The 229,446-nt window shown below is 64.6% G+C and carries 212 protein-coding genes, 2 tRNA genes and 2 pseudogenes (1 of these 216 only partly in view); 103 read left to right on the forward strand and 113 right to left on the reverse strand.

Going from position 1 to position 229,446, the window contains the following annotated elements:
- The 3 genes and pseudogenes from Q0L25_RS00005 to Q0L25_RS00015 all read left to right on the forward strand — a co-directional run.
- Positions 1 to 1,018, forward strand: a pseudogene (locus Q0L25_RS00005) (hypothetical protein); the annotation flags it as partial.
- Between the two features lie 337 nt (positions 1,019 to 1,355).
- On the forward strand, positions 1,356 to 3,290 hold the full coding sequence (locus tag Q0L25_RS00010) for a CocE/NonD family hydrolase (RefSeq protein WP_296610808.1): 1,935 nt from the start codon (positions 1,356 to 1,358) through the stop codon (positions 3,288 to 3,290).
- Between the two features lie 76 nt (positions 3,291 to 3,366).
- Positions 3,367 to 4,719, forward strand: a complete 1,353-nt coding sequence (locus Q0L25_RS00015) for an LPXTG cell wall anchor domain-containing protein (protein ID WP_296610809.1) — start codon at positions 3,367 to 3,369, stop codon at positions 4,717 to 4,719.
- Positions 4,720 to 5,259: 540 nt separating this feature from the next.
- Here Q0L25_RS00015 and rplL read toward each other — a convergent pair.
- The 3 genes from rplL to Q0L25_RS00030 form a co-directional block, all read right to left on the reverse strand.
- Positions 5,260 to 5,643: a 50S ribosomal protein L7/L12 gene (gene rplL, locus Q0L25_RS00020; RefSeq protein WP_296610811.1), complete on the reverse strand. Its 384-nt coding sequence runs from the start codon at positions 5,641 to 5,643 to the stop codon at positions 5,260 to 5,262.
- Between the two features lie 109 nt (positions 5,644 to 5,752).
- Complete coding sequence (gene rplJ / locus Q0L25_RS00025) at positions 5,753 to 6,268, reverse strand: 50S ribosomal protein L10 (RefSeq protein ID WP_296610812.1); 516 nt, start codon at positions 6,266 to 6,268, stop codon at positions 5,753 to 5,755.
- A 640-nt stretch (positions 6,269 to 6,908) separates the two neighbouring features.
- Positions 6,909 to 10,250: an SIR2 family protein gene (locus Q0L25_RS00030; RefSeq protein WP_296610814.1), complete on the reverse strand. Its 3,342-nt coding sequence runs from the start codon at positions 10,248 to 10,250 to the stop codon at positions 6,909 to 6,911.
- Between the two features lie 394 nt (positions 10,251 to 10,644).
- On the opposite strand from Q0L25_RS00030, the gene Q0L25_RS00035 reads away from it, so the two are divergent.
- The 3 genes from Q0L25_RS00035 to Q0L25_RS00045 all read left to right on the forward strand — a co-directional run bounded on the left by Q0L25_RS00035 (position 10,645) and on the right by Q0L25_RS00045 (position 11,799).
- A complete protein-coding gene (locus Q0L25_RS00035) occupies positions 10,645 to 10,848 on the forward strand; it encodes a hypothetical protein (protein ID WP_296610815.1) in 204 nt (67 codons plus the stop codon).
- Positions 10,849 to 11,023: 175 nt separating this feature from the next.
- The gene (locus Q0L25_RS00040; RefSeq protein WP_296610817.1) at positions 11,024 to 11,338 is read left to right on the forward strand and encodes an EthD family reductase; all 315 of its coding nucleotides are present in this window, start codon (positions 11,024 to 11,026) and stop codon (positions 11,336 to 11,338) included.
- A gap of 14 nt (positions 11,339 to 11,352) precedes the next feature.
- A complete protein-coding gene (locus Q0L25_RS00045) occupies positions 11,353 to 11,799 on the forward strand; it encodes a nuclear transport factor 2 family protein (RefSeq protein WP_296610818.1) in 447 nt (148 codons plus the stop codon).
- Positions 11,800 to 11,831: 32 nt separating this feature from the next.
- Here the strand turns inward: Q0L25_RS00045 and Q0L25_RS00050 are convergent, their stop codons facing one another.
- The 15 genes from Q0L25_RS00050 to Q0L25_RS00120 all read right to left on the reverse strand — a co-directional run bounded on the left by Q0L25_RS00050 (position 11,832) and on the right by Q0L25_RS00120 (position 27,234).
- On the reverse strand, positions 11,832 to 12,206 hold the full coding sequence (locus Q0L25_RS00050) for a group III truncated hemoglobin (protein WP_296610820.1): 375 nt from the start codon (positions 12,204 to 12,206) through the stop codon (positions 11,832 to 11,834).
- Between the two features lie 85 nt (positions 12,207 to 12,291).
- Positions 12,292 to 13,329 carry a histidine kinase dimerization/phosphoacceptor domain -containing protein gene (locus Q0L25_RS00055; protein ID WP_296610822.1) on the reverse strand — a complete coding sequence of 346 codons (1,038 nt, stop codon included), beginning with the start codon at positions 13,327 to 13,329 and terminating at the stop codon, positions 12,292 to 12,294.
- Positions 13,329 to 13,775: a response regulator gene (locus tag Q0L25_RS00060; protein ID WP_296610824.1), complete on the reverse strand. Its 447-nt coding sequence runs from the start codon at positions 13,773 to 13,775 to the stop codon at positions 13,329 to 13,331. The genes Q0L25_RS00055 and Q0L25_RS00060 overlap by 1 nt, the downstream gene beginning before the upstream one ends.
- A complete protein-coding gene (locus tag Q0L25_RS00065) occupies positions 13,772 to 15,283 on the reverse strand; it encodes a CHASE3 domain-containing protein (RefSeq protein WP_296610826.1) in 1,512 nt (503 codons plus the stop codon). Before Q0L25_RS00065 ends, Q0L25_RS00060 begins: the two co-directional genes overlap by 4 nt.
- Before the next feature lie 164 nt (positions 15,284 to 15,447).
- A complete protein-coding gene (locus Q0L25_RS00070; protein ID WP_296610828.1) occupies positions 15,448 to 18,075 on the reverse strand; it encodes a TonB-dependent siderophore receptor in 2,628 nt (875 codons plus the stop codon).
- Between the two features lie 238 nt (positions 18,076 to 18,313).
- On the reverse strand, positions 18,314 to 19,501 hold the full coding sequence (locus Q0L25_RS00075; protein WP_296611397.1) for a pyridoxal phosphate-dependent aminotransferase: 1,188 nt from the start codon (positions 19,499 to 19,501) through the stop codon (positions 18,314 to 18,316).
- A 78-nt stretch (positions 19,502 to 19,579) separates the two neighbouring features.
- On the reverse strand, positions 19,580 to 20,410 hold the full coding sequence (locus tag Q0L25_RS00080) for a sulfite exporter TauE/SafE family protein (RefSeq protein WP_296610829.1): 831 nt from the start codon (positions 20,408 to 20,410) through the stop codon (positions 19,580 to 19,582).
- Positions 20,411 to 20,649: 239 nt separating this feature from the next.
- Positions 20,650 to 21,216, reverse strand: coding sequence for an HdeD family acid-resistance protein (locus tag Q0L25_RS00085; RefSeq protein WP_296610830.1), 567 nt, complete (start codon positions 21,214 to 21,216; stop codon positions 20,650 to 20,652).
- Positions 21,217 to 21,263: 47 nt separating this feature from the next.
- Positions 21,264 to 21,593, reverse strand: coding sequence for a hypothetical protein (locus Q0L25_RS00090; RefSeq protein WP_296610832.1), 330 nt, complete (start codon positions 21,591 to 21,593; stop codon positions 21,264 to 21,266).
- 135 nt (positions 21,594 to 21,728) lie between these two features.
- Positions 21,729 to 22,094 carry a hypothetical protein gene (locus Q0L25_RS00095; RefSeq protein WP_296610833.1) on the reverse strand — a complete coding sequence of 122 codons (366 nt, stop codon included), beginning with the start codon at positions 22,092 to 22,094 and terminating at the stop codon, positions 21,729 to 21,731.
- Positions 22,091 to 22,642 carry a pseudouridine synthase gene (locus Q0L25_RS00100; protein WP_296610835.1) on the reverse strand — a complete coding sequence of 184 codons (552 nt, stop codon included), beginning with the start codon at positions 22,640 to 22,642 and terminating at the stop codon, positions 22,091 to 22,093. The genes Q0L25_RS00095 and Q0L25_RS00100 overlap by 4 nt, the downstream gene beginning before the upstream one ends.
- A 248-nt stretch (positions 22,643 to 22,890) precedes the next feature.
- Positions 22,891 to 24,522, reverse strand: a complete 1,632-nt coding sequence (locus Q0L25_RS00105) for an NAD(P)/FAD-dependent oxidoreductase (RefSeq protein WP_296610836.1) — start codon at positions 24,520 to 24,522, stop codon at positions 22,891 to 22,893.
- 68 nt (positions 24,523 to 24,590) lie between these two features.
- Positions 24,591 to 24,848, reverse strand: coding sequence for a hypothetical protein (locus Q0L25_RS00110; protein ID WP_296610838.1), 258 nt, complete (start codon positions 24,846 to 24,848; stop codon positions 24,591 to 24,593).
- Positions 24,849 to 24,855: 7 nt separating this feature from the next.
- The gene (locus tag Q0L25_RS00115; protein ID WP_296610839.1) at positions 24,856 to 25,314 is read right to left on the reverse strand and encodes a YaiI/YqxD family protein; all 459 of its coding nucleotides are present in this window, start codon (positions 25,312 to 25,314) and stop codon (positions 24,856 to 24,858) included.
- Positions 25,315 to 25,470: 156 nt separating this feature from the next.
- Positions 25,471 to 27,234 carry a DEAD/DEAH box helicase gene (locus tag Q0L25_RS00120; RefSeq protein ID WP_296610841.1) on the reverse strand — a complete coding sequence of 588 codons (1,764 nt, stop codon included), beginning with the start codon at positions 27,232 to 27,234 and terminating at the stop codon, positions 25,471 to 25,473.
- Positions 27,235 to 27,531: 297 nt separating this feature from the next.
- Here Q0L25_RS00120 and Q0L25_RS00125 point away from each other — a divergent pair, with 297 nt between their 5' ends.
- The 3 genes from Q0L25_RS00125 (at position 27,532) to Q0L25_RS00135 (ending at position 32,466) form a co-directional block, all read left to right on the forward strand.
- Complete coding sequence (locus Q0L25_RS00125) at positions 27,532 to 30,042, forward strand: TonB-dependent siderophore receptor (RefSeq protein ID WP_296610843.1); 2,511 nt, start codon at positions 27,532 to 27,534, stop codon at positions 30,040 to 30,042.
- Entirely contained in the window at positions 30,042 to 31,505 is a 1,464-nt protein-coding gene (locus Q0L25_RS00130; protein ID WP_296610844.1) for a CehA/McbA family metallohydrolase, read from the forward strand. Before Q0L25_RS00125 ends, Q0L25_RS00130 begins: the two co-directional genes overlap by 1 nt.
- Before the next feature lie 103 nt (positions 31,506 to 31,608).
- Positions 31,609 to 32,466, forward strand: a complete 858-nt coding sequence (locus tag Q0L25_RS00135) for an oxidoreductase (RefSeq protein WP_296610846.1) — start codon at positions 31,609 to 31,611, stop codon at positions 32,464 to 32,466.
- Here Q0L25_RS00135 and Q0L25_RS00140 read toward each other — a convergent pair.
- The 10 genes from Q0L25_RS00140 to Q0L25_RS00185 all read right to left on the reverse strand — a co-directional run bounded on the left by Q0L25_RS00140 (position 32,426) and on the right by Q0L25_RS00185 (position 43,340).
- A complete protein-coding gene (locus tag Q0L25_RS00140) occupies positions 32,426 to 33,529 on the reverse strand; it encodes an FUSC family protein (protein WP_296610848.1) in 1,104 nt (367 codons plus the stop codon). The genes Q0L25_RS00135 and Q0L25_RS00140 overlap by 41 nt on opposite strands.
- A 72-nt stretch (positions 33,530 to 33,601) precedes the next feature.
- Complete coding sequence (locus tag Q0L25_RS00145) at positions 33,602 to 35,323, reverse strand: VanW family protein (RefSeq protein WP_296610849.1); 1,722 nt, start codon at positions 35,321 to 35,323, stop codon at positions 33,602 to 33,604.
- Positions 35,324 to 35,395: 72 nt separating this feature from the next.
- Positions 35,396 to 35,962, reverse strand: coding sequence for a DUF4337 domain-containing protein (locus Q0L25_RS00150; RefSeq protein WP_296610851.1), 567 nt, complete (start codon positions 35,960 to 35,962; stop codon positions 35,396 to 35,398).
- A 178-nt stretch (positions 35,963 to 36,140) separates the two neighbouring features.
- On the reverse strand, positions 36,141 to 36,833 hold the full coding sequence (rplA, locus tag Q0L25_RS00155; protein ID WP_296610853.1) for a 50S ribosomal protein L1: 693 nt from the start codon (positions 36,831 to 36,833) through the stop codon (positions 36,141 to 36,143).
- A 4-nt stretch (positions 36,834 to 36,837) separates the two neighbouring features.
- Positions 36,838 to 37,269, reverse strand: coding sequence for a 50S ribosomal protein L11 (rplK, locus tag Q0L25_RS00160; RefSeq protein WP_296610854.1), 432 nt, complete (start codon positions 37,267 to 37,269; stop codon positions 36,838 to 36,840).
- A gap of 545 nt (positions 37,270 to 37,814) precedes the next feature.
- The gene (gene nusG / locus Q0L25_RS00165; RefSeq protein ID WP_296610855.1) at positions 37,815 to 38,354 is read right to left on the reverse strand and encodes a transcription termination/antitermination protein NusG; all 540 of its coding nucleotides are present in this window, start codon (positions 38,352 to 38,354) and stop codon (positions 37,815 to 37,817) included.
- 8 nt (positions 38,355 to 38,362) lie between these two features.
- Complete coding sequence (secE, locus tag Q0L25_RS00170) at positions 38,363 to 38,560, reverse strand: preprotein translocase subunit SecE (protein ID WP_084239095.1); 198 nt, start codon at positions 38,558 to 38,560, stop codon at positions 38,363 to 38,365.
- A 350-nt stretch (positions 38,561 to 38,910) separates the two neighbouring features.
- Positions 38,911 to 38,987: transfer RNA gene (locus tag Q0L25_RS00175), tRNA-Trp, on the reverse strand.
- A 74-nt stretch (positions 38,988 to 39,061) separates the two neighbouring features.
- Positions 39,062 to 41,422 (reverse strand): EAL domain-containing protein, encoded by a 2,361-nt coding sequence (locus tag Q0L25_RS00180; RefSeq protein ID WP_296610858.1) that lies wholly within the window; start codon positions 41,420 to 41,422, stop codon positions 39,062 to 39,064.
- A 163-nt stretch (positions 41,423 to 41,585) separates the two neighbouring features.
- Complete coding sequence (locus Q0L25_RS00185; protein WP_296610859.1) at positions 41,586 to 43,340, reverse strand: fatty acyl-AMP ligase; 1,755 nt, start codon at positions 43,338 to 43,340, stop codon at positions 41,586 to 41,588.
- Between the two features lie 125 nt (positions 43,341 to 43,465).
- On the opposite strand from Q0L25_RS00185, the gene Q0L25_RS00190 reads away from it, so the two are divergent.
- From Q0L25_RS00190 to Q0L25_RS00210, 5 genes and pseudogenes are all read left to right on the forward strand, one after another.
- On the forward strand, positions 43,466 to 43,996 hold the full coding sequence (locus Q0L25_RS00190; RefSeq protein WP_296610861.1) for a RecX family transcriptional regulator: 531 nt from the start codon (positions 43,466 to 43,468) through the stop codon (positions 43,994 to 43,996).
- 127 nt (positions 43,997 to 44,123) lie between these two features.
- Positions 44,124 to 44,660: a cold shock protein gene (locus tag Q0L25_RS00195; RefSeq protein WP_296611398.1), complete on the forward strand. Its 537-nt coding sequence runs from the start codon at positions 44,124 to 44,126 to the stop codon at positions 44,658 to 44,660.
- 5 nt (positions 44,661 to 44,665) lie between these two features.
- Positions 44,666 to 45,151 carry a DUF192 domain-containing protein gene (locus Q0L25_RS00200; RefSeq protein ID WP_296610862.1) on the forward strand — a complete coding sequence of 162 codons (486 nt, stop codon included), beginning with the start codon at positions 44,666 to 44,668 and terminating at the stop codon, positions 45,149 to 45,151.
- A gap of 76 nt (positions 45,152 to 45,227) precedes the next feature.
- Positions 45,228 to 45,620 carry an NADH:ubiquinone oxidoreductase subunit NDUFA12 gene (locus tag Q0L25_RS00205; RefSeq protein WP_296610864.1) on the forward strand — a complete coding sequence of 131 codons (393 nt, stop codon included), beginning with the start codon at positions 45,228 to 45,230 and terminating at the stop codon, positions 45,618 to 45,620.
- 281 nt (positions 45,621 to 45,901) lie between these two features.
- Positions 45,902 to 46,069, forward strand: a pseudogene (locus tag Q0L25_RS00210) (DUF2155 domain-containing protein); the annotation flags it as partial.
- 35 nt (positions 46,070 to 46,104) lie between these two features.
- Here Q0L25_RS00210 and aat read toward each other — a convergent pair.
- The 5 genes from aat to Q0L25_RS00235 form a co-directional block, all read right to left on the reverse strand.
- A complete protein-coding gene (aat, locus tag Q0L25_RS00215; RefSeq protein ID WP_296610866.1) occupies positions 46,105 to 46,854 on the reverse strand; it encodes a leucyl/phenylalanyl-tRNA--protein transferase in 750 nt (249 codons plus the stop codon).
- Positions 46,851 to 47,561 carry a ParA family protein gene (locus Q0L25_RS00220; RefSeq protein ID WP_296610867.1) on the reverse strand — a complete coding sequence of 237 codons (711 nt, stop codon included), beginning with the start codon at positions 47,559 to 47,561 and terminating at the stop codon, positions 46,851 to 46,853. The genes aat and Q0L25_RS00220 overlap by 4 nt, the downstream gene beginning before the upstream one ends.
- A gap of 94 nt (positions 47,562 to 47,655) precedes the next feature.
- A complete protein-coding gene (locus Q0L25_RS00225; RefSeq protein ID WP_296610869.1) occupies positions 47,656 to 48,042 on the reverse strand; it encodes a hypothetical protein in 387 nt (128 codons plus the stop codon).
- An 88-nt stretch (positions 48,043 to 48,130) separates the two neighbouring features.
- Positions 48,131 to 49,477 (reverse strand): type VI secretion protein ImpB, encoded by a 1,347-nt coding sequence (locus tag Q0L25_RS00230; RefSeq protein ID WP_296610870.1) that lies wholly within the window; start codon positions 49,475 to 49,477, stop codon positions 48,131 to 48,133.
- A 37-nt stretch (positions 49,478 to 49,514) separates the two neighbouring features.
- A complete protein-coding gene (locus tag Q0L25_RS00235; protein ID WP_296610872.1) occupies positions 49,515 to 50,036 on the reverse strand; it encodes a DNA-deoxyinosine glycosylase in 522 nt (173 codons plus the stop codon).
- A gap of 60 nt (positions 50,037 to 50,096) precedes the next feature.
- Here Q0L25_RS00235 and Q0L25_RS00240 point away from each other — a divergent pair, with 60 nt between their 5' ends.
- From Q0L25_RS00240 to Q0L25_RS00350, 23 genes are all read left to right on the forward strand, one after another.
- Positions 50,097 to 50,363 (forward strand): hypothetical protein, encoded by a 267-nt coding sequence (locus Q0L25_RS00240; protein ID WP_296610873.1) that lies wholly within the window; start codon positions 50,097 to 50,099, stop codon positions 50,361 to 50,363.
- A gap of 321 nt (positions 50,364 to 50,684) precedes the next feature.
- A complete protein-coding gene (locus Q0L25_RS00245; RefSeq protein WP_296610875.1) occupies positions 50,685 to 51,659 on the forward strand; it encodes a cysteine synthase A in 975 nt (324 codons plus the stop codon).
- A gap of 69 nt (positions 51,660 to 51,728) precedes the next feature.
- Positions 51,729 to 52,007: a hypothetical protein gene (locus tag Q0L25_RS00250; RefSeq protein WP_296610876.1), complete on the forward strand. Its 279-nt coding sequence runs from the start codon at positions 51,729 to 51,731 to the stop codon at positions 52,005 to 52,007.
- Between the two features lie 330 nt (positions 52,008 to 52,337).
- On the forward strand, positions 52,338 to 52,823 hold the full coding sequence (locus Q0L25_RS00255; protein WP_296610878.1) for a division/cell wall cluster transcriptional repressor MraZ: 486 nt from the start codon (positions 52,338 to 52,340) through the stop codon (positions 52,821 to 52,823).
- On the forward strand, positions 52,820 to 53,767 hold the full coding sequence (gene rsmH, locus Q0L25_RS00260) for a 16S rRNA (cytosine(1402)-N(4))-methyltransferase RsmH (protein ID WP_296610880.1): 948 nt from the start codon (positions 52,820 to 52,822) through the stop codon (positions 53,765 to 53,767). Before Q0L25_RS00255 ends, rsmH begins: the two co-directional genes overlap by 4 nt.
- On the forward strand, positions 53,767 to 54,369 hold the full coding sequence (locus Q0L25_RS00265) for a hypothetical protein (protein WP_296610882.1): 603 nt from the start codon (positions 53,767 to 53,769) through the stop codon (positions 54,367 to 54,369). Before rsmH ends, Q0L25_RS00265 begins: the two co-directional genes overlap by 1 nt.
- Positions 54,366 to 56,096, forward strand: coding sequence for a penicillin-binding protein 2 (locus Q0L25_RS00270; protein WP_296610884.1), 1,731 nt, complete (start codon positions 54,366 to 54,368; stop codon positions 56,094 to 56,096). Before Q0L25_RS00265 ends, Q0L25_RS00270 begins: the two co-directional genes overlap by 4 nt.
- On the forward strand, positions 56,093 to 57,511 hold the full coding sequence (locus tag Q0L25_RS00275) for a UDP-N-acetylmuramoyl-L-alanyl-D-glutamate--2,6-diaminopimelate ligase (protein ID WP_296610886.1): 1,419 nt from the start codon (positions 56,093 to 56,095) through the stop codon (positions 57,509 to 57,511). The genes Q0L25_RS00270 and Q0L25_RS00275 overlap by 4 nt, the downstream gene beginning before the upstream one ends.
- Before the next feature lie 100 nt (positions 57,512 to 57,611).
- Entirely contained in the window at positions 57,612 to 58,985 is a 1,374-nt protein-coding gene (gene murF, locus Q0L25_RS00280) for a UDP-N-acetylmuramoyl-tripeptide--D-alanyl-D-alanine ligase (RefSeq protein ID WP_296610888.1), read from the forward strand.
- Entirely contained in the window at positions 58,985 to 60,064 is a 1,080-nt protein-coding gene (gene mraY, locus Q0L25_RS00285; protein ID WP_296610890.1) for a phospho-N-acetylmuramoyl-pentapeptide-transferase, read from the forward strand. The genes murF and mraY overlap by 1 nt, the downstream gene beginning before the upstream one ends.
- The gene (murD, locus tag Q0L25_RS00290; RefSeq protein ID WP_296610893.1) at positions 60,061 to 61,440 is read left to right on the forward strand and encodes a UDP-N-acetylmuramoyl-L-alanine--D-glutamate ligase; all 1,380 of its coding nucleotides are present in this window, start codon (positions 60,061 to 60,063) and stop codon (positions 61,438 to 61,440) included. The genes mraY and murD overlap by 4 nt, the downstream gene beginning before the upstream one ends.
- Complete coding sequence (locus Q0L25_RS00295; protein WP_296610895.1) at positions 61,437 to 62,660, forward strand: FtsW/RodA/SpoVE family cell cycle protein; 1,224 nt, start codon at positions 61,437 to 61,439, stop codon at positions 62,658 to 62,660. The genes murD and Q0L25_RS00295 overlap by 4 nt, the downstream gene beginning before the upstream one ends.
- A complete protein-coding gene (murG, locus tag Q0L25_RS00300) occupies positions 62,657 to 63,814 on the forward strand; it encodes an undecaprenyldiphospho-muramoylpentapeptide beta-N-acetylglucosaminyltransferase (RefSeq protein ID WP_296610897.1) in 1,158 nt (385 codons plus the stop codon). The genes Q0L25_RS00295 and murG overlap by 4 nt, the downstream gene beginning before the upstream one ends.
- A gap of 138 nt (positions 63,815 to 63,952) precedes the next feature.
- Positions 63,953 to 65,356, forward strand: coding sequence for a UDP-N-acetylmuramate--L-alanine ligase (murC, locus tag Q0L25_RS00305; protein WP_296610899.1), 1,404 nt, complete (start codon positions 63,953 to 63,955; stop codon positions 65,354 to 65,356).
- A 14-nt stretch (positions 65,357 to 65,370) separates the two neighbouring features.
- Positions 65,371 to 66,252: a UDP-N-acetylmuramate dehydrogenase gene (gene murB / locus Q0L25_RS00310; RefSeq protein ID WP_296611399.1), complete on the forward strand. Its 882-nt coding sequence runs from the start codon at positions 65,371 to 65,373 to the stop codon at positions 66,250 to 66,252.
- 139 nt (positions 66,253 to 66,391) lie between these two features.
- Positions 66,392 to 67,312: a D-alanine--D-alanine ligase gene (locus Q0L25_RS00315; RefSeq protein WP_296610900.1), complete on the forward strand. Its 921-nt coding sequence runs from the start codon at positions 66,392 to 66,394 to the stop codon at positions 67,310 to 67,312.
- Positions 67,309 to 68,241: a cell division protein FtsQ/DivIB gene (locus tag Q0L25_RS00320; protein ID WP_296610901.1), complete on the forward strand. Its 933-nt coding sequence runs from the start codon at positions 67,309 to 67,311 to the stop codon at positions 68,239 to 68,241. Before Q0L25_RS00315 ends, Q0L25_RS00320 begins: the two co-directional genes overlap by 4 nt.
- Before the next feature lie 16 nt (positions 68,242 to 68,257).
- The gene (gene ftsA, locus Q0L25_RS00325; RefSeq protein WP_296610902.1) at positions 68,258 to 69,520 is read left to right on the forward strand and encodes a cell division protein FtsA; all 1,263 of its coding nucleotides are present in this window, start codon (positions 68,258 to 68,260) and stop codon (positions 69,518 to 69,520) included.
- A 107-nt stretch (positions 69,521 to 69,627) separates the two neighbouring features.
- Entirely contained in the window at positions 69,628 to 71,106 is a 1,479-nt protein-coding gene (ftsZ, locus tag Q0L25_RS00330) for a cell division protein FtsZ (RefSeq protein WP_296610904.1), read from the forward strand.
- Between the two features lie 227 nt (positions 71,107 to 71,333).
- Positions 71,334 to 73,601: an SPOR domain-containing protein gene (locus tag Q0L25_RS00335; RefSeq protein ID WP_296610906.1), complete on the forward strand. Its 2,268-nt coding sequence runs from the start codon at positions 71,334 to 71,336 to the stop codon at positions 73,599 to 73,601.
- Between the two features lie 140 nt (positions 73,602 to 73,741).
- On the forward strand, positions 73,742 to 74,911 hold the full coding sequence (locus tag Q0L25_RS00340; protein WP_296610907.1) for a deoxyguanosinetriphosphate triphosphohydrolase: 1,170 nt from the start codon (positions 73,742 to 73,744) through the stop codon (positions 74,909 to 74,911).
- 106 nt (positions 74,912 to 75,017) lie between these two features.
- On the forward strand, positions 75,018 to 76,580 hold the full coding sequence (locus tag Q0L25_RS00345; protein WP_296610909.1) for a DUF1800 domain-containing protein: 1,563 nt from the start codon (positions 75,018 to 75,020) through the stop codon (positions 76,578 to 76,580).
- A gap of 1 nt (position 76,581) precedes the next feature.
- On the forward strand, positions 76,582 to 77,733 hold the full coding sequence (locus tag Q0L25_RS00350) for a DUF1501 domain-containing protein (RefSeq protein WP_296610911.1): 1,152 nt from the start codon (positions 76,582 to 76,584) through the stop codon (positions 77,731 to 77,733).
- On the opposite strand, the gene Q0L25_RS00355 is transcribed toward Q0L25_RS00350, so the two are convergent.
- Positions 77,711 to 78,676: a LysR family transcriptional regulator gene (locus Q0L25_RS00355; protein WP_296610912.1), complete on the reverse strand. Its 966-nt coding sequence runs from the start codon at positions 78,674 to 78,676 to the stop codon at positions 77,711 to 77,713. The two genes, Q0L25_RS00350 and Q0L25_RS00355, sit on opposite strands and share 23 nt — an antisense overlap.
- 108 nt (positions 78,677 to 78,784) lie before the next feature.
- On the opposite strand from Q0L25_RS00355, the gene Q0L25_RS00360 reads away from it, so the two are divergent.
- Positions 78,785 to 79,699: an alpha/beta hydrolase gene (locus tag Q0L25_RS00360; protein WP_296610914.1), complete on the forward strand. Its 915-nt coding sequence runs from the start codon at positions 78,785 to 78,787 to the stop codon at positions 79,697 to 79,699.
- A gap of 16 nt (positions 79,700 to 79,715) precedes the next feature.
- Here Q0L25_RS00360 and Q0L25_RS00365 read toward each other — a convergent pair whose 3' ends face one another.
- Positions 79,716 to 80,525, reverse strand: a complete 810-nt coding sequence (locus Q0L25_RS00365; protein WP_296610915.1) for a class I SAM-dependent methyltransferase — start codon at positions 80,523 to 80,525, stop codon at positions 79,716 to 79,718.
- A 133-nt stretch (positions 80,526 to 80,658) separates the two neighbouring features.
- On the opposite strand from Q0L25_RS00365, the gene argS reads away from it, so the two are divergent.
- Together argS and Q0L25_RS00375 are read left to right on the forward strand one after the other, a co-directional pair.
- Positions 80,659 to 82,386 carry an arginine--tRNA ligase gene (argS, locus tag Q0L25_RS00370; RefSeq protein WP_296610917.1) on the forward strand — a complete coding sequence of 576 codons (1,728 nt, stop codon included), beginning with the start codon at positions 80,659 to 80,661 and terminating at the stop codon, positions 82,384 to 82,386.
- Positions 82,386 to 83,141: an SPOR domain-containing protein gene (locus Q0L25_RS00375; protein ID WP_296610919.1), complete on the forward strand. Its 756-nt coding sequence runs from the start codon at positions 82,386 to 82,388 to the stop codon at positions 83,139 to 83,141. The genes argS and Q0L25_RS00375 overlap by 1 nt, the downstream gene beginning before the upstream one ends.
- A gap of 230 nt (positions 83,142 to 83,371) precedes the next feature.
- Here the strand turns inward: Q0L25_RS00375 and Q0L25_RS00380 are convergent, their stop codons facing one another.
- The 14 genes from Q0L25_RS00380 to Q0L25_RS00445 form a co-directional block, all read right to left on the reverse strand.
- Entirely contained in the window at positions 83,372 to 84,262 is an 891-nt protein-coding gene (locus Q0L25_RS00380) for a hemolysin family protein (RefSeq protein WP_296610921.1), read from the reverse strand.
- A gap of 9 nt (positions 84,263 to 84,271) precedes the next feature.
- Positions 84,272 to 84,781, reverse strand: a complete 510-nt coding sequence (gene ybeY, locus Q0L25_RS00385) for an rRNA maturation RNase YbeY (RefSeq protein WP_296610923.1) — start codon at positions 84,779 to 84,781, stop codon at positions 84,272 to 84,274.
- A gap of 183 nt (positions 84,782 to 84,964) precedes the next feature.
- Positions 84,965 to 85,963, reverse strand: coding sequence for a PhoH family protein (locus Q0L25_RS00390; RefSeq protein WP_066591232.1), 999 nt, complete (start codon positions 85,961 to 85,963; stop codon positions 84,965 to 84,967).
- A 320-nt stretch (positions 85,964 to 86,283) separates the two neighbouring features.
- Positions 86,284 to 87,597, reverse strand: a complete 1,314-nt coding sequence (gene miaB, locus Q0L25_RS00395; RefSeq protein WP_296610927.1) for a tRNA (N6-isopentenyl adenosine(37)-C2)-methylthiotransferase MiaB — start codon at positions 87,595 to 87,597, stop codon at positions 86,284 to 86,286.
- Between the two features lie 10 nt (positions 87,598 to 87,607).
- Positions 87,608 to 88,489, reverse strand: a complete 882-nt coding sequence (locus tag Q0L25_RS00400; RefSeq protein ID WP_296610928.1) for a 1-acyl-sn-glycerol-3-phosphate acyltransferase — start codon at positions 88,487 to 88,489, stop codon at positions 87,608 to 87,610.
- A complete protein-coding gene (locus Q0L25_RS00405) occupies positions 88,461 to 88,883 on the reverse strand; it encodes a Fur family transcriptional regulator (RefSeq protein WP_066591236.1) in 423 nt (140 codons plus the stop codon). The genes Q0L25_RS00400 and Q0L25_RS00405 overlap by 29 nt, the downstream gene beginning before the upstream one ends.
- A gap of 274 nt (positions 88,884 to 89,157) precedes the next feature.
- Entirely contained in the window at positions 89,158 to 89,574 is a 417-nt protein-coding gene (locus tag Q0L25_RS00410; protein WP_296610931.1) for a MucR family transcriptional regulator, read from the reverse strand.
- Between the two features lie 108 nt (positions 89,575 to 89,682).
- Positions 89,683 to 90,153, reverse strand: a complete 471-nt coding sequence (gene rimI / locus Q0L25_RS00415) for a ribosomal protein S18-alanine N-acetyltransferase (protein WP_296610933.1) — start codon at positions 90,151 to 90,153, stop codon at positions 89,683 to 89,685.
- Entirely contained in the window at positions 90,150 to 90,770 is a 621-nt protein-coding gene (gene tsaB, locus Q0L25_RS00420; RefSeq protein ID WP_296610935.1) for a tRNA (adenosine(37)-N6)-threonylcarbamoyltransferase complex dimerization subunit type 1 TsaB, read from the reverse strand. Before tsaB ends, rimI begins: the two co-directional genes overlap by 4 nt.
- A gap of 26 nt (positions 90,771 to 90,796) precedes the next feature.
- Positions 90,797 to 91,387, reverse strand: coding sequence for a malonic semialdehyde reductase (locus tag Q0L25_RS00425; protein WP_296610936.1), 591 nt, complete (start codon positions 91,385 to 91,387; stop codon positions 90,797 to 90,799).
- 46 nt (positions 91,388 to 91,433) lie between these two features.
- Entirely contained in the window at positions 91,434 to 92,009 is a 576-nt protein-coding gene (locus tag Q0L25_RS00430) for a NifU family protein (protein WP_296610937.1), read from the reverse strand.
- 92 nt (positions 92,010 to 92,101) lie between these two features.
- Positions 92,102 to 93,418, reverse strand: a complete 1,317-nt coding sequence (locus Q0L25_RS00435) for a chloride channel protein (RefSeq protein WP_296610939.1) — start codon at positions 93,416 to 93,418, stop codon at positions 92,102 to 92,104.
- Between the two features lie 174 nt (positions 93,419 to 93,592).
- Positions 93,593 to 94,051: a DoxX family protein gene (locus Q0L25_RS00440; RefSeq protein WP_296610941.1), complete on the reverse strand. Its 459-nt coding sequence runs from the start codon at positions 94,049 to 94,051 to the stop codon at positions 93,593 to 93,595.
- Between the two features lie 59 nt (positions 94,052 to 94,110).
- Entirely contained in the window at positions 94,111 to 94,389 is a 279-nt protein-coding gene (locus Q0L25_RS00445) for a DUF2282 domain-containing protein (RefSeq protein ID WP_296610942.1), read from the reverse strand.
- Between the two features lie 215 nt (positions 94,390 to 94,604).
- Between Q0L25_RS00445 and Q0L25_RS00450 the strand changes: the two genes are divergently transcribed.
- The 6 genes from Q0L25_RS00450 (at position 94,605) to Q0L25_RS00475 (ending at position 98,462) form a co-directional block, all read left to right on the forward strand.
- Positions 94,605 to 95,144, forward strand: a complete 540-nt coding sequence (locus Q0L25_RS00450) for a sigma-70 family RNA polymerase sigma factor (protein ID WP_296610944.1) — start codon at positions 94,605 to 94,607, stop codon at positions 95,142 to 95,144.
- Complete coding sequence (locus Q0L25_RS00455) at positions 95,141 to 95,782, forward strand: DUF1109 domain-containing protein (protein WP_296610945.1); 642 nt, start codon at positions 95,141 to 95,143, stop codon at positions 95,780 to 95,782. Before Q0L25_RS00450 ends, Q0L25_RS00455 begins: the two co-directional genes overlap by 4 nt.
- Positions 95,783 to 95,863: 81 nt before the next feature.
- Complete coding sequence (locus Q0L25_RS00460; RefSeq protein WP_066591255.1) at positions 95,864 to 96,127, forward strand: hypothetical protein; 264 nt, start codon at positions 95,864 to 95,866, stop codon at positions 96,125 to 96,127.
- Positions 96,128 to 96,187: 60 nt separating this feature from the next.
- Complete coding sequence (locus tag Q0L25_RS00465; protein WP_296610947.1) at positions 96,188 to 97,018, forward strand: DUF692 domain-containing protein; 831 nt, start codon at positions 96,188 to 96,190, stop codon at positions 97,016 to 97,018.
- On the forward strand, positions 97,015 to 97,779 hold the full coding sequence (locus Q0L25_RS00470; RefSeq protein ID WP_296610949.1) for a DNA-binding domain-containing protein: 765 nt from the start codon (positions 97,015 to 97,017) through the stop codon (positions 97,777 to 97,779). Before Q0L25_RS00465 ends, Q0L25_RS00470 begins: the two co-directional genes overlap by 4 nt.
- Positions 97,776 to 98,462, forward strand: coding sequence for a thioredoxin family protein (locus tag Q0L25_RS00475; protein WP_296610950.1), 687 nt, complete (start codon positions 97,776 to 97,778; stop codon positions 98,460 to 98,462). The genes Q0L25_RS00470 and Q0L25_RS00475 overlap by 4 nt, the downstream gene beginning before the upstream one ends.
- A 12-nt stretch (positions 98,463 to 98,474) precedes the next feature.
- Here the strand turns inward: Q0L25_RS00475 and Q0L25_RS00480 are convergent, their stop codons facing one another.
- Both Q0L25_RS00480 and Q0L25_RS00485 read right to left on the reverse strand, forming a co-directional pair.
- Positions 98,475 to 100,841 carry a membrane-bound PQQ-dependent dehydrogenase, glucose/quinate/shikimate family gene (locus tag Q0L25_RS00480; protein WP_296610951.1) on the reverse strand — a complete coding sequence of 789 codons (2,367 nt, stop codon included), beginning with the start codon at positions 100,839 to 100,841 and terminating at the stop codon, positions 98,475 to 98,477.
- 225 nt (positions 100,842 to 101,066) lie between these two features.
- Positions 101,067 to 101,924, reverse strand: coding sequence for an aspartyl/asparaginyl beta-hydroxylase domain-containing protein (locus Q0L25_RS00485; RefSeq protein ID WP_296610952.1), 858 nt, complete (start codon positions 101,922 to 101,924; stop codon positions 101,067 to 101,069).
- A 216-nt stretch (positions 101,925 to 102,140) separates the two neighbouring features.
- On the opposite strand from Q0L25_RS00485, the gene Q0L25_RS00490 reads away from it, so the two are divergent.
- A complete protein-coding gene (locus tag Q0L25_RS00490) occupies positions 102,141 to 105,059 on the forward strand; it encodes a pitrilysin family protein (protein WP_296610953.1) in 2,919 nt (972 codons plus the stop codon).
- Positions 105,060 to 105,277: 218 nt separating this feature from the next.
- The gene (locus Q0L25_RS00495) at positions 105,278 to 105,928 is read left to right on the forward strand and encodes a DUF4893 domain-containing protein (protein ID WP_296610955.1); all 651 of its coding nucleotides are present in this window, start codon (positions 105,278 to 105,280) and stop codon (positions 105,926 to 105,928) included.
- A gap of 21 nt (positions 105,929 to 105,949) precedes the next feature.
- Here Q0L25_RS00495 and Q0L25_RS00500 read toward each other — a convergent pair whose 3' ends face one another.
- The 3 genes from Q0L25_RS00500 to Q0L25_RS00510 form a co-directional block, all read right to left on the reverse strand.
- On the reverse strand, positions 105,950 to 107,731 hold the full coding sequence (locus tag Q0L25_RS00500) for a long-chain fatty acid--CoA ligase (protein ID WP_296610956.1): 1,782 nt from the start codon (positions 107,729 to 107,731) through the stop codon (positions 105,950 to 105,952).
- Between the two features lie 54 nt (positions 107,732 to 107,785).
- A complete protein-coding gene (gene ggt / locus Q0L25_RS00505) occupies positions 107,786 to 109,552 on the reverse strand; it encodes a gamma-glutamyltransferase (protein WP_296610958.1) in 1,767 nt (588 codons plus the stop codon).
- A gap of 184 nt (positions 109,553 to 109,736) precedes the next feature.
- The gene (locus Q0L25_RS00510) at positions 109,737 to 110,762 is read right to left on the reverse strand and encodes a quinone-dependent dihydroorotate dehydrogenase (protein ID WP_296610959.1); all 1,026 of its coding nucleotides are present in this window, start codon (positions 110,760 to 110,762) and stop codon (positions 109,737 to 109,739) included.
- Between the two features lie 404 nt (positions 110,763 to 111,166).
- On the opposite strand from Q0L25_RS00510, the gene Q0L25_RS00515 reads away from it, so the two are divergent.
- The 9 genes from Q0L25_RS00515 to Q0L25_RS00555 all read left to right on the forward strand — a co-directional run bounded on the left by Q0L25_RS00515 (position 111,167) and on the right by Q0L25_RS00555 (position 118,572).
- Positions 111,167 to 111,916: an AraC family transcriptional regulator gene (locus Q0L25_RS00515; protein WP_296610961.1), complete on the forward strand. Its 750-nt coding sequence runs from the start codon at positions 111,167 to 111,169 to the stop codon at positions 111,914 to 111,916.
- A 220-nt stretch (positions 111,917 to 112,136) separates the two neighbouring features.
- Entirely contained in the window at positions 112,137 to 112,565 is a 429-nt protein-coding gene (locus Q0L25_RS00520; protein WP_296610963.1) for an SUF system Fe-S cluster assembly regulator, read from the forward strand.
- 124 nt (positions 112,566 to 112,689) lie between these two features.
- Positions 112,690 to 114,153: a Fe-S cluster assembly protein SufB gene (sufB, locus tag Q0L25_RS00525; protein WP_296610964.1), complete on the forward strand. Its 1,464-nt coding sequence runs from the start codon at positions 112,690 to 112,692 to the stop codon at positions 114,151 to 114,153.
- A complete protein-coding gene (locus Q0L25_RS00530) occupies positions 114,150 to 114,569 on the forward strand; it encodes a hypothetical protein (protein WP_296610966.1) in 420 nt (139 codons plus the stop codon). The genes sufB and Q0L25_RS00530 overlap by 4 nt, the downstream gene beginning before the upstream one ends.
- Positions 114,569 to 115,312, forward strand: coding sequence for a Fe-S cluster assembly ATPase SufC (sufC, locus tag Q0L25_RS00535; RefSeq protein WP_296610967.1), 744 nt, complete (start codon positions 114,569 to 114,571; stop codon positions 115,310 to 115,312). The genes Q0L25_RS00530 and sufC overlap by 1 nt, the downstream gene beginning before the upstream one ends.
- Before the next feature lie 160 nt (positions 115,313 to 115,472).
- Positions 115,473 to 116,297: a SufD family Fe-S cluster assembly protein gene (locus Q0L25_RS00540; RefSeq protein ID WP_296610968.1), complete on the forward strand. Its 825-nt coding sequence runs from the start codon at positions 115,473 to 115,475 to the stop codon at positions 116,295 to 116,297.
- Between the two features lie 134 nt (positions 116,298 to 116,431).
- Entirely contained in the window at positions 116,432 to 117,625 is a 1,194-nt protein-coding gene (locus tag Q0L25_RS00545; RefSeq protein WP_296610969.1) for a cysteine desulfurase, read from the forward strand.
- Positions 117,626 to 117,635: 10 nt separating this feature from the next.
- Positions 117,636 to 118,100, forward strand: coding sequence for an SUF system Fe-S cluster assembly protein (locus Q0L25_RS00550; RefSeq protein ID WP_296610971.1), 465 nt, complete (start codon positions 117,636 to 117,638; stop codon positions 118,098 to 118,100).
- Positions 118,101 to 118,218: 118 nt separating this feature from the next.
- A complete protein-coding gene (locus Q0L25_RS00555) occupies positions 118,219 to 118,572 on the forward strand; it encodes an iron-sulfur cluster assembly accessory protein (RefSeq protein WP_296610972.1) in 354 nt (117 codons plus the stop codon).
- Between the two features lie 15 nt (positions 118,573 to 118,587).
- On the opposite strand, the gene Q0L25_RS00560 is transcribed toward Q0L25_RS00555, so the two are convergent.
- The 8 genes from Q0L25_RS00560 to Q0L25_RS00595 form a co-directional block, all read right to left on the reverse strand.
- Complete coding sequence (locus Q0L25_RS00560) at positions 118,588 to 118,749, reverse strand: hypothetical protein (protein ID WP_296610974.1); 162 nt, start codon at positions 118,747 to 118,749, stop codon at positions 118,588 to 118,590.
- A gap of 2 nt (positions 118,750 to 118,751) precedes the next feature.
- Positions 118,752 to 119,204 (reverse strand): MaoC family dehydratase, encoded by a 453-nt coding sequence (locus Q0L25_RS00565; RefSeq protein ID WP_296610976.1) that lies wholly within the window; start codon positions 119,202 to 119,204, stop codon positions 118,752 to 118,754.
- The gene (locus Q0L25_RS00570) at positions 119,204 to 119,665 is read right to left on the reverse strand and encodes a GNAT family N-acetyltransferase (RefSeq protein ID WP_296610977.1); all 462 of its coding nucleotides are present in this window, start codon (positions 119,663 to 119,665) and stop codon (positions 119,204 to 119,206) included. The genes Q0L25_RS00565 and Q0L25_RS00570 overlap by 1 nt, the downstream gene beginning before the upstream one ends.
- A gap of 83 nt (positions 119,666 to 119,748) precedes the next feature.
- Positions 119,749 to 123,321 (reverse strand): error-prone DNA polymerase, encoded by a 3,573-nt coding sequence (locus Q0L25_RS00575; RefSeq protein WP_296610979.1) that lies wholly within the window; start codon positions 123,319 to 123,321, stop codon positions 119,749 to 119,751.
- A 231-nt stretch (positions 123,322 to 123,552) separates the two neighbouring features.
- The gene (locus Q0L25_RS00580; protein ID WP_296611400.1) at positions 123,553 to 125,097 is read right to left on the reverse strand and encodes a DNA polymerase Y family protein; all 1,545 of its coding nucleotides are present in this window, start codon (positions 125,095 to 125,097) and stop codon (positions 123,553 to 123,555) included.
- A complete protein-coding gene (locus Q0L25_RS00585) occupies positions 125,033 to 125,788 on the reverse strand; it encodes a hypothetical protein (RefSeq protein ID WP_296610980.1) in 756 nt (251 codons plus the stop codon). Before Q0L25_RS00585 ends, Q0L25_RS00580 begins: the two co-directional genes overlap by 65 nt.
- Before the next feature lie 121 nt (positions 125,789 to 125,909).
- Positions 125,910 to 126,248, reverse strand: coding sequence for a hypothetical protein (locus tag Q0L25_RS00590; protein WP_296610981.1), 339 nt, complete (start codon positions 126,246 to 126,248; stop codon positions 125,910 to 125,912).
- A gap of 205 nt (positions 126,249 to 126,453) precedes the next feature.
- Positions 126,454 to 128,553 carry a malate synthase G gene (locus Q0L25_RS00595; RefSeq protein ID WP_296610982.1) on the reverse strand — a complete coding sequence of 700 codons (2,100 nt, stop codon included), beginning with the start codon at positions 128,551 to 128,553 and terminating at the stop codon, positions 126,454 to 126,456.
- Between the two features lie 130 nt (positions 128,554 to 128,683).
- Here Q0L25_RS00595 and Q0L25_RS00600 point away from each other — a divergent pair, with 130 nt between their 5' ends.
- The 6 genes from Q0L25_RS00600 (at position 128,684) to Q0L25_RS00625 (ending at position 141,097) form a co-directional block, all read left to right on the forward strand.
- Entirely contained in the window at positions 128,684 to 129,859 is a 1,176-nt protein-coding gene (locus Q0L25_RS00600) for an acetyl-CoA C-acetyltransferase (protein WP_296610983.1), read from the forward strand.
- 90 nt (positions 129,860 to 129,949) lie between these two features.
- Positions 129,950 to 130,732, forward strand: coding sequence for an SDR family NAD(P)-dependent oxidoreductase (locus Q0L25_RS00605; RefSeq protein WP_066590341.1), 783 nt, complete (start codon positions 129,950 to 129,952; stop codon positions 130,730 to 130,732).
- A gap of 134 nt (positions 130,733 to 130,866) precedes the next feature.
- A complete protein-coding gene (locus Q0L25_RS00610; protein WP_296610986.1) occupies positions 130,867 to 131,904 on the forward strand; it encodes a CaiB/BaiF CoA-transferase family protein in 1,038 nt (345 codons plus the stop codon).
- 16 nt (positions 131,905 to 131,920) lie between these two features.
- Positions 131,921 to 133,087, forward strand: a complete 1,167-nt coding sequence (locus Q0L25_RS00615; protein WP_296610987.1) for an alpha-hydroxy-acid oxidizing protein — start codon at positions 131,921 to 131,923, stop codon at positions 133,085 to 133,087.
- A 169-nt stretch (positions 133,088 to 133,256) separates the two neighbouring features.
- Positions 133,257 to 134,954 (forward strand): ShlB/FhaC/HecB family hemolysin secretion/activation protein, encoded by a 1,698-nt coding sequence (locus Q0L25_RS00620; protein WP_296610989.1) that lies wholly within the window; start codon positions 133,257 to 133,259, stop codon positions 134,952 to 134,954.
- 17 nt (positions 134,955 to 134,971) lie between these two features.
- A complete protein-coding gene (locus Q0L25_RS00625; RefSeq protein ID WP_296610990.1) occupies positions 134,972 to 141,097 on the forward strand; it encodes a YDG domain-containing protein in 6,126 nt (2,041 codons plus the stop codon).
- 42 nt (positions 141,098 to 141,139) lie between these two features.
- Here the strand turns inward: Q0L25_RS00625 and Q0L25_RS00630 are convergent, their stop codons facing one another.
- The 5 genes from Q0L25_RS00630 to Q0L25_RS00650 form a co-directional block, all read right to left on the reverse strand.
- Positions 141,140 to 142,210, reverse strand: coding sequence for a PLP-dependent cysteine synthase family protein (locus tag Q0L25_RS00630; protein WP_296610991.1), 1,071 nt, complete (start codon positions 142,208 to 142,210; stop codon positions 141,140 to 141,142).
- Positions 142,211 to 142,260: 50 nt separating this feature from the next.
- Entirely contained in the window at positions 142,261 to 142,428 is a 168-nt protein-coding gene (locus Q0L25_RS00635) for a hypothetical protein (protein WP_296610993.1), read from the reverse strand.
- Positions 142,429 to 142,501: 73 nt separating this feature from the next.
- The gene (locus tag Q0L25_RS00640) at positions 142,502 to 144,382 is read right to left on the reverse strand and encodes a M1 family metallopeptidase (RefSeq protein WP_296610994.1); all 1,881 of its coding nucleotides are present in this window, start codon (positions 144,380 to 144,382) and stop codon (positions 142,502 to 142,504) included.
- Positions 144,383 to 144,467: 85 nt separating this feature from the next.
- Positions 144,468 to 144,668, reverse strand: coding sequence for a hypothetical protein (locus tag Q0L25_RS00645; RefSeq protein ID WP_296610996.1), 201 nt, complete (start codon positions 144,666 to 144,668; stop codon positions 144,468 to 144,470).
- Positions 144,669 to 144,724: 56 nt separating this feature from the next.
- Positions 144,725 to 144,801: transfer RNA gene (locus Q0L25_RS00650), tRNA-Arg, on the reverse strand.
- Positions 144,802 to 144,889: 88 nt separating this feature from the next.
- On the opposite strand from Q0L25_RS00650, the gene Q0L25_RS00655 reads away from it, so the two are divergent.
- Positions 144,890 to 145,633, forward strand: coding sequence for a queuosine precursor transporter (locus Q0L25_RS00655; RefSeq protein WP_296610997.1), 744 nt, complete (start codon positions 144,890 to 144,892; stop codon positions 145,631 to 145,633).
- A 4-nt stretch (positions 145,634 to 145,637) separates the two neighbouring features.
- Entirely contained in the window at positions 145,638 to 145,832 is a 195-nt protein-coding gene (locus Q0L25_RS00660) for a hypothetical protein (protein ID WP_296610999.1), read from the forward strand.
- 9 nt (positions 145,833 to 145,841) lie between these two features.
- Here the strand turns inward: Q0L25_RS00660 and purQ are convergent, their stop codons facing one another.
- Positions 145,842 to 146,510, reverse strand: coding sequence for a phosphoribosylformylglycinamidine synthase subunit PurQ (gene purQ, locus Q0L25_RS00665; RefSeq protein WP_296611000.1), 669 nt, complete (start codon positions 146,508 to 146,510; stop codon positions 145,842 to 145,844).
- Positions 146,507 to 146,734: a phosphoribosylformylglycinamidine synthase subunit PurS gene (purS, locus tag Q0L25_RS00670; RefSeq protein WP_066590332.1), complete on the reverse strand. Its 228-nt coding sequence runs from the start codon at positions 146,732 to 146,734 to the stop codon at positions 146,507 to 146,509. The genes purQ and purS overlap by 4 nt, the downstream gene beginning before the upstream one ends.
- Positions 146,735 to 146,891: 157 nt before the next feature.
- On the opposite strand from purS, the gene Q0L25_RS00675 reads away from it, so the two are divergent.
- A complete protein-coding gene (locus Q0L25_RS00675) occupies positions 146,892 to 147,041 on the forward strand; it encodes a hypothetical protein (protein ID WP_169803435.1) in 150 nt (49 codons plus the stop codon).
- Between the two features lie 138 nt (positions 147,042 to 147,179).
- Here the strand turns inward: Q0L25_RS00675 and purC are convergent, their stop codons facing one another.
- From purC to Q0L25_RS00690, 3 genes are all read right to left on the reverse strand, one after another.
- The gene (purC, locus tag Q0L25_RS00680) at positions 147,180 to 147,959 is read right to left on the reverse strand and encodes a phosphoribosylaminoimidazolesuccinocarboxamide synthase (RefSeq protein ID WP_066590331.1); all 780 of its coding nucleotides are present in this window, start codon (positions 147,957 to 147,959) and stop codon (positions 147,180 to 147,182) included.
- A gap of 101 nt (positions 147,960 to 148,060) precedes the next feature.
- Positions 148,061 to 148,972, reverse strand: coding sequence for a hypothetical protein (locus Q0L25_RS00685; protein ID WP_296611001.1), 912 nt, complete (start codon positions 148,970 to 148,972; stop codon positions 148,061 to 148,063).
- A gap of 199 nt (positions 148,973 to 149,171) precedes the next feature.
- The gene (locus Q0L25_RS00690) at positions 149,172 to 149,522 is read right to left on the reverse strand and encodes a UrcA family protein (RefSeq protein WP_296611002.1); all 351 of its coding nucleotides are present in this window, start codon (positions 149,520 to 149,522) and stop codon (positions 149,172 to 149,174) included.
- A gap of 107 nt (positions 149,523 to 149,629) precedes the next feature.
- Here Q0L25_RS00690 and Q0L25_RS00695 point away from each other — a divergent pair, with 107 nt between their 5' ends.
- Positions 149,630 to 150,553 (forward strand): LysR substrate-binding domain-containing protein, encoded by a 924-nt coding sequence (locus Q0L25_RS00695; RefSeq protein ID WP_296611003.1) that lies wholly within the window; start codon positions 149,630 to 149,632, stop codon positions 150,551 to 150,553.
- Here Q0L25_RS00695 and Q0L25_RS00700 read toward each other — a convergent pair.
- A complete protein-coding gene (locus tag Q0L25_RS00700; protein ID WP_296611004.1) occupies positions 150,550 to 151,395 on the reverse strand; it encodes an alpha/beta hydrolase in 846 nt (281 codons plus the stop codon). The two genes, Q0L25_RS00695 and Q0L25_RS00700, sit on opposite strands and share 4 nt — an antisense overlap.
- A gap of 145 nt (positions 151,396 to 151,540) precedes the next feature.
- On the reverse strand, positions 151,541 to 151,726 hold the full coding sequence (locus Q0L25_RS00705) for a hypothetical protein (protein ID WP_296611005.1): 186 nt from the start codon (positions 151,724 to 151,726) through the stop codon (positions 151,541 to 151,543).
- A 117-nt stretch (positions 151,727 to 151,843) separates the two neighbouring features.
- Here Q0L25_RS00705 and gcvA point away from each other — a divergent pair, with 117 nt between their 5' ends.
- Together gcvA and Q0L25_RS00715 are read left to right on the forward strand one after the other, a co-directional pair.
- Positions 151,844 to 152,740, forward strand: a complete 897-nt coding sequence (gcvA, locus tag Q0L25_RS00710; protein ID WP_296611006.1) for a transcriptional regulator GcvA — start codon at positions 151,844 to 151,846, stop codon at positions 152,738 to 152,740.
- Positions 152,741 to 152,865: 125 nt separating this feature from the next.
- The gene (locus Q0L25_RS00715) at positions 152,866 to 153,180 is read left to right on the forward strand and encodes a hypothetical protein (protein WP_296611007.1); all 315 of its coding nucleotides are present in this window, start codon (positions 152,866 to 152,868) and stop codon (positions 153,178 to 153,180) included.
- A gap of 333 nt (positions 153,181 to 153,513) precedes the next feature.
- Here the strand turns inward: Q0L25_RS00715 and Q0L25_RS00720 are convergent, their stop codons facing one another.
- Together Q0L25_RS00720 and Q0L25_RS00725 are read right to left on the reverse strand one after the other, a co-directional pair.
- Positions 153,514 to 153,822 (reverse strand): hypothetical protein, encoded by a 309-nt coding sequence (locus tag Q0L25_RS00720; protein ID WP_296611008.1) that lies wholly within the window; start codon positions 153,820 to 153,822, stop codon positions 153,514 to 153,516.
- A gap of 54 nt (positions 153,823 to 153,876) precedes the next feature.
- Entirely contained in the window at positions 153,877 to 154,287 is a 411-nt protein-coding gene (locus Q0L25_RS00725; protein WP_296611009.1) for a MarR family transcriptional regulator, read from the reverse strand.
- Between the two features lie 75 nt (positions 154,288 to 154,362).
- Here Q0L25_RS00725 and Q0L25_RS00730 point away from each other — a divergent pair, with 75 nt between their 5' ends.
- From Q0L25_RS00730 to Q0L25_RS00745, 4 genes are all read left to right on the forward strand, one after another.
- Positions 154,363 to 156,129 carry a chloride channel protein gene (locus tag Q0L25_RS00730; protein ID WP_296611010.1) on the forward strand — a complete coding sequence of 589 codons (1,767 nt, stop codon included), beginning with the start codon at positions 154,363 to 154,365 and terminating at the stop codon, positions 156,127 to 156,129.
- Between the two features lie 34 nt (positions 156,130 to 156,163).
- Complete coding sequence (locus Q0L25_RS00735) at positions 156,164 to 156,895, forward strand: hypothetical protein (RefSeq protein ID WP_296611011.1); 732 nt, start codon at positions 156,164 to 156,166, stop codon at positions 156,893 to 156,895.
- A 63-nt stretch (positions 156,896 to 156,958) separates the two neighbouring features.
- On the forward strand, positions 156,959 to 159,208 hold the full coding sequence (gene parC / locus Q0L25_RS00740) for a DNA topoisomerase IV subunit A (protein WP_296611012.1): 2,250 nt from the start codon (positions 156,959 to 156,961) through the stop codon (positions 159,206 to 159,208).
- A 247-nt stretch (positions 159,209 to 159,455) separates the two neighbouring features.
- Positions 159,456 to 161,048: a bifunctional diguanylate cyclase/phosphodiesterase gene (locus tag Q0L25_RS00745; RefSeq protein ID WP_296611401.1), complete on the forward strand. Its 1,593-nt coding sequence runs from the start codon at positions 159,456 to 159,458 to the stop codon at positions 161,046 to 161,048.
- On the opposite strand, the gene Q0L25_RS00750 is transcribed toward Q0L25_RS00745, so the two are convergent.
- From Q0L25_RS00750 to Q0L25_RS00765, 4 genes are all read right to left on the reverse strand, one after another.
- On the reverse strand, positions 161,024 to 162,208 hold the full coding sequence (locus Q0L25_RS00750; protein ID WP_296611013.1) for a CCA tRNA nucleotidyltransferase: 1,185 nt from the start codon (positions 162,206 to 162,208) through the stop codon (positions 161,024 to 161,026). The two genes, Q0L25_RS00745 and Q0L25_RS00750, sit on opposite strands and share 25 nt — an antisense overlap.
- Complete coding sequence (locus tag Q0L25_RS00755; protein ID WP_296611014.1) at positions 162,196 to 162,789, reverse strand: CoA pyrophosphatase; 594 nt, start codon at positions 162,787 to 162,789, stop codon at positions 162,196 to 162,198. The genes Q0L25_RS00750 and Q0L25_RS00755 overlap by 13 nt, the downstream gene beginning before the upstream one ends.
- Positions 162,786 to 163,352: a DUF1285 domain-containing protein gene (locus Q0L25_RS00760; RefSeq protein WP_296611015.1), complete on the reverse strand. Its 567-nt coding sequence runs from the start codon at positions 163,350 to 163,352 to the stop codon at positions 162,786 to 162,788. Before Q0L25_RS00760 ends, Q0L25_RS00755 begins: the two co-directional genes overlap by 4 nt.
- 119 nt (positions 163,353 to 163,471) lie before the next feature.
- On the reverse strand, positions 163,472 to 163,984 hold the full coding sequence (locus tag Q0L25_RS00765; protein WP_296611016.1) for a GNAT family N-acetyltransferase: 513 nt from the start codon (positions 163,982 to 163,984) through the stop codon (positions 163,472 to 163,474).
- Between the two features lie 163 nt (positions 163,985 to 164,147).
- On the opposite strand from Q0L25_RS00765, the gene Q0L25_RS00770 reads away from it, so the two are divergent.
- On the forward strand, positions 164,148 to 164,519 hold the full coding sequence (locus Q0L25_RS00770; protein WP_296611017.1) for a dihydroneopterin aldolase: 372 nt from the start codon (positions 164,148 to 164,150) through the stop codon (positions 164,517 to 164,519).
- A gap of 71 nt (positions 164,520 to 164,590) precedes the next feature.
- Here Q0L25_RS00770 and Q0L25_RS00775 read toward each other — a convergent pair whose 3' ends face one another.
- A complete protein-coding gene (locus Q0L25_RS00775) occupies positions 164,591 to 165,439 on the reverse strand; it encodes a hypothetical protein (RefSeq protein ID WP_296611018.1) in 849 nt (282 codons plus the stop codon).
- Positions 165,440 to 165,657: 218 nt separating this feature from the next.
- On the opposite strand from Q0L25_RS00775, the gene Q0L25_RS00780 reads away from it, so the two are divergent.
- From Q0L25_RS00780 to Q0L25_RS00795, 4 genes are all read left to right on the forward strand, one after another.
- The gene (locus Q0L25_RS00780; RefSeq protein ID WP_296611019.1) at positions 165,658 to 166,338 is read left to right on the forward strand and encodes an energy transducer TonB; all 681 of its coding nucleotides are present in this window, start codon (positions 165,658 to 165,660) and stop codon (positions 166,336 to 166,338) included.
- 79 nt (positions 166,339 to 166,417) lie between these two features.
- Positions 166,418 to 167,209 carry a MotA/TolQ/ExbB proton channel family protein gene (locus tag Q0L25_RS00785; RefSeq protein WP_296611020.1) on the forward strand — a complete coding sequence of 264 codons (792 nt, stop codon included), beginning with the start codon at positions 166,418 to 166,420 and terminating at the stop codon, positions 167,207 to 167,209.
- 90 nt (positions 167,210 to 167,299) lie between these two features.
- Positions 167,300 to 167,779, forward strand: coding sequence for a biopolymer transporter ExbD (locus Q0L25_RS00790; protein WP_296611021.1), 480 nt, complete (start codon positions 167,300 to 167,302; stop codon positions 167,777 to 167,779).
- A 29-nt stretch (positions 167,780 to 167,808) separates the two neighbouring features.
- On the forward strand, positions 167,809 to 168,237 hold the full coding sequence (locus Q0L25_RS00795; RefSeq protein WP_296611022.1) for a biopolymer transporter ExbD: 429 nt from the start codon (positions 167,809 to 167,811) through the stop codon (positions 168,235 to 168,237).
- Positions 168,238 to 168,533: 296 nt separating this feature from the next.
- On the opposite strand, the gene dcd is transcribed toward Q0L25_RS00795, so the two are convergent.
- Complete coding sequence (gene dcd / locus Q0L25_RS00800; RefSeq protein WP_296611023.1) at positions 168,534 to 169,088, reverse strand: dCTP deaminase; 555 nt, start codon at positions 169,086 to 169,088, stop codon at positions 168,534 to 168,536.
- 96 nt (positions 169,089 to 169,184) lie between these two features.
- Between dcd and Q0L25_RS00805 the strand changes: the two genes are divergently transcribed.
- Positions 169,185 to 169,874: a hypothetical protein gene (locus Q0L25_RS00805; protein ID WP_296611024.1), complete on the forward strand. Its 690-nt coding sequence runs from the start codon at positions 169,185 to 169,187 to the stop codon at positions 169,872 to 169,874.
- Positions 169,875 to 169,898: 24 nt separating this feature from the next.
- On the opposite strand, the gene Q0L25_RS00810 is transcribed toward Q0L25_RS00805, so the two are convergent.
- The 3 genes from Q0L25_RS00810 to Q0L25_RS00820 are packed head-to-tail and all read right to left on the reverse strand — an operon-like array spanning position 169,899 to position 171,492.
- The gene (locus tag Q0L25_RS00810) at positions 169,899 to 170,342 is read right to left on the reverse strand and encodes a cytidine deaminase (protein ID WP_296611025.1); all 444 of its coding nucleotides are present in this window, start codon (positions 170,340 to 170,342) and stop codon (positions 169,899 to 169,901) included.
- Positions 170,339 to 171,010 (reverse strand): GH25 family lysozyme, encoded by a 672-nt coding sequence (locus Q0L25_RS00815; RefSeq protein WP_296611026.1) that lies wholly within the window; start codon positions 171,008 to 171,010, stop codon positions 170,339 to 170,341. The genes Q0L25_RS00810 and Q0L25_RS00815 overlap by 4 nt, the downstream gene beginning before the upstream one ends.
- A complete protein-coding gene (locus Q0L25_RS00820) occupies positions 171,010 to 171,492 on the reverse strand; it encodes a UPF0262 family protein (RefSeq protein ID WP_296611027.1) in 483 nt (160 codons plus the stop codon). Before Q0L25_RS00820 ends, Q0L25_RS00815 begins: the two co-directional genes overlap by 1 nt.
- Positions 171,493 to 171,575: 83 nt before the next feature.
- Here Q0L25_RS00820 and Q0L25_RS00825 point away from each other — a divergent pair, with 83 nt between their 5' ends.
- On the forward strand, positions 171,576 to 173,084 hold the full coding sequence (locus Q0L25_RS00825; RefSeq protein WP_296611028.1) for a replicative DNA helicase: 1,509 nt from the start codon (positions 171,576 to 171,578) through the stop codon (positions 173,082 to 173,084).
- 113 nt (positions 173,085 to 173,197) lie between these two features.
- Here Q0L25_RS00825 and Q0L25_RS00830 read toward each other — a convergent pair whose 3' ends face one another.
- From Q0L25_RS00830 to Q0L25_RS00860, 7 genes are all read right to left on the reverse strand, one after another.
- Positions 173,198 to 173,956 carry a phosphoadenylyl-sulfate reductase gene (locus Q0L25_RS00830; protein WP_296611029.1) on the reverse strand — a complete coding sequence of 253 codons (759 nt, stop codon included), beginning with the start codon at positions 173,954 to 173,956 and terminating at the stop codon, positions 173,198 to 173,200.
- Positions 173,949 to 174,374 carry a DUF934 domain-containing protein gene (locus Q0L25_RS00835; protein ID WP_296611030.1) on the reverse strand — a complete coding sequence of 142 codons (426 nt, stop codon included), beginning with the start codon at positions 174,372 to 174,374 and terminating at the stop codon, positions 173,949 to 173,951. Before Q0L25_RS00835 ends, Q0L25_RS00830 begins: the two co-directional genes overlap by 8 nt.
- Positions 174,367 to 176,001, reverse strand: coding sequence for a nitrite/sulfite reductase (locus Q0L25_RS00840; protein ID WP_296611031.1), 1,635 nt, complete (start codon positions 175,999 to 176,001; stop codon positions 174,367 to 174,369). The genes Q0L25_RS00835 and Q0L25_RS00840 overlap by 8 nt, the downstream gene beginning before the upstream one ends.
- Before the next feature lie 265 nt (positions 176,002 to 176,266).
- Positions 176,267 to 176,563, reverse strand: a complete 297-nt coding sequence (locus Q0L25_RS00845; protein WP_296611032.1) for a DUF2849 domain-containing protein — start codon at positions 176,561 to 176,563, stop codon at positions 176,267 to 176,269.
- Positions 176,560 to 177,348, reverse strand: coding sequence for a uroporphyrinogen-III C-methyltransferase (gene cobA / locus Q0L25_RS00850; protein ID WP_296611033.1), 789 nt, complete (start codon positions 177,346 to 177,348; stop codon positions 176,560 to 176,562). Before cobA ends, Q0L25_RS00845 begins: the two co-directional genes overlap by 4 nt.
- An 80-nt stretch (positions 177,349 to 177,428) precedes the next feature.
- On the reverse strand, positions 177,429 to 177,599 hold the full coding sequence (locus Q0L25_RS00855; protein ID WP_296611034.1) for a hypothetical protein: 171 nt from the start codon (positions 177,597 to 177,599) through the stop codon (positions 177,429 to 177,431).
- Between the two features lie 72 nt (positions 177,600 to 177,671).
- Entirely contained in the window at positions 177,672 to 178,205 is a 534-nt protein-coding gene (locus tag Q0L25_RS00860) for an AAA family ATPase (protein WP_296611035.1), read from the reverse strand.
- A gap of 155 nt (positions 178,206 to 178,360) precedes the next feature.
- On the opposite strand from Q0L25_RS00860, the gene Q0L25_RS00865 reads away from it, so the two are divergent.
- Both Q0L25_RS00865 and Q0L25_RS00870 read left to right on the forward strand, forming a co-directional pair.
- Entirely contained in the window at positions 178,361 to 178,588 is a 228-nt protein-coding gene (locus tag Q0L25_RS00865; RefSeq protein WP_296611036.1) for a hypothetical protein, read from the forward strand.
- 1,130 nt (positions 178,589 to 179,718) lie between these two features.
- Complete coding sequence (locus Q0L25_RS00870; RefSeq protein WP_296611037.1) at positions 179,719 to 182,934, forward strand: RHS repeat-associated core domain-containing protein; 3,216 nt, start codon at positions 179,719 to 179,721, stop codon at positions 182,932 to 182,934.
- Positions 182,935 to 183,329: 395 nt separating this feature from the next.
- Here the strand turns inward: Q0L25_RS00870 and astD are convergent, their stop codons facing one another.
- Positions 183,330 to 184,742 (reverse strand): succinylglutamate-semialdehyde dehydrogenase, encoded by a 1,413-nt coding sequence (gene astD / locus Q0L25_RS00875; RefSeq protein WP_066591723.1) that lies wholly within the window; start codon positions 184,740 to 184,742, stop codon positions 183,330 to 183,332.
- 12 nt (positions 184,743 to 184,754) lie between these two features.
- The gene (locus tag Q0L25_RS00880) at positions 184,755 to 186,152 is read right to left on the reverse strand and encodes a protein adenylyltransferase SelO (RefSeq protein ID WP_296611038.1); all 1,398 of its coding nucleotides are present in this window, start codon (positions 186,150 to 186,152) and stop codon (positions 184,755 to 184,757) included.
- Between the two features lie 38 nt (positions 186,153 to 186,190).
- On the opposite strand from Q0L25_RS00880, the gene Q0L25_RS00885 reads away from it, so the two are divergent.
- The 6 genes from Q0L25_RS00885 to Q0L25_RS00910 all read left to right on the forward strand — a co-directional run bounded on the left by Q0L25_RS00885 (position 186,191) and on the right by Q0L25_RS00910 (position 192,553).
- Positions 186,191 to 187,078 carry an alpha/beta hydrolase gene (locus Q0L25_RS00885; protein ID WP_296611039.1) on the forward strand — a complete coding sequence of 296 codons (888 nt, stop codon included), beginning with the start codon at positions 186,191 to 186,193 and terminating at the stop codon, positions 187,076 to 187,078.
- Between the two features lie 32 nt (positions 187,079 to 187,110).
- A complete protein-coding gene (locus Q0L25_RS00890; protein WP_296611040.1) occupies positions 187,111 to 187,902 on the forward strand; it encodes an SDR family oxidoreductase in 792 nt (263 codons plus the stop codon).
- Complete coding sequence (locus tag Q0L25_RS00895) at positions 187,899 to 189,041, forward strand: glycosidase (RefSeq protein WP_296611041.1); 1,143 nt, start codon at positions 187,899 to 187,901, stop codon at positions 189,039 to 189,041. The genes Q0L25_RS00890 and Q0L25_RS00895 overlap by 4 nt, the downstream gene beginning before the upstream one ends.
- Positions 189,042 to 189,188: 147 nt before the next feature.
- Entirely contained in the window at positions 189,189 to 190,298 is a 1,110-nt protein-coding gene (locus tag Q0L25_RS00900) for a glycosyltransferase family 4 protein (protein WP_296611042.1), read from the forward strand.
- 67 nt (positions 190,299 to 190,365) lie between these two features.
- Positions 190,366 to 191,769, forward strand: coding sequence for a nitronate monooxygenase (locus Q0L25_RS00905; RefSeq protein ID WP_296611043.1), 1,404 nt, complete (start codon positions 190,366 to 190,368; stop codon positions 191,767 to 191,769).
- 85 nt (positions 191,770 to 191,854) lie between these two features.
- A complete protein-coding gene (locus Q0L25_RS00910; RefSeq protein ID WP_296611044.1) occupies positions 191,855 to 192,553 on the forward strand; it encodes a glutamine amidotransferase in 699 nt (232 codons plus the stop codon).
- Between the two features lie 33 nt (positions 192,554 to 192,586).
- Here the strand turns inward: Q0L25_RS00910 and Q0L25_RS00915 are convergent, their stop codons facing one another.
- Positions 192,587 to 193,579: a D-glycerate dehydrogenase gene (locus tag Q0L25_RS00915; RefSeq protein WP_296611045.1), complete on the reverse strand. Its 993-nt coding sequence runs from the start codon at positions 193,577 to 193,579 to the stop codon at positions 192,587 to 192,589.
- Between the two features lie 103 nt (positions 193,580 to 193,682).
- On the opposite strand from Q0L25_RS00915, the gene Q0L25_RS00920 reads away from it, so the two are divergent.
- From Q0L25_RS00920 to Q0L25_RS00940, 5 genes are all read left to right on the forward strand, one after another.
- A complete protein-coding gene (locus Q0L25_RS00920; protein WP_296611046.1) occupies positions 193,683 to 194,183 on the forward strand; it encodes an SH3 domain-containing protein in 501 nt (166 codons plus the stop codon).
- Between the two features lie 10 nt (positions 194,184 to 194,193).
- Positions 194,194 to 194,649, forward strand: a complete 456-nt coding sequence (locus Q0L25_RS00925) for a GNAT family N-acetyltransferase (RefSeq protein WP_296611047.1) — start codon at positions 194,194 to 194,196, stop codon at positions 194,647 to 194,649.
- Positions 194,650 to 194,968: 319 nt separating this feature from the next.
- Positions 194,969 to 197,596: a TonB-dependent receptor gene (locus Q0L25_RS00930; protein ID WP_296611048.1), complete on the forward strand. Its 2,628-nt coding sequence runs from the start codon at positions 194,969 to 194,971 to the stop codon at positions 197,594 to 197,596.
- A 67-nt stretch (positions 197,597 to 197,663) separates the two neighbouring features.
- Positions 197,664 to 199,706 carry a hypothetical protein gene (locus Q0L25_RS00935; RefSeq protein ID WP_296611049.1) on the forward strand — a complete coding sequence of 681 codons (2,043 nt, stop codon included), beginning with the start codon at positions 197,664 to 197,666 and terminating at the stop codon, positions 199,704 to 199,706.
- 21 nt (positions 199,707 to 199,727) lie between these two features.
- A complete protein-coding gene (locus Q0L25_RS00940; protein ID WP_296611050.1) occupies positions 199,728 to 201,227 on the forward strand; it encodes a tryptophan halogenase family protein in 1,500 nt (499 codons plus the stop codon).
- Between the two features lie 42 nt (positions 201,228 to 201,269).
- Here Q0L25_RS00940 and Q0L25_RS00945 read toward each other — a convergent pair whose 3' ends face one another.
- Complete coding sequence (locus Q0L25_RS00945; protein WP_296611051.1) at positions 201,270 to 202,457, reverse strand: acetyl-CoA C-acyltransferase; 1,188 nt, start codon at positions 202,455 to 202,457, stop codon at positions 201,270 to 201,272.
- Positions 202,458 to 202,576: 119 nt separating this feature from the next.
- Between Q0L25_RS00945 and Q0L25_RS00950 the strand changes: the two genes are divergently transcribed.
- The 4 genes from Q0L25_RS00950 (at position 202,577) to Q0L25_RS00965 (ending at position 206,292) form a co-directional block, all read left to right on the forward strand.
- The gene (locus tag Q0L25_RS00950; RefSeq protein WP_296611052.1) at positions 202,577 to 202,831 is read left to right on the forward strand and encodes a hypothetical protein; all 255 of its coding nucleotides are present in this window, start codon (positions 202,577 to 202,579) and stop codon (positions 202,829 to 202,831) included.
- A gap of 49 nt (positions 202,832 to 202,880) precedes the next feature.
- Complete coding sequence (locus Q0L25_RS00955) at positions 202,881 to 203,381, forward strand: hypothetical protein (RefSeq protein WP_296611053.1); 501 nt, start codon at positions 202,881 to 202,883, stop codon at positions 203,379 to 203,381.
- A 22-nt stretch (positions 203,382 to 203,403) separates the two neighbouring features.
- Positions 203,404 to 204,816: a coniferyl aldehyde dehydrogenase gene (locus tag Q0L25_RS00960; RefSeq protein WP_296611054.1), complete on the forward strand. Its 1,413-nt coding sequence runs from the start codon at positions 203,404 to 203,406 to the stop codon at positions 204,814 to 204,816.
- Positions 204,817 to 205,263: 447 nt separating this feature from the next.
- Complete coding sequence (locus Q0L25_RS00965) at positions 205,264 to 206,292, forward strand: hypothetical protein (protein ID WP_296611055.1); 1,029 nt, start codon at positions 205,264 to 205,266, stop codon at positions 206,290 to 206,292.
- A 145-nt stretch (positions 206,293 to 206,437) separates the two neighbouring features.
- Here the strand turns inward: Q0L25_RS00965 and Q0L25_RS00970 are convergent, their stop codons facing one another.
- The 7 genes from Q0L25_RS00970 to Q0L25_RS01000 form a co-directional block, all read right to left on the reverse strand.
- A complete protein-coding gene (locus Q0L25_RS00970) occupies positions 206,438 to 208,834 on the reverse strand; it encodes a hypothetical protein (protein ID WP_296611056.1) in 2,397 nt (798 codons plus the stop codon).
- 338 nt (positions 208,835 to 209,172) lie between these two features.
- Complete coding sequence (locus Q0L25_RS00975) at positions 209,173 to 211,152, reverse strand: PAS domain-containing sensor histidine kinase (RefSeq protein WP_296611057.1); 1,980 nt, start codon at positions 211,150 to 211,152, stop codon at positions 209,173 to 209,175.
- A 95-nt stretch (positions 211,153 to 211,247) separates the two neighbouring features.
- Positions 211,248 to 212,456: a DUF6596 domain-containing protein gene (locus Q0L25_RS00980; protein WP_296611058.1), complete on the reverse strand. Its 1,209-nt coding sequence runs from the start codon at positions 212,454 to 212,456 to the stop codon at positions 211,248 to 211,250.
- Positions 212,456 to 212,809: a YciI family protein gene (locus Q0L25_RS00985; protein ID WP_296611059.1), complete on the reverse strand. Its 354-nt coding sequence runs from the start codon at positions 212,807 to 212,809 to the stop codon at positions 212,456 to 212,458. Before Q0L25_RS00985 ends, Q0L25_RS00980 begins: the two co-directional genes overlap by 1 nt.
- 98 nt (positions 212,810 to 212,907) lie before the next feature.
- Positions 212,908 to 214,662 carry an aspartyl protease family protein gene (locus Q0L25_RS00990; RefSeq protein WP_296611060.1) on the reverse strand — a complete coding sequence of 585 codons (1,755 nt, stop codon included), beginning with the start codon at positions 214,660 to 214,662 and terminating at the stop codon, positions 212,908 to 212,910.
- Between the two features lie 168 nt (positions 214,663 to 214,830).
- Complete coding sequence (locus tag Q0L25_RS00995) at positions 214,831 to 215,862, reverse strand: hypothetical protein (protein ID WP_296611061.1); 1,032 nt, start codon at positions 215,860 to 215,862, stop codon at positions 214,831 to 214,833.
- 71 nt (positions 215,863 to 215,933) lie between these two features.
- Positions 215,934 to 216,374: a nuclear transport factor 2 family protein gene (locus tag Q0L25_RS01000; protein ID WP_296611062.1), complete on the reverse strand. Its 441-nt coding sequence runs from the start codon at positions 216,372 to 216,374 to the stop codon at positions 215,934 to 215,936.
- A gap of 73 nt (positions 216,375 to 216,447) precedes the next feature.
- Here Q0L25_RS01000 and Q0L25_RS01005 point away from each other — a divergent pair, with 73 nt between their 5' ends.
- Complete coding sequence (locus tag Q0L25_RS01005) at positions 216,448 to 217,341, forward strand: LysR family transcriptional regulator (protein ID WP_296611063.1); 894 nt, start codon at positions 216,448 to 216,450, stop codon at positions 217,339 to 217,341.
- 179 nt (positions 217,342 to 217,520) lie between these two features.
- Here the strand turns inward: Q0L25_RS01005 and Q0L25_RS01010 are convergent, their stop codons facing one another.
- The 10 genes from Q0L25_RS01010 to Q0L25_RS01055 form a co-directional block, all read right to left on the reverse strand.
- Positions 217,521 to 218,420, reverse strand: coding sequence for an SDR family NAD(P)-dependent oxidoreductase (locus Q0L25_RS01010; RefSeq protein WP_296611064.1), 900 nt, complete (start codon positions 218,418 to 218,420; stop codon positions 217,521 to 217,523).
- 140 nt (positions 218,421 to 218,560) lie between these two features.
- Positions 218,561 to 218,839, reverse strand: a complete 279-nt coding sequence (locus tag Q0L25_RS01015; protein WP_296611065.1) for a hypothetical protein — start codon at positions 218,837 to 218,839, stop codon at positions 218,561 to 218,563.
- Between the two features lie 68 nt (positions 218,840 to 218,907).
- Complete coding sequence (locus Q0L25_RS01020; RefSeq protein ID WP_296611066.1) at positions 218,908 to 219,225, reverse strand: hypothetical protein; 318 nt, start codon at positions 219,223 to 219,225, stop codon at positions 218,908 to 218,910.
- 89 nt (positions 219,226 to 219,314) lie between these two features.
- Positions 219,315 to 220,007, reverse strand: coding sequence for a phosphate regulon transcriptional regulator PhoB (gene phoB, locus Q0L25_RS01025; protein ID WP_066591922.1), 693 nt, complete (start codon positions 220,005 to 220,007; stop codon positions 219,315 to 219,317).
- Entirely contained in the window at positions 220,007 to 220,702 is a 696-nt protein-coding gene (phoU, locus tag Q0L25_RS01030; RefSeq protein WP_296611067.1) for a phosphate signaling complex protein PhoU, read from the reverse strand. Before phoU ends, phoB begins: the two co-directional genes overlap by 1 nt.
- A 13-nt stretch (positions 220,703 to 220,715) precedes the next feature.
- Positions 220,716 to 221,462 carry a phosphate ABC transporter ATP-binding protein PstB gene (gene pstB / locus Q0L25_RS01035; RefSeq protein ID WP_296611402.1) on the reverse strand — a complete coding sequence of 249 codons (747 nt, stop codon included), beginning with the start codon at positions 221,460 to 221,462 and terminating at the stop codon, positions 220,716 to 220,718.
- 29 nt (positions 221,463 to 221,491) lie between these two features.
- Positions 221,492 to 222,766: a phosphate ABC transporter permease PstA gene (gene pstA / locus Q0L25_RS01040; RefSeq protein WP_296611068.1), complete on the reverse strand. Its 1,275-nt coding sequence runs from the start codon at positions 222,764 to 222,766 to the stop codon at positions 221,492 to 221,494.
- Positions 222,759 to 224,135, reverse strand: coding sequence for a phosphate ABC transporter permease subunit PstC (gene pstC / locus Q0L25_RS01045; protein ID WP_296611069.1), 1,377 nt, complete (start codon positions 224,133 to 224,135; stop codon positions 222,759 to 222,761). Before pstC ends, pstA begins: the two co-directional genes overlap by 8 nt.
- A gap of 1 nt (position 224,136) precedes the next feature.
- Positions 224,137 to 225,183 carry a substrate-binding domain-containing protein gene (locus Q0L25_RS01050; protein WP_296611070.1) on the reverse strand — a complete coding sequence of 349 codons (1,047 nt, stop codon included), beginning with the start codon at positions 225,181 to 225,183 and terminating at the stop codon, positions 224,137 to 224,139.
- Between the two features lie 46 nt (positions 225,184 to 225,229).
- Positions 225,230 to 226,480 (reverse strand): ATP-binding protein, encoded by a 1,251-nt coding sequence (locus Q0L25_RS01055; RefSeq protein ID WP_296611071.1) that lies wholly within the window; start codon positions 226,478 to 226,480, stop codon positions 225,230 to 225,232.
- Between the two features lie 112 nt (positions 226,481 to 226,592).
- Between Q0L25_RS01055 and Q0L25_RS01060 the strand changes: the two genes are divergently transcribed.
- The 5 genes in view from Q0L25_RS01060 to Q0L25_RS01080 are tightly spaced (at most 48 nt apart) and all read left to right on the forward strand, a layout consistent with a single transcriptional unit that may run on beyond the window.
- A complete protein-coding gene (locus Q0L25_RS01060) occupies positions 226,593 to 226,997 on the forward strand; it encodes a hypothetical protein (protein ID WP_296611072.1) in 405 nt (134 codons plus the stop codon).
- Between the two features lie 18 nt (positions 226,998 to 227,015).
- Complete coding sequence (locus tag Q0L25_RS01065; protein ID WP_296611073.1) at positions 227,016 to 227,288, forward strand: HPr-rel-A system PqqD family peptide chaperone; 273 nt, start codon at positions 227,016 to 227,018, stop codon at positions 227,286 to 227,288.
- A complete protein-coding gene (locus Q0L25_RS01070) occupies positions 227,285 to 228,145 on the forward strand; it encodes an HprK-related kinase A (RefSeq protein WP_296611074.1) in 861 nt (286 codons plus the stop codon). The genes Q0L25_RS01065 and Q0L25_RS01070 overlap by 4 nt, the downstream gene beginning before the upstream one ends.
- A gap of 40 nt (positions 228,146 to 228,185) precedes the next feature.
- Entirely contained in the window at positions 228,186 to 229,187 is a 1,002-nt protein-coding gene (locus tag Q0L25_RS01075; protein WP_296611075.1) for a nucleotidyltransferase family protein, read from the forward strand.
- Positions 229,188 to 229,235: 48 nt separating this feature from the next.
- Positions 229,236 to 229,446, forward strand: partial view of a hypothetical protein gene (locus Q0L25_RS01080; protein ID WP_296611076.1) — the 5' portion only. 698 nt of this gene lie beyond the right edge of the window; the window shows 211 of its 909 coding nt (coding positions 1–211); it begins with the start codon at positions 229,236 to 229,238; its stop codon lies off the right edge, out of view.

The raw sequence follows: 229,446 nt of genomic DNA on the forward strand, positions 1-229,446 counted from the left end.
GGCCGCAGCCCCCGCAGCGGCGCCCGCCCCGGCGCCGCAGGCCGCCGCTCCTGCGCCGGCACAGGTGACCCCGCCGGCGGACACCACAGCGTCGGCCCCGGCTCCTGCCGCCGCGCCGGCAGCCGAACCAGCGGCCCCTGCCGCCGATACGACATCGACCCAGTCCACCACCACGAGCGAGGTACCGCTTTGGGCCTGGGTGGCTGGCGGCATCGCGCTGCTCGCGGTCATTCTCGGCGCGGCGCTGGCGATGCGCGGCCGTCGTCGCGAATATGAGTACGAGCCGGCCTATGTCGAAGACACCTATGTCGAGCCGCAGCCCGAGCCGGTCGCCGCGACCCCGGTGATCGAGCCGATGCCGGTGGCCAAGGCCGAACCGCGCAAGGAGCCCGAATATCTGCGCCGTGCCGCCCCGCTGGCGGCCGCCGCCGTCGAGCCCGTCGTCGCCGCGCCGGATGCGGTCGAGATGTCGACGCCGCCGGCCGACGAGGTGGCGCAGCTCACCGCCGGCACCGCGCCGGTGGCCGAGCGTCCCTGGCTCGAATTCGCCATGCGCCCGGTTCGCGCGGGCACCAATGTCGACGAAGCCCTGGTCGAAATCGAGCTCACCGTCGGCAATGCCGGATCGGCGCCTGCTCGCGACGTCCGCATCTCGACCTTCCTGTTGTCGAGCGATCCCAACGGGTCGGAAATGGAGCGCCTGCTGGTCAACCCGCCGGCCGACGGCACCACCGACCCGGTTACGATCAACCCGGGCGAGGGCAAGCGGATCGACGCCACGCTCGCGCTGCTCAAGTCGGACATGGGCGAGAATTTGCCCGACGCGATCCGTCCGATCATTGTCGCCGACGCGCGCTATACGCTGGAAGACGGCAGCGAAGGCCGCACCTCCGCCTCGTTCGTGGTCGGCGTGACGCCCGAAGAAGGCGGCCCAGGCCTCGAGCCGCTCGAACTCAGCCGCGCCTCGATGCACGACAATGTCGGCGCGGAACTGCGCGGCGAACCGCAACACGCCTGACGCTCCCTCAGGCACGCAGGCGCCCGTCCCGGACCTCCCGGGGCGGGCGTTTTTTGTGGTGGGGGAGGGGTGAAAAGGACGCCCCAAGAATCCTCCCCGTTAACGGGGAGGGGAACCGCGCGGCTTCAGCCGCGTGGTGGAGGGGGCCATCCACACGTGCAGCGCTGGACGCGAGCCCCCTCCACCAAGCCGCTGTGCGTCTTGGTCCCCCTCCCCGTAAACGGGGAGGATTTGGCCGCCCGCCGCTGTCGACGGGAGCAGTGTTCGACACACCCATTGCATCCCGCTGCCGTAGCGTCCTAGGACGCTGCAACCCCTCCCAAGGAGACTCGGTCGCATGATGAAAAAGCTGGCGTTACTGCCTCTGGTCGCTCTCGCCTTCACTCCCGCGCTCGCGCAACAGGCGCCGATATGGCCGCCCAAGGGGGACGATATCCCGGCCAAGTTCACGCCGCCGGTCGCCGCCAACGCCGATTACATCAAGCGCGAAGTCATGATCCCGATGCGCGACGGGACCAAGCTCTACACCGTCATCGTCATCCCCAAGGGCGCGACCAACGCGCCGATCGTGCTGACCCGCACGCCGTACAATGCCAAGGGCAGGGCCAAGCGCTCCGACAGCGCGTCGATGCTCAACACGCTGCCACTGGCGGACGAGATCTTCGTCAAGAACGGCTATATCCGCGTCTATCAGGACATTCGCGGCAAATATTTGTCCGAAGGCGGCTATGTCGTGACGCGCCCGGTGGTCGGTCCGCTCAACGATACCAAGGTCGACCATACGACCGATGCCTATGACACGATCGACTGGCTGGTGAACAAGGCGAACCTGCCCGAATCCAACGGCAAGGTCGGGATGATCGGATCGTCCTACGAAGGCTTCACCGTCGTCATGGCGCTGCTCCATCCGCACCCCGCGCTCAAGGTCGCGGCGCCACAGAGCCCGATGATCGACGGCTGGATGGGCGACGACTGGTTCCATTACGGCGCGTTCCGCCTGGCCAATATCGCCTGGCTCGGCGCCCAGACCGGCTATCGCGGTGACGGCAAGGCGCCGCCGACCGGCGGGTACGACGATTACGACAATTTCCGCGAGGTCGGATCGGCCGGCGATTGGGCCAAGAAATCGGGCTACGACCAATTGCCCTATTGGAACCGAATGTCGATGCACCCGGCCTACGACGAATTCTGGTCGGACCAGGCGCTCGACAAGATCCTCGCCAAGAACCCGTCGGACGTCCCGACGATCTGGGAACAGGGTCTGTGGGACCAGGAGGATATGTGGGGGGCGATCCACAGCTATGAGGCGCTGGTGAAGGCGGGCAAGGCCGGCAACAACTTCATCGTGATGGGGCCGTGGCGGCACAGCCAGATCAATCGCGTCGGTTACGAGCTCGGGCCGTTCAAGTGGAACGGCGACACCGCCGCGCAATATCGCGAAGACATGATCCTGCCGTTCTTCAATCAATATCTGAAGGACGGTCCGGCGGTCAGCGTGCCGGCGGCGACGATCTACAATACCGGCGAAAACCATTGGGACCGCTTCAACGCCTGGCCGCTGGCGTGCGAGACCGGCTGCCCGTCGCCGCTCAAGCCGATCTACATGCAAGGCGATGACGGCCTGGGCTTCGACAAGGGTGGGGAGGGGGGCGACAGCTATGTCTCCGATCCCGCCAAGCCGGTTCCGCATCTGCCGCGCCCGGTCAATTTCAATGACGGCCGCTGGGGCGACTGGCTGGTCCAGGACCAGCGCTCCTATGACGGCCGGCCGGACGTGCTGAGCTACGAGAGCCCGGTGCTCGACCAGCCGGTCCGCGTGTCGGGCGTGCCGATGGCCGACCTGTTCGCCAAGACGACCGGCACCGACGGCGATTTCGTGGTCAAGGTGATCGACGTCTTCCCGGCGGAGAACGCCACCGATCCCAAGATGGGCGGTTATCAGCTGGCGATCAGCCTGGATATCTTCCGTGGCCGCTATCGCGACAGCTTCAGCAACCCGTCGCCGATCCCGGCCGGCAAGGTGCAGGAATACAAGTTCCGCCTGCCCGCGGTGAACCATGTGTTCCAGCCCGGTCACCGCATCATGATCCAGGTGCAGTCGACGCTGTTCCCGCTCTACGATCGTAATCCGCAGAAATACGTCCCGAACATCTTCTACGCGAAAAAGTCGGACTATCAGAAGGCGACGGTGACGATCATGCGTGGCGGAAAGACGCCGAGCGCGGTGTGGCTGCCCGTCGTGCCGCTCGCGCCTTCCCAGTTGATGCGCTAAGGGCGGCCTTTCGCCGGACATTCGGCGCAGGTTCAGCTAGGTTGTGCATTACGTGAGGTCGATGAGGGGTTTTGGAGTGTTAAGACGCGCGGGCATGTTGCTCGCCGGGTTGGCGGTGCTGCCCGGGATGGCGGCTGCGCAATCGACGGGTAGCACGCCGCCGCAATCCATCCCCGATCTCGGCGGCTTCAACCTCCCGCCCAAGCCCAAGCCGACTCCGACGCCGCCGCCATCGGGGCCGATCGTCGCGCCGTTCAGCCGACCGACGCCGATCCCGACCTTCGCGCCGACTCCTGCGCCGGCGCCCAGCAAGACCGTGACGCCGCCGCCGGTCACGGCGACGCGGCCCAGCAGTACGACGCCGGCCGCGACCCCGACCCCGCGCCCGACGCCGCGGACCGGCACGCCTGCGCCGCAAGCGACGCCAACACCGGCCCCGACCACGACAACGCCTCCAGCCACCAGCGCCGCGCCGGCCCCAATCGCCACCGCGACGCCCGAGCCGGTGCCCAGCGCGGCACCGACCGCGGCTGCTCCGGCGCCCGCCGAACAGCCGTCGAGCGGGTGGTCATCCGGCACATTGGTCGCGATCGGCGTGGCGCTCCTGGCCTTGCTCGCCGGCGGATGGTTCCTGTTCGGCCGCCGCCGCCGCGAGGAGGATCTTTACGAGGAGGAGGTCGTCGCTCCGGTGGTGGCGCCGGTGGCTCCGCCGCGCCCGGCTCCACGCGCGGCCGCCCCCGCGCCGGCTCCTGCGCCAGTCCCCGAACCCGCGCCCGCGCCTGCGCCCGCCGCGCCTTCCGGCCTGCTGACGGTCCCGCTACGGCGCATAGCGGAGGGGCTCCAGCCGGCGCCCCAGCCGCCCGCGCCGCCGCTCCCCGCCGGCCTGGTCACGGTCCGCGCGCCGCAAGCCCCCGTTCGCTCGCTCGAGGACTTGAAGCCCGAGCTGGAGATCGTCCTGATCCCGCAGCGCGCCGGCACCGACCCGTCGATGAGCGCGGCGATCGAATATCGCATCGTCATCCGCAATACCGGCCGCGGCGACGCGCGCGACGTCCGTTTCGGCATCTACATGACCACCGCCAGCGCGCGCCAGGCGGCCGATCTGCAGACGATCTTCGCCAACCCGGTCGAACAGCCGGTGCTCGCGCCGTTCGAGATCCATGCCGGCAGCCAGGTCGAGCTGTCCGGCACCGCGATGCTGCCGCGCGCCAACCTCAACGTCATGACGATCGACGGCAAGCCTTGGTTCGTGCCGGTGCTGGCGATGAAGGCCGAATATCGCTGGGGAGAGAATGTCGGCGCGCCGGGCGTGGCGACCGCCGCGCACATGATCGGCATCAACCGCGGGGAAGGGGCCAAGCTGGCGCCTTTCCGCCTCGATGGCGAGCCGCGTATGCACCCGAAGGTGGCCGAGCGCCGGGTGGCGTAATTCGCGAGTTCTCGAAGCGATAGACGCCTCCCCGGCGAAGGCCGGGGCCCAGATTCGATAACCTCGCGATGGTATCCTGCCGCGGAGAATCTATTGCGACTGGGCCCCGGCCTTCGCCCGGGAGGCGCGATGTTTCGGTGACGCCTTTTTACCCTGCGTCATGCCGGGCTGGTCCCGGCATCCACGGCGCCACGCTCCCATCGGCCTTTGGTTACGCTGCACGGTGGATGCCGGGACGAGCCCGGCATGACGATATATCCGCTGGCCGACGAGAGGCGATAAGCCCCTCCCCTTTAGGGGAGGGGTTGGGGTGGGGGCTCTCCACAAGCAATGTTGCCTGCCGAACTCCCCCACCCCCAACCCCTCCCCTGAAGGGGAGGGGCTTGAAAAAAAGGGCGGCCCCATTGCTGGGGTCGCCCTTTCTTTCTGCTGGCCGTCACGAGAGTGAATCTCGTGACGTCGGACGCGAGCCTGGGCTCGCGCCGGCCGGCCTTGTTGGGGTGCGGGTCGCCGGAGGCGCCCCGTCTCCCCAACTGCGGCTTACTTCAGCTCGACGGTCGCGCCGGCTTCTTCAAGCTGCTTCTTGATCTTCTCGGCTTCGTCCTTGCTGACGCCTTCCTTGACGGCCTTCGGAGCCGACTCGACCAGCGTCTTCGCCTCGGTCAGGCCGAGACCGGTGATCGCGCGGACCTCCTTGATGACGTTGATCTTCTTGCCGCCGTCGCCGGTCAGGACGACGTCGAACTCGTCCTTGGCTTCTTCGGCGGCGGCGCCACCACCGGAACCACCGGCGGCCGGCGCGGCAACCGCAACCGCCGCAGCGGCCGAGACGCCCCACTTCTCTTCGAGCAGCTTCGAGAGCTCAGCGGCCTCGAGCACGGTCAGTTCGCTCAGCTGGTCAACCAGCGCGTTCAGGTCTGCCATTTGTATTCTCCAAAATTTACGTCGCCCCGGCGGAGGCCGGGGCCATTCTCAACAAGTGTACGTTTGCGGCCGGCGACCCCGGCCTGCGCCGGGGTGACGACCAAAGTCGTCAAGCGGCTTCCTTGGCCCCATAAGCGCCAAACACGCGAGCCAACTGACCGGCCGGCGCCTGGGTGATGCTGGCGAGCTTCTGCGCCGGCGCCTGAATCAGGCCGACGATCTTCGCACGCAGTTCATCCAGCGACGGCATGGTGGCCAGAGCCTTCACGCCTTCGACGTTGAGAGCCGTCGCGCCCATCGCGCCGCCGACGATTTCGAGCTTGTCGTTCGTCTTGGCGAAGTCGACCACCACCTTGGCGGCGGCGACCGGGTCGATGGAAGTGGCGAGACCGACCGGACCCGTGAGCAGATCGCCCAGCGAGAGATAGTCGGTGCCGTCCAGCGCGATCTTGGCAAGCTTGTTCTTCGAGACCTTATAGCTGGCACCGGCCTCACGCATCTTCGTCCTGAGCTGCGTCGACTGGGCGACGGTCAGGCCGAGGTTGCGGGTGACGACCACCACGCCGACCTCGGAGAAGGTCTGCTTGAGATCGGCGACGGCTGCGGCCTTTTGACCACGATCCATGCCATTCTCCACGTTTTGGACCGCACGCCTGACGGCGAACGGCCCGGTTCAAAGCGACCCTGCGGGCGGACCCGCATGGCCAATTCTCCGTCGATGGGGCATGGCGCCGGCCGCTGTCTTCATGGAGAGCGGCAGTCCCATACGCGCGGCAAACCGCACGGCGGGCAAATTCCATTCCCCGTCTAGGCAGGACATTAAGCGGGGCGGATACCCTGCACCTGCTGTCTCGGACGGTAACGCAGGGGAGGGCCGAAGCCCGCCTGCGAGGGCGCGCCTATACGGGGATTTGGGGGGAAGTCAATGTTTGGGGGGCGGGCGGGCCGTCCGGCGGTTGCCGGACCTGATCGGCCAGTGGTAATGACGACACCACAGGCGGGCTGAGCAAGTCCAAGCAGCTGTCCTCGTGATCTCAGAACTCGGCTCCATATTAGCTCGTTGAAGTGAGTTTGACCGCCACGGTTCCCGCTAGAATTAATCACCTGCGGCACCGCCTGCGAGCCGCACCTGCCCACGCATATGTACCATTTCGCTGCCCCGTCCGCGAATTACGCTTTACTTGGTCGCTGATAGACGAAGAATGCTAGCTGTACCGGCGGCGAGTCTGTCGTCATTGCGATTCTCGATGAGCCAGACGGACCCTTCAAGATCGCCTCGATGATCTTGTAATTCGCTTTGTCAGTTTGGGTTGCTTAACTCCAAGATATTCAAGGATATCTCCCGCGTTCTCATCATCGTTATCGGACAAATTAAGGCTGGCAGCGAGTTGTCGCAAAACTTCTCTCTCGATTTCTTTGGGCATCCAATATGCTAGCCGCAGAATCGCTTGGCGGTGGTCGGCGGCCATTGAGCGATCTCTTAATTGACCGCCCACCAAGTCATTTACGATCTGCACGAGCTCTCTATTGCCCGACAGATCAACAACTCCCTGTCCCGTACCAGTCAATTCACCAAAGACGAAGCCAATAGAGTAGGACTCATCCTTGAATCCTCTCACAAACAACTCAGTCAGGCGGATAAGCGTATCACTCGAAGGTATAGGCGCAGATAGATTTGCTCTTTTGCGTAGATGACGCCAGAATCCCCAGGCCCATGCACCAATGTAGTGCACGTCAGGTCGATCGTCGAAGAGCGTCCTTTCAAGCGACTCATACACCGCGGTGTTTCTGACGAAAGACGATTCGTCACGAAGTAGCATAAAGCTGCCGCCCGTAGCGGCAATACTGCTAATGAGGCTCCTCAAATTATCTTCAGACAAGGAAACGATCATATCGTCTACAGCTTGATCGCTCCGCCAATAATCGATCGATTGTCCATAACCCTCCAGCGAGCATAGCGTATTTCGTATCAACGGACGAGAAGTAAATCGTCCATCTAAATAGTTGTCGAGAGCTGCTCGTCTTAAATCAGGACCGTAGGGCCCTCGGCCTAAAGTTGACCAGTTGTCAGTTATTCGAGTTAAAGTGCTAAAATATACAATAATACGTGCCGCCCGCTCTAGCAGCTCTGGTGCAAAAACCGCTTCTTCAGCCATTGCTTGTGTTAGCCGCCAAGCGGCGCGGGGCATGCTCTCGTGTATAAAATTTTCCGTCCTTTTCGAAGATATCTTCGAAAGCAATTCCGCATCAGCGGCAGTTGTCAGCGCTTCAAGTAATGGTGTAGCTTGCCCGCGCGCTAGAACTGCGGCCATTGGAACCACTTCTTTCCATTCGTCACTGAGTAGGTTCTCTCCTATTGTAGCGACTATGGAATAAGGTGCACTTGCGTCGAGGACATCACCCTCGACTGCGGCGACCGCGGCAAGATATTCTTGAAAGGTAAGATGACGAAACTGGTAGAACGGTACAGTTCGCCCATCCTCGTTGGTTAGACCCCCCTGCAGCATCAAACTGGACCGCAGCTCAACCCGTTTGAGGAACTCATGAGGAGAATCTTTGGCGTATCGACCTATCATTGGAAGCTCTGCGCGAGCGCTTTCGAGTATTGCGAGGATTTCGCGTTCGGTTGCAGTCTGTTGACCCCGACGCATTAGCTCGAATGCTAGGCAGGCCAATTGTGGCACAGCCTCCTTCATATTGAGGGCCTCGTGCCCCTGAATGTTCCAGCTGTCGAGTAGCACTTCAACCGCACGGTCGTAGAGACTGACCCTATCTGGCGGTAGCCGGCCAGCTCCATGCTTCACAACTAAGAGCATCGTCAGAAGCAGCGGGTTTTCCGCTAAACGGCGGAGCGGTTCGCTGTTGAGAAGCGTATTGGCAACGACGTCAGCTTCGACAATTGCGCCGGGCGATCCTCCGCTCATTAGACGATGCCAATAGTTGCTTAGTGAGCGGATAGCATCTGCATTTAATGGCGCAATTTTGTACTTTATGCAGAATCGCGCAAGCCATGGTGCGACGAGATCGAACCCCGCTTCCCGACTGGAGACCAGCAAACGAATCCGTGGATAATCCTTCGAAAACTTTTCGAGGTTCTCCACAAAAACAGCCCGATCACCATCTTCGTGTATTTCATCGAGGCCATCAATAAGTAGCAGTACGTTTCCTGCCTTTAAGGGTTTCTCAAGCGCCTGCGCTAAACCCTGAAGTTTCTGATCACCCGTTATTCCGGCAACTTCTTGCAAAAGGCTATTAATCGGTTTTCGTATATGATCCTTCCACTCACGACAACGAATCATAACAGGAATAAGGTCGATATTAGGGAGTGCATCGGGACTTGCTTCGCGTCGCTTCGGATCACAATACGCAACAGCTAGGCGCTTTAACAAAAGCGTCTTGCCACCGCCCGGCAAGGCAAGGAGCGCAATCCTCTTATTTTTAGAGAATGCCTTTGCAAACGCTATCGGCTTGCCAAATTTCTCGTACCAGTCTTGCAGCTTGGTGTCTCGCTCAGGCTCATTGAGCGGAATTTGTGGTGGGAATGGTTGAACCTCGAGCGGCACAAATAGCTTTTCCAGATCGAATTTGCGCTGCGCGGTGTCCATATCTGCGCGCATACCCTCGATCGCCATTTCTCCGCAGTCACGAAGCAGGAAGTTCCTATATGCATCGAGTATCTGCTGATCGCGGTTGGCGGTGACCTTAGCTTTCGCGGCTCGGGTGGTACCTACAGGTCGGGTAGGAAAGCAGCCGAGTAGAAAAGCAGGTAGCTCGTTATGGGAGCCTCCGTAGCTGAGCGGTTCGACAAAGCCGCGCCACTTCGGGTCGGCCATCCGCCTAGCGAATTCGTCTTCACGTACGAGGGCATAATGTTGAGGGGCTCCGGCGCCTACATTTGCGCGAAGCCAACTAATCAACCCAGAGAAATTAGGATCCGCAAACGTGTCTCCACATCCGACGAACAGCAAACGGTTTAGTGAACTAAACGATCTCTGGACAAGATCGCGAGTCTGGTCATTGAGTGTGGATTGGTAGTCGCGGATTCCAAACACGCAACTGACCGGTTCTGTCCAAGTTCCGTGGAGGTGCAGGACCCCTTCACGTTCTTTGCGACACCATGCCAACACGTCCTCGGTACTCGAAAGTACGATCGGCTGCATTCGCGCCGCGGCTTCGGCGGAAGTATCGTAGTTGAGTGTAGCGATCAAAATGTTTTTCTGAGCAATGGCCCGAAGCGCATTGGCCATCGCGCTGTTCTCGAGCGGCCAGTTGTCAAATGTCGATCGCAACCAGCGGGCGTAGTCAGTTCCCGTAGGCGCACCGAGTTTGCGTCCGGCGAATTCGGCCACGCCGAGCAGTTCGTCCATATCGTCAGACATCAGTGCATCCGCGTAGCGCTGCAGCTGAGTATCGGTGACTAACTTGCGATCGTGTCCATAGACCAATGCCGCATTGACCAGTCCAGTCCAGGATTTGGCTTTTCCGGATTTGGGCAAGAGCGCCATGCTCGCGCCTGCTCCAAGAACCACCACAAGCTGGCCCGCATCGGCAGACCGTCGAATATCATCCAATGCCAAATCTATCCCCCCGGAATACTTGTCGGCCAAACGGCGTATCGCCTCTGAAACCAAATTAACAGAGGAGAGACTAGCCTGGAAAATGGTTCATAATGGAGATATTGGAGATTACAGTACCAGGTTTATTAAAGCGTACCAAAGGCCTCACTCTAATCGCGAGTGGAAACGCGCACTGCCCACACGCATTGCACGAACGCGCCCCAGGCCCCATATCTCTGATATGAGCACCCGCCCTCCTTCCTGCACATCGCAGTGCATCCGGGCAGCAGCACCGAGCGCCTCCCCGCTCTGGGCGGGCGCGCAGCCTTTTAGGCGCCTGACCTAGGGCCCCCCTCGCGCCGGCGACTGTGCCGGTTCCCTGAACAGAAGCGGCGTTTGCGACGGCCCACGGGCCGCGAGCGCGCGCGCATCGAGGAGGTGCATCATGGACCGTTTCGTGGTCGAAGCAGAAAGACGCGTGGTCGGGATCGCGGTTCGCGTGCCCGGCGGATTCAGGTTCGTCGCGTCCGATCCGGATTTTTACGCGGTAGACCGCGAGGTCTTTCCCCGCGCTCGCTTGCTGGTGAGCCGCATCGCCGCGTTCGGCCGGGCGCTGCGCAAGCGGCGGGCCGAGCGCCGCTTCCGTTAGGTCGCGCACTCTTAAGCTGCTGGCGGTAGCTGCAAGGGACCATCCTGCCATGGACGGATACTCCCGGGCATGCCGCCGCCACCCGCTTCAGCTAAAGTCTGGATGCGCTTTACGTATCGGTGAGTTAGAGAGGCCGCTCGGACGCCCGCAGGGGCGTTCAGGGAGGAGCCCGACCATGATCAAGATGAGCGTCTATTATCCGGCCGATGGCGGCTCGAAGTTCGATCACGACTATTACCGCGCCCATCACATGCCGCTGATCCAGGAACGGCTCGGCGATGCCTGCTTGCGCTACGAGATCGAAAAGGGCCTTGCGGGTGGCGAACCCGGAAGCGCGCCGAAGTTCGTCGCGGCGTGCCATATCTACGCGCCGACCCTTGGGGCATTCCAGGCGGCGTTCGGTCCCCACCGCGCGGAGATCGTCGCGGACGTCGCCAATTATACGGACATCACGCCGATCGTGCAGATCAGCGAAGTGGTTGGAGAATAGGGGTTCGGTGCCAATTGAGCGACGATTGCGGGCCGCGTGGTTACAGCGTCGTCGCGGCGGCGTGCGCCAGTACTGACAGCGAATGGGGATCGAAAATGCCGGAATCGCCTGAACTTGAGATCCTGCATGCCACGATCGAACGGGTCTGGAACGAATATGACGACGCGAAGAGGCTCGCGGCGATCGGGGACCTCTATCATCGCGACGCGCAGATCTTCGAGCCGGCGCGCGCGGTGACGGGCCATCAGGCGATCTCTGACGTGGTAAAGGGCGTCCTGGCCGACATGCCTCCGGGCTTCAGTTTCAAGGTGCAGCCGGGTGGCCATGGACATCACGGCATCGCCACCGCGCAGTGGAAGGGCGGTCCCGGCGATACAGTCATCGTCAGCGGCGCCGACGTCGCGCGGATCGCGGACGGGAAAGTCATCGAGCATTATTTCTTCTTCGACGCGGCGGATTGACTGCGTCGTCGGGCAGCGCCGGCCAACCGCGATCAGGCGGCGTTGCGGTCCCGGTAGAATTGCACGCCAAGTTGCAGGCTTTCTGCGATGCGGTCCGCCTTTTCCTGGAAGATGGCGGCCGCCTCGGGCGCGAGTACCTCGGCGCTGGTCTGGCGCCACAAGGCGAGCCAGCGCGCGAAATTGTCCGGCGTCATATGCGGCTCGTGGCGGACATGGGCGACCATCGGCTGGCCCTTGTAGCGGCCGCTGGTCAGCAGCACCGACGACCAGAACGCCTGGAGCTTGGCGAGGTGATGCGGCCAATCCTCGATCGCGCCGTTGAAGATCGGGCCGAGCACCGCATCGTCGCGGACGCGCGCGTAGAAAGCGGGAACGAGCTTCGCGATATCGTCTTCGGTGATCTGCATGGCTGCGAAATAAGAAGACCGCGCCGAATTGCGAATACGTTTCAGTACGTAAGGCCGGCGGGCGAAGTAAGCGGCGGCGTCAGCTTCAGGCCATCGCGCCGCGCAGGACCGCGCGAACCCCCCGACCGCTCGTGTCGTACTGGATCGACCCGCGCAGGCTCTGCGCCATCGCCTTGATCAGTCGGCTGCCGAGCCCGGAACCGCGGGTGCGCGGGGTCGGGTCCATGCCGACGCCGTCATCCTCGACCGCGAGCAGATAGGCATCGCCATCCTGCTTCAGCGAGATGCGCACTTCGCCGGGTGCGGTCGGGCCATAGGCATATTTGAACGCGTTCGAGACGAGCTCGTTGACGATGACGCCCAGCGACACGGCGCTGTCGGGCGGCAGGCGCATCGGGTCGACCTCCAGCCGCAGCGCGCGCCGCGGCTCGTCGCTCGACCAGGCCTCCCCGAGTTCGTCGACCAGCGCCTTGAGATAATCCTCCATGTCGACGCCCTCGACATCGTCGGAGGTGTAGAGGCGGCGATGGACCTGGGCGATGGCCTCGATCCGGCGCTCGGTATCGGCCAGCGCCTGCCGTGCCTCTTCATTGTCGAGCGCATTGGCTTGCAAGCGGATCATCGCATTGACCAATTGCAGCGAATTGGCGACGCGGTGATTGACCTCTCCCAGCAACGCCTCGAGCCGGGCGTTGCTGGCGCGCAAACGCTCCTCGGCCAGCCTTTTGTCGCGTTCGAGCACGCTGCGCTCGCGGACCTGATCGAGCGCGGCGGCGAGCAGGTCGAAAAAGTCGGTGCCGACCGTCTTCACGACATAATCGGCGGCGCCCGCCTTGAGCGCAGCGACGGCGACGCGGCCTTCCTCCGACCCGGTGACGTAGACGACCGGCGGCGGGTTTTCGAGCGCGCGCAGCTGCACCAGCGTCTCGAGCCCATCCATGCCCGGCATGTAATGGTCGACGGCGACGAGATCGAACTGTTCGGACCGGGCGAGCGCGACGCCCGCTTCGCCACCGTCGGCGCAGGTCACGTCGAAGCCACGCCTGGTCAGCGCGCGCGTGGCGAGCGCGCGGATGCCGGCATCGTCGTCGATATAGAGAAGGCGGCGCAAAGTGTCGGGCATCAATCGGCGATCGCGTCCGGCACCTGGATCACCGACAGGAACAGCCCGAGCTGACGGATCGCCTGGGCGAAGCTCTCATAATTGACGGGCTTGGTGATGTAGACGTTGCAGCCCAGATCGTAACAGCGCTGGATCTCGATCTTGTCGTCGGTCGTCGTCAGCACGACGACCGGCGTGCGCTTGACCGGCGAATCCTCGGCCTTGATCTTCGTCAGGATATCCGTCCCCGACATGTCGGGCAGGTTGAGGTCGAGCAGCACCAGGGCGGGCCCGTTCAGCGCGGGCCCCTCGGCATGTTTGAACAGATAGTCGAGCGCGCTCGTCCCGTCGGTGAAATGCTTGATGTCGTTGAGGATGCCGGCGCGGCGGATATTCTTTTCGATCAGCCGGGCATGGCCCTCGTCATCCTCGATCATGATGATGGAGACACTGCGATGCTCGTTCATGCGGTCGTTCCTGCGTCAGGGAGAGTGAAAGGCAGAGAGAGGCGGAAAGTGCTGCCCTCGCCGAAAGTGGATGTCACGTCGATTGTGCCGCCCAGGCGATAGGCGAGGGCGCGGACATGCGCGAGCCCGATGCCTTCGCCCGGCTGGTCCTGCGTGCCGGAGCGGCGGAACAGGTCGAAGATGCGGGCGTGATCGGCCTCCGCGATGCCGCGGCCGTTGTCGCTGACCTCTATCAGCACGCGGTCGCGCGTGCGCTGCCCGCTGACGACGATGCGGCCGGGGCGATCGGGGGACAGATATTTGACCGCATTCTCGACCAGGTTGGAGAGGATCTGTTCGATCGCGAGGCGGTCGCTGATCAGTTCGGGCAAGGGCGAGTCGACGATAATCTCGGCGCCGCGCTCCATCGCGAGATGGCTGAGCGAGTCGCGCACGCCTGCAGCGATCTCGTCGAGCGGCAGCGTTTCCGGCGTCAGCACGCGCCGGCCCTCGCGCGATAGCTTGAGGATCGCGTTGATCAGCCGGTCCATCTTTTGCGTCGAGGTACGGATGAAGCCGATCGCTTCGGGCAAATCCTCTCGCGCGGCGACACGCGCTTCGTCGGTCACGATTTCGGGGGCCGTCTGCTCGGCAGCGTCCACCAGGTCGGCGAGCGACTGGCGCGCGGCATCGAGCTCGCTGGTGAAGCCCATGACATTGACGAGCGGACTGCGCAGATCGTGGCTGACGATATAGGCGAAGCGCTGGATTTCCTCATTGGCACGCGAGAGGTCGGCGGTCCGTTCGGCGACCGCGCCCTCCAGGTCGGTGTTGAGCAATTGCAGCCGATCGCGCGCCGCCGTCAGGTCGCGCGTATAGCGTGTGATCGCCGCCAGGCTCACCGCGGCGACAGCGAGGATCAGCACGCCCGAGGCGACCAGGACGATCCAGAAGGTTTGCAGGCCGTTCTGTTGCGCGGCGTCGCGGGCCTGGAGCAGCGAACGCTCGTCGGCGAGCATCGCCGCCAGCAGGCCGCGTACCGCGCGCATCCGCCGAAAACCGGTTTCCGCGGCGAACGACGCGACCGCCTCTTCGCGGCGGCCGGCGCGGGTCAAGGCAATGGTCTTGTCCTGTTCGGCGGCGATCGCGGCAAGCTGCCGCCGCAGGCCGGCGATCCGCGCGGTCTGGCGCGGATTGTCGGCGGTCAATGCCGCGATCGCGTCGATCGCCGGACCGATCCTGGCCGCGGTCGCGCGCGCATTGTCGGCATAGCTGGTATGGCCGGTCAGGACATAGCCGCGCCGCGTGGTTTCGGCCTGTTCGATCAGGGCCTGCAGCCGGCCGATCGAGACCTCGACCTGATAGCTATGGTTGACCCATTGCGTATGTTCACTGGTCCGCGCCGTCAGCCACGCGGCGGCGATCCCGATCAGCGCCAGGCCGGCGAAACCGATGACCATGCAAATGACGAGGAAGCGGCGCGCAACGCCTTCGGGAGATTTGATACGCTGGGCCAACACGCCGGACATCCGGTCGCGTCTAATTGTTGACGAAACGAAACGCTACAAAAGCTGTCTTAACTTCGCTCAATATGGGCGACGGATTTGGCGGCACTCCATTCCCGATTGGCTTGACCCGCTTGCCCATGGCCGAGTTGACGAGCCGCCCGCTGCCCGGACGGCTCGCCATTGCGTCAGAACTTGATCGAGACCTTGCCGTAATAATAGCCGCCGTTGATCCCGTACGGCGAGAAGGTCAGCGGCGCGTCGATCACGTTGCCGCCATTGACCAGGGTGAAGTTGGTGGTGCCGGGGACCAAAGCGACCGTCGGCGGCTTCTTGTTGAACAGATTGTTGGCGCCGATGGTCAGCGTCACCGTGTGGGCGATCGTATAGCTTGCATCCAGATCGACGATGAAGGCGGTGCCGATATCCTGCCTGTAATAGGTACCGCCATCGGGGGACGCATAGGCCGTGCTCTTGCCGAACAGCGTACCGCGCAAGGTCGAGGCGAAGGCGCCCAGCTTGTAGGCGGCCGAGCCGACGATCTTCACCTTGGGCGATGCCGTTTCCAGATTGGCGATCGCGGTCTTGTCGAACAACGCGATCGGCGTGGTACCGCCCGGCGGCGTGAGCTGGGCGGGCGCCAGCTCGATCTTGGTCGCCTTGGTCTCGTTATAGGTGCCCGAAATCGTCCAATCGACCGTGCCGGCATCGCCGAAATCGCTGAAATAGGTCAGCACCAGGTCGACGCCGCGGGTCCTGGTGTCCGCGCCGTTGGTGAAGATGTTGATGCCGGTCTGGCTCACCGTCGGGTCGAGGACGTTGCCGTTGGCGACGATCGCCTGCGTCACCACCGGGAAATTGACCGCGCCGCCGCTGCCGAAGATCGATCCGGTGCCGAGAATGCGATCGCGGATCTTCACCTGATAGGCGTCGAGCGTGATCGTCAATTTGGGCGCCGGCCGGAACACGAAGCCCAGGCTGTAATTGGTCGATTTTTCGGGCTTGAGGTTGCTGAAGCCGAGCAATTTGGCCGCGGCCGAATTGGCGGGAAGCTGGACGAAAGCCGAGCTCGGCGAGACGTTGGTCGCCGAATAATAGCTTTCGGCCAAGGTCGGCGCGCGGAAACCGGTCGAGACGGTGCCGCGGATCGCCACTGCCGGGCTGAAATCGTAGCGGCCGGTCGCTTTCCAGGTCCAGGTCGATCCGAAATCCGAATAATTCTCGTAGCGCAGAGCGCCGTCGAGCTTCAGACCGTCGACCGGCTCGACCGACAGGTCGAGATAGCCGGCCCAATTGTGGCGGCTATGCCTGCCCGCGTCGGAGGGGCGGAAGCCGGGATAGGATTGCCCGCCTTCCTTGTAGATCGAGCCGGAGTCGCCCGATCCGATCTCATAGATATTCTTCCGATATTCGCCGCCGAACGCGATGTTGAGCGGCTGCGCGAGGCCGAGATTGACCTCTTTCGAGAAGTCGGCGTTCGCGGTCCATTCGGTCGCCTTGAACATGCCGTCGTAAAAGTCGGTCGGCGTGAAATGGGTGTCGATGAACAGCGATCGGTTAGCCGAATCGAGCGTGTAGATCAGGTTCTTGTCCTGGCCATAGGTCAGGCTGAGATCCCAGCGGAAACCGTTAATGTCTCCTTTGGCCCCGCCGGTCACCGAATAATCATCCTCGCGAATGCCTTCGCGCGGATTGAAGCCGTTGGGCGGCGTGTCGCCATCGGGGTCGAACACGATCGAGCCCGGCGCGCCGAGCGTGCCGCCGACGCCGAGCACCGGTGAGGCGATGATGCGATCGGGCACGCGTAGATTCTCGTAGGCCGATGCGATCCGCTTCGAATAGCTGCCGAAGCTGTAGAGCTGAACGTCGCCGAAATCGTAGCCGGCATTGTATTGCAGGTTGGTGAGGTGCGAGCGCGCGTCGCCGTTGATCCGGTTGACATAAGGAAAGCCGGGAATCCCGGCATAGAGCGCCTGTTGCGCCGCCGAGAGGTTGGTGCGCAGCACGCCTTTGTCATCGGTCACGCGGCGATCGAGGCCGCCGACCTGGCTGAAAGCATGGAAGCGGTGGAAGAAGGTGAGATCGATAAATCCGTTCTCGCCGATCTTGGTGCCCATGGTGAAGCTGCCGGCCCAGGTCTCGCCGCCGGTGTCGTAATAGGAGCCGCCGGTGGCGGTCGCCTCGCCGCCGCTCGTATCGTCCTTCAGGATGATGTTGATGACGCCGGCGATCGCGTCCGATCCATATTGCGCGGCTGCGCCCTGTTCGAGCACTTCGATGCGCTTGACCGAGGCGGGGGTGATGAGGTCGAGATCGGCCGCCGCCGCGCCCTGATAGGGCCCGCCGAGGACCGCGAGGTTGGCGGTGCCATGCCGGCGCTTGCCGTTGACCAGGACCAAGGTGTGATTGGGGCTGAGCCCGCGAAGCCGCGCCGAGAGCGTCAGGTTCGCGGTATCGCCGCCGAACGCCTGGGCGTTGAACGAGGGAACGAGCTGGGTCAGCACCTGGTTGAGATTGGGTTGTCCGACGCGGCTCAGCGTGCCGGCGTCGAGGACCTTGATCGGGGCGGAGCTTTCCGCCGCCGTGGTGCCGACGACGCGGGTGCCGGTGACGATGATCTCGTCGCTGGCCTGGTCACTCGCGACCGACGCTGCGGGAAGTATTGTTGCCTGGGGATCGTCAGGCGCGGCGGCGGGCGTGCTGCTCTCCGTCTTGTCAGCTACCTTGTCGGCGGTGCTGTCAGCCGTCCTGGCCTGTGCGCTCGCTGCCCACAAAGTGCCGAGTGCAAGTGCCGCAATAGATACCGATCTTTTCATCGAAGGCCCCTTTCAACAGAAAGCCTTCAGACCCCCCTCCCGCTCAGTGCCGTTCGCGAAGCGCCGGTGGACGTTCTCTGTCCTGGCTCGCCGCGCCGCGAACGGATTGGCTGCCTTGCCCCCAGGGACGCGGCAGCGGGTGACGTGGAAAATGCGACAGGGCGCGCGGCCGCGTTGGACGCGGGGGAGCCGCTGCCCTGTCGTTCAACCAGTGTAAGGAACGGCGTGAGCCGCATCGTCAGGCGGTCCAGACCTTGTCCAGCGCGGTGGCGAACGCGACCATGTCGGCCATCGACCCGACCGTGACACGCGACACGGTCGGCCAGATCGGCCAGGAGCGGCCGATCTCCACACTCTGGGTGCGGAAGGCGGCCTGCATGTCCTTGGCCGGCTTGGTCTTCCAGTCGATCATGAACATGTTCGCCTCGGTCGGTACGACCTTCAGCCCGCGCTTCTTGACGTGATCGATGGCGAAGGCGCGTGCGGCCTGCATCTGGGCGCGACGCTGCGCGATCAACGGGCCGGCGGTCAGGCTCGCGGTCGCGCAGACCAGAGAGGGCAGGGGCAGGGCGCCCGACTGCATGCCGCCGTCATAGCGCATCATCTTGGTGATATTGGCGGGCTGGGTCATGATATAGCCCATCCGCATCCCGGCCATGCCGAAGATCTTCGAGAAGGTCCGCATGACGATGACGTCGGGATATTTGACCGCGAAGGACGAGGCGACCGGCACGCCGGCGAAATGCGTATAGGCCTCGTCGATCAGCACCATCGACCCGGCCGGCTTGTTCTGGATCAGCCATTCGATGTCGGCGAGCGGCGTGATCGTCCCGGTCGGGTTGTTGGGCGTGCAGATATAATAGAGCCCGGCATTGGGATCGGCCGCCAGCATCGCCTTCACGTCATGGCGGTAGTCCGGAGTGAGCGGCACTGCCTTGACCGGCGCGCCGAGCCAGGTCGCCGTGCGGCCGGCGAGTTCGAAGGTCGGATCGGCGGTGACCAGCCCCTTGGTCGGCGAGCAATAGGTCACGACGGCGCGCGACAGCGGATCGCTCGATCCGGGCCAGGGCGCGACATGGTCGAACGGCACGCCCTCGACCGACATTACCGCCTTGATGAAATCGCTGCGTTCGTCGTGCGGGGAATAGCGATTGCCTTGCGCGATCATCTTCGCCGCCGCCGCCTGGCCGGGCGCGAGCGGGCCGGTCCAGCATTCGTTGGCGCCGATCCGTGTCTTGGCGCTGGGGGCAGGATCGGGGACGCCGGCCGACGCCCAGGCGGGCCTACCGCTCGCTGCCGCCACGGCGCCGACGCCGAAGATCGCGGCGATACGGGCGAGGTCGCGCCGGGCATAGCCGCGGCTGAGCAGATCGTCGGTGGACTCTTCGTTCAGAACGGTATCGGTAACGCTTTCACAGTCGATCATCTTGGCACGGTCGATCATCTTGCTGCTCCCTGTTCGCGCTGGTCGGTCCCGTCGACCCTTCGCCATTTTCAGAATTTCTCAGAATTTCATCGCGTTCCTCAGCATCACGATGGAAATGAAGATGAGGTAGAGGCCGAACACGCGCTTGAGCGGTCCGGCCGGCAAGCTATGCGCGGCGGCCACGCCGAGCGGCGCGGTCAGCACCGACATCGAGGCTATGATGATCGTTGCCGGCACATTGACATAGCCGAGCGAGCCCCAGGGCAGGCCGGGCTCGCGAAAGCCGATGATCGCGAAACCGATCGCGCTGGGGATGGCGATCAGCGCGCCGATGCCCGATGCGGTAGCGATCGCGCGATGGATCGAGCGGCCATGCAGCGTCATCACCATGATCGCGATGGTGCCGCCGCCGATCCCGAGCAACGACGAAAAGGTACCGAGTCCGCCGGCAATCGCAACGCGCGGCGCCAGGCCGGGCATCGAGTCGGAGATGACGTGATCGCTCAGCCGCGGCACCAGGAAGTTGAGCGACATCAGCAGCACGCCGATGGCGAAAATCAGCAGCAGCACATGTCCGTCGACATGGCCGGCAAGGACGACCCCGACGGCATCGCCGAAGATCAGCCACGGCGCCCAGGCGCGCAATATCTCGAATTCGACCGCGCCGCGTTTGGCGTGCGATCGCAGCGATCTGAGCGAGGTCAGGATGATCGTCGCGGCCGACGTGCCGATCGCGACATGCGCATATTGATGCTTGTCGCCGCCCAATAACGGCAGGACCAGCATTAGCGCCGGAACGACGATGAACCCCCCACCGATGCCGAAAATACCGGCGGCAAAACCCGCGATCAGTCCCGCGCACAACAGCGCGATCAACGGAATCAGCCAAACGGTTTGCGATGCAGCCAAGACCTACCCCCTGTATGAGAGGCCTCTCCTGCGGGCAGGGCTTGTCATCGCCCTGACGAATCGCAAGCTGCGCAGCTGCTCGTCTATTTGCAACAAGAAAATGCCGGTGACGCGGTTACAGTAACAAATTTACTCGAAAACGGGTTTTTCGTCGCCCGTCATCGCTCGTGCGCCCGCGCCAAGGCAGCGCCGGTCGGCGTCTCGTCGCCGATGCTTCTGTAGCAGTCCGATCGTCGGGCTCAGCCGCCTTCGGTGGGTCTCAACCTGACGCCGACCAGGATCAGCATCATGCCGTGCACCAGCAAGTCGATCGCCATTACCAAGCCGAGCACCCAGACGGCGTTCGCCGGCCAGCCGCTGGCGATGATGAGACCGGCCGCGACGCTGAAAATGCCGGACACCAGCATCCAGCCCCAGCCGGGCAGCGGATGGACCAGCGACGCGACCAGGCGCACGGCACCCGACGCGGTCAAAAGGACCGCCAGCCAGACGGTGATCAGCCTGACCGCGAGCTGCTGATCGTAGAACAGGAACGTGGCGGCGGCGGCATAGAGAATGCCGAACGCCGCCCAGACCAGCGCCCAGCCGAGCCCTCGCACCGCGGAAGCATGCACGACCATGACTATGCCTGCGGCGAACATGGAGAGGGCGACGATGTAGGTTGCCGCGACCGTCGCCATGACCAGATTGGCCGAGGCGAGCAGGCCGAGCAGCGCCAGCGCGCAGCCTATGCCGACGAACCAGCGCCAGGCATTCTTGTCGATCTCGAACGTGCGCACTTCTACTCGATTGATCTCGGTGACCATTGCTTCATCCTCCAGGGGGGACGCTGAGTCGGCGGTCCGGCGGTTATCTATCGATGCGGCTGAACCACGGTTGCGGAGCCGTTTGGCAGTATGTCGATCAGATGCTGCGCGCCGCCGTCACAGGTCGCGCGCCACTCCATCTTGCCGTCCGGCGTGGTCATCCGTTCCGCCTTGTCGATCTTCTGGCACGGCAGGTCCGCGTCCAGGATCGCCCGCAACAGCACGGCATCGCGTTGCGCCGCAGGCAGCGCTTCGATTGCGGCGCTGACGTTGGTCGGGTTCGGCGTCGACGCTGTCGAACTGTTGAAGGTCGGGCTTTCCGCGGGCTTGCACGCGGCCAGCACCAGCACGCCGGTCAGCAACAGCATTGCTCGCATCGACATTCTCCCAAAGCGGCAGGCCGCACCATCGGTCGCGCGGCGCGCCGACTCCATCCGTACATATCCGGACCCGGGCCGGCGGGGTGGGAGCGAGGTCGGCGGCCGCGCACCGCCGCGCCGCGGGATCGCTGCCTATCGTTCGTGAAGCCGCGCCAGCTCGATGCCGGCAAGATTCTGCGAGCGCCCGACATGACGAAGGCGGAGCGATCCCGCCGGGTGGCCCGATGCGGCGAGCGCTTGGAGATGCACGCAGCTCTGACCGCGGCACGGGACCGCGCCGCCGGCCTGGTCGATCACCGCGAGCGAATCGCCGCAAAAAACCGGATCGACGAGGCCGGACGCACGCGCGATTTCAACCGCGTGCAACAAAGCGAGCCACTCGGCCTCCATCGCCGACCCCGGCCCGAGCCCCTGGCGCAGATAGGCCTGCCCGTGCAGCACCACCGCGGTCTCCATTCCCGACGCCGGCCGCCAGCCGCCGTCGAAGAAAATCTTCACACGTCCCGCGATCGCCATTCCCCCGGCGCGATGCCGTCGAGCGTCCAGTCGCCGATGCTCCATCGCACCAGTCTCAGCGTCGGGTGGCCGACTGCCGCGGTCATGCGGCGGACCTGGCGGTTGCGGCCTTCGCGGATGGTCAGGCGGATCCAGCTATCGGGCACGTTCTTGCGAAAGCGGATCGGCGGATTGCGCGGCCACAGGTCGGGGGCGGGGATGCGCTTCGCCTCGGCTGGGCGGGTGACGCCGTCCTTCAGCCGCACGCCGCTGCGCAGCGCCGCCAACGCGTCGTCGCTCACCTCGCCTTCGAGCTGGGCGAGATAGGTCTTGGCGGTCTTGAACTTGGGGTCGGCGATGCGCGATTGCAGCCGGCCGTCATCGGTCAGCAGCAACAGTCCCTCGCTGTCGAGATCAAGCCGGCCGGCGGGATAGACGTCCGGCGTATCGATGAACGCGGACAGGGTAGGGCGCGTCGATCCCTCGGTCCCGCGATCGGTGAACTGGCACAGCACGCCATAGGGTTTGTTGAACAGGATCAGGCGCGCCATGCGGCGGCTTTGATGCAAGTTAGGTTGGTATTCAATATTCGGGGCATTGCGCGTTGAGCGCATTGGGTTTCTGGGGGCGCATGAGCTCAAAGCGACCGGGGAGCGCGAAACCGAATTTCCCAACGTCACGCCGGCCTTGTGCCGGCGTCCACCGGGTCGCAAGCGCGAGGCAAGAGGCTCCAGGGCCCGGCATAGCCGCACAGTGGATGCCGGGACGAGCCCGGCATGACGGGTTGAAGATTGTAATTCTACGCCGGGAGTGCCGCCCCGCCCTCGATACTCAGCGCCACCGCCTCGGCGACCTTGATGCCGTCGACCGCCGCCGACAGGATGCCGCCGGCATAGCCTGCGCCCTCGCCCGCGGGGAACAGGCCGGCGGTGTTCAGGCTCTGAAAGTCCTTGCCGCGGGTGAAGCGCACCGGCGACGATGTCCGCGTTTCGACGCCGGTCATCAGCACGTCTGGATGGTCGTATCCCGGTATCTGGCGGCCGAACACCGGGATCGCCTCGCGCATTGCCGCGACCGCGAAATCGGGCAGGCATTGGCTGAGATCGGTGAGTTGTACGCCGGGGCGATAGGACGGGAGGACCTCGCCCAATTCGGCTGAAGGTCTGCCCTCGAGGAAATCGCCGAGCTTCTGCGCCGGCGCCTTGTAATTGGAGCCGCCGGCGATGAAGGCGCGCTCCTCCCAATGGCGTTGCAGCGCGATTCCCGCGAGCGGGTCGCCGGGATAGTCGCGTTCGGGATCGATCGCGACGACGAAGCCCGAATTGGCGTTGCGTTCGTTGCGCGAATATTGGCTCATGCCGTTGGTCGCGACGCGGCCTTCCTCCGACGTCGCGGCGACGACGGTGCCGCCCGGGCACATGCAGAAGCTGTAGACGGTGCGGCCGTTCGAGGCATGGTGAGAGATGTGATATTCGGCCGCGCCGAGGATCTTGTTGCCGGCGAACTTGCCGAACCGCGCCTTGTCGATCCACGATTGCGGATGCTCGATGCGGACGCCCATCGAGAAGGGCTTGGCCTCGACGAAGACGCCCGCCGCCTGGAGCATCGCGAAGGTATCGCGCGCGCTATGGCCGATCGCCAATACGACGCGGTCGGCCTCGAGATAGCCGCCGTCATGGAGATGGAGACCGCGGATATGGCGCTGTCCGGCCGCGTCGGTGGAGATATCGACGCCATCGACGCGAGTACCGAAGCGATATTCGCCGCCCAGTTCTTCGATCGTCGCGCGGATGCTCTCGACCATCGTCACCAGGCGGAAGGTGCCGATATGCGGATGCGCCTCGGTCAGGATCTCCTCGGGCGCACCGGCCTTGACGAACTCGGTCAGCACCTTGCGGTCGAGATGGCGGCGGTCCTTGATCCGGCTGTAGAGCTTGCCGTCGGAAAACGTGCCGGCGCCGCCTTCGCCGAACTGGACGTTGCTCTCGGGGTTGAGCACCGATCTGCGCCACAGGCCCCAGGTATCCTTGGTCCGCTCGCGCACGACCTTGCCGCGTTCGAGGATGATCGGGCGGAACCCCATCTCCGCGAGCACCAATGCAGCGAGCAGGCCGCATGGCCCGGTACCGATGACGACCGGGCGCAAGCCCTTGCCCGTGGCCCGGGCGATGTGGCGATAATTGGTGTCGGGCGCTGGCCTGACATTGCGATCGTCTGCGAAACGCGCGAGCAAGGCCGCCTCGTCGCGCACGGTCAGGTCGATCGCATAGATCAGCATGATCGCGTTCTTGCGCCGCGCATCGTTGCCGCGCCGCGCCACCTCGAAGCTCAGCAGCTCGTCCGCCGCGATCCCCAGCCGTGCGCAGATCGCGGCGGGCAGCGCCTCGGCAGGATGATCGAGCGGCAGGGCAAGGTCGGTCAGGCGGATCATCGGGGTGCTCTAGCGGGGGAGGGGGCGTGGTACCAGATTCCCCTCCCGCTTGCGGGAGGGGAGAAGGTTCAGTCCCCCGCCCTGTCCGCCATATCCATGAAATTCCGCGCGGCGTCGCGATCGGCTTCGTCCTTGAACGCGACATCGAGATCCGGTGCGACGCCGAGCATGTACATCAACGTCCACAAGGCGAAGCGGCGCGGGCGGTCCTTTTCCAGCCCCAGATCGACGTGCATCCGCTCAGTCCCCGCCTCGAACGTGGCGGGCGTCAGCACGGCCAAGTCGGCAGTGCCGAAATAATGGCGCAGGCGATCGTCGAGATCCATCGCTCGATTAACGCGCGCGGACCAAAGCGGCGTCAAGCGCCTGCAGGAAACGCGAGCGGTCGGCCTTGGAGAAGGCGGCCGGCCCGCCGATCTGATCGCCCCCCGCGCGCAGATCGGCCATGATCGCCCGCGTGGCGATCGCTGCGCCGATCGAGCTCGTCGTGAATGGCTTGCCGGTGGGTGCCAGCACTTGCGCTCCTGCCTTGAGCGCGCGGTCGGCGAGCAGGATGTCGGCGGTGATCACCACTGCGCCCGGCCCGGCATTCTCGGCGATCCAGTCGTCGGCGGCATCGAAGCCGTCGCTGACCACGATGCGGGTGATCAGCGGGTGCGCGGGGACGCGGAGATGGCTGTTGCTGACGACCCAGACGGGGACCTCCAGCCGCCAGGCGACCTTGTAGACCTCGTCCTTGACAGGGCAGGCGTCGGCATCGACCAGGATGCGGCGGGTGCGTGGGGTGTTCATAGGGCGTCCCCTAAGTTTAGCTCCGTCATGCCGGACGTGTTCCGGCATCCAAGGCGCAACAACAGCTGAGTTCCGTTGGGGAGGGTTGGACCCCGGAACAATTCCCGGGGTGAGGTTTGGCGAGAACGAACGCGCCTTCGTCCGACGTAGGCAATTTTACGACTGCGGCCGCGGTCCCTTGTTCGGGCGTGGTCCCTTGCGGTGTGCATGCGGCGGACGGCCGCGGCCTTGCGGCGGGCCCTGCCGGCGCGGGGCGCCGCCCTGGCCATCACCGCTCGGCGCCGCACGATGCAGCGTTGCGCGGGCCGGCGCTGGTGCCGGCCCCGCGCCATCGACAGGCTCGATCCGCACGCCGCTATCGTCCTCGCCGTCGGCGCCAGCGCTCTTGAGCACGGCGGCGGCAAAGCGTCCGGCAATTGCGCGGGGAATCTGGAAGCCGGTTTCGTTGGCCTGGATGCGGATCGCGCCGACCTCGTTCTTGGTGATCCCGCCGCGGCGGCAGATCAGGGGCAGGATCCAGCGGGGATCGGCATTCTGGCGGCGGCCGATATTCATGCGGAACCAAACGGTATCCTCGAATCCCTGGCGATGATGCGCCTTGGGGCCCTCGGGCACGCGGTCGATCATTTCCTCGGGCGCCGGCATGGCGGCGCGATGGGCGTGGACCAAAGCCGCCGCGATCTCCTGCGGCGACTTGTTCTTGAGCAGTTCCTCGCCGATCACCCAATCGTCGGGATCGGGCTCGACCGGTGCGCTCAGCGCCTCGATCAGGCGGTCGCGATCCTTCGCCCGGATGTCATCGGCGGTCGGCACCGGCACCCATTCGGCGGCGATGCGCGCCGAGCGCAGCATCATCTCGACCCGCCGGCGGCGCGGATAGGGCACGATCAGTACCGCGGTGCCCTTCTTGCCGGCGCGGCCGGTGCGGCCCGAACGGTGCTGGAGCACTTCGGCGTCGCGCGGCATCTCGACATGGATCACCAGGCTGAGCGTGGGCAGATCGATGCCGCGTGCGGCGACGTCGGTCGCGACGCAGACGCGCGCGCGGCGATCGCGCAGTGCCTGCAGCGCATGGTTGCGCTCGTTCTGGGAATGCTCCCCGGACAGAGCGACCGCCGCGAAACCACGCTCGACCAGGCTGGCGTGGAGATGCCGGACATTGTCGCGCGTCGCGCAGAACAGCATCGCGGTCTCCGCCTCGTAAAAGCGGAGCAGGTTGATCACCGCATGCTCGATATCCGCTGGGGCGACCGCGACCGCCTGGTACGAGATGTCGCCATGGCCGCGATCCTCGCCGACGGTCGAGATGCGCAGCGCGTCGCGCTGATACTTTTTGGCGAGCGCGACGATCTGGCGCGGCAAGGTCGCGGAGAACAGCAGCGTGCGGCGTTCGGCGGGAGCGGCGTCGAGCAAGGTCTCGAGGTCCTCGCGAAAGCCCATGTCGAGCATCTCGTCGGCCTCATCGAGCACCGCGACGCGCAGGTTCGACAGGTCGAGCGCGCCGCGCTCGCCATGGTCGCGCAACCGCCCCGGCGTGCCGACGACGACGTGCACGCCCTGCGCCAGCATGCGGCGTTCGCGCGACGGATCCATGCCGCCGACACAGGTCGCAATGCGCGCGCCGGTCTTGGCGTAGAGCCAGGACAATTCCTTGGCGACCTGAAGCGCAAGCTCGCGGGTCGGCGCGATCACCAGTGCCAGCGGCGCGCCGGCGGGCGGCGTCTGGCCTTTGTGCAGGAGCTCCTCCGCCATGGCGAGACCGAAGGCGACGGTCTTTCCCGATCCGGTCTGGGCGGAGACAAGCAGGTCGCGGCCGGAGGATTCCGGTTTGCTGACTTCAGCCTGGACGGGAGTCAGTGCTTCGTAGCCGCGCGCGGTCAGCGCGTCGGCGAGCAGGGAGGGGAGGTGAGAAAAGGGCATTCTGTCTCGATGGCAAAAACGGCGTCGGCCCGGGGCGAATGGCGCCGGGCGGCTAACGCGGTACGGATGTGGATTGGTCCGGCCCCTTACGCGCTTTTTGGCGATTTGGCAAAAGCGAGGGTGAGGCATAGCCGAGAGTTATGGGCGAGGGCATAAAAGAGCGTGCGCGCCCTCGTTGCCATCAAACTGACGCGGTGACGTCACGACGCTGACACCGGCACGTCACCCGCCTGCAAAAACCCATCCCTAGGCGCGGCGCGACCGCAGCATCGCTGCATCAGCAAAAGGGATAAAAGGGTGGCCAACCGAGCACTTACCGTGCGCTGCGGACTCGTAGCGTTCCTCCTGACCGCAAGTCCGGCGGCGCTTGCCCAGAGCGCGCCGGTAGCCGTCGACAGCGAGGCGACGCCCGACGGGAAAACCAACCAGGACATCGTCGTCACCGGCCGCGCCGGCGCGGGCGAGCGCACCAAGCTCGATACCAGCTACGCAATCACCACGCTCAACAACGATGCGCTGCGCTCGCGCGCCGCATCGAGCGTGACCGAGACGCTGAAGTCGGTCCCGGGCTTCTGGGTCGAGGCGTCGGGCGGCGAGGGATCGGGCAATGTCCGCGCCCGCGGCATTCCGGTCGACGGCTTCGGATCGATCAACCTGCTCGAGGACGGTTTGCCGGTGCAGCACGATCCGGCGCTGGGCTATCTCAATGCCGACCAGGCGTTCCGCATGGACGAGTCGATCGACCGCGTTGAGGTCGTACGCGGCGGCCCGTCCTCGGTCTTCTATTCGAACGCGCCGGGCGGCGTGGTCAATTTCATCACCCGCAAGCCGGGCGACGAACTGTCGGGCCGCGCGCGCATGCTCTATGGCCCGACCGCAGACTTGTACCGCTTCGATGGCTGGATTGGCACGCCGCTGGTCGATGGCTGGAAGTTCGACATCGGCGGCTTCTATCGCAACGAGCGCGGCGTTCGCGACCCGGGCTATACCGGCAACAAGGGCGGCCAGATCCGCGCCGACCTATCCAAGGATTTCGGCAATGCGCAGATCGCGCTCAGCTACAAGCATCTGGCCGATAACGCGATCTTCTATACCGGCATCCCGCTGACCAAGGATTCGGACGGCAATATCGTCAGCCTGCCGGGGTTCGACGCGCATTACGATACGACTGCGAGCCGCGAGACCGCGTTCCTGACGCTGAAGAGCGCGAACGGACCGGTATTCTTCAACAACACCGACGGCACGCGCATCCGGCTCAACCAATATTCGGCCATGGCCGATTGGGAATTCGCGCCCGGCTGGAAGCTGTCGAACAAGGCGCGCTATCGCGACAGCAACACGGTGCGCAACGGCGTCTATCCGGCCTCGGTCAGCACCGCGGCGGCGCTGCTCACACAATATGGATCGTCGCTGCTCAAGGCCTATCCTGGCGCGACGAGCGTCCAGCTCCGCTACGTCGATACCGGCCAGGCGTTCGACGTGGCGAACCAGAACGGCAATGGCGACGTGTTCATCAACGCCGCGCGGCCGGTGACGGTCGACGAGAGCGAGTTCGTCGACGATCTCCATCTCGCGCACCGCTTCCAGATGGGCAGCATGACGCACGATTTCGCCCTGGGTTTCTATTACGCCCACATCCGCGAGACGTTCAAACGCTACTCGGCGTCGACCCTGCAGGACGTGTCGGGCAATTCGCGGTTGCTGGATCTGGTCGCGCTCAACGCGTCGGGCCAGGTGATCGGCGCGCTGACCCAGAACGGCGTCAGCCGTTACGGCTCCGAATTCGCCAACGGTTACGGCAAGTCGGACGTCTTCGCCCTTTACGGGTCGGACGAATGGCAGATCACGCCGCAATTGCGCCTCGATGGCGGCATCCGTTGGGAGAAGGTGACCGCCAAGGGTGCGCAGGAAGGTCAGAAGACGGTCAATCTCGGCGATCCGACCACGCTTGCCGACGATCAGGTGCTGACCGGCAACGGCGTCTTCACGCCCTATGACCGCAGCTTCGACCATGTCGGTTACACGATCGGCGCGGACTGGCAGTTCAGCCACAGCGCGGGCGTCTTCGCGCGTTACACCTCGGCGTTCCGCATGCCGAGCGTGGGTAGCTTCATCACCTCGGCCAACGCGCAGCCGGTGACGCAGGGGATCAAGATGTGGGAAGCGGGCTTCAAGCTCTCGACCCCGTTGGTCAGCTTCTACGCGACTGGCTTCCTGACCGATTTCGATGCCTATTCGATCGGCAATACCCAGTTCGACTCAAAGACGATGGGCTATATTACCCAGACCGTCTACACCGACACGCGCGATTATGGCGTCGAGCTGGAAGCCACGATCCGGCCGGTTTCGTGGTTCGATTTCGCGGTCAATGCGACGATTCAGGACCCGACCTTCCGCAACCTGAAATATAACGAGCTGTCGGGCACGACACTGATTCCGCGCAATTATTCGGGCAACCAGCTGCTCCGCGTCCCGAAGCTCGGGCTGCGCGCCACGCCGGCGGTGACTCTGCTCGACGGCCGCTTCCGCGCGCAGATGGATGTCGAACATTATTCGAAGCGCTATGCCGACGCCGCCAACATCTCCAAGCTGCCGGCTTACACCGTGCTCAACGCCAGCGTCCGGTTCGACGTGACCAAGAGCATCTCGCTCTGGGCCTATGGCGACAATCTGACCAACGCGATCGGGCTGACCGAAGGCAATCCTCGGGCGGGCGAGTTGACCAGCGGCCAGGCCAACGACCAATTGTTCATCGGCCGGCCGATCTTCGGCCGCAACTTCCGCTTCGCCGTCGACTTCGCCTTCTGATGCGTGCGGTTCGTCTTTTCGTCGCGCTGATCCTGGCCGCCATTGTCGCTCCTGCGGCGATGGCCGGTCAGGATCAGGTGCAGCCCGACGTGACCATGTCGGGCGTCGTCACCGGCAAGGATGCGATGACCTATCGCGAGGTGCCGTTCGACGTCCCCGCGGGTGTCGAGCGGATCACCGTCGCTTTGTCTTACGACAAGTCGAACAAGACGGTGATCGACCTCGGCGTCTGGGATCCCAAGCAGTTCCGCGGCTGGAGCGGTGGCTCGTACGACCGGGTGACGATCGCGGCGAGCGACGCCACGCCGGGCTATCTGCCCGGATCGATCCCGGCCGGCCGCTGGCACGTCCAGTTCGGCGTACCCAATGCTCGTCCGAACAGCAGCGCCGCCTACACCGTGAAGGTCTATTTCGATCGCGGAGCCGTTGCCCATGCCAGCGCCGCGATCGCCAACCCGCCACTCGTCGACAAGCCCGGCTGGTATCGCGGCGACCTCCATATACATGACGCCAACAGCGACGGCAGCTGCAAGAGTCAGCTCGGACGCAAGGTCCCGTGTCCGCTGTTCCGCACGGTCGAGGCGGCGAGCGCGTCGGGGCTCGATTTCATCGCGGTGACCGATCACAATACCGTCGCGCATTTCGACAATCTGCGCGAGCTGCAGCCCTGGTTCGACAAGATGCTCCTGATCCCGGGCGTGGAGGTCACCACGTTTCGCGGCCACACCAACATCTTCGGCCCGTCGCGCTTCGTCGACTTCCGCGTCGGTACGGCGGGCGTCCCCAATCTGCCCGCACTCCAAAAGAGCGTCGCCGCGGCCGGCGCGATCATGTCGATCAACCATCCGGCCTCGCCGAGCGGAGAAATCTGCATGGGCTGCGGCTGGCTATGGACCGACACCGACTGGTCGCTGGTAACCGCAATCGAGGCGGTCAACGGGACCCATGTCGAGGGGCCTTATGCCGGGCTCGGCTTCTGGTACGCGCGGCTCAACGAAGGCAAGCGTCTGACCGGCATCGGCGGCAGCGACACGCACGACCCCGATGGCCCGTCGCGGATCGGGCGGCCGACCACGGTGGTCTATGCCGACAGCCTGTCGGTCCCGGGCATCACCGCCGGGATCAAGCGCGGCAATGTGTTCATCGACACCGAAGGGACGCGCGATCGTTTTTTCGAAATGGCGGTCGTGTCCGGCGGGCGCCGGGCGGTGATGGGCGAGCGGCTGCGTCCGGACGCGACGCTGTCGATCGAACTGCATCTGGTCGCGGTGCGTGGTGCGGCGGTCGAGGTTGTCGCCAACGGCAAGGTCCTTGCGGGGCTCGGCTCGACGATCGACGGCGACGATGCGCGCGTGAAGCTATCGCTCGATCGCGCGCAAGCCTGTGGCTGGGTCAGCGCCAATGTGCGCGGCAAGACCGGGCTGCTGCTGATCGGCAACCCGATCTATATCGACTGTCGTTGAGACGTTGGTTCTCGTCGTTCGGTGACGGGCGTCCGGCGGTTGCCGCAGGGCGTCCGCAATCCCATCTCTTGTGGTGCGTTTTTCCCCAATAAGAGGTGCCCCGATGACGCTCCCCGCCGATCCCGTCTGGTTCATCACTGGCTGCTCGACCGGCTTCGGCCGCGAGCTTGCCAAGCTCGTGCTCGATCGCGGCTGGCGCGTGGTCGCGACGGCGCGCGGTAAGGACCGCGTCGCCGATATCGTCGAGATCGCGCCCGATCGCGCGCTGGCGGTCGAGCTCGACGTCACCGACAAGGCGCAGATCGACGCGGCGGTCGCGGCGGCGAAGGACAGGTTCGGCCGGATCGACGTGCTCGTGAACAATGCCGGCTATGGCTATCAGACCGCGATAGAGGAAGGCGAGGAGCAGGAAATCCGCGACCAGTTCGACGCCAACGTCTTCGGCCTGTTCGCGATGACGCGTGCGGTCTTGCCGGTGATGCGCGAGCAGGGCAGCGGCAATATCGTCAACATCAGTTCGGTCGGCGGTCTGCTCGGCTTCCCGGCCTCCGGCTATTATTCGGCGACCAAGCATGCGGTCGAGGGCTTCACCGATTCCCTGCGCGCCGAAGTCGCGCCGCTCGGCATCGCGGCGATGTGCGTCGAGCCGGGGCCGTTCCGCACCGATTGGGCGGGCCGTTCGCTGCGCCAGACCAAGAACCGGATCGAGGCCTATGCCGAGACCGCGGGCAAGCGCATGGCGATGACCAGCGGCTATAGCGGCGAACAGCCCGGTGACCCGGTTCGCGCCGGCGAGGCGATAATCGAGGTGGTCTCGCGCGCCGACGTGCCGCGGCACCTGGTGCTCGGCAAGTTCGGCTATGAGACGGCGGTCGCCAAGCTGAAGGAACGGCTGGCGATCATCGAGGGCGACCGCGACCTCAGCCTGAGCGCGGACTATCCGGAGATGGCCGAGGCGTGAATCGCTGAGCCGAGAGGAAGGCGGCGATCACCAGGCCGGCCGCGATCAACGTCGCGATCAGCCGGTCGATCAATAGCCCTTGCGCGATCGTCCCGCCGCCGCTGGTCAGCAGCAGGATCAGCGGCGTGGTGGCGGCGGTATAGGCGACATAGCTGCGCTTCCTCAGCCACGGGCTCGCCGCCGACAGTGCCGAGATGACGAGGACGAGCGCCCAACCCGGCAGCGGGTGGGAAGCGATTGCCTCGGTCGCCAGCACGCCCGCCGCGACTCCCATCGCACGTTGCATGACCTTCACTACCAGCCCGTCGCCTTGCCTTTGGGTCAGCAAGGCGACGGCGACCGCGATCCAGCTGTAATGATGCTGCGGCATTGCCTCGCGCAGGACGACGGCGCAGGCGAGACAGGCCATCAGCCGCAACGGATAGATCCAAGCTGCGATGGTGGCCAACAGCCTCCGCCAGCGACGGAATAATTGCGTGAAGCTGGCGTTTGATCGTGGCTCGGCCAGGGCGATCTGCCCGATCCCCCACCGTCGCGCCAGGGCTCCGATCGCTAATGCGCATAAGGCCGCCCAGATCGCCCCTTCGGCAATCAGAATGGTGAGCAAAATGCGGTCGGACGCATGCGTGGCGATGCCGAGCCCGATCGTGACGAACACGATGAAACGCTGGCTGGCGGCGGCAGCCGGCCGGCTGAATCCGCCGAGCAATGCGGCCATCCCCGCGACCAGCACGAGACTGGTGTCACTCCACCAGCCGTGGCGCGCGATCAACGCGGCGACGATGGCCGCCCCGATCGCCGCGAGCACGATGTCGCGAACAGTTCGCCAATGCTCGGCCAGGCTCGCGCCGCGCGGGGCGTTGCCGACCCACATCGCGCCGAGCGAGGCGGCGAGCCCCACCCGCGGATGTCCGACCAGCACTCCGATCAGTATCGGCACACCCATGCCGAGCGCGGTGAGCGCCATCGCCGAAGGATCGAGCGCATCCGCCCCGTCCCATTCCAGCGCTCCGCCGAACACCGCGCGGGTGCCAATGACGGCTCGAGAAAAAGCGGGTCTCATAGCCGCGCGGCTAGGGCCGGCCTCCACGATGAGGCAAGGAGATGATGAGGCGAGCTTAGAAAAGGACGGGATTCAAACCATCGCCGCCGCGACCGCGGTGCGCAGCGCCAGGGGATCGCACGGTGGGATCAGCGTCAAGCCGGGCTGCGGCGGCAACCCGCAGGCCTCGGTCGCGATCACGGGCAGACCAGCGGCGAGTGCGCGGAGCAGCGTCGCGGGGCGATGCTCGACGATTGCCGGCAGGAGCACGCCGGCAAGCTCTTCGGGCAGGCTTTGCATCTTGCGGACGTCGATCCGATGCCAGAAATCGGGACATTCCTCGCCCGGGCGCTCGATCAGCAGATCGATCTCCAAGCCCGCCATCGCATCGCGCATGGCATAAGCGCCTTTGCGCGCCAGCGCGGGACCCGCGAACAGGAACGTCTTGCCGCCGCGCCGGACGGGAAGCGGCTTGGCCGGCTGCCAGTCATGCACCTGGACGCGTCCCGGCGGAAAACAGGCCGCGACCGAGCGATGCGGGGTGATCAGGCGCACCGCTTCGCCCAGCGCTTCGCGCTCCGCGGCGGCGATCGCTTCGGGCGCGCGGAAATCGCCGAGCGTCGAACTTTCGGGATAGAGGTCGCGCGCGGCGTCGAGCACGTGGTGCATCGCATCGATCGGCAAACGGTCGAGCATCACTTCAAAGCTACGCCCCTGCAATACCCCCCTGCGCCAGAGATGCGGCAGCAACGGCTGGGCGACGATCAGGTGCGTATGCGTCGCGTCGAGCTTGCGCGCATAAGCGGCGGCCAGCCGCTCATCGGCCTCGATCAATGCGCGTGCCCGCGGCGTGCCCGGTCCTATGCTGCGCAACGCCAAGGAGCGGCGCAGCGCGGCGAGATCGGCGGTCCGTTCGGCGATGACCGCTGGCCAGCCTCGCGCAGCGCGACCGATCCGGCGCGAGGGCAACATCAGCATGTCCTCCCGGCCGGCGCGGTCGCTCAGCAACGCCCCGAATTCGGGGCTTGCGCCGTCGACCAGCCAGGCGGTCGGCGTACCGGCTTCGATATCGTCGGGATCGTGGCGATGGCAGCTGACCTGACCGCAGGTCAGGCAATCGTGCGCCGTCAGGCCGATCGAGAAATCGGGCACGGACAGGGAAGGGGTCGCGATCTTTCCGCGGATCGTGAGCTCGAGTTCGTCAGCGGTCAGCCGCGCCTCGATCCGGAAAGGACGAGACGAGCGGACGCGGAAATCGAGATAATTCCAGAACACCGTCGCGTCGCGCCCCGCCTCGGCGCGCGATCCCGGTACGATCCGGGTATGGGCGTGGCGTTCGACGACCTGCAGGCCGGCGTCGAGTGCTGCCTCGTGCAACGCGTTGGACAATTGGCACAGGCCGCCGCCGACCGTCGCGATCATGCATCCTTCTCGGAGCTCGCGTCCTTCGACGAAACCACGGCGGCGGAGCGGTTTGCCGACCTGTTTCCAGAAGCTCAGCACCTCGCCGGCGGCAACCTCGATGCCGTCGAGTCCGGCGATCGCCGCGCGCAAATTCTGAATCTTCCCGGCGTTGAGCGCACGATCCTTGGCGCCGCCGCGGGTGGTCCAGAGCGGCGACCGGATCGTCGCCAGCACCGGTGCCGATGTCAGCATCGTGCCGCGACGGTGCCGTTTGGGCGCATTGAGCGACAAATCGGCGCTCGCGCGGCGTAGCCGCAACAAGGCGGCCTTGGTCTCGAACACCAGATTGCCGATCCGCGTCGGCACCGCACGATCGGGCAGTGCCGTGACGTTCGCCAGCCGATCGCTCATCTGCTGCCTCCTCGCGCGATGCGATTATGGCGCAAGTTCGGGACAGGTGTAAATCGCTGGCTCTTGCGCCGGCTAACCCAGGAAGTTGCTCAAAATATCGGGGTGGAAGCCGAGCTTGGCGAAGCCGCAAATGCCCATGAAGATGCCGAACGCTCCGAAGAACCAAGATCCGAACAGCAACATCGGACTTTCCGCAAGCGCCGCGACGGCGGCCATCGCGATCGCGGTGGAAATGGCTGCTTCGCTGGCGTCGAATTGGTCGTCATGCACGTTGAGTGCGTCGTAGTTGTCGGCCTGCGCCTGGGCCTGGGCCTTCAGCTTGGGCGTCTCGCTGCGATATTTGGCGATGTCGGCGTCGAGCCGGGCGAGCGTCGCTTTCGACGCCTCGCTGGTCGCGGCAGTGGTCGCCAGGACGGCGATCTCGCTCCGCGCGGTTTCCGAGATATGCAGCTTGGTGCGGGTCGCCTGATATTCGTTCCAGCTGTCGACCGAATCCGCCTTCGCCTGCTGCATCGTCTGGACGAGGTTGCCGTCCTTGATGTTGCACAGCCCGGTGAAGATCGACAGGACCACCACCGTCAGCGCCACAGCACGATTGAGCCTCTTGTCCTTCGCTTCGGCGCTGACTTCGACTTCCACGCTTTGTCTCCCGCTCGTGACAGGGCGCCTCTTTCGGCCGGTTTCGGCAGCTCGTAAATATCAGGGATGACGGTGCGCTGAACGAACCGCGTGCGGCCAGCGCACGATAATGCAAACGAAAGGGGCCGGGAGATCGCTCTCCCGGCCCCGTCCTATCGTTCAGGCTTCGGCTGGTCGCTTACGCGCCCGCAACCTCGGCCGTGTCGATCTTGATGCCCGGGCCCATCGTCGAGCTGACGGCGAGCTTGCGGACATACTTGCCTTTGGCGCCCGACGGCTTGGCCTTGACCACCGCGTCGACGAGAGCGTCGAAGTTCGCGCGCAGGTCTTCCGCCGGGAACGACGCCTTGCCGATGCCCGAATGGATGATGCCGGCCTTTTCGACGCGATATTCGACCTGGCCGCCCTTGGCCGCCTTGACCGCGCCCGCGACGTCCATCGTCACGGTGCCCAGCTTCGGGTTCGGCATCAGGCCCTTGGGACCCAGCACCTTACCCAAGCGACCGACGATGCCCATCATGTCCGGGGTCGCGATGCAGCGATCGAAGTCGATCGTGCCGCCCTGGACGATTTCCATCAGGTCTTCCGCACCGACCACGTCGGCGCCGGCAGCGCGGGCCTCATCGGCCTTGGCGCCCTTGGCGAACACGCCGACACGGACGTCCTTGCCGGTGCCCTTGGGCAGGGTCACGACACCACGGACCATCTGGTCGGCGTGGCGCGGATCGACGCCCAGGTTGATCGCGACTTCGATCGTCTCGTCGAACTTCGAGGTGGCATTGGCCTTGGCCAGGCCGATCGCCTCGTCAACGCCGTGCAGCTTCTCGCGGTCGATCGTGATCGCCTTCTGCTTCTTGCTCACGAATGCCATTGGTTCAGCCCTCCACCACTTCGAGGCCCATCGCGCGGGCGGAGCCTTCGATGATGCGGGTCGCCGCGTCGATATCGTTGGCGTTCAGGTCCTTCATCTTGATCTCGGCGATCTTCGACAGCTCGGAGCGCTTGATCTTCCCCGCGGAGACCTTGCCCGGCTCCTTAGAGCCCGACTTCAGGTTGGCGGCCTTCTTGATCAGGAACGTCGCCGGCGGGGTCTTGGTCTCGAACGAGAACGACCGGTCGGCATAGACGGTGATGACGGTCGGGATCGGCGCACCCTTTTCGAGGTCGCCGGTCGCCGCGTTGAACGCCTTGCAGAATTCCATGATGTTGACGCCGCGCTGACCCAGCGCCGGGCCGATCGGCGGCGACGGATTGGCAGCGCCCGCGGGCACCTGCAGCTTGATATAGCCTGTGATTTTCTTTGCCATTATTCTCACTCTGTAGTGGGCGAGGGGGCTGGGCTCCCGCGTCCAGTTCAAGTTTAGCGGTTAGACGGGCCCGCAACGCGAACCCTCCCGCAATTCCACAGCTGTAGCTTAGGAAGGGCGGGCCGATAGCGGAAATGCAGCGAGGAAGCAACAGCGTTGCACCCGCACACGATTAGCGAAGCTAATTGTGAGACGGGGCCCGTCCGGCCGGCCTCGCGACGCGAGGTCCGACGACGCGGGATTCACTCCCGCGTCGGACGTCTGCGGGTCGGGGCACATCTCCCTCTCCCCATCGGGGAGAGGGCCGGGGAGAGGGGCAGTGTGTCTCACTGACCGAGCCAACTGCCCCTCTCCCGACTTCGCCCGGCTTACGCCGGGCTCGTCTGCCCTCTCCCCGGAGGGGAGAGGGAGATAAAGAAGGACTTAAACTGCTCGGGCCGACGCGGGAGTGAATCCCGCGCCTCCGTCGGACAGGTCGCGTTTCGCGGGCCTGCCGGCCGGAAGTTCGCTGTCTCGCGGGCTAGCTCACGCTAGCCGCGTGCAGCTCACTTCGAGCGCTCAACCTGTTCAAAGTCGAGTTCCACCGGCGTAGCACGCCCGAAGATCGACACCGAGACCTTGACCTTCGACTTGTCGAAGTCGAGCTCTTCGACCACGCCGTTGAACGAGGCGAACGGGCCGTCGAGCACCTTGACCGAATCGCCGATCTCGTAATCGACCTTGACCTGCTGGCGCGGGGCGGAGGCGGCGGCCTCTTCCTTGCTGTTGAGCATGCGCGCGGCTTCGGCGTCGCTGATCGCCTGGGGCTTGCCGTTGGGGCCGAGGAAGCCGGTCACCTTGGGCGTGTTCTTGACCAGGTGATAGACGTCGTCGTTCATCGCCAGCTTGGCCAGCACATAGCCGGGCATGAACTTGCGCTCGACCTGCACCTTCTTGCCGCGGCGGGCTTCGGTGATCGTTTCGGTGGGAACCTCGATCTGCTCGACGAGCTGTTCGAGACCCATGCGGGCAGCCTCGGACATGATCGCATCGCGGACCTTGCCCTCGAAGCCAGAATAAGCGTGGATGATGTACCAGCGTGCCATGGGAGACCTTATTTCGCGAGGCTCAGCAGGAACTCGACGCCCGTGTCGAACACCTTGTCGATGGCGAAGAAGAACACCGCCAGGATGACCGTCATGATCATCACCATCACCCCGGTCATGATCGTCTCGCGACGCGTCGGCCACACGACCTTGCGCGTCTCGGCCTGGACCTGCCGGATGAATTCCATCGGGGACGTTTTCGCCACGTGCCTGAACCTATGTAATCGTTGCCGAGATTGGGGACATAGGACCGCCGCCCGGTCCCTCAAGGGGCACGGACGACAATCAATCCCGATTTCGGATTGAGGGCGGAAATAGCGCCGCACCAATCGGAACGCAAGCGCTCGCGCGGAAGCGACCGTTGCATCGATGCGGCGATCAACGGTTCGTCGCGATTAACCAATTTTGCTGGGATCGCGCTCCCCCCACTATCGTTGGGCGAGCGTCCGATATGCGACCGCCTTACTAGGGAACTCCCATGGAACTCGACCACGCCACCATCCGGATTCTCGCGGCGATCGAGCGCGAGCAGGAATACCGGGCGGAAGAGGAAGAGTGGCAGGGGAGCTCGGATTCGAACCGAGGGCCTTCGGTTTTGGAGACCGACGCTCTAACCAGCTGAGCTACACCCCTGTGCGGCGGATGCCTGTAGCGCCACCGCGCGCGGGCGGCAATAGTTAGTCGTCGCGGTTTGTCACGCGGCCGTTTCAGGCAGCGGCAGCTTCGTTGCCCCAGTCGCGCGACGCCAGCGCGCGCGCTTCGCTGACCGGAAGCGGGCGGCCGAAATAATAGCCCTGGACCTTGGTGCAGCCGAGGTCCTGAATCAGGCGATGTTCCTCCTCGGTCTCGACGCCTTCCGCGGTCGTCGCCATGCCCAGGGATTGGGCAAGCGCGACGACGGCGCGAACGATCGCGATCGGCTCCTTCTGTCCCTTGGACGCGCCCTGGACGAAGCTGCGATCGATCTTGATCGTCGAGAAGCGCGTGCGCGCGAGATAGCCGAGCGACGAATAGCCGGTGCCGAAATCGTCCAGGCTCAGGCGCACGCCAAGATCGAGTACGCGTTCGAGCACCTGCACCGCGACGGTGCCTTCGCGCATGAACACGCCCTCGGTCACTTCGAGCTCGAGCCGTTCCGGCGGCAGGCCACTATTGGCAAGCGCCGAGGCGACCACCGATACGAATGCCGGATTGTGCAGCTGTTCGGGCGATACGTTCACGGCGACGCGCGTCGGCGACGGCCAGCGCGCAGCCTCGTGGCACGCTTCACGCAATACCCATTCGCCCATCGGCACGATCAGTCGCGCATCCTCCGCCAGCGGCACGAACTTGCCGGGCGAAATGACGCCCAGTTCGGGATGGGTCCAGCGCAAGAGTGCCTCGAAGCCGGTGAGATTGCCCGATCCCGCGACCACCACCGGCTGGTATTCCAGGTGCATCTCACCTTTTTCGAGCGCCTGGCGCAGCGCCATTTCGAGTACGCGCCGCTCTTCCGCCTTGACGTGAAGCTGGGGTTCGTAGGTGTGGAACACGCCGCCGCCGGCATCTTTCGAGCGATAGAGAGCGAGGTCGGCGGAGCGGATCAGCATTTCCGCGGTGCGGCCGTCACGCGGGCCGATCGCGACGCCCACCGAAGCTCCGATATAGAGCGTGTGCACGTCGACCTCGTACGGCCGCGACAACATCTCGATGATCGCCTGCGCCAGCTTCTCGACGCGGGCCGTGTCGGACGCATCGCGCACCACCACGGCGAATTCGTCGCCGCCGAGCCGGCCAACGACCTCATTGTCGCTGACCAGATGGCCGAGCCGTTCCGACACCCGTCCAAGCAGTCGATCGCCGACAGGATGGCCGAGCGAATCGTTGACCGCCTTGAAGCGATCGAGATCGATCATCATGAACGCGCAGCGCGTGCCCCATTTCTCGGCCTCGGCCATCGCCCGGCCGAGTTGCTCGTTGAGGTGGAGCCGATTGGGCAGGCCGGTGAGCATATCGTACCGCGCCATGCGGTTGATCTTGTCGGCCGATTCGCGCTGGGCGGTGACGTCGGATCCCACGCCGCGAAAGCCGATAAAGGCGCCATCGTCATCGTGGCGCGGGCTGGCAGCGAGCGCGAACCATCGTTCGGTGTCACCGACCTGCACCGGCAGCAGGATATCGCGAAACGCCTCGCGATTCTTGAGTTTGTCGGCAAGTACGCGCAGCCCGGAGGAGAAGTCGCCGCTCTCCCAATGGACGCCGGCGAGCGCCTGGAGCAGCGGCATGCCGTTGATCTTCACCGGATCGAGATGGACCGAACGCGCGAAGCGCGGACTGGCGCGGACGATGCGCCGCGCGCTGTCGGTTTCCCACAGCCAGTCGCCATCCTCCTCCTCGAATTCGCGGAGCAGCAGGCTGACGGTTTGGTCGCGTTCCGACAGACCGATTTCGTTGGCGCGGATCACCACCAGCGCTTTTCCGCGCTGGAAGCAACTGATCATCAGCAGGACGACGAACAGCATCGTCGCGGCGGCCAGCAAGGGACTGCCGATCAACAGCAGCATGACGGCGATGGCGGTGCCGAGGATACCGAGGAAGCTGAGCGTCGCCAGCGGCAGTGCCGCCATCGCCACGGCCGACGCGGTCAGCATGACGGATAATACGATCCAGAGGCCCATGGCAGTGCCGATATCGGCGCGCGACCCCAATGCCAGCGGCGGGATCGACCAGACGCACGCGAGCGCGATTCCCTCCAGGACGGTATCGCGCACATCGCCCAGCGTCGCCGAATTGGCGTCGCGATGGCGAGAGGCGAGGCGCCGCATCGTCACGCCGACGCCGACTAAACCGGTCAGAACCGCCCAGCCGATCAACATCGCGCGCGGTACCTGACTGTCGAACATCATGACGACCAGCGCCGCGCCGATCACATTGGCACCGAGCAGGAACAAGGCGAGCTGGCGTCCGGCGTGCAATTGCGCCGCCCGAATCGGGCCCCAGTCGGTGGTGTCCGCCGGGTCATAGAGGCCAAGCAGCGCACGGACGTCGATCCGCGGGGTGGCGAATTGGGAAGAGGGCTCCGTGCTCACGCGCTGCGGATAACGCCTGCAGGGTTAGCGAAGAGTTAGACGCGTGTACGATTTATGACGAATTTACGCCGATGGGAGGATGAACAAGCGGGATTCGCCGCCAAAACTGCAGAAAATGCGCATGCTGCGCCACGATCCGCGTTTGGCGGAGTCGCGCGAGCGTTCAGGCGGCGATCGCGTACGGCTTGATCTCGCCGGCGAGGTACAGATTGCGCGCCTTTGCCCGGCTCAACTTGCCCGAACTGGTGCGCGGCAATGTCCGCGGCGGGATCAATTCGATCACGCAGTTCATGCCGGTGACCGACCGCACGCGCTCGCGAATCTCGTCGCGTAGGCGCAGGCGTTCGGCTTCGTCGGAGGTCCGGCATTGGACCAGGACGGCGGGCGTCTCTTCGCCACCCGGCGTGGTGATCGCGAAGGCGGCGATGTCGCCCGCCTTGAACCCGGGCAGTTGCTCGACCGCCCATTCGATGTCTTGCGGCCAATGGTTGCGGCCGTTGACGATGATCATGTCCTTGGCGCGACCGACGATGTAGATATAGCCGTCCGACATATAGCCCATGTCGCCGGTATCGAGCCAACCGTCCTGCATGCAGGCCGCGGTCGCCTCGGGATCGCGGAAATAGCCGACCATTACCGACGGCCCCGCGCACCAGACCTTGCCGATCGCGCGCTCGGGCAGCGGCGTGCCGTCCTCCTCGCGTATCTCGATCTTCATGTCGCGCGCTGGTTTCCCGCAATTGACGATCGCGCGATAACGCTGCGGCCGATCGTGGCGACCTTCCTGGCCCGACAGCTGGGTTTCCTCGACCAGTTCGACTCGAATGCCTTCGCCCGGCGGCATGATCGACACCGCCAGGGTCGCCTCGGCCAGACCGTAGCTGGGCAGGAATGCGGTGGCCTTGAACCCGGCGTCGCCGAACGCGTCGACGAACGACTGCATCACGTCGGGGCGGATCATGTCGGCCCCGTTGCCGGCGACGCGCCAGCGCGACAAATCGAATCGATCGCTCGCCTTGGTCTGGCTCGACATGCGGCGCGCGCAGATGTCGTAGCCGAACGTGGGCGAATAAGAGAGCGTCGTGCCCGGATTGCGGCTGATCAGGTCGAGCCAGGCGAGCGGGCGGCGCGCGAAATCCTCGGTCTTGAGGTAATCGGTCGACACCTGGTTGGCGACGATCGACAGGAAACAGCCGACCAGTCCCATGTCATGATACCAGGGCAGCCACGAGACGCAGCGATCGCCGTCGCCGACATGCATGCCGTGGCTGTGCGCGGCCAGATTGTTCAGCAGCGCATGATGCGTGATCGCGACGCCGTGCGGGAAGCGCGTCGATCCGCTCGAATATTGCAGATAGGCGACGTCCTCACCCACGGCCTGCGGCAATTCGGCCGCGGGGGCAGGGCGCTCGGCGAAGCTCGTCCAGTCGATTCCCTCGACATTCTGGATCCTTGCCGCTTCGGCGCACATCGCGCCGATCTCGGGCGGATAGATCAGCATCGTCGGGTCGCAGCTCTTGAGCTGGACCGACAGCTGGTCGATGTAGCTTTGCGCGCCGCCGAAGCTGGTCGGCAGCGGTAGCGGCACCGGCCAGGCGCCGGCATAGACCACGCCAAAGAACAGGCTGGCGAACTCGACGCCGGTTTCCGCGATCAGCGCGATACGGTCCTCGGGCTTCACGCCCGACGCGATCAGGCGGCGGGCCATTGCCAGCGCGTCCTGCCGCATTTCGGAAAACGGATAAGCGCGGACCAGCGTGCCGCGCGGATCGTGGAAATTGAGTCCGCGCACGCCTTGCGCGGCATAGTCGAGCGCTTCGCCCAACGTCGCGAAATCGGCCAATCGCCGCGGCAAGGCGTCGTCGGTCGGAGTCGGCTGTAGGCTCTCCGTTCGCTCGCCCACCACGTCAGTCGCCATGTCTAATGTCATCACCTTCGCGCCCATGTTCCTGCAGCTCTTACCGGCCGCTTCATGCCAGCGACGGCCCCCTGCCGCCCGCACGCGTTCAAATTCGGTTGTCAGTGTGGCACAAACATGGCGACATGGCCCGAGTTCCTCGTCAATCCGCCCCGCCGCTCGACCGTTCGAGCCTCGAACGGCTGGCGTTGCGCTATGTCGAGCGCTTCGCAACCACGCGCGGGCGGCTGACGGATTATCTCCGCCGCAAGATACGCGAGCGGGGCTGGGATGGGGAAGCAGCCGATCCGGCGGGGATCGCCGATCGCATGGCCGAACTCGGCTATATCGACGATCGTGCCTGGGGAGAAGCCAAGGCGAGCAATATGGCGCGGCGCGGATTGGGCGCGCGGCGCGTGGCAGGGGTATTGCGCCAGGCGGGTATCGACGGCGACGACGCCGATGCCATCGCGCCGGCGGTCGCCGATCGGTCGGTCGGCGCCGCAATCGCTTATGCCCGCCGGCGGCGGATCGGTCCGTTCGCCGACCAACCGGGCGATCGCCCGACCCGCGAAAGGCACGTCGCGGCGCTGCTCCGCGCGGGCCATTCGTTCCAGCTGGCTCGCGCGCTGGCCAGCATGAATCCCGGTGACGATCCCGCCGAATTGCTGGAATAGAACGGCTCCGAAACGAGCCGCGCTAACCCTTTGGCTTTCATCGTGATCGTGCTACACTGGCCGTTCGCAGGGGGTGACTGTGCGCGTAGAATCGCAGCTGGAGTCGGGCGACCGCCCGCTGGAGTCTTTGGGAGAAGTTGACGTCGGGGCCCTGGCGGACGGCGAATCGCATCATCGCGGCGTCGTCAAATGGTTCGATGTGACGCGCGGTTTCGGCTTCCTGGTCGATGACGATCAGGCCGGTGACATCCTGATCCACTTTTCGGTGCTCCAGCCGCATGGCCGGCGCAGCCTGCCCGAAGGAGCGCGGGTCGATTGCGTGGCGGTTCGCCGCGACCGCGGCTTGCAGGCAAGCGCGATCCTGGCCATCGATCTGTCGACCGCGGTCGAGCCGCCGCCGCGCGTCCGTCCCGATGCCGATCGCGTCGATCCGGTGTCCATGCTTGATCAGGCCGGCCCGTTCGAACCGGTCGCGGTCAAATGGTTCAATCGTCTGAAAGGCTATGGTTTCCTGGTGCGCGATGCCGACTCGGCGGATATATTCGTGCATATGGAAACGCTGCGCCGCGCCGGCCTGCATGAGGTGGAGCCCGAGCAGCGCTTGAGGGCAAGGGTCGTCGAGGGCCGCAAGGGCCCGCTGGCGGTCATGGTCGAACAGGACTGAATTTCATGAAGTTCCGGTATGTGTTGCTGCCCTTGGCGCTGTGCGCCTTACCGACTGCCTGCTCGCAGAGCGATCCCGCGAGCGCGAACAGCGATGCATCAGCAAAGACGATCGCACTGACCATCGCCAGCAGCAACGGCGCCCACGCTTTCCAGGTCGAAGTCGCCAAGAGCGCGGCCGAGCAGGAAAAGGGGCTGATGTTCCGCACCGACATCCCCGACAATGGCGGGATGCTGTTCTGGCCCTATCCAGCCGGCGGCGGCGCACCCAAGGAAGCCAGTTTCTGGATGAAGAATACGCCGAGCCCGCTCGACATCATCTTCATCCGCGCCAACGGTACGATCGCACGCATCGCGGAAAATGCGATTCCCGAAGACGAAACGCCGATCCCGTCGGGGGAGCCGGTGGCTGCGGTGCTCGAGCTCAAAGGCGGGCGCAGTTCCGCATTGGGCATTGCCGAGGGTGACAAGGTGACCTGGACCGGCAGGTGACCTTGCGATGGCAGCTTTCGCCGGGAAGACGTTGGCAGACGTTGAACGCCGGACCGTCAGCCGCTAAGCGCGGGCCATGGGTATCAATCTCAATCCCTTCACCTGGTGGACCGGCGCGACCTGGGGCACGATGGCAGGCCTTCTCGGCAAGGAACGCGTCGGCGAGGATGACCTCGGCAACGTCTATTACCGGGGCGGCAAGGACACCAACGGCAACCCGCGGCGCTGGGTGATCTACAACGGCGCCAACGACGCCAGCCGCATTCCGCCCGAATGGTTCAGCTGGCTGCACCACCAGATCGACGACGTGCCCGATCGCGCGCTGCCGGCGCAGCGCCGCTGGGAAAAGCCCGCCGTCCCCAATCTGACCGGGACCGCCTTGGCCTATCGGCCGCCGGGCGCGCTCGAAAAGGGCGGGCATCGCGCGCCTGCCACGGGTGATTACGAAGCCTGGACGCCGGAAGGATGAACTGGCGCCGCGTCGGCGGTATCACCGCGCTGGCGGCCGGGATCGGTGCTGCCGGCTGGGCCGGCTATAATTGGTACCAGACGCCGCCGGCGCCGCCGCCCGATGCGGTGGCGACCGCCGCGCCGACCGCGCTCGACGATAGCGGTCAGTCGGGCGGCGTCGAGACGATCGATGTTTCGGGCGACGCCTCCAATCCGACACAAGGCGCGACGCCGATGAACCAGCGCGTCGCGACGCTCGGCCTGCTCAACAAACGCAACAGCCAGACGCGCGATCTGACGATGAAACCCGGCGAGGCGATTCGTGTCGGCAATGCGATCGTCCGCCTGCGCGCATGCGAGGAAACAGCGCCGTGGGAAGCCGAGCATTATACCGGCGCCTTCGTCCAGCTCGACATCGAACAGACCGACAAGCAGTGGAAGCGGGTATTTTCAGGCTGGCTGTACAAGGAGCGGCCGAACCTGAACGTGGTGATCGATCCGATTTACGACGTCTGGGTCAAGAGCTGCACGATGTCCTTCCCCAAAGGCGGGGCGGACACGGTGACGGCGCCTGCGGAATCGCCCAAATCGGGCAGCCGGTCGAGCGCGCCGAAATCTCCCGCCGCGACGCCCGACACCGCAGCGCCGAGCGAGCCGTCGATCGCCGCGCCCAGCAACGCGACGTAATCGCTCCGGCTGATCTCGATCGCGCCCAACGAGGCGAGATGCGGCGTCATGAATTGGCAGTCGAGCAAGGTGAACCCGCCCACGCGCAACCGCGCGACGAGCCAGGCGAGGGCCACCTTTGAGGCATCGGTCGCGCGGCTGACCATCGATTCGCCGAAGAACGCCCTGCCGAGCGCGAGGCCGTAGAGACCGCCGACCAATCGATCGCCGTCCCAGCATTCGATCGAATGCGCGCGGCCCTGATAATGAAGCGTGGTGAACGCGCTTTCGATCGTCGTGTTGATCCACGTCTCCGGCCGGTCGGCAGCGCTTTCGGCACAGAGGGCGATCATATCCTCGAACGCTGCGTCGGCAGTGACGCGGAATCGGTCCGCGGCGATGACCTTTCTGAGCGACTTCGACAGATGGAAACCGTCCAGCGGCAGGATGGCGCGCTTGCGCGGTTCGACCCAATAGACTCCCGCCGCATCGCGGGAGTCGGCCATGGGGAACACGCCGACGGCATAGGCGCCGAGTACGAGATTGGGATCGAGAACCTCATAGGATGGCTCTGGAGGGGGTTTCATCGCGCCAGCCGTTTCTCGATTGTCTGCCAGAGCGCCGCAAAAGCGCGTGCCGCCGCCGAGCTTCCTGCGAACTGACCCACCGCCGCGCGGCGATCGCCCATCTGTTCGACGATGCTGGCCATCGGAATCACCGGCCAATCGGGGTGCGCGGTTACCGCTTCGCTGTGCAACCGGCGCCGGCGATCGACCATGACATGGACCGGCAGCACCTTGGCTTTGCCCAGCGACGCGGCCATGTCGTCGAAGGCGCGCTGCGCCAGCGGTGAGGGGATGACGGGCACGACGATCAGGTCGGCAGCGCGAATGACCTGTTCGCTCGTTTCGGTCATGCCGGGCGGGCAATCGAGGATCACCCGTTCATAATCCTTGGCCAACGACGCCAGCAGCTTTTGCAGCCGCTTCTTCTTGTCGAGTTCATGGAACAGTAGGTCGAGCCCGCGCAGCGACGTATCGGCGGCGATCACATCGAGGCGTGGGATCGCCGTTGCGCGCGCGAGCTTGCTCGGTTCGACTTCCTTGGTGAATACCGACTGCGCGTCGGCCTTGCTCTTTTTGGTGGGCAACAGAAAGCTGCTGGCCGCCTGGGGATCGAGATCCCATAGCAATGTCCGCCGCGATGAGAGCGTAGAGGCAGCCCAGGCCAGATTGACTGCCAGCGTCGTTTTGCCGACGCCGCCTTTCAGGCTGTAGATCGCGATTGTCGCCATGCCCGCTCCTGTTGGGCTACGACCGCAAAGGTGCCCAATATGGGCAATTGATGCAACAGCGGTCCGCGCCGAAACGCGGACCGCCGGGTTGGAATCAGGCGTCGCAGGTCTGGGCAGGCTTGCCCGGCGCGGTCAGCTTGATCGATTTGGGCGTGCCGGATACTTCCCAGCCGCCGTCGCCGACATAGGGCTTGCCCGCTTCCGGGGCCTTCAGCACGACCGCGGCGGCGTCCGACGGCGCCGACACGGTAAGCTGCTTGTCGCCTTCGAAAAAAGTAACGTGTGCCAATGAGTTATCGCCATGGCAGCGCATCGAAACCTCGGCCTTGATCGCCGGCGGAAGCTCGAATTTCGGCTTTTCGGCGACCGTCTTGTTTTCGACGCTGGTCGAGTTCTCGACGGTCGTGGTGCTGGTCTTGGATTGACAGGCCGTCAGCGCCAGGAGCGCCACGGCGGTTGCGGGGAGAAGGGGGGTCTTCATAGGGGTTCGCGCTTCGCGCACGCAGCAGTGAAGGTCAAGATATAACCATTTTGGGCCGTTCCGGTCATGATGCGTTGCAACAAAAGTGTCATTCGTGAAATTCGTCCATATCGGGGATACGGCCGAACGCAATTTTCGTACCGACGCGATCGATCCGTCCGCCATAAAAAGGGCCCAGTGAAACCGCGTGGCGGCCGAATTTTTCATTGAGCCTGTCCATCGCGCGGCTGAGCGCCAGACCGCGCGTCTCCCGAGCCAGCGGGTCGTCGGGGTCGAGATGCTCGAACAGCGACCCTTGCTCGCCGGCGATCGGCACGATTTCGTTGAGCGTCACGCCGATCATCCGTACGCGCAGCGAGCCGTGACGCTGCCGCCCTTCTTCGGCCAGCTTCGGGAACAAGGCGTCGAGCGCGGCGAGAACCTGGAAACTGTCCTGCGTCGGTGCCAAGCGGCGGCTGGTTTGCCACACGGTCTTGTCCTGCTCGAAGCGGACATGCAGGACCAGCAAACGTGCGGCATAGCCCTTTCGCCGCAGCCGGCTCGTCGCCTTTAGCGCCAGCCGCCGCGCTGTCAGCCGTACCGGCTCGAGCCCGCGCTTGCCCGGCGACAGCACATGGCTGTGCCCGATCGACCGCGTCCGCGTCGCCTTGTCGGGCAGATCGACCCCGTGGAGCAGATACCATAGACGATCGCCATTGGTGCCGCCCCAGGCGGTGCCGGCATCTCGCGGGCGGCGCTCGCAATACTGACGGATATCGTTGACGCCGTCGCGCGCCAGCCGGCGCTCCATGTTCGCGCCGATCCCCGAAATATCGCGCAATGCCAGCCCGAACAGCCGCTGCGGCAATTGCTCCGCGGTCAGGACGATCAATCCGTCCGGCTTCTGCATGTCGGACGCCAGCTTGGCGAGCAGCCGGTTGGGCGCGATCCCGACCGACGAGGTCAGGCAATCGCCGACATTGGCGCGGATGCCGGCCTTGATCCGCCGAGCCAATGCTATCGCCTGATCCGGTGAATTCTCGTTATCGAGCAGGCGGCACGCGACTTCGTCGATCGAACAGACACGTGTAACGGGGATGTGCCTCCAGATCTCCGCGATCACGGCGTCGTGGAATTCGACATATTTGTCGTGGCGGGCGGGTGCGATCAGCAACTCTCGGCACAGCCTCTTTGCCTCCCATACCGGCGTGCCGGTGGTGATGCCGTATCTTTTGGCCTCGACCGACGCGGCGATCGCGACCGTGGTGTCGGACCCGACCGGAGCGACGATCACCGGCTTGCCGCGCAACGCGGGATCGAGTTGTTGTTCGACGCTGGCGAAATAGGAATTGAGGTCGAGGAACAGCCAGCGCAGCGGGCGTGGCGGTAGCGTCAACTCGACCGACAGGCCGTGCGCGTCGCACGGGGTGGGGGTTATCGACTCGACCGGCCTCATTTTGGAACATTACCCGAACATTGGCGCGTGGGACAGGTCAGAGATAGTCGCCGAGCGCGGTCCACGCCTCCTGCTTCGCCGCGATGCCGATCGTGTGCAGGGGGCTGCTCGACGGCAATGCGATCAGGTCATATCGCTGGGCGTGCTTGTCCATCAGTTGCAGGCCGATCCTGTGCGCGGTGCCGCCGTTGAAGGCGATCGCGCGCAATCGGGGCAGCGTCGCGGCAAGCTGCACGAGATCGTTGGGGGCGTGATCGCGGATCGCGGCGTCGCTGCTGCCGGTGCGCGTGGCGGTCGCGACGACGTCCCACAGGCCAATGTGCGCATCGAGCAGGACTGCGAGCCGGTCCTCATAGTCCATCGCTGCGAGGTCGCGGCCAACGACGGGGGAGAGCAGCCGCCAGAACTGGTTTTGCGGATGCGCATAATAACGTTGCGCGGCGAGGCTGCGGTCGCCGGGCAGGCTGCCGCAGATCAATAATTGCGTTCGCGCGTCGACGACCGGCGGGAAGGAGCGTTTGAGTGTCACCGCCTCACTGTAGCGCGGCCGGCCAGACACGTCCCGCCTTGACCGCGCTGCCGGATCGGGTGACGATCCTCGACAATCAGGGAGGTGGGCATGAAGCGAGTGCTATTGGTAGGCGCGATCCTGGCCATGCTGTCGGGATGCGGCGGCAGCCAGACGGCGGTCGGTCAGAATTCGGCCGACTCGATCACCACCACGGCCGTCGGCAATGTCGTGGCGACAGTCCCGAGCCCGACGCCAACACCGGCAGAGAATGCAACCGCGGCGGTGGCCGACAATGCGGCGGCGCCGGACGACGGCGCGGCGACCAATGACACGTCGGCCAACGCTTCGGCGAGCAGCGCCGCGCATCAGGAGTAAGATTTAAAACTCCTCTCCCCTTGTGGGCGCATCGGGTCGGTCATGCCCTCGGCATGACCTAACGGCGCGGGGCGCTGTTTACCTGATGCGGAAGGGGCCCACTCGGCGAAGCCGAGTGGAAAGGTGAGGGGCGACCCCGTAGCGGTCGCGCGGCGCTTTGCGCCGCCCCCACATCCAAGCTGCTCCAGGCGGCAAGCCGCCAAGCTCCGCTATCCTTCTCCCGCAAGGGGAGAAGGATAGGTAGCCAACACACAACAAGGAATTGCCCGCCGCGCAGCAGCGATTGCTTGCCCGCGCCGCGCGCCGGTTTATCTAGGCACTATGCCCATTACGTCTGACACCTTGTCGCTCATCGGCCATACTCCTCTCGTGCGCCTCAAAGGGCCGAGCGAGGCGGCCGGCGCCGAGATTTTCGGCAAATGCGAATTTGCCAACCCTGGCGCCAGCGTCAAGGATCGCGCCGCCTTGTACATCGTCGAGGATGCCGAGGAACGCGGACTGATCGCGCCGGGCGGCACGATCGTCGAGGGGACGGCGGGGAATACCGGGATCGGGCTGGCGCTGGTCGCCAATGCCAAGGGCTACAGGACGATCATCGTCATGCCCGAGACGCAGAGCCGCGAGAAGATGGATACGTTGCGCGCGCTGGGTGCAGAACTCGTGCTGGTGCCGGCTGCGCCCTATTCGAATCCCGGCCATTTCGTGCACACCAGCCGGCGCATCGCCGAAGAAACGCCGAACGCGATCTGGGCCAATCAGTTTGACAATATCGCCAACCGCAAGGCGCATATCGTCGGCACCGCCGAGGAAATCTGGGATCAGATGGACGGGCGGGTCGACGGCTTCACTTGCGCGGTCGGAACGGGTGGGACGCTGGCTGGCGTCGGACTTGGCCTCAAGTCGCACGACGAGAAGGTCACGATCGCGCTCAGCGACCCCCATGGCGCGGCGCTCTATTCCTATTATGCATGCGGCGAACTCCACAGCGAGGGGTCGTCGGTAGCGGAGGGGATCGGACAGGCGCGGATCACCGCCAATCTGGAAGGCGCGCCGGTCGACACCCAATTCCGCATCTCGGACGCCGAGGGCTATCATTGGGTCAGGCGCCTGCTCGATGAAGAGGGTCTTTGCTTGGGCCTGTCGTCGGGAATCAACGTCGCCGGCGCCGTCGCCTTGGCGAAACAATTGGGCCCGGGCAGCAGGGTCGCAACGATCCTTTGCGACACGGGATTCCGCTACCTTTCAACGCTCTACAACAACGACTGGTTGGCATCCAAGGGATTGGTTCCCGCTTGATGCGGTAGGCTGTGGCACCAGCAAGGTCGACAAACGCCTCGCGATGCGTTACATAAATGCCACACAAGTATGAAAACATTGGTTCGCGACAATATTCAAACGATGCAGCGGGTGAAGGTCGGCATGATCGGCCTAGCGGCGGTTTTGCTGATGATCGGCGTCGCCGCAGCCTTGTTCGCGATCGTCAGCCGGGAACGTCCGCTCAGTGCGGTCGGTGCGCCCAAGGTCGATGTCGCTGCCAATCTTGCCGCGTCCAATAGCGCCACCCCGGTGGATACCGCGACCAGCGAGCCGCTGGCCGAAATGGGCGTCGCTCCGGCGGCATCGCCTACCCCCGCCAAGCACTGATTTCCGTGTCCAGACCGGGAAGCGATGGGAAATCATCCCAAAGCGGCGCTGAGTCGGGGCAATTCCAACATTTCAAGCGCTTGCGGTGCCTCCGGGTAGCGAAAGGGTAGGCTATGGCTAAAGAAACTTTCGTAGTGTTTGCAATTACTTAGATAAGTAAGGCCAATTTTGGCCCATCAAACACCAAAAATTCCCATTGAATCCCATCCGGTGGCTTGATACGCCCGTCACTGGAAGTGGGGCGTTTTTACCCGTTGGTTCTGATCACGTCGGCGCGCGCCAAGGCTCGTTCCGCGAACGGGAAAACGCATGTCTGGTTCGGGGCGAACGGTGGCTGGGAGCAGCATCTATACGGGAACGGCGCTGCAGCTTGTCGATGACAAGAACCGCGTTTCCATACCCGCCAAGTTCCGCGACGCCGTCATCGACAACACCCCGCCCGAGCGCTTCAAGAAGGGCCCGTTCGTCCTCATGGGTCAGCATCCCGAGGCGAAGTGCCTGATCGCCTATGACCAGGGCTATGTCGACGCGAAGCTGGCCAAGGCTGCGGCGGGCGATAACGACCCCGCATTCAACGTCCTTCGCGTCATCGCCGGCGGTGCCGAGGAAGTTGGGTTCGACAGCACCGGCCGCGCCGTCATCATCAACTGGATGAAGGAAGAAGCGGGCATCGCCAAGCACGCTTTCTTCTATGGGTCGCTGACGCATTTCGAGATCTGGGATCCCCACACCCTTCTCGCCGCGACCGACGACCAAGCTGCCCCAGTCCTCAAGCGTATCTGCCGCAACCTCATGCAGGAGAAGGGTCTCCTGTGAGCACGCCCACCCCCCATATTCCGGTGCTCATCGATGAGGTGCTCGACGCTCTCCACCCCGCCCCGGGCGAGCGTCACGTCGATGCGACCTTCGGCGCCGGCGGCTATACAAGGGCGATCCTCGCCACGGGCGCCGAGGTCGTGGCATTCGACCGCGACCCCGATGCGATTGCCGGCGGCCAGGAGATGGTCGCCGCTTCGGAAGGACGGCTCACGCTCATCGAGGCGCCGTTCTCCGCGCTCGATTCCGAACTCGATGCCCGCGGCCTCGCCCCGGTCGACGGCGTCGTGATGGATATCGGCGTATCGTCGATGCAGCTCGACCAGGCCGAACGCGGCTTCTCGTTCCAAGGCGACGGGCCGCTCGACATGCGGATGAGCCAGTCGGGAGAGAGTGCCGCCGATTTCCTCAACACCGCCGACGAGAGCGAGATTGCCGACGTTCTTTATCTCTATGGCGAAGAACCGCGGTCGCGCCGCGTTGCCCGCGCGATCGTCTCCGCAAGACCCCTTACGCGCACTTCCGAACTCGCGACGGTAGTGCGCAAGGCGCTAGGCCATAAACCGCACGACAAGAAGGACCCCGCGACGCGGACCTTCCAGGCCGTACGGATTCATATCAACCGGGAGCTCGGCGAGCTGGCCGATGGTCTCGCTGCGGCCGAGCGCGTGCTCAAGCCCGGCGGGCGGCTGGCAGTGGTGACCTTCCACAGCCTGGAGGATCGGCTGGTGAAGCATTTCCTGCGCGAACGGAGCGGCGCGACGCCGTCCGGCTCCCGGCATCTGCCGCCCCAGGCCGCCCAGGCCGAGGCGACGTTCGAAACGATCGGGCGCGCGGTGCGCCCCAGTGACGCCGAGCTGGCGCGGAACCCGCGTGCTCGCTCGGCGACCTTGCGTGTGGCCAGGCGGACCGCGTCGGCAGCCTGGGTTGCGGGAGAATTGTGATGGTTGTGGCGCATCGATTTCGTTGGTTCGGCTGGTTCGTGCTCTGCGTGAGCGTGATCCTCGGCTGTTACCTCATGTCATCGCGCGTGGCGGCGGAACGCAACAAGCTCGCGGCGATCGAATCCTCGATCGCGCGGACGCAGCGCGACATCACCGCGCTCGAAACCGAATTTGACACGCGCGCCAGCTTCGCGCAGCTGCAGCGTTGGAACGGCGACACGCTCAAGCTGTCGGCGCCGACCGCCGCGCAATATATCCGTAGCGATGCCGAGCTCGCCCAGGTCGATTTCAACGCGTCGACGCCGAACGCCGGTCCGCAGATCCAGACCGTGGCGGCGGTCATTCCGAGCGCACCGGTCGTGCCGGCGGATGCCGCGATCGCAGCCACTCCCTCTGCGCCGGCTGCGGCCGCGCCGGCCAAGATCAAGGATGCGGTCGCGATGGTCTCGGCACCGGTCGGGGCGAAGCTCCAGCCCGCTGCGGCCAAAACGTCGACCAAGTCGAAGCCGTCGGCCGTAGCGTTGCTCGACCGCAAGCTGCTGAGCGACGCTACCCTGGGCTCGCTGTCGCGCGGTGCACGCCGGGAGGATGGCGCGCGATGAGCAACCTGCTCGCACGACCCATCGCGCCGCGCCGTCTTGCCGACGAGCGCGCGTTGGTCCGTGCGACCGCGCAAAAGCGATTGATGATCATGATGCTGCTCTACGGCGCGGCGATCGGGGTCGTTGTCGCCAAGCTCGGTTTTTTCGCGTTCTCGGCGGGGGCGGCGAACGCATCGACGATGGCCGACCGCGTGATCCGCGGCGATATCGTCGACCGTAATGGTGAGCCGCTGGCGCGCACGATCGACGCCTGGGCGATCGGCATCCATCCCGACCAGATCCTGGGCGATCGCCGGGAGATCGCGCAGCGCCTGGCCAACATCCTGGGTCTCGACGAGAACCAGATCTACGCCAAGCTGCAGGGTACCCGGTTCAGCTATATCGAACGCGATGCTTCGGCGTCGCTCGTGACCGAAGTCAATGCGATCGGTGAGCCGGCGATCGTGTTCGAACGCCAGCAGCAGCGTCTCTACCCGCAGTCCGAACTGGCCGCGCAAGTACTCGGGTTCCTCGACGTCAACAACAAGGGCGCGAGCGGGATGGAGCGCGCGCTCGATCAGCGGCTGACCGCGGCCGACACCGCCGGCAAGCCGGTCGCGCTGTCGATCGACGCGCGCGCGCAATCGGCGCTGGAGAACGAACTCGGCCAACAGGTCACCACGCTGAAGGCGAAGGGCGGCGCGGGAGTCGTGCTCGACGTCCGTACCGGTGAGATCATGGCGCTGGCGTCGTTCCCGACCTTCAATCCCAACAATCCCGGCCTGGCGCCCAAGCCCGCCCTTACGGAAGACGGTAAGCAGCTGCCCGGGCCGTTCTTCAATCGCGTCACTAGCGCTGCCTATGAACTCGGATCGACGTTCAAACCGATCACGATGGCGGCCGCGATCGACAGCGGTACCGTCACGTCGATGGCGCGCCGCTTCGACGCGACGCAGCCGTTGCAGATCGACGGATTCAAGATCCACGACCATGACGGCGAAGGCCGCTGGCTCGATATCCCAGAGACGCTGATCCATTCCTCGAACATCGCCACTGCTCGCATCGCCGACGAACTGGGCGGCGACAAATTGTCGGCGATGTTCCGCTCGATGGGCTTCGACAAGCCGATGCCGTTCGAGCTGCCTGCGCGCGGACGGACTTTGTTCCCGCAGAAGTTCAGCCGCGTGACGACGATGACCGCCGGGTTCGGTCACGGCGTCGCGGTGACGCCGATGCATCTGGCAGCTGCCTATGCGGCCCTCGTCAATGGCGGCATATGGCGGCCAGTCACGCTGATGAAGGTGCAGCCGGGCACTGACGTCCCGGGACGCCGCGTGATCAGCGAGCAGACCAGCTACCGGATTCGCCAATTGCTTCGCCTCGTCGTCACCGAAGGTACCGGTAGGACCGCCGATGCCCCCGGCTTTCGTGTCGGTGGCAAGACCGGCACTGCGGAAGTCGCGACCGGCGGGGGATATTCGAAGAAAGCCAACGTCTCGACCTTCGCGGCGGCTTTCCCAATGGATGCGCCGCGCTATGTGGTGATCGTGATGCTCGATTCGCCTCAAGGAGCCGTCAGGACCGCGGCCTATACCGCCGCCCCGGTGGTGGACCGCTTCATTCTGCGCGCCGGTCCGATGCTGGGCGTGATGCCCGACCCGTCGCGTGACATCAACGTGAACGAGTTGCTGCCGCTGATCTGGCATCGGCCTGGGGAAAAGACGCAGACCATGGCGGACCCCGAATGAAACTCGGCGAGCTGGTGACGGGCGGGGGCGACGCCAGCGTCACCGGCTTCGCGATCGATCATCGCAAGGTCGCGCCCGGAACGATCTTCGGCGCGTTCGAGGGCACCCGCGTCAACGGTGAGGACTTCATCCCGGCAGCGGTCGCGGCGGGCGCGATCGCCGTTGTCGCGCGGCCCGGCATCACCGTCGATGGCGCGTTGCACGTCGCGTCGGACAATCCGCGCCAGGCTTTCGCGCATCTTGCTGCAAAATTCTTCGCGCCTTTCCCCGAAACCGTGGTCGCGGTCACCGGCACCAACGGCAAGACCTCGACGGTGGAGATGACGCGCCAATTGTGGCGGATGGCCGGGCACCATGCCGCGTCAATCGGCACGCTCGGCGTGACAACCTCGGACGACAGCGTCTCGACCGGTTTGACGACGCCGGATGTCGTGACTTTTCTATCGAACGTCGCGGGGCTGGCGCGCGAAGGCGTCACCCATGTCGCTTTCGAGGCGTCGAGCCACGGCCTGTCGCAATATCGCACCGAGGGGCTGAAGGTAATTGCCGCGGCCTTCACCAATCTCAGCCGCGACCATCTCGATTACCATGGCGACATGGCCGCCTATCTGACCGCCAAGCTGAGGCTGTTTTCGGAAGTGCTCGACCCGGACGGCACCGCCGTGGTTTGGGCGGACGATCCGCAAGCCGCGCGCGTCATCGATCTCGCGCACGCACGGCGCCAGCGGATCATCACGGTCGGTGAACGCGGCGGCGCGCTTCGGCTCGTCAGCCGCGACCCGACCTTGCTCGGCCAGGGTTTGGTGATCGAAGCCGAGGATCGCGAACTCAGGGTCACGCTGCCGTTGATCGGCGCCTATCAGGCGGCCAACGCGCTGACCGCGGCGGGGCTGGTGATCGCGACCGGCGGCGATGTTGCCCAGACCATCGCCAATCTCGCGCGGCTGCAGCCGGTCCGCGGCCGGCTCGAACGCGCGGTCATCACGCGGACCGGAGCGCCGGTCTATGTGGATTACGCCCACACGCCCGACGCGCTGGAGGCGGCTATTGACGCGCTCAAGCCGCACACGGCCGGGCGGCTGATCGTCGTGTTCGGCGCCGGCGGCGACCGCGACCATGGCAAGCGTGAGCTGATGGGAGAGATCGCGGTGCGCTATGGCGATCTGGTGATCGTCACCGACGACAACCCTCGCAGCGAAGACCCGGCCGCGATCCGCGCCGAAGTGCTCAAGGGAGCGCCCGGGGCGATCGAGATCGGCGACCGCCGATCGGCCATCGCTTATGCCATCGGGCAAGCGGGTGCCGAGGACATCGTGCTGATCGCCGGCAAAGGGCACGAACAGGGCCAGATTGTCGGCGACCTGGTGCTGCCATTCGACGACGTGAGTGTAGCGCGCGAGGAGGCGGCGGCGTGACGCGTGGCCAAAGCCGGGCTTGCCGGTTAGAGGAGGGGATGCTTGCCACTTTCCTCGCAATCGCCTCCTCTCGATTGCCCCGTCTGGCTGGAGGAGCGCAATGACGCTCTGGACATCTGCCGACATCGCGACAGCCACCAACGGCGCCGCTTCGGCGGCGTTCGACGTTTCTGGCGTCACGTTTGATTCGCGTGAAGTCGGTCCCGGCGACCTGTTCGTCGCGCTGACCGGCGAGACTACCGACGGCCACAAATTCCTTGACCAGGCGTTCGAGCGCGGCGCCGCGGGCGCGATCGTCAGCCAGGATACGCCGCATCCCAATGTCCGGGTGCCGGACACGTTCGCCGCGCTGGAGGCGCTCGCCAAGGCGTCACGCGCCAGGACCTCGGCGCGGATCGTCGGGGTTACCGGATCGGCGGGCAAGACCGGCACCAAGGAGGCGCTGTTCGCCGCGCTCGACCGATCGCCGGCCAAGTCGGCGCATCGCTCGGTCAAGAGCTACAATAACCATACCGGCGTTCCGCTCAGCCTCGCGCGGATGCCCGCCAATGTCGATTACGGCGTGTTCGAGATGGGGATGAACCATCCCGGCGAACTGGCGCATTTGACGACCCTGGTGCGGCCGCACGTCGCGATCGTCACCGCGATCGCGCCGGCGCATGCCGCGTTCTTTCCCGACGAAAGCGCAATCGCCGACGCCAAGGGCGAGATTTTCCAGGGTCTCGAACCCGGCGGCGTCGCGATCATTCCCTATGACAGCCCGCACCGCGAGCGTCTCGGCGCGGCCGCCGCTCCCTATGCCGCGCGCATCGTCACGTTCGGGATCGACGAGGGCGCGGACGTCCGCGCGATCGAGGCGGTCAAGGCGGCCAATGGCGGCACCTTCGTCACCGCGCGGGTCGGCGAGCGCGAGCTCAGCTACACGGTCTCGCAGCCGGGTAAGCACTGGGTCTCCAATTCGCTGGCGGTGCTGGCTGCGGTCGACGCGGTTGGCGGCGATCTCGCGTTGGCCGGGCTGGCGCTCGCCGATCTTGGCGGGCTGGCCGGACGCGGCGCGCGCTTCTCGGTCGAGGTGAAGGGCGGCCGCGCGCTGGTGATCGATGAGGCGTACAATGCCAATCCGGCGTCGATGCGCGTGACGCTCGCGGTGCTCGGCGAAGAAGCCGCGACCCGCAAGATCGCAGTGCTCGGCGAGATGCGCGAACTCGGCGACAAGTCCGACGACTATCACGCGGGGCTGGCCGGGCCGGTTCGTGACGCTGGCGTCCAGCTGGTCATTCTTGTCGGTGAAAAGATGCAGCCGCTCGCCGACGCGCTTGAGGGTCAGGTCGAAATCGTCCATGTGCCCGACGCCGCCGCCGCGCGCGACCGCCTGATGGCGACACTCGAAGCGGGCGACGCGGTTCTCATCAAGGGTTCGAACGGGGTCGGGTTGGCTGCGGTGGTCGCGGCGCTCGCGAGCGGGAAAATGTAATGCTGTACTGGATCGCCCAAGCGCTGGGTTTCCCGCACGTTCTCAATCTGGTTCGCTACCAGACCTTCCGTTCCGGCGCGGCGGTCGCGACGGCGCTGCTGATCGGCCTGATCATCGGTCCGCGCTTCATCGGGTGGCTTCGCGTCCGTCAAGGCAAGGGACAGCCGATCCGCACCGACGGGCCGCAATCGCACCTCGCCAAACGCGGCACGCCGACGATGGGCGGGCTGATGATCCTGACCAGCATGACGATCGCCATCCTGATCTGGATGGACCTGACCAATCCCTATGTCTGGGCGTGCCTCTTCGTCACGCTCGGCTTTGGCACGATCGGGTTCCTCGACGATTACGACAAGGTGCGCAAAGCGAGCACCGCGGGCGTCTCGGGCAAGGTGCGCCTGCTCGGCGAGTTCGCCATTGCCGGTATCGCCAGCGCGATCATCGTCCACACCAACAGCGCCAACGGCACGCATCTCTATCTGCCGTTCTTCAACTCGGTGGTGATCGATCTCGGCTGGTTCTATGTCGTCTTCGCCGCCTTCACGATCGTCGCGTTCGGCAATGCGGTGAACCTGACCGATGGCCTGGACGGCCTCGCGACCATGCCGGTGATCATCGCCAGCGTCGCGTTCATGCTGATCGTCTATCTCGCCGGTAACGTGAAGTTCGCCGATTACCTCGGCATCCCGCACGTCCCGAGGGTTGGTGACTTGGCAATCTTTTGCGGCGCGATGATCGGGGCGGGGCTCGCTTTCCTGTGGTTCAATGCGCCGCCGGCGGCGGTGTTCATGGGCGATACCGGCAGCCTGGCGCTCGGCGGCGCGCTCGGCGCGATCGCGGTCACCGCGCATCACGAGATCGTGCTCGGCATCATCGGCGGCCTGTTCGTGGTCGAGGCGATGAGCGTCATCATCCAGGTGTTCGTCTACAAGCGCACCGGCAAGCGCGTGTTCCGCATGGCCCCGATCCACCACCATTTCGAACAGCTCGGCTGGCCCGAATCGACCGTCGTGATCCGCTTCTGGATCGTCGCTTTGGTCCTTGCGCTCGCCGGTCTGGCGACGTTGAAGCTGCGGTGATCACCAGCCCGTCCTGGCGCGGCGAACGCTATGCGGTGCTCGGACTGGCGCGCTCGGGTCAGGCGACCGTGCGCGCTTTGTTGGCGAGCGGAGCGGAGGTTGTCGCGTGGGACAAGGACGAAAGTAAGCGAGATACTCTTATAGCCCCTCCCCTTCAGGGGAGGGGTTGGGGTGGGGCTGAGTCTGCTGCGCTTGGCCAAGCTTCCCCCACCCCCAACCCCTCCCCTGAAGGGGAGGGGCTTTTGAGTTTCGCCGATCCGGTCGAGACCGACCTCACCGGGTTCGCCGGCGTCGTCGTATCGCCGGGCGTGCCGCTCAACCGCCACCCGATCGCCGAGAAGGCGCGCGCGGCGGGTGTGCCCGTCATCGGCGATATCGAGCTGTTCGCCCAGGCGCGGGGCTATCTGCCGTCGCACCATGTCGTCGGCATCACTGGCACCAACGGCAAGTCGACCACGACCGCGCTGATCCACCACATCCTGGAAACGGCGGGGATTCCGGCGCGGCTCGGCGGCAATATCGGCCTGCCGATCCTGGGCGAGGAGCCGCTGCCCGTCGGCGGTGTCTACGTTCTCGAATTGTCGAGCTATCAGATCGACCTGACCTTCACGCTCGATTGCGACGTCGCGGTGCTGCTCAACATCACGCCCGATCATCTCGACCGCTATGACGGGTTCGATGCTTATGCCGCGTCCAAGGCGCGGCTGTTCGCGATGCAGTCCAAGGATCATGACGCGGTGATCGGGATCGGCGACGCTGCATCGGCCGCTATCGCGCGGTCGCTGTCGGCCCGTGGCGAGCATCTGTTCAAGATCGCCCCCGGCGTGTGCATGGACCAGTCGCGCTGGCCGTCGCTGCAGGGCCCGCATAATGCGCAGAACGCGCTCGCCGCGATCACTGCCTGCCAGGCGCTCGGCGTTTCCGAGGCCGCGATCGACGCCGGCCTCGAAAGCTTCAAGGGCCTGCCGCACCGCATGGAGCGCGTCCGCACGGTCGACGGCGTCGCCTATATCAACGACAGCAAGGCGACCAATCCGGATTCGACTGCGCCGGCGTTGGCGGCATTCGACGGGATTCACTGGATCCTCGGCGGTCAGGCCAAGACCAAGGACCTCGACGCCTGCCGCCCGTCGTTCGGCCATGTCCGCGCCGCTTATACGATCGGCGAAGCGGGACCGATGTTCGTCGACCTGCTCAAGGACGACATGCCGACCCTCTATGCGGAGACGCTCGCGCATGCGGTCGAGTTATGCCGCGCCGCCGCCAAGCCGGGCGAAACCGTACTGCTGTCGCCGGCCTGCGCGTCGTTCGATCAGTTCCGCGATTACGAGGATCGGGGCAACACGTTCCGCGAGTTGGTCGAGTCCCTCTCATGAACTCGAGATCGGCCAAGGAAGGCTTTCTCACTCGGGTCGCGCGGCGCGGCGGCCGGTCGGACCGCTCGCCGCTGGGCGCGTGGTTCTGGGACATCGATTGGGTATTGCTGATCCTGACCCTGTTCCTGATGGCGATCGGCTTGGTCGCCGTCGCGGCGGCGTCGCCCGCATCGGCGCAGCGTTATTCGGACGCCACGCATCATATGCCGGCGCTCTATTATTTCTGGCGCCAGGTGATGTGGGTCGCGGTGTCGCTGCCGGTGCTGTTCATCGTCTCGATGCTCCCAACCGAGAGCGCGCGGCGGATGGCGTTGATCGGGTGCGCTGCTTTCCTGGTGATGCTGATGCTGGTGCCGCTGATCGGCGTCCAGGTGAACGGGGCGCGGCGCTGGCTCGGCGTTGGGGTCGCGCAATTCCAGCCGTCCGAATTCCTCAAGCCGTGCTTCATCGTCGCGGTCGCGTGGCTCTTGTCGCTCAAGAACAAGGAGCAGGGATTGTCGGGTGGTGTCCTGGCCGCGCTGACCGGCGGGCTGACCGCTTTGGTCGCGGCCTTGCTGATGCTGCAGCCCGATTTCGGCCAGACCGTGGTGTTCTGCTCGGTATGGCTCGCCTTGCTGCTGATCTCGGGGATTTCGGCGCGGGTGATCGGTGCGCTGTTCGGAGCCGCTTTCGTCGGCGTCATCTCGGCCTATCTCTTCTATTCGACCGCGCGCACCCGTATCGACGCCTTCCTGTTCCCGGATTCGACCGATGCCGCCGATCATTTCCAGGTCAATGCCGCGCGCGCGACGCTGACCGCGGGGGGCTGGTTCGGTACCGGTCCCGGAGGGGGACAGATGAAGTTCCGCCTGCCCGAAGCGCATACCGATTACATCTTCTCGGTGATTGGCGAGGAATTCGGGCTGATCTCTTGCGCGATCGTGGCAATGATCTTCCTCGCGATCGTCGTGCGCGTATTCGTCAAGCTACTGGATGAACAGGAGGAATTCCGCGTTCTCGCCGCGTCGGGCCTCGCCATCCAGTTCGGATTGCAGGCGCTGATCTCGATGGCGGTGAATACAGGCCTGGCCCCGTCCAAGGGCATGACGATGCCGTTCATCAGCTATGGCGGATCTTCGATGATCGCGCTGTCGATCGGCATGGGGTTGCTGCTTGCGTTTACGCGCCGGAACCCGTTTGTGAGCCGCTCACCCTATGTCGTGAAATGGAGCGGCGAATGACGAGAGTGCGGCAATTCGTTCTGGCCGCAGGCGGAACCGGCGGGCACATGGTGCCGGCTGCGGCGCTGGCCGCCGAGTTGAAGAAGCGCGGGCACAAGGTCGACCTGATCAGCGATGAGCGCGGCGTGCGCTTTCCAGGCCTGTTCGACGGGATCGAAACGCACGTCCTTCCCGCCGGCCGGATGCAGGGCGGGCCGCTGGGCTGGTACCGCGCCGGCCGCGCGATGCTCGAAGGCCGCAGGCTGGCGATCGACCTGTTTCAGAAGATCAAGCCGGCCGCGGTGATCGGCTTTGGCGGCTATCCCGCGCTGCCGGCGCTGCTGGCGGGGTTCAACCAGAAGGTGCCGACCGCGGTGCACGAGCAGAATGCCGTGCTCGGGCGGGTCAACCGGCTGGTCGCGGGGCGGGTCGATGCGATCGCCACCTCCTATGCCAAGGTCGACCGGCTCGCCGACAAATATCGCGGCAAGGCCCACCTGACCGGCAACCCCGTGCGCGAGGAAGTGCTCGCGCTGCGGGACAGGCCGTATCCTTTGCTCGAGGAGGACGGCATCTTCCGCGTGCTCGTCACCGGCGGCAGCCAGGGCGCCAGCATCCTGAGCAGCGTCGTGCCCGACGGCCTGTCGATGCTGCCGGTCAATTTCCGTCGCCGGCTTCAGGTCACGCACCAGGCGCGGGTCGAGGATATCGAGAAGGCGCGAGCGAAATATGCCGAGCTGTCGATCGCGGCCGATCTCGCCACCTATCTGCCCGATCTGCCCGAGCATCTTGCCTGGGCGCATCTGGTGATCGCGCGCGCGGGGGCGTCGACCATCGCCGAGCTGACCGCCGCCGGGCGCCCGGCGATCCTGGTCCCGCTGCCCAGCGCGACCGACGACCATCAGACCGAGAATGCGCGCGAGATTTCGGAAGCGGGCGGCGCGCGGACGATCCCGCAGAGCCAGTTCACCCCGGTCGAGCTCGCCAAGCAGATGCAGAAGCTCGGGCTCGATCCCGCCGCGCTGCAGAACGCCGCGGCGCGGGCAAAGTCGTGCGGCCATCCCCACGCGGCCCGCGACCTTGCCGATCTGGTCGAGGGACTCGATCATCCTCCCGGCGATATTCCGGTCGGTAAGGTTCAGACCTCTAGTGAAGGAGGCGTAGCGTATGCCTGATCCCCTGAAAATCCTCCCCGGGACGGGGAGGTGGCGCGAAGCGCCGGAGGGGGTTCGCCTTCTCGGATATCGCTTGTTGCCCGCCCCCTCCACCAGCCTTCGGCTGGTCCCCCTCCCCGTAAACGGGGAGGATTTTTGATGACCGGGCTCAAGACCGATATCGGCGCCATCCATTTCGTCGGCATCGGCGGGATCGGCATGTCCGGCATTGCCGAGGTGATGCACAATCTCGGCTACAAGGTGCAGGGCTCGGACGTGTCCGAGGGCTATGTCGTGCAAGGGCTGCGCGACAAAGGCATCGAGGTGAAGATCGGCCATGCCGCCGACAATCTCGGTGACGCTGCGGTGGTCGTCGTCTCGACCGCGATCAAGCGCGCCAACCCCGAGGTCGAGTGTGCGCTCGAACGCCGCATCCCCGTAGTGCGCCGCGCCGAGATGCTGGCCGAGCTGATGCGGCTGAAATCGACCGTCGCGGTCGCCGGCACGCACGGCAAGACCACCACGACGTCGATGGTCGCCGCGTTGCTCGACGCCGGCGGGATCGACCCGACCGTGATCAACGGCGGCATCATCAACAGCTATGGTTCGAACGCCCGGCTCGGCGACAGCGAGTGGATGGTGGTCGAGGCCGATGAGAGCGACGGCAGCTTCCTGCGGCTCGACGGCACGCTCGCGGTGGTTACCAATATCGATCCCGAGCATCTCGATCATTATGGCAGCTTCGATGCGATCAAGGACGCGTTCGTCCAGTTTATCGAGAACGTCCCCTTCTACGGCGCCGCTTTCCTCTGCCTCGATCACCCCGAAGTGCAGGCCGTGCTGCCGCGCGTGCGCGACCGCCGCATCGTTACCTATGGCTTCTCGACCCAGGCGGATATCCGCGGCGTCAACGTGACCCCGATTCCCGGCGGCAACCGGTTCGAGGCGATCATCCGTCATCGTGACGGCACGACGCGCTCGATCGAGAATATCGAATTGCCCATGCCGGGGCGCCACAATGTCCAGAACGCGCTGTCGGCGATTGGCGTCGCGCTCGAACTCGGCGTCGACGACGCGACGATCCAGCAGGGCTTCGCCAAGTTCGGCGGGGTCAAGCGCCGCTTCACCAAGGTCGGCGAAGTCAATGGTGCTGTCGTGATCGACGATTACGGCCATCACCCGGTTGAGATTCGCGCGGTACTGTCGGCGGCGCGCGAGGGCGTTGCCAACCGCGTCATCGCGGTGGTGCAGCCCCACCGCTACACCCGCCTCGGCAATCTGATGGAGGACTTTCAGCAGGCCTTCAACGACGCTGACATGGTCTATGTAGCGCCGGTCTACGCCGCGGGCGAGCAACCTATCGAGGGAGTCGATGCGCAGGCGCTGGTCGATGGTCTGAAGCGTCGCGGCCACCGCGCGGCGGCGACGACCGGTTCGGCGGAAGAGCTGGCGAGCGAACTCGCGGGCGTCGTCCAGCCGGGCGACATGATCGTGTGCCTGGGCGCGGGCGACATCACCAAATGGGCAGCGGGGCTGGCCGACGGGATCGAGGCGGCGCGGTGACGGTCTGTTACGCCATGCCTCCGGTCCGCGGAAAACTGACCCACGGCGCCCCGCTGGCGCCTTTGGTATGGTTCAAGAGTGGCGGCGCGGCCGAATATCTGTTCGAGCCGGCCGATGTCGATGACCTCGCCGCCTTTCTCTACGCACTCGATCCGTCGGTGCCGGTGATGGGTCTTGGCCTGGGCTCGAACCTGATCGTCCGTGACGGCGGCGTGCCTGGCGTAGTGGTGCGGCTGGGCAAGACGTTCGCCAAGGTCGAGAGACTCGACGCCACTACTTTGCGCTGCGGTGGCGGCGCGAGCGGCATCCTCGTGTCGTCGAGCGCGCGCGACGCGGGGATCGCCGGCCTCGAATTCATGCGTTCGATCCCGGGCACGGTCGGCGGCTTCGTCCGCATGAACGGCGGCGCCTATGGCCGCGAGGTCAAGGACGTGCTGGTCGAGGCAGACGTAGTCCTCCGCTCAGGGGAGCGCCGCACGCTCGCGCTCGACGATCTCGGTTACACCTATCGCCATAGCGATTTGCCCGCAGGCGCGATCGTGGTCGGCGCGACCTTCCGCGGCCATCCGGGCGAGCCGACCGCGATCCAGGCGGAGATGGACCGCATCGCCGCCGCGCGTGAGGAATCGCAGCCGCTGCGCAGCCGCACCGGCGGCTCGACCTTCAAGAATCCGGAAGGGCACAAGGCCTGGCAATTGGTCGACGAAGCCGGATGTCGCGGGCTGCGCAAGGGCGGTGCGCAGGTGTCGGAAAAGCATTGCAACTTCCTGCTCAATCTGGGGGACGCGACGAGCGCGGACATCGAGGGGCTGGGTGAAGAGGTGCGCGCGAAAGTGAAGGCGAAGTCGGGCGTGATGCTGGAATGGGAAATCCAGCGGGTGGGGGTTGCGAAGTGAGCGCTGCTTTTCAAATCCTCCCCGGGACGGGGAGGTGGCGCGAAGCGCCGGAGGGGGTTCGCCTCCTCGGATGCCGCTCGTGGCCCGCCCCCTCCACCAGCCTTCGGCTGGTCCCCCTCCCCGTGAACGGGGAGGAATTATGAACGCTCTCCACGTCGTCGTCCTGATGGGCGGCTGGTCGGCCGAGCGCGAAGTGTCGCTGATGTCGGGCAAGGGCATCGCCGAGGCGCTGGAATCGCTCGGCCATCGCGTGACGCGGATCGACATGGGCCGCGACGTCGCGATCAAGCTTAGCGAAGCGAAGCCGGATATCGTGTTCAACGCGCTCCACGGCACGCCGGGCGAGGACGGGTCGGTCCAGGGCATGCTCGACCTGATGGGCCTCAAATACACCCATTCCGGGATGGTCACCTCGGTCATCGCGATCGACAAGGTGCTGACCAAACAGGCGTTGGTCCCCCACGGCATTCCCATGCCCGGCGGACGGATCGTCAAGTCGGCGGAGGTGTTCGAGGGCGATCCGCTCAAGCGGCCCTATGTGCTGAAACCGGTCAACGAAGGCTCGTCGGTTGGCGTGGCGATCGTCACCGAGGACGGCAATTACGGCAATCCGATCGGTCGCGACGTTGCCGGCCCGTGGCAGGAATTCGAGGAGCTGCTCGCCGAGCCCTATGTCCGCGGCCGCGAACTGACCACCGCGATCCTCGGCGGCAAGGCGCTTGGCGTAACCGAACTAAAGCCCAAGTCCGGCTGGTACGATTACGATGCCAAATATACCGACGGCATGACCGAGCATGTCTTCCCGGCGCAGATCCCCGACGAGATCGCCGCGGCCTGCAAGCGGCTCGCGCTCGAGGCGCACCATCTGCTCGGTTGCAAGGGCGCTTCGCGGTCGGACTTCCGCTGGGATGACGAGCGCGGCGAAGACGGCTTGTTCCTGCTCGAGGTCAATACCCAGCCCGGCATGACTCCCTTGAGCCTGGTGCCCGAACAGGCGAAACATCTCGGCATCTCCTATCCGGAGCTGGTGCAGATGATCATCGACGAGGCACTGGCATGAGCCGCGCGCCGGCCAAGAGCGGGCGGCCGACCGCGCGCAGGCCGTCGGCCAAGCGCAAGCAGAAGAAGCCGTCGATCATCGACCGCATCCTGGCCTGGCTGCCGATCAGCCAGCATACGCTGCAGCGCATCGCGACCTGGTCGATCTTCGCGCTCGCGGTCGGCGCGGCGCTGGTCGTCGCGCAAATCTTCGGCATTCCCGGCGCGGTCGGAACCGCGGTCGCCGAGCAGGCGGGCAATGCCGGTTTCCGCGTCGAGCAGATCGAGATCCGCGGCGTCAAGCGAATGGACCAGATGACGGTCTATGCCGTCGCGCTCGAACAGAAATCGCGCGCCATGCCGCTGGTCGATCTCAACCAGATTCGCGACAAGCTGCTGCAATATGGCTGGGTGCAGGATGCGCATGTGTCGCGGCGGCTGCCCGACACCTTGTTGATCCGGATCGTCGAGCGCACGCCCGCGGCGGTATGGCAGAACGAGGGGACACTTAGCCTGATCGATCGCGACGGAGTCTATCTCGAACCGGTATCGGCGGACGCGATGCCCGATCTGCCGCTGGTGATCGGGCCGGGGGCCGACCGTCAGGAGCCGGCTTATCAGACGCTGATGACCAGCGCGCCCGCGCTCAAGCCCAAGGTGCGGGCCGCGACCTGGGTCGGCAATCGCCGCTGGGATCTGTTGTTCGATACCGGCGAGACCTTGTCGCTGCCCGAGGGAACCGAAGAGGCTGCCAAGGCGCTCCGTACGTTTGCGGAGAGGGATGGTACGGTTCGCCTTTTGGGTAGAGGATGGGTAAAGTTCGATATGCGCGATCCGGATAAATTTGTGGCGCGCAAGCCCGACGGATCGAGCCGCACTGGGGTTCCGACGAGTTCGCAAGGCAGTGTGCCGGCATCGGCGGATCGCGCGGCATCGCGGGATCAGGTTTGAGTGGGGGAATAGAGTTATGGCCAAGACACCGCCGGAGGGGTTGATCACGGCTCTGGATATCGGGTCGTCCAAGGTTTCGGCGATGATCGCGCAGAAAGGCAGCGGCGGAGAGTTGATCGTGCTCGGCACCGGTCAGCGCGAAAGTCGCGGCGTGCGGCGCGGCTGCATCGCCGACATGGCGGCGACCGAAGTCGCGGTGCGCGAAGCGGTCGAACAGGCCGAGCGGATCGCGCAGACCAATATCGAGAATGTCTGGGTCGGCTTTTCCGCTGGCGGGCTGGTCAGCGACGTCGCCTCGATCGAGTTCGAGATGGGGGGGCACCGCATCGAACAAAGCGATATCGACGCGCTGCTGCGCGCGGGGCGGGAATCGATCGATCCCGCGGGTCGCATGGTGCTGCACGCCCAGCCCGCGCTCTACACGCTCGACGGTATCACCGGGGTCAAGAACCCGCTCGGCCTCCATGCCGACCGGATGGGCGTCCATATCCATGTCGTCGCCGCCGACGGATCGCCGGTGCGCAATATCGGCCTGTGCGTCGCCAAGTCGCATTTGGAGGTGAAGTCGATCATCGCCGCGCCGGTCGCGACCGGACTCGCGTGTCTCAGCGCCGAGGAACGCGAACTGGGAACTGCCCTGGTCGAGATGGGCGCCGGGATCACCAACGTATCGCTGTTCGCCGGCGGCATGCTGGTCGGCCTGGTCACGGTGCCGATGGGCGCCAGCGACATCACCGACGACATCGCCTCGACCTTCGGCGCAAGCCGTGCCCAGGCCGAGCGGATGAAGTGCTTCCATGGCTGCGCCAACGCAACGCCGCGCGACAATCACGAAATGCTCGAAATCGCGCCGCTCAGCGACGACGGTGCGGGCGAGGGGCCGCGCATCACCAAGGCGCAATTGATCGCAGTGATCCGCCAGCGGCTCGAAGTGCTGATGGGAGAGATCGGCAAGGCGCTGACGGCGATGAAATTCGACGGCAATGTCGGGCGCCAGGTCGTGCTGACCGGCGGCGGCGCTGAGCTCAAGGGTATCGCCGATTATGCGCAGGCAGCGCTCGGCCGGTCGGTCCGCGTCGGGCGCCCGCGCGGGCTCGCCGGCCTGCCCGACGCGCATTCGGGACCCGCTTTCGCGACCCTTGCCGGGCTGGTCCACCATGCCGCGACCGATCCGATCGACCTCAGGTCATTGGCATCTGGCGAGCATCAGACGGTGCACCGTCCGTCGCCGATATCGATCTTCCGTCGTTTGATTAGAACGGCTCGGGCGAATTATTAAAGAAATGCGTCACCAACCCCTATTTGTTGTGGATAGTAGGTGGGCGATGGTGCAAGAAGTTGTGGGCATAAGTGTTCCGGGGGCCGGAGCATGTCGGAGAACGCGTAATGGTTGAATTTCTTCCTCCGGATGTGGACGAACTGACTCCGCGCATCGCGGTGATCGGCGTCGGTGGGGCGGGCGGCAACGCGATCGCCAACATGATGAAGAACGACGTCCAGGGCGTCGACTTCCTCGTGGCGAATACCGATGCGCAGGCATTGAAGCAGAGCCAGGCGGGGCAGAAGATCCAGCTCGGCGTTCGCATCACGCAAGGGCTCGGCGCCGGCGCGCGGCCGGAAATCGGACGTGCCGCGGCGGAAGAAGCGATCGAAAGCGTCGCCAAGACGCTGGAAGGCTCGCACATGTGCTTCATCGCCGCGGGCATGGGCGGCGGCACCGGCACGGGGGCTGCTCCGGTCATCGCCAAGGCGGCGCGCGACATGGGCATCCTGACCGTCGGCGTGGTCACCAAGCCGTTCGCGTTCGAGGGCAATCGACGCGCCAAGGCGGCCGAGGCCGGTATCGAGGAACTGCAGAAGTACGTCGATACGCTGATCGTGATCCCCAACCAGAACCTGTTCCTGGTCGCCAATGCCAACACCACCTTCAAACAGGCCTTCGAAATGGCCGATGAAGTGCTGCAGCAGGGCGTGCGCGGCATCACCGACCTGATGGTCATGCCTGGCCTGATCAACCTCGACTTCGCCGACGTCCGCTCGGTGATGCAGGAAATGGGCAAGGCGATGATGGGCACCGGCGAGGCCGAGGGCGACAATCGCGCCATCGAGGCCGCGTCGAAAGCGATCGCCAACCCGCTGCTCGACGGCGTCAGCATGAAGGGTGCCAAGGGCGTGATCGTCTCGATCACCGGCGGCGAGGACATGCGCCTGCTCGAAGTCGACGAGGCGGCCAACCATATCCGCGAATTGGTCGACGAAGACGCCAACATCATCTGGGGTTCCGCGTTCAATCCCGACCTGGAAGGCAAGATCCGCGTGTCGGTCGTCGCCACGGGGATCGAGGCCGATAGCGCCGCCGTGGCTGCCGCCGCGGCGGAGCCCGCTACCCGCGCATTCAGCTTCGGCCGTCGGACGGAGTCGGTGATTCCGGCCGCGCCGGTCGAAGCGGCGCCCGAAGCGAAGACGCCCGAAGCCGAGGCGCAGCCGCTCGATCTCGAGACTCCGGTCGACACTGCGGACACTGCTGCTCCGGAGACGGACGCCGACGAGCTGGTACTCGGCAGCGAGGTCGCGGTCGACGATGCGGCCGTTCCTGCCGAATATGAAGCGCCCGCGGCCGCCGAAGCTGAAGCCCAGGAAACGCCGGGTTGGCTGTCGCCGGGCGAGAGCGCCGAGCCGGCTCCGGCCATTTCCACCGGCGACGAGGCGGAAGCGCCGCCGGCGCCGCGCGTGAAACTGGGTGGGACCTTGTTCGAGCGGATGCAGAGCGTCGCGCGCGGCGGCTCGCGCTCCGAAGCGGATGAGGACGAAAGCAAGGATTCGCTCGATATCCCGCGCTTCCTGCACCGCCAGAACAACCAGTAAGCCGATTTGCGGGGTGCAGGCGACGTTCATCGTCGCTGCACCCCGTCTCGCCGCTTGTGAAGCACAAGATCATTTTCCGTTCAGCCGCCGTCGGGTTTAGGCTGACATCCGATATGATGTTCCGCCGTGCTCTCGGCCTCGCCGCAGTTGTTTTAGCAATAAGCGGCGGACAGGCCTTCGCTCAGACTGCCGATGAAAATCGAGACGCCGACGCGCTGGCCGCGGACATGCGCATTCTCGCCGCCAATCCACTCGACATCGAAGCATTGGTTACCGCCGGCGAATTGACGCTCAAGATGGGCGACAACACCGCGGCGGCGGGATTTTTCGGTCGCGCCGAAAAGCTCGATCCCCTCAATCCGCGGGTAAAGGCCGGGCTCGGCAGCTTGCTAGTGCGCGCTGAGCGCCCCGGCGAAGCGCTGCGCCGTTTCCAAGAAGCGGAGGCACGCGGGCTCGACCCGCGTAAATATGCCGGCGATCGCGGCCTGGCTTACGATCTGATCGGCGAGCAGGAGCGCGCGCAGCGCGATTACCGCCTGGCGCTGCGGGCGGGCCCCGATGACGAGATAACGCGGCGCTATGCGCTGTCGATGGGGATTTCGGGACGCAAGAAGGAAGCGCTCGACCTGCTCGACGCGCTGCTTCGCAAGAGCGATCGCGCGGCCTGGCGCGACCGCGCGTTCATCCTGGCGATGAGCGGCGACCGTGAAGGTGCGCAGAAGATCGCCAATTCGATGATGTCGCCGGGTCTTGGCGCGGGGCTGGCCCCGTTCTTCGACCGTCTGCCGATGCTATCGGCCGCCGACCGCGCCTTCGCGGTCAATTTCGGCGAGTTGCGGGCGACTCCCGAACGCATTGCCGATGCGCGGATGATCCCTGCGCTGCCGCGGCTCGGGCCCGACCCGACCGCGCCAAAGGTTCTCGCGGTCGTGGAGCAACCCAAGCCGCGTGCGATTGTCCAGGACGACACCAGGAAGCACAAGAAGCGCAAGAAGGACGAGGACCTCGCGCCCGCGGTGCCCGCGGCCAAGACAGCGCCACCGGTCGAGGTGGCGCTGAACCCGCCGTCCTACGTCCCGCCGCGCGTCGCACCGACGCCCGCACCACCGACACCCACGCCGCCGCCATCAGCTGAGCCGTCACCGCGCGTCGTCTACGCCGCGCCGCTTGCCTCGCCCAAGCCCGCGACCGGGCTGACTCCAGCGCCAACGCCGTTGCCGCCGCCGGTGAAGGTTGCGGAAGCTCCCAAACCGACTCCCGGTCCCACGCCGTCGGCCCCGCTGCCATCTGCGACGACGGATGCCGCTCCCCCTCCGGGGCCGTTGCCCGCACCGGTCGTGGTCGCAGCAGCGCCCGCGCCGGCCCTCGGCTTCAGCGCTGCCAGTGCCGATCATGGCCTGGCCGACCGTCCGACCGCCGCCGAGGCGGGGATCAGCCCGGCGCCGACCGCGACCTCGCGCGTCAGCGAGGATACCGTGCTCGCCAGGATCATTGCCGGTATCTCCGTGCCCGGTTCGGAACTCGGGGTCGCGCCGCCTCCGACGCGCGCCGCTCCGCCGCCACCCGCTCCGGCGCCCAAACCAGTCGAAGTGGCGCCTGAACCCAAGGCGAAGGTGGAGCAACCCAAACCTACGGCCAGGACGCCCGAAGCAAGATCGGCGACCCGCAAGGCGTCGGGTGAAGAAACCGCTGATGCTCGTGACGGCAAGTCTGCCAAGGGCCGCAATGGCAAGCCGCTCGCGGATGCGAAGGCGGCAAAGGACGACGCCGATCCGGTTGCGTGTCCTCCGCTGGCGACGGGCAAGACGACGGCGAGGGGCCGAGCGACGGCAAAGGGCAAATCGACCGCCAAATGCGAAGTCGCGAACACGAAGGGCGGCCGCGATGCCAAGCCGGACAATGCCGCGCTCGACGACAATGGATGTCCGCCGCCGGCCAAGGGGCGGGCGACGGCGCGCGGCAAGGCGGCGCTGAGAGGGAAGGCTGCGACCAAGTGCGAGACTGCGGACGCGAAGGGCGCTCGCGACGCCAAGAGCGAAGAGGTCGCGCTCGACAAGAACGGCTGCCCGTTGCCGCCAACCAGAGGCAAAGCGGGAACGCGAGGCCGGTCCGATCAAGTCGCCACCACCCGCGGCAGAGCCGGCGCGAAGGGCAAGACATCGGCCAAATGCGAGACTGCCGACGCGAAGGGCTCCAAGGCTGACGCAGCGACCAAAGGCGATCCCGTACGCGTCTGGGTCCAGGTGGCTGGCGGGGCCAACCAGGCTGCGCTCGAAAAGGCCTGGAATGCGCTCAGGACCAAGGCGCCCGATCTGTTCCGCAACCGCCAGGGATGGTCGACGCCGCTGCGCGCGACCAACCGCGTCCTGACCGGACCGTTCAAGTCCGAGGACGAGGCGCAGGCCTTCGTCAATCAACTGGCCAAGGCGGGTTTGTCGGGCTTCGTCTTCACCAGCGCCAAAGGGCAGAAGATCGACCGTCTCGGCGGGAAATAACGATATTGCGTCATCCCGGCGGACGCCGGGAGCGCTGGCCCTATTGCGCCTTCGCCAGCGGCCCGGTCTTCGCCGAGGCGACGACTTGATCGCAAGTATCGGTTAGATTTCCCGGACTGCCGCCGCTACACGCGAGCGCGATGACCAGGATGCCCGCACCTTATGCTTCGCACCCCGAAGACAGCCGCGGGCGCCTCTATCCGGAACCGGAAACCACCACGCGGGGGCCGCGCGATGCATTTCAGCGCGACCGGGACCGCATCATCCATTCGATCAGCTTCCGCCGTCTACGGCACAAGACCCAGGTCTTCCTTGCGCCCGATGGCGATCATTTCCGCGTCCGCCTGACGCATAGCCTGGAAGTCGCGCAGATCGGCCGCACCGTCGCGCGCGCGCTCGGCCTCAACGAAGACCTCACCGAAGCTTTGTGCCTGGCGCACGATATCGGTCACCCGCCTTTCGGCCATGCCGGCGAGGATGCGCTGCAGGCCGCGCTCAACGACCGCGGCGGGTTCGACCATAACGGTAATACGCTGCGCACGCTGACCGAGATCGACAGTCCCTATCCGCGGTTCCCCGGCCTCAACCTGACGTGGGAGACGCTGGAGGGACTCGCCAAGCACAATGGCCCGATCATCGAGCCGCAATGGGCACTGGCCCGCGCCGACGAGCAATTTCCGCTCGAGCTCGCAAACTGGCCGAGCCTGGAAGCGCAAGTCGCGGCGATCGCCGACGATATCGCCTATGACAATCACGACATCGACGACGGGTTGCGGGCCGGGTTGCTGAGCCTCGATCAACTACTCGACCTGCCGATGATCGCCGCGCGCTGGGACGAATGCCGCGTGCGGTTCGCGGATGTGCCCCAGGATCGGCTGGTCGGGGAGCTGATCCGCGGCCAGATCGGCGGGATGGTCATGGACCTGATCGAAACCAGCCGTGTTGCGATCGCAGATGCGCGGGTGACGTCGGCGGATGATGCGCGCGATGCGGGCAGGGCGCTGATCCAATTCTCCGAGCGGATGCGCGACGACGAGCGCGACCTGAAGCAGTTCATGTACGCTAACCTGTATCACCATCCCCGCCAATTGGCGGCGGCGGAAGCGGCGCGGCACGTCGTCGCCGGACTGTTCGCGGCCTATCATGCCGACCCCTCGCTGATGCCGAGCGATTGGGCGGCGCGGCTACCGGCCGACGAACCCTGGCTCAGCCGCCACATCGCCGATTTCATCGCCGGCATGACCGATCGCTACGCAATCGCGCGCTATCGGGAAGTGGTCGGGCCGATCGATTTGCCTGATGGGTTTTAGGCAAACCCATCAACGCGAAGGGAATATTCAACTGACGCGTTATGCTCAGGATAGTTGTGCGACACCCGGCGGTTAGACTGCGGGTGCGAACAGGAGTGACGCGTCGATGGCGGCGACCGATGCCAGCATTGCGCTCAATCGCTTCGGGCTGGGTGCCCGGCCCGATGAGAGCATTCCCGACAATCCCAAGGCCTGGCTGAAGCGCCAGATCGAGGCGTTCGATCCGAAGCCCCCGGCGCTAGCGTCGGTCCCGCCGCGTGCCGAGGTAGCGGGCGAACTCGCCGATTTCTACGAGCAGCAGCGTCAATTGCGGCAGATGGGCCTAGGCCGCCGCCAGCAACGCGCCGCGGCGCCGATGCCACCGGGGACGTCCGGCATGGCACAACCGGACGCGCCAATGGACATGGCGATGCGTCCCGGCGCGTCAGTCATCCCGCCCGGCACGCCCGAGCCCGGCGCCAAGCCCGAGGCGGACGACCCGCTCAAGGAAGCGCGGCGCTATGTCGGAAAACAGGTGCGCGACGATTATGCGGTTGCCGTAGGCGCGCGCGTCGCCGCGGCGATCACCAGCAACGCGCCGTTCGCCGATCGCCTGACGCATTTCTGGGCCAATCATTTCGCGGTGTCCGCAGACAAGCTCCAGGTGATCGGCCTGTCGGGCCTGCTCGAGTTCGAGGCGATCAGGCCGAATCTGACCCGCACGTTCGGCGACATGCTCAATGCCGTCGAGCGCCATCCGGCGATGCTGCTCTATCTCGACCAGGCGGTGTCGGTCGGCCCCAATTCCATGGCGGGCCGGTTCGCCGCACGGCGCCCCCGCCCGAACGGCCGAAAGCTTGGCCTCAACGAGAATCTCGCGCGTGAGATCATGGAGTTGCACACGCTGGGCGTGCGCAGCGGCTATACCCAGGCCGATGTCACCGAATTCGCACGCGCGCTGACCGGCTGGACGGTGGCGGGGATCGGCCGCGGGCCGGGCGCGAGGATGGCCGGTACCGACGGCACGCCGGGCGACTTCGTGTTTTCCGAGCGCCTGCACGAACCCGGCGAGCGCACCATCATCGGACGCAAATATGGGCAGGACGGCGAGAAGCAGGCGCAAGCCGTACTCGATACGCTGGCGACCAGTCCGGCGACGGCGCTGCACATCGCGACAAAGCTGGCGCGCCACTTTGCTGGCGACACGCCACCGCCTGTGCTCGTCCAGCGGCTCCAGGCGAGCTTCCTCAAAACCGGCGGCGACCTGCCCAGCCTGTACCATGTACTGGTCGACAGCCCCGAATGCTGGGTGCCGCAACCGGTCAAGTTCAAGTCGCCCTGGGAATGGACGGTGTCGGCCTATCGCGCGCTCGGCATGACGCAGGTCCAGCCGCTTGCCGCGGTCGGCCTGCTCAACCAGCTCGGCCAGCCGGCCTGGAAGCCGGGATCGCCTGCCGGCTATGACGATATCGCCGCGAGCTGGGCAGGGCCCGATGCCCTGGTTCGCCGGGTCGAGGCGTCGGAGCGATTCGCCACCCGCGCCGCGGCGCAGATCGATGCGCGCGCGATCGCGCCCAAGCTGTTCCCCGGGGCGCTGTCACCCGCTACAGGACAGGCCTTGGCCCGTGCCGAAAGTCCGGGCCAGGCGCTCGCCTTGCTGCTCGTCTCTCCCGAAATGCTGCGGAGGTAATATGTACGATCGCCGCTCCTTCCTGATCGGTTCTGCGGGCGCCGCCGCGCTTGCGCTGGCGCCGCGCATGGCCTTCGCCAAGGCGGAGACCGACCGCCGCTTCGTCTTCATCATCCAGCGCGGCGCGGCGGACGGGCTCGGCACGATCGGCGCGGTCGGCGATCCGGCCTTTGCCGGTGCTCGCGGTCAGCTTGCCGAAGATTTCGCGACCGGCAAGAAGCTCGATTCGATGTTCGCGCTGCATCCGGCGATGACCTCGCTCGCCGGCATGTACGACGCAAAGGAAGCGCTGTTCGCCCACGCCGTGGCCTCGCCCTATCGCGATCGCTCGCATTTCGATGGCCAGAACGTGCTCGAAAGCGGCGGGACCGGTGCGTACCAGGTCAAGGACGGCTGGATGAACCGCATGCTCGGCGTCATCCCGTCGGGCGAAGCCAAGGCGATCGCGATCTCCGCGACGATCCCGCTCGCGATGCGTGGGGCGCATGAGGTGACCAGCTACGCGCCGTCCGCGCTGCCCCAGGCATCCGACGACCTGCTGATGCGTGTCGCCGCGCTCTATCAGGGCGATAGCCAGCTCCATGGGTTGTGGAGCGAAGCGATGGACACACGCCAGCTGACCGGCGACCTCGCCGATGTCAGCGTCAAGAACGCGGCGGCGACCGGCCAGCTCGCGGCGCGGTTGCTGGCGCCCACCAACGGCGCGCGGATCGCCATGATCGAGACCGGGGGCTGGGACACCCATGCCGGCCAGCGCGGCCGGCTGGCGGCGCAGCTCAAAGGGCTCGACGCCATGTTCGCGAGCCTGAAGGCCGGCATGGGGCCGGCATGGAACGACACGATGATCCTGGTCGCGACCGAATTCGGCCGCACCGTCGCGGTCAACGGTACCGGCGGCACCGATCACGGCACCGGCTCGGCGACGATGCTGGTCGGCGGCGCGGTCAAAGGTGGACGCGTGGTCGCCGACTGGCCGGGGCTGGGACAGGCTGCTCTGTTCGAGGGCCGCGACCTGAAGCCGACGCTCGGCCTCGACCAGTTCGTCGCCGGCGCGGTCGCCGGGCATTATCAGGTCGAGCCGGGCAGGGTGATGGCGACCTTGTTCCCGGACACGAAAGGTGCGGCGCCGGTCAGCGGGCTATCGTTGGCGTGATTTCCTCCGCGACCAGGGCGGCCGCCGGGCGGGATTCAGCCCGGGCCGAACGGTCCCAATAAGGCGGGTTGCCGAAGGCGCGGCGCAGGCTGTCGGTCATCGCTATGATCTTGGCGGATGGCGTGCGGGCCAGCGGATAGCAGATGTAGAGTTCGGCGCCTTCGGCCGCGGCACCGACATCGACATGGACGAGCGATCCGTCGGCCAGTTCGGCATGGACGAAGAAGTCGGGGAGCAGGGTGATACCCAGCCCGGCCAATGCCGCGTCGCGCATGATCAGGCCATTGTTGACGCGCATCACGCTGCACGGCCTGATCACGGTCCAGCCTTCCGGCCCATCGAACCGCCAATCCGCTTCGCGATTGGTATAGACGATGCCCTTATGCGCGTTGAGGCAGGCCAGCGAATGCGGCGTCCCGTTGCGCGCGAGATAATCGGGCGACGCGACCAGGATCCTCCGCGTCGTCGCCAATCGCTTGGCGACCAGCCGGCTGTCCGCCACCGGGCCATGGCGAATCACCGCATCGAACCCGTCGGCCGCAGCATCGACGAAGCGGTCGTCGAGGTCGAGCGTGAGTTCCAGGCCAGGATGCTCGGCGAGAAAGCCGTATAAAGCCGGTCCCAAATGCAGCACGCCAAAGCTGACGGGGGCCGACAATTTCAGCGTGCCGGCCAGCGTGTCGCGCCGCTCGGCGATTTCCGACTGCGCTTCCCGCGCTTCGAACAGGATCCGCTGGGCGCGGGGCAGAAAGCTGTCGCCGTCCTCGGTCAGCGACAGTTTGCGCGTGGTGCGTTGGACCAGCCGGACGCCCAATGTTCGCTCGAGTTCGGTCAGCCGCTCGCTGACCACCGACTTGGCATGTCCCAATTGTCGGGCAGCCTCGCTGATCGATCCGGATTCGGCGGTGGCGACGAACGCTGCGATGCCGTCCATCTTGATCATCGTTCGATCCTTCCGAAAACCGAATTCGGCATTGGCCGGCTAGTCCGGACGATGCATCGCGCGCACCTTCCTGTCGATAGCGTCACGACGCGCAACGGGGATATCGCCATGCTTCGCTCAGCCCTTATCGCATTAAGCCTGCTCGCCGCGGCGCCGGCGGCGGCACAAGTCCAGCCTTTTCCGGCTTCGTTCGTCGAACGCGACATCCCAACCAACGGCACGACGCTGCACGTCCGCGTCGGCGGCAAGGGGCCCGCCGTGGTGCTGCTGCACGGTTACGGCGAGACCGGCGACATGTGGGCGCCGCTGGCCGCCGACCTGATGCGTGATCATACCGTCATCGTCCCCGACCTGCGCGGAATGGGCCTTTCGGCCCACCCGGCCGGCGGCTACGACAAGAAGACCCAGGGCCAGGATATTGCCGGCATTCTCGATGCCTTGAAGATCGACAAGGTCGACCTCGTTACGCACGATATCGGCAATATGGTCGGCTATGCCTTCACCGCCGAACATCGTGATCGCGTGAAGAAGTTCGTGCTGATGGACGCGCCGATCCCGGGCATCGGACCGTGGGAAGAGATATTGAAGAACCCGCTGCTTTGGCACTTCCGTTTCGGCGGACCTGACATGGAGCGGTTGGTCGCCGGACGCGAACGCATTTATCTCGATCGTTTCTGGAACGAATTCTCCGCCACGCCGGCCAAGTTCAGCGAGCAGTCGCGCGAGCATTATGCGAAACTCTATGCGCTGCCCGGCGCGATGCACTCGGGCTTCTCGCAATTCGCGGCGTTCGATCAGGACGCGATCGACGACAAGGCGTTCCTCGCCGAGGGCAAGCTGACCATGCCGATCCTGGCGGTCGGCGGCGACAAGTCGTTCGGCACGACCATGGCGACGGTGATGCGCGCCACGGCAACCAACGTCACAGGTGCTGTCGTCGCCAATTCCGGCCATTGGCTGATGGAGGAGCAGCCAGACGCGACCGTAAAGCTGGTCCGTCAGTTCCTGGACGCGGGGAAGTAAGCTCGATCCGGGACGATCAAGCGGGCTTGCGCGCCATGCCGACGAACGCGGTCGACCGGATTCCTTCGGGCGGCAGCTTCATCGCCAGCGCGGCGGCTTCCTCCGAAAATGCGGTGCGCTGTTGCTCGTCGAGATCGCGCCACAAAGGCGACCAACCGAAGGCGAGCTTGGCATTGTCGCGAAACCATTCGACTGGTTGCGCCGGCCAAGGGTGTTCGACCGCGTGGACCGCTTGCGGTTCGAGACCGACCTCGCGGAACGCCTGGTCAAGCAACGCCGGCGAATTGAACAGCCGCGCCATCGGCGTCGGGATGGGGCGGTCGGGAAACAGGCGCCGCGCCGCCTCCTGAAACAATATCGCCGGACCGGCACCGCCGGCATTCTCCCACACCGCGATCACCGCCAGCCCGCCCGGCCGCAGCACGCGGGCGATCTCCGCGAAACCCGCGATCGGGTCCGGAAACATGAATACCCCGAACATCGAGAAAGCGGCATGGAAGCTCGCATCGGCAAAATCGAGCTTTTGGCCATCCATCACCATGGCGTGATTTCCGGGACGGATAGTAGCGGCCCGTTCCTGTGCCAGGCGAACCATGGCGGGCGAAAAATCGATGCCGATCGCATCGGCGCCGCCCTTCACAGCGATCGCCAGCAACGCACCCGCTCCCGTTGCGACGTCCAGCACGCGAGCGCCCTGAGGCAGGTCGGCATCCTGCCATGCCGCTTCGCAATAGAGGCTGGTCAGGCGATCGGCCTCGTCCGCATAGCGCTCTGCGAGCGAATCCCAGTGCGCCGGGTCGTTGATAGCTAGGGGAGGAGCGGTCATGTCGCGTCGGATAATGATACAACGTAACATCGTCAATGCGGTTCGTATTGAATGCGATGGCTGGCATCACAAATTTGAGTGTCGCGCGCGCTTGGTCTAAGGGCGCGCCTTCTCCTTATCGTTGGACCCCGGAATGACCCTCTATACCCGCTTTGCCGCGCATATCGATGCGGCGCTCGATGCCCTGACCGCACATGGCGATCTGCCGAGCGGGCTGGCGCGAGGCGCGGTGACGGTCGAGCCGCCGCGTGACGCCAGCCATGGCGACTTGGCGACCAACGCCGCGATGGTGCTGGCCAAGCCCGCCGGCACCAATCCGCGTGTGTTGGCCGACAAGATCGCGGCCGAGCTCGGCAAGCTCGACGAAGTGGCGAGCGTCGCGGTGGCGGGGCCGGGCTTCATCAATATGACGCTGACCGACGACACCTGGCGCAACGAGCTTGCCGCGATCATCGATGGCGGGGCCGATTACGGCCGCTCGACCAAGGGACATGGCCAGACGGTCAATGTCGAATATGTCTCGGCCAACCCGACCGGCCCAATGCACATGGGACATTGCCGTGGCGCAGTGGTCGGCGATGCGCTCGCCGCCTTGCTCGAATGGGGCGGCTACAAGGTCATCCGCGAATATTATGTCAACGATGCCGGCGGTCAGGTCGACGTGCTCGCCCGCTCGGCGCACCTGCGCTATCGCGAGGCGTTGGGCGAGGATATCGGCGGGATCCCGGAGGGGCTCTATCCCGGCGACTATCTGATCCCGGTCGGCCAGGCGCTGGCGACCGAGTTCGGCGACAAGTTCGCGTCAGCGCCCGAAAGCGAGTGGCTCGCGCTGTTCCGCAAGGTCGCGGTCGCGCAGATGCTGGTGCTGATCAAGGACGATCTGGCGCTGCTTGGCATCCATCACGACCTGTTCTCGTCCGAGGCCGAGCTGCAGGCGGCAAAGAAGCCGGAAGCGGCCGAGAAGGAATTGCGCGCGCGCGGCCTGGTCTATGACGGCGTGCTCGAGGCGCCCAAGGGCGAGACGCCCGAGGATTGGGAGCCGGTCGAGTTGCCGCTGTTCCGCTCGTCGCAATTCGGCGACGACCAGGACCGGCCGATCAAGAAGTCGGACGGCAGCTGGACCTATTTCGGCGCTGACTTGGCTTATCATTGGCAGAAGGCACAGACCGCCGATGCGCTGATCGACATCTGGGGTGCCGACCATGCCGGCACCGTCAAGCGGATCGTCGCCGCGGTGCAGGCGCTGACCGGCGGCAAGACGCGGTTCGACGTCAAGCTCGTCCAGATGGTGCGGCTGTTGCGCGGCGGCGAGCCGGTCAAGATGTCCAAGCGGGCCGGTAACTTCGTGACGCTTGCTGATGTCGTGCGCGAAGTCGGCAAGGACGTCGTCCGTTTCACCATGCTGACGCGCAAGGCCGATGCGCAGATGGACTTCGATTTCGCCAAGGTGGTCGAGGCGTCGAAGGACAATCCGGTGTTCTACGTCCAATATGCCCATGCGCGAGTCGCATCGCTCAAGCGGCGGGCGGCGGAGGCCGGGATCGTGTGCAAGGACATCGACCTGTCCCAGCTTGATACGGAGGACCTGCGGCTGGTGAAGCTCGCGGCGCAGTTCCCGCGCGTCGTCGAAACCGCCGCAGCGGCGCGGGAGCCCCACAGGATCGCCTTTTATCTCTATGACTTGGCGGCTGAGTTTCATGCGCAATGGAATGTCGGAAACGACCGTCCCGACCGCCGCTACCTGATTCCGGACCGTCCCGAGCTCACCTGCGCGCGGCTTTTCCTCGGCGACGCGATCGGGCAGATTATCCGTAATGGTCTCTCCATCATGGGGGTCGAGGCCGTCCAGGAGATGAAGTGATGGCGGGCGAAGAGGACGAATATCTGGCGTCGGATCCTGTGCCCGAGCCCGCGGCACGCGACGAGGATCGACTGCCCTGGCTCGAGACTGCGGCTGATGATGAGGAGGAGGGGCCTCCGCTTGGTCGTCTCGTCGGTCTCGTCCTGCTCGGGCTGGTCGCTCTCGGAGCGGTGCTCGGCGGTGTCTATTGGTGGAAGCACCGCGCGCCGGCGCCCGGCAATGGCGATCTGATCGCCGCGCAGGAAGGTGATTACAAGGTCAAGCCGGACGACCCCGGCGGCCTCAAGGTCGAGGGTGAAGGCGATGCCTCGGTCGCCACGAGCGGCGGCAATGGCGGCGGTAACAGCCAGATCGCGGTGACCAAGCTGCCCGAGGCTCCGGTCGCCGGCACCCGGGCGGCGTCGAACACCAAGACAGGGCCGGGCAGCCCGGTCGCGACCGCTCCCGTGACAGGATCTCGCGGCAAGCTGGTGGCGCCGCCGCCGGGCAAGCCGATCGCGGTCGTCAATGGCGGTGGCGGCGGCGCGCTGGTCCAACTCGGCGCCTTCCCCAGCGAAGCCGCCGCCAATAGTGCATGGGCGCGTGAGTCGAAGCGATTCAATTACATCGCCAATCTCGGCAAGTCGGTGGAGAAGGCGGAAGTCAACGGCCGCACCTTCTACCGGCTCAAGGTCAATGCCGGCAGCGCGGGCGCCGCGCAGGAATTGTGCGGCAAGCTGAAGGTCGCGGGCGAGGCGTGCATCGTCACGAATTGACGGTGCAGTGCGCGGCTTGAACGAGCCCGGAAGGCCGGGGCTAATCCCGGCCTTTTTTTAACTTCGCCAACCCTGCCGTCTCGGTCGCATTCGGCCCTTCCTCGTGTCACCCCAGCGAAAGCTGGGGTTTCTGGCGGTGACGCGATGCGGCTTGAGATCCCAGCCTTCGCCGGGATGACGAGTTATGGATAGATCGCTTTCTAAGGACGACGGCTTATTTGGTTCGCAACCTAGGCCTCAGCGCCCTCGCGCACCGGCTTCGGGGGATGAAGGCGTAACCGCTCAATGCGGCGCGAATCCGCTTCGAGCACTTCAAGCGTCCAGCCCGACGGCGTCTCCAGGCATTCGCCTTTGATCGGCACACGCCCGGCGATGACCGCCGCGAGCCCACCCAGCGTGTCGACGTCCTCGTCATGCTCGGCGAGCCGCGGATCGATCGTCTCGGCGACGTCCTCGAGTTCGACGCGGGCATCGGCATCCCAGGCCCCGCCGTCCAGCGGCACGAGCAAAGCCTCGGGCGCTTCGTCATGCTCGTCCTCGATATCGCCGACGATCTCCTCGATCAGATCCTCGATCGTGACCAGGCCTTCGGTACCCGAATATTCGTCGAGCACGATCGCCAGGTGGACGCGCTTCGATCGCATGTCGGCGAGCAGGTCCAATGCGCCGCGCGACATCGGGACATAGAGCGGCTGGCGGATCAGCCCGGCGATATCCTCGGGATGCGCAGCGCCGGTTGCCAGGATCGCGAACACGTCCTTGACGTGGATCATCCCGATCACCTCGTCCAGGCTGCCGCGATAGACCGGCAGACGGCTATGTCCCGCCTCGGCGAACAGCTTCACGAGATCGGCGAAGCTGGTCTTTTCCTCGACCGCGATGATGTCCGCGCGCGGCACGCCGACATCCCCCGCGTCGCGCTCGCCGAAATGGAGCAGGTTGCGGACCATCTGGCGCTCAAGCGGCGACAGGTCGCCGGCGGCATCGGGAGCCGGATCATCCTCGTGACGTTCGATCACGTCTTCGAGCTGATCGCGCAGCGTCGGTTCGTGTTCTCCGAACAGCGACTTCAGCTTGCGCCAGATACTGTCGCCGGCGTCGGTACTGGGGCCCTCGGGCATTGTAGTCGGTCAGTCCTCTTCGATCAGATAGGGGTCGTCGATGCCGAGCGAGGCGAGCGCATCGGTCTCGATCGCCTCCATCGCCTCGGCCTCGCGGTCGACCATATGGTCATAACCTAGCAGATGCAGCACGCCGTGCACGATCAAATGAGTCGCGTGCGTTTCGATCGCGATCCCGCGCTCCGCCGCTTCCGCTGCGCACACGCCATGCGCGAGGACGATGTCGCCGAGCAGCACCTCGCCGTCATCTGAGTTCTGCGTCACCGTTTCGAGCAGATCGGCCTGGACCATCGGAAAGCTGAGAACGTTGGTCGGCTTGTCCTTGTGGCGGTATTGATGGTTGAGCGTGTGAACCTCGTCGTCCGAGGTAAGGCGGAGCGAAATCTCCACCGCGGCCGGGATCGTCAGCAACTCGCCGTGCGGCGTGCGGTCGATCGCCGCGCGGGCAGCGCGGTCGGCGAGGGCATCCCAGTCGTGTTCGGGCCAGGGGTCTTCGCGGGTGAGGGCGATTTCAAGCATGCTAGCCCCTCCCCTTCAGGGGAGGGGTTGGGGTGGGGGCTCTCCACAAGCGAAGTGCCTGCGGCGCTTCCCCACCCCCAACCCCGTTTGAGGTGAACAGTCCCCCGGACTGTTCAGGTTGTGCCGGTGGCACAATCGACCTCAAACGCCTGAAGGGGAGGGGCTTAATAGTGTCCAGCCTCCTCATCCGTGCGGTCCCTCGTAGGCCTCGACGATCCGCCCGACGATCGGATGCCGCACGACGTCGGCGGCGGTGAAGCGGCTCATCGCGATCCCCTCGATCCCTTCCAGCCGAGTGACGGCGTCGCGAAGGCCCGACGCCTCGACGCCGCCGGGCAAGTCGACCTGGTTGGGATCGCCGCAGACCACCATGCGGCTGCGCTCGCCGAAGCGGGTCAGAAACATCTTCATCTGCGCCGGCGTGGTGTTCTGCGCCTCGTCGAGGATGATGAAGGCGTCCGCGAGCGTCCGTCCGCGCATGAAGGCGATCGGCGCAATCTCGATCTCACCCGAGCTGATCCGCCGCTCGACTTGTTCGGCGGGCAGGCAGTCGTTGAGCGCGTCGTATAAGGGGCGGAGATAGGGATCGACCTTCTCCTTCATGTCGCCGGGCAGGAAGCCGAGCTTCTCGCCCGCCTCTACCGCGGGGCGCGATAGGATCAAACGCTGGACGCTGCCGGTGATCAGCTGCGACACCGCCTGCGCCACGGCCAGATAAGTCTTGCCGGTGCCCGCCGGTCCCAGCGCGAAGATCATGTCGTTATTGGTCAGTTCGCGCATGTAATGCGCCTGCGCCGGGGTGCGCGGGACGATCGTCTTCTTGCGCGTCCGGATCATGATCGGCGGCGCCGGGCTGGCTTCCGCCGAAATGATGCCGTCGAGCACGGGTTCGGACGCCATCGCAATCGATGCGTCGACCAATCCGGTATCGATATCCTCGCCGCGCTGCAGCCGTTTGTAGAGGTCGTAGAGCACGTCGCGGCCCATCGCGACCTGCTCGGCCGACCCCTCAAGCCCGACGCGGTTGCCGCGCGCGGTGATGTAGATGCCCAGCCGGTGTTCGAGCGCGACGAGATTCTGGTCATATTGCCCGAAAAGTTGCGCGAGCAGCTGTGGCTTGTCGAAGGTCAGCTCGACCCGGCTGCGTTCACCGGATTGGGCGGGGACAGGCTTGCGGCTCATGCGGTCCTTTCGGGAATTAGGGATTGGTGGAGCGGCGAGTAGCCGGGTTTCATGACACCGCCGAACGAGGCCATGCGGAAAGATGTTCCGTCAGGCGTCAGGGCGGGAAGGGCGTCGCGCATCCACGGCGGACGATGGCAGATCGGCGGCGGGGATGACAGCGGGAATCGATGCCGAAGGTCGCGTCGGCGCCAAGTGTGCGATCGGGGCAACATCATACTATCTCGTCATGCCCGACTCGTTCCTGCATCCAAGGCGCCGCGGGCAACATCGCCTGGGGCGCGTTGGACCCCGGGACGAGCCCGGGGTGACGACTTGACTCAAGTGGCAGCGCGCACGCGCTCGACGCCGGCCAATGAATTTGGGCCGGCGCTGACGATCTCGACGTCGACCAGATCGCCAACCTTTGCATCGGTGATCAGATGGATCGACTGCAGCCACGGCGATTTGCCGAGCATTTGGCCGGGCAGCTTGCCCTTGCGCTCGATCAGCACCTGGCAAGACCGGCCGACCGTCGCCGCATTGAACGCCGCCTGGTCGCGGTTGAGCGCGGCCTGCAGTCGCTGCAGGCGATCGTCCATCACTTCGGGCGCGACCTGGCCATGCATGTCGGCCGCCGGGGTGCCCGGGCGTGGGCTGTACTTGAAGCTGAACGCCTGGGCATAGCCGACCGCGTCGATCAGGCTGAGCGTATCCGCGAACTCGGCCTCGGTCTCGCGGGGAAAGCCGACGATGAAGTCGCCCGACAAGGCGATATCGGGGCGGGCGGCGCGGACGCGATCGAGGATACGCAGATAGGAATCGCGGCTGTGGCTGCGGTTCATCGCCTTGAGGATGCGGTCGTTTCCAGCCTGGACCGGCAGATGGAGGAAAGGCATCAATTTCTCGACGTCGCGATGCGCGTCGATCAGGCCATCGGTCATGTCGTTGGGGTGGCTGGTCGTATAGCGGATCCGCGCCAGGCCGGGAATGCGGTCGAGCTCGCGGATCAACGCGCCGAGATCACGGTCACCATCGTTCCAGGCGTTGACGTTCTGGCCGAGCAGCGTGATTTCCTTGGCGCCGGCATCGACCAGCGCCTTGGCTTCGTCGACCAGCGCGTCCCAGGTTCGGCTGATTTCGGCGCCGCGCGTATAGGGCACGACGCAATAGGTGCAGAATTTGTCGCAGCCTTCCTGCACCGTCAGGAAAGCGGTCGGGCCGACCTTTCGCCGCGCCGGAAGCGCGCCGAACTTCGACAGGACCGGCATGTCGGTGTCGAGCCCGAGCTCACCGCGCGACGCCTTGGCCACCAGGTCGGGCAGGTTGTGATAGGCTTGGGGGCCAACGACGATATCGACCTTGGCGCGATGCGCGATCTCGACCCCTTCGGCCTGGGCGACGCAGCCAGCGACGGCGATCATCGGGTCGTTGCCGTGCTTCCTCAGGCGTCCGATGTCCGAATAGACCTTTTCGGTCGCCTTTTCGCGGATGTGGCACGTGTTGAGGACGACCAGGTCAGCCACATTGACATCGTCGGTCGCGGACAGGCCTTGCGCCGCCATCAGCTCGGCCATGCGCTCGCCGTCATAGACGTTCATCTGGCAACCGAACGACTTGACGTGAAAGGTCTTGGGATTGGTAGGCTTCGTCATGGGGCGGCGCCTATAGCAGGTCCTCTCCGGGACGGGGAGGGGTTCGTCCCGCCCAGACATCGTGCCCGATGAACGTCGAGACATCATGGCCCAAAGTCGCGGCCAGCGCGTCGCGGATGCGGCGCATGCTTTCCGCCGCGATCGCCTTGCGGCCGGGGAATTCGCGCGGATCGAACGGATCGAGGAAAGTGATGCGCAATCGGAAGGTCCCCGGGCGCGCGAGCACGCGCAGCGCATTGTCCTTGCCATGCTCGTCGCCGATCCAGCCGATATCCGGCCCGACCTCGCCATAATCCAGCAAGACCGGCTGGACGAGAACGCCGGCGGGCGGCGGCTCGAGCACTTTCAGTAGCGGCGACTTGAACGGCAGCAGCGAGCGTCCGTCGGTCGTGGTACCCTCGGGGAAGACCGTGACCGACCAGTTTTCGGCCAGCGCCTCGCGCAGCCGGTTGATCTGTTCGGCGACGCCCAGCCTGTCTTCGCGAGAGACAAAGACGGTGCGGTTGAGGGTCGAGAGCCAACCCACTACCGGCGCCTTGCGCAATTCCGCCTTGGCCACGAACGCGGTACCGCTAGCGCCAGCGATCGCCAGAATGTCGATCCAGCTGCAATGGTTGGAGATGTAGAAGACATCGCGTTTGAGCGGCGTGCCGATCCGTTCGACGCGCGCGCCCGAACAATAGCCGGCCCAGGCGAGGAACAGTCGCGGCCAGGGCGAGCTCAAGTGGAGCAAACGCCAGCAATAATGGAGCGGGACGAACAGGATGAGCCCGGCGACCATGCCCGCGGCGCGGCGCCAGATGCGAAGTCGGCCAGTCAACGGGATCGGCTGAGGATTTCCCCTGGCTGCCTGAAGGCGAGCCTCAATCCTTGCGGGAGAGGCTGACTCCATACAGCTCCATCCGGTGATCGACCAGGCGGAAGCCGAGCTTCTCCGCGATCTGTTTCTGGAGCTGTTCGAGCTCGGGATCGACGAATTCAATGACCCGGCCAGTCTCGACATCGATCAGATGGTCATGATGAGCCTCAGGCGAGGGCTCGTAGCGCGCACGGCCGTCGCCGAAATCGTGGCGGTCGAGGATACCCGCTTCCTCGAACAGGCGCACGGTGCGATAGACGGTCGCGATCGAGATGCCGGGATCGATCGCCGATGCGCGGGCATAGACCTTCTCGACGTCGGGATGATCCTCCGCCTCGCTCAACACGCGTGCGATCACGCGCCGCTGATCGGTGATGCGCAATCCTTTTTCGTGACAAAGGGCTTCGAGGTCGATGCTGCGCGCCATCCGGGCGATATAGGCGCAACATCCTTGTTGCGAAAGTAGAGAGTCATTCGCAATTAGCAGCGAGTTCGACATATCGACGCCGTGTTCGGATCATGCGGGATATGATCCGTCGCCTAGCTCTTGAGCGATAGCGAGGTGCGGCGCCAACCGGCTATAAAAGAAAAGGCCAGGATTTCTCCTGGCCTTTCCTGTGTCTTCCGGCTTTGCCGGCGCTATCGGGTCGACCATGACTCGCATGGTCAGTTCGCCCTGCGGGCGATCCCGGCCCAATCGCTTACCGGCTCTTGCGGCGCTTCGTGCCCAGGCCGATCTTCTTCGCCAAGGTACGACGCTGTTCGGCATAGTTCGGCGCGACCATCGGATAGTCGGCGGCCAGGTTCCACTTCGCGCGATACTGTTCCGGGGTCATCTGATAATGCGTCATCAGGTGACGCTTGAGCATCTTGAGCTTCTTACCGTCCTCAAGGCAGACGATATAGTCGGGCTTGATCGACGCGCGGACCGAAACCGCCGGCTCTTGCTTCGGTTCTGGCGCCGGGGCCTGCGGAGTAAGGCGCGACAACCCGCGATAAATGTTCTGAATAACCAGTTCGATATCCGAAACGGCGACGTTGTTGTTACCGAGATATTCCGCGGCAATATCGGCAGTCAACGTGACCAAAGTTTCCTGCATATCGTTGGTGTTGTCCATCGTGATTCCTTCGACCCTGAACGTAAGATTTTGCGATCCCCCAACGCGCGGGGCTTTGGTCCATTTTGGGTAGAAGCGCAAGGACTAACCCCAAGCAAATGAGATTATTCACGCAATCTTGCGGTGAAGCGTTAGCGCCGAATAAGTCCTGCCATCGACTCCGCGATAATAGTCGCGGCGTTCACCAATCTTGGAAAAGCCAGAACTGCTGTACAATTTGATCGCGTCGTTGCCGGCGCGGACTTCAAGATGGATGCGCGAAATCTTGCGCGTGGCGCAATCGGCCATCACCGCACGAAGCAATGCCGCGCCGACACCGCGGCGGCGCGCTTCCGGCGCGACGGCGAGCAACAGCAACTCGGCCTCGTCCAGCACCCCACGAGTCAGTGCGAATCCAACCGCGCGACCGTGAATCTCGGCGATCGTCAGCCATACGCCGGGAACGGCCAATATTCCGATCACCTGATTGCGCGTCCAGGCTTCGCCCCAGCGCGGATCGAAAGCGTCGGTCATGATCCGGTCGATCCGGTCCAGATCGCGGACGTCGCCTTCGCGCAGGTCGATCGCGGCGGTGCTCATGCGCCGGCTTTCTCGGCCGTCATCGGCTTGGCGTCGGGCGCGCGGCCATAAATTGGCCGCGGCGGCAGGTCGATCAGGGCGGCGGGAAGCAGGACGACATCGGCCGCGTCAGGCAGCCGTTCGCGTCCTCCCTGCGACAGGAACCGTACGCCGTTACCGACCGCGGTCGCGTCCAGCCGCGCCATCGCTTCCGTAGGAGGAAGAGAGGCAAAATCGGCCGTGGCGACGAGCGGGTCTCGGGCGAAGGGCTGCATGAAGACCTCGCCATGCCCGCCTTCCAGCACCACCGCAAGTCGGTCGAGCCTGGCATCGGCAGCAAAGGCGGCCGCGGCGACCAACGGCAGCGAAGAGAAGCCGCGGACCGGCACGCCCCAGCCAAGACCGAGGCCGCGCGCGGCGGCGATGCCGACGCGGATGCCGGTAAAGCTGCCAGGACCACAATCGACCAGGATGGCGTCGGCGCGGCCGCCATCGGGCAAGCTTGCGATCATCGGTAGCAGGCGCTCGGCATGGCCACGCCCGACCACTTCGTGCGCCGATGCCACCACCGTCGCTTGCTCGATCAGGGCGACCGAACAGGCGGCAGTGGCGGTTTCGATGACGAGCGTGCGAGCCATGTCAGCCCGCTAGCGCAATTTTGCGGTCAGAGAACAGTGTTGAACTTCTCGAATGCAGGTCTCGGCAAGCGGCCGAAGATGCTCGCCGGGTCGCCATGGCCGAGCGTCGAGAGAATGGTCGAGCGGTAATTGGGCTGGTCGGCGAAGAAAGCGGCATCGACCGCCGCATTGTCGAACCCGGTCATCGGGCCGGTGTCGAACCCCAAAGCGCGCGCCGCGATGATGAAATAGGCGGCCTGCAGCGTCGAGTTGAGGAAAGCGTGGCGCTCGCGCGCGACCGGTTCGGCAAACCACGGCCGCGCATCGACGTGCGGGAAGAATTCCGGCAGATGCTCGTGGAATTCCTTGTCGTACGCGATGATCACGCTGGCCGGCGCCTTGCGGATCTTGTCGGCGTTGTTCGCACTGGCGAACCCGGCAAGCTTGTCCTTGGCATCCTGGCTCAGCAGCCAGACGAACCGCGCCGGCTGCTGATTGGCCGAGGTCGGGCCCATCTTAACCAGCTCGTAGATCGCCTTGATATCGTCTTGAGTGACGGGCGCGTCGGTATAGCCGTTATAGGTGCGCGCCGTGCGGAAGATCGTATCGAGCGCGCTGTCCGTGAGCTTTTCGCCCATGGCCATTCTCCTGAGTGATGGGGTCGCAAGCCTCGGTCGGCGCGGGTCAGACCGCGCGAACCTCGGTCACTTCCGGAACATAATATTTGAGCAATTGTTCGATTCCGTTCTTCAGCGTCGCGGTCGACGACGGACAGCCGGAACAGGCGCCTTGCATACGCAGATAGACCTTGCCCTTGTCGAACCCGCGATAGACGATGTCGCCACCATCATTCGCCACTGCCGGGCGGACGCGCGTGTCGATAAGTTCGCGGATCTGGGCCACGATGTCGGCATCGGCGGGATCGTCGGCGAGGCCTTCATCATCGGACGGAACGCTGATCCCGGCGGCGGTCGCCGGCTTGAACAGCGGCATGCCGGCCGAGAAATGATCGAGCAGGATCGCCAGCACGTCGGGCTTGAGGCCCGGCCAGTCGATCCCGGGGGCAGCGGTAACCGATACGAAATCGCGCCCGAAGAACACGCCGGTGACGTCGCCGAGATTGAACAGCGCTTCAGCGAGCGGCGATGCATCCGCCTCTTCCGGCGTCGCGAAGTCCCGGGTGCCGGCCTCCATCACGGTCCGTCCGGGCAGGAACTTGAGTGTCGCCGGGTTGGGCGTGGCTTCGGTTTCGATCAGCATGATGGCGATGTGGGACGGAACTTGCTCGGGATCAAGCGTCCGGGCGGAAACGCATTGTTGCTTTCCGCCAAGACCGAATTGTTTCTCCGGCGCTATTTCTCGCTCTCTTTCGGCAGGAACCCCAAGGCAAGCCCGTGATAGAGCCGCTCGCGGCAGACCAGGGCTGCGGCCCCCTCGGCGATGATCGCGGCCGCGAGGAGCGGCAGCATCAATCCACGGCTTCCCGTGGTTTCCGAGATGATGATCACCGCCGTCAGCGGCGCACGGACGACGCCGGTGAAATAGGCAACCATGCCGAGCAGGATGACCGCGCCCGCCGGTTCGCGGGGAAAAAGCGCATGAAGGACATTGCCGACGCCCGCTCCGGTCGCGAGGCTGGGCGAAAAGATGCCGCCGGGTAATCCCGCGCCGGTCGTTACCAGCGTGCTGACGAACTTCGCCGCGCCGAACCAGATCGGCGTATCGGTGCCCTGGATCATCGCGCGCGCAGGCGCGTAGCCGGTTCCCCAGGTGGTGCCCGTGGCAATGCCCAGCACTGCTACGATGAGCCCGCAGACGGCGGCGAGCATCAGCGGCCGCCCGCCCGAAATGCGCCGCGCGCCGCCGCGCGCGAACCATAAGGTCAATCGCGAGAACAGTCCGCCGGTCGTGCCCCCAAGGACACCGGCGATCGGTGCCACGACCAGCACCGTCCCGAGCGGCAGGGTTTGCCCGACGATGCCGAAATAGACGTAATCGCCCGCCACACCCTGAGCTATCATCCCCGCAATCAACACGGCGGTCATGACCAGCAGGGTCATCCGTTGTTCGTACGCCGCGGCGAGTTCCTCGATCGCGAAAGCGACGCCGGCAAGCGGGGTATTGAAGGCGGCGGCGACGCCGGCCCCGGCCCCGGCGACCAGGACCGACGCGTTGATCGGCACGCGCAGCAGCTTGTGGGCATAGGCCATGATCGTCGCGCCGAGTTGCACCGTGGGTCCCTCACGCCCGACCGAGCCGCCGGCGGCAAGCGCGGCGGCGGTCAGCACCGTCTTCAGGATGGCAGTCCGTGCCGAGGCGAGGTCGGCAGTCGCACCGACCGGGTCGCGCTTGGCAGCGATGATCTGAGGAATACCCGACCCGCGCGCCGTCGGGGCGTAGCGGTTGGTGATCCAGACGATCAGGACGTAGCTCACCGGCGTCAGAATCAGCGGAAGCCACCAATATTGCGCGACCATCGCATCGAACATGCCGCTGGCGCGATCGGCTGCACGGGCGAAGGCGATCGCCGCCAATCCGACCAATATGGCGCCGCCGATAATCGCCGCGCGCCGACGCCACACGGCCGCGGTCGGGCCATGGCGGCGAAGCAGAATGCGCGTCCGGCGCAGCGCATCGCGTTGCGACATAGAGGGTGGGGAATCGTCCATGTGGAGTCCGCTTAGGACCGGGCCGATGCCATTGCACTCAGAAAAGCGAAGCAACAGCGCGGCTTGTCGCCGACCCGGGCGCCGAGTTGGTGAGCCGTTGCCGCACACGCTACGTGCGGGATCGCATCCGTCCGGTCAGCGCCAGCATTTGTCTGGATCGGATGCGATGGTCGCTCATGGGCGCGCCGGAAGAAGGAGACTCCGTACCGGCGCGTCCAGCGACCAGCCGCCGCCGCCGCGGAAGATCAGCGGCAGCAGGATCGCCGCCCAGCTGAGATGCGTCGGCCAGGCATCGGGATAGACGAAAATCTCGATCGTCAGCGTCATGATGAACAACGCCAGCGCCGAAAACCGCGTGAACAGCCCGAGCACGAGCAGGATCGAAAAGACGTGTTCCGACCAGGTTGCCGCGACCGCGGCGACGTCGGGTGGGATCAGCGGCAGCGCATATTCGGTGCGGAACAGCTCGTACGTACCGTCGGTGATGTGGATGATGCCGTCGACCTTCGTCCGCCCGGACATGAAGAACACCGCTGCGATGCCGAGGCGCGCGACGAGCAGCAACACTGCATCGGGCATCAGGCGGGACGCGCGATTGCCCAAACGATCGTACGAGGCGATCAGCGAACTCATCTGTTTTCTCCTGGCCGGACCGGCCGGGACGCGGATTGCGCATCCCGGCCGGCATCGGATCACGCCTTGGGCGTCAGCGAGCCGTTGCCCTTGGGAGTCTTGATCGAGGTGCAGGTGCCCGCCTTGACCAGCTTCCAGGCGTCACCCTGATAATTGACCTTGGACGTACCCGCGCAGCTGGTGCCGGCACCGGCCTTGCAGTCGTTCTTGCCGGCGAGCGACACGCCATAGCATTTCTCCATCGCGGGCTTGGTCTGGGCCGAGGCGGAGGTGGCGAGAGCGGTGCCAGCGACGGCGAGGGCCAGCGTGGCGGCCAGAGTGGCGTGAGTGGAACGCATGAGGATTTTCCTTTGAATGGAGGTGCCCAGGGGCGCGCGGCCCGGAGGGGGGAATTCCGGGCCGCGCGATGACCGGGGAAGGAGGCAGGTAAAGCCCAGGTCACGAGGCTGGTTCGGAAAGAGCGGAGCGGGGGTTACAAAAATGCCGGCGAGAATTTTGCCGCCGCCGTGTAACCTCGGCCCCGGCTATGCCGAACTCCTGCCGAGGAGTGCAGATGCGGGCAAACGAGGACGAGTTGCGCGGGTTGATGATCGATGGGCTCGACGGCAATGCCGGCGCGCACACATCGTTGCTGCGCCTGCTCGTGCCGTTGCTCCGTAGCTATTACCGGCGCCATGCCAATGGCTCCGCCGACGATATCGAGGACTTGGTGCAGGAAACGCTGATCGCCGTGCACACGCGCCGCGCCACCTACGATCGTGACCGCGCCTTTACCTCCTGGCTGTTCGCCATCGCGCGATACAAGATGATCGACCATTTCAGGCGCGTCCGCCGGCTGCAGCCCATCGAGGGCATGGAAGAATTGCTGGTCGCCGAAGCGTTCGAGGGCGCGTCCATCGCGCGGCTCGATGTCGACGAGCTGCTCGGCACGCTTCCGGTCAAGCAAGCGCGGATGATCCGCGCCACCCGGATCGACGGGCTCAGCATCGCCGAAGCCGCTGCAGCCGATGGCCTAGGCGAATCCGACGTGAAAGTGTCGGTCCATCGCGGCCTCAAATCGCTGATGACGCGCATTCAGGGAGGTGGCCGATGAACACCGACGACCTGATCGCGCAATTGTCGGCCGATGTCCCCCGCGTGCGGCGCCACACCGTCGGATGGCGGCTCGGTCTCGGCCTGGCCGGCGGCCTGATCGTCTCGCTGACGATTGTCGTCGCGGTCATGGGCGTACGTCCCGACCTGTCGGTCGCGATGCACGGTTTCTCGTTCTGGATGAAATGGGGTTACACGATCTCGCTGTCGATCGCCGCGGTGGCGGTGACCGCGCAACTCGCGCGTCCCGACAGCGCGCGGCTGCGGTGGCTGTGGCTGTTGGCAATTCCGGTGGCGTTGCTGGCGGGGCTAGGAGCTCTAGAACTCCTGCGCACGCCGCAGGGCGAATGGCTGGCGATGTGGCTGGGCGAAAGCTGGATGGTCTGTCCGTGGCGGGTGCTGACGCTGGCCGCGCCGATCTTCGTCGGCTTGCTTTGGTCGTTCCGCCGCCTCGCGCCGACGCGCCTTCGTGCTGCCGGTGCTGCGGCGGGCCTGGCCGCCGGCGCGTTCGCGGCGACGGTCTATTGCATCCATTGCCCGGAAGTGTCCGCGATCTTCGTGCTGACCTGGTATTCGCTCGGAATCCTGTTGGCCGCATCGGCTGGCGCCTTGTTGGGGCCGCGCCTGTTGCGCTGGTAAATTACCGACGCCTGTAACCGCGGCAGTTGGGAGCGCGAACTGGAAGAGCCAATCAGGCACAATCCTTTTCGGGAGATCCCAATGACCATTCTTCGTACCGGCGTCAGCGTCGCGACCGCCGCCGCAATCGTCGCGATCACCGCCGCTGCCGTGCCGAGTGCCGCGGTCGCCAAGGGTGGCGCCAAGATTCATTGCTATGGCGTCAACAGCTGCAAGGGGCAGTCGGACTGCAAGTCGGGCACGCACGACTGCAAGGGCCAGAACGACTGCAAGGGCCAGGGCTTCAAGGAAATGACCGCCAAAGCCTGCAAGACGGCCGGGGGCAGCCTGACGGCGCCGAACTGAGCATATCCGGGCCCGGCTGCCAACGCGGCCGGGCCATCGCCCAACGCAGGAGAAGATATCGTGATCGCTCCGTTCGCCGGCTTCGGTTTGGGGCTACGCAAGCCGCATTATGCCGAGTTCCTCGACCATCGAGTGGCGGTCGATTTTGTCGAGGTCATCTCCGAGAATTTCATGATCGACGGCGGGCGGCCGCGCCAGATGCTGCGCGACGTACGCGCGAGCTATCCGGTTGCCCTGCACGGCGTATCGATGTCGATCGGCTCGGCGGACGGGCTCGACGGCGCCTATCTCGGGCGCCTGCGCGCGCTGGTCGACGAGATCGAACCGTTGTTCGTCTCCGACCATCTGAGCTGGACGCGGATCGAGGGGTTCAGCTCGCACGATCTGTTGCCCTTGCCCTACACGCGCGAGGCGCTCGACTTGGTCTGCGCCAATATCGATCGCGCTCAGGAGGCGTTGGGGCGCGCGATGCTGATCGAGAATCCCTCGACCTATATCGACTTTGTACCGGCCGACATGACCGAATGGCAGTTCCTCGACGCGATGTGCGCGCGTACCGGATGCGGTCTGCTGCTCGACGTCAACAACGTCTTCGTGAGCGCGAGCAATCACGGTTTCGACCCGATCGCCTATCTGGACGGCGTCCCCCATGATCGCGTCCGCCAGATCCATCTGGCCGGACACAGCATGGGCGAGGATCTGCTCATCGATACGCACGATCGCCCCGTGCCGGGGTCGGTATGGGATCTCTATGCGCACGTGCTGCCGCTCCTTGGGCCCGTGGCCACGATGATTGAGCGCGACGACGACATCCCGCCGCTGATCGATCTGCTCAGCGAACTGGCGGTGGCACGCGCGATCGGCCGGCGCCAATTGCGGCGGGCGGCATGAGCCTGATCGAACTCCAGCGGGACCTGCGCAACTGGCTGATCCGCGAGGATCGCTGGGCAGCACGGCGGCTTGGCGACGATGCCGCGCCGGGGCTGCGCGTCTATCTGAACAATTATCGCGCCCAGCTGGTCGCGTGCCTGGAGGACAGTTTCGCGCGGACGCGCGATTGGCTGGGAGACGCGGCATTCCGGCAAGCGGTAATCGCCCATATCGAGCGCGTGCCGCCGAGCAGCTGGACGCTAGACGCCTATTCGCGCGATTTTCCCGCGACGCTGACGTTGCTCTATCCGGACGATGCCGAAGTCGCCGAACTGGCCTGGATCGATTGCGCACTGGGCGAGGCGTTCGTCGGACCCGACGCGCCCGCGGCCGACGCCGCGATGCTGGGCGACGTCGATTGGGACAGCGCCACATTGCTCTTCACGCCGACGCTCGATGTCGGCGAGCTGTCCACCAACGCCCCCGCGATCTGGAGCGCTCTGGCGGCGGGCGAGGTGCCACCGGCGGTCGAGCCGTTGCCCGAAGCGGGCGCCATTCTGGTCTGGAGGCAGGAACAGATTTCGCGCTTCCGCGCGATCGATCAGGTCGAGCGCCAGGCGTTGCTGGCGGCGCGGGCAGGGTTGTCTTTCGCCGCGATGTGCGACGGGATCGTCGCGGCGCTCGGGCAGGAAAGGGGAATCGCGCTCGCCGGCCAGTTGCTGGGCCAGTGGCTGGCCGATGGGTTGATCACGAAGATCGAGGAAAAGGCTGTTTCGATATGAAGATGTTTTGGATCCCTTTGCTGGCCCTCACCGGCGCCTGTTCGACGCAGTCGAACGCGGCAATCGATACCGCCAACCCGACCGTGGTTGAACTGTATCAGAGCCAAGGCTGCTCATCCTGCCCGCCCGCCGACGCGGTGCTCAACGCGCTGGCCGATCGTTCCGACGTCCTCGCGCTCAGCTTCGCGGTGACCTATTGGGACCAGCTCGGCTGGAAGGATACCTTTGCCGACCCCGCCTTCACGCAGCGGCAGTGGGATTATGCCAGGGCAAGCGGCAGGACCTATGTCGCGACGCCGCAAATGGTGATCAACGGAAGCGGCGTGGTGACCGGCGGGGATCCCGCGCAAGTCGACGCCGCCATCCGCCGTGGCGGCCGTCCGGCAACCGGGCCGACCATCAACCGGGCGGGCGGGTCGCTCGCCATCGGTACGGGGAAGGGCAGTGCGACCGTCTGGCTGGTACGCTACGATCCCCGGACCATCGCCGTGCCGATCCGGGCCGGCGAGAATGGCGGGCGGACGATCGCGCACCGCAACGTGGTGCGCCAGCTGGTGCAGCTAGGACAATGGGCTGGCGCCCCGTTGCGTCTGGCGCTTCCGGCAGCGCCGGCGGGCCTGTCCAGCGCGGTCCTGCTCCAGCAAGGGCGCGGCGGAACGATTATCGCTTCGCGGCGCATCTGACCGACAGACCGCCTAGCGCTTCGGGAGCGCATAGGCGATCACGCTGTCGCCGGCCGGTGTTTCCATGAAATGGTGTCCGCCGGCGACGATCACCAGATATTCGCGACCGTCCTGCTGATAGACGATCGGCGTCGCTTGGCCGCCGGCGGGAAGCGGCGCGGACCACACGGTCTTGCCGGTCCTGAGGTCGATCGCGCGGATCAGGTCGTCGGTTGCCGCAGCGATGAAGATCAGCCCGCTCGCCGTCGTGACCGCGCCGCCATTGTTGGGCGTGCCGATCGTTAGCGGCAACATCGTCGGCAGGTTGAACGGACCGTTGCGCCGGGCGGTGCCGAGCGGGCGATCCCACAAGGTCTTGCCCGTGGCGAGGTCGATCGCGCGGATGCCGCCGTAAGGCGGGCGCTTGCACATCAATTTGGTGAAGGGCATCCTCCAGCCGGCATTGACGTCGATCGCGTAGGGCACGCCCCATTGCGGATCGACCGAATGCGACTTGCTCGAAATCTGCTTCGAGGCAAAGCGCGGCTTGATTCCCATCTTGTCGGCCTCGGCGCGCGGCAACAGCCGGACCAGGTTGGGCATGTCGTTGTAATTGGCGATGAGGATGCCGCGAACCGGATCGATCGAGACGCCGCCCCAGTCGCTGCCGCCGTTATAGCCGGGATATTCGACGCTGTTGCGCCCGACGTTCGGCGGCGTGAACTCGCCGCGATAGTCGGCGCGTTTGAACTGGATGCGGCACAGCATCTGGTCGATCGGGGACATGCCCCACATGTCGGACTCGACCAGCGGCGGCTTGCGCAGCGTCTGCCACAGCGACACGATCTGGCGCGGCGCTCGCTCGCTCGGCTCCACTCCCCCTTGCGGCGCGGCGATCGAGCCGATCGGGGTCAGCGCGCGCCCGGTGGCGCGGTCGAGGATGTAAAGGTCACCCTGTTTCGAGGGCACGATCAACGCCGCGGTGCCCTTATAATCGATCAGCGACGGCGGACTGCCGAAGTCATAGTCCCACACGTCCTTCTTGACCGCCTGGAAACTCCATCGCGGCTTGCCGGTGGTCACGTCGATCGCGACGATCGAACTCGAATAGGCATTCTCCTGCGGAGTGCGGCCGGTCGAGATATAATCGTCCGCGACATTGCCGAGGGGCACGTAGACCAGCCCGAGCTTCTCATCGCCCGCGCTGCCGGTCCACATATTAGGCGTGCCGCGTGCCCAGGTCTGGCCGGCCGGCGGATAACCGGTCCAGTCGGGATGGACCATGTCCCAGGCCCAGGCGAGCTTGCCCGTCTTGGCGTCGAAGCCCTGGATCACCCCCGAGGGCGCGCCGCGATACTGCCCGTCCAGGATCTGGTGCCCGACCACGATGATGCCGCGCACGATGCTGGGCGCCGAATTGATCGAGGCGAGGCCGGGATAGACCTGGCCCATGCCGATCTTGGTGTCCTGCTCGCCGGTGCCGTTGAATTCGGCGCAGGGCGCGCCGGTCGCCGCATCGAGCGCGATCAGCCGGGAATCGAGCGTGCCCTCGATGATCCGCGCGGCGCAGAGCGTTCCCGCCGCCTCCCCGGGAACCTGGTAATAAGCGACGCCCCGGCAGGCGGTGGTATAGGGAATCCAGGCGTCAGGAACCTTGGGATCGAAGCGCCAGGCGGTCTTTCCGGTCGCGGCGTCGAGCGCGACCACCACGTTCTTCGCGGTGCAGGCATAGAGCAGGTTGCCGACCTTGAGCGGCGTGTTTTCTGTCCCGTAAAGCTTCTGGAAGGCGGCGGTGGTCGGCGTGCCGCCGGTATGCGTCTCCCAGGCCTTTTGCAGCTTGCCGACATTGTCGGGCGATATCTGGGTCAGCGGCGAATAGCGCCAATTGGCGTAGGTCCCGCCATAGCTCGGCCAGTCGCCGCCAGTAGCGAGCCCTGACGGATCGGTCATGCCGGGGGACATTTGCGCCGGCAGAGCGAGCGCGGGCGAGCCGCCGCCGGCTAGCAGGCCGAAGATCGCAATCACCAGGACCAGCGCGCCGACAACCCCGCCGCCGGCCCATTTCCATCGGTTACGGTCGGCGGTCAGCGTCGGCATGACCAAGGCGACGGCGATGAGCAGCACGAACGGCGCGATCAGCCAGGGCACCATCGCCCAGGCGTTGCCGCGCGCTTCGGCCAGACCCCAGACCGCGCTGAGGACGAACAAAGCGCAATAGATCCAGCCGCCTAATAGCCGGCCGCGGAACAGGAACCATGCGGAGGCGAGCATCGCGACGCCGGCGATCAGATAATAGAGAGACCCGCCGAGCACAGCGAGATAGGCGCCACCCACGGCCAGCACGAGGCCGATCAGGCCAATCAGCACAGCGATGATGATGGCTGGCCAGCTGCGTCCCATGATCGTCTCCGTCGGCTCGGGAAGCGGGCAGGCAGGCGCGCTTCGTCGCGGCGTTAACGAAACAGGGGCGGCCGCCGTTCCGGGCGCGGGAAGACTTGGGCTTTCGGCGAAATGTCGGCAGTGTCGGCGCGGAGTTAATCCGCGCCGTCGGTCGGCGCTTTACAGCGCCGCCGGCCGGACGGATCGCCGGGCACGGAATAGCTCTCGCTATTCCGCTGCGATCAGTCAGACATCCATCTGCTTCACGGCGTGGTTCCACGCCATCACGTTGTCGCGCGCTTCCTGGACGAAGGCCGAGCGGCGGACGACGTTGAGGAAAGTGTCGGCGATCCACTTGCCGGGATTGCGCAGCGGACGCTTGATCTGGATGAGCAGGACGACGCGGATATTGTCGGTGTCGTTCCACACTTCGTGGTCATAGGTGTCGTCGAACACCAGGGTCTCGCCCTCGGCCCAGCGCACGATGCGGTTGCCGACGCGCATCCGGACATCGCCGTCCCTGGGTACGATCAGGCCGAGGTGGCACGTGATCAGCCCCTTGGTCACGCCGCGATGTGCGGGGATGTGCGTGCCCGGCGCGAGGATCGAGAAGAACGCGCTGTTGAGGTCGGGAATTGTCGCGACCGCTGCGGCGGTCACCGGGCAGCGTTCGAGATTTTCCTCGATGCTGTAGCCATAGCCCCACAGGAAGAAGCTGCGCCACTTGTTGACCGGGGCGATCGCGCGATGATCGGGCGAGATGCTTGAGAGGGAGGGCGACTTGTCTCCCATCGCCGCGTCGAGCATCTCGTCGCGGATGGCCTGCCAATTGTCGCGCAGATGCTGGGTCCAGGGGAAGTCGCGGACGTCGAGCACCGGATCGTTCGGCACGAGCGACGACGATGCGATCATCCGGTCGAAGAACCCGCGCAGATGCTTGCCATAGCGGATGATGAACGGCCGCTTTTCAACCTTGCCGCCGATCGGCGCGCTATCCGATTGGGGCGTTCCGGATATCACGGTCATGTTGGGCACGCTGCCTTCGGCGACGTTGCCCGATTTCCGCCGCAATACTGGCGGCCCCAGCTGTTGATCGACGCTCACAAAGCCTCTTCATCGTCCAACGGGACCGGCACCAACGTCGCACGGCGGCCGATCGAGCCAAAAAATGTCGAATACGCTACGCGGATGCGGCAGCGCACAATTGCCGCTAGCCCTGATCTGGGTCGAAAAAATGGCGACACAAGGGGCAGGATGTGACCTTTTAGTATCGACGTGACGGCGGTTGCCGCTCGCCGGGGGACGCCCTACACAGGTGTCATGGCCATTACGTTCCGCGTTCCGCGTCTCGCCGTCCTCGTCACCATTGCCCTTGGGATGTCGCTTCCGGCGATCGCCCAGCACACCATCCCGACGGCTCCCGCGCCGCTCGCAGTCCGGCCGGAAGTCGATCGCTCGCCCTGGCTGTTCAAGGGCAGCGACATCACCCCCGACCCCGAATGGCATTTCGGGACCCTGCCGAACGGCCTGCGCTACGCGGTGCGCAAGAATGGCGTGCCGCCGGGCCAGGTGTCGATCCGCGTGCGCATCGATGCGGGCTCGCTGTACGAGAATGACAGCGAGCAGGGCTATGCCCATTTCATGGAGCACCTCGTGTTCCGCGGCAGCCAATATGTCGCGGACAATGAGGCGAAGCGTACTTGGCAGCGGCTGGGCGCGACCTTCGGCAGCGACACCAATGCCCAGACGACCTTCACCCAGACGGTGTTCAAGCTCGATCTGCCGTCCGCGACGCCGGCCACGGTCGACGAGAGCTTGAAAATCCTGTCGGGAATGATGGAAGCGCCGAGCTTCGACGACAAGGTGGTCAATTCGGAACGGCCGGTGGTGATGGCCGAGCAGCGCGAGGCGCCGGGGCCGCAGGTGCGTTTCGGCGACGCCCAGCGCGCGACGATCTTCGCGGGCCAGCCGTTCGCGACGCGATCGCCGATCGGCACGGTGAAGACGCTGGAGGCGGCGACCGCCGCCAGCCTGCGTGCCTTCCACGACAGATGGTACCGGCCGGAACGCGCAGTGGTGATCATTTCGGGCGATATCGATCCGCTCGTGTTCGAGACTTTGGTCGACAAGAATTTTTCGAGCTGGAAGGGCAAGGGCCCCAATCCGCCCGACCCCGATTTCGGCACGCCCGCGACCAAGCAGCCCACCACCGGCACGCTCGTCGAGCCCGGCCTGCCGACCCTGGTGTCGATGGCGGTGTTGCGCCCCTGGCATTTCAATAACGACCTGATCCTCTTCAACCAGAAGCGCCTGGTCGATCTGATCGCAGTCCAGATCATCAACCGCCGGTTGGAATCGCGCGCGCGCGCCGGCGGCAGCTTCCTCCAGGCGCAAGTCAGCCTCGACGACGTGTCGCGCTCGGTCAACGGCACGTTCGTCAACATCGTGCCGGTCGGCAACAATTGGGAACAGGCGCTGAAGGACGTGCGAGCGGTGATCGCCGACGCCCAGACCAATCCGCCGAGCCAGGCCGAACTCGACCGCGAGCTCGCCGAATATGACGCCGCGATGAAGAATGGCGTCGATACCTCGCGCGTGGAGGCGGGGTCGGCGCAGGCCGACAACATGGTCCAGGCGCTCGACATCCGCGAGACGGTCGCCGCGCCCGACGTCTCCTACAAGATCCTGACCGACGCTCGCGCCAAAGGCATGTTCACGCCGGCGTCCATCCTGGCGTCGACCAAGCGCGTGTTCCAGGGCGACGCGACCCGCGCGTTCATCTCGACGCCAACCGCCGATCCGGCGGCGGCGACCAAGCTGGCCGCCGCGCTCGACGCCGACGTGTCGAAGCTGGCGCCCAAACGCACCGCGCTGGCCGCGATCGACTTTTCCAAGCTGCCGCCGCTGGGCCCCCCGGGCAAGGTCGTCAGCAACGAGAGCATTCCCGACCTCGAGATGCAGAAGGTCGTCTTCGCCAACGGCGTACGCTTGCTGCTGTTCGTCAATTCGAGCGAGACCAATCGCGTTTATGTCCGCGTGCGCTGGGGCGGGGGATATAATGCCATCCCGTCCGACCACCGTACGCCGGCCTGGGCCGGCGATATGGCGCTGGTTCCGAGCGGGATCGGCAAATTGGGCCAGGAACAGCTCGACCAGTTGGCGACCGGGCGACGGCTGGGATTCGATTTCGGGATCGACGATGACGCGTTCACGCTGGCCGGTGTCAGTTCGCCCCAGGACTACAAGGACCAACTCCGCCTGTTCGCCGACAAGTTGAAGGCGCCGGGTTGGGACCCCGCGCCATTGGCCCGGGCCAAGGCGGTGATGCTGGCCGGCTATCCGGGACTCGATTCGTCGCCCGACGGCGTGCTCAGCCGCGACCTCGAATGGTTCCTGCACGACAGGGATCCGCGCTGGGGGATTCCGCCCGCGGCCACCGTGTCGGCGTTGACCCCCGCGCAGTTTCGCACCTTCTGGCAGCCGATCCTGGCTTCGGGTCCGATCGAGGTCGAAGTATTCGGTGACGTCAAGGGCGACGAGGCGATCAATGCCGTCGCGGCGACGTTCGGCGCGCTGAAGCCGCGCCCGACACCCGCCGCCGCCGCGCCGCCGATCAAATTCCCCCAACATAATGCGACGCCGGTCGTGCGGACGCATTCGGGGCAGGAGAACCAGGCCGTCGCGCTGATCGCCTGGCCGACCGGCGGTGGCGTCGAGGGCATTCCGGAAAGCCGCAAGCTCGACGTACTGGCGCAGGTGTTCAGTGACCGGCTCTACGACCGGCTGCGCACCGAAGCAGGCGCAAGCTATTCGCCCAGCGTCGGATCGAGCTGGCCCGACGGCGCCGCGAGCGGCGGACGGATCATGGCGATCGGCCAGGTGCCGCCCGACAAGACCGACCTCTTCTTCCGCCTGTCGCGCGAGATTGCGACCGATCTGGTCAAGAACCCGATCAGCGACGACGAACTGCAGCGGGCGAAGACGCCGATGCAGCAATATGTCATGCGTGCCTCGACCGGGAATACCTTCTGGCTCAATCTGCTGGCGGGAGCATCCTATGATCCCCGCAAGATCGCCGCGGCGCGCAGCATCCTGCTCGACTATCAGAACGTGACGGCTGCCGACCTCCAGGCGGTGGCCGCTAAATATCTGCGCCCCGACAAGGATTGGACGATGGAAGTGGTGCCAAAGGCGGTGGCGGCCAAGGAAGGGCTGAGCGTCGCCGGTGGGGCGCAATAGGCGATAGAAAATCGGCCAAGCGCCGGCGCGTCGCCCCGCAGCCGCGGGTCGGAGATTCCATTGCGATAGCCGCTCGGCGGAACGTGCGCCGGGCGCGGCCAACCGCGCACGGCCGATAGCAACCCGAAGACGATTTTAACCTTTTGTTAACTATCTCCGGTCACTTTTGGGCAACATTCTGAAAACAAGTTAATTTAGCCTGAGAGAAGGGGGCAGAGATGCGCTGGTCCTTGGTGGGAGCGGTGGCGCTGAGCGGCGTCCTGGCAGGATGTTCGACGGGCCCGAAAGCCGTGGTCAGCGTCGCCGAGGGAGCGCCGGTCGAACAACCGACAGGGTGGCGCGCAACCGCGACGGCCGACGATCAACAGCGGATCGATGGTCTCACTGACCGCATGCAGCGCATGCTCGCGGCCGTCCCGGCGGGAATGCGGGCGCGGATCGCGGCGCAAGGGATGTTGCTCAATCCGACCGCTGGGCTCGATGCACCGACGCTGTCGCCTGGATCCTACCAATGCCGGCTCGTCAGGGTTGGCGGCCGTCGCGGTGTTATCAGCTACAAGCCCGACTTTTGCTATGTCGCCGTCGTCGACGGAAAGCAGAGCTTTACCAAGCAGACCGGCACGCAATTGCCCGGCGGCTGGCTATTCGACGACGATAGCGGCAAGCGCCTGATCTTCCTGGGCACGCTGCGTCCGCAACAGGCCCCTTCCGCGCCGCCTTATGGGGAAGTACGGCAACGCGACGTCGCCGCGGTGATCGAGCGCATCGCGCCGTTCCGCTGGCGGATGGCGCTCGTCAAGAATGACGGGCAGGGCGACCAGATGCTCGACATCTACGAACTGATCCCGGTGGTGAACGGGTCGAGCTGATGTCGAAGGCTTCCGGTCCGGTCATCCCTTGTAAAGCGAATCGAGCCGGGGACCGTACACTTCCTTCAACACATGGCGCCGGATTTTCAGACTCGGCGTCATCTGCTGGTTTTCGATCGTGAACGGCTCGTCGGCCAGGATGAAGCGGCGGACACGTTCGATCACCGACAGATCCTTGTTTACCCGCTCGACCGCCGCCATGAGCGCGGCGCGATAGTCGAGATCGTCGGCCAGCGCCTTCGGGTTACAGGTAGCCCCGGTCCTGGCGCACCATTCCTGTGTCCATTCGGGGTCCGGGACCAACACGGCGACCATATAGGGCCGGCGGTCGCCGACGATCATCGCCTGGCCGATCTCGGGCTGCAGGGTCAGCATCCCCTCGACCTTTTGCGGCGACACGTTGTCGCCCTTGTCGTTGATGATCAGGTCCTTCTTGCGGTCGGTGATCTTGATCCGGCCTTTCTCGTCGATCAGCCCGACATCGCCGGTGTGCAGCCAGCCGTCCTTGAGGACGCGCGCCGTTTCTTCGGGGTTGCGCCAATAGCCGTGCATGACGAGCTCGCCGCGCACCAGAATCTCGCCATCCTCTGCGATCTTCACCTCGACCCCGTCGAGCGGCGGCCCGACCGTATCCATCTTGAGACCGGCGCGGGGACGGTTGCAGGAAATGACCGGCGCTGCCTCGGTCTGGCCATAGCCTTGCAGGAAGGTCAGGCCGAGCGACTGGAAGAAGATGCCGATCTCGGGGTTGAGCGGCGCGCCGCCCGACACCATCGCCTTGATCCGTCCGCCGAAGCGCTTGGCGATCTTGGGCATCAACAGCGACTTCACGATGAGGTTCATCGGCTGGTCGTATAACGGCACGCCGCCCGCCGCCTTCTTTCCGCCGATCGCCACGGCGCGGCCAAGCAGATAGTTGGACACGCCACCCTGCTTCTCGACCGCCTTGACGATGCGCGTCCGCAGCACCTCGAACAGGCGCGGCACGACGACCATGATCGTCGGCCGGACTTCCTCGATATTGCTGGCGAGCTTGTCGAGCCCCTCCGCATAGTAAATCTGCGCGCCGAGCCCGATCGGGAAATGCTGGCCGCCGGTATGCTCGTAGGCGTGCGAAAGCGGGAGGAAGGACAGGAAGACCTCGTCGTCCCACCCGAAATCCTCGGCGATCAAGGTGCAGCAGGCTTCGACATTGTGCAGGATCGCGCCGTGGTGCTGCTGCACCCCGCGCGGCGCGCCGCCCGTACCCGAGGTGTAGATGATGCAGGCCAGGTCGCCGCGGCTCGCGGTGATCAGCAGGTCGGACGATTGCGCCGGATGGTCGGCGATGAGCTTCGACCAGTTATGATAGACGAGGTCGGTCTGCCCGACGCGCAAATCTTCCAGGCCGATCACGATCTTGGCTTCGCTCGCGCGGGCCGCCGCGGGCAGCAGCGGACGGGCCAGCTTGGCGGTCGAGACGATGATCGCGCGCGCGCCCGAATTCTCGATGATGTGCGAATGGTCGCGCTCGGTATTGGTGATGTAGGTCGGCACCGTCACGCAGCCCGCGGCCATGATCGCGAGATCGCTGATGCACCATTCTGGGCGATTCTCGCTGACCAGCATGACCCGGTCGCCGGGGTGCAAGCCGATTGCCTTGAGCGCGGCAGCCAGGCTCGCGACCTGTCGCGCGGTTTCGGTCCAGCTCAGCGCTACCCAGCTATCGCCCTGCTTGTGCCACAGGAACGGCTTGTCGCCGCCCTCCCGCGCGCGGGCGAAGAACATCGCCACGAGGTTAGGAAACTTCTCGATCTGGCGCATTCGGCCCCTCTCCTGCGTGGCGCGCCGCGTTCGGCTGCGCCTTGTCGGCCGACGTTATTCTGACGGGCGGTTCGGCGCCATCCCCATCCGCGTAATTGCTGTCACCTTGCCGTCCTGTCCCATCGCGACACCTTCGCTGCGCGGATCGGCGGCGCCGACCCACTTGCCGCCGACGCGCTCGATCGCGTTGGCCTTGAGCCCCAGCGGAGACACCATGATCTTCTCGCCGAGCGCGCGCAGTTGCGGCGCCATCGCTTCAGCCTGGGTGCCGGATTCGGCGACGGCCGTCGGGCCCGGCGCATAGACCAGCCCGAGGCCGATCGCGTCCTGCGCGCTCATCTTCCAGTCGACCACCGCGATGATCGCCTTTGCTACCTGAGCGATGATCGTCGATCCTCCGGCCGCGCCGATCGCCAGCCGGACCTTGCCATCCGGACCATAGACGATGGTCGGCGCCATCGAGCTGCGCGGACGCTTGCCGCCCTGGACACGGTTGGCAACGAGATAGCCGTCCTTGTCGGGAACGATGTCGAAATCGGTCAGCTCGTTGTTGAGCATGATGCCGTCGACCGACAGGCCCGAACCCCAAGGTCCCTCGATTGTCGTGGTGACCTCGACGACATTGCCCGCCTTATCGGTGACGACGAGGTCGGTGGTGCCGGGAGTCTCGCTTGCCGGCACGCGCTTGCGGGGCGGGGCGCCCGGCGGGGTGCCTGGTACGACGTTCGCGATCGATTTGTCGGGCGAGATCAATGCCGAGCGCGAAGCAATGTAATTTTGGTTCAGCAGACCGGCGAGCGGCACGCTGACGAAGTCCGGATCGCCGACATACATGTCGCGATCGGCGTATGCGAGGCGCGAGCTTTCCGCGAACAGATGCCAGGCGACCGGCGAATCCTTGCCCAGTTTCGCCATGTCGAACCGTTCGAGCTGCTTCAGGATCATCAGCACGGTGAAGCCGCCCGACGAGGGCGGGCCCATGCCGCAGATGCGATAGACGCGATATGTGCCGCACAGCGGGGCGCGCGGCTTGGCGCGATAGGCGGCGACGTCGCCGACCGTCATTTTCGATGGATTGCGCTGGGCATTGTTGACCGCCGCGACGAGACGCTGGGCGGTGCCGCCGGTATAGAAGGCCTGGGGCCCGAGCCGGGCGACGCGGTCGAACAATTCGGCCTGCTTGGGATTCTTGACGACCGTGCCCACCGGCCATGGCTTGCCCGACGCGTCGAGGAAGATCGCGCGCGAACCGGCATCCATATGCGCGCCGAACTGGGTCAGCGCGTTGACCAGCCGCGGCGACGCCTTGAACCCGTCGCGCGCCAGCCGGATCGCCGGCTGGAACAGCCGCGCCCAGGGCAGCTTGCCCGATTGCGCGTGCGCCATCGCCATCACGCGAAGCTGGCCCGGCACACCGACGCTGCGGCCGCCCGGGACCGCCGCATTGTGCGGCAGCGGCTTGCCATTGGCGTCGTAGAACCACTTGCCGTCGGCGGCCATCGGCGCCGCCTCTCGCCCGTCGATCGTGTTGATCTTGCCGCTGACGGCGTCGTGGCGGACGAAAAAGGTGCCGCCGCCCATGCCCGAGCTTTGCGGTTCGACGACGTTGAGCGCGAGCATCGTCGCGATCGCGGCATCGGTCGCGCTGCCGCCGGCGTTGAGGATTTCGACCCCAGCCGCCGCCGCGCGCGGATCAGCGGCGCTGACCATGCCGGTTGGGGCGGCCCGGACGACCTTGGCAATTCGTGCCGGCTGTCGGGCGGACCCCGTTGCCGCCATGGTGGAGAGGACGATGGCGGCGGCGACGAACAGCTTCTTCATGGCGAACGACCCTAAAGACATGGAGAAAGGTGACAAGCCGTTACGACGGCTTGACCTATAGACGACGGTTACGGCGCAGCGCGAGGATCATGGCCACGATCACCGCGATCGGTACCAGCAGCAATATGGCGAGGACGACGAGGTGGAGGAACGAGAAAGCCAAGACATTTCCTTGCTGGGTGAATCACGCTGAGCCGATCGCATCCGCTATTTGCGCAAAACCGTCGCGGCGCATCAGCATGTCCATATCGCGGACGATGCGCGCCGGTAATGCGGGGCCGCCGTAGACCAGCCCGGTATAGATCTGCACCAGGCTGGCACCGGCCCGGATCCGGGCATAGGCTTCGGCGCCGCTATCGATGCCGCCTACCGCGACGAGCGGCAGCGCGCCGCCGGTCGCCGTCCTGAAATCGCGCAACCGTTGCGCGGCGAGCGGCGCCAGCGGCGCACCCGAGAGGCCACCGCTTTCGCCGGCATTGGGGGAGGCCAGGGGTGGACGACTGACCGTCGTGTTGCCGACGATCAGCGCGTCGATCCCGGCGTGGATCGCTGCGCGGGCAATTTCGTCGATCTGTGCCGGCTCCTGATCGGGCGCGACCTTGAGGAACAAGGGCGTCGTCCCGCGTGCGGCGGAGGCGCGGGCGAGCAAGTCGGTCAGCGCGGGCCCATGCTGCAGGTCGCGCAGGCCGGGCGTATTGGGCGAGCTGATGTTGATCGTGACATAATCGGCGATCGGCGCGGCGGCGGCCACTCCCGCCTCGTAATCGGCGATACGATCGGTGGCGTCCTTGTTCGCGCCGACATTGATCCCGAGCATGCCGGTGCGTTCCGCGGCGCGCGCACGGGGCAATGCGGCGGCGAGGCCGCCATTGTTGAAGCCCATACGGTTGATCACCGCGCGATCGGGCACGAGGCGAAACAATCGCGGCCTGGGATTGCCGTCCTGTGGCAGCGGCGTCAGCGTGCCGATCTCGACCGCGCCAAAGCCCAGGCCGAAAAACCCCGCGATGGCACGTCCATCCTTGTCGGCGCCGGCGGCGAGACCGAGGGGGTTGGGGAAGGTGAGCCCGGCAATTGCGACCGGAAGCGAGGCGGCGCGCCTGGCGAGTGGCGCGCCGATCGCTCCCCAGGCGGCGAGCATGTCGATGGTCAGCCCGTGCGCGGTTTCCGCATCGATCGCGAACAGGAGAGGGCGGGCGAGAAAAGCCATGCCAGGCGCCATGGCAGGCCGCGCCGCGAGGGTCAAAGGTCCGTTACGTTACGGAAACGGTCAAAATTCCACTCACGGCGAATCCGTCCAATACGACTCGGGGCGGTGCGGCGTAGGACAAGCATGCGACCCGAAGGGCCCCTGGGAGGGGGTTCTTTCCCTTGACGGCCCGGTTTTCGAAAGAAAATCGGGCCGCTTTCTTATGTTACCGGAAGCTGGGTCTATACTCATTTTGGGTAGCGGCTGGGACCGGAATGGTATAAAAACGACCCGACGAAAGAAAACACAGGGGCGCAACTTTCGTGTCGGATATTCAACTCGATTATCGGGTTCCTTCACCCGACCTCGCGGACCACGTAACATTATTCTATAACTTTCGAGCCGACGTCCCGTGGTTCGAGGATATGGAACGTGCCGACTATGCCCAGTTCCGGTTCCGCCTGAGCCCAGGTTTTGCCGCCTATTATTTTCCGTCCGGCGAGAAATCTGCCGGGCCGATCCACGTTGTCGGCCCGACCAGCGGAGCGACCCGATGCCGTGTCGAAGGGCCGGTCCGGGTGTTCGGGTTCGGCATCACGCCGGCGGGCTGGGCGGCAATGCTCGGCGGCGACGCGTCCGACATGCTCGATGATTCGATGGAAGTCGGGCCCAATCTGCGCCCGCGCGCTGAAGCCGCCTTTCAGGCGATCTCGAACACGGAGAATATGGATGAACGTGTTTTGATCGCGGAGGCATTGGTTCGGGAATTCACCTGCCGGGCGAACCGCGAATCGGTCAGCTTCGCGCATCAGGTGGATCAATGGCTGGAGGGCAGCACGTCCCCCGATATCGACGACCTGATCGCGGTTACCGGGCTGTCGCGCCGTCAGGTCGAGCGCAAGTGCAACGCGCTCTATGGCGCGCCGCCCAAGTTGCTGGCACGCAAATATCGCGCGTTGCGCGCGGCAGTCGCGATGTGCCGCGGCGACATCAGTTTCGATGACGCGGTTGGCCGCGGTTTCTACGACCAGTCGCATCTGATCCGCGAAGTGAAGCAATTCACTGGCCTGACGCCGAAACAGATCCGCGACCGCCCGACCGCGTTGGCGGAGATCACGGTGCAGCAGCGGCTGGCGATGTCAGGGCTGGTGAGGCCGCTGATCACGAGTACTTAAATTCCCTCTCTCGTCGGGAAAGGGGAGGGGCCCGCGAGCGTCAGCGAGCGGGAAGGTGAGGGCAGGTTTGGAAACTGTTGTCGACCCTCACCCTTCCGCGCCTTTCGGCGCTCCCTCCCTCTCCCACGGGGAGAGGGAATTTAGCAGGTTGACCTTCGCCTCCCTCGCGCCCACATGGCAATCGGATCGAATTGATCCGATTTGAGAGTCGTTCGCAACAATGCGCCTTTCCAGCCTGGCCGATTATGCCGTGGTGATGATGTCCGCCGCCGCACGCCATTGTGGCGGGGCGGGGCGTCTCAACGCGACCAGCCTGGCGGAAGAGACCGGACTGCCGCTTCCGACCGTACAGAAGCTGGTAAGCAAATTATCGGCGGCGGGACTGATCGAGAGCCAGCGCGGCACGGGCGGCGGTTTTCGTCTGTCGCGCCCGCCCGCCGCGATCAGCCTGGCCGATATCGTCGAGGCGATCGAAGGGCCGATCGCGATGACGTCCTGCGTCGACCAAGGCGCGCACGATTGCTGCGTCGAGGAGAGTTGCCGCGTGAAACCACATTGGAATGCCGTCAATGGCGCCGTGCGCGGCGCGCTTGCCGGCGTGACGCTTGCGAGCCTGTCCGCCGCTCCCGCGCTGGAGGTGCAGGCCTGATGCGGCGCGCGGCGCTCTCTATGTTCATTCGTGTCTTCGTGTCTTCGTGGGAGTCAAACTTCCTCGCACAAAACCACAAAGCCACGAAGATTTTTGATGGCCGCTACGCGGCCGGGGATTTCTGATGGCGACCAAGAATGCCGAGGCGCTGGCCGCCGCGAACAAGAAATATGAATGGGGTTTCGCCTCCGACGTCGAACAGGAGTTCGCGCCCAAGGGGCTGTCCGAGGATACCGTCCGCTATATCTCCGCCAAGAAGAACGAGCCGGAATGGATGCTCGACTGGCGGCTGAAGGCGTTCCGCCTGTGGCAGACGATGGAGGCGCCGAACTGGGCCAAGCTGAACGTCCCGCCGATCGACTATCAGGACGCTTATTATTACGCCGAGCCCAAGGCGAAGAAGACGATCGAGAGCCTCGACGATCTCGATCCCGAGATCCGGCGCACCTATGAGAAGCTCGGCATCCCGATCGAAGAGCAGAAGGTGCTCGCCGGAGTGGAGGGCGCGCGCAAGGTTGCCGTCGATGCGGTGTTCGACAGCGTCTCGGTCGCGACGACGTTCCGTGAGGAGCTGAAGGCCGCCGGCGTCATCTTCCTGTCAATCTCGGAAGCGATCCGCGAATATCCCGAGCTGGTGAAGAAGTGGCTCGGCAAGGTCGTGCCGCAGCACGACAATTATTTCGCGACGCTCAATTGCGCGGTCTTCTCCGACGGCACCTTCGTCTATGTGCCCGAGGGCGTGCGCTGCCCGATGGAGCTGTCGACCTATTTCCGCATCAATGCCGAGAATACCGGTCAGTTCGAGCGCACGTTGATCGTCGCCGACAAGGGCGCGTACGTCTCGTACCTCGAAGGCTGCACCGCGCCGATGCGCGACGAGAACCAGTTGCATGCCGCGGTCGTCGAACTGGTCGTATTGGACGATGCCGAGATCAAATATTCGACCGTCCAGAATTGGTATCCGGGCGACGAGAACGGCCTGGGCGGGATCTACAATTTCGTCACCAAGCGCGCGCTTTGCCAGGGCAAGAACAGCAAGGTGTCGTGGACCCAGGTCGAGACCGGATCGGCGATCACCTGGAAATATCCGAGCTGCGTGCTGGCGGGCGAGAATTCGGTTGGCGAATTCTACTCGGTGGCGGTGACCAACAATCGCCAGCAGGCCGATACCGGAACCAAGATGATCCATCTCGGCAAGGGCAGCCGCTCGACCATCGTGTCGAAGGGCATCTCGGCGGGGCGATCGGACAATACTTATCGCGGATTGGTGCGCGTCGCACCGACCGCCGAGGGCGTGCGCAACTTCACCCAGTGCGACAGCCTGCTCCTCGGCTCGGAATGCGGGGCGCACACTGTGCCTTATATCGAGGTGCGCAACCCGTCGGCGCAGATCGAGCATGAAGCCACGACCTCGAAGATCAGCGAAGACCAGTTGTTCTACGCGATGCAGCGTGGGCTCGACCAGGAAGCGGCGGTCGCGTTGATCGTCAACGGGTTCGCGCGCGAGGTGCTGCAGCAACTGCCGATGGAATTCGCGGTCGAGGCGCAGAAGCTGCTGGGGATTTCGCTTGAGGGGAGCGTGGGATGATCGCGCTCACGGCCTTCGCCCTGGCGACTTTGCCAGCAGGCGGAAAAATTCCAGAAGCATTTCTGGGTACATATGCATTCATGGAGGCAACGAAATCAGGGTGTGACCTGCGCTTTGCTTTCGTCATTCGGCCGGATCAAATCCGCCTTCGCGGCGTCGACTATCCCGTCCTCATGGAGGAGGCGATCGATGATAACAACATTCATATCTGGCTGCGCGATCCCGTAGCTAAGGACAACGCAACAATCGCTTATCACCTAAATCGCTCTCCAGAGCATAACGGAGGCATCATTTTGGTGGACGAAAACTCCGAGGCTGAGGCGGCTATTACGTACGGCACGCCGCCGCCGGATACGGGGGTTGATGGCCCTTATGATCGCTGTCCTTCCCTGAATCGTTCGAACGGATCCAATTGATGCTCAACATCGAAAACCTCCACGCCGAAGTCGACGGCAAGCCGATCCTCAAGGGCCTCTCGCTCAGCGTGAACGCGGGCGAGGTGCACGCGATCATGGGGCCGAACGGCGCGGGCAAGTCGACGCTCGGTTATGTGCTCGGCGGACGGCCCGGTTACGACGTGACCGAGGGATCGGTCAGCTTCGACGACGCCGATCTGCTCGAGATGGAGCCGCACGAACGTGCCGCCGCCGGCCTGTTCCTCGGCTTCCAATATCCGGTCGAAATCCCCGGCGTGTCGAACGTCCAGTTCCTACGCGAGGCGCTCAACAGCCAGCGGCGCGCGCGGGGCGAGGCGGCGCTGTCGGGCGGGGATTTCCTCAAGCTCGCGCGGGCGGAGGCGGCAGCGCTGTCGATGGATGCCGAGATGCTCAAGCGCCCGGTCAATGTCGGCTTTTCGGGCGGCGAGAAGAAGCGCAACGAGATGGTGCAGATGGGGATCATCGGCCCGAAGCTGGCGATCCTCGACGAGACCGACAGCGGGCTCGATATCGACGCGCTGCGCGTGGTCGGCGACGGCATCAACCGTATCATGCGCGCGCCGGACAAGGCGGTGGTGCTGATCACTCACTATCAGCGGCTGCTCGACTACGTGAAGCCGGACTTCGTCCATGTGCTGGAGGGTGGGCGGATCACCCGCACCGGCGGGCCCGAGCTGGCGCTCGAGCTCGAGCGTGAAGGCTATGGAGCGGTGGCGGCATGATGGTGTCGACTCAAATCCTCCCTGGGACGGGGAGGGGGACCGCCGCGCGCAGCGCGGTGGTGGAGGGGGCTCGCCTCGTTGGATGCCGTCTGTTGCCCGCCCCCTCCACCACGCCGCTGCGCGTCGTGGTCCCCCTCCCCGTAAACGGGGAGGAATTTTTGTGACGCTGCTCACGCTCCCCACCCGTCGCGACGAGGCGTGGAAATATAGCGACCTCGACGCGCTGGCCGTGGCGTGGCCACTCAATCCGCCCGAGGCGATCCGTGTCGCCGCGGGCGAGGAGATCGCGCGCGTGGTGGTGCAGGATTCGCCGGCCGGATCGGTGGCGATCAAGGACATCGCGGTCGTGCTCGAAAAGGGCGCGCGGGCGACGTTCCACGTGCTCAATATCGGCGGCAAATTGGGCCGAGTCTCGATCGACGTGACCTTGCACGAAGGCGCGCATTTCGAGTTGGGCGCGGCAATATTGGGCGGGGGCGAGCAGACGCTGGAGATCGTCACTACGGTCAACCATGTCGAGCCCAATGCGACCTCGAACCAGGTTGTGCGCTCGGTGCTTGGCGGCAAGGCGACCGGCAGCTATCTTGGCAAGGTCGCGGTCGCGCGCGACGCGCAGAAGACCGATGCCAGCCAGTCGGTCAAAGCGATGTTGCTGGCGCGCACCGCGACCGCCAATGCCAAGCCCGAGCTCGAGATCTTCGCCGACGACGTGAAGTGCGCGCATGGCGCGACGGTGGGCGAGTTGGACACGATGGCGCTATTCTATCTCGAAAGCCGCGGAATCGCGCCGGCAGAGGCAAAGGCGCTGCTGCTCCGTGCGTTCGTCGGCAGCGTGTTCGACGACATCGCCGATGAGGGTGAGCGGACGCGGGTCGAAGCGGCAGCGCAGGCTGCGCTGGAGCGGATGTTAAACAACTCCCTCTCCCTTTGGGAGAGGGAAGGGGCCCGCTCGGCGGAGCCGAGCGGCAAGGGTGAGGGCAGGTAATGGTCACTACTGTCGACCCCCACCCTTCCGCGGCTTCGCCGGGTTCGAGCGAGGTCCGGTCCCCCGGACCGGACCTTGACCTGCCGGGGGCAGGTCAAAGCTCGAACTCTCCCTCTCCCGATGGGAGAGGGAATTTGCCCCCCCTCGACGTCGTCGCGGATTTCCCTGCGATCCCGGCGGGTTGGCATTATCTCGACAGTGCGGTGTCGGCGCAGAAACCGCGCATGGTGATCGACGCGATCGAGCGTGGCTATGCGCAGGATTACGCCGCGGTGCATCGCGGCGTGTACCAGCGCTCGGCCGATATGACGCTCGCTTATGAAGCGGCGCGCAAGCGAGTCGCGGAGTTCATCAACGGCAAGCCCGAGGAAATCGTCTTCGTCCGCGGTGCGACCGAGGCGATCAACCTGGTCGCGCATAGCTGGGCGGGATCGCAGCTTAAGGCTGGTGACCGCATCCTGCTGTCGGTGCTCGAACACCATTCGAACATCGTGCCGTGGCAGCTGGTCGCCGAGCGGATCGGGGTCGAGATCGACGTCGTGCCGCTGACCGTGGACGGCCGGATCGATCTCGACGCGATGGCGGCGATGATTACCCCGGCGTATAAACTGGTTGCGCTCGCCCATGTCTCCAACGTGCTGGGGTCGGTACTCGACGCCAAGCGTGCGACCGAGATCGCGCACTCCGTTGGCGCCAAGATTCTGCTCGACGGCTGCCAGGCCGTGCCGCGCATGCCGGTCGACGTCGCTGAGATCGACTGCGATTTCTACGTCTTCTCCGGACACAAGCTCTACGGCCCGACCGGAATCGGGGTGCTCTGGGGCCGCTACGATCTGCTCGACGCGATGCCGCCTTATCAGGGCGGCGGGTCGATGATCGACCGCGTGACCTTCGCCAAGACGACCTACGCCCCCGCGCCCGGCCGGTTCGAGGCGGGGACGCCGCATATCGTCGGCGTGATCGGGCTCCACGCGGCGATCGATTATGTCGCGGGCATCGGCCTGGAGCGCATCCATGCGCACGAAGCCGCGCTGGTAACCGCTGCGCGCGAGCGGCTGTCGCGGATCAATTCGGTGCGGCTGTTCGGGCCGGAGGATTCCGCCGGCATCGTCAGCTTCGCCGTCGAGGGGGTGCATCCGCACGACGTCGCCACCATCTTGGACGAGAGCAAGGTGGCGATCCGCGCGGGGCATCATTGCGCGCAGCCGCTGATGGAGGCGCTCGGCGTGCCGGCGACGGCAAGGGCGAGTTTTGGCGTCTATTCGTCGATGGCGGATGTGGAGGCGCTGGGCGAAGCGGTCGAACGTGTGACGCGGATTTTTGGGTAGGAATCTTCGGATGAACGAAGAACGGAAGATCGAAGTGGAAGAAGTGACGTCGGTCGAGGCGCCGGCCAAAGCGCGCGTCGAGGCGCCCGCCGAGACGTTTGAGCGCAAGCGCGATTATCTCGCCGGTTTCCTATCGCAGAAGCCCGAGCCGCTATCGGGCGGCGAGCCGGGCGGCGCGCTGTACGAAGCGGTGGTCGACGCGCTCAAGGAGATTTACGACCCGGAAATCCCGGTCAACATCTATGACTTGGGACTGATCTACAATGTCGAGGTTACCGACGACGGCCATGCCGCGGTTACCATGACGCTGACCACGCCGCATTGCCCGGTTGCGGAATCGATGCCGGGCGAGGTCGAATTGCGTGTCGGCAGCGTGCCGGGAATCGCGGTGGCCGACGTCAATCTGGTGTGGGATCCGCCCTGGGATCCGCAAAAGATGTCGGACGACGCGAAGCTGGAATTGGGAATGCTGTAATTGGCTCAGCCCCTCCCCTTCAGGGGAGGGGTTGGGGTGGGGGACGCGGGGCGAAGGTCAGGAGACTCAGCCCCACCCCCAACCCCTCCCCTGAAGGGGAGGGGCTAGGAGAAGAAGAATGACGACGACGCTGAGGCAGCGCCCTGCTGCCGTGAAACTGACCGAACGCGCCGAGGCGCGCGTCGCCGAATTGATGTCGAAGGCCCCCGAGGGCGCGATCGGCGTCAAGCTATCGACCCCGCGCCGCGGCTGTTCGGGCCTCGCCTATTCGGTCGATTACGTCACAGCCGCCAACCCGATGGACGAGCGGATCGAGACGCCCGGCGGCACTTTCTTTGTCGACGGCGCGTCGGTCCTGTACCTGATCGGCTCGACGATGGACTGGGTCGAGGACGATTTCGCCGCCGGTTTCGTGTTCGAAAACCCCAACGCCAAGGGTGCATGCGGGTGTGGGGAGAGCTTTACGGTCTGAGAATTGTGATGGCTACTATTTACCAATCGACCAGATCAATAGCCACACGACCAATACCACTGCGAGTGACCATCCGGCGACCCACGCAAGCGTCTTCTTCCAATTTCCGGCTTTGAACGCTTGTTCAAAGGGCGCGGTGAGCAAGGCCTCGAACAGGGCTCCGAGGAATTCAGACATGATTACGCTGTTTTCCGGAGTAACAACGCCGTCCGCAAACACTCGCACACCACCTCGTCGCGGTGGTTGAGCATGCGGTGCTTCCATGTCACCAGGCCGGCAGTCGGCCGCGATTTACTGTCGCGCAATTCGGTCACCTCGCTGGTCGCGCGCAAGGTGTCGCCGATGAACACCGGCTTGGGCATGACCAATTTGTCGTAGCCCAGGTTCGCGACCAGCGTGCCCATCGTCGTCTCGGCGACGGTGATGCCGACCATCAGGCTGAACGTGAAAGTGCCGTTGACCAGGATGCGGCCGAACTCGCTCGCCTTGGCCGCCTCGGCGTCGAGGTGCAGCGGCTGCGGGTTGTGGGTCATGGTCGACCACAACAGATTGTCGGTCTCGGTCACCGTACGGCGCAGCGGGTGCTCGATCGTCTCGCCGATTTGCCATTCGTCGAAATATTTGCCCGGCATCAGTCGCCTTTCGTCAGCATGAGCTTGAATCCGGCATGACTCTTTTTCCAGCCGAGCCGTTCGTAGAAGCGATGCGCAGCGACGCGGTCGTTGTTCGACGTCAGTTGCGCCATGAAGCAGTCGCGCTCGCGGAAGCGCTCGACCGCCCAGCCGATCATCTCGGCGCCGAGCCCGAGCGAGCGCTTGTCTTTGGCGATTCGCACCGCTTCGATCTGGCCGCGCCAGGCGCCGCGATTGATCAGCCCGGGGAGCCAGCTGAGCTGCATCGTCCCCACGATCGCGCCATCGAGCTCGGCGACGATCAGCCGCTGGTTGGGATCGCGATCGATCGCGTCGAACGCGGCGAGATAGGCGGGGTCGAGCGGTTCGGACAGGTCGTCGGCGCGACCGCCGATCTGTTCCTCGGCGAGCATCGCGACGATCGTCGGCAGGTCGGCGAGAAGTGCATCGCGAAATAGCATGGTGTCACACGCGTTACGCCATTCCGATCAGTGGAGGCAGGGTGAAAATGTCGCCCGTTGGTGAGGCCGGTTACTGGCTTGGATCAATGAAAATCGCGCGACTTGGGCAGGATGCGTACGTTGCGTGGATGGCGACCATGGGCGTCGGCGGTGTAGCGCGGGTCGGGGGACAGGTTGATGTCGGCACGCGCGGCCGGCGGCGGCGCGAGATGATCTTCGGACAATCGAGCGAGATCGGCAGTGCGGTCGATCACCCGGGCACCGATCAAATGGACGACGCTGCCTTCGCTCGGTGCGCTGCGCTGGACCTCTCCCTCGATCGTCATCAGCCGCGACCCCATCACCTGCAGTCGCTGCGCTTCGAACACGCGGGCCCATAACAACGCATTGGTGATGCCGGTCTCATCCTCCAGTGTAATGAAGATGGCATTGCCGGTACCCGGGCGCTGACGGACAAGCACCACGCCAGCGACGGTGGCGCGCGAGCCGTTGCGCGCCTTGCTCACCTCGGCACAGCTCAGCACGCCTTCCGCCCGGAACATCGGCCGCAGGAATTGCATCGGATGGCCTTTGAGCGACAAGCGCGTGAGTTCGTAATCGGCGACGACTTCCTCGCTCAGCGGCATGGCCGGCAGCGCGGCATCCTCTTCCTGGCCCAGTTCGCGTGCGCTGGCGGCGGCGAATAGCGGCAGCTCGTCCGATGGCGTGCGGCGCACTTCCCACAAGGCGTCCCGCCGTCCCTGGCCGATCGATCCCCAGGCATCGGCGTCGGCCAGCAGCCGAAGTCCGCGCGAGGGAAGGTTGGCGCGGCGGGCGAGTTCCTCGATCGACGTGAAAGGTGCCGCGGCCCGCGCCTCGACCAGCCGATCGGCCCAATCCTCGCGGAAGCCATCGACCTGACGGAACCCCAATCGCAGCGCGAGATCCTGCCCGTCGCGCTCCATGCTGTTGTCCCAGCCGCTCGCATTGACGTCGATCGGCCGCACCGCGACACCATGTTTTTCCTGTACGTCACGGACGATCTGCGCCGGCGCATAGAATCCCATCGGCTGCGAATTGAGCAGCGCGCAGGCGAATACCGCGGGATGGAAGCATTTGAGCCAGGCCGAGACATAGACCAGCCGTGCGAACGCCAACGCGTGGCTCTCGGGAAAGCCATAGCTGCCGAACCCCTTGATCTGATCGTAGCAGCGCTGCGCGAAGTCCCGTTCGTAACCGCGCTTCACCATGCCTTCGACCATCTTGGTTTCGAAGTGATGGATCGTGCCGACATTGCGGAACGTCGCCATCGCGCGGCGCAGGCGATTGGCATCCTCGGGCGAGAATTTGGCGGCGACGATCGCCAGCTTCATCGCCTGTTCCTGGAACAGGGGCACGCCCATGGTCTTGCCGAGCACGTCCTTCAGTTCGTCGGCATGGCCGAAGCCCGAGGCCGGTGCGGGATACTCGACCTTCTCCTTGCCCGAGCGCCGCCGCAGATAGGGATGGACCATGTTGCCCTGGATCGGTCCAGGGCGGACGATCGCGACCTGCACGACCAGGTCATAGAATTCGCGCGGCCGGAGGCGCGGTAACATGCTCATCTGCGCGCGGCTCTCGACCTGGAACAGGCCCAGGCTGTTGCCCTCGCACAGCATGTCGTAAACCGCCGGCACCTCCCCCGGGATGGTGTCGAGCGTATGCCGGTCGCCGCCGGTCGCCTCGATCAGGTCGAACGCCTTCTTGATGCAGGTCAGCATGCCGAGCGCGAGCACGTCGACCTTCATCAATTGCAGCGCGTCGATATCGTCCTTGTCCCATTCGATGAAGGTACGGTCCTCCATCGCGGCGTTGTGGATCGGCACCGTCTCGTCGAGCCGGTCCTGGGTCAGCACGAAGCCGCCGACATGTTGCGACAAATGGCGCGGGAATTCGAGCAATTGATCGACCAGCGACTTGAGACGCGCAATGTCGGGGTTGGCCAGGTCGAACCCGGATTGCGACACGCGCTCTTCCTCGAAATGGCTCGAATAGCTGCCCCAGACCGTGCTCGCGAGACGCGAAGTGACGTCCTCGGTCATGCCCAGTGCCTTGCCGACTTCGCGCACCGTGCTGCGCGATCGGTAATGGATCACCGTCGCGGCGATCGCGGCGCGGTGTCGGCCATAGCGCTTGTAGACATATTGCATCACCTCCTCGCGCCGCTCGTGTTCGAAATCGACGTCGATATCGGGGGGCTCGTCGCGCTCGGCCGAGACGAAGCGCGAGAAGAGCAGGTCGTGCTTCATCGGATCGACCGAAGTCACGCCGAGCAGGAAGCACACCACCGAATTCGCCGCCGACCCGCGGCCCTGGCACAGGATCGGCGGGTCGCAGCTGCGCGCGAAACGGACGATATCGTGGACGGTCAGGAAATAAGGAGCATAACCGCGCTCGCGGATCAGCGAGAATTCCTCGTAGAGCAACGCATAGAGCTTGTCGGGAACGCGATACTCATAGCGTTCCAGCGCAGTCTGCCAGACGAGATGTTCGAGCCATTCCTGCGCCTCCCAGCCGGCGGGCACGGGCTCGTGGGGATAATCATAGCTCAACTGGTCGAGCGTGAAGCCGATGCGCGAGAGCAGTACGTCGGTTTCCGCCACTGCTTCGGGATAGTCGCGGAACAGCCGCGCCATTTCCTCGGGCGGCTTGAGATGGCGCTCGGCATTGGCTTCGAGCAACTTGCCCGCGGCCTTCACATGCGTGCCCTTGCGGATGCAGGTGACGACGTCGTGGAGAGGCCGTTGCGCGGGAGATGCGTAGAGTGCGTCGTTGGTCGCGAGGAGAGGCACGCGCGTGGCGCGAGCGGTCTCGGCAAGCTTGGCAAGGCGGCGTTTGTCTCGGCCCGCGCGAGGCATGGAGGCGCCGAGCCATAGGCGGTCGCCGACCACGCGCTTGAGACGCCTGAGCGTCGTCTCGAGCCCATCGTCACCGCGGCCTTGTGCCGGGGTCCACTCCACCACTCGCCCTGGACTCTGTGGCTCCGTGGATGCCGGGACGAGTCCGGCATGACAATTGGGGAAAGGGACGACGTTGGTGGTTTCGGGTTCATCGTCGCCAAGTCGAAGGAACCCTCGATCCTGATCCTGGTCGATCTGCCGCTTCTCCGGCAATGCCTCATTCTCCGCTTCGTCGAAGCTGCTTTCCGGCAGCACGATGAGCATCAGATCCTGATGATGCGCGATCAGGTCGCTGAACCCGATCAGGCAGCCCCCCTTGGTCGCGCGGCGATTGCCGAGCGAGAGTAGTCGCGTCAGCCGGCCCCAGCCGTATCGCGTTGCCGGATAGGCGACGACGTCAGGCGTACCGTCGGCGAAAACCAGCCGCGCCCCGACGATCAGGCGGAAATCGGGGGCAGGGGAGGGCAGATCGGGCGGATCGGGAAACTCTTCCCATGGCCGGTCGGCCTCGTGCCGCGCTTTCGCCTTGGCCCAGGCGGGATTCCATTGCTCGCGCGCTTGTCTCAGCGCGACATGCGCACGCACCACGCCGGCCACCGTGTTGCGGTCGGCGATACCGATGGCGCGCATGCCCAGGGCAATCGCCTCGCCGACCATGTCGCTGGGATGCGAGGCCCCCCGCAGGAACGAGAAGTTGGTCGCTGCGACCAGTTCGGCGAAGCGGACAGGCTCAGCCATGCCGCCCGGCCATTTTGAAATTTTGTTCACGCGGAGGCGCGGAGGCGCGGAGAAGGAAGGATTGGTTCGCGCAGAGGCGCAGAGGGCGCAGAGACGATGGTCGAAAAGGCCGCCGAGCCGCTCTTGCGGCTCCTTCACAGCCCGAGGAAATTGAAGATGCAGGTCTCGCTGGCGCGAGACAAAGAGTATTTGGCGAACTCTCCGCGCCTCCGCGCCTCCGCGTGAACCAATTCACGCGAACAGCCCGTGGATGTACCAGCCGGGTTCGGCGACTTCGCCGTACAGGCCGTGGCGGAAGATCCAGAAGCGGCGGCCGCGGCGGTCCTCGACGCGGTAATAATCGCGGGTCGGCGCCTGGTAGCTGCCCCACCAGGGCGTGGCGATCCGCTCGGGTCCTTCGACGCGGGCGACGTCATGCAGGACGCGGCGCCAGCGGAATTGGCGCGGCAGTCCGTCGGGGACTTCGCTGGCGATCGAGTCGATCGGTTGCGGCGGGTCGAACAAGTGGATCGGACGTAATGGAGGCTCGCCCGTTTCGAGTTCTGGCCAGTCGCAGGGCGGGACAGGGTCGGTTGCAGGCAGCATCAACTCGGCCTGTTCGGGCAAATGGCGGTCGCGCGGGGCGAAACGACGGATGCGGGAGCGGCCGACACGGGTGGACAATCGATCGATCAACTGTGCCAGCTCTGCCTCGCCGACCGCACCGCCTTCAAGTTTCAACTGTGCCGCGTCGAGTCGCTCCGCCACCGGCACGTCGAGCCGGATCAGGTCGAAGCCGAACCCGGGATCGATCGGATCGGCCAAAGTTTCGATCCGTTCGCGGAACAGCCGCAACACCGCGGCCACGTCGCGGGTCGGACGGCCCGTCTCGACCGCCATCCGCTGGACCAACCCATCGGTGCGGAAGAAGCGCGCCTCGAACCGGCGCCCGCCTTCATGAGTCTGGTCGAGTCTGAGGGCGGCCTCGCCGATCAATTCCCCCAGCACGGTCAGTGCGAATTCGGTGCGCGCCACAGGTTCGGCGAAGCGCCGCTCGACGAACAAAGGCGGAGCGACGATGCGCGGGGTCAACGGACTGTCCGCTTCGCCGATGATCCGTCGGACCTGGGTTGCGGCATCGCTGCCGAACCGCGCGGCGATCGCCGACAAGGGACGCGCCACGACGTCGCCGACGGTCTTGAGCCCAGCGCGCTTCAAGGCGGTCGTCGCTTCCTCCTCGAGCCCGAGCGCCACGACCGGCAAGCGGCGGACCGCCTCGTCCTCGTTGGCACCGACGCTGCGCCATCGCGCGAGCGCCCTCGCGGCGTCGGGATTGGCAGCAAAGGCATGCTGCGCGGTGACGCCCAACCGGTCGAGTCTTGCCAGCACATCACTGGCGAGCGCGGTTTCGTTGCCAAGCAAATGGGCGCAGCCGGTAATGTCGAGCACCAGCCCATCGGGTGCGTCGAGCATCACCCAGGGCGTATAGCGCGCGCAGCCATCGGCCAGCCGTTCGAGCCACAAATGGTCGTCATGCGGGACATGGTCGAACGCTTCCAGCTCGGTCAGCCGCGCGCGGGCATCGGCCAGGGTCATGCCGCGCTCGATCCCGAGACGCGCGGCTTCGCGATCGATGGCATGCACGCGCAGCGCGCCCTTGACCTTCTCGGTCAGCGCGTACGGGGCCTCGGCACGACCCGCGAACAAATGCGGACGCGTGATGCGGATGCGTTCAGCCGGCAGCCAGGGGAAGAACAGCGCCAGATAGCGCCTGGCTGTCGCAGGGCTGGAAGGCACGTCGGTCACGATTCCACTCCACTCGCCATCGGCGTCCGGCGGGGCCGGCGCGTCGGCGCAACAATTCGAGGTCGAAGGCGGGCGGCCCCGGCGCCTCGGCGGCGAGCGCGATCGAAGGGGCAGGGGTGACCCGCCAGCGCGTGTCGGCGACGCTCGGGCTTTCGCGCGCCCCGCCCTTGAGCAGCAGCACGGTCACGCCAGAGGCTTCCGCCGCCAACATCAGCCGGCGCGTCGCGGTCAGGTCGAGCGGCTTGGGCTCGCCCCAGCTTTCGATCACCAGCGCGCCGAGCCCGGCGCAGCGCGCGGCATCGTTCGCGGCCTTGAGCAATGCCGCGTCATCGCCGAGCAGCCCGAGGATGAGGTCACCGCCATGGAGGCCGATTTCACCCAATCCGCTGGCGTAAAGCTTGCCCGCCCGCCGTTCCGCCGCTTCGGTCCTGAGCCACAATAACGGCTTTCGGGCGTGGATGCGCAGCGCCAGCATCGCGGCAAATCCCGACAGGCTGCCGGCATCCTCGCTGTCATCCGCCATCACTTCGTGCAAGCGTCCGCGCGCGAGGCCGCCGCCCAGCCAGGCATCGATCGCCGCATGCCCGGTGGCGAACCGCGCCGGCCCGCCCGATACGCGCACGCCTTCGATGCGCGCGACGCGGCGACGCAATCGACTCAGCGAGGCAGACGACTCGGGCATATATGTTCATGATATGTTCTATTCGCGAGATTGCAATTCGAATCCTGGAGTAAGGAGCATGCGAAAGGGGCGGCGAACCGAGTCCGCCGCCCCTTCATTTTCGCTTATCGATATTGTCGGATCAGGTCGCGTTGACCGTCTGGCCCTTGCAAACGTTGACGTTGTCGAACTGCTGCGTGACCTCATCCGAGAACTGGATCTTGATGTCGTAGAGGCAGACGTCGCCGTCTCCCAACGTGAAATTGGACGAGGTTTTCGGCTTGATCGCATATTTCATATCGACCTCGTGCCACGGGTCCTTCGATTCTCCCGCGCGCGCGGTCCACACGCGCTGCACGGACACATCGGCATTGCCATTATAGACGGTGAAGTTGCGTCCCGAATCCGCGATCGCCGGTGCCGATACGATGCCAGCGACCAGCACGGCCATCGCCGCGCCAGTTTTGATCGCCTGAATCATCACTGTACCCCCCAAAAGTAGGTTGCATCCACCGGCCGAACCGGTCCGAAACAGTGTAATATAAGAGCCGTGTTGTTGCACGTGCTAAGTTACTATTCCGGGACGTCGCCGAAGCTTTCTTGCGACTTATCCCGGCTATCGTTCGATTTCGCGATCCTGGCGGAGATTACAGTGTCGATTTTGTACAATTTACGAATGTTGCGCGTCAGTTTGCCTTCGCTTGGCGTCTGAACCGATGCAACAGCGGCTCCGTATAACCATTAGGCTGAGTGGTTCCCTCGAACACCAGCGCACGCGCGGCCTGGAATGCCGGGCCGGCCGGATTGGCGACCAACGAACGATATGCCGGATCGCTCGCATTCTGCGCATCGACCTTGGCGGCCATCCGTCCGAACGCCGCTTCGACCTCCTCGGGCGTGCACACGCCGTGAAGCAGCCAATTGGCGAGCACCTGGCTCGAGATCCGCAAGGTCGCGCGATCTTCCATCAGGCCGATGTCGTGGATGTCGGGTACTTTCGAACACCCGACTCCCTGATCGATCCATCGCACGACATAGCCCAATATGCCCTGGGCATTGTTGTCGAGTTCGGCGCGAACCTCCTCCGGCGTCCAGTTGCGGCCGAGCGCGAGCGGCACCGAGAGCAGGTCGTTCAGGCTGGCGACGGGCTCTGCGGCGCGTTCCTTCTGCCGCGCGAACACGTCGACCTGGTGGTAGTGCGTCGCGTGCAAGGTCGCCGCGGTGGGCGAGGGAACCCAGGCGGTGGTCGCGCCGGCCATCGGGTGGCCGATCTTCTGCTCGAGCATGTCGGCCATGCGATCGGGTGCCGCCCACATGCCCTTGCCGATCTGCGCCTTGCCGCTGAGGCCGCAGGCGAGCCCGATCTGGACGTTGCGGTCCTCATACGCCTTGATCCAGGCCGAGGTTTTCATCTCCCCCTTGGGCACCATCGGTCCGGCCTGCATACTGGTGTGGATCTCGTCGCCGGTGCGGTCGAGGAAGCCCGTGTTGATGAAGACGATCCGGTCTTTCACTTCACGGATGCACGCCGCGAGATTGGCCGATGTCCGGCGCTCCTCGTCCATCACCCCCACCTTGATCGTGTGGCGGGGAAGATCGAGCATCGTCTCGACCGCATCGAACAGAGCGTTCGTGAAGCCGACCTCTTGAGGTCCGTGCATCTTTGGCTTGACGATGTAGATCGAACCGGCTGGGCTATTCTTGAAGCGCCCGAGCCCCTTCAAATCGTGCAGCCCGATCAGGCTGGTCATGATCGCATCCAGGACTCCCTCAGGCGCCTCACCACCGTCGGACAGGATGACTGCAGGCGTGGTCATCAGGTGGCCGACATTGCGCACGAACAACAGGCTGCGGCCGCGCAGCACCAACTCGCCGCCATCGGGCGCGGTGTAACGGCGGTCGTCGTTGAGGCGGCGGGTCAGGGTGCGGCCGCCCTTCTCGAACGTATCCTCCAGGTCGCCGCGCATCAGCCCGAGCCAATTGGCATAAGCCGCGACCTTATCCTCGGCATCGACCGCGGCGATCGAATCTTCGAGGTCGACGATCGTGGAGATCGCGCTTTCCAGGACGACGTCGGCGATTCCGGCGGGATCGCTACCGCCGATCGGATGATCGCGATCGATCACCACTTCGATGTGCAGGCCGTTGTGACGGAACAGGTAATTCTCGCCGGCACGTCCGACGAGCAGCGACGGGTCGGCCAGAACCGGCTCGCCGGATAGATTCGCCCAACTACCGCTTGCCAGCGGCACGGCCTTGTCGAGAAACGCCTTGGCCCAGGCGATCACCTGCGCGCCGCGTTCGGGATCGTAGCCGCCCGGTTTGGCCGCACCGGGAATTGCATCGGTGCCGTAGAGCGCATCGTACAGGCTGCCCCAGCGGGCATTGGCGGCATTGAGCACGAAGCGAGCGTTGAGCACCGGCACCACTAGTTGCGGCCCGGCCATTGTCGCGACTTCGGCATCGACGTTCGACGTCGTGACCTGAAAGGGTGCGGGCTCGTCGACTAGGTAATCGATCGATCTCAGATATGCCTGATACTCGGCCTGATCGATCGACTCGCCTGCGCGTTGCGCGAGCCAGCCGTCGATGTCCGCTTGCATTGCATCACGGCGCTCAAGCAGGTGTCGATTTTCTTTGGCGAACCGCTCGAGAAGCGCCTTCGCCATGGCCCAGAAATACTGCGCATCGATCCCCGTGCCTGACAAAGCCCGCTGCTCGACGAAGTCGACAAGTTCGTTCGCTATTTTCAAACCGTTGCGGTCGATCATGGTGCCTCCGGGCATGCACTGCTCCATCAGATGATGAGGGGAGGAACCCCGCCAATACACCGACCGAACATACCGTCCACACGAAAAATGCGCTTGCCGCTCCCGTAAACCAGTGGCTAACTGCAACCGATAAGAGGAGAGAGAGATGGCAGAAGCGTACATCGTGTCTGCGGGCCGCACGGCTGGCGGACGGCGCGGCGGCAAGCTGAAGGACTGGCACCCGGCGGACTTGGCGGGCAAGGTGCTCGACGCGGTGGTGGAACGCGCCGGCATCGACGGTGCCGCCGTCGAAGACGTCATCATGGGCTGCGTAATGCAGGTGGGCGAGCAATCGGCACATATCGGGCGCAGCGCGGTGATGGCGTCGTCGCTGCCCGACAGCGTCCCGGCGGTGTCGATCGACCGCCAGTGCGGTTCGTCGCAACAGGCGATGCAGTTCGCCGCCCAGGCAGTAATGTCCGGTACTCAGGACATCGTCCTTGCCGCCGGGGTCGAAAGCATGACGCGCGTGCCGATGGGCCTCGCCAGCTCGGCACCTGCGCAACTCGGCATCGGCATCGGTCCCTGGTCGCAGAAGATCAAGGACCGCTACGGCGTCCAAGGCTTCAGCCAGTTCGTCGGCGCCGGCATGATGGCGCAGAAATACGGCTTCAGCCGCGAGCAGCTCGACGCCTTCTCGCTCGAGAGCCATCGCCGTGCGGCCGCCGCCACGCAGGCGGGCGCGTTCGACGAGGAAATCGTGCCGATCGAGATCGTCGATGAGGAAGGCAATACCGTCCTTCATCTGCACGACGAGGGCATCCGCTACGACGCCACGCCCGAATCGATGGCGAGCGTCAAATTGCTCCAGGAAGGCGGCGTGTTGACCGCGGCATCTGCCAGCCAGATTTGCGACGGCGCTTCGGGCGTGCTGATCGTGAGTGAACGCGCGCTCAAGGATCATGGGCTGAAGCCGCTGGCGCGGATCCACAATCTGACCGTCACCGCCGGCGATCCGGTGATCATGCTCGAAGAGCCTTTGCCCGCGACGCAGCGGGCGCTGGCCCGCGCGGGCATGAAGATCGAGGATATCGACCTGTACGAAGTCAACGAGGCGTTCGCGCCGGTCCCGCTAGCCTGGCTCCAGGTGATCGGCGGCGACCATGACCGGCTCAACGTCAATGGCGGCGCGATCGCGCTCGGCCATCCGCTTGGGGCCTCGGGCACCAAGCTGATGACGACGTTGCTTCATGCGTTGAAGGCGCGTGGCAAGCGCTGGGGGCTGCAGACGATGTGCGAAGGCGGCGGGATCGCCAACGTCACGATCGTCGAGCGGCTCTGAGGTCCGCGTCGCCCCGGCGAAGGCCAGGGCCGCAGGCGGCACTCTACAACTTAGCGGCCCCGGCCTCCGCCGGGGCGACGGGAGAGAAGAATGAAACTCGATAATTCGGTAGCCGCGGTCGTCACCGGCGGCGCCTCCGGGCTAGGCGCCGCGACCGCGCGTGCACTTGCCGCCAAGGGCGTGAAGGTCGCGATCTTCGACCTTCAGGCGGAGAAGGGCGAGGCGCTCGCCAAGGAAATCGGCGGCGTGTTCTGCGAGGTTAACGTCACCAGCGACGAGAGCGTCGATGCCGGGTTCGCCAAGGCGCGCGCGGCGAACGGCCAGGAGCGCGTGCTGGTCTGCTGCGCGGGCACCGGCAATGCGGTCAAGACCGCCAGCCGTTCGAAGGAAGACGGTTCGATCAAGCATTTCCCGCTCGAGGCTTTCAACTGGCTCATCCAGATCAACCTGATCGGCACCTTCCGCTGCGTCGCCAAGTCGGCGGCCGGCATGCTGACGCTCGAGCCGGGTGTCGATGGCGAGCGCGGCGCGATGGTGATGACCGCCTCGGTCGCTGCCGAGGACGGCCAGATCGGCCAGGCCGCCTATTCGGCCTCCAAGGGCGGGGTGGTCGGCATGACCCTGCCGATCGCGCGCGACCTGATGGGCGAGGGGATTCGTATCAACACCATCCTACCCGGCATCTTTGAGACGCCGTTGATGCAGGGTGCGCCGCAGAACGTGAAGGATGCGCTCGCGGCCTCGGTCCCGTTCCCCAAGCGGCTCGGCAATCCGCCCGAATATGCGCAGCTCGCGCTGACGATGATCGAGAACGGTTATTTCAACGGCGAGGACGTCCGCCTCGACGGCGCCATCCGCATGGCGCCGCGCTGAGGTGAGGCAACAATAAAGCCCTTCCCCTTCAGGGGAGGGGTCGGGGGTCGGGCAGCGCCTCAAGCGAATCGCCCGTGGATAGGCCCCACCCCAACCCCTCCCCTGAAGGGGAGGGGCTAGGAAGAGGAAATCCCATGCCCGGACCCTTGCACGGAATCCGCATCGTCGAACTAGCCGGGATAGGCCCAGGACCATTCTGCGGCATGATGCTCGCGGATCACGGGGCCGAGGTGATCCGCGTCGACCGGCCGGGCACTACGCCCAATCCGCGCGACCCGTTGCTGCGGTCGCGGACGACGATGCAGCTCGATCTCAAATCAGCCGACGACATCGCCAGATTGCGCGACCTGGTAAAGACCGCAGACGGCCTGATCGAGGGATTCCGCCCCGGCGTCACAGAGCGCCTCGGCATCGGCCCGGACGTCTTGCTCGTCGATAATCCGAAGCTGGTCTATGGCCGCATGACCGGCTGGGGCCAGACCGGATCTTATGCCGCCGCCGCTGGGCACGACATCAATTATATCGCATTGTCCGGCGTGCTCGGCGCGATCGGCCGTGCCGGCGACAAGCCGACTCCGCCGATCAATCTGGTCGGCGATTTCGGCGGCGGCGCGATGATGCTCGCCTTCGGCATGGTCAGCGCCTTGCTCGGCGTGAAGAATGGCGCGCCGGGCCAGGTGATCGACTGCGCGATGACCGACGGGTCGGCGCTGCTGATGGCGATGATGTGGGGTTTTCGCGCGCAGGGAATGTGGGACGATGCGCGCGGTACCAACATGCTCGACACCGGCGCACCCTTCTACGACACGTACGAGACCGCGGATGGGGGCTTTGTCGCGATCGGGTCGATAGAGCCGCAATTCTATGCGTTGCTTCGTCAGACCCTGGGGATTGCCGACGACGCGCTCTTCGATGCCCAATTCGATCGTGCGCAATGGCCGGCGCAAAAGGCGCGGCTGACCGAGATTTTCAAATCGAGGACGCGCGACGAATGGTGCGCCCTGATGGAGGCGACCGACATCTGTTTCGCGCCGGTGCTCGGATTCGACGAAGCGGTGGCGCATCCGCACAATCGCGAGCGCGGCACTTTCATCGAGCTTGGCGGCGTGGTCCAGCCCGCGCCCGCACCGCGTTATTCGGCGACCCCCTGCGATCCGCCACGCCAGCCCTGAGAACCGGGAGAGGACGATGCCGCATTTCGGCGACTATCAGAACGAGATTTACGGTGCCGGCTTGCGCGGCGTGCTGCCGAAAGTGCCGGTCGATTATGCCACGCTGGTCGAGCGCGCGACAGCGGCAATGCCGCCGCACGTCTTGAACTATGTTCAGGGCGGGTGCGGCGACGAACGGACGCAGGACCAGAACGCCGCCGCTTTTCACCATTGGGGGATGGTGCCGCGGATGATGGTCGGCACGACCAGCCGAGATCTGTCGACCGAGATTTTCGGCCACACATATCACAGCCCGGTGTTCATGAGCCCGATCGGCGTGACGGGTATCTGCAGCCTCGACCAGCATGGCGATATCGCCGCGGCCAAGGCGTCCGCGATGACCGGCGTGCCGATGACCGTCTCGACGCTGGGCAACGATACGCTGGAAGAGGTAGCGAAGCATCTCGGCGACACGCCGGGCTTCTTTCAGCTCTATACGCCGCGCGACAGGGACTTGGCCGAGAGCCTGATCCGTCGCGCTGAGGCAGCGGGCTATCGCGCGCTGGTGGTCACGCTCGACACCTGGGTGACCGGCTGGCGCCCGCGCGATCTCAACGCCGGCAATTTTCCCCAGCTGCGCGGCCACGTGCTGACCAATTATTTTGCCGACCCCGTCTTCCGCAAGCTGCTCGGCAAGGATCCGGCACAGGCGCTACCCGAAGCGGTGATGCTATGGGGCTCGCTGTTCGCTCGCCCGCTGACCTGGGATGACATGGCGTGGTTCAAGTCGGTCACCAAGATGCCGATCGTACTCAAGGGCATCTGCCATCCCGAGGACGCGCGCAAGGCAGTCGACATGGGCGCCGACGCGATCTTCTGCTCGAACCATGGCGGGCGCCAGGCCAATGGCGGAATTGCCGCGATCGATATGCTGCCCGGCGTCGTCGAGGCAGCCGGCGACGTGCCAATATGGTTCGATTCCGGCATCCGCTCGGGCAGCGACGTGATCAAGGCGCTGGCAATGGGCGCGCGCGCGGTTGGGGTGGGGCGGCCGTTCGCCTATGGCTTGGCGCTCGATGGAGCTGACGGCGCGGCGCACGTCCTCAAATGCATCCTGGCTGAGGCCGACCTGATGATGGCGGTGAATGGCATGCCGACGCTCGACCATGTGCGCGCGGCCGGGGTGACACGGCTTTCCGCTTGAAGGCACGATCGCCAATAAAGCGAGCCTTCCCCATGAGATGGTCCCATTTCGGCCCTTAACAATGGCTTTTAATTGCCCCGAGAAATGATACGAGTCCCACGGGGCTAATACAGGGGGATTCGTGTCGCTTCGTTTTAAGCGCGCATTGTTTTGCGCAGCGGTGTTTGTCGTGCCCGGCGCATTCGGCATCGATACGGCGATGGCGCAGTCCGCGCCTGGCGCCTTGCCCAGCCGCGAGCAGATCGAACTTCCCAAGGTCGATTCCGTCAAGCCGAAGTCCGGCATCACCGTCACCGACGAGACCAAGCGGGTCGCGAACTGCCCGTTTGCCGACTCGCCGATCGAGGTAGCGGTCGACCGGCTGCATTTCACCGCGCCCGACGGATCGGCGTTGCCGGCCGGACTGCTCGACACGCTGGCGGACATCAAGCCGCAAACCGGCAAGCAGAAACTGGCGCAGTTGTGCGATCTGCGCGATGCCGCAGCGAGCGCGCTCAGTAATGCGGGTTACATCGCCGGCGTCACCATCCCGCCGCAGGAGATCAATGCCGGCGACGCGACGCTGATCGTCATCCCCGCGCGCCTGGTCGACGTTCATGTCTCCGGCTCGGCGGGTCGTTTTGGACGTACATTGGCCGCGCGAGTCGACCGGCTTAAGGCGCTACCCGCGCTCAATACGCATGAGATCGAGAGCATCCTGCTGGGCATGAACGACGTCCCCGGTTTGCAGGTCAAGATGGCGTTGCGCGCCGCCGGCACCGGCCCGGGTCAGGTCGTCGGCGAAGTGGCGGTCGAGTACACGCCGTTCACCATCCTGGCCAACGTCACCAACACCGGATCGCGCTCGATCGGGCGCGAGAGCGGGACGTTGCGGGCCGAATATTACGGCCTGACCGGTCTGTCCGACCGCACGTTCGTCGGTGCATCGTCGACGGCGGATTTCCACGAGCAGCAAGTGCTCCAGGTAGGCCACTATTTCGCGACCGACACCGGGCTCAGCATCGGTGGCCGGTTCAGCTACGCCTGGTCGAAGCCCGATATCGGCGCGCTCGACCTGCGCTCGCGCTCACTGATCGGTGGATTTGACGTGTCGGCGCCGCTGCTTCGTTCGGTGCGTGCCAATGCCGATATCGGCGGCGGCGTCGAGATTATCGAGCAGCGCATCCAATTGTTCGTCGGCAAGAGCGGCATTCCCGTCACGCTCGACAAATTGCGCGTCGGCTATCTCCGCCTTTCGGCCAGCAAGCGCGCGCCGCGCTTCAACAAGCCCGACGCGTGGGGAATCAGCGGCTCGCTCGAACTGCGCCAGGGTTTCGATATCCTGGGCGCGACCAAGACTGGCGTGATCACACCTGCCGGTTACGGGCCGAGCCGGTTCGAGGGCAGCGCCAGCGCGACCGTGCTGCGCGGTGGGCTCAACGGTTTCGTCAGCATCGGCCGCGACTTCAGCCTGTCGGCGACCGCGCAAGGGCAATGGGCGAGCGGTCCGTTGCTCAGCTTCGAGGAATTCTCGGTCGGCAATCTGACGATCGGCCGCGGCTACGATCCGGGCGTGACTTCAGGTGACAAGGCGATCGGCATCCGGCTCGAGCCGCGCTGGCAATTGCCTGTCAAGTCGCGCGCTGCTTTCGTCGCGTTCGGCTTTTACGACACCGTGCACATCTGGAACGACGACACCTTTACCACCGAAGGCAGCCGTGCGCTGACCTCGTTCGGCGGCGGCATGCGGGCGATTCTGCCCGGCCTGATGTCGCTCGAAGCGATGTACGCGCATCCGCAGGATCCCGAGCTGAACCTGCCCGGCGCACCGCGCGCGTCCGATCGCGTGCTGTTGTCGCTCACCATCCAATTCGCTCCGCGCCGTTGAGTTTCAGGGGACCAGTCATGATCAAGTCGACCCGCCTGCGTAGCACGCTTTCCGCCTCGACCATCCTTGCCGCCGGGCTGCTGGTCGTGGTGGCCCCGGCGCAGGCGCAGAATTTGCCGGATACAGGGAATGTGTCCGTTTCAACGAGTGGCCTTAGTGGTGGGGCGCCGGGATCGACCAACCCGGGCTTCTCGACCTCGGGAGCGGCGGGTGCACAGACGCTGCGGGTGGATTTGAAGGACAACCGCACGATCCTGAATTGGGGCGGGGCTGGCTTCAACGTTGCGGCAGGCAATACGATCGATTTCAAGGACGCACGGGCGACAGCAGGCGTCACAGGGCGAACTGATAACATCGCGGTGCTCAATCGCGATTTGAGCGGTAGCACGTCGAACATTCTCGGTACGATCAAGTCCGATCCAAATGTCGCCGTCTACCTGCTCAACCAATCGGGGATCCTGTTCGGCAGCAACGCCGTCGTAAATACCGGCGCATTCTTCGCGGGCACCAGCAATCTGTCGGACGACAACGACTTCCTGAACGCCGCGACGACGCTTCGCTTCAGCGGATCGACCGGCGGCACCGTCACCGCCAATGCTGGGTCGCAATTCACCACGGCGTCGAGCGCCAGCAGCAATGGCGGCCGCATGGGCGACCTCGTGATGATGGGATCGTCGGTGATATTCCGTGGTACGGCAGGGTCAGCAACGTCGGGTGGCGTCAGTGGCGACGCAGCACTGGTCGCGGCGGACGACGCGGCAATCACGAACGCGCCTGGTAGCCCTCTCATTATCCAGATCTATAAGGGAACGGCCCTCTTCAATGCGATAGAGGTGGGCACTGCCTCGACCATCAGGGCAGGCAACGTCACCGTTGCGTACAGCAAGACGGGTGGCAGCGGCGGCACCGGGCCCAACATCAATGTCCTTGGGAACCTAGTCGCTACCAGCGCCAAAGCGACGGATAGCGGTGTCGTTCTGTCAGCGGGTGTTTCCGTCGGCAATGTCACGATCGCGTCGGGCGCGACTGACGGTACAGGGGCGATCGCAGACAGCGGCAAGATCAATAGCGCGAGCAAGATCGAGGCGCAGTCTAAGGGCGAGTTGCGATTTTCCAACATACTCACCGCCGCAGGCGCAGTAAAATTGCGAGCTGGCGACGCGATCATCACCGGCAATGTTACTGCTGGAGATGACGATCTCGACATTCAGACCACCGGCGCGCTCACTATAAACCTTAGTACCCCGGGGACGACGTTCAAAGCTCGCAATCTCGTGTCGGGCGGAGCGATGAGCCTGACGGCCGACACCATCAATGTCGGACAGAGCTTTGGCTATACCGTCGGTCCCGGCGGCGTTGCGGCGAGCGGCGATTTGACGATCAATGTGGGCAATTCCCTGTTGGTTCTCGGCAAGACCAGCGGCCGTTCGATCAATATCACTCAGACGAGTTCGGCCCCGAATGCGTACGTCCAGCTTTATGGCGATGCCGCCAGCGGCAGCGGGGATATCGTTATAAATACGATGAGCGGCCTTTCGCTGGCGAATGTCACCTCCGCCGGTAAGTTGAAAGCCCACAGCGATAGCTATTTGGTCACACAGGCAGGGTTGAACGCCGCAACCGGTATTGACCTGAGCTCGACATCGAATGCAGTCAGGGCCGATACCGTCTATACCGCCCATGGCGACATTATCGTTTCTGGTGCTGGCGTCACGATAAGCAACGCATTCGCCCTCGACGGTAATATCCGGCTGTCTAGTGTGGCTGGGGGCGTAACGCTTGGCGGCCTATTTTCTAATAGCTATTATTATGGCGGTAATAGCAGTGCGTCGGGAGATATAATAATTACGGCTTTTGGCAATGCGTCAATGCTTGGTAATGTTACGGCTGGTGGGAATATCGCTATTTCCAGCAGCGATGGCGGTGTAGCGCTCGGGAACCTCAACTCCAATTCTTCCGCGATTAAGGCTCAAGGCTCAATTACGGCGGCGGGGCGTGCTTACGTGGATTTTGAAAGCGGACTGACGCTAACGGGAAACAGTGATGGTATCGGAGAGGAGCCGATAACCGTCGAGTCTCACGGTACAATTGCTCTGGGTCTAGGTGGGCACATTCTCGGTGGTCCCAGCCGGGAATCTGACCTCAGGATTAGAACATACGGCACGCCGTACATTTATCTGGACAACATAGAAGCGAGAGGACTGCTCGGAGCATTCGGCGACGAGCCGAACTTTACCAATATGCTCACGGCAACCGGGTCGGTGTCCTTTGGAGGAATAAATGTTTTCACCAATTCTCTTAGGGTCAAGGCCGAATCGTTTGGCGTAGGCGGCAACGTAACGGTGACAAATGGCGATATCGACTTCACGGGAACTACGGGTGGTTTCATCAGAGCGTTAGTAACTGCCTCGGGCAACATCACGATGCGTTCGGGTGCCGATCTAAGTTTGGACACCGGTACGAAACTCTCGGCCACAGATATCGTCCTTTCGGCGGCCGCAGCTTTCAGCAACAATGTCGGATCCGCTGCCGTCAGTGCGTCCGACCGCTGGGTTATCTACTCGGCTAATCCGAATGCCGATACCTTCGGCGGATTGGACAGTCACGCTACTGCCCTTTGGAATTCGACAATTGCCACGCGTGATCCATCGACGATCATCGGCAATCGTTATGTTTTCTCGTACGCTCCTATTCTTACCGTTTCGGCATCGAATGATATCTCGAAAGTCTACGGAACGCAGTTGGATGGATCTTCGGTAGCCTGGGTGGTCTCCGGCTATCAGCCGGGAGTGGTAGGCGCTTTTCTCGGGGACACTCCCGCCACCACCTTCTCAGGCTCGCCATTGATTGTTTCGGCTGGTTTCGATGCGCGGGCCAGCGTGGCTGGGGGGCCCTATCCCATTGGCCTGGGAAAGGGAACATTACATAGCGACTTAGGCTATGTCTTTGCCTTCGATCCGGGACAGTGGGTTACGATTACGCCCAAGAACCTGATTGGCGGCATCATGGTCGATAACAAGGTCTATGATGGTACGACTGCGGGGACGGGCTCGGTTACGCTGAACGGCGTCGTGTCTGGCGATACGGTGAGTACCTCTGGCACCATCTTTACGTTTGCCGACAAAAACGCCGGCATCGGCAAGACGGTCGCGGTCACTGGCACCATGCTGACCGGTGCCGACGCAAGTAACTATACGATCACACTCCCAGCTGGCGTTGTAGCGGATATTCTAAAAAAGGACATCACAGGTACCATCACGGCTAATAACAAGACGTATGACGGGACGCGCGTCGGTACTGGAACGGTAACACTGAATGGGATTATCGCTGGCGACTCCGTCGGTACTAGCGGCACGACCTTTACCTTTTCGGACAAGAACGCCGGCGGCAGCAAGGTGGTCACCGTCTCGGGCACGGTGCTCACCGGTTTCGACGCGCGCAACTATGTGTTGACTGTTCCAGCAAGCGCGCTGGCCGACATCCTGAGGAAGGCGATCACCGCAAGCGTTGTCGCCAACAACAAGACCTATGACGGCACGACCACTGGCACCGGCACCGTGACGCTCAACGGCGTCGTCGCCAGCGACGCGGTCGGAACCAGCGGGACGACTTTCACCTTCAGCGACAAGAATGCTGGCACCGGCAAGACTGTAGCGATCGCCGGGACGACGCTGACCGGGGCCGACGCCGGCAATTACACCTTCACAATTCCGGCGAGCGCCGTCGCAGATATTCTGAAAAAGACGCTGACCGCCAACGTCACGGCTAACAACAAAACCTATGACGGTACGACGGCTGGGACCGGCACGGTGGCGCTGAACGGCGTAATCGCGGGCGATGTGGTCGGTACCGGCGGCACGACCTTCACCTTTAGTGACAAGAATGCCGGCGTCCGCAAGAGCGTCACCGCGGCGGGCACGACGCTCACGGGAGCAGACGCCGGCAATTATACGCTGACAATTGCCGGGCCTCTTTTCGCCGACATCCTCAAGAAGGCGATCACGGGCGGCGTCGCCGTTGACAACAAGACCTATGACGGCACTGCTACGGGGACCGGCACGGTGACGCTCAACGGCGTCGTCGCCGGTGATGCGGTCGGCACCAGCGGCACGACGTTCACATTCAGCGACAAGAATGCCGGCATCGGCAAAACGGTAGCGGTCGGCGGTACCACGTTGACCGGCGGCGATGCCAGCAATTACACGCTCACCATCCCGGCGAGCGCGCTCGCGGACATTCTCAAGAAGGCGCTGACCGCCAACGTCACGGCCAATACCAAAACTTACGACGGCACCACCTTGGGCACCGGCACGGTAACGCTGAATGGCGTGATCTCCGGCGATGCGGTCGGCACCAGCGGGACGAACTTCACGTTCAGCGACAAGAATGCCGGCACCGGCAAGACGGTCGCTGTCGCCGGTACCACGCTGACCGGCGCCGACGCCGGCAACTACACGCTTACGGTTCCGGCCAGCGCATTCGCAGATATCCTGAAGAAAGCGCTTACCGCCAACGTCATTGCCAACAACAAGACCTATGACGGCACGGCCGCCGGTACGGGCACGGTCACGCTGAACGGTGTCGTCGCTGGCGATGCGGTGGGCACCAGTGGTACGAGCTTCACCTTTGCCGATAGGAATGCCGGGGCGACTAAGACCGTCACGGTGGCCGGAACCACGCTGACCGGGACAGATGCGGGCAATTATACGCTAACTGTCCCGGCTAGCGTCTTTGCCGACATCCTCAAAAAAGCAATCACTGCCAGCGTCACCGCCAACGGCAAGACCTATGACGGCGCGACTACCGGCACCGGCACGGTGGCACTCAACGGTGTCTTGTCCGGGGATACCGTCGGCACTGCTGGGACGACCTTCACCTTCGCCGACAAGAATGCCGGTACGGGCAAGACCGTGACGGTGGCGGGAACGACGCTCACCGGCGCGGATGCCGGAAATTATACGGTGACGGTGCCCGCTGCGGCGCTGGCCGACATCCTGAGGAAGGCAATCACCGCGAGCGTCGTCGCCAACAACAAGACCTATGACGGCACGGCCACCGGTACCGGCGCCGTAACGCTCAACGGCGTCGTCGCAGGCGATGCTGTTAGTACCAATGGCACGACCTTTACCTTCAGCGACAAGAATGCCGGCACCGGCAAGACGGTCACGGTGGCAGGTACGATGCTGACCGGCACGGATGCGGGCAACTACACCGTGACCGTGCCCGCCAGCGCGCTGGCCGACATCCTCAGGAAGTCGCTGACCGCCAGCGTCGTTGCAGGCAACAAGACCTATGATGGTACGACTTCGGGCACCGGCACTATTACGCTGAACGGCGTCGTCTCTGGCGATACGGTTGGCACCAGCGGCACCACCTTCACCTTCGCGGACAAGAATGCGGGCGCGGGGAAGACGGTCAATGTCGCAGGTACGACCCTGACAGGGGCAGATGCTGGAAACTACACGGTGACCGTCCCAGCCAGCGCATTGGCTGACATCCTGAAGAAGGCGATCACCGCCAGCGTCGCGGTCACTAGCAAGACCTACGACGGCACGACCGCCGGCTCCGGTACGGTGACGCTCAACGGCGTCGTATCGGGCGACAATGTCACTACCAGCGGCACCACCTTCACCTATGCCGACAAGAACGCCGGTACGGGCAAGGCGGTCACTGTCGCGGGCACGACAATCGGCGGCGCAGACGCGGGCAATTACACCATCACGATCCCGGCCAGTGCGCTCGGCGACATCCTGAAGCGGGCGCTGTCGGTGAAGGCGGACGACGCGTCCAAGGTGCAGAACGATCCCGACCCTGCGCTGACCTACACGCTTACCTCGGGCTCGCTGGTCAGCGGCGATGCCTTCAGCGGCAACTTAGCGCGCGATACGGGCGAGAACCCGGGCACCTACGCGATAAAGATCGGGACGCTCAACGCCGGCGACAATTACACGATCACGTTCACGCCGGGGACCTTCACGATCAACCTGCCCCTGGGCAGCGAAGGATTGCAGCCGGCCCTGAAGGCGCAGCCGCTGCCGTCGCAGATCGGCACGGGCACCTCATCGGGCAGCTCGGTCAATCTCGATATCAGCGCGGTGTGCGGCGACGATAAGAACTGCACTACCGGCGGGCCGACCAAATAACCGGCGGGCGTGCCGCTCCCAACAAGGGCGGCACGCCCGACGTTACCAGCCCAATCGCTCGGCGAGGTCGCGCGCTTCGGGCTGCCAATGGATTCCGCACCGGTCGAGCCAGGCATCGTCGAAATAGGTCGATGCGTAGCGATTGCCGTCGTCGCACAGGATGGTGACGATCGACCCCTCGACGCCAGCCGTCGCCATCTCTTCGGCCAGTGCCGCACACGCCCATAAATTGGTCCCGGTCGACCCGCCACACCGGCGGCCGAGCCGCTCGCTCAGCAACCGCGCGGCGGCGATGCTGCGCGCGTCCGACACGATTTCCATGCGGTCGATCACTTCGGGCACGAAGGACGGCTCGACATGCGCGCGGCCGATCCCCTCGATCTTGCTGGCACAGCGATCGAGCTTCTGCACCTCGCGGTCGGTCCAATGGCGATGGAATACCGATCCTTCCGGGTCGGCGACGCAAATCCGCGTCGCGAGCCGGCGGTATCGGCCATAGCGCCCGATCGTCGCCGAAGTGCCACCGGTCCCTGCGCCGCACACGATCCAGTGCGGGATCGGATGCTGTTCGAGCGCCATCTGGGCGAAGATCGCTTCGGCGATGTTATTGTTGCCGCGCCAGTCGGTCGCGCGCTCGGCGAAGGTGAACTGGTCCATGAAGGCACCGCCGAGTTCGTCCGCGAGCCGCGCCGCCTCGCCGGCGGCCTCCACCGCCTGCTCGACGAAATGCGGTCGGCCGCCATAGAATTCGATCTCGGCGATCTTCTCGGCAGAGGTGCCGCGTGGCACCACCGCGATGAAGTCGAGTCCGAGCATGCGGGCGAAATAGGCCTCCGACACCGCGGTCGATCCGCTCGACGCCTCGACGATCGTCGTGCCCGGCCCGATCCGGCCGTTGCAGAGCGCATAGAGGAACAGCGAGCGCGCCAGACGATGCTTTAGGCTGCCGGTCGGGTGGCTCGATTCATCCTTCAGGTAAAGCTGGACGCCCGGAAACCGCGGCAGCGGGATCGGGATGAGATGCGTGTCGGCCGAGCGGTTGTAATCGGCTTCGATAAGCCGAACCGCTTCGTCGGCCCAGGCGCGGTCTTGGGGAGGATGATTGGACGTCATGCGCGCGCGATCGACGCATGCGCCGCTCGCGTCAACCGTCTGCGCAACGATCACGCTCGTCGCAGCACTTCTCCAGTGGCGACGACCTCCCACACGCCATCGCCCAGCGAGCGCACCGGCTCACCGCTGGCCAGCGCCGATCGCCGCGCGCCGGGATAGCTGCGCTCGCCGCTCTCGGTCCGGCGCCGTTCGACATGCTGATATTCGATTACGACCAACGGCGTTCCGTCGTCGCCGATGCAGCGCCTGCGGGAAATTTCTCGCTCCACCTGTCGTGTCCTGCGCGCGACGTTACGGCTTTGCGCCGAGCATCTTGTCGATCGCGGCGTCGATCGTCGGATGATATCCCGGACGTGCGGTCGCATAGACCTTGCGTGCGATCGGCATGCCCCAATCGCCCTGCGCCTTGAGCGCGGCATAGACCGGCAGGATCAGCAGGCCGCGGCCGACGCTGGGCAGGAATTGCGCGATCGACGGGATCGCCGGATCATAGCGATTGCCGATCGCCAGCACGAGCCAGGCCGAGCGGATATAGGCGTTGTTGGATGCAGAGAGCCCCAGCGACCGGTCAAGCTCCGCCAGCCGCTGCGCGGATTGCTTGCGCGGCAGGCCGTTGAGGAAGCGCAGCCATTCCTGCGTCGACCAGTGCGACGCATCGATCGAGCCGATCGGCGCGCCGGCCGCGATTGAAGCCAGCGTCTGGTCGATCTTGGCGAGCGTCGCCGAGCGGACATGGACCGCATTGTCGGGCAATCCCGTACCGTACGCCCATTGGTCGAGTTGCAGCTTAGCTTCGAGCGCCTGATCGCCCTTGATCAGATTCGCGCGCAGGTCGGCGAGGAACCCTGCCGTGGTCTGCGGCTGGAAAGCGTGGCGATCGAAATAGGACCGCAGATACGCGTCCCAGCGTGCGCGCCCGACGGTATATTCGATCGTCCGCAGGAAGGTCGATCCCTTGGTGTAATCGAGCTCGCCATACACGCCTTCGGGATCGCCATGCAGCCGCGTCGCCTTGGCATCGGGCGCCGCCTTTAGGTCGCGCTGGAGGTCGTCCCACGACAGATCGGCAAGCGTCGCGGCGCGCTCCTTGCCATAGAGCGCCTCATCGATCCGGTTCTCGAAATAGGTCGTGAACCCCTCGTTGAGCCACGAATCCGACCAAGTCGCGTTGGTGACCAGATTACCCGACCAGCTATGCGCCAGCTCGTGCGCGATGACATCGACGTTCGACTTGTCGCCGGTAATGATCGTCGGCGTGGCGAAAGTGAGCGTCGGGTTTTCCATCCCGCCGAACGGGAAGGAGGGGGGCAGCACCAGCACGTCGTAGCGGCCCCAGCGATATTTGCCGTACAGGCTTTCGGCGGCGGTCACCATCTTGCCGGTGTCGGACAATTCCGCTGCATCCTTCGCCAGCACGCTCGGTTCGCTGTAAATCCCGGAGCGCGCATCGATAGCCTTGAAGCGCAAGTCGCCGACGGCGAGCGCGATCAGGTAAGGCGGGACATTATGGTCCATGCGGAAGCGATAGCTGTGCCAGCCGCGCGGGCCGGGAATCCCCCTGGGCGTCAGCCGCTCGGCGCTCATCGTCGCAACCAGATCGGATGGAACCGTGATCCTGGCCGTCCAGCTCTGGCGGATGCCGGGGCTGTCCTGGGTCGGGATCCAGCTGCGATTGTTGATGCTTTCGCCCTGGCTGTAGAGATAGGGCTTTGTCTTCCCCGCCGTCAGCGCCGGCGCCAGCCAGCCGAGCGCGCGCGCCTTGGGATCGGATCGATAGGTGATTACGATCCGCCGCGCGGCGCCGATCTGCACGGTCAGCGGCGCGCCTTTGTAATCGTCGCTCGTGCCGACCGACCATTTGAGCGGACGCCCGCGCGCATCGGTGATCCGCGAGATGACGAGATCCTTGTCGTCGAGCACGATCTCGCGCGCGCCCGGCCGGGCGAGGATGTCGAGCGTCGCGATGCCGCGCATGACATGCGCCTTGAAATCCGCGGTCAGGTCGAGATCGACATGCGTGACGCGCGCAATCTCCGGCCGAGCATAGCTGAGCACATCCTTCGCGTCGGGGCTGGTCAGGATCGACGAGGGCGCGTCCGGCGCGGCGATTGCGGTGGGCACGATTGACGCAGACGCGATCAACAAGGCGGAAATGACAAAAGGACGGCGCATCGCGGACTTCCCGGCATGGTGAACAGAGCCGCGCTCTCCACCAATCGCCCGTCGGTTACAAGGCGAGGCGTTCGCCAGCCTTCGTTCAACCCAAGGTCAGAAGCAGCCGTTCGCATGCGGATTGCGGAAGCCGCTCGGACAAAGCGCGTGCGCGGGACAGATGCAGCGCTCGGTGGGCCGCGTCGGGAAGCGTGACGGCGATGTCCCGCTCCCGCGCGATCTCGCAGCGCAGGCGGCGTTCGCAATCGAAGACTAACGGCGTATCGCCGCGATCGAAGCCGGTCATGTCGAGCACAACGCGCCGATCGCAGATCGGATGCATGCGGTGCGCGGATTGAAAAATGGCGCGCCCGGCAGGACTCGAACCTGCAACTCCAAGCTTAGAAGGCTCGTGCTCTATCCAGTTGAACTACGGGCGCCCGAATCCGGACTAGGGCGTTTGCGCGCGACCGGCAACGCCCTCAACGCGGATTGCGGGCGAACGGAACCTTGATCATAATTACCAGCATGACCGAGGGGGAATCGATCGCGCCGCGCGCCGTGACGGCCAATACCGTCCACCATTTTCGCTATTACGACTTCGTCATGGCGGCATTCGTCGCGATCCTGTTGCTGTCCAATGTGCTGGGCGCAGGCAAGGTTGCGCAGGTCTGGTTGCCGGGAGTCGGCTACTGGCCGTTCGGTGCCGGGATCCTGTTCTTTCCGATCTCCTATGTGATCGGCGACGTCCTGACCGAGGTCTATGGTTATGCCCGCGCGCGCCGCGTGATCTGGGCGGGGTTTGGCGCGGTTTTGTTCATGGCGTTCATGAGCTGGGTAGTGGTGGCGCTGCCCCCGGCGCCCGATTGGACCAATCAGAAGGCGTACGAGACGATCTTCGGTCAGGTGCCGCGCATCGTGCTTGCCAGCTGTGCCGCCTTCTGGGCGGGCGAGTTCGTCAACTCCTTCGTGCTCGCCAAGATGAAGATCATGACGCGCGGCAAGCATCTCTGGACCCGGACGATCGGCTCGACCATCGCCGGGGAGGGGGTCGACAGCCTGATCTTCTATCCGCTCGCCTTTCTCGGTGCGGAAGGGTGGACGACGCACCTCGTCATCACCGTGCTGTTCACCCAGTGGTTCCTGAAGGTGGCGTGGGAAGTGCTGCTGACCCCGGTCACTTATATAGTCGTCGGCGCTCTGAAGAATGCCGAGGGCGTCGATGTGTTCGACGAAGGTACCGACTTCTCGCCGTTCAAAGCGAAGGTCTAGTCGTATGACGACTGGCGACGAGCAACGACGCATTGGTGTGCCGCTCATGATCGGCCTGATCGCGATACCGTTGGTATTCGGTTGGTTTCTATTACGGCCGGGCTATGCGAACAGCACTCGTATTGTAGTTCTTGTCTATGCCATGATGGGCGTCGCATTCGCCTTTTTCGGCGGACTGGGTAGCTCGGGCACTATGTAGCGTTAGCCCTCAGGCCGAGACCAGCTCCATCAGCCCCTCGAACAGCCGGCGGCCGTCGTCGCCGCCATGCGCGGCTTCGATCTTGCGCTCGGGGTGGGGCATCAGGCCGAGCACGTTGCCCGCGGCGTTGAGCACGCCGGCGATGTGGCGCGCCGATCCGTTGACATTGCCGGTGTAGCGGAAGGCGACGCGGCCTTCGCCTTCGAGCCGGTCGAGCGTCTCGGCATCGGCGGTGTAATTGCCGTCATGATGCGCGACCGGGATCAGGATCGTCTCGCCCGCGGCATAGCGGCTGGTGAAGGCGCTTTGCGCATTCTCGACCGACAATTCGACGTCGCGACACACGAAATTGAGGCCGGAATTGCGCATCAGCGCGCCAGGCAGCAGCCCAGCTTCGGTCAGCACCTGAAAGCCGTTGCACACGCCCAGCACCGGCACGCCGCGTTCGGCGGCGTCGACCACCGCGCGCATCACCGGAGACCGCGCTGCCATCGCGCCCGAGCGCAGATAGTCGCCATAGGAAAACCCGCCGGGCAGGGCGATCAGGTCGGTGTTCGCGGGGAGCTCGCTTTCGGCATGCCAGACCATGTTGGGCTTGCGCCCCATGATCGACTCGATTGCCACCGCGAGGTCGCGATCGCAATTGGAGCCGGGGAAAACGACGACCGCCGCAGTCACCGTTCGATCCTGTAATTCTCGATCACCGTGTTCGCGATCAGCTTGCGGCACATGCCGTCGAGCTCTTCGTCGGTCACCGAGTCGGCGACATCGAGCTCGATCACCTTGCCGGCGCGGACGTCGTTGATGCCGCCAAATCCCAAGCTCTCGAGTGACTTGTGGATCGCCTTGCCTTGCGGGTCGAGCACTCCCGGCTTGAGGGTGACGACGATGCGAACCTTCATGGAGCGGCGCTTTCCTGGCTGAAACGGAGTCGGCGCCCCTATGGCCGCGCCCGCGGTTCGCCGCAAGTTTTACGCTTCGTTTACCCGCGAAGCGCAGCGTTTCGTCCGGTGCGCGACTCGCTGGGGTGTCGCGCTCGCCTGATTAGGGGGTTCGGACATGGCCGGACTGGCAATGGTGATGTTCATTGCGCTGTTCACTTTCGGTGGACAGTATTTCGGCTGGACCGACCCCGGCGGGTGGATTCAGCTGTCGCTGGTGTCGTCATTTATCTTCGGAATCATCTGCGGATTCCGGGTCAAGGATTAAGTTTTCTTCGTTTCAGCCGAGCTGAAACGGTTGCGGCACCGGCCCGCTCCCCCACCCGGCCGCCCATAGGATATGCTAATTGGGCGGCCGGGTGGGGGAGCGGGCCGGTGCCGACCAGCGAAGCTGCAAAGAAAGCGCTTATTTGCCCCGGTTCTGGCGATGCGTTTCTAGGTCGAGCACCGCGCCGTCGGCGCCTTCGGGCAACAGACCCAGCCGCCGCGCGACTTCCTGATAGGCCTCGACTTCGCCGCCCAGGTCGCGGCGGAACCGGTCCTTGTCGAGTTTCTCGTTGGTCGCGATGTCCCACAACCGGCAACCGTCTGGACTGATCTCGTCCGCCAGGATGATGCGGCTGTAGTCATTGTCCCAGATCCGCCCGAATTCGAGTTTGAAGTCGACCAGGCGGATGCCGATCGCCGCGAACAAACCACATAGGAAGTCATTGGTGCGGATCGCCAGGTCGGCGATGTCGTGCATCTCTTCCTGGCTTGCCCAGCCGAACGCCGCAATGTGCTCGTCGGTGATCATCGGATCGCCGAGCGCGTCGTCCTTGTAATAATATTCGATGATGGTGCGGGGTAGCTGGACGCCTTCCTCGATCCCCAGCCGCTTCGACAGCGACCCGGCGGCGACATTGCGCACGACCACCTCGATCGGCACGATCTCGACCTGGCGGATCAACTGCTCGCGCATGTTGAGGCGGCGGATGAAGTGCGTCGGTACCCCGATCATCCCGAGCAAGGTGAAGATATGCTCGGAAATCCGGTTGTTGAGTACGCCCTTGCCGCTGATCGTGCCTTTTTTCTGCGCGTTGAACGCGGTCGCGTCGTCCTTGAAATACTGGATCAGCGTGCCTGGTTCGGGACCCTCGTAGAGGATCTTCGCTTTGCCTTCGTAGATCTGGCGGCGGCGTGCCATCGTCGGCGCATACCTTTGCAAAAATGAGCGCCCCGGCAACGCGGAATGGCGCGCCGGGGCGGGGAGCAATGGCCTATACCGGAACGGCTGCTCCGGCGCAATCAGGCCTCGCCCGGCGGAACGGCGCGGCGCGGACGGAAGCGGCGCCAGAGCAGGAAGCCGATCAGCAGGATCACGCCCGGCGGAGCCAGTGCCGCGAGCGCGGTCAGCACGACGCCAAGCGTTATCTGTGCCGAATCGAGGAAGACGTTGCCCGCACTGGTGATCGGTGCGCTGCCGTCAAATCCGCGGACCGCCGCGCCCGATTCGTAGCGGAAGCTGACCGGCGTGGTGGCGAGCGACTCCTGCTGATTTCCGGTCTCGTTTTTCACCTGCTGCAATTGGTCGACGATCGTGGCGCGCTGGCGCTGCAATTCGCTGCGCTCGGCGGATTTGAGATCGCTGCGCGCGAGTTGGCGCTCGAGGCGCTGCACTTCGGCCTCGGCCTGCTGGCGTTGCACGTCGAGAGTCTTGATCGCCGCGGCGGCGTCGGTCCCGGTGATTTCGGCATCGACCAGTTTGCCGTCCGCCTTGACGATCGCGTCGATGCCTATTTTGCCGAAAGCGCGGGCGAGCGCCGGGTCGAGCTTGAACCGAATCTCACCGACGATGTTGTTCTCGCCGATCAATCGGTAGAGCATGCCGGTGATGCGGCAATGTTGCGGTCCGAGCTTCTCGCACGCCGAGGCATGCGCTTCCTGCGCGTCCTTGACGTTCTGCGCGGGCAGCCGGAACGCATAGCTGTAGGCGAACGCGACGCCGGGCGTGGCCGTCACATTCACCCCGGGAGCGACGTCGTTGGTTGGCGCAATGGCCAGCGATGGCGGTGCGCGCCCGGCAGACGAGCTGTCTGCAACCGTCGTGGCATTGGATGCCGTTGAATAGCGATCCGGTTGATAGGGTTGGTCGTTTTGCGACTGGCTACATCCCGCCAGCACAGTCAGGCACGTCGTCGTCAGGAACACGTATCGCATCGCATTCTCTCCCGTCTCTCCCCTGTCGCAATACAACATCTCATTGATGGGATATTGCGTCAAGGCGAGTGTTTTTGGCGATAAGGCGTGCGACAATGCTCGGGCCACGACCAGTTCTTCAGCGGGTGTGGCGGTATTTGCGTGAGTGATGACAGGTGCCTGCCGGCGTGGGCTACCTATCGTGGCATTTAATTGGCCGTTAGCGTGTCTTCACCGTTGTGGCCGCCAATTGGACGTCCGTTTTGTGGCTCGTGCCCGCGTCGGTGGCGGCGATCAGCACGTTGCGCTGACGCCGGACGCTGGCGGTGGCGATCGACCGGCAGCGATCGGTCGGGAGGATGCCGGTACGCGGCGCGGCGTCAGAGGCGGCGCATACCTGATCGATCGCCACGCGCAGGCGGTGATCGAGCGTCCGTCGGCCGGCTGCGGTCGAGAGATCGAGGTCGGCGGTCGTGACGCGGGCGGTCGGGGGAACCGGCTTGTCGCCGGCAAAGGCTGGTAGTGCGGCGACCAGCAGCGCGGGCATCATGAAGGGCTTCAACATCGTCATTCTCCTGTCCATCGCCGGGGCGTGGCGACGAAGCGGATATGGCGCGAGCGCCGTCGGAGCTCCAATCGAACGTTGAGAACGAGCCATAAATCTGCTTTATGTCTGAGATGGTCTCTATTCCTCCCCTCGGCGCAGTGCGGGTGTTCGAAGCCGCGGCGCGGCTCGGCAATTTCACGCGGGCTGCCGAAGAGCTGGGCACGACCCAGGCGGCGGTGAGCTATCAGATCAAGGTGATCGAGGAGCGGGTCGGCGCGCCCCTGTTCGCGCGCAAGGGGCGTGGGGTCGCACTGACCGAACTCGGCCAAGCGATCGCGCCGCAAGTGACCAGCGCGTTCGAGAAGCTCGACGAGGCGTTTCGCGCCGCGCGCAGCGAAAACGAGACGATGCTGACGGTCAGCGCGCCGTCGACCTTCGCGACCAACTGGTTGTCGTCGCGCATCGGCGAATTCCAGCTCGCGCGGCCCGATCTGGCGGTGCGGCTGCGCGTGTCGGACGCGCTGACCGAGTTCGATCGCGGCGAGATCGATGTCGCGATCCGCGGCGCGCCCGCGCCATGGCCGGGGTTGGAAGCAGACTTCCTGATGCGGATGCCGTTCACGCCGCTCGCCAGCCCGATGCTTCTCGCGGCGCATCCGCTGGTCGAAACGATCGACGACTTGCTGGCGCTGCCTCGGCTGTCGCCGGGGGACGGTTGGTGGCGGCTATGGCTTGAAAGCGTGTTGGGCGATCGACCGGGCGAGCCGCCGCCGAGCGTCCAACTCGAATCGCAAGTGCTGCAGGGTCAGGCCGCGATAGCGGGGCACGGCGTCGCGGTGCTGAGCCCGCCCATGTGGCAGCTGGCGATCGACACAGGCCAATTGGTCCAACCGATCAAACGCGTCGCCTATTGGCGCAACAGTTTCTGGCTAGTCTATCCGGCGCATCGCAAGCGGCAGCGCAAGGTCGCCGCGTTTCGTACGTGGCTGCTTGCGGAAGTCGCGGCGTCGCTCCACGACGATCCGTTCGAGGCGTTGGTTCGCCCGCCGATCTAGCGAGCGTTCGCAGTGAAGGCCTCGGCGATCAACCGCTTCGTGACCATCCAGGCCTCAGTGCCGGGCGTCACCAGTTCGACATGGCCGGTATCCGCCACTGTGTGCAGGACAGCTTCCGTACCGGCCTTCTCGGCATAATCGGTCGCCAGCCGAAAGGGGACGATGCGGTCCTCACGCCCGTTGACCAGATCGTGGGGCACACCGATCGGCAGAAGCGGTGGGATCGAGGTATCGGCATAGACGTCGCGCCCGTCGCTGCCTGGTACGCCGACCAGGTCGCGGACGACGTCGATGCCGCAGCCATTGTCGGGGCTCGTCGCCACCGCCTCGAGGTCGGGAAGCGCGCCGCAGGCGACGACATGCGCGATCGCCAACGGGGTCGCGCACCACAGCGGACTGTCCGACGGCAGCCGTCGCCGGCCCGCCAGCCATAAAGCGAGATGGCCGCCCGCCGAATGGCCGGTGGCGACGATGCGGCGCAGATCGAGTCCGTATTTGGGAGCATAGCCGCGCAGCGCGTCGGCCGCTGCCGCGGCGTCGCGAAAGGTGCCGGGATAGCCGCCGCCCGGGCGGTCGACGCCGCGATAGTCGATGTTCCATACCGCAAAGCCATCGCGGCGCAGCTCCTCCGCCACCCAGTTCATCAGTGTGCGATCGGCGATGCTCGTCGTCCAGCACCCGCCATGGACCATCAACACGACGGGGAAGGGGCCGGCGCCATCCGGCAGCCAGAGATCGACGCGTTGCCAGGGATCGTCGCCATAAGCGATCGCCGCCTGCGGCTCCGGGCGGGTACGCGCGGTCAGGTCTGCCCAGGTTAGTGGCTCGAAATCGTCGCTCATGGAAAGCGAAAAGACCGGCGGCGCGCGGAAGGCAAGAAGGAAGCGGATCCTGCCGTCCGATTGGCGCCGCCGGAGAGGCGCAAGTCTGGCAAAAACGGCCGGGCGCGCTTGGGGGCACGCGTCCCGGCCCTGGGGCTGCCGCTCTTCACCGCAGCCCGGAGATGCGAACCTTGCGCCAAGCGCGGTGCCACGGCGCGTCGAATTGCGCCCGGTTGAGCGCTTCGAAACTGTCGCTGACCTTCGTGGCGATAGTCTTGCTCAGCTTATCGACATCCGCCGTCAGGCGGGGTTTGTTCGCGGCCCAGTCGCCGCTCAGGAAATCGTCGCGCATTGCCGAGTCCTCCTTATTAAATCCGGCGTTGGTGACAGAAATCCATATGCTCGTGTCGAGTCCGGCCCGCCAACAAATCGTTGGACACGATCGACAAGCCATGCTTATCAAGTCCGTATGCGCCGCTTGCCACCTCTCGCTGCCGTCCGCGTGTTCGAAGCCGCTGCCCGGCACGAGAATTTCACGGCGGCCGCGAACGAGCTCGGCATGACCCAGGCGGCGGTCAGCTATCAGATCAAATTGCTCGAGGAGCGGCTCGGCGCGCCTTTGTTCCGCCGCGAAAAGCGCCGCGTGGTGTTGACCGATGCCGGTCGCAAGGCGGCTCCCCCTATCACGCGCGCCTTTGACGCGATCGACGCCGCGTTCGGGGCGATCCGCGCGGACGATGCGGCGGTGCTGACGGTGTCGACCTCGAACACCTTCGCCAATACCTGGCTCGCCTGGCGGCTCGGCAGTTTCCAGATGAACCATCCGGAAATGGCGGTGCGCCTGCTGACCAGCGATGCGCTGGCGGATTTCGTCAGCGACGATGTCGATGTCGCCATCCGCGCCGGCCTGGGCGGATGGGAGGGGCTGCACGAGGAACTGCTCGTGCGGATCGACTTCACGCCGATGTGCTCGCCCGGATTCCTGCGACGGCACGGGCCGTTCACGGTCGAGGACATGCTGCGCATTCCGCAGATCAGCCCGCACGATCCGTGGTGGCCGTTCTGGCTGCGCGAGGCGGGAGTCGAAGTCCCGGAGGGCCCGCCACGCATCGGCGTCCGCCTCGACAGCCAGGCGCATGAAGGACATGCCGCGATGGCGGGGCAGGGAATGGCGATGCTGACGCCCTTTTTTTGGCGCAACGATCTGGCCGAAGGACGATTGGTGCGACCGTTCGATCAGGTCTCCACCCGCGGCTACGCTTATTGGCTATGCTATCCCGAAGCGCGGCGCGGCGTCGCCAAGATCCGCCGTTTCCGGGAATGGCTGCTCGACGAACTCGCGCGCGATATGCCGAGCCCGGTCTGATCGCGTCGCTCCGGGGTGCATGTCGCATTCCGCCAATACGGTCGGGACCGGGCGGCCTATCTCTCCGAGGGTCGAGAGCCGCTCTCCGCTCCCGGAGTGCGCTCTCGCCTTGCAGGGAGGATGGCATGGCCGATCTCATGAAGCCTGCGCTGGCGGCGGCGGTATCGATGCTGGGCCTGTCGCTGGGCGTAACCGACGCGGCGGCGCAAAAGCAGCCCGGCGTACCGACGGGCGAGACGCAAGGCGTCCTGATCGGCCTGGACAAGCCGGACAGCACCCAGATCAAGAGCGAGCAACTCAAGGTGCAGGCGCCGGCGAGTAATCAGTGGAAGTCGCCCTCGAGCAGCCAGATCAAGGGCGAAGGCCCGGTCAGCACGCAGTTGAAGTCTCCGTCGAGCAATCAATGGAAGGCGCCGTCGAGCAACCAGATCAAATGGTAGTAATCTCCCCTCCCGCTTGCGGGAGGGGCTGGGGGAGGGCCTGTTACTGGTCATCGATCGCTCGACACTCCCTCCCCTAACCCCTCCGACAAGTGGGACGGGGATTGCGATCCGCAGAACTCCCGTCGGTCGTCAGTTTTTCGGTGCGCCAATCAGTGCGGTGTGCGCGACGTGGGCCGCCATGCGGCGATCCAAATGTGTGCCAGGCGCTCCGACCGACCCTTCGCGCAGGATCCGTTGCGTGACGTATTCCAGTTCGTCCGGTCGCGGCGCACGATCCTGGACGATGCAAGCGGCAAGCACGGGGTAAAGCGGCGGAGCTTGCACGAACATTCAGCTGTGCAGGGGATCGTCGACGTCCCGGCGTTGCCGTTCGATCCACGCCACGCGCCAGGCGCGGCCTTCGACCCAGAAGGGAATGGCGGCCAGCAGCGCGAATACCAAGGTCATGCGCAGAAAGTCGCTGCGCGGCAGCATGTTGGCCGCCCACAAGACGACGGGCACGACGACGATGGGGGGACCCCAGGCGGGGTGGCGGATCAGCCGGAACGCGTGAAACAGGAACCAGCACAGCAGAATCGCGGCGGCGACGCTGCCGACGATCAGGCCTATCGACTCGGCGATCACCAGCAAGATCCGCATCCCATCCTCCGGATCGGAATTTATATCGTATTGCGATACAAATCAAGGATGCCGTCAGGCGATCGTGTCGAGCAATTGTTTCAGCGTCGGCCGCATCCGGACGATCTCGTCGCGATGCACCGCCGATAGGCGCTCGAGGATCTCGCGCGCCTTTGGCGTCAGTTCCAACAAGGCCTGGCGGCCGTCATGTGGCGAGGGCCGGCGCGCGATCAGGCCCAGCGTTTCCAGCCGCACGATCAGCCCCGACGCACTGTGCGGCTTCACGAACAGCCGTTCGGCGACATAGCCGATGCTGACCGGACGCGATGCCGCGCCGCGAATGGTCAGCAGCACTTGATGCTGTTGCGGCGTCAGGCCGAAATCGGCTGCCCGTTCTTCGCTGAACGCCTGGAACTGGCGCAAGGTGCGGCGAAAATCGGCCAGCGCGGCATATTCGGCGTCGGTCAGCTCGTGCCCGCTCGGCATGTTTCGTCATCCTCGATTGAATTATGTCGTTTCGCGATATAATTGCGCGGCGTTTCCCTACAAAAACAGGACGCCATGTCACTCCATTTCACGTCCGCCGACAAGGCGCGTCCTTTAGGCGATCACAGCGCCGATCTGCGCATGATCATGCTGACCGCCGCGGCTATCCCGGTCGGGATCGGCGCGGCGTTGGGGGCGTGGCTGTTGATTCGCCTGATCGCCGTCGCGACCAACCTGTTCTGGTTCGGCCGATTGTCGGCGATTCCCGCAGATATCACCGGCGCGCATCTGGGCCTGTTGACGGTGGCGATCCCGGCGATCGGCGGGCTGCTGATCGGGCTGATGGCACGGTTCGGGTCGGAGAAGATCAAGGGGCACGGCATCCCGGAGGCGATCGAGGCGATCCTCTACGGCGAGAGCCGGCTGTCGCTGAACGTTGCGATCCTCAAGCCGATTTCCTCGGCCATTTCGATCGGCAGCGGCGGGCCGTTCGGCGCGGAGGGCCCGATCATCATGACCGGCGGTGCGATCGGATCCTTGTTCGCGCAGCGCTTCAAGCTGAGCGCCGCCGAGCGCAAGACCTTGCTCGTTGCCGGCGCAGCCGCCGGCATGACCGGCATCTTCGGTACGCCGCTCGCTGCCGTCCTGCTGGCGATCGAGGTTCTGCTGTTCGAATGGAAGCCGCGCAGTTTCGTACCGGTGGTGACCGCGGTGCTGATGTCTTTCGCCTGCCGCCCGATGCTGCTCGGTTCGGGCGCGCTCTTTCCATTCCCGGCCTTCGCGCTCGACTGGTGGCAAGCGGCTTCGGGGTCGCTCGTAACCGGAATTCTGGCCGGCCTCGAAGCGGCGTTGCTCTCGGTCGCGCTCTACAAAGTCGAGGATCTTTTCCACCACCTGCCGGTCCATTGGTTCTGGTGGCCCGCGCTCGGCGGTATCGTCGTCGGGCTGGGCGGGTTGATCGACGCGCATGTCCTCGGCGCCGGCTATTCGAATATCCAGGCTTTGCTCGACGGATCGATGACTTTGCGCGTCGTGCTCGTCCTGCTGGTGGTGAAAGCGATCGTGTGGCTGATCGCGCTGGGATCGGGAACGTCGGGGGGTGTGCTCGCACCGTTGTTGATTCTGGGCGGCGCGCTCGGGGTCGCGCTCGGTCAGTTCCTGCCCGGACCGGCCGGCTTCTGGGCGATGGCGGGGATGGCCGGGATCATGAGTGGCGCGATGCGCGCGCCGCTGACCGGCGCCTTCTTCGCGGTCGAGGTGACCGGGCATTTCACCGATCTGCCGGCGATGACCGCGGCGTCGGTCGGGGCCTTTGCGGTCAGCGTGCTGATCATGCGTCGCTCGATCCTGACCGAGAAGATCGCGCGCCGCGGGCGTCACATCCTGCAGGAATATACGGTCGATCCGCTCGATTTCCTCCAGGCCGAGCAGGTCATGACGCCCCAACCCGAGACCTTGCCGGGCGACATGCCGATCCGCGACGTTGTCGCTTTCTTTGCCGATCATGCGATGCACCGTTCGTACCCGGTGGTGGGGAAGGACGACCAGCTGCTCGGAATGGTTTCGCGCGCCGACGCTTTGCGCTGGCAGGCCGAGCGCGGTCGGGACGATACGCCGCTCGCCGAAGAATTGTCCGACGCCTCGCAGCCGATGGCCTATCGTCACTCGCCGATCGGAGAGGTCGCCGACCTGATGGTCGAAACCGGAATCGGCCGCGTGCCGATCGTCGATCCCGATACCGGCAAGGTCGTCGGCATCCTGTCGCGCCACGATCTACTCAAGGCGCGCGGCGAGCGCCGCCGTGCGGAATTCGAGCGCAAACGCGGAGCTGCGTCACAATAGCTGGCGGCCGCGCCGCGGCGTGCTAGGATCGGCCATGCGCCGCATCGTGCTTCGCTCAGTCCTGCTTGTTGGCATGATACCGCTGATTGGAAATGGGTCGGCGGATGGACTCTATGCACGCGCCGCCCAACCGATTTGGGAGCGCATTGCCGGAGGCATCAACCGCCCGCCATTGAGGCTAAAGTCGCCTGACAGAGCGACGACCGTGTCGGTTCGTTACGTCGAGCGCAAAGGCGAGCCCGCGGTCATCTTGCAGGTGGCGGGACGTATGGGATCTGGGCACGTCGACATCGGACCCGGTGTCGCGTCGGAGCTGCTTTGGGCGCCGGACTCGCGGGCTTTCGCCGTCACGACCAGCGACCAGGGAGCGAACGGTCTTTTTCGCACGGTGGTTTTCGCGCGTGGTGCCAAGGGATTGCAGGTGCGCGATCTGTCGCGGTTAATCGTTCGTGCTTTCGGTCACCCGGTCAAATGTGGCTGGCCCGAAGAGCCCAATGTTGCCGCGCTCAAATGGCTGGCTGGCTCGGCGCGATTGATCGTGGTCGGGGAAATCGTGGCGCACAGCAACTGCGACAGCTTCGGCACTTTCCGGGCTTACGAGGTCGACCGGCGATCGATGCGGATCGTAAAAAGTTATGACCAGTTGACCGCCAAGAAGTGGTTTGGTGCGGCAATGGGCATCGAACTCCGTGATGCGCCCGACAGATGTGTTCGCCGGCCACGAAGCTGCTGGGTATCGATCAACCATCCGGGACTGGTTCGTTAGCGATCCACACCTTCTTCGTTCCCGATATTTCCTCGCGGGCAAATAGGCTCTAACCGCTTTCGGATGGCATCAGAGACGACCGACCTTCCCGACAATCCCGAAGTGGGCGTGCTCGACGCGCCGTTCGACAGCGCGCTCAGCGAACGCTACCTCGTCTATGCGCTGTCGACGATCACGGCGCGGTCGTTGCCCGACGTCCGGGACGGATTGAAGCCGGTGCATCGCCGGCTGCTCTGGGCAATGCGGTCGCTGAAGATGGACCCCAATGGCGCCTACAAGAAATCGGCGCGCGTGGTCGGCGACGTCATCGGCAAATATCATCCGCATGGCGATGCCTCGGTCTATGACGCGATGGTCCGCCTGGCGCAGGATTTCTCGCTGCGGTATCCGCTGGTCGACGGGCAAGGCAATTTCGGCAATATCGACGGCGATAACGCCGCTGCCTATCGCTACACCGAAGCGCGGCTGACTCAGGTCGCTACCGACCTGATGGACGGGCTCGACGAGGACGCTGTCGGCTATCGGCCGACCTATAACGGCGAGGATCAGGAACCCGAGCTGATGCCGGGCGCGTTCCCCAATCTCCTCGCCAATGGCGCGGCCGGGATCGCGGTGGGCATGGCGACCAGTATCCCGCCGCACAATGCCGCCGAGTTGCTCGACGCCTCGATCGCGCTGATCGACAATCCGAATGCCAACGTGCTCGATTATGTGAAGGGCCCGGATTTGCCGACCGGGGGCGCAATCGTCGACAGCCCGGCGGCGATCGCGGAGGCCTATGCGACCGGTCGCGGCTCGTTCCGCACGCGCGCCAAGATCGAGCGCGTCAACGAAAAGGGCGGCGGCTGGCACCTCGTCGTGACCGAGATCCCTTACGGCGTGTCCAAGGGCAAATTGATCGAGGGCATCGCCGACCTGGTCAACGACAAGCGCCTGCCGATCCTGGCCGATGTGCGCGACGAATCCGCCGAGGATTTGCGCATCGTGCTTGAGCCGCGCAGCCGCACGGTCGATTCGGACACGTTGATCGAGAGCCTGTACCGGCTGTCCGATCTCGAAACCCGCATACCGCTGAACCTCAACGTGCTGGATGCGACGCGCACCCCGCGGGTGATGAGCCTCAGGGAAGCGCTGCAATCCTGGGTCGACCACCAGTTCATCGTGCTGCGGCGCCGCTCGCAACATCGGCTCGGCAAGATCGCCGATCGGCTCGAGCTGCTCGACGGCTATATCATTGCCTATCTCAATCTCGACCGCGTGATCGAGATCATCCGCACAGAAGACGAGCCCAAGCCGGTGATGATTGCCGAGTTCGAGCTGACCGACCGGCAGGCCGAAGCCATCCTCAACATGCGGTTGCGCAGCTTGCGCAAGCTCGAGGAAATGGAGCTGCGCAAGGAGCGCGACGGACTCGAGAAGGAAAAGGCCGAACTCGAATTGTTGCTGTCGAGCGACGCCCGCCAGCGCACGCGCCTGAAGCGGGACCTGACCAAGGTGCGCGACCGCTATGGCCCGGAGACCGCGCTCGGTCGCCGCCGCACGCTGATCGAGGAAGCCGCCCCAGCGCGCGAAATCCCGTTGGAGGCGATGATCGAGCGCGAGCCGATCACGGTGATCCTGTCGCAGCGCGGCTGGATTCGCGCGATGAAGGGCCATGTCGAACTCGCGTCGGCCGACGCAATGAAGTTCAAGGAAGGCGACGGTCCGCGCTTCGCCTTCCATGCGCAGACCACCGATAAGTTGCTACTCGCCGCCGAAACCGGACGCTTCTACACGCTCGCAGCCGACAAGCTCCCCGGCGGGCGCGGCTTCGGCGAACCGGTACGGCTGATGATCGACCTCGACGGCGAGGTTGGGATCGCGGCACTGTTGCGCGCGAGCGAAGCCGAGAAATTGTTGGTCGCGGCGTCCGATGGACGCGGCTTCGTGCTCAAGGCGGCCGACGCGATCGCCGAGACGCGCAAGGGCAAGGCGGTGGTGACGCCGCGCGCCGGCGCCAAGCTCAAGATCGTGCGGCCGATTGCCGGCGAGGACGATTATGTCGCGGCGATCGGCGACAACCGCAAGATGCTGGTCTTCCCGTTGTCGGAAGTCGCTGAACTGGCCAAGGGCCAGGGCGTGCAGTTGCAGCGCTATCGCGACGGCGGGCTGTCGGATGCGATCACGTTCAAATTTGCCGAGGGGTTGAGCTGGGCGATGGGCGGCGAAAGCGGCCGGACGCGGACCGAGACCGACTTGCAGCCCTGGCGCACCGCGCGCGGAGCCGCGGGGCGCATGCCGCCGACCGGGTTCCCGCGTGACAACAGGTTCTAAGCATACCCCTCTCGCTGGCGGGAGAGGGGAGGAAGGTCGTTCCGATTGGCGTCTTGCTGGCCGTCCGCAAGTCACTGAAAGTCTGGGACGCTTCAGTACGCTTTAACCAATCCGTCCTAAGCGGGGTGCGATGGCGCTCGGACTGTCTCGCGCGAAGGTCGCTAAAACCGTGCCCGCTGACCCGGCGGCCGTCGTGTTGCGCCCCGAAGAGATCGAACGGATCGCGACATCTATTGAGCTGATCCCGGTGCCCTTGGCGCTGGTTGGCCGACCGGATGGCGACGTTGTCGTTAGCGCCGTCAATCGTGCGTTTCGTGTCGCGGGGCTGGGCAGCGTCGGAAGCGAATCCCCGTTGCTCGATGCTCTGGGCCAGCGCGTCGACGCGTTCCTGTCAGGCGAGGCGGCGCGAGAAGATTTTGCCTGGGAATTCGGCGACGCGGTCGATTGCCGTCATTTCCGCGTCACCCTGGCGCGGCGCTCGCCGGCCTCGTCTTATTGCTTCGTCACCCTGGTCGATCATACCGGCGAATTGCGGACCGCGCGCAATCTGCGCCGTGAAATGATCACCGACAGTCTGACTGGTCTGCCCAATCGCAGTGGCTTCAGCGAATCGCTGGAAGAGCGGATCGTCGAAGGTGGCGGCGCACGTTATGCCGTATTGATCATTGATCTCGACCGGTTCAGCCGGGTCAATGCCTGTCTGGGGTCGATGGCGGGCGACGAGTTACTCATCACGCTGGCGCGCCGCCTCAAGGGCGCGTTGCGCGCATCGGACATGCTTGCGCGCACCGGTGGCGACGAATTCGGTATCCTGCTCGCGCTCGAAGAAAGCGAAGCGGAGGCGGAACAGGTCGTGCGTCGGATCCGGGAGACGCTGGCCACCCCGTTCCGCATGTCGGATTTCGAGATACGCGTGTCGTGCTCGATCGGTATCGCATTCGGCTCGGATGCAGTGGAGGATTCGGAGGACTTGATCCGCCACGCGCATTTTGCAGTCAAACGCTCGAAGACCTCGGGCCAGGCCGAATATTATCAGACCCAGGCGCTTGATATCGCGCGCGAGCAGTTCGGGATCGAAACCGAGCTGCGCCGCGCGATCGAGAACGGCGCGATGCGGCTCACCTATCATCCGATCTGCGACCTCGCGACCGGACGGGTCGTCGCGTTCGAATCGCTCGCGCGCTGGACTGACGAGAACGGTCACGAATACTCGCCGGCCGATTTCATTCCGGTCGCAGAGGAATCGGGGCTGATCGTCCCGCTAGGCCGCTGGGCGATCGACGAAGCGGCGCGGACGTTACGGTCCTGGGATATTCGGGCTGGCGGCGACAGCGGCGTCCGCTTCGCGGTCAATTTGTCGGCAATCCAGTTGCAGCGAGACGACATTGCGCCAGTGGTCGAGGACGCGCTGCGGCGTAATCGGCTGGCTGGTGGCCGGTTCACGCTCGAACTTACCGAAAGCGCGCTGATCTCCGATCCGGAGCGGGTTGCCGAGACTATGCATCAGCTCAAGAGCTTGGGCGCGACCCTGGCGATGGATGATTTCGGCACGGGCTATTCGAACCTGGCCTATCTCCAGAAGCTGCCGATCGACGTGCTCAAGATGGACCGCAGTTTCGTCACCGGAATGCTCGCCGACCGCGACAAGGTGGCGATCGTCCGCGCGATCCTCAGCCTGGCCCAGGCGCTCGGCAAGGAAACTACCGCGGAAGGGATCGAAACCAACGAGTTGGCGCAGACCTTGGCGGCCCTGGGCTGCACTTACGGTCAGGGATTCGTCTATGCCAAGCCGCTCGAAGCCGACGAGGCGTACGATTATCTCATCGCGTCCAGACTCTGAGCGATTTCCTCGTCAGTAATTGCCGCGACGCGCTCGGCATCGGGAAATTGCTCGGCGATCCAGCGATCTTCGATGGCCCGCAACGTCTTCGCCACGTCGGGTCCGGCCTTCAGTCCCTTCGCGACGAGCTGTCCGCCCGACATTGGCAGCCTTGGACGCGGCCAGTCGCGAATCGCGGCGGCATCGCCCCCCGACAGCAACAGCCGGTCGACCGCGAGCTCGGTGCCTAGCCGATACGCCAGCGCGTGCGGGTCGGCATCGACCGGCAGCGTCGCGCTCTCCAGCCGCTGGCGTTGCTTGTTGGACAGCTTCAGCCGCGCGCCGACGCTCGCCGCGACGGCGGGATCGGCGGGCAGCAATGCGGCCAGCCGACGGATCGGATCGGGAACGATTCCGCTATCGGCTTCTCTTCTTGCCAGATCGGCGAAACGCGTGACGTCGGCGATTTCAGGCAAGACGGGAACGAACACGCCACGCTCGATCATCAGCGCCACGACCTCTACCGCGCGGGGTGCCACGAGCAGGCGCAGTAATTCGTTGGCAATGCGCTCGCGTGACAGCGCCATCAAGTCGTTGGCGCGCTCGGTACAGGCCTGCAAGCCGTCCGGGTCGGCGATATCACCGAACCGCGCGAGGAAGCGGAAGAAGCGCAGGATACGCAGATGATCCTCGGCGATTCGGCGATAGGGGTCGCCGATGAACCGGACATGGCGCGCTTCGAGGTCGTCGATGCCGCCGAAATAGTCGTGGATCTCGCCGGTTGCGGGATCGGCATAGAGCGCATTGATCGTGAAATCGCGCCGCGCCGCATCCTCCTGCCAATCGTCGGTAAAGGCGACTGTCGCGCGCCGGCCGTCGGTGGTGACGTCGCGCCGCAAGGTGGTGACTTCGTACACTTCGTCGCTCGACACAGCGGTGATCGTGCCGTGGTCGATCCCGGTGGGAACCGCCTTGATCCCGGCGGCTTCGAGCAATTGGATTATCGCGCGTGGGTCGTGCGGGGTGGCGAGATCGATATCGGCAGTCTCGATCCCCAACAGCGTGTCGCGCACCGCGCCGCCGACGATCCGCGCCTTGCCGGCGCCGAGGGCGGCGACCAATCGGGCCAGACCGGGGCGGTCGCGCCAGTCCGCCGGGGGAAGAAACGTCATACCGCCCATCGCAGCCGACGCGACAGATTGACCAGCATCGCTGCCGTCGCTCCCCAGATGCGCCGATCGCCCCAGAGGATTTCGTAGAAATAGCGCGTCCGGCCCTGCCATTCGGCGCTGGCGCGAACCTGGTTCGCGGGGTCGAGTACGAAGGCGAGCGGGACCTCGAACACGTCGGCGACCTCGGCCTCGTTGGGGCGATAATCGAGATCGGGCGGAATCACACCGACCACCGGAATCACTTCGAATCCGGTGACCGTCACGTAACGGTCCGCCTCGCCGACCAAGGTGACGGCGGCGCGGGGCAGGGCGATCTCCTCCTCTGCCTCGCGTAACGCCGCGTCGGCGGCGTCCGCATCGCCAGGATCGATCCGGCCACCCGGAAAGGCGACCTGGCCGGCATGGCGGCGCAGGCTTTCGGTGCGCTGGGTCAGGATCAGACCGGGCTCGGGCCGATCGGTGACGGCAACCAGCACGGCGGCCGGCATGCGTATCCCATCGATCGCGACGCCGGGATGATCGCCAGGGAGCAATTCGGGTTCGTGGACATGGTCGAGCGCAACGCGCAGCCGCTCGGCGAGCGTCGTCATGCGCCGGCCTCCAGCGCAAAGAAGGCGCCGTTGCTCCACACGCCCGGCGGATCGTCGTCGCCCGACAATGCGCGTTCTGCTATATCGTAATAAACCGAGCGCGCGACCAGCGCCTCCAGCCCGCCGCGAACGTGCAGATAGGGACGTGTCCCGTCTTCGCCTTGCTCGAACCGCAGCGCGTGATCGAAATCGGCGGCGACCAGCTCGCCGGTGTTGAGGCGAAAGGCGAGCGCGGCGTCGCGGCCTTCGCCTTTGGCCTTCATTTCGACCGCGACGAACGGCGCATCCTCGACCTCGATGTCGAGTTTCTCGACCGGTGTGACCAGCACGTAACCGCCATCGGGTTCGCGGCGCAGAACGGTCGCGAACAGCCGCACCATTTCCTGCCGACCGATCGGCGAGCCCATGTGGAACCACGTCCCGTCGCGCGCGATCCGCATGTCGCTATTGCCACAATGGCCGGGATTCCATTGCTCGACCGGAGGCAGGCGCTTCTCGGCCACAAGCCGCGCGACGTCGGCGAGCGACAGGCTGGCAAGATCGGGAGGCGGGGCCATCGGCATGCAAATGACCGCTAGGGCAGGTGGTGGCGGGCCGCAACCTCGAGCGGCAGCCGTCTCATGACTCCAACCCGCTCGTAACCATATTCGAACGGGGAGCGACACTTGCCGCTCTCATAACGTCAGACCACGGCACCGACGCGCGGCCCCAATTCTCCCGCGATTGCGGGTACATCCCGTCCGCGCGCGAGCAGTCGATGCGCCTCCACCGGCCCCGGCAGGCGCCATCCAGCGGTCGCCTCGGCGGAAAATCCCCAGAAGCGGCCATAATATTCCGGGTCGCCGATCAGCATCATCGCGCCGTCGAGATCGAGTTCGAGCGCGGCGTCGAGCGCCTGGTGGACCAGTTCCTTACCCAGCCCGCCGCGCTGACGCGACGGTTCGACCGCGACCGGGCCGACCAGGACGAGCGCGTGGACGCTGCCGTCATCGCCTCGGAGCGCGATCGGCCAGCATTGAATCGTGCCGACGAGCACGCCGTCCTCGATCGCCGCGAAGCTGAGCTCGGGAATCGCATCCATGCCTTCGCGTAGACGATAGGCCGTGCGACCGTGACGGTCTCGGCCGAACGCGCGGTCCAGCAACGCCTCGACGGCGGCGGGATCGACGGCGTTGATCGGCACGAAATCGGTCACTTGGCGGAATCTCCTCGAACGCGCGGGCACCACGCCCGGGGGCGGGCGCTTTATCGGCATCCCGGCTGAATACAAGGCGAATGCTCAGGTCGCGCCACCGCAAGGGGTTGATCGCCGGCGTCGGGACGGGCAGGGGCGCGCTCCTTAGATGGGATAATGCGACTTGGAAGACCGCCTGCAACTGGAAGTGCATGATGTCGAGGTAATGGTGCTGACCGGGATCTATTCCGAGGAAACGCATCTTCCCCAGCCGTTGCGCGTCTCGATCACGGTCGATCTCGACCTGCCGGGCCGATTCGCTCCCGAATCGCCGCTCTCAATGTCTAAAAATTATCTCGATTTGAAACACGCTGCGACCAAATCGCTGCCGGAGGGCGTGCACTTCACACTGATCGAGGGCGTCGCCGACCATATCTGCGAGACATTGTTCCTGCAGGACAAGCGTGTCGCCCGCGTTGAGGTGAAGATCGTCAAGCTAGCGATTTCCGAAGGCGGCGAATCGATCGGGATTACCCTGGTTCGCCACCGCCGCTAGGAGCGATTTCAAGTCGATTGGAGCAATCTGTGGCTCGGAAATCGCGGCAGAAGGAATGCGAAGCGAATCCGTCAGGACGGATTCGCTCCGGCACGGCAGGGACCGAGACCCTGTTTGACCAGCGCATAGTCCTGCTGGACCGCCGCGGCGTCCGCGGGGTCGAGTCCGCTCAACGTGTCGGCTGGTATTTCGACCGGCAGGCCGCACGCCAGGCGGTACCACAGGAACGTATCGCGTTGCGGCGGCGGCAAGGCGTCCTCCACCACTTCGCTCAGCGATACCGTCCATACCGGCGCCTGATTCTGCTTGCGCTGGATGCCGAGCGAGATTGGGTGTCCGGTCGTTTTGAGGAAGATCTGCGTCTCGCCTTCGCCGGGTAGGACGCCCGCGGCGTGGAACGCGTTGGAGATGCCGACGATCGCCGGCGGCGCCTTTGGCGACACCAGATCGGCGGCCAGTCTGCGCACCGTGGCGTCGGTCTGCGGCGACCATTGCAACTGCGCGTCCGGGGTTACCAACTGGAGCTGGTCGGGGGTATTGGCGACCGTACGCGCAAAGATAATTACGCGCATTTTCTTGAGCTTGGGCGCCCGGCCGGCGGCGTCGAGCGGCGCGTCGTAGAGATAGCCGACCTCAGGCGGCAACCCCCCCGGCGCGCGGACCAGCGCATTGATCGTGACCGTCAGGTAATAGCGAACATGACCCGGTGCGAGCCCCGCCGCCTCCGTCGGCTTGATCTTCGCAGCGTCGGTGATAGTGGCGTCCACGACCACCGGCGCCTTAGTCGCCAGATCAGCCATATCGGCATAACGGTAAACGGGCGGCGGCGGTGCAACCTTGGTAGCTGACACCGGTAGCACCGGAGCGGTGGCGGCAATGAGCAGAACGGAGAGGAAGCGGGTCATGGGAACGCGTGACATGTCGAATGAGTTAGGCGATCAGAACGTTCCTTTACAGAAATAATTCTGCCATGCTGCGATTGTACGTTTGTTGCGCCCGACAAAGCGTTTGCGTCGTCGCAGACGGGGCGATAGAGACTCGCGCTCTGCCCGATCTGGCGCTAGCCGAGGGGTTCGTTGCCGAACGGTTAACGTCCGGCGATATTCGCGGGTCGGACACGAAGGAGTTGGGTTTCTGAATGTCATATGCTGATCGTGATACAACCGGCAGCCGTATCGTAGCGATTATCATCGTTTCGCTGATCGTTGCGGGCTTCGGTTATGCTTTCGTGACCGGCTTGGCGGTTGATTTCGCCAAGAAGGCAGCGGAAAAATTGAATGCGTTCGACGTGGCGCCGCCGCCACCGCCGCCGCCGCCGGACAAGCCGCCGCCCCCGCCGCCGGACCAGCCGAATCTGCCGCCGCCGCCGACCCAGGTCGTGATCCCGCCGATCACGCCGCCGGTCCCGTCGCCGGTCAACATCGCGACGACCAACGTGCCGCAGCCGCCGCCCCCGGTGACGCCGCCGGCCCCGGTCGTGCCGCCGCAGCCGCCCGCGCCGCCGGCGCCCAAGCCCGTCGCCGTAAAGGGCGGGCCGAGGGGCAATCCCGGCAGCTGGTTTACCGACGACGATTATCCTGCCGACGCCAAGCGCGCTGGCGCCTCAGGCCGCGTTTCGGTGCTGCTTAGCATCGATACTTCGGGCAAGGTTGCCGGTTGCCGCGTGACCGCATCGAGCGGCAACTCGTCGCTCGACGACGCGACTTGCCGTCTCGCGCAGCGTCGTGGCCGCTTCACCGTGCAGAAGGATACGGAAGGGAACGCGCAGCCTTACAGCTATACGTTGCCCGGCATCCGCTGGACGCTGAAGGACGAATGATTTTTTCACGCCGGCGTCCGGTAATCCGGGCGCCGGCCGGGTTATATCTTGAGACGATATTTTTAGAGGAAGCATCCGAATGAGCATCTCCATCCTTAACGCCGGTGCGGCCAGTGCGGCCCAGGAACAGTTCGGCTTCTGGAACGCGCTGAACAACGGCGGCGCCATCTCCTATGCCACCGCCGGCATCCTGCTGGTCATGCTGTTCTTCACGCTCTACATTTTCTTCACCAAGGTGTTCGAGCAGCAGAAGATCATCAACCAGGGCCGTCGCGTGCGCGCCACGTTCTGGAACTCGAACTCGCTGCGCGAAGGCGCCGCCAAGCTCGAGAAGAACTCGGCCTACAAGCAGCTGGTCGATGACGGCCTTGCCGCGCAGGAACAGCATGCCAAGCTGACCGATCCGGTCGAGGCGCATGACTGGCTGCACGGTTCGCTGCAGCGGTCGGAAGACACGATCAACTCGGCGCTCGGTGGCGGCCTCGCTTTCCTCGCGACGGTCGGCGCGACCGCGCCGTTCATCGGTCTGTTCGGTACCGTGGTCGGCATCTACAAGGCGCTGCTCGGCATCGCCGCCGCTGGTCAGGCCTCGATCGACAAGGTCGCGGGTCCGGTCGGTGAAGCGCTGATCATGACCGCCTTCGGTCTCGTCGTCGCGGTTCCCGCGGTGCTCGGCTACAACTTCCTGCAGCGTCGTAACAAGGCGATCCAGGAAGCGCTCAGCGCGTTCGGTAACGACGTTCTCGGCTACCTCGCGTCGAACGGCGCGGTGAAGCCCAGCGTGTCGGTGCGCAAGGCGGCCGCTACGACGCCGGCCAAGCCGGCGACGACGACCGCCGGTCAGGCGGGTGGCGTTACCACCAAGCCGTAAGCACGTGGTGGCGGAACGGGCGCGGTGCCCTGTTCCGCCAGACGTTCGGGCCCTGGCCCGGACGGCACGAAGCAAGGATAGGAATGCTTAATGGCTATTAGCACCGGAGGCTCCTCCGAAACGCCGATGTCGGACATCAACACGACGCCGCTCGTCGACGTCATGCTGGTGCTCCTGATCATCTTCATCATCACGGTTCCTGTCGTGGTGCAGAATGTTAAGCTGAAGCTGCCGGAGGTTCGTTTCGACCCGACGCAGACCAAGCCGGAAAACGTGTCGCTCTCGATCGTCAAGGACGATGCCGGCCAGTGCGCCGTCTATTGGGGCCTGACTCGGATGGGGCACAAGGAATTGCTCGATAAGGCGACGGCCAAGATGAAGGCGGATATCGAGCGGCTGAAGGCGGCTGGTCCGATCGATCCCGACAAGATCCCCGAAGTGCACATCCGCGGCGACGTCGACGTCCCGTACAAGTGCATCGGCGCGGCGATCTACACGATGCAGTCTTCGGGCTTCATCAAGGTCGGCTTCATCTCGCAACCGCCACCCCGCGACGGTTCGGCGTCCTAATCGGCCCGCTAGCTCAGGAGTTTTGAATCATGGCAATGAGTGGCGGCAAGGATGATGGCTCGCCGATGATGGATATGAACATGACGCCGTTGATCGACGTCCTGCTCGTGCTCCTCATCATGTTCATCATCACCATCCCGGTCCAAACGCACGCGGTGAAGGTCGACCTTCCGGTCAACAACCAGAACAACCCACCGCCTGTCGACGCGCAGAAGAACAAGATCATCATCGACGCGAACGACAATGTGACCTGGAACGGCACGCCGGTGACGAGCGACGAACAACTCGACCAATATCTGCAGGCAACCCTGCAGATCCAGCCCGAACCGGAGCTGCACTTCCAGCCCATGCCGGACGCGCGCTACGAGAAGGTCGACAAGGTCCTGGCGATCATCAAGCGTTCGGGAATCAGCAAGCTTGGTTTCATCGGTAACGAGCAATACGCGAACGAATTCTGACGCCTTCGGGTATCGGTTTCGTCGAAAGGGGCGGCCGCGCAAGCGGTCGCCCCTTTTCGTTTGTTCCACGATTGCTCGCTGATGACCTGGATGGCTTGATCATGGCCTCGATCCGCAATGGCTGCCGCATGTCATTTGAAAATGCGTTGCCAGGTTAGTCCAATTGGACAGCGCGTTCGATCGCCGTTGCCGGTTCGGGAATAGACCGAGCAACATTCATCGGCATTCCGGCAGCTATCCTGCGTGTCGTCCGCCGTTAATGCGTCCGAACCTTGCTCGACCGGCGGGCGACCCGCTCAAAGCCGCGGCAGGGTCACGCCGCGCTGGCCCATATATTTGCCCGCGCGGTCGGCATAACTCGTCTCGCACGGCTCGTTGCCCTGCAGGAAGAGGAATTGGCACGCGCCTTCATTGGCATAGATCTTGGCCGGCAGCGGTGTGGTGTTGGAGAATTCGAGCGTCACATGGCCTTCCCATTCGGGCTCCAGCGGCGTGACATTCACGATGATGCCGCAGCGCGCATAGGTCGACTTGCCCAGGCAGATGACCAGCACGTCGCGAGGCACGCGGAAATATTCGACCGTGCGGGCCAGCGCGAAGCTGTTGGGCGGGATGATGCAGACGTCGGTCTTGCGGTCGACGAAGCTGTTGGCGGCGAAATCCTTCGGATCGACCGTCGCCGAATCGACGTTGGTGAAGATCTTGAATTCGTCCGCCACGCGCGCATCATAGCCGTAGGAGGACAGGCCGTAGCTGATGCATCCCTCGCGCCGCTGCGCTTCGACGAACGGTTCGATCATGCCGTGCTGCGTTGCCTGCTCGCGAATCCAGCGGTCGGAAAGGATCGACATTCTCTACTCCCTGTTCTCCACCAGCTTTCGCGGCAATAGAGCCGGCGGGCAAGAGGCGCGATATCGGGCGCCGGCGAAATCCATGGAGATGATGGAATGCGGATCGATCCCTCCCGCGCGATTGGCGGCTATGCAGCGGTAATGACCCTGGCGGCGGCGTGGCTGGCGCTGGCCGCCGTGGCGCCCGGCCCCACCAGGTTCGACACGATCGACGTCCAGCGGATCAATGTGCGCGAACCCGACGGCACGCTGAGGCTGGCGATCGCCAATCACGCGCAGATCCCCGGCATCATCATTGGCGGCAAGGAATATCCCCATCCCAACCGGACCGAGGCTGGGATGATCTTCTACAACGACCAGGGCGATGAGAATGGCGGGCTGGTGTTCGACGGCGGGATGAAGAATGGCAAGCCGACCAATGGCGGCAGCCTGACCTTCGATCGCTGGCATCAGGACCAGACGCTGCAATTGGTCAGCACGGAGGACGGCCCCGATCGCCGCGCGGGGCTGGTGGTCAACGATCGCCCCGATGCACCGATGGATATCGCCGCGGGCTTGCGGTTACGCGCGATGCAACCGGGGCCGGAGCGCGACGCGATGATCGCGCGCGCCGGACTGACCAACGCAAGGCGGGCATGGCTTGGGCGGAGCGAGGATGGCAGCGTCGCGCTGATCCTCAGCGACCCGCAGGGACGGCCGCGGCTGACCCTAGGCGTCGGCAAGGATGGGGTTCCGAGTGTCGAGCTGCGCGACGCCGACGGCAAGGTGACGCGGATGGTGCGGTAAATCGCGGCGTGAACGTGCGGGCCGTCAGGCGATTCCGAGATTGGCGGGGCCGAAAGCGTGGGGAAGGAGGTCCGACAAAGTATATTCGGCAATCGGACCGCCCGTCAGCCCCGAGCACCAGACCTTGAGGTCGCGTTTGCCGGCCTGCGCCGCCTCGTTGAGGATCTGCCGGCATCGGCCGCACGGCAGGATCGGCTCGACACCATGCTCGCCCGTCATCCCGCCGACGACGCCGACCGCGACGACATCGCGCATCCGGCCGTCCGCGCTCGCCTTCGCCACTGCCACCGTCTCGGCGCAGAGCGACAGGCCATAACTGCTATTCTCGACATTGGCGCCGGTGACGATGCTGCCATCTGCCATCAACAGCGCCGCGCCGACCGAGAAGTTCGAATAGGGTGCCCAGGCATTGGCCGCCGCATCGCGCGCCGCCTCGACCAGCCGTTCGGCCGTCTGTGCATCGTTCATTTCGTCACTACGTCCCAATTGACCGGCCCTTCCACCCCATCGACCCGCCGCATGTCGCTCGCGCGCCACATCCGCCAGGGTCGTGCGGCATAATCGGGCGGGAAGAAGTTTTGCGCGCTCCAGATGGGGCGGTCTAGCGCCGAGGTCACGTCATAATTCGCTTCGAACCGCTTCGACACGAGCAAAAGCACGGGCCGATCGGTATGCGCTTCGACCATGACGATGAACCGCCTGAGCTCTTCCAGCACGACATCGCGTGATGGGCGGTCGTTGCACCCGTCGACGAAGTCGATCGCCACCGCCAGCGGCAAGGCATCATCCGCCTTTGGCACCGTCGTGTTGAAATTGTTCGCCTGATCGGTCGCCAGCCGGCACAGCGACCAGGCGTGGATCGCGCCGCGGCGCATGCCTGCCTCGGCGATGCCGCGCCAATTGTCCTCGAACCGCGTGTCGCGGTCGCCGCCCTGGGTCGCGCGGGCATAGGCGAAATCGGCGCCCGCCGCCTTGACCGCATTCCAGTCGATTGCCCCATTGGCGTCGGAGACGTCGACGCCCTGGAACTGATAGTCGCTGGCGGATGGTCGCCATCCCAGCGCGGCCAGATAAAGCGCGCCGGCCAGCGCGAGCAACGCGACGCCCAGCCCGACTGGCAGTGCCAGCCGCCGCATCACGCGCGGATGTGCAGGACGCAGATCAGCGTGAACAGCCGCCGCGCGGTGTTGAAGTCGACCTCTATCTTGCCCCCCAGCCGCTCCTTCAGGAGTTCGGCGGCATCATTGTGGATCCCGCGCCGGGCCATGTCCACCGTCTCGATCTGCTGCGGCGTAGCGTTGCGGATCGCTTCGTAATAACTGTCGCAGATTGCGAAATAATCCCGGATCGGGCGCCTGAGCGTTCCGAGCGACAGGATCAGGGTTTCCAACGGCGAGCCGTCCTCGCGTGACAGCGCGAGCACGAGTCGCCCCTCTTCGACCGCGAGATGGAGGAGATAGGGGCCGGCATAAGCGTCGGGATAGTCGCGCAACGGGCGGAAGCTGTTGTCTTCGAGCAGGTCGAAGATCGCGATGCGGCGTTCCTGCTCGACGTCGGCGCTTCGCCACACGATCGTGCGGTCGTCGAGCGTAATGTCCTTGATGCGATGGTCCGCCACGGACCGCGCTTATCCCCATCCAATGCGATTATCCACAGCGCAGCTGGCTTTGTGCCGACGGAGGAGTGGCGTAGAAGGGGGGCATGGCGACAGCGATTCATTCCTTGCCGGGGGCGGAGACGCCCTCGCTCCCCCAAAATGTCGAGGCGGAGGCCGCCTTGCTCGGCGCGATGATGATCGATAATCGCATCGCCGAAGAAATCGACAAGCTGACCCCCGATCACTTCTTCGAACCGCTGCATGGGCGGATTTTTGGCGCGATCAAGAAGATGGTCGACGCCCAGATGCCGGCGACGCCAGTCAGCCTGCGTCCGATGTTCGAGGCCGATCCGGCGATGAAGGAACTGGGCGGGCCGGGCTATCTAGCGCGGTTGACGGGGTCTGGTGCGGGATTGATCGGCGCGCGGCAATTTGCCCAGCAGATCTACGACCTTGCGCTATTGCGCACCCTGGTCGGGGTCGGACGCGACCTGGTCGACAAGGCGATGGACACTTCGCAGGAGGTCAACCCGCGCGCGCAGATCGAAGCGGCCGAAGAGGAATTGTTCAAGGTCGCCGGCGACGGTGGCAGCGAGGCGTCGGTCAAGACGTTTGCCCAGGCCTCGACCCTGGCAGTGGCGATGGCCGACCGTGCGCTCAATTCGGGCGGCGGTGTATCGGGCGTGACCACCGGGCTCAGCTCGGTCAACGCCAAGATGGGCGGCTTCCATCGCTCCGACCTGATCATCCTCGCCGGGCGACCGGGCATGGGCAAGACCTCGCTCGCCACCAATATCGCGTTCAACGCGGCGCAGCGCTACATGCAGGATGAGCGGGACGGGATCGATCCCAAGCAACGGATCGGCGCCAAGGTCGCGTTCTTCAGCCTCGAAATGTCGGCCGACCAGCTGGCAACCCGCGTGCTCGCCGAGCAATCGCGCATCTCGAGTCAGGAACTGCGCATGGGCAAGATCAGCCAAGCCGACATGGATCGGCTAGTGGTGACCGCCGGCGAATTGCAAAACCTGCCATTCGTGATCGACGACACCGCGGGCCTCACGATCGGCCAGCTTCATACGCGCATGCGGCGGCTGCAGCGGCGACATGGCGAGAACGGCATCGGCATGGTGGTGGTCGATTATTTGCAATTGCTGTCGGGCAGCGGCGCGCGCGCCAGCGACAATCGCGTGCAAGAGATTTCGGAAATCAGTCGCGGGCTCAAGACCCTGGCGAAGGATTTGAACGTACCGGTGCTGGCGCTGTCACAGCTCAGCCGACAGGTCGAAAGCCGCGAGGACAAGCGTCCGCAATTGAGCGATCTTCGCGAATCGGGATCGATCGAGCAGGACGCCGACGTCGTTTTGTTCGTCTATCGCGAGGATTATTACGTCGCGGCCAAGGAGCCCAAGAAGCCGGTCGATGGCGACGACGCCAAGGTTTTTGAGGATTACACGCGCTGGGGCCAGGAAATGGAGCGCGTCCATGGCCTGGCCGAGTTGATCGTCGCGAAACAGCGCCACGGATCGACCGGCAAGGTCATCCTGCGGTTCGAGCCGCAATATACGTTGTTCAGTGATTATGCCGGGGACTATTCGAGCCCGGATTACGAATGATCCGGCACCCCGGCAAAAGCCAGATCGTCACCCCAGCGTAAGCTGGGATGACGAGTTATGGGGGCGAAAGGCAATATTGTCCGAGATCCCGGCCTGCGCAGGGGCGACGATCTTCAGAATACCGGTTCCTCGCCCGGTTTCTCGGGCACGTGGATCCCGCATTCGGTCTTTTCCCACCCGCGCCAGCGACCCGCGCGCGGATCCTCGCCCGGCAGCACTTTCGACGTGCAGGGCTGGCAGCCGATCGAGGGATAACCGTCAGCCTCGAGCGGATGGCGAGGCAGATCGTGTTCGGCGAAATAAGCCTCGAGGTCGGCCTTCACCCAGTCACCCAGCGGGTTGACCTTGAGCCGGCCGTTCTCGACCTCGAACCGCGCGATGTTCTGGCGGGTTTGCGACTGGAACGCCTTGCGACCCGAAATCCAGCTGTCGAGCCCCGCCTTGGCGCGCTTCAGCGGCTCGACCTTGCGGATCTCGCAGCAGCCGTCGGGATCGTAGGACCAGCGCAATTCCTGCGCGTCCTTGGCCGCGAGCACGGCCGGGTCGGGCTTGACCGTCCGGCTGTCACTGAGTCCGAACCTCGCCATCAGGAGATCCCGATATTCAAGCGTTTCCGGGAACATTTTGAGCGTGTCGACGAACACCACAGGCGTCGCCGGGTTGGCGCGGGCGATCAGATGGAGCAGTACCGCGCTCTCGGTACCGAAAGACGATACCACTGCCGTGTTGCCGAGTGTCCCTTCGGCAAACAGTGTCTTCAGCATGTCGAGCGTGTCGGCACCCGCGAAGCGCGCGTTGAGCGCGTCCGCATCGGCCTGGGTAAAGGCCGGGGAGGTGTCGATCACGTCGATCTTGCGCAGCGCTTCACCCATGGCGGAGCTTCCACACCGGCACAGCGCCGTCGGCGGCGGTCTGGTAGCGGTATTTGTAGCGATTGAGACTGGCCTCGAGCACTGCCGGATCGATCGGCGCATTGGGGGCAAAACCATCGAAGCCGCAGCGGCGCATATGGTCGATCTGGTCGACCAGCACGTCGCCGGTGGCGCGAAGCTCGCCCTTGTATCCAGCCTCGCGAAGGATTTGCGCCGAGGAATAGCCCCGCCCGTCGCGGAAGCGCGGGAAATCGATCTCGATCAGCGAGATATGATCGAGGTGCGGCAGCAAAGCGCGGGCGTCCTCGCCCGCTTCGAGCCGCACCGCGGACGAATTCGACTGGTCGAGGAAGGCGTCGAGCGTGACCGCGGGTTCTTCGGCCGGATCGTCGTCGCGGAAGCGCAACGGATCACCCATAAATTGCCTCCTTGAACGGATCGAAGCCGACGCGGCGATAGGTGTCGAGGAAGCGTTCGCCCTCGTCGCGCAACTCGAGATATTTGTCGGTGACGCGCTCGACCGCGTCGACGATGCCGTCCTCGTTGAAGCCCGGACCCGTGATCTTGCCGAGGCTGGCATCCTCCGCGCCCGAGCCGCCGAGCAGCAGCTGGTAATTCTCGGTGCCCTTCTTATCGACGCCAAGGATGCCGATATGGCCGGCATGATGGTGGCCGCAGGCGTTGATGCAGCCACTGATCTTGAGCTTCAGCTCGCCAAGCTCGCGCTGGCGGCCGAGATCGGCGAAGCGCGTGGCGATCTTCTGCGCGACCGGGATCGAACGGGCATTGGCCAGGCTGCAATAATCGAGCCCCGGGCAGGCGATGATATCGCTGATCAGGTCGAGATTGGCGGTCGCCAGCCCAGCCGCGTCGAGCGTCTGCCACAGCGCGTATAGATCAGCCTTGCGCACGTGCGGCAGGACGATGTTCTGCGCATGCGTCACGCGCAGCTCGTCGAAACTGTAGCGCTCGGCGAGGTCGGCCATTAGTTCGATCTGCTCGGCGGTGGCATCGCCGGGGATGCTGCCGACCGGCTTCAGGCTGATATTGACGATGGCATAGCCCGGCGCCTTGTGCGCCTTGACGTTCTGGTCGAGCCACAGAGCGAAATCGGGATCGCTGCGGTCGATTGCGTCGCTCAATCCGGTCTCGAACGGCGGCGGCGCGAAATAGGCGGCGATGCGGTCGAATTCCTCGCGCGGCACGTTCGAGCCGTTCTGCAGGATATGCTGCCACTCGGCCTCGACCTGGCGCGTGAATTCCTCCTGGCCGAGGTCGTGGACCAGGATCTTGATCCGCTGTTTGTGGATATTGTCGCGGCGCCCGCTGCGGTTCCACACGCGCAGCGCCGCCTCGATATAGCTGAACAGATCGTCGGCCGGCAGGAACGGCCGGATCAGCGGCGCGACGAACGGCGTCCGGCCCATGCCGCCGCCGATATAGACTTCGAAGCCCAGCTCGCCGGCGTCGTTCTTGACCAGCTTCAACCCGATGTCGTGCAAGCGGATCGCCGCGCGATCCTCGTCGGCGGCCGTCACCGCGATCTTGAACTTGCGCGGCAAATAGCTGAATTCGGGGTGGAAGGTCGTCGCCTGCCGGATCAGCTCGGCCCAGGGCCGGGGATCGCAGACTTCGTCCGCCGCGGCGCCGGCATATTGGTCCGAGGACAGGTTGCGGATGCTTTCGCCGCTGGTCTGGATAGCATGCATCTCGACCGTCGCGAGCTCGGCGAGGATGTCGGCGGCCTGTTCGAGCTTGATCCAGTTGTACTGGATGTTCTGGCGCGTGGTGAAATGGCCGTAGCCGCGATCGTATTTGCGCGCGATGTGTCCAAGCATCCGCATCTGGCGGCTGTCGAGCGTGCCATAGGGGATGGCGACGCGCAGCATATAGGCGTGGAGCTGGAGATAGAGGCCGTTCTTCAAGCGCAGCGGCTTGAACTGGTCGTCCGTCAACTGCCCGGCGAGCCGGCGCCGTGCCTGGTCGCGAAATTCCTCGACGCGGGCGTCGACGATCGCCTGATCGTATTTGTCGTAGCGGTACATCAGTGGGTGGCCCTGATCTGGTTCACGCGGAGGCGCGGAGGCGCGGAGATTTTTCGCGCACGAAGACGCGAAGACACGAAGATTTGGTTCGCGCAGAGGCGCAGAGGACGCTGAGTTAGCGCGCGCGAAGGCGCGCCCTCACTTCCCGCTCGCGGAAAGTGAAAGGCTGCTGCCGCAGCCAAGCGAGACACCTCAGCGTCCTCCGCGCCTCCGCGCGAAAAAACACTCTTTCTTCTTAGCGCCTTAGCGCCTTTGCGCGAAAAATTCATATCACCCAGCTCCCCGCGTTCGGATCGCTAGGCTTGAGCGTCAGATCGGGCCGCACAGTGGGTCCGAGCGCGCGGATGCGGTCCTTGATGTGCGCGGGGCGGGGGCCATCGGGGGTCTCCGTAGCATCGAGGATATAGCCGCCATTGACCCGGCACGCGCCGTCCTCGGCATGCAGGATCGCCTCGCCCTTGTCGCCGACATCGACCGCGTCCTCGACATGGCGCGACCAGCCGCTGCCGGTCCACCAGATCACGTCGCCGGTCGGCAGGTCGTTCCCGGTTAGAATCTTCACGCCGCAGCCTCCGCCATCCGAGCCCACCGGGCCAGTTTATCCTCCGCATCCGACAGTTCGACGACATCGCCGACGACGATGATTGCCGGGCTCTGCACCTGCTCGCGCTCGACCATGGGGCCGAGATCGGCGAGCAAGGTCTTGATCGCGCGATGCCCGGCCAGCGTGCCGCGCTCCAGCACCGCGACCGGCATGTCGGGCGCGACGCCATCGGCCATCAGCTTGTCGGCGATATCGGGGCAGGTCGCGACGCCCATATAGATGACGAGCGTGCGGCCCTTGCCCGCGAGCCCCGACCAATCCTGGTCGGTCAGGCCTTTGCACTGGCCGGCGACGAAGCTGACCGCCGAGGAATGATCGCGATGGGTGAGGGGGAGCATCGCTTCCGCCGCGCAGCCGAGTGCGGCTGAGACGCCGGGAATGACCTCGACCGGCAGGCCGGCGGCGCGCACCGCCTCGACCTCTTCGCCGCCGCGGCCGAAAATGAACGGATCGCCGCCCTTCAGCCGCACGACGATCGCGCCCGCTTTCACATGCGCGACGATCAGCGCGTTGATCGCGTCCTGCGACAAGGTGTGCTTGCTGCGTTTCTTGGCGACCGAGATGCGGTGGGCATCGGCCGGCGCGATGTCGAGCACGGCCGGGTCGATCAACCCGTCATGCACGACGACGTCGGCGCTTTTCAGCGCCTCGACCGCGCGAACCGTGAGCAGGCCTGGATCGCCGGGCCCGGCACCGACCAGGATGACGCGGCCACGCGCGTGCGGATCGAGAAGTGTCGCCATGATGCGGGGCAGATGGGCCGCGGATGCGACGCGGGCAACCGACGCTTGCTACTGGCTGGAATAGCGAAACTTTGCGGGGTTCAGTCCTTGCCCGCCGTCTTGGCGTTCGCCAGCTCCTGCGCGCGGCGCATCAGGCGCATCGCCTCGTCGATCAGTTCGCCGGCAAACACCGGATCGGTCTTGCCGACCGCGATGGTCAGGCAATTGCCGGCTTCGGTTTTCAGGCGGAGCGCGCGGGGAGGAATAGTCACGTCGTTGGCAGGTTTCACATCGCGGCTAATTCACGAAATGCCAACCGGTTCCACGCCCGGGCGCAATCAAATTCAGCTCATCCCGACTTGTTCGAGGACAAAGGCGAGGCGTTCGGCGACGCTGACTTTCGGCAGCAAGATCACGTCGTAACCGAGCGCCGGATAGGCCGCGGCGAGCCGATCATATTCGGCGACCGCCGAAGCGAAATCGTGCCGCCGCTCGGCATCGGACGCGAACAACTCGGGCCAGGGTGGCGCGAGGAAGGCCGGGCTGGAATAGCGATAGCCCGCGGCGAGATCGGCCAGCACCGTTTCGCCCGTCAAGTGCTCAAGCGCGACCGCGGCGTCGATTAGTCCGCGATCGAAGAAGACAGGGCCGGGCAGGGCACGCGCGTCGTCATAATCCTGTTTGGCGAGGGCGGTGATACGGCGCGCAAAGGTGGCCCCATCGATCCACGGCAGCGCGCCGCCGCCCGACGCCAGCTCCTCGCGAACAACGCGTCGGCCCGGCTCCTCGATCGTCGCGAAGCCACGCCTGGCGAGTTCGGCGAGCAGAGTCGATTTGCCGCCGCCCGAGCAGCCCGAGATGATGAAAAAGCCATGCATGCATTCAGCCACCTCAGCTGAAAAATGAAGAAGTCGCGACGTGATACGTCTTCTCGTCCGGAACGGACACGATTTATTGGTTTATCAAATAGTTTCCATTGCCAAGTTGGAGAATGAGGAACAGCCTTTGTCGAGTTCCGAATCGGGGGGCAAACATGACTCGATTAGCTACGGCGCTGACTGTCTGCGCCGGTTCGATGGTGCTCGCCGCAATGGCGACCGGCATGGCCGGAGCATCGGAGACGGTCAATTACACCTATGACGCCAAGGGGCGGCTGGTGAAGGTCGCCCATTCGGGCACGGTCAACAACAACGTTATGTCCAATTACAGCTTCGACAAGGCGGACAACCGCGTCAACGTGAACGTGACCGGCGCACCGTAAGCGGATTCAAGCGTCTATATTCTTCCCAAACAGGATCGCAGAAGATGGTGAACTTGACCCCCGTCGGGCGGGGTGGCTCGCGTTTTATCCGTAGGTTGTCTCTCGTCTCGACGGCACTCAGCGCAAGTCTCTTCATTCTTTTGAATGCTCAACCCGCGCGCGCTCAGATCGCTACAACACAACCGATCCCTCCTTCAAATACGTCAATTGATGATAACAACGTTGATCTTATAAGCGGTCAGGTGTTTTATGATTCATCTGATATAGAAATAGGGTCGAACGGATCGGGTTTGAGTTTTGGTAGGACGCAACGCAGTCTTGGTGACGATAATTCGTTTAGCACAGGTCTTCAGTATGCTTCCACCATAACAGTATTCATTGGGGGGAAGTCGGATAAATTTTCTTCTCCGAATGGATATAGTATAAACGGAACCGGAGCAAAATTGGTAGAATTGGGTAGTACTCCCAATGTGGATAATTACGACTACATTACAAGAGATGGCACGAAATACCACTTTGATACGTCCTACAAGATGACGGTCTTTTACGTGGCAAGCCGACGTGTGTCGGATATTACCTATCCAGATGGGAGGACTTTAAACTTACAGTACGATGTCGACGCGGAGCATCCAATATTGGGAGGGCCTTTCCCTGTTTCTCGAGTTTCGTCCGTTACCTCGTCTGACGGTTATCGCTTGACATTTAAATATCTCTATAACGGATACATGCAGAATAGTACAGATGTTGCGAAGTGGTCGTCGTTAGTTTCTGTTACAGCATCAAATGTCGGAGTAGAATCCTGTTCAGTAAGTTCTTGCTCTTCTAGTTGGCCGACGGTGTCGTATGCATGGTCAGCATCTAACACGATTGTTTCTAAGACGGATCCCTTGGCTAAGACTAGCTCGGTTACGTATAACCCGAGTGGAAAAATTGTCGGCATTCGCGAAGCTACTAGCGGGACTGACACGGTTACTTACACCTACGATACCTCCGGTAAAATTGCGACGGCATCGCGGGGAGGTCAGACATGGTTCTACGCCTACAGCGATGTCGGCGGTGCACGGACGACAACGGTCACAGATCCGCTATCTAATCAGCAGTCCATCCTTGTCGACCTGGCGTCGAGTCAAGTGAAGAGTCGTACTAACGCGGTTGGAAAGACCACCACTTACACCTACGATACGGCTGGAAACATTGCCTCGGTGACTTATCCCGAAGGCAACTCCATTGCCTATGGGTATGACGGACGCAATAATCTGATCTCGAGCACTTATACGCCAAAGAGCGGGTCCGGGCTCAGTGCGATAACGACCACCGCGTCTTACGACGCGACGTGTTCGAACGTGAAAACCTGCAATCAGCCCAATTCGACCACGGATGCGAAGGGCTTCACTACCGACTATACCTATGACGCGAACAGCGGCGGCGTGCTAACCGTAACGCGTCCGGCGCCGACGACCGGTGCGGCCAGGCCTCAAACGCGCTTCAGCTATACGCCTTTGTCGGCCTGGTACAAGAATAGTGCGGGTGCTCTCGTCCAAGCAACGGCGCCGATCTATAAGCTGACGGGTGTTTCGTCCTGCTCAAGCGGGGCGATCTGCGCCGGCACGGCGAACGAAAGCAAGCAGACGATCTCGTACGAAAGCGGATCGTCGAGCGTCCCCAGCAATCTGAAGCCGATTTCGATCACCGCTGCTGCAGGCGATGGCAGCATTATCGCGACGACGACGCTGGGCTACGATACGGTCGGAAACGTTACAACGGTTGATGGGCCGCTCTCTGGAGCCGCGGATATCACGACCTATCGGTACGACGCCGACCGACGAGTGCTGGGGATCGTTTCAGCGGATCCGGATGGCGGAGGCACGCTCAAACGCCGTGCTGTTCGCGTGGCCTACAACGACGCCGGTCAACCGACCGAGCAGGAGGTCGGCACCGTCAATGGGACGACCGATAACGATTGGTTGGGGTTCAGTTCGCAGCAACAACTGACTACGAGCTATGACAGCTATAATCGTAAGGTCCAGGATGTCGTCACTGCTGCGGCGACTACTTATAGCGTGACGCAATACAGCTACGACGCGAACGGGCGCCCGGAATGCACGGCGTTACGGATGAACGCGGCGACGTGGGGTTCCTTGCCCAGCTCGGCGTGCACGCTGGCGGCAGCCGGCGCTGATGGACCGGACCGTATTGCGAAGCTGAGCTATGATGCCGTAGGCCGCGCCATCAAGTCGACCTCGGCTTATGGCACGCCCGACGCGTCGGACGTTGCAACGGTAACCTATAGTGACAGCGGCAAGGTTGCGACGGCGACCGACGCCAACGGCAATAAGACAACGTACACCTATGACGGATTCGACCGCCTGTTGAAGACGAACTATCCGTCGCCGACGAAGGGGGCGGGGGCGAGTTCGACAACAGATTTCGAGCAGCTGTGGTACGACGATAACGGTAACGTCACGCACTGGCTGCTGCGCGACGGAACGCAGATCAATTACGCCTACGACAATCTCAACCGGGTCACGTACAAGGATCTGCCCCCCGGCGATCCCGACGCCGCTTATACCTACGACCTGATGGGCCGCCTCCTTACGGCGATCAAATCTTCGCAGACTTTGACCTTTAGCTATGACGCTCTTGGGCGCAATCTGACCCAGGGCGGCCCGCTCGGGACGGTAGGCTATCAATATGATGCTGCCGGACGCCGCACGCGGTTGACCTGGCCTGACACCTATTACGTGACTTACGATTATCAGGTCACCGGCGAGCTGACGACGATCAAGGAGAATGGGACGACAACGCTCGGGACCTATGCCTATGACGATCTGGGAAGGCGCAAAACGCTCACTCGCGGCAACGGCGTGGTCACGACCTACTCGTTCGATCCGGTCTCTCGGTTGTCGTCGCTGGTTTCGGACCTGACCGGCACGACCAACGACCTGACGCTGGGGTTCGGCTACAATTCCGCATCGCAGATTACGTCCACCACACGCTCTAACAATGCATTTTCATGGACCGGCGCAACCAATGTCGCGCGCAACTACACGTCGAACGGGCTCAACCAATATAGCGCGGCGACCAGCACTATGTTCGGCTATGACGCGCGTGGCAATCTCACCAACTCAGGCAGCAACACCTATACCTACAGTCCGGAGAACCTGCTGCTGACCGGACCCAATTCGGCGAGCCTGACTTACGACGCGCTGCTGCGGCTCTACCAGTCGGGCGGCGCGTCGGTCGCAGCGTCAAACTACCTCTATGACGGTGATCAGATGATCGCCTCCTATCTCGCCTCGTCCGGAGCACTGACTCAGCGTTATATCTTGGGGCCGGGCACGGACGAGGAACTGCTCGAAATCACCGCGGCCGGCGTCAAGACTTGGACTGTCAGCGACGAGCGCGGCTCGGTGATTGCCGGAACAGACGCGTCGGGCAACGTCACGGGTGTCAACACCTATGACGAATATGGCATTCCGGGCGCGAGCAACACGTTGCGGCGTCAATATACCGGCCAAGTCTGGCTGCCCGAGCTTGGCATGTATTATTACAAGGCGCGGATGTACTCGCCGACGCTTGGGCGGTTCATGCAGACCGATCCCATCGGATATGGCGATGGGATGAACTGGTATAATTATGTTGGCGCGGATCCTGTCAATCTTTCCGATCCAACTGGCTTAAATCGCTATTATTATTGGTGGAACGGTGACCGGCTGTTGCGCGAAGAATACGATGACGACGATAATTTCATCGGCGAAAACGATGTCACTCCCGGTAACTCGTCCGGTGGGTTTGGCGGCAGCGGTGGGGTATCCGTCGGCGGTGGCGGTGGCGGTGGCGGTGGTCGTGGCTCAAGTGGCGAACAGGATGGTGGTTCCTCTCCTTTTCCGGACCCGGAACACCTTTGCACGACAGCGCCTCGCCTCACAATCGGCATCGGCTTAGGTGCGATGGGAATGTTAATGAAAGGCTTCGGATATAGTGGCGAAGTTGGCGTGGCGATTCCAATTGGGACGACTATTGGCGACGCTCAATTTTACGCGAAAGACACTACCACCGACATTGACGGTTTTGGTGGAGGCGTGAGCATGGGCGGCAGCCTAAATATTGGTATCAACCGTGGTCCGCTGCGCTCCGGAATGAGTTCGTCAGATGGGTTGCTAGGCGGCATAGCTACGCCGCGGGGTGGTTTTGAGGCCTCATTCACTCCTCCGCAAAGAGAAACCCAAGATTCATTTGGTGGGTCCTTAGGGATTAAGCCGTCCTGGGGACTGGCAGCATATATGGCAAATAAGCGCGAAACGAGCAGGCAAAAGGTCACCGACTCCATTTGCCCCGTAAGGTAAATTACAAATGGTATTCATAATTCTTTGGGCCGTGGCTTTGTCAGCTGCGATTTTCGCTCTTATTAATTTTATCCCTTGGGCGTTATCGGGGTTTTTTGGAAAATATAGAAGGCCATCCAAATACGAAATTATAGGGTTATCTGTTGGAAGTTTGATTTTCTTTGGGATAATCAATTTTATTCTTAAAGACATTCATTAAAAATTTTGGTTATGGTGACAGTTTACTTAATCTGCTAAAATTACGGTGACAGTTTACTAAATGCGCTAAACTGGCACCTGACGAATTTTGGCATTAGATTTGCATTGCCGATCTGGGGAATTAAGGTTCCAGTCACTAAAAGCGCCAAGTTGGAATTGCGGTGATAGTTTACAAAATACATTAATCAATGAACCTCTCACCCCTCACGTAACCCCACCGCGATTGACGCCCGCGCCTGATCGGCCTCGTTCGACACCACCGGATAGGCGCAATAATCCGCCGCATAATAGGCGCTCGGCCGATGGTTTCCGCTCCACCCGATGCCGCCGAATGGCGCCGCCGAGCTCGCGCCGTTGGTCGGGCGGTTCCAGTTGACGATGCCGGCGCGGGCATTGGCCCAGAAGCGGTTGTAGAGGTCGGGGTTCTGGCTGATCAGGCTGGCCGACAGGCCGTAACGCGTGTTGTTGGCTTCCGCGATCGCCTCGTCGAAATCGCTCGTGCGGATCACCTGGAGGATCGGGCCGAACAATTCGATGTCGGGGCGGTCCTTCATCTCGGTCGCGTCGAGGATGCCCGGCGTCAGGAACGGCTTGTCGTCGAACGGGCGTTCCATGTGCCGCAATGGTCGGCCGCCGCGCATCATCAGTTCGAGGAAGCTCTCGGTCAGCAGATCGGCGACCTCGTTATCGATCACCGGGCCCATGAACGGCTGCGGGTCGGCGTGCGGGTCGCCGACGATCAGCCGGCCGGTGAGCTTGAGCAATTCTGCCGTCAGCGGTTCGTACAATGCCTCGTCGACGATCAGCCGGCGCGCCGCGGTGCAGCGCTGGCCGGCGGTGGTGAAGGCGGATTGGATGATGACGATCGCCGCGGCGTGGAGGTCGGGCGCGTCCCACACGATGATCGGATTATTGCCGCCCATTTCCAGCGCCAGGATCTTTTCGGGCCGGTCGGCGAATTGGCGGTTGAGCGCGATCCCGGTGCGCGCCGATCCGGTGAACAGCAATCCGTCGATGCCGTCATGCCCGGCCAGCGCCTTGCCCTCGGCCGGGCCGCCGATCAGCAATCGCGCGCAGCCCTGGGGCACGCCCGCCTCATGCAGGCAATCGACCATGAACGCGCCCGTCGCCGGGGTCTTTTCGGACGGCTTGAACACCACTGCGTTGCCCGCGATCAGTGCGGGCACGATGTGGCCGTTGGGCAAATGCGCGGGGAAATTGTAGGGCCCCAGCACCGCGAGCACGCCGTGCGGCTTGTGGCGCAGCGCCATGCGGCTGCCCATCGGGGAATCGAGCTGGCGTTGGCCGGTGCGCTCGGCAAAGGCGCCGGCCGAAATGTCGACCTTGGCGATGACCGAATCGACCTCGGTCTTCGCTTCCCATAACGGCTTGCCGGTCTCTCGCGCGATCAGGTCGGTGAAGGCGTCGCTGCGCGCGCGTACGACATTGGCATAGCGGCGCAGGGTCTCGATGCGGAAGGTGACCGGCTTGGCCGCCCATTCGGCCCAGCTCTCACGCGCGGCCGCGACTTCGCTGTCGGCATCGCCGATCGCATGGCGCCACAGCAATTCGCCGGTCGCCGGTTCGTAGGAAAGAAGTTCACCCGACATGGATCATGGTCCCTAGCCGTTCGCCGCGGCCGCCGCCAGCCGCTCGCCCGCCAAGGCCTCACCCATTTCGCGTATCGCCGCGACCTTGGCGTAGAGCGGCTCCCAATCGTCGCGCTCGTCGATCGCCGACCAGATCGTCTCGACCTCTTCGATCAGCATCGAGCAGGGTTCGCCCGACCAGTATGGATGAGAGCGGTCGGTACGCGGGGTGTAGGCGGCGAGGGCGTCGCGCACCTCGTCCCATGGCTCGCCATAGCTATCGGGCAATCGGCCGCCAAAGGCGTCGAAGAAGAAGCGATCGATTCCGGTCGCGGTGCCACGCAGCACCGGCTCGATCGTCTGGACCAGCGCGCGGTCGCTGTCGGGATCGCGCGGGGTCAGGCCTAGCCGCCACAGGATCGCGTCGCCGACCGCGCGCTGATAGCGGTCGCCGAACGTGTCCAGCGCCGCGATCAACGGCTCGGCCTCGCAGATCGGGCGCAGCGCGACCGCGAGCTGCATCGCGTCCCAATGGATCGCCTCGGGCTGGCGGCCGAACGCGTACAGGCCGGCATGGTCGAAATAAGCGGCGGTGAAGCCGGGGTCCCAAGTCGGCGTGAAGCGCCATGGCCCGTAATCGAAGCTTTCGCCGGTGACGTTGATATTGTCGGAATTCAGCACGCCATGGACGAAGCCGGCGGCCATATATTTGCCGGCGAGCGTCGCGGTACGCCCGACCACCAGGTCGAGCAGCCGGGCGGCGGCATCGTCGCCAGGCTTTTCCCCGTACAGCCGCAGCAGCGCATAGCCTGTCAGCGCGCGCAACGCGTTCTTATCGCGGAAATAGGCCAGCCGCTGGAACGTACCGATGCGGACGTGGCTGTGGCTGAGCCGCACCAGCACCGCCGAGCGGGTCGGGGAGGGTTCGTCGTTGCGCTCGAGCGCTTCGCCGGTCTCGATCAACGAGAAGGTGCGAGAGGTGGGCACGCCGAGCGCCTCGAGCATCTCGGTCGCCAGGATTTCGCGAATCCCGCCCTTGAGCGTCAGCCGGCCGTCACCGAACCGGCTATACGGCGTCTGGCCCGATCCCTTGGTGCCCAGGTCCATCAGCCGGCCGTCTGCGCCCAGCAGCTGCGCGAACAGGAAACCGCGGCCGTCGCCGATATCGGGATTGTAGGTACGGAACTGGTGGCCGTGATAACGCAGCGCCAGCGGCTCGGGCAGCGTGCCCGACAGAGGCGTGAACCGCCCGAAATGCGCGATCCATTCCTCGTCGCTCAGCGTGTCGAGCCCGACCTCTACAGCCGCGCGATCGTTGCGAAAGCGCAGGATCGTCTGGGGAAAATCGGCCGCGGTCACGCGATCGTAAAATGCATCCCCCAGATCCAGGATTGCCGTTTCGGGGCGATAAGCTTGCGGTCGCGCGGTCATGCGGCAATATGGGTGGGCCGGCAGCGGGGACGCAACCATTGTCATCTTACGAAAATCGATACTGGTGGTCCAACGACGAAGTGCGGCTGCATTGCCGGGATTATCCCGGCCCTGATGCTGGCCCCGGCGGGCGTCCGCCGATCGTCTGCATCCCGGGTCTGACGCGCAACGCCCGGGATTTCGAGGACATGGCCGAGCGGCTGTCGCCCGATTGGCGCGTGATCGCGATCGAACTGCGCGGGCGCGGCGAGAGCGGTTATGCCAAGGATCCGATGTCCTACGTGCCGCTGACCTATGTCCAGGATGTCGAGGCGCTGCTGGCCGAGCTGGCGATCGACCGCTATGTCGCGTTCGGCACGTCGCTGGGCGGGATCGTCACCATGTTGCTCGCGAGCGCCGGCCGCGAGAAGCTGGCCGGCGTGCTGCTCAACGATGTCGGGCCGGAAATCGAGCCGGCCGGGCTGGGACGAATCCGGTCCTATGTCGGGCGCGCCAACACCTGGCCGACCTGGATGCACGCGGCGCGCGGGGTGCAGGAGGCCAATGCCGACGTCTATCCGCATTACGGGATCGAGGAATGGCTGGCGATGGCCAAAAGGCTGTATCGCCTGAACAGTTCGGGTCGGATCGTGCTCGATTACGACATGAAGATCGCCGAGCCGTTCCGCGTGCCGGGAAACGAGGCCGGCCCTGATATGTGGCGCGCGCTCGATGCGCTGAAGGACGTGCCGACGCTGATCCTGCGCGGCGCCCGCTCGGACGTCCTGTCGGCTGCGACCGCGGAGAAGATGGCGGCGCGGCTCGGACGCGCCGAGCTGGTGACGGTGCCCGATGTCGGCCACACGCCGACACTGACCGAACCCAAAGCGGTTGCGGCGATCGACCGCCTACTCGATCGAGTCGCGAAGGAACCCGTCACGGTGTGACGCGTCTTTCCCGCTCAACAGGGAGAGTGATCGTGTCCGACACCACCGACAGCTTGGTCGAACGGCCTGGCGCCGTTTCCGATACCCATACCGATAAGCCGAGCCTGAAAGGCAAGCGCGTCATCGTCACCGGCGGCACCACCGGAATCGGCCGCGCAATCGCCGCGCTGCTGGCGAGCGAAGGCGCGACCGTCGACATCTGCGGCCGCAACGAACAGCATTTGCAGGACGCGCTGGACGCGATCGGGAGGGTCGGCACGGGGCAGGGCAGCGCGATCGACCTGGCCGATCAAGACAATGTCGAGCGCTATTTCGCAGAGGCGACCGCGCGGATGGGCGGCCTCGACGTTGCAGTCATCAACGCCGCGATCCCGGCCGGCGGCTTGAGCGAGATGAGCGGGCGCGATCTGCGTTATGCGATCGCGACCGATTTCACCGCCTATCTGATGAGCGCGCACGAAGCGGCCGAGGCCATGCGGGCTGGCGGCGATATCGTGCTGATCGGGTCGATGTCGGCGCATATTTTGGGTCCGAGTTCCACCGTATATGCCGGGATGAAAGCCGGCATCGCGGGGTTCGCCGAGGCGTTGCGCAAGGAGCTCGGCAGTCGCGACATCAAGGTCAGCCTGATCGAGCCGGGCTACACCCAAGCCGATTTCCATTATCCCGATATCGACGCCGAAAAGCAGAAGCAGATGGTCAGGGAAGAGAAAATGTTGCGGTCGGAGGATATCGCGGTCGCCGTCCATTACGCCCTAACGCAGCCGCGCCGAGCGGTCGTGCAGCAGATCACCGTGGCGCCCCTGCGCAAGGACGACGAATGAATTATCCCTTCGACGAGCTCGTTTTCAGCCCGCTCGATGTCGATCTGTCCAAAGGCCCCCTGGCCGGGCGCATCGATGCCGAGACCTATTGCCTGGGTGCGTTCAACCCCGGGATGACGCGCCTGCCCAACGGCAATCTGTTGCTGATGGTGCGGATCGCCGAGGCACTGAAGACGCCGATCGCCGACCAGAAGATCCACTCGATCCGCTGGATACCTGGGGACAGCTCGGCCCCCGATGCCGGCCGATATTGTCTCGACCCCTGGCCGCTGGAGATGGTCGATACTGCCGATCCGCGCAAATTCATGATGCGCGGCGGCGGCTGGAAAGTGATGGCCTTGACCAGCCTGTCCTGGCTGCTGCCGGTCGAGCTCGATGCCGAGGGGCGAACGGTAGTCGATATTCATTATCGCGACGCGATCGCTCCGCGCGCATCCTACCAATGCTATGGCGTCGAGGATGCGCGGATCAGCCGGGTCGGCAATCGCTGGCTGATGACCAGCTGTTCGGTCAGTCCGGAACGGCATTCGACCACGCTCTATTCGTCGAACGACGCGCACGACTGGCTGCTCGAAGGGATCGTGCTCGATCACCAGAACAAGGACATGCTGATCTTCGAGGATCGGATCGGCGCCAATTACTGGGCGCAAACGCGGCCCTTGGGCGACCTCTATTTCGCCTATCCGCCGGGCAGCGAATGGCGCGCCGGCCCGTCGATCAACCTCGCCACCTCGCCCGACGCGCTGCATTGGAAACCCCACGAAAAGCCCGGCATTCGGCCGCATTCCGCGACGCTGGCCACCGCGCGGATGGGCGGGGGCACGCCGCCGGTGCTGACCGATCGCGGCTGGCTTTCCTTGTGGCATGGGGTCGAGCCCTATGGCGTGGTCGGCATCTATCGCACCTATTGGTCGCTGCTCGATGCGCGCGATCCATCAGTGACCTTAGCGACCAGCGACACCCCGCTGCTAGAACCCGCGCCGCACCTGACCGAGCCGATGAAAGAGCTTATGTATCTGGACAATGTGGTCTTCTCGACCGGCATCGCGGATGCAGGCGATCACTTCATCGTCGCGAGCGGCGAGGCAGACCTGGCGTGCCGCATCACGCATGTGCCGAAGAGCGTGTTCGGCCTATGATTCCTACCGTCACCCCGGACTTGTTCCGGGGTCCAACGTGCGGCTAGAGCCGGAAGCGATACGTTTCATACCACGATGGATGCCGGAACAAGCCCGGCATGACGGAATAGAGGCCCATCTTTGCCCGCACCTCTCAACATCCTGCATATGCATTCCTCGTTCAACCTGGGCGGGAAGGAAGCGCGTTCGGTTCAGTTGATCAACGCGTTCGGCGACGGCGCGCGGCACACGATCGTGTCGGGAATGCCCGACCAATATTCGGCGCGCGACGCGATCGCGCCGGGGATTGGCTATGAGATCGCGCAGAACCCGCCACCGCTGACCGGCCGCCCTTCGGTCGGCCGCTATGAGGCGATCGCCAAATATATGCGCCGGTTCGATCTGGTGCTGAGCTACAATTGGGGCGCGATCGATGCCGTGATGGCGAAGCGCGTTTTCCCCAAGGGCATGCCGCCGATCGTCCATCACGAAGACGGCTTCAACGCCGACGAAGCGATGAAGCTCAAGCCGCAGCGCGCGATCTATCGGCGGATGGCGTTCCCCGCCGCTTATGCGGTCGTCGTGCCGTCGATGACGCTCGAATGGGTGGCGACCAATGTCTGGAAGCAATCGGCGCCGCGGCTGCGCCGGATCCCGAACGGCATCGACACCGCGCTCTATGCCAAGAAGCCCAATCCCAAGGCGATCCCCGGCCTGGTCCGCAAGCCGGGCGAAGTGATCGTCGGCGCGCTGGCCGGGCTGCGCGAGGTCAAGAACCTGCCGGCCTTGGTGCGCGCGACCGCCGGCTGTTCGGCGCGCGTGCGACTAGTGATCGTCGGCGAAGGGCCCGAGCGCGCGAAGATCGAGATGGCGGCTCGCGCGCTGGAAATGCAGGACAAGGTGCTGCTGCCCGGATTCCTGCCCGATCCGCACACTTATGTTGGGCTGTTCGACATCATGGCGCTGTCGTCGCTCAGCGAGCAATTCCCGATCTCGGTGGTTGAAGGAATGGCGGCGGGATTGCCGATCGCCTCGGTCCCGGCCGGCGACATTCCGTATATGGTGAGCGAGGAGAACCGCCCCTATATCACCCCGCATTCGGGCGAAGTCGACCTGCGCGACGCGATCCAGGCGCTGGCGGCGGATGCCAAACTGCGTGCGGCGATCGGCAAGGCCAATCGGGCCAAGGCGGTCGCCGAATATGACGCCAAGGCGATGATCGCCGCTTATACGCATCTGTACGAAGAGGCGCTGGGTAGGGCGGGCGCGCTGTCGTGAGGAGTATTTTGCTCGCCTACAGGCAGCGAAACGCTATAGGCAGCGTTATAGGTCGCAGGAGGATTACGTGTTCAAGGGCTTGACGCCTATCGTCTACAATGGTCGCGAAGTATGGCCGCTGGTGGAAGGCGGCAAGGGCGTCGCCGCGACAAATCATGCCAGCGCAGGCGCTTGGGCCGCCGCGGGCGGTATCGGTACGGTCTCCGCGGTCAATGCCGACAGCTACGATCCCGAAGGCAAGATCATCCCGCAGGTGTACAAGGCGCTGACTCGCCGCGAGCGCCATGAGGAACTGGTCGACTATGCGATCGAAGGCGCGGTCCAGCAGGTCAAGCGCGCGTTCGAAATCGCCGGCGGCAAGGGCGCGATCAATATCAACGTGCTGTGGGAAATGGGCGGTGCGCAGCGCGTGCTGCACGGCGTGCTCGAACGTACGCGCGGCTTGGTCGCCGGTGTGACGTGCGGCGCCGGCATGCCCTACAAGCTCAGCGAGATCGCCGCATCGTACAACGTCAATTACCTGCCGATTGTCAGCTCCGGCCGCGCCTTCCGCGCGCTGTGGAAGCGCGCTTATTCGAAAGCGGCGGAATGGCTCGCCGCCGTGGTCTATGAGGATCCCTGGCTGGCCGGCGGCCATAACGGCCTGTCCAATGCCGAGAATCCGCTGGAGCCGCAGGATCCCTATCCGCGGGTCAAGGAATTGCGCGAGACGATGCGCGAGGGCGGTATTTCCGACGAGGTGCCGATCGTGATGGCGGGCGGCGTGTGGTACCTGCGCGACTGGAACGACTGGATCGACAATCCCGAACTCGGCAAGATCGCATTCCAGTTCGGCACCCGACCCTTGCTGACGCAGGAAAGCCCGATTCCGGAAGCGTGGAAGGCCAGGCTGACGCAGATCGAGGAAGGTGACGTGTTGCTGCACCGTTTCTCGCCGACCGGCTTCTATTCGTCCGCGGTCCGCAATCCGTTTCTGCGCGCGCTCGAGGCGCGGTCGGAGCGGCAGATAGCCTTTTCGACGCAGGAAGCCGGCGATCACACCTTCCAGCTCGACGTCGGGGTGAAAGGCAAGAATTTCTGGGTGACCAGGAACGACCTGCTCCGCGCGCGCGAATGGTTCGGCCATGGTTTCACCGAAGCGCTGAAGACGCCGGACAACACATTGGTGTTCGTGACGCCGACCGAAAAAGCGGAAATCCGCAAGGACCAGGCAGATTGCATGGGTTGCCTGTCGCAATGCCTGTTCTCGAGCTGGGCTGACAGCGAGACCAACTCCACCGGCCGACTGGCCGATCCGCGCAGCTTCTGCATCCAGAAGACGCTGCAGGACATCGCGCATGGCGGCGATGTCGACCAGAACCTGATGTTCGCCGGGCACGGCGCGTATAATTTCAAGAAGGACCCGTTCTATTCGAACGGCTTCGTGCCCACGGTGAAGCAATTGGTCGATCGCATCCTGACCGGGGACTGACGATAGACGACGGGGCAGCTTGGCTTTCGAACGGCCAAAAGAAGGTTCATTGCCGGGCAATCCTGATCCGCTACCTCGGCTGGCGATGAAACGCGCGCTTGTCCTCCGTCACGTCGAACATGAAGGCATTGCCGGCTATCGCGAGCCGATCGAGGCCGCCGGCTATGCGATCGAGCGGGTCGCGGCGCATCATGCGGGATGCGCGCGGCTCGACACCATGTCGCCCGACCTGCTGGTGATTATGGGCGGCCCGATGGGCGTCTACGATACCGACCGTTATCCCTGGCTCAGTGAGGAGATCGCGGTGATCCGCCGGCGCTTGGCAGCCGATCTGCCGACACTCGGCGTCTGTTTGGGTAGCCAGCTGATTGCCGCTGCGCTGGGCGCCGAGGTCCGCAGGGGGCCGGTGCGGGAGATCGGGTTCGCAACCGTTACGCTCACGAATGCAGGTAAAGCCGGGCCGCTGCGCCATCTCAAGGACGTTGAGGTGCTGCACTGGCACGGCGACACATTCGACGTGCCTGACGATGTCGAATTACTTGCTACGACAGTATCTTATGCCCAAGCTTTTGCTCGCGGTCGCAATCTGCTCGCGCTCCAATTCCATGCCGAGATGGGTGAGGACGAGCGGTTCGAACATTGGCTTGCCAATGACGGTGCCGATATCGCCGAAGTCGGATCCACCCCGGAGGCGTTGCGCGCGGCGCACGACCGGCTGGGGCCGCCTGCTGTCGTGGCAGGGAGGGCCATGATCGGCGAGTGGTTGGGCGGCCTGGTCAGCTGATCTGGTCAAACCGCCGAGCGGTCCAACGCGGGTTTAAATCCAGCCCTCCAATACTTGATCTGGCGGGCGATGGCCGTCGGCCCAATGCTGGATGTTGCGGATGACGCGCTCGCCGGTCGCGGCGCGCGCTTCGAAGGTGGCCGATCCCATGTGGGGCAGCAGCACGACATTGGGCAGCGCCAGCAAGCGCGGATCGATCGCGGGCTCATGCGCGAAAACGTCGAGACCGGCACCGGCGAGCCGCCCCTGTTCGAGCGCGTCGATCATCGCGGTTTCGTCGATCGCCGATCCACGCGATGTGTTGATCAGATAGGCCTGGGGCTTGAGCAGGGCCAAGCGGCGGGCGTCGATCAATCGCTCGGTCTGGTCAGTGTGAGGCGTGTGGATCGAGATGAAATCCGATCCGGCGAGCATTTCGTCCAGATCTTCGTGCCAGGTCGCCGCAAGCTCCTGCTCGACCTGTTCGGGCAGGCGATGGCGATTATGGTAATGGACGGTAAGGCCGAAGGCGCGCGCGCGAACCGCCACCGCCTGGCCGATCCGGCCCATGCCGACGATGCCCAGCGCCTTGCCCCCGATGCGGTGGCCGAGCATCGCGCCGGGGCTCCATCCGCTCCACTGGCCCGACCGCGCGAGCTTTTCGCCCTCTGCGAGGCGGCGCGGCACCGACAAGATCAGCGCCATCGTCATGTCCGCGGTGTCTTCGGTCAGGACGCCCGGCGTGTTCGTGACGAGAATGCCGCGGGCGCGCGCGGCCTTCAGGTCGATATGATCGACGCCGTTGCCGAAATTGGCGATCAGTTTAAGGCGCTCGCCGGCCGCCTCGATCAGGTCGGCGTCAATCGTGTCGGTGACCGTCGGGACCAGTACGTCGGCGTCCTGGACGGCTGCAACAATCTCATCGCGGGACATCGCCGCGTCACGGCGATTGAGCTGGGCGTCGAACAGTTGCGCCATACGGTCCATCACCGCATCGCTGAGTTCGCGCGTGACGATCACCCGAGGTTTGCGCTTTGACCCGGCCATGCGCCCGGCTTGGCGGCTTCGCGGGTTTTGGTCAATGCGGTTGATGCACCGCGACGCCTGCGCAATAGGTGGGAATCGATGGTGGCGTAAAAAGGGGATGGCCATGCGTATCGGCTGGGCGTTGTCGGGGATCGCGGCAGCGGCGATTACGGTGCCGGCGATCGCCGCGCTGGTGGAAAAGAAACCGCCTTATTTCGCATCGATCAATGCGAAGTCGGCCTTCATGCGTACCGGTCCCAGTCGGATATATCCGGTCAGCTGGAAGTATCAGCGCCAAGGTCTGCCGGTGAAGATCATCGAGAATTACAAGGAAAAGGGCGGCGGCGCCTATTGGCGCAAGATCGAGGATCCGGGTGGCACGCAAGGCTGGATGCAGGCCAATTTGATCAGCGACCAGCGCACCGCGATGGTGATGGGCGATATTGCCGAATTGCGCGACTCGCCGCGCTTTGCGGGCAAGGTCAATTGGCGAGCACAGCCCGGGGTCATCGGTCGCGTCAGCAAATGCGGCAATGGGTGGTGCTATCTCGACGTCGCCGGCCGGGGTGGCTTCGTCGAGATCAGCCATTTGTGGGGCGTCGACCCGACCGAAACGATCGAGTGATGACCGAGTGATGCGGATCGAGCTGGACGATGTCTCGCGGCCGGAAGTGGTCGCGCTGGTCGAATATCATCTCCGCTCGATGCACGAGATTTCGCCGCCCGACAGCGTCTTCGCGCTCGATCTGTCGGGGCTGAAACATCCGGACGTGACGTTCTGGACGCTATGGGATGGCAAAGAACTGCTCGGAATGGGCGGGTTGAAGCAGTTCGACGCGGAGCATGGCGAGATCAAGTCGATGCGCACGGCGCCCACCGCCCTGCGGCGCGGCGTGGCGCGCGCGATGCTCGACCATATTGTGCGGGAAGGGCGGGCGCGGGGCTATCGTCGCCTCAGCCTGGAAACGGGCAGCAACGCGCCGTTCGCTCCAGCCTGGGCCCTGTATGAACGCGCCGGGTTCGTCCCTTGTCCGCCGTTCGGCAGCTATACCGATATCAATTTCAGCCGATATTTCACTATCGAATTATGACCCGGAACGCTCGCCAGCGGCGCTGCCGAGCGAGCCCGCGGTCGCCGCGATCGCAGGGCGTCTGTCGCACACCGTTCCATTCGTCTCAAATCGCGGAACTTTTTCCAACAGCCAGATTTTAGCTGTCGAATTCGCAGCGCCTTTGGGCCGGTAACGCCGACCGGACCGACGCTCGTCCTCACTGACTACCACGGCGGTGTGTCGTCGTTGCAACGCAAGGAATCCGTGGCGTCGGACGAAAGTGCGTCCGCTATTGAAATTAATTTCAGAAACAGATAGCGCCGCCGCCTCAATAGCGTAATGCGTCAGGGAGGATGTCATGTCTGGAATTTTCAATCGCCTCGTGCCGGCGTTCGTAACGGCTGAGCAGCGCGAAATAACGGGCGGCCGCCTCCGACTCGGGCTCAAGGCCGCATTGCTGGTTGGTTCGGCCGTCCTCCCCGCGACCGGCGCGATGGCGCAGCAGGCGCCCGATGCCGGTCAGGCGGCGCCGCAATCGGCCGAGCCGACCACGCCGCCCAACACCGACGCCCAGTCGGGAGACCAGACGCTCAACGACATCGTCGTCGTCGGCAATACGTCGGGCAAGCGTACCTTGTTCAACTCGTCGTCGGACGTCACGTTGGCCAATGCTGCCGACATCCAGCGCAAGGCCCCGCGTTCGACCGCAGAGGCACTGGAGCTTGTTCCCGGGATCTTCGTCGAGGGCACAGCCGGCGCGGTCTCCAACAATTATTCGGTGCGCGGCCTGCGCGGCGGCGCCCAGACCTTCATCCAGCTCGAAGAAGACGGCTTGCCGATCATCTATGGCGGTGGCGGTGCCGACGAATATTTCCAGAACGACATAACGATCGACCGTCTCGAAGCGGTCGAAGGCGGTACGTCGGGCGTGCTGGCGGTTAACGGAGCGGCGGCGACGATCAATTTCATCTCGGTGAAGCCGAGCTACGATCGCGCGACCGCGATGACGCGCTTCACCGGCACCAGCTATGGCGAATTGCGCGCCGACGGATATTTCTCGGCGCCGCTCGCCGACAATGTCGCTTTCTCGGTCGGCGGCTATGTGACCTCCAACCCCGGATTCCGGCGCTCCGATTTCGACTATACGACCTACCATTTCAAGGCGATGCTGGAAACCAAGTTCGCCGGTGGCGGCTTCCTGCGCTTCACCTTCAAGCGCGGCGATCAGCATGACGCTTATTATGCCGACATGCCGTTCACCTCGAATGGCGGCAAGATCGGCGACGTTCCGGGGCTCAACGGCCTGCGTGACAATATCGCGGGCCGCGCGTTCGGTCAGATCCTGGTGCCGGATTCGTGCGCGACCGGCACGTGCCTTAGGCCGTTCAGCCTGAGCGACGGCATCCACACGCAAACGACGCAATATCGCATCGATCTCGAAAAGCCGCTGACCGACAAGATCAGCGTCTTCGCCCGGGCGCGCTATCTGAAGTCATCGTTCGACTTCAACGGCATCTTCCCCGGCTCGAATGGCCAGCCGCCGGCCTCGGCGGTCACGTATCTAACCCCCGGCGTGTCGCCGATTTCGAGCCTTCTTGCACTTGGCACCGCCGCTTATGGCACGACCAATTTTGGTATCCGCAACGTCGTGACCGGTCAGGTGATCCCGGTCAGCGACGGGGCGACGCTCAACGCGCTGAACGGCAATGGCCTGCTGCAGCAGACGGTCCTCAACCACCAGCGGCTCGACAGCAAGGATTTCGGCAGCGATTTCGGCGTGACGTTCGACTTTGGCAGCGGCGCGATCGACAATTCGCTGACGATCGGCGGCATGTATTACAACGTTACCAAATATAACGATCAGTCGGCCACCGCATCGCTGATCAACGACGTCACTAACGGCTCGAACATCTATGACGTCGTAGCGCTCAACGCCTCGAATGGCGTGATCGGTCAACTGACCAACAACGGCATGGTCAGCTATGGCGATTGGGGGCAGGGCATCTTCAAGGACAAGCTCGAATCGATTTCGGGCTATTTCAACGATGAGCTCAAGATCGGCGACAACCTCCATATCGACTTCGGTGCGCGTTACGAACACGTCCATGACCGCGTCGACATCGGCAATTCCTACGCAGTCAACCCGCCGGTACCGGCGGGCACGCCGGGGCTCATTCCGACCCTGGGACAGTCGTTCGATGGCACCTTTACGCGCCAGGAAGGCAGCTACGATCACGTCGCTGCGACGGCGGGCATCAACTACACGCTGACCCGCAATTTCTCGGTCTATGCCCGCTACGCTCGTGGGTTCCAGACCAGCGCCGGGGACAATGGCGGTGTCCATCAGCCCGCCAATTTGACCCTGTACGAGGCGGGGGTCCGCTTCCAGTCGCGGATGCTGGTCGGCTCACTGGTCGCGTTCAAGACCGAGTTCCGCAACCAGGGCTATACGTTCCTCGACCCCAGCGACCCGACCAAGGTGTCGAACGCCACTGCCGACGACAATATCAAGGGCATTCAGCTCGATTTCGACCTGAAGCCGGTCGACTTCTTCAAGCTGTCGCTGTCGGGCGTGTACCAGGATCCCAAGTTGCAGAACCTGCGGTTCAATGGGACCGCGCAGCCGCAATATGAGGGCAATACGCCCGAGCGCACGCCCAAGGAATTGCTGACCGTCACGCCGCAATTCATCCTGCCGGGCGGGTGGGGCGAGATCTATGGCCGGTACAAATATATCGGCAAGATCTTCGCCGACGCCGGCAATGGCGTCGCATTGCCGGCTTATGGCGTGTTCAGCGTCGGCGGCTCGATCAACCTGTCGTCCAAGATCAACCTCAACGTCAGCGTCGACAATCTGACCAACGAGCGCGGCTATACCGAGGGCAATCCGCGCCAAGGCCAGACGCAGTCGATCGTCAACGGCTATTTCTACGGTCGCGGCATTATCGGCCGCAACGTTTTGGCCAGCATCACGGCGAAGTTCTGATAGGAAAAAGGGGGCGCGTCGGCCCGGGTGATCCCGGGCTGACGTGATCTTGCATTGAGGATTGGTGATGCGCCTTCGATCGATATTGCTCCTGGCGCTGGCTTGTGGGAGCGCGCTCGGCGCGCGCACGACGCCCCGCGCCGACGCGGCTTTCGTCCAGAAGGAAGGACTGAACCTCAACAGCTTCGTCCGTAAAGGACCGGTCGCCGCGCATATCGTGCTGCGTTCGGGAAGTGACCCACGCCTTATCGTTGCCTTTCCCGCCGGGAACAGCGGCATCGGACTGTGGTTCGACCCTGTCCAGGACGCACCGCAATGGACGATGCCGGCGCCGGCCACGCCGGTTACCGTTGCGGATGCCAAAGGGCGACCGCTCCATGGCGTATCCTTTACCGCCGACATCACGGCGTCGCGCCTGACTCCTAAACAGGCGGTGCTATCGAGCGTGCGCGTGCTGCGTGATTATCAGGCGCTCGGCACCGCGCCCGCGGAAGTGCTCACAGCAGTCACGGTGCGCGGCGATGCCTTGACCTGGGCGCGGGATCGGCTCGACGGTGCGGTCGGGTATCGCTTGAGCGTTCGGATCGTCCGGGGCCGCTGGGACGGTCGCAGCATCGTCGCTGCGGCCGATGGTCGCATCACGCTGGGGATCACTGCCGTGTCTGGGGAGCCGCCGCTGACCCCAGTGCCCATGGCCGGGCTGCTTACCCCACAGGCCAACGCGGACGCCGGAGCACGGCGGGCGCTCGAATTCTTGAGCTATCGTGAGAAGTTTCTCGCCGGATCGTGGCGCTTCAACACCTATTTCGGCCGCGACACATTGATGTCGGTGCGGCTGCTGATGCCCGTATTGCAGCCGGCAGCGGTAGAGACAGGGCTGAGCTCGGTGCTGGAGCGCCTGTCCGACAAGGGGCAGGTCGCGCATGAGGAGGATATCGGCGAGTTCGCCATCCTTGATCACATGAAGAGCGACGGTACCAAGTCCGACGCGCCGACCTACAATTACAACATGATCGACGGCGACTTCATGCTGGCGCCGGTCGCCCGCGCCTGGCTGCTCGACGATCCCCGTGGGCGTGCCCGCGCCGTAGCGTTCCTGGCGCGGAGAAATGGCAAGGAGCGCGCCGGCGACGCCCTGATGCGCAATCTGCGCCACGTCCTCGGTCGCGCCCGACCGTTTGCCGACGATCCGAAGGCAACCAATCTGATATCGCTCAAACCCGGCATGGACGCCGGCCAGTGGCGCGACAGCAATGAGGGGTTGGGCGGCGGCCGCTTTCCCTATGACGTCAACGCGATCTTCGTCCCGGCCGCGCTCGACGCGGCGGCGGCAATGGATCGCGCCGGCCTGCTCGGGCCCTATATGACCGCCGAAGACCGCGAGGCTTTCGCCAAAATGTCGAAGATCGAGGCGATTTGGCGGTCGCGGGCGCCGCAACTGTTCGCGATGTCGATCCCCACCGACCGCGCCCGCATTGCAATCACGGCCTATGCCGCGCGGGCGGACGTGCCCGCGACTGCCGCGATGGCGGCGATCGGCAACGGCGGTTTGCGCTTCAATGCGATCGCGCTCGACGCTCAGGGCACGCCGGTGCCGATCGAGAATTCGGACGAGGGGTTCGCCTTGCTGTTCGGTCGCCCTGACGATGCGGCGCTCACGACCGCCGCGGAAGTGATTGGCAAGCCGTTCCCGGCAGGGTTGATGACCGGCGCCGGCATGCTGGTCGCCAATCCCGCTTTCGCGTCGGACGCGCTCGCCGCCAAGTTCGGGCCCAATGCCTATCACGGCACGGTGATCTGGTCGTGGCAACAGGCGCTGGCGGCGGCGGGGCTGGAACGACAGCTCGCGCGGCCCGACGTCTCGCCCGTTGTCCGCGCGAAGCTTAGGGCGACGCAGCAATGCCTGTGGCGCGCCATCGCCGCCACTCGCCAGGTGCAGAGCTCCGAACTCTGGTCGTGGCGCTATGCTGGCGGGCGCTACGAGGTTGCCGCGTTCGGTGCGAGCGGGCGCGACGTCGACGAATCCAACGCCGCGCAATTGTGGAGCACGGTCTATCTCGCGCTGAAGCGTCCAGCGCCGGACGGCCGCATCGCCTGTCCAGCGAATTGATACCTGGTTAGGATCAAGCGCATGGGCGAACCGGGCATCCGCAACATCGTCATCCTGGGCGGCGGTACCGCGGGCTGGATGACCGCGGCGGCGCTGAGCCGCGCGCTGAAGGGATCGGGCCGCACGATCACGCTCGTCGAGTCGGATGAGATCGGCACGATCGGGGTAGGCGAGGCGACGATTCCGACCATTCACTGGTTCAACCGGATCGTCGGGCTCGATGAAGCCGAATTCATCCGCGAGACCAAGGCGACCTACAAACTCGGCATCCAGTTCAGCGGCTGGAACGGCGATGGCAGCGCCTATCTGCATCCGTTCGGCACCTTCGGTCCTCCCGGCGACGGGGTGATGTTCCTTCATCGCCTGATCCGCGCGCGGCTCGGTGGGATGGCGGCGGCGACCGAGGATTTCTCGTTGACCGCGCAAGCCGCGCGCGCCGGCAGGTTCGCGACTCCGGTAGGCGATCCGCGATCGCTGCGATCGACCCTGGGCTATGCCTATCATTTCGACGCGGGCCTCTATGCGCGCTATCTGCGCCGCCACGCCGAAGCGCTCGGCGTGGTGCGGACCGAAGGCAAGGTCGCGCGGGTCGAGCAGGATCCCGAAAGCGGCTGCATCACACGGCTCGTCACCGAGCGCGGCGACCCGGTGGCGGGCGAACTCTTCATCGACTGTTCGGGTCTTCGCGGGCTGCTGATCGAACAGACCTTGGGCGCCGGGTTCGAGGATTGGAGCGAGTGGCTACCCTGCGATCGCGCCTGGGCAGCACCGAGCCCGGTCGAGGGCGAGATCATTCCCTATACCCGCGCGACCGCGGCGGAAGCGGGCTGGCGCTGGCGCATCCCGCTCCAGCATCGCACCGGTAACGGCTATGTCTTTTCCAGCCGGTTCCAGGACGATGATGCCGCTCGCCAGTCGCTGCTCGATGCGCTCGGCGAAGAGCCGATCGCCGAGCCGCGTCTGATCCGTTTCCTGCCTGGCAAGCGCAAGCGCTCCTGGGTCAAGAACGTCGTCGCGATCGGCCTGTCGAGCGGCTTCCTCGAGCCGCTCGAATCGACCAGCATCCACCTGATCCAGAGCGGCATCGCCAAGTTGCTGGCGCTGTTTCCGCGCCACGGCGACGATGCGCTGGTCGCCGAGCAGTTCGACCGCGTGTTCGGGCAGGAAGTGCTCGACGTCCGCGACTTTCTAGTGCTGCATTACAAGATGACGGCCGGCCGCGACGAGCCGCTGTGGCGCTATTGCCAGGACATGCCGATCCCGGACACGCTCGCCTATCGCATCGACCAGTTCCGCGCGTCGGGACGCCTCGTCCTGTCGACCGACGAACTGTTTCGCGACGCCAGCTGGTTCGCGGTGATGGACGGGCAGGGGATCCGGCCCACCGACTATAATCCGATGATCGAAACGCTAAGCGAGGCCGATAACCGGCGCCACGTCGAAGCGGTGCGTGCCGCGATCGCCCAAGCGGCGGCGCAATTGCCGCCGCTGCCGCTACCGGCGGACATGGCTAAGGTCTGACGCGCTCCTGCGCGGCGGCCGCCCCGGCCGCTGCGTACCCGATCAGTCGATGAGTTCGACCGCTATTGCCGTCGCTTCGCCGCCGCCGATGCACAGCGACGCCACACCGCGCTTGAGCCCGCGCGCCTGAAGCGCCGACACCAACGTCGTCAAGATACGCGCGCCGCTGGCGCCGATCGGATGGCCGAGCGCGCAGGCGCCACCATTCACATTGATCTTGTCGTGCGGGATGCCGAGGTCGTGCATCGCGATCATCGCGACCACGGCGAACGCCTCGTTGACCTCGAACAGGTCGACATCGGCAACGGTCCAGCCGGCCTTGTCGAGCGCCTTTTGCATTGCGGCGACCGGCGCGGTCGTGAACTTTGCCGGCGCATGGGCGTGAGCGGCTTGCGCCACGATCCGCGCGACCGGCGTCCTGCCGAGCTTGTCGGCAACCGAGGCGCGGGTGAGGACGAGGGCGGCGGCGCCATCGGAAATCGACGAGGCGTTCGCCGCCGTGATCGTACCGTCCTTGGCGAATGCGGGTTTGAGCGTCGGAATTTTCGAGGCATCAGCCTTTGCGGGCTGCTCATCGAGTGTGATCGTATCGGTGCCCTTGCGCCCGACCACCTCGACCGCGACGATCTCGCGCTCGAACGCGCCCGATTTCTGGGCCGCCTGCGCACGCTCGAGGCTGGCGATAGCGTAATCGTCCTGCGCGGCGCGGGTGAACTGATATTCCTGCGCGGTCTCTTCGGCGAAGCTGCCCATCAACCGGCCGGGCTCATAGGCATCCTCGAGCCCGTCGAGATACATGTGATCCTTGAGCACATCGTGCCCGATCCGCGCGCCGCCGCGGTGGCGCATGGAGAGGTACGGCGCGTTGGTCATGCTTTCCATGCCGCCGACCACGATAAGGTCGACCGACCCGGCCGCGAGCGCCTCGCTGCCCATGATCGTCGCCTGCATGCCCGACCCGCACATCTTATTGACCGTGGTCGCCTCGACATGATCGCCGAGGCCGGCGTTGATCGCAGCTTGGCGCGCCGGTGCCTGGCCGAGCCCGGCGGGAAGCACGCAGCCCATATAGATGCGCTCGATCTGCTTGGGGTCGACGCCGGCGCGCTCGACCGCTCCCTTGACCGCGGTCGCGCCCAATTGCGTCGCGCTGGCGCCGGTCAGTGTTCCCTGAAAACTGCCCATCGGGGTGCGGGCATAAGACAGGATGACAATTGGGTCGGCGGTCATGAAGGAACTCCGGGAGATGACGTTGCAGGAGATCTAGTGGCGGGCGACAGTGAATTCAAATTGGGCGGGGTTGCTCTGCGGCAATTCGAGCGGGTCGTTCGTTCGCTAAGGCAATGGCCATGGAAACCCTCATTACCGCGATCAAATGGATCGCCTCGATCAGCGGCATCATCGCTGCCCTCATGGTCTCGCTTGATTCGGGGCGGCGCGTGACCGGCTGGGGATTCGTGATCTTCACCGGTTCGGCGCTGTGCTGGGTGGCGGGTGCGGTCCTGTCGAAGGATGCCGCGCTCGGAACGCAGAACGTCGTGTTGCTCGCGATCGACGTCTTCGGCATCTATCGATACCTGATCCGGAAGAAGGCGGCGGGCTGACCGCGATCGGCGCTTACCCTTAACGTCAACCCGTGGTAGCAAAGTGGCGATGAGGACGTTGCTGCTCGCTTTGCTCATGACGACCGCACCGGCCGTGGCGCAGGATGTTGCTTTGCCAAAGTCGCCCTCCGCACCATCGGCCGCGCCGCCGATCATCGAGCCGCTCGTCTCCTCGGTCGATGGTCTGCCGATCGCCGCGCTACCGGCCCAGCGACTGCCCGCCAAAGGATGCGCGGCATTCCTGTGGACGCGGACGCCAAGCATGGCGCTCGTGGCGATGGCGAGCACTGACCCCGCGTGGCTGCGGCTGACGATCGACGGTAAGGTGGCGGACCTCCCGATCAGCGCGCAGAACGGCATCGGTGGTCTCGGCTACTCGCAGATCACCGAATACCGAGGCAGGGGCACGACGGCCACCTTGCAAATTGTCGTAAAGACCGACGCCAGCACCCCGAAAAGCGGATCAATTTCAGACGCGACGTTGCGGATCGACCGCGCGGGCCGCGCCAGCATGGTTGTACCGGTTGCCGGCGCGATCGGGTGCGCGTGAGGAACCTGGGGAGGATGAAACGATGACGATGCATGACATCCTGGCGGCGCAACGCGCGGCGTTCATGGCCGAATTGCCGGTGAACCTGAACGTGCGCAAGGACCGGCTGAAGCGTGCCGCGGCGATGATTGCCGACAATGCCGATCGCTTTTGCGATGCGCTGAGCGAGGATTTCGGGCATCGCAGCCGCGAACAATCCATGCTGACCGATATCGCCGCCTCGGTCGCGCCGCTGAAACACGCATTGAAGCATGTCGATCGCTGGTCGCGTCCGGAGCGCCGCCCGGTGACCGCGCCGCTCGGCCTGCTCGGCGCCAAGGGCTGGATCGAGTTCCAGCCCAAGGGCGTGGTCGGGGTGATCTCGCCGTGGAATTTTCCGGTCAACCTGATCATGGCGCCGCTGGCCGGGGTGTTCGCCGCAGGCAACCGCGCGATGGTCAAGACGAGCGAATTCACGCCACGCGTCGCCGCCTTGTTCGAGGAAGTCTGCCCCAGCTATTTCGCCGCTGACGAGCTTGCGTTCGTGTCGGGCGGACCGGAGGTCGGCAAGGAGTTTTCGGGCCTGGCGTTCGATCACCTGATCTTCACCGGCGCCACCGGGATCGGCCGGCACATATTGCATGCCGCCGCGGATAATTTGACCCCGGTGACGCTCGAACTCGGCGGCAAGTCGCCGGTGATCTTCGGGCGGTCGGCGGACGTGAAGCGCGGCACCGAGCGTGTGGCGATCGGCAAGATGCTCAATGCCGGCCAAATCTGCCTGGCGCCCGATTACATGCTGGTCCCGTCGGACCAGGAACAGGCGGTGGTCGACGGCCTGAAGCAATCGGTATCGGCGATGTACCCGACCCTACTCGCCAATCCCGACTACACCTCGATCATCAACGATCGTCATCATCAGCGGCTGCAGGATTGGCTCGAGGATGCCCGTGCCAAAGGGGCGACGATCGAGACCGTCAATCCCGCGAACGAGGATTTCGCCGCGTCGAACAGCCGCAAGATGCCGCTCCACATCATCCGTGACGCCACCGACGACATGACGGTGATGCAGGAAGAGATTTTCGGACCGATCCTGCCAGTGCGGCGCTACGACGATATCGACGGCGCGATCTCCGAAGTGAACCGCCGCGATCGGCCCCTCGGCCTCTATTATTTCGGCAGCGACGACACGGAGCGCCGCCGCGTGCTCGACCGGACGATCTCCGGCGGCGTGACCTTGGACGACGTCATCTTCCACATCTCGAACGAGGAATTGCCCTTCGGCGGAATCGGCCCGTCGGGGATGGGCGCGTATCACGGGCATGACGGGTTCAAGACGTTCAGCCATGCCAAGACGGTGTATCGCCAGGCACGCTTCGATATCGCCAAACTCGCGGGTCTCAAGCCGCCCTACGGCAAGGCGACTATGACTTCGGTCAAGCGGCAGATGAAATAGGTTTCCAGAGCGGGCCGGACAAAAACAGGGGCCGCCCAAAGGCGGCCCCAAGTGATGCTGCTGTTTGCCAAAGCAGTATGGCCGACATGGCCGGAAACTTCCTGATTCGCAATGTGCTGGCGCGTTTGCGCATACCCATTCCGAGCTTAGGACATAGCTTATGCCGCTCTCGATACCCCCTATGTCCCGACGGGTGATGTCAATGAATCGAGTTTGTTGTTACAGTACCTGAAGGATGGATAGCTAATATAGATTAATATAACTAAAGATATACTTAAATAACGTCATATATCTCCAGTATCGAATTAAGCCATATTTTTACCATAATGACGTAAACGTCCTATTTACTATCGGCTCTACTGACCTAAAAAATTCACATAGCTTCCGATCAAACCGCGAGTCGCCGACGGGAGATGATGAATTCAAAGATTAATTCAGGAGTAGGCCATGATCTCGACCTTTCGAGCCTCTGCCAGCGCGATCGTCGCGCTCGCGGTCGCCATCGCCCCGATTCCGGCATTTGCCGCAGTCACCCTCGTCGATCCAACGCCAGCCGCCGATCCCGGCCAGGTCGTTCTGCCAGGAATGCAGGCAACGTGTGACGCCGCGGCATTGGCCCACGACACCGATGGCGCGGGCGGCGACATCTGGACCGGCCAAGTGGTGCTCGGTTCGGTAACGCTGGCCGCTGGGCCGATCGAAACCGGCACTCACTCGATCACCGACGCAATTCCGGGCACCCTTGTCGGCGCCGGCACGTTCACCCCCGCACACACCGAAATCCTTGGCGATCCCTATCGCAATGGCGGCAGCGTCAACATGTTCGGTATCAAGCAGGCGGTCGGCGGCCATTACAGCGCCAGCACCTATGATTTCATGGGTACGTTCAAGACGACCTACGCCCATGCGTTCAGCTGCGACATCTTCAAGTCGCTCTATCATCCCGCCGTCGACATTTATCACCCGGCGGTCGGCATTTACGTGATCGCCGGCGACTTCGGCGATTCCGAAGACGCGGTCCGGGGCAATTGCGCCGCCTTCACCGCGCAAGGCTCGGACCCGACCAACCTTCCGAGCTGGTGGGGCGACCCGTTCCATGGCGGCAACCCCGATAATCCGCACTGCAAGTTCCAGGGCACCGCAGCTTACACCGAGCATCACGATGCCTATAACGATCCGCCCCAGTTGCAGGGCAACGAAGCGCAGACTGCCGTCAACGTCGACCAGACCAATGTGCTTCGTGCTCATGAGGATGCCGGTGAAGGCTTCGACACCAGCGCGACACTGATCATCGGGCAGGTCGTGGTCTGCATCTCGCCGAGCAAGACCGGCACGAAGCTGCCGGGTGCCTGGACCAAGCAGAACGGCTATACCGGGGACAAGTGCACCACCGACTGGTATAATGGTGGCGCGACCGTCGGCGTTCCGAACCTGAATGACGGCAGCCACAATTGGGTCACCGTTCCGGTGATCTGACCTGCCGCATTTCTGAAACTTCAAGCGCCTCGCCAGGTCACACTGGCGAGGCTTTTGATTCCGGGTGAGGCGGTACACCGCGTAGGAGCGAGGGCCGGTCCCGCAAAGCAGTGCGGCCGCTGACAATGGGGCCGGGGCCCTCGGCTCAGAATGCCTTGCGAAGACCTATCGTGATCACGCGCCCGAGAGGGTTCAGTATATAGGGTTGATATCGTGTCGGCGTCAGCCCGTTGCCATCACGAACTCGCTGTTTCGAATCCAGCAGGTTGGTCACTGCCACGGATAAGCGGGCGCCTTTCAGCACGGGGCTGCCGCGTGCCAGCGTGCCGAGATCAGCGAATAGCCGCATGTCGACGTTGGTCTGCGCCGAGAAAAAGAGGTCATTCGGCGACGGAATGTCGGCGGCCTTGATCAGCGTTGCGCTGCGCCAGGTGCCGTAAAGCTGCATTCCCACCCCCCGACCGGCGAGATTGGCCGAAACGCGTACGGTGTGCCGGGCCAAGCCTCCGCCATATCCGGTCGCGCCGCCCGCCAACAGGTCGACCTCCGGCAAGCCAAGCTGCGCGCGACGCACGCTGCGTAGGATCCAATTGTGCTCGATGCTGAAATTGAAGCGTGCCCGACCGTCGAACGAGAATGCTCCGTCGGAATCGCTTCCCGAACCAGCCGCGCGTTTCCGGCTGGGCTTGCCGAGCGACCCGTGAAAATCGATCCGCGAGTGCAACTGGTCGCTGTTGTCATAGGCAAAGGCGACGGGCCGGCTGTCGACCAGTGTCAGAACGCCGTTGGCGTCGCGCACGAAGCGATCGGGGAATGCCGCCTGGACCTGCGCGTTGACAGGAGGGAGCGAGGACTGAAGATTTGTGGTTCGCCGGCTGGAATATTCCGCGGTCAGGATCAGATTCGCATTGCTGAAAGGCAGATACGTGCCCCCCACCGACCAAATCTTTCGCGTGGCGACGGGCAGATTGGGGTTGCCCCCGGTGACATAGCGGACCTGGACCGTCTGTCCGGTGACGAAGTCGAAAATACGGTAATTTTCATAGACGATTTGTGGGTCGCTGAGCGTCTGGGCGGACGGCGCTTGCCGCTGCATGTCGAACGAGCCGCGAAGATTCAATGACTTGGTCGGTTGCCACGCCAGCCCGGCGCCGAAATCCTCGACCGTCCCGACCCGGTTGATCCTGCGGATCGCTCCGTTGAGGTCGAGTTCCAGATTGCCGATCGGCGACTTGTCGCCGAGCAAGGGGACCTGGAGGTTGCCTGAAAGTGCAGCTTCGTTTTGGACATAGCTTGTCACGTTCGGCACCGACAGGAATTCCCACCGTCCATCGAGCCGGTCGGTTCTTAAAGTCGCCGTTACCGCGGCACGTACCGGGCCCGCTGGCAGTTTCAGCACTCGTCCGGAAAGCGTCGTCCGCAAGGATGCAGTGTCGCCCCTCGACCGCGAAAAATTGTACCGGAGCGCCGTCAGGTCGCTCGGCAAGGCGCCGAACGGGTTCACGGTGCCGGCACTGATCGCGGCCTGAAGCGGGGTCGGATCGGAGGCGGCCTGACTGTTGGTCCTGGCGGCGACGTGTTGCCAATTTCCGGCCACGCGCAAATTCCAGCCGCCGATCGGCGTCGTGAAATCGCCGCCAAGCTCGAGGTTGGTATTGTGTCCCTCTTGGAGCAGTGCATCGCCAACGTACCGAGCGACCCTGACATCGCGTGTGAATGGCGAAAATGGCGTACCCGCGGGCACCAATAGCGACACCCCGGCAAGGCCCGCCTGCGAGTCCGTGCTCACCCATTCGGCACGCGCGTTGAGCGAGAACGCCGTCTTTCCCCATTGCCGCGCGATGTTGCCGTTCACCGAATAGCTGCGTTTGCCGGCAGTAAGCGTGCGAAAGTCACGAACATCGGTAAAGTTGGGCTGGTTGCCATTGGCCGCCAACGCGCCCAAAGTCGGTGCCGTGTTGCCGGCCGGGATGGGCGCGATGGTTACCGTCTGTCCCGCGAGCGCGCTCAATGCAGGGTCGATCTCCGCCCCCCAGATCGTAGAGGCGAAAATATTGCCGCGGCTGTCATAGGGCGCCGTCAAGGGATCGCTGACGATGTCGCGGTCGCTTTCGAAGAGAGGATCGACGCGCTCGCTGCGGAAAACCAGGCTGTCGCGGTTGCCGTTTTTCAGCCGCAAAAGGTTGATCTCGGCCTTGTAGCTTCGCCCTGCGCCAGCGGTTGCGAAGCTCCCCTCGGCATTTCCGGTGATCTGCCGGTGATTATCCTTGAGCACTACGTTGATCACGCGCCGGGTGGGGCGTTCGCCTAGGCGCCCAGCCACGCGCTGCGGTAACACCTGAATCTTGCGGATCGCCTCGGTCGGAAGGTCGTTTACCGTGTTCAGGCCGGTGGTTTCCCGACCGTTGATCAGGATTACGGGACCTTCGCCGGACGAATCGGCCGCGCCGCCGACCTGGTCGAGCAGATCGCCGACGGTGTCGGCGCCGTAGGCGGCAATATCCTGTTCGCTGAGTTCGTTTTCCGGTGGAACGCCCGGCAATACGCCCTGTCGAGAGGCGTAAACAATGATGTCATCCGCCGTTTGCGGCGTCTGGTCCTGCGGACCATCCGCTTTGTCTCCCGTTGTCGGCGGCCCAGCCGCGATAAGGAAAGGTGGCGGTCCATCGCTTGCCTGTGCAACAACCGATACGGGCAAAGCGATGCATAGCATGCAGCTGGTGTAAAATAATTTCGATGCCCGCCCCATAAAGACTGGCGTAACATCGCGTATCCGAAAATAACAGGCTATCGTTTACTGAAGCAATCCAGATTTGGACTATCTATAACCATCGATATATTGCTGCGGGTAAGTCTTGCGTTCCAAGAATTCGGCCGTCGCTATTGTGCGGCAATTGCCGGCACGCGATCGGTGTCCGCCCGGGCCGGTTGCTCCGTTTCCACCTTGCGGATCGCCGCAGCGAGCTGCGCTTGACCGAACGGCTTGGCGAGCTTGATGACGTTGTGAAGCGCGGCCTCGGGCAGCTCGCCATAGCCGGAGGCGAGAATGACCGGCAGATCGGGGACGAGTTCGCGCGTTTTCTCGATCAATTGGGTTCCCACCATGCCCGGCATCGCTTGGTCGGTGATCAACAAATCGAACGCGGTCCCGTCTTTGAACAAAGCCAGTGCCTCGGCCGCCGAATTGGCCTCGGTCACGCCATACCCCATATCCTCGAGCAAGGCGGTGGTGTTCATCAGGACGAGGCAGTCGTCGTCGACCACCAGCACGCGAAGGTCGCGCGGCTGGTCGACGCTCCCCGGCGCGGGCGCCGGTGCGGCGACGGCATGCTGCCGTACCTCGGTGACCGGCAGCCACAACTCGGCGGTGGTTCCATGGCCGACCGCGCTGCGCAGCACCAATTCGCCTTTCATCTGATCGGCGAGACCGTGGATCATCGACAGGCCTAGGCCCGTTCCCTTGCCGATGCCCTTGGTCGTGAAGAAAGGTTCGGTCGCACGCGCCAGGGTAGCGGCGTCCATGCCTGTGCCGGTGTCGACAACCGCGAGTTTCACGTACCGGCCAGGAGCGAGTCCGTCGGGTTTCCGATCGCCGACGGTAGCCTCGCTGGCGGTGATCGATATGGCACCGCCGTCGGGCATCGCGTCGCGCGCGTTCACCGCGAGATTGAGCAAGGCCATTTCGAGCTGGTTCGCGTCCGCGAGCACCCAGGGAAGCGATAGCGGGAATTGCAGTCCGATCGGGTGCGATGGACCGAGCGTGCGCTGGAGCAGATCGGTCATGCCGCGAACGAGCGCGGGAGTGTCGACCGGCTCCGGATTGAGTTCCTGACGCCGGGCAAAGGCAAGCATCCGTTGCGTGAGCGCGGCGCCGCGTTCGGCGCCTTGCCGGGCGTTGTCGATCAACCGTTGCGCGGACGCATCGCCCGAAACGCGCTTTTCGAGGAGTGTCAGGCTGCTGAGGATGGCCATCAGTAGATTGTTGAAATCGTGCGCAACGCCGCCGGTCAATTGACCGATCGCCTCCATCTTCTGCGACTGAAACAGCGCCTCGCGGGCGAGATCGAGCCGGCGTTGCGCCTCTTCGCGCTCGGTCACGTCCCGCGTGACCTTCGCGAAACCGATAAGCTCGCCTTTGTCGTCGCGGATGGGGTCGAGCACGACGCTGGCGCGAAACCGGCTGCCATCCTTGCGGACGCGCCAACCCTCCGCGGCGAAGCGGCCCTGATCGCGCGAGATCGATAGCGCACGTTCGGGCTCGCCGGCGAGACGATCTTCCTCGCTATAGAAGCGCGAGAAATGGGAGCCGATGATTTCAGCCGGCGTGTAACCCTTGATACGCTCGGCACCCGAATTCCAACTGGCGACATGCCCCTTGGGATCGAGGCGATAGATCGCATAATCGGTCACGCTCTGGACCAGCAGGCGGAACTGTTCCTCGCTTTGACGCAAGGTTTCTGCGGCGGCCCGGCGTTCGGTCAGATCTCGGGTGATCTTGGCGAAGCCGATCAGCGTGCCGTCCTTCCCCCAGATCGGGTCGATGACGACATGCGCCCAGAAACGCTCGCCATTCTTGCGGATCCGCCAGCCTTCGCGTTCGAATTTGCCTTCGGTGCGGGCTATGGCCAGTGCGCGTGCCGGCAGCCCGTCGCTACGATCTTCGGGCAAATAGAAGCGCGAGAAATGCTGGCCGATAATCTCTTCGGCGGTATAGCCTTTGAAACGCTGCGCACCGGCATTCCAGTTGGTGACGATCCCGTCGGGATCGAGCATGTAAATCGCATAGTCGGTGATCGCGTCGACCAGCAGTCGGTATCGATCGTTTTCCGAATTCGCGGTGTGACTTTCTTCGCGATTCACCCCGTCCCCTTTGCCGCGTAGTGCGGTGACACGTTAGTCGAATTCAACCGTGAGCCAGGGGAAAGGTTCCGGGCCAATTCATCGCGAAATCCGCTTCAATCCACGCATTTTGAGCGGCCGAGATCAAGCCAGCGGCGCTCCGCGTCTGCTGGCGCAAGGGCCAGGGCAGCGTCATATGCCCGGCGCGCGGCATCAGAGAGTCCGAGCCGCGCCAACAGGTCGGCACGCAAGGCGTGATAGGGAAGATAATCAGCCAGGCCGGCGTGGCTGAGCGCATCGACCTCTTCGAACGCGATCGCCGGTCCGTATATTTCGGCCAACGCTACCGCACGGTTGAGACGCGTAACGGGATCGTCGCGGCACGCAAGCAGTGCGTCATAAAGCGTCAGCACCGCAGGCCAGGGAGCGGGATCGGCTAGCGACGCACGCGCGCACCATTCGGCATGGATCAACGCCTGGATGCCGCGCGACCGAAGCGGATGCGTCAGGACGCCGGCGAGATAGCGGCGGCCTTCGGCGATCAGCGTCGCATCCCACAATATCGGGTCCTGTTCGGCGAGCGGCACCATCATGCCACGGGCATCGACCCGCGCCGGTCGACGCGCCTCGGCAAAGCGAACGGTCGCGGCGAGTGCATGGACTTCGGGTTCGGTCGGGAGCATCGTCCCTAGTGCTGCGGTGATGCCCAGCATCTCCTTACCATAACTAGCATGACGTCCGGTCCCGGCACCGTCGGCATGGGCGTGGGCATAAGCCACCTCGAGCGTCGAGAGCACGGCGTCGAGCCGCTCGCCCCAATGATCGGGACCCGGCACCTCGAACGGCACCCCGGCATCGGCGATCTTACGCTTGGCGCGAGTCAGGCGTTGCAGCAATGCGGGCTCGGCGATCAGGAAAGCGCGGGCGATCTCCTGAGCGGAGAGGCCGCACACCAGCCGCAGCGTGAGCGCGGCGCGCGCCTCGGGATGGATGGCGGGGTGGCAGCAGACGAAGATCAGCCGTAACCGTTCGTCGGGGATCAGCGGCGCGGCGGTCATCAACTCCTCCACGGTCGGTTCGGGCTCCGGTTCGGGCAGTTCAACCGCCTGGCGTACCGCACTGCGCCGCAAGCTATCGAGCGCGACGCGGGTCGCGACGCGATAGAGCCAGCCCGCCGGATTGGCCGGCGGGGCGTCGGCCCAGGCCGAAACCGCCCGCGCGCACGCCTCCGCCAGCGCTTCCTCGGCAAGATCGAGGTCGCGGAAGCGGGCGGCGAGCGCGGCGGTGATCCGCCCGCCATCCGCCCGCAGCACCGCGTCGAGCATCACTTGCCCGGCGGGTGGAGCAACGGCCGGATCTCGATCGAGCCGTCGAAGCGGACTGGCACCCTGCGCGCGATCGCGATCGCATCGTCCAGATTGTCCGCCTCGATCACATAATAGCCGCCGAGTTGTTCGCGCGTTTCGGCGAAGGGGCCGTCATGGATCGTCTGCTTGCCGTTGACGGTGCGGACCGTCGTCGCCGTGGCCGTCGGCGCCAAGCCGGCGCCTGTCTTGTACTGGTCGCCGAGCTCGCTCACCAGGTCCCAATGTTTGGCGACGATCGCCTGCATCTCCGGCGTATCGCTCTTGTCGCCATAGACGCTTTCGTCCTCGTAGATCAGGATCATGTAATGCATCTTCTATCTCCCGCGACCGCCGGAATGCGATCGTACCGCGGAGACGCGCGAGCGGGAGCGGATTCGACAGGCGGGAAGAAATTTTTCGGTTGCCGCCCTTATTTCTCGATCCCGTATTTCTTCGCGCGGTCGCCTGCCTTGGGGTCGATGGCGATCGCCGCGGCGCGATCGGCCTTGGCCTGGGCATCCTCGCCAGATTTCGCTTCGACCAGCCCGCGCATGTAGAGCGACCAGGCGCTGCGCGGGTTGATCGCCAGGGCGGCGTTATAGTCTGCCATCGCCTGTTTCCATTCGCCGCGCCGCACCCGGATCAGCGCCCGGCTGTCGAGGATGGAGGCGTCGCGCGGCATCGCTCGGAGCGCGGCGTTGCAATCGTCCATCGCCTTGTCGAGATCGCGGTTGAGCAGGCCGCGCACCCAGCAGCGCCCGTTGAGCGCGATTCCCCGGCTGCTGTCTTCGGGATGGCTCGCGAGCCAGGAGTCAAAATTGGGCAGCGCCGCCTCGGGCGAACCGAGGCGATCGTATAAAGATGCCAAGACCAAACGCTTGTCGGAGGAGGGGGCGAGGGCGCTGTCGGCCGCCTTCACATCCTCCCTCGCGCCTGTTTCATTGCCGTCGTGCAACCGGAATTGCGCGCGTTGCAACCGGGCGTCGGCATCGTCGGGAGACAGGCTGATGGCGCGGTCGAGATCGGCGAACGAGCCGGCGCGATCGCCATTGGCGAAGCGAGCCATCGCACGCTGATAGACGTAGCGACTCTCCTTGGGGGAAAGCGCGATCGCCTTGTCGAAATCGGCCAGTGCCTCGGTCAGTTTGTGGTTGGACGCATAAGTCGCGCCGCGCCGCGAATATTCCTCTGCGGTCGTCGGCTCGGCCGCCTTGTCGGTGAGGTCGAGCGGTTTGCCGTCGACCGACCGCGCACCCTTTGGCGACAGACCGAACACGGGACCGCCTTCATACGTGATGAACATCCTGTGGTTCGTGTTCGACACGAACATGCGATGGGTCAGGAAGAAATCGACCCCGATCAGCATATCGGCATTGCCCAGATCGAGTTGAGACATGCGAATCCTGGGTTTGTTGATCGCTTCGCCGCCGATATCGATCTTGTCGAATGTGGCGAGCCAGGTGGGCACGCTGTGCGTGCCGAGGCCGCCCCCATTGCCGACGAATTCCACGCCAGGCGTGTTCGGTGTGATGCCCAGGCGCTTGGCGGTCGCAAGCGACAGAAGCGAGCTTTGTGCTCCGGAATCGAACAACGCCTTGATCTTGACACCGTTGAGCATGACGGTCGCGACCGTGTGCGGGCGGAACGCACCGTCTGCCCTACCTTCGAGCTCGACCATGGTGAACGGCTTGTCGCCAGCCCAATAGGCCAGACCCGCGCGGGCGCAGCCATTGGTTTTCATCAGCCGCACCGCGCCGTGCGGCAGATCGTATTCGACATCGGCGATGCCGAGGATGTTCTGCCCGATCAGTCCGGCCGAACCTGTGTCACTGCCGCCGACGATGAACCCGACTTTGGGGAGCTTGATCCCGGCGAGCGAGAACGTGTCGGTTTCCGCGATGCCCGCCGATGTGTCCCCGCCGATCCCTTGCAGCCTGAACCAGGGCGGTGCCGCCGACACCTTCAGTCCGAATTCGGCAGCACTCGCTCGCGAAATGGTGCTGTAGAAGGCGCCGCTATCGAGGATGAATCGCGCGGTCCTGTCGCCGAAGCGGGCATCGACCATCGGCGAGCGTCCGGCCATGGTGATCGGAAATTCGGCGATCTTCTCAGCCTGGCATTTGGTCGCGGCGGGCGGGGGCGCCGCCAGCGCGCCCAGCAGTGCAATCAGACTCGTCGCGCCCATCACATCCCCCCCCATGGTGCGCAAACTATGCCAAATTTCCAGTTCGCTTAGCAAGATAGGCGCCGAGTTCCGCAGCTCTACGATGCCGGACAAGAAAAAGCCCGGCGGCCGGATGGGCCGCCGGGCAGGTTCGCGCCTTGATGACAAGGGGCGCGTAAGCCTTGAGTGTCAGGCCGCGACGGGCATCTGCACCGGCGGCAGGCGGTTGCCGAGATTGCCGAGCGTGCCGATCACCGCGCGGCGCATCGGGTGCCAGAAGGCGGAGAGGGTCAGCAGCGCCGATCCGATCACGAACGCGGTGAAGGCCATCGACAGCTCGACCGCCCCCGCTTGCCGAAACAGCATCGACAGGGCGTAGAGCACATAGGCCAGGCTCGATACCAGCAGGGCGCGGCGATCGATCGCCAGCGCGATGAAGGCAAACACCAGGTACAGCGCCATCACGATCAGCGCTTGGGCGACGCCGATCTGGCCCTGGAACACGCCAAGCATGTGGAACACCGAATGCGCGATCATCGGCGCGGCGGCGAGGTGCAGCCAGAAGGCGACGTCGCTGCGCCGCGTCGTACGGGTCAGGTCCGATCCGTCCCACCACATCGCCAGCGCGAAAGTGCCGATGCCGCCGATCAATACCAGCGGGAAGATGCCATCCTCGCTGACATGCGTCACCGCGACATACAGCGCGACCAGGGCCGCGACGCCGCTTGCCGCGCCCACCGCGACAGTGATCGGCACCATGAACCGCTTCCAATGCAGCCAGGTCGCGCCACCGGTCACCACCGCGATACCGGTCGCGATGAGTGCGTTGGTCTGGTCGCTCCAGTCCGGGTTGATGTCGACCAACGTGCCGACCATCGTCGCCGCGACACCGCCGGCAAATGCGAGCAGCAGGATGATGCTGGGAAGCGCCATGCGCCGGACACGGGTGAAATATTCGGCCAAGGTCCAGGCCGCGACGGCGACCCCAAGCCCGCCCAAGCCGGTCTTTACCCAGCCGCCGAGCCAGCCGATCGACGTCAGCAACAGCGCGATGGCGATGGCGACGAATATGTCGTTGAACCCGGTCAATAGCCGGAAGCTTTCCTCGTCCACCGCGGGCGCGACGCGCATCGCGGCGATATGCTGGCGGAAAGCGTCGGCGGCCGACTGCGGGATGACCCCCGCCGCTACCGCGCCCTCCAGGTCGCTTTCACTATACATGGCATTCCTCCTCTGAAGAGACCATGTACCACAAGTGATATAGTGTAGCAATACACCATGGCGGAAGTCGTTTAATACGATCCTCTGGCCCGATGCGCGGCCAGCACCGCATCATAATTGCCGAGCACGCGCTCCTCGAGGTCGGTATCGCAATATTCGACCACCTCGGCGATCTTGCCGTCCCGGAAATGGAAGACGAAGCAGTAATGGTTGTCGTACCGCTCGCCCGATTTGAGCATCACGTCGCCGCGCACTTCCGCGACCACCATCTCTCCTTCGGCCACGAGGTTGATCGCGCGTGCGGTATAGTCGGTCGCGAACAGGCCGAAGAGTGGGCGCAGCAGGTCGCGATGGATCGCCTCCTGTCCTTCGAACCGTCGCGACCAGCTGCAATGACCGGGAAAGCGCCAGACATAATCCGGATGGACCGACGCCGCGAAAACGCTGCGGTCGCCTGCGGCCATCGCCGAATAGATGCGTTCGATCACTTGCTTGTTCCGCTCGGCGCTCATGACATTCTCCTTGTCCCACAACAGCATGGCTAAGGATTGACTATCCCGGAAATGAATAGTTCTGATATCGTGCATGTCGGAACTGGATATTGGTCGCTACGACCTCAACTTGTTGCGCGCCCTGTTGGCGATGATCGAGAGCGGCAGCGTCACCCGCGCGGCGCAGATCGTGTCGGTTTCCCAGCCGGCGATGAGCCGTATCCTGGCGCGCCTGCGTGAGGATTTCGGCGACCCGTTGCTGGTGCGCAGCGGCGCTGGGATGAAGCGCACGCCGCGCGCGGAGGCGCTTGCCGAGCCCGTCCGTGCCCTGCTCAAGCAAGCTGCCGCCTTGTATGAAGGTGAGGCGTTCGACCCGGCAGTAGCCCAGCGCGTCTTCCGGGCGGCTATCCCCGACGTCGTCGCGGCGACCGTGCTCGCACCGTTGATCGAGGCGATGGCGCGCGAGGCGCCCGGCTGCCGCATCGACCTCATTCCCTGGCCGCGGCCGAACGATCCGGTCATCGCCACGCTCGATTTCGCGATCAGCACCGACACGGTCTTGTTCGCCGGACTGCGCATGGCGCCGCTGTTCGACGATCATGACGTGCTAGCGGTCCATGTCGGCCAGCCCGCGACGTGGCGCCAGATCCTCGAAATGCTCGACGCGCCGCATATCGCTGTGGTCGGGGCGGGCGCGACGAGCGATCCGGTGGACGACTGGTTGGCGGATCAGGGACTACACCGCCGCATCGCCGCAGTCGTACCGCATTATCTACAGGCGCTGATGACAGTAGCGCGGACCGATCTCGTCGCCATCCTGCCGTCGAGGTTGATCGCCGCTTATGGTCCCCAACTCGATGTGCGCGCGGCGGAACTGCCGATCGAGCAGAGCACCGACCGTCATTTCCTGTTCCACCCGGTCGAGCGCGACGCCGATGCTGCGTCGGTGTGGTTGCGGAGCCTGATACAGCGGACCGTGGGGGATTGACTGCTCAATTCCTCCCCGAGCTTGGCTCGGGGAGGGGGACCATTGCGCAGCAATGGTGGAGGGGAATGGCGGCGCCATTGCATCATGCCCAACCTCGCTTCGCTCGGCCCCTCCACCACCCGCTTCGCGGGCGGTCCCCCTCCCCAAGCGAGCTTGGGGAGGATTTTAGGAGGGGCGCCTTAGCCCCCAGTCAGCTTCTTCATGATCGTGATCGACTGCTCGCTGCCCGACTGGGGTACGATTTCCCCCGTGCGATCGGTGATCTCCGCCCAATGCGCCGCGACGCCTTCGGGCGAGAGCTCGTCGCCGGTCAGCAGCTTGCCTTGGGTTAGCGTGACATAGGCCGCCTGGAACACGCCGGCGCCGGCGCCGACGATCGCATTGGTCGGCGCATCCTCGCTGACCAGATAGAGCGCGGCAGGCGCAACCTTTTCGGGGGCAAACGCCTTGAACGCCTCTGCCGGGAACAGATCCTCGGTCATGCGGGTGCCCGCCGTCGGGGCGATGGTGTTGACCTTGATGTTGTACTTGGCACCCTCGAGGTAGAGAGTCTTGGTCAGGCCGGCGAGGCCCAGCTTCGCGGCGCCGTAATTGGCCTGGCCGAAATTGCCGAACAGGCCGGTCGACGAAGCGGTCATCAGGATGCGGCCATAGGCCTGTTCGCGCATCGTCGCCCACACCGCCTTGGTGCAATTGGCCGACCCGTTGAGGTGGACGTCGACCACGAACTTGAAATCGGCCGGCTCCATATTGGCGAAGCTCTTGTCGCGCAGCACGCCGGCATTGTTGATCAGGATATGGACACCGCCCCAGGCTTCCTTGGCCTTGGCGACCATCTCGACCATCTGTTCGTATTCGGTCACGCTGCCGCCGTTCGACATCGCCTCGCCGCCCGCAGCCTTGATCTCCTCGACCACCTTCAGCGCCGCATCCGAATGGCCGGTTCCATCGCGCGCGCCGCCCAAGTCATTGACGACGACCTTCGCGCCACGTGCCGCCAGCGCCAGCGCATATTCGCGGCCCAGGCCGCCGCCCGCGCCGGTCACGATGGCTACCTTGTCGTCGAAACGGATCGTCATTCAATCGCTCCCTAATGTTGTCGACGCTTCCTAGGACTTTCGCTGCGCTGCGCAATAGTCCGTACCGAAAATACGAAAAGCCCGGCGCGGGCGTGCCGACCCGCGCCGGGAAAGGGGAGCTTACGACCCGTTTCTTATACTTATTTGGGATCGTGCCGCTGGATGCACTTGTCGAACTGGCCGCGCTTGCAGGGCGGATAGCTCGCCAGTGGAGCGGGCGGCGGAAACACCACGTCGGGCGGAGGCGCCGGTTTGAACACCACGGTAGCATTCGGCGGGGGTGGGGGCATTGGCGGCGGGGCATAGCCCCCAGGCGGATCGCCCGCGCTTTGTGCCGGGGTCGGCTGGGTCGACGCCGGAGTCTCCTGCGCCAAGGCAGGCATCGTCACAGCGATGGCGGCCAAAAGGATCAATCTCATCCTGACCTCCTCAGGGACGGCGGAGCCGGGCGCCGCCCGGCCTCGCTCGGTTCAGGCGATTGGCGCGATCACGCTCCCGGCGGGCGGGGCGTGGTGTGCAGCCGCGCGCCGTTCGGCGCCGAATGCTCCTTGCAATGATCGACGACGGTCTTGGTGCACCATGGGACGTCGGCGCCGGTAGCGGGGGCCGCAGCGTCGGGCAGCGGCTGCACTACAGGCGTTGACGGTCCCATGACCATTTGCGCTGGGCCGGCAGGCGGTCCCGGCGGGGCGGGCAGCGGCGCCGGCGCGGCCTGAGGATCGGGAGCAGGCGACGGCGCCGGTGCGTTCTGCGCGATGGCGGGCATCGCGATCATTGCGGCCGCCGCAACGAGTATCAGCTTCATGCGACTCTCCTTGTTCTGCACAATCTCTGCGTGACAGGGGGCCCAACGCGCCACTCTCGAATTGGCTCCCTCGTTTCGGGTGCGATTCTTTACGCACCCGAATCGAGCGCATAGCCCGCCGATCGCACCGTGCGGATGACATCCGGTTTGTCGCCCCGATTTATCGCTTTGCGCAGGCGGCGGATATGGACGTCGACCGTGCGGCTTTCGATATCGCTGTCATGACCCCATACCGCATCGAGCAACCGCTCGCGGCTGAACACCCAGCCGGGATGTTCGAGGAAATGCTTGAGCAGGCGGAACTCGGTCGGGCCGAGCGGCACGACTTCGCCGCTGCGGCGGACCTTGTGTCCCACCGTATCCATCTCGATGTCACCATAAGTGAGCTGCTCGCCGGCCAGCGCCGGACGCACGCGGCGCAACACCGCGCCGACTCGCGCGACGAGCTCGCGTGGCGAAAACGGCTTGGTGACGTAATCGTCGGCGCCGGTCTCGAGACCGCGAACGCGATCCTCTTCCTCGCCGCGCGCGGTGAGCATGATGATCGGGATGTTCGCGGTTTCCGGCATGCGGCGGAGGCGCCGGCACACTTCGATCCCTGACAGCCCCTCGACCATCCAGTCGAGCAGGACGATATCGGGCGTCGCTTCCTTGGCGAGCAGCAACGCCTCTTCGCCGTCGGGCGTGTGCGCGACCTCGAAATCCTCGCGTTTGAAATGATAGACGAGCAATTCCGCCAGCGCGGCGTCGTCTTCAACCAGCAACATCTTGGCCCGTGCCATTACACTTCCCCTGACTTGCCGCGCTCACGCTCGGTCATTTGCGTGCCGGTGGCGGCGAAATAGATCATTTCGGCGACGTTGGTCGCATGGTCGCCGATCCTCTCCAGGTTCTTGGCGACGAACAGCAGGTGCGCGACCTGACTGATCGTCGCGGGGTTTTCGACCATATAAGTGACGAGCATACGGAAGATGCTGTCGTAGAAGTCGTCGAGCGCCTGGTCGCGCAGGCAGACGTCGACCGCCGCGTGCGCATCGCGCGCCGCGAACGCGTCGAGCGCATCATGGACCATCTCGGCGGCCATCTTGCCCATCGCCGGAAGGACCGAGATCGGCTCGATGCGATGTTCGCTTTCGATCATCGGAACGCGCTTGGCGATATTCTTGGCGTAATCGCCGATCCGCTCGATCACGCCGGCGATCTTGAGCGCGGCGACCACCTCGCGCAGGTCGTTGGCCATCGGCGCGCGCAGGGCGATAATTCGCACCGCCAGCGTCTCCACTTCGGCCTCGATCACATCGATCTGCTTGTCGGCGAGGCGGACTTGCTGTGCCAGATCTAGGTCGACGCGCTGCAATGCGTTCATCGCATCGTGGATCGCGCGCTCGGCCAGGCCGCCCATTTGGCTGATCAGGCCGCGCAGATGCCCGATCTCGTCATCGAAGACCTTGACCGTATGTTCCTGGCCGGTTGCCATTCGCTCTAACTCCTCAGCCATAACGGCCGGTAATATAGTCGCGCGTCCGCTCTTCGCGCGGGTTGGTGAAGATGTCCGACGTCTGGCCATATTCGACCAGCTGGCCGAGGTGGAAGAAGGCGGTGCGCTGCGACACGCGCGCGGCCTGCTGCATATTATGGGTGACGACGACGATCGCGTAGCGGCCCTTCAGTTCGTGGATCAGTTCCTCGATCTTGGCGGTCGCGATCGGATCGAGCGCCGAGCAGGGCTCGTCCATCAGGATCACTTCGGGATCGACCGCGATCGCGCGCGCGATGCACAAGCGCTGTTGCTGGCCGCCCGACAGAGCGGTGCCGCTGTCGGACAGGCGATCCTTGACCTCGCCCCACAGGCCCGCGCGCGTCAGCGAGCGTTCGACGATGCGATCCATATCGGCCTTGGACGATGCCAGGCCGTGGATGCGCGGGCCGTAAGCGACATTCTCGTAGATCGACTTGGGGAACGGGTTGGGCTTCTGGAACACCATGCCGACGCGCGCACGGAGCTGGACCACGTCCATCTCGCGCGCATAGACGTCCTCACCGTCCAGCCGGATGTCTCCCTTGACGCGTGCGGAGGCGATCGTGTCGTTCATCCGATTGAGCGTGCGCAGGAAAGTCGACTTGCCGCAGCCCGACGGGCCGATGAACGCGGTCACCTTGTCCTGGTCGATATCGATCGACACGTCGCTGATCGCTTGCGTCGCGCCGTACCAGACGCTGACATCGCGCGCGGTCATCTTGTGATCAAACGAAGGTTTGTTGTCGGTCACCAGCGGGTCTCGAGACGGTTGCGAAGGTAGATGGCGATGCCATTCATCGCCAGCAGGAAGACGAGCAGGACGATGATCGCGGCGGAGGTCTTCTCAATGAAGCCGCGGCTGACTTCGTCCGACCACAGGAAGATCTGGACCGGCAGCACGGTCGACGGATCGGTCAGCTTGCCGGGCGGGGTGGCGATGAACGCGCGCATGCCGATCATCAGCAGCGGAGCGGTCTCACCCAGCGCGCGCGCCATACCGATGATCGTGCCGGTCAATATGCCGGGCAGCGCGAGCGGAAGGACGTGGTGGAAGACGACCTGCACAGGGCTGGCGCCGAGCGCGAGCGCGGCGTCGCGGATCGACGGCGGCACGGCCTTGATCGCGTTGCGGCTGGCAATGACGATAACCGGCATCGTCATCAACGCGAGCGTCAGCCCGCCGACCAATGCGGCGGAGCGCGGCAGCTGGAAGGTATTGAGGAACACCGCGAGCCCGAGCAGCCCGAAGATGATCGACGGCACCGCGGCGAGATTGTTGATCGAAACCTCGATCAGGTCGGTCCAGCGGTTCCGAGGCGCATATTCCTCGAGATAGAGCGCCGAGAGGACGCCGATCGGGAAGGCGAGGACCAAGGTCACCAGCATCGTCAACAGGGATCCCTTGAGCGCTCCCCAGATGCCGACCGCGGTGGGATCGGTTGAATCCGACCCCGACAGGAAGCCCCAATTGAGCCCGGTGCGCAATTGCCCGGCGTCGGTCAGTATCTGCGCGCGCTTCTCGGCCTGGGCCGTGCCGTCGGCCTTGGCCGCCGTATCGATATCGGTGGAGGCAGGCAGCCATAGCCGCGTTTTCCCTGTCGCCAACGCCGGATCGGCCTTGAGCGCGCGGCGCACCACTGCTTCGGCGCCATCCGAAAACAATGCCGGTCCGTCGGTGCCATATTGCGCGACCGCGGCGCGATCGGTCACCGCGTCGAGCTCGGCACCGGCGAGCGCGAGATCGGCGCCCGGCCCCTTGATGCGATCCGGCGTCAGGCCGAGTCCGGCGGCGGGAAAGTCGATCGTCAGGGCGACTTCGGTCGTGACGAAACCGCGGGCGCCGTTCGCTACCATCGTCACCAGCAGGAACAGCAGGAAGCTCACCGACAACACGATCGCCGCCAGCCCGAACAACCGGAAGCGACGTTCGGCGGCGTAGCGGCGGCGTACGCGCCGCTCCATCTGCGCGGTCTTCCAATCGGTAGGCACGCGCTCGGCCTTGGGGGCGAGCGGCTTATTCATAGGCTTCCCGATACCGTTTCACGACGGTCAGCGCGATGATGTTGAGCAGCAAGGTGATGACGAACAAGGTCATGCCCAGCGCGAACGCGGCCAGGGTCTTCGGGCTGTCGAATGCGGCTTCGCCCGTCAGCAGGTCGACGATCTGCTTGGTCACCGTGGTCGCTGAGTTGAACGGATTGAGGCTGATCGTGGCGGCGCCGGATGCCGCCATCACGACGATCATCGTCTCGCCGATCGCCCGGCTGATCGCGAGCAACACGCCGCCGACCACGCCGGGCAAGGCGGCGGGCAGCAGGACGCGGCTGATCGTTTCGCTCGGCGTCGCGCCCATCGCCAGGCTGCCATCGCGCATCGCCGCCGGCACCGCCGCGATCGCGTCGTCCGCCATGGACGAGACGAACGGGATGATCATCACCCCCATCACCAGCCCGGCCGCCAGCGCGCTTTCGGACGTCGCGTTTGAGATGCCGATGGCGACGCCCAATTGTCGCAGCGCCGGGCCAACGACCAGCGCGGCGAAATAGCCGTAGACCACGGTCGGCACGCCCGCGAGCATCTCCAGCGTCGGCTTCGTCCATGCGCGAAGCCGAGGCGACGCATATTGCGTCAGATAGATCGCGCTCATCAGGCCGAACGGGATCGCCACCAGCATCGCGATGACCGCGCCGATGAAGAAGGTCCCCCAGAACAGGGGCACCGCGCCCAGGCTCGCGCCGGGGTTCCGAGGGTCGATGACCTGGGGGCTCCAATGCGTACCGAACAGGAAATCGGTGATGGGCACGGTACCGAAGAAGCGTGCGCTCTCGGCCAGCAACGACGCGACGATGCCGATCGTCGTCAGTATCGCGATCAGCGAGGCGGCGAGCAGCCCGGCCATCACGATCCGCTCGATCCTGGTCCGCGCATTGAAGCCCGGGCGAATGCGCAGGAAAGCGAGCGCGCCACCGGCAAGGCCGAGCAGCAGGGCGATCGCTCCGCCGATCCAGCGATAGCGGGCCTGCTCGACGGCATAGGCCGGCGCGAGCTGGGTCGAGATGGCATTGAGCGGCGTGCGGTGGTGATCGTTGGCGATCGCGCGCGCCTCCGACAGGATCGCCGCGCGCTCGAAGCCGGGCGGCGGAAGCTGCGCCGCTGCCGGCGTCCTGAGCACGGCGTCCGTCGCCAGCCCGGGCGCGCATGCTCCCCAGATGGCGAGGAACAGCAATGGCGGCAACACGGTCCACATCGCGGCGAACGAGCCGTGATGGCGCGGCAGTGAAGAGAAGCGCTGCCCCGGCGCCTTGCGGAACGCGATCGCGCGGACCCGCCCGGACAGCCAGGCGATCAGTCCCAGCCCCGCAACCAGGAAAAGGAGGGCGAAGGTCGACACGTCAGCTCAACGTCTTCGGGTCGAGCAGGATCTGGCGCTGCACGATCGTCGCGGAGCGCGTGCGCACATCGGCAGGCGCCGAGATCAAACCGCGACGGACCAGCGGCCCGTCGGGCGCCCAGGATTGCGCATAGGCGTTGAGAAACGGGCGGAGGTTGGGGATCGCGCTGAGATGCGCTTTCTTGACGTAGAGGAACAGCGGTCGCGAGCCCGGATAGCGACCGCTCGCGATCGTCTCGTAGGTCGGCTCGATGCCGTTGAGCGGTACGCCGTTCAGCCGGTCCTTATTCTCTTCGAGATACGAATAGCCGAAAATACCGATCGCATCGGGATTGGCCTGGAGCTTCTGGACGATCAGATTGTCGTTCTCGCCGGCATCGATATAGGGCCCGTCGTCGCGCACGCGCGTACAGGTCTTCGCGAAATCGTCCGGGCGCGTCTCGCGGAGCGCGGCCATCGTCGGCATCATCTGTTCGCAGCCGCGCGCAAGGATCAGTTCGGCGACTGCATCGCGCGTGCCGCTGGTCGACGGCGGGCCATAGACCTGGATGGCGATCGCCGGCAGCGCCGGGTTGACGTCGCGCCAAGTCTTGGCCCGGTTGGGTCGGCCGCCGGGTTCGGCTGCCAGCGCCTTGTAGATGTCAACCGGGGTCAGCTGCAATTTGGGGCCGTCATTGGCTTCGGCGAAGGCGACGCCGTCCAGCCCGATCTGAATTTCCATCAGCTCACTCGCGCCGTTCGCCGCGCACCTACGGTATTCGCTCGCCTTGATCCGCCGGCTGGCGTCGGCGATGTCGGGATATTGCCCGCCCAGTCCCTTGCAAAACAGGTTGAGCCCACCGCCGGTGCCGGTCGATTCGATTACCGGCGCCGGGACGCCGGGATTCGCCGCGACGAACTGTTCGGCGACCAGGGTGGTGAAGGGATAAACGGTGGAGGACCCGACCACGCTGATCCGGTCGCGCCCGGCGCCGGCCATCGCCGCCTGGTCCTGACATGCAGCGAGCAATAGGGATGCCGCGCCGATAAGCGCGATCGAGCGAATCATTGCGGGCCTTCCTGATGGAGGCCGACTCGCCCCCATACCGGCGCTATCACGCCGGTTTCGGGCCCTCTGTGACAGTCGCGTTACTCTTTGATGACACTGCGGCCGGGAGCAGGATGGTGACTACCGTGCCGCGACCGACCTGACTTGCGATATCCAGTCGGCCGCGATGCCGTTCGACGATATGCTTGACGATCGCGAGCCCGAGGCCGGTCCCGCCAAGCGCGCGGCTGCGCCCCGAATCGACTCGGTAAAAGCGTTCGGTCAGTCGCGGAATATGTTCGGGCGGGATGCCGTCGCCTTCGTCGCCGACTGACAAGCGAACCATGTTGCTGGCGTCGCGCGACAGCTTGACCGTCACCGGCGTTCCGGCGCGGCCGTACTTCATCGCGTTGCCGATCAGATTGTGCAGGGCCTGACTTAGCTGGACACGATCGCCGCCGACCGGCGGGACATTGGCGGCGATATCGGCGACGATGTCGGCCGCGCGCCCATCCGCGCTGTCCATCAATTCCGAATGAACCTCGGACACCAGATCGCCGAGATCGACCGAGGCATCGGGTAGGCGGTATTTCTCCGCCTCGATCCGGCTGAGTGAGATCAGGTCCTCGACCAAGCGCTGCATCCGCCGGGCTTCGTCCGCCATGACCTTGAGGAAGCGGTCGCGCATTTCCGGGTCGTCGCCGGCGCCATCGGCGAGCGTCTCGGCGAATCCCAGGATCGAGGCGAGCGGCGTGCGCAATTCGTGACTGGCATTGGCGACGAAATCGACCCGCATCCGCTCGGCGGCATAGCTGCGCGTCTGGTCGATCAGATGCGCGACGCGACGTCCGTCTGGCAGGTCGGTGACGCGCAATTCCCAACGCTGGTCGAGCGTGCCGAGGCCGACGAGGTTGATCGCCTCGGACGATCCCTCGCCGATCGGCGCGGTCAAGCGTTCGGCGGCGGCCGGGTGGCGGATCGCGAGCCGCACGTCCTGACCGGTTATGTGGTTGCCGAGCACGTCGCGCGCGGCACGATTGGCTTCCTCGACCCGCCCGTTGGCGATCACCAGCACCGGCTCGACGATGGCATCGAGAACCGAACCGAGCAGCGCGGGGGCCGGCCCCGTGCCGACATCGGGTTCGGTCGAGGTCGAAATGGTCGGATCCACGCCAAGCGTCACCAGCCCGGCAATGATTCCGCCGACCAGCGCGACCAGCGCGCTTGCCACATCGCCCGACAGGATGAACACGCCGACCGCCGCCACCAGGGCGGCGAGTATGCCGAGCAGGAAGCGGGGACCGAAGCGGTTCATCATTGCCCGCGGTTCCTAGGACGTGCGCCCGCCACCGGCAATGCCGCACCAAGCGCGCCCGGTAACCATTTCCTCGGCTTGCCAGCTGCGTGCTAATGTGAAAGGCGTCTCAACCATGGACGGGGACATCAATGATCGCCAAGCCGATGAGCCGCATCCGACGCGCCGCCGTGCGCTGATGCTCGGCGCGGCGACGGCGTCGGTGATCATCTCGATCCGCCCGGCGCTCGCGCAGACCAATGCCTCGGTACTAACCTGCGAAATCCCGGTGCCCGATGCCGGCCGGGCGGGCATGTACGTCGCGGCCGACGGATCGCTCGTGCCCAGCGGCACCAAGGATGCGTTTCCCGGCGCGACCAAGCCGTTCAAGGCGGAGGACGTCAGGACCGCGCTCAACGGCGGTACCTTGCCCGGCACGACCTACGAACAGAGCCGCGCCTATACCGCCTATATCCGCCGCCTGCAGCATGGCACTGCCGGCTTCACCTGCTTCGCCTCGCTGCAGATGCCGCGCGGCTGAGCCGCCGGACGTCGGGAGATGGCGACTCTCTATCGCGCCGCATCACCCGACAGCCTGATCGTCGCGCCCGTCGATCTGCTCACCGCCATCTATCACCGCGCATCGGGCCAGACGCATCTGATGGGCTCGCCCGCCCCGGAGATTCTGCAGGCACTGGCCGACGCACCGCTCGACCCCCCGGCGTTGCTGGCCAAATTGCGTACCGATTACGATCTGGTCGACGCCGACACGGACGCCTTGATCGCGCGGCTGGATGAACTGGTCGAGACCGGGTTGGTTGAACGGCTATGAGGCACGCTTTCTCGGTGGCGATCGGTCCGGTCGGTTTCCGTGTCGGGTCGGATTGGCGCGGGCCGGTCGCAGCGCTCGAACAGCTTTATGCGAGCTATCCCAGGCCGCGGGACGGCATTGCCGATTTCACCGTGCGGCTGTTCGCCGATCGTCCTTGGCGGCGCTTCTTCCGGCCTAAGGTGATGATCGGCGGCGATTTCGTCTTGCCCGAAGCCGCACCGCTCAGCCTCGAACATGGCCTGCTCGCGGCCGAAATGGCGATGAACCTGCAAATGGCGCTCGGCCAGCGGCGCTATCTGTTGCTCCATGCCTCGGCGGTCGAGCGCGACGGCAAGGCGCTGGTGATGACCGGCTTGTCGGGCGCGGGCAAATCGACACTCGCGGCGCTGCTGATGACGCGCGGCTGGCGGCTGATGGGCGACGAATTCGCGTTGCTCGATCCGGCGACCGGCCTGATCCATGCCTTTCCTCGGTTGATTAGCCTGAAGAACGAGGCGGTCGCTGTTATGGAGTCGGCGGCACCGGACGGAATTTTCGGCCCCTTGCTCGGCGATACGCCGAAGGGCGCGATCCGGCACTTGGTGCCCGATGCCCGATCGATCGCTGCAATGCTCGAGCCCGCGCGGCCGGCGCTGATCCTGTTCCCCACGTTCGGACACCAAGCCGCGACACGGGAGGTCGCGCCGAGCGAAGTGTTTGTCCGCCTGACCCAGGCGTCGACCAATTATGTGGCGCTCGCCGAGCGCGGATTTACGGCGCTGACCCGACTGGTGGCCGAGACGCCTGCGCGCGCGATCGATTATCCCGACACCGACAGCGCGCTTGCGCAGGTGGAGGCGTCATGGGCAGCGCTGTGACCATCTGGCGAGATACTAACGCCGGGGACGGGTGTTAGGGATGGCGGACGGCATGTTGCTTGCGCGGGCGCTGGCCGATCCCGCCTCGGTCGCGACGTTCGATAGGGCGGACTGGCAAGCGCTGCTGACGATGGCCCGCGCCGAATTGCTGAGCGCCAGCCTCGCGCATCGGCTCGACGGCATCCCCAAGCCGGAAGCCGCCCAGCGTTTTCTCGACGACGCCAAGGCGTCGTGCGAACAGGGGCGCCTCGTCGCCTTGTGGGAAGTCGAAATGGCGCGCCGTGCGCTCGGCGTGCTCGGCGTGCCGGTCGTGCTGCTCAAAGGCAGCGCGTTCATCGCTGCTGGGCTGGCGGCAGGGCAGGGGCGGTTCATCGGCGATCTCGACATTCTGGTGCCGCGCGCCGAACTCGACCGCGTCGAAGCGGCGTTGCTCGGGGCCGGCTGGGAATGGGTCAAGCCCGACCCTTATGACGACGTCTATTACCGCCGCTGGATGCATGAACTGCCGCCGCTGATTCATCGCGAGCGCGATCGGATGATCGACGTGCACCACACAATCCTGCCGTTGACCGCGCGTCCGACGCCCGATGCCGACGCGCTGATTGCCGACAGCCTGCCGCTGGAGAACGGGCTGCGGATGCTCAACGCCAATGACATGATCTGCCACGCCGCCGCGCATTTGTTCGCTGATGGCGATTTGTCGGGTGGAATGCGTAATCTGTGGGACATTCATTGCCTGGCCGACGACTTCGGTGTCGTCGGTCTCGCCGAACGCGCCCGGCGACACGATCTGGCACCGGCGGTGCGTCGCGCCCTGCGGCTTTCCCATGCGCTGTACAATACTCAATTGCCCGACGGCTGGGTGCGCTCGGAAGGCGACGATGCGCTTTATCTGCGCAGGCTGACGGCGCGAGACGGCTGGGGGAAGCAGAGCCGTCCGGTCACCCGGTTCGGCTTCTACATCCGCTCGCATTGGCTGCGGATGCCGCCGCTGATGCTGGCGCGGCATCTGTGGACCAAATGGCGCAAACAGGCGGGCTGACGGCCACCGGATCGCGATGATATGAAGTAGCGATTCGGGGGAGACATCATGATCAGAAAATGGATTGCCTTGGCGATCGCCGGGCTGTGCGTGGTTAGCGGCGCGGCCTGGGCCGAGAGCGCGCAGATACGCGGAAAGTTTCCGGCCAATGTCCGCGAGGCGGACCTGCTCGAAAATGTCGTGGTCGACCGCTTCAACGGCCGCGACGGGCGCCAGTTCGAAGCCGCGCTGGAGCAGGCGATCGGCGTCCCCGCCGGGC

It is taken from the genome of Sphingomonas sp. (assembly GCF_024508665.1).
In the GTDB taxonomy this organism is placed as follows: domain Bacteria; phylum Pseudomonadota; class Alphaproteobacteria; order Sphingomonadales; family Sphingomonadaceae; genus Sphingomonas.

Coding starts and splice junctions, on each gene's coding strand:
- Q0L25_RS00435 (WP_296610939.1), bottom strand. CDS start 93,418: ATGGACGATTCCCCACCCTCTATGTCGCAACGCGATGCGCTGCGCCGG.
- Q0L25_RS00910 (WP_296611044.1), top strand. CDS start 191,855: ATGAAACGCGCGCTTGTCCTCCGTCACGTCGAACATGAAGGCATTGCC.
- Q0L25_RS00775 (WP_296611018.1), bottom strand. CDS start 165,439: ATGTCACGCGTTCCCATGACCCGCTTCCTCTCCGTTCTGCTCATTGCC.
- Q0L25_RS00715 (WP_296611007.1), top strand. CDS start 152,866: ATGGCCGATCTCATGAAGCCTGCGCTGGCGGCGGCGGTATCGATGCTG.
- Q0L25_RS00400 (WP_296610928.1), bottom strand. CDS start 88,489: ATGGAGTCAGCCTCTCCCGCAAGGATTGAGGCTCGCCTTCAGGCAGCC.
- Q0L25_RS00065 (WP_296610826.1), bottom strand. CDS start 15,283: ATGTCCGGCGTGTTGGCCCAGCGTATCAAATCTCCCGAAGGCGTTGCG.
- Q0L25_RS00985 (WP_296611059.1), bottom strand. CDS start 212,809: ATGCATTACATGATCCTGATCTACGAGGACGAAAGCGTCTATGGCGAC.
- Q0L25_RS00425 (WP_296610936.1), bottom strand. CDS start 91,387: ATGGGCGAAAAGCTCACGGACAGCGCGCTCGATACGATCTTCCGCACG.
- Q0L25_RS00830 (WP_296611029.1), bottom strand. CDS start 173,956: ATGGGTGAAGCGCTGCGCAAGATCGACGTGATCGACACCTCCCCGGCC.
- purS (WP_066590332.1), bottom strand. CDS start 146,734: ATGAAGGTTCGCATCGTCGTCACCCTCAAGCCGGGAGTGCTCGACCCG.
- Q0L25_RS00270 (WP_296610884.1), top strand. CDS start 54,366: ATGAGCAACCTGCTCGCACGACCCATCGCGCCGCGCCGTCTTGCCGAC.
- nusG (WP_296610855.1), bottom strand. CDS start 38,354: ATGGCACGCTGGTACATCATCCACGCTTATTCTGGCTTCGAGGGCAAG.
- phoB (WP_066591922.1), bottom strand. CDS start 220,007: ATGGCACGGGCCAAGATGTTGCTGGTTGAAGACGACGCCGCGCTGGCG.
- Q0L25_RS00520 (WP_296610963.1), top strand. CDS start 112,137: ATGCGCCTTTCCAGCCTGGCCGATTATGCCGTGGTGATGATGTCCGCC.
- Q0L25_RS00185 (WP_296610859.1), bottom strand. CDS start 43,340: ATGGCGACTGACGTGGTGGGCGAGCGAACGGAGAGCCTACAGCCGACT.
- Q0L25_RS00720 (WP_296611008.1), bottom strand. CDS start 153,822: ATGCGGATCTTGCTGGTGATCGCCGAGTCGATAGGCCTGATCGTCGGC.
- pstA (WP_296611068.1), bottom strand. CDS start 222,766: ATGAATAAGCCGCTCGCCCCCAAGGCCGAGCGCGTGCCTACCGATTGG.
- aat (WP_296610866.1), bottom strand. CDS start 46,854: ATGAAACCCCCTCCAGAGCCATCCTATGAGGTTCTCGATCCCAATCTC.
- Q0L25_RS00105 (WP_296610836.1), bottom strand. CDS start 24,522: ATGATCCGCCTGACCGACCTTGCCCTGCCGCTCGATCATCCTGCCGAG.
- Q0L25_RS00860 (WP_296611035.1), bottom strand. CDS start 178,205: ATGCATGGCTTTTTCATCATCTCGGGCTGCTCGGGCGGCGGCAAATCG.
- Q0L25_RS00595 (WP_296610982.1), bottom strand. CDS start 128,553: ATGCCCGGAGGCACCATGATCGACCGCAACGGTTTGAAAATAGCGAAC.
- Q0L25_RS00430 (WP_296610937.1), bottom strand. CDS start 92,009: ATGCTGATCGAAACCGAAGCCACGCCCAACCCGGCGACACTCAAGTTC.
- Q0L25_RS00075 (WP_296611397.1), bottom strand. CDS start 19,501: ATGATCGACTGTGAAAGCGTTACCGATACCGTTCTGAACGAAGAGTCC.
- Q0L25_RS00600 (WP_296610983.1), top strand. CDS start 128,684: ATGGCAGAAGCGTACATCGTGTCTGCGGGCCGCACGGCTGGCGGACGG.
- Q0L25_RS00685 (WP_296611001.1), bottom strand. CDS start 148,972: ATGCGATACGTGTTCCTGACGACGACGTGCCTGACTGTGCTGGCGGGA.
- Q0L25_RS01075 (WP_296611075.1), top strand. CDS start 228,186: ATGGCGGACGGCATGTTGCTTGCGCGGGCGCTGGCCGATCCCGCCTCG.
- Q0L25_RS01060 (WP_296611072.1), top strand. CDS start 226,593: ATGGACGGGGACATCAATGATCGCCAAGCCGATGAGCCGCATCCGACG.
- Q0L25_RS00690 (WP_296611002.1), bottom strand. CDS start 149,522: ATGACGATGTTGAAGCCCTTCATGATGCCCGCGCTGCTGGTCGCCGCA.
- Q0L25_RS00350 (WP_296610911.1), top strand. CDS start 76,582: ATGTACGATCGCCGCTCCTTCCTGATCGGTTCTGCGGGCGCCGCCGCG.
- Q0L25_RS00990 (WP_296611060.1), bottom strand. CDS start 214,662: ATGGGCGCGACGAGTCTGATTGCACTGCTGGGCGCGCTGGCGGCGCCC.
- Q0L25_RS00950 (WP_296611052.1), top strand. CDS start 202,577: ATGGAAACCCTCATTACCGCGATCAAATGGATCGCCTCGATCAGCGGC.
- Q0L25_RS00945 (WP_296611051.1), bottom strand. CDS start 202,457: ATGACCGCCGACCCAATTGTCATCCTGTCTTATGCCCGCACCCCGATG.
- Q0L25_RS00365 (WP_296610915.1), bottom strand. CDS start 80,525: ATGACCGCTCCTCCCCTAGCTATCAACGACCCGGCGCACTGGGATTCG.
- Q0L25_RS01010 (WP_296611064.1), bottom strand. CDS start 218,420: ATGACGATCCGTTTCGACGACAAGGTAGCCATCGTGACCGGCGCGGGC.
- Q0L25_RS00510 (WP_296610959.1), bottom strand. CDS start 110,762: ATGGCTTTTCTCGCCCGCCCTCTCCTGTTCGCGATCGATGCGGAAACC.
- Q0L25_RS00790 (WP_296611021.1), top strand. CDS start 167,300: ATGGCTATTAGCACCGGAGGCTCCTCCGAAACGCCGATGTCGGACATC.
- Q0L25_RS00470 (WP_296610949.1), top strand. CDS start 97,015: ATGAGCCTGATCGAACTCCAGCGGGACCTGCGCAACTGGCTGATCCGC.
- Q0L25_RS00840 (WP_296611031.1), bottom strand. CDS start 176,001: ATGTACCGCTACGACAAATACGATCAGGCGATCGTCGACGCCCGCGTC.
- Q0L25_RS00500 (WP_296610956.1), bottom strand. CDS start 107,731: ATGCGCCAGATCGAGAAGTTTCCTAACCTCGTGGCGATGTTCTTCGCC.
- Q0L25_RS00405 (WP_066591236.1), bottom strand. CDS start 88,883: ATGGCGCGCAGCATCGACCTCGAAGCCCTTTGTCACGAAAAAGGATTG.
- Q0L25_RS00390 (WP_066591232.1), bottom strand. CDS start 85,963: ATGAGCCGCAAGCCTGTCCCCGCCCAATCCGGTGAACGCAGCCGGGTC.
- Q0L25_RS00590 (WP_296610981.1), bottom strand. CDS start 126,248: ATGATTCAGGCGATCAAAACTGGCGCGGCGATGGCCGTGCTGGTCGCT.
- Q0L25_RS00410 (WP_296610931.1), bottom strand. CDS start 89,574: ATGGACAACACCAACGATATGCAGGAAACTTTGGTCACGTTGACTGCC.
- Q0L25_RS00190 (WP_296610861.1), top strand. CDS start 43,466: ATGGCCCGAGTTCCTCGTCAATCCGCCCCGCCGCTCGACCGTTCGAGC.
- Q0L25_RS00515 (WP_296610961.1), top strand. CDS start 111,167: ATGGAACGTGCCGACTATGCCCAGTTCCGGTTCCGCCTGAGCCCAGGT.
- Q0L25_RS00440 (WP_296610941.1), bottom strand. CDS start 94,051: ATGAGTTCGCTGATCGCCTCGTACGATCGTTTGGGCAATCGCGCGTCC.
- Q0L25_RS00780 (WP_296611019.1), top strand. CDS start 165,658: ATGTCATATGCTGATCGTGATACAACCGGCAGCCGTATCGTAGCGATT.
- Q0L25_RS00050 (WP_296610820.1), bottom strand. CDS start 12,206: ATGCAGATCACCGAAGACGATATCGCGAAGCTCGTTCCCGCTTTCTAC.
- Q0L25_RS00705 (WP_296611005.1), bottom strand. CDS start 151,726: ATGCGCGACGATTTCCTGAGCGGCGACTGGGCCGCGAACAAACCCCGC.
- gcvA (WP_296611006.1), top strand. CDS start 151,844: ATGCGCCGCTTGCCACCTCTCGCTGCCGTCCGCGTGTTCGAAGCCGCT.
- Q0L25_RS00450 (WP_296610944.1), top strand. CDS start 94,605: ATGCGGGCAAACGAGGACGAGTTGCGCGGGTTGATGATCGATGGGCTC.
- Q0L25_RS00055 (WP_296610822.1), bottom strand. CDS start 13,329: ATGCCCGACACTTTGCGCCGCCTTCTCTATATCGACGACGATGCCGGC.
- dcd (WP_296611023.1), bottom strand. CDS start 169,088: ATGTCGATCCTTTCCGACCGCTGGATTCGCGAGCAGGCAACGCAGCAC.
- Q0L25_RS00735 (WP_296611011.1), top strand. CDS start 156,164: ATGCGCCGCATCGTGCTTCGCTCAGTCCTGCTTGTTGGCATGATACCG.
- Q0L25_RS00340 (WP_296610907.1), top strand. CDS start 73,742: ATGACCAGGATGCCCGCACCTTATGCTTCGCACCCCGAAGACAGCCGC.
- Q0L25_RS00445 (WP_296610942.1), bottom strand. CDS start 94,389: ATGCGTTCCACTCACGCCACTCTGGCCGCCACGCTGGCCCTCGCCGTC.
- Q0L25_RS00360 (WP_296610914.1), top strand. CDS start 78,785: ATGCTTCGCTCAGCCCTTATCGCATTAAGCCTGCTCGCCGCGGCGCCG.
- Q0L25_RS00640 (WP_296610994.1), bottom strand. CDS start 144,382: ATGCGCCGTCCTTTTGTCATTTCCGCCTTGTTGATCGCGTCTGCGTCA.
- Q0L25_RS00115 (WP_296610839.1), bottom strand. CDS start 25,314: ATGAACACCCCACGCACCCGCCGCATCCTGGTCGATGCCGACGCCTGC.
- Q0L25_RS00145 (WP_296610849.1), bottom strand. CDS start 35,323: ATGAGCGATCGGCTGGCGAACGTCACGGCACTGCCCGATCGTGCGGTG.
- Q0L25_RS00565 (WP_296610976.1), bottom strand. CDS start 119,204: ATGCCGGGCAAATATTTCGACGAATGGCAAATCGGCGAGACGATCGAG.
- Q0L25_RS00265 (WP_296610882.1), top strand. CDS start 53,767: ATGGTTGTGGCGCATCGATTTCGTTGGTTCGGCTGGTTCGTGCTCTGC.
- murB (WP_296611399.1), top strand. CDS start 65,371: ATGCCTCCGGTCCGCGGAAAACTGACCCACGGCGCCCCGCTGGCGCCT.
- Q0L25_RS00645 (WP_296610996.1), bottom strand. CDS start 144,668: ATGACCGGCTTCGATCGCGGCGATACGCCGTTAGTCTTCGATTGCGAA.
- Q0L25_RS00060 (WP_296610824.1), bottom strand. CDS start 13,775: ATGAACGAGCATCGCAGTGTCTCCATCATCATGATCGAGGATGACGAG.
- sufB (WP_296610964.1), top strand. CDS start 112,690: ATGGCGACCAAGAATGCCGAGGCGCTGGCCGCCGCGAACAAGAAATAT.
- Q0L25_RS00895 (WP_296611041.1), top strand. CDS start 187,899: ATGAATTATCCCTTCGACGAGCTCGTTTTCAGCCCGCTCGATGTCGAT.
- argS (WP_296610917.1), top strand. CDS start 80,659: ATGACCCTCTATACCCGCTTTGCCGCGCATATCGATGCGGCGCTCGAT.
- Q0L25_RS00695 (WP_296611003.1), top strand. CDS start 149,630: ATGGTCTCTATTCCTCCCCTCGGCGCAGTGCGGGTGTTCGAAGCCGCG.
- Q0L25_RS00010 (WP_296610808.1), top strand. CDS start 1,356: ATGATGAAAAAGCTGGCGTTACTGCCTCTGGTCGCTCTCGCCTTCACT.
- Q0L25_RS00625 (WP_296610990.1), top strand. CDS start 134,972: ATGATCAAGTCGACCCGCCTGCGTAGCACGCTTTCCGCCTCGACCATC.
- Q0L25_RS00355 (WP_296610912.1), bottom strand. CDS start 78,676: ATGATCAAGATGGACGGCATCGCAGCGTTCGTCGCCACCGCCGAATCC.
- murC (WP_296610899.1), top strand. CDS start 63,953: ATGACCGGGCTCAAGACCGATATCGGCGCCATCCATTTCGTCGGCATC.
- Q0L25_RS00615 (WP_296610987.1), top strand. CDS start 131,921: ATGCCGCATTTCGGCGACTATCAGAACGAGATTTACGGTGCCGGCTTG.
- purC (WP_066590331.1), bottom strand. CDS start 147,959: ATGGCACGCCGCCGCCAGATCTACGAAGGCAAAGCGAAGATCCTCTAC.
- Q0L25_RS01070 (WP_296611074.1), top strand. CDS start 227,285: ATGAGGCACGCTTTCTCGGTGGCGATCGGTCCGGTCGGTTTCCGTGTC.
- Q0L25_RS00655 (WP_296610997.1), top strand. CDS start 144,890: ATGACCGAGGGGGAATCGATCGCGCCGCGCGCCGTGACGGCCAATACC.
- Q0L25_RS00345 (WP_296610909.1), top strand. CDS start 75,018: ATGGCGGCGACCGATGCCAGCATTGCGCTCAATCGCTTCGGGCTGGGT.
- pstB (WP_296611402.1), bottom strand. CDS start 221,462: ATGACCGCGCGCGATGTCAGCGTCTGGTACGGCGCGACGCAAGCGATC.
- Q0L25_RS00040 (WP_296610817.1), top strand. CDS start 11,024: ATGATCAAGATGAGCGTCTATTATCCGGCCGATGGCGGCTCGAAGTTC.
- Q0L25_RS00900 (WP_296611042.1), top strand. CDS start 189,189: ATGCATTCCTCGTTCAACCTGGGCGGGAAGGAAGCGCGTTCGGTTCAG.
- Q0L25_RS00460 (WP_066591255.1), top strand. CDS start 95,864: ATGACCATTCTTCGTACCGGCGTCAGCGTCGCGACCGCCGCCGCAATC.
- cobA (WP_296611033.1), bottom strand. CDS start 177,348: ATGGCGACACTTCTCGATCCGCACGCGCGTGGCCGCGTCATCCTGGTC.
- Q0L25_RS00560 (WP_296610974.1), bottom strand. CDS start 118,749: ATGTCTGAATTCCTCGGAGCCCTGTTCGAGGCCTTGCTCACCGCGCCC.
- Q0L25_RS00090 (WP_296610832.1), bottom strand. CDS start 21,593: ATGCGAGCAATGCTGTTGCTGACCGGCGTGCTGGTGCTGGCCGCGTGC.
- Q0L25_RS00320 (WP_296610901.1), top strand. CDS start 67,309: ATGAGCCGCGCGCCGGCCAAGAGCGGGCGGCCGACCGCGCGCAGGCCG.
- Q0L25_RS01020 (WP_296611066.1), bottom strand. CDS start 219,225: ATGAAGCTGATACTCGTTGCGGCGGCCGCAATGATCGCGATGCCCGCC.
- Q0L25_RS00915 (WP_296611045.1), bottom strand. CDS start 193,579: ATGGCCGGGTCAAAGCGCAAACCTCGGGTGATCGTCACGCGCGAACTC.
- ggt (WP_296610958.1), bottom strand. CDS start 109,552: ATGAAGAAGCTGTTCGTCGCCGCCGCCATCGTCCTCTCCACCATGGCG.
- Q0L25_RS00100 (WP_296610835.1), bottom strand. CDS start 22,642: ATGGCGCGCCTGATCCTGTTCAACAAACCCTATGGCGTGCTGTGCCAG.
- Q0L25_RS00200 (WP_296610862.1), top strand. CDS start 44,666: ATGAAGTTCCGGTATGTGTTGCTGCCCTTGGCGCTGTGCGCCTTACCG.
- Q0L25_RS00995 (WP_296611061.1), bottom strand. CDS start 215,862: ATGTATAGTGAAAGCGACCTGGAGGGCGCGGTAGCGGCGGGGGTCATC.
- astD (WP_066591723.1), bottom strand. CDS start 184,742: ATGTCGGGTGAACTTCTTTCCTACGAACCGGCGACCGGCGAATTGCTG.
- Q0L25_RS01015 (WP_296611065.1), bottom strand. CDS start 218,839: ATGAGATTGATCCTTTTGGCCGCCATCGCTGTGACGATGCCTGCCTTG.
- Q0L25_RS00240 (WP_296610873.1), top strand. CDS start 50,097: ATGAAGCGAGTGCTATTGGTAGGCGCGATCCTGGCCATGCTGTCGGGA.
- Q0L25_RS00490 (WP_296610953.1), top strand. CDS start 102,141: ATGGCCATTACGTTCCGCGTTCCGCGTCTCGCCGTCCTCGTCACCATT.
- Q0L25_RS00925 (WP_296611047.1), top strand. CDS start 194,194: ATGCGGATCGAGCTGGACGATGTCTCGCGGCCGGAAGTGGTCGCGCTG.
- phoU (WP_296611067.1), bottom strand. CDS start 220,702: ATGGCAACCGGCCAGGAACATACGGTCAAGGTCTTCGATGACGAGATC.
- Q0L25_RS00730 (WP_296611010.1), top strand. CDS start 154,363: ATGTCACTCCATTTCACGTCCGCCGACAAGGCGCGTCCTTTAGGCGAT.
- Q0L25_RS00725 (WP_296611009.1), bottom strand. CDS start 154,287: ATGCCGAGCGGGCACGAGCTGACCGACGCCGAATATGCCGCGCTGGCC.
- Q0L25_RS00475 (WP_296610950.1), top strand. CDS start 97,776: ATGAAGATGTTTTGGATCCCTTTGCTGGCCCTCACCGGCGCCTGTTCG.
- Q0L25_RS00085 (WP_296610830.1), bottom strand. CDS start 21,216: ATGGTCACCGAGATCAATCGAGTAGAAGTGCGCACGTTCGAGATCGAC.
- Q0L25_RS00750 (WP_296611013.1), bottom strand. CDS start 162,208: ATGGGCGGTATGACGTTTCTTCCCCCGGCGGACTGGCGCGACCGCCCC.
- Q0L25_RS00795 (WP_296611022.1), top strand. CDS start 167,809: ATGGCAATGAGTGGCGGCAAGGATGATGGCTCGCCGATGATGGATATG.
- Q0L25_RS00785 (WP_296611020.1), top strand. CDS start 166,418: ATGAGCATCTCCATCCTTAACGCCGGTGCGGCCAGTGCGGCCCAGGAA.
- Q0L25_RS00555 (WP_296610972.1), top strand. CDS start 118,219: ATGACGACGACGCTGAGGCAGCGCCCTGCTGCCGTGAAACTGACCGAA.
- Q0L25_RS00805 (WP_296611024.1), top strand. CDS start 169,185: ATGCGGATCGATCCCTCCCGCGCGATTGGCGGCTATGCAGCGGTAATG.
- miaB (WP_296610927.1), bottom strand. CDS start 87,597: ATGACGAAGCCTACCAATCCCAAGACCTTTCACGTCAAGTCGTTCGGT.
- Q0L25_RS00245 (WP_296610875.1), top strand. CDS start 50,685: ATGCCCATTACGTCTGACACCTTGTCGCTCATCGGCCATACTCCTCTC.
- rplA (WP_296610853.1), bottom strand. CDS start 36,833: ATGGCATTCGTGAGCAAGAAGCAGAAGGCGATCACGATCGACCGCGAG.
- Q0L25_RS00575 (WP_296610979.1), bottom strand. CDS start 123,321: ATGGCTGAGCCTGTCCGCTTCGCCGAACTGGTCGCAGCGACCAACTTC.
- Q0L25_RS00380 (WP_296610921.1), bottom strand. CDS start 84,262: ATGCCCGAGGGCCCCAGTACCGACGCCGGCGACAGTATCTGGCGCAAG.
- Q0L25_RS00815 (WP_296611026.1), bottom strand. CDS start 171,010: ATGCGGCGGCTGGCACTGCCAGTCGGGCTGGGCGTCGCGTTGCTCGCG.
- rimI (WP_296610933.1), bottom strand. CDS start 90,153: ATGAGCACCGCCGCGATCGACCTGCGCGAAGGCGACGTCCGCGATCTG.
- Q0L25_RS00375 (WP_296610919.1), top strand. CDS start 82,386: ATGGCGGGCGAAGAGGACGAATATCTGGCGTCGGATCCTGTGCCCGAG.
- Q0L25_RS00960 (WP_296611054.1), top strand. CDS start 203,404: ATGACGATGCATGACATCCTGGCGGCGCAACGCGCGGCGTTCATGGCC.
- Q0L25_RS00610 (WP_296610986.1), top strand. CDS start 130,867: ATGCCCGGACCCTTGCACGGAATCCGCATCGTCGAACTAGCCGGGATA.
- Q0L25_RS00230 (WP_296610870.1), bottom strand. CDS start 49,477: ATGAGGCCGGTCGAGTCGATAACCCCCACCCCGTGCGACGCGCACGGC.
- Q0L25_RS00930 (WP_296611048.1), top strand. CDS start 194,969: ATGTCTGGAATTTTCAATCGCCTCGTGCCGGCGTTCGTAACGGCTGAG.
- Q0L25_RS00630 (WP_296610991.1), bottom strand. CDS start 142,210: ATGACGTCCAATCATCCTCCCCAAGACCGCGCCTGGGCCGACGAAGCG.
- Q0L25_RS00220 (WP_296610867.1), bottom strand. CDS start 47,561: ATGGCGACAATCGCGATCTACAGCCTGAAAGGCGGCGTCGGCAAAACG.
- ybeY (WP_296610923.1), bottom strand. CDS start 84,781: ATGCTTGAAATCGCCCTCACCCGCGAAGACCCCTGGCCCGAACACGAC.
- Q0L25_RS00130 (WP_296610844.1), top strand. CDS start 30,042: ATGCGTGCGGTTCGTCTTTTCGTCGCGCTGATCCTGGCCGCCATTGTC.
- Q0L25_RS00825 (WP_296611028.1), top strand. CDS start 171,576: ATGGCGACAGCGATTCATTCCTTGCCGGGGGCGGAGACGCCCTCGCTC.
- mraY (WP_296610890.1), top strand. CDS start 58,985: ATGCTGTACTGGATCGCCCAAGCGCTGGGTTTCCCGCACGTTCTCAAT.
- parC (WP_296611012.1), top strand. CDS start 156,959: ATGGCATCAGAGACGACCGACCTTCCCGACAATCCCGAAGTGGGCGTG.
- Q0L25_RS00980 (WP_296611058.1), bottom strand. CDS start 212,456: ATGCTCGACGCGGTGCTGCGGGCGGATGGCGGGCGGATCACCGCCGCG.
- Q0L25_RS00550 (WP_296610971.1), top strand. CDS start 117,636: ATGAACGAAGAACGGAAGATCGAAGTGGAAGAAGTGACGTCGGTCGAG.
- Q0L25_RS00755 (WP_296611014.1), bottom strand. CDS start 162,789: ATGACGACGCTCGCCGAGCGGCTGCGCGTTGCGCTCGACCATGTCCAC.
- Q0L25_RS00810 (WP_296611025.1), bottom strand. CDS start 170,342: ATGAACGATGCACAGACGGCCGAACGGCTGGTCGAGGCGGCGCGCGAT.
- Q0L25_RS00455 (WP_296610945.1), top strand. CDS start 95,141: ATGAACACCGACGACCTGATCGCGCAATTGTCGGCCGATGTCCCCCGC.
- Q0L25_RS00070 (WP_296610828.1), bottom strand. CDS start 18,075: ATGAAAAGATCGGTATCTATTGCGGCACTTGCACTCGGCACTTTGTGG.
- Q0L25_RS00660 (WP_296610999.1), top strand. CDS start 145,638: ATGACGACTGGCGACGAGCAACGACGCATTGGTGTGCCGCTCATGATC.
- Q0L25_RS00760 (WP_296611015.1), bottom strand. CDS start 163,352: ATGCCGATGGCCCCGCCTCCCGATCTTGCCAGCCTGTCGCTCGCCGAC.
- Q0L25_RS01065 (WP_296611073.1), top strand. CDS start 227,016: ATGGCGACTCTCTATCGCGCCGCATCACCCGACAGCCTGATCGTCGCG.
- murF (WP_296610888.1), top strand. CDS start 57,612: ATGACGCTCTGGACATCTGCCGACATCGCGACAGCCACCAACGGCGCC.
- rplJ (WP_296610812.1), bottom strand. CDS start 6,268: ATGGATCGTGGTCAAAAGGCCGCAGCCGTCGCCGATCTCAAGCAGACC.
- Q0L25_RS00495 (WP_296610955.1), top strand. CDS start 105,278: ATGCGCTGGTCCTTGGTGGGAGCGGTGGCGCTGAGCGGCGTCCTGGCA.
- Q0L25_RS00965 (WP_296611055.1), top strand. CDS start 205,264: ATGATCTCGACCTTTCGAGCCTCTGCCAGCGCGATCGTCGCGCTCGCG.
- Q0L25_RS00865 (WP_296611036.1), top strand. CDS start 178,361: ATGACTCGATTAGCTACGGCGCTGACTGTCTGCGCCGGTTCGATGGTG.
- Q0L25_RS00225 (WP_296610869.1), bottom strand. CDS start 48,042: ATGAAGACCCCCCTTCTCCCCGCAACCGCCGTGGCGCTCCTGGCGCTG.
- Q0L25_RS00295 (WP_296610895.1), top strand. CDS start 61,437: ATGAACTCGAGATCGGCCAAGGAAGGCTTTCTCACTCGGGTCGCGCGG.
- Q0L25_RS00140 (WP_296610848.1), bottom strand. CDS start 33,529: ATGAGACCCGCTTTTTCTCGAGCCGTCATTGGCACCCGCGCGGTGTTC.
- Q0L25_RS00135 (WP_296610846.1), top strand. CDS start 31,609: ATGACGCTCCCCGCCGATCCCGTCTGGTTCATCACTGGCTGCTCGACC.
- ftsZ (WP_296610904.1), top strand. CDS start 69,628: ATGGTTGAATTTCTTCCTCCGGATGTGGACGAACTGACTCCGCGCATC.
- Q0L25_RS00315 (WP_296610900.1), top strand. CDS start 66,392: ATGAACGCTCTCCACGTCGTCGTCCTGATGGGCGGCTGGTCGGCCGAG.
- sufC (WP_296610967.1), top strand. CDS start 114,569: ATGCTCAACATCGAAAACCTCCACGCCGAAGTCGACGGCAAGCCGATC.
- Q0L25_RS01050 (WP_296611070.1), bottom strand. CDS start 225,183: ATGATTCGCTCGATCGCGCTTATCGGCGCGGCATCCCTATTGCTCGCT.
- Q0L25_RS00530 (WP_296610966.1), top strand. CDS start 114,150: ATGATCGCGCTCACGGCCTTCGCCCTGGCGACTTTGCCAGCAGGCGGA.
- Q0L25_RS00110 (WP_296610838.1), bottom strand. CDS start 24,848: ATGGATCTCGACGATCGCCTGCGCCATTATTTCGGCACTGCCGACTTG.
- Q0L25_RS01055 (WP_296611071.1), bottom strand. CDS start 226,480: ATGATGAACCGCTTCGGTCCCCGCTTCCTGCTCGGCATACTCGCCGCC.
- tsaB (WP_296610935.1), bottom strand. CDS start 90,770: ATGGCTCGCACGCTCGTCATCGAAACCGCCACTGCCGCCTGTTCGGTC.
- Q0L25_RS00700 (WP_296611004.1), bottom strand. CDS start 151,395: ATGAGCGACGATTTCGAGCCACTAACCTGGGCAGACCTGACCGCGCGT.
- Q0L25_RS01000 (WP_296611062.1), bottom strand. CDS start 216,374: ATGAGCGCCGAGCGGAACAAGCAAGTGATCGAACGCATCTATTCGGCG.
- Q0L25_RS00940 (WP_296611050.1), top strand. CDS start 199,728: ATGGGCGAACCGGGCATCCGCAACATCGTCATCCTGGGCGGCGGTACC.
- Q0L25_RS00835 (WP_296611030.1), bottom strand. CDS start 174,374: ATGGGTGATCCGTTGCGCTTCCGCGACGACGATCCGGCCGAAGAACCC.
- rplL (WP_296610811.1), bottom strand. CDS start 5,643: ATGGCAGACCTGAACGCGCTGGTTGACCAGCTGAGCGAACTGACCGTG.
- Q0L25_RS00035 (WP_296610815.1), top strand. CDS start 10,645: ATGGACCGTTTCGTGGTCGAAGCAGAAAGACGCGTGGTCGGGATCGCG.
- Q0L25_RS00120 (WP_296610841.1), bottom strand. CDS start 27,234: ATGCCCTTTTCTCACCTCCCCTCCCTGCTCGCCGACGCGCTGACCGCG.
- Q0L25_RS00880 (WP_296611038.1), bottom strand. CDS start 186,152: ATGACCGCGCGACCGCAAGCTTATCGCCCCGAAACGGCAATCCTGGAT.
- Q0L25_RS00605 (WP_066590341.1), top strand. CDS start 129,950: ATGAAACTCGATAATTCGGTAGCCGCGGTCGTCACCGGCGGCGCCTCC.
- Q0L25_RS01005 (WP_296611063.1), top strand. CDS start 216,448: ATGTCGGAACTGGATATTGGTCGCTACGACCTCAACTTGTTGCGCGCC.
- Q0L25_RS00920 (WP_296611046.1), top strand. CDS start 193,683: ATGCGTATCGGCTGGGCGTTGTCGGGGATCGCGGCAGCGGCGATTACG.
- Q0L25_RS00480 (WP_296610951.1), bottom strand. CDS start 100,841: ATGGGACGCAGCTGGCCAGCCATCATCATCGCTGTGCTGATTGGCCTG.
- Q0L25_RS00585 (WP_296610980.1), bottom strand. CDS start 125,788: ATGCCCGAGTCGTCTGCCTCGCTGAGTCGATTGCGTCGCCGCGTCGCG.
- Q0L25_RS00335 (WP_296610906.1), top strand. CDS start 71,334: ATGCGCATTCTCGCCGCCAATCCACTCGACATCGAAGCATTGGTTACC.
- rplK (WP_296610854.1), bottom strand. CDS start 37,269: ATGGCAAAGAAAATCACAGGCTATATCAAGCTGCAGGTGCCCGCGGGC.
- murG (WP_296610897.1), top strand. CDS start 62,657: ATGACGAGAGTGCGGCAATTCGTTCTGGCCGCAGGCGGAACCGGCGGG.
- Q0L25_RS00205 (WP_296610864.1), top strand. CDS start 45,228: ATGGGTATCAATCTCAATCCCTTCACCTGGTGGACCGGCGCGACCTGG.
- Q0L25_RS00570 (WP_296610977.1), bottom strand. CDS start 119,665: ATGCTATTTCGCGATGCACTTCTCGCCGACCTGCCGACGATCGTCGCG.
- Q0L25_RS00675 (WP_169803435.1), top strand. CDS start 146,892: ATGGCCGGACTGGCAATGGTGATGTTCATTGCGCTGTTCACTTTCGGT.
- Q0L25_RS00275 (WP_296610886.1), top strand. CDS start 56,093: ATGAAACTCGGCGAGCTGGTGACGGGCGGGGGCGACGCCAGCGTCACC.
- ftsA (WP_296610902.1), top strand. CDS start 68,258: ATGGCCAAGACACCGCCGGAGGGGTTGATCACGGCTCTGGATATCGGG.
- Q0L25_RS00955 (WP_296611053.1), top strand. CDS start 202,881: ATGAGGACGTTGCTGCTCGCTTTGCTCATGACGACCGCACCGGCCGTG.
- Q0L25_RS00250 (WP_296610876.1), top strand. CDS start 51,729: ATGAAAACATTGGTTCGCGACAATATTCAAACGATGCAGCGGGTGAAG.
- Q0L25_RS00935 (WP_296611049.1), top strand. CDS start 197,664: ATGCGCCTTCGATCGATATTGCTCCTGGCGCTGGCTTGTGGGAGCGCG.